The 228,664-nt window shown below is 55.1% G+C and carries 209 protein-coding genes, 6 tRNA genes, 1 other RNA gene and 3 pseudogenes (1 of these 219 cut by a window edge); 122 read left to right on the forward strand and 97 right to left on the reverse strand.

Annotation, left to right across the window (positions count from 1 at the left end):
* The first annotated feature begins 34 nt into the window (after positions 1–34).
* The gene (gene greA, locus AFK65_RS02135) at positions 35–511 is read left to right on the forward strand and encodes a transcription elongation factor GreA (protein WP_007704967.1); all 477 of its coding nucleotides are present in this window, start codon (positions 35–37) and stop codon (positions 509–511) included.
* Between the two features lie 220 nt (positions 512–731).
* Here the strand turns inward: greA and yhbY are convergent, their stop codons facing one another.
* Positions 732–1,025: a ribosome assembly RNA-binding protein YhbY gene (gene yhbY / locus AFK65_RS02140; protein WP_007704969.1), complete on the reverse strand. Its 294-nt coding sequence runs from the start codon at positions 1,023–1,025 to the stop codon at positions 732–734.
* A 124-nt stretch (positions 1,026–1,149) separates the two neighbouring features.
* Here yhbY and rlmE point away from each other — a divergent pair, with 124 nt between their 5' ends.
* The 18 genes from rlmE to mtr all read left to right on the forward strand — a co-directional run bounded on the left by rlmE (position 1,150) and on the right by mtr (position 20,670).
* Positions 1,150–1,779 (forward strand): 23S rRNA (uridine(2552)-2'-O)-methyltransferase RlmE, encoded by a 630-nt coding sequence (gene rlmE / locus AFK65_RS02145; RefSeq protein ID WP_004385066.1) that lies wholly within the window; start codon positions 1,150–1,152, stop codon positions 1,777–1,779.
* Between the two features lie 56 nt (positions 1,780–1,835).
* Positions 1,836–3,770, forward strand: coding sequence for an ATP-dependent zinc metalloprotease FtsH (gene ftsH, locus AFK65_RS02150; protein WP_004385065.1), 1,935 nt, complete (start codon positions 1,836–1,838; stop codon positions 3,768–3,770).
* Positions 3,771–3,860: 90 nt separating this feature from the next.
* The gene (gene folP, locus AFK65_RS02155) at positions 3,861–4,709 is read left to right on the forward strand and encodes a dihydropteroate synthase (RefSeq protein WP_007704977.1); all 849 of its coding nucleotides are present in this window, start codon (positions 3,861–3,863) and stop codon (positions 4,707–4,709) included.
* Positions 4,702–6,039 (forward strand): phosphoglucosamine mutase, encoded by a 1,338-nt coding sequence (gene glmM / locus AFK65_RS02160; RefSeq protein ID WP_007704980.1) that lies wholly within the window; start codon positions 4,702–4,704, stop codon positions 6,037–6,039. Before folP ends, glmM begins: the two co-directional genes overlap by 8 nt.
* Positions 6,040–6,262: 223 nt before the next feature.
* Entirely contained in the window at positions 6,263–6,595 is a 333-nt protein-coding gene (gene secG / locus AFK65_RS02165) for a preprotein translocase subunit SecG (protein ID WP_007704983.1), read from the forward strand.
* A gap of 42 nt (positions 6,596–6,637) precedes the next feature.
* Positions 6,638–6,724 (forward strand) — tRNA-Leu (locus AFK65_RS02170).
* Between the two features lie 59 nt (positions 6,725–6,783).
* Positions 6,784–6,860 (forward strand) — tRNA-Met (locus tag AFK65_RS02175).
* 213 nt (positions 6,861–7,073) lie between these two features.
* On the forward strand, positions 7,074–7,526 hold the full coding sequence (gene rimP / locus AFK65_RS02180; RefSeq protein WP_032805830.1) for a ribosome maturation factor RimP: 453 nt from the start codon (positions 7,074–7,076) through the stop codon (positions 7,524–7,526).
* Positions 7,527–7,553: 27 nt separating this feature from the next.
* Positions 7,554–9,041: a transcription termination factor NusA gene (gene nusA, locus AFK65_RS02185; RefSeq protein WP_007704990.1), complete on the forward strand. Its 1,488-nt coding sequence runs from the start codon at positions 7,554–7,556 to the stop codon at positions 9,039–9,041.
* Between the two features lie 24 nt (positions 9,042–9,065).
* Positions 9,066–11,777 carry a translation initiation factor IF-2 gene (infB, locus tag AFK65_RS02190; protein WP_038858207.1) on the forward strand — a complete coding sequence of 904 codons (2,712 nt, stop codon included), beginning with the start codon at positions 9,066–9,068 and terminating at the stop codon, positions 11,775–11,777.
* A 133-nt stretch (positions 11,778–11,910) separates the two neighbouring features.
* Positions 11,911–12,312: a 30S ribosome-binding factor RbfA gene (gene rbfA / locus AFK65_RS02195; RefSeq protein WP_007766816.1), complete on the forward strand. Its 402-nt coding sequence runs from the start codon at positions 11,911–11,913 to the stop codon at positions 12,310–12,312.
* Positions 12,312–13,256 (forward strand): tRNA pseudouridine(55) synthase TruB, encoded by a 945-nt coding sequence (gene truB / locus AFK65_RS02200; RefSeq protein ID WP_038858203.1) that lies wholly within the window; start codon positions 12,312–12,314, stop codon positions 13,254–13,256. The genes rbfA and truB overlap by 1 nt, the downstream gene beginning before the upstream one ends.
* A gap of 144 nt (positions 13,257–13,400) precedes the next feature.
* Positions 13,401–13,670: a 30S ribosomal protein S15 gene (gene rpsO / locus AFK65_RS02205; protein ID WP_004385056.1), complete on the forward strand. Its 270-nt coding sequence runs from the start codon at positions 13,401–13,403 to the stop codon at positions 13,668–13,670.
* A 244-nt stretch (positions 13,671–13,914) separates the two neighbouring features.
* Positions 13,915–16,050, forward strand: a complete 2,136-nt coding sequence (gene pnp, locus AFK65_RS02210) for a polyribonucleotide nucleotidyltransferase (protein WP_015387065.1) — start codon at positions 13,915–13,917, stop codon at positions 16,048–16,050.
* A gap of 116 nt (positions 16,051–16,166) precedes the next feature.
* Entirely contained in the window at positions 16,167–17,051 is an 885-nt protein-coding gene (gene nlpI, locus AFK65_RS02215; protein ID WP_004385054.1) for a lipoprotein NlpI, read from the forward strand.
* A 107-nt stretch (positions 17,052–17,158) separates the two neighbouring features.
* On the forward strand, positions 17,159–17,239 hold the full coding sequence (gene yrbN / locus AFK65_RS21690; protein WP_097563900.1) for a protein YrbN: 81 nt from the start codon (positions 17,159–17,161) through the stop codon (positions 17,237–17,239).
* The gene (locus AFK65_RS02220; RefSeq protein ID WP_038858201.1) at positions 17,232–19,139 is read left to right on the forward strand and encodes a DEAD/DEAH family ATP-dependent RNA helicase; all 1,908 of its coding nucleotides are present in this window, start codon (positions 17,232–17,234) and stop codon (positions 19,137–19,139) included. Before yrbN ends, AFK65_RS02220 begins: the two co-directional genes overlap by 8 nt.
* 286 nt (positions 19,140–19,425) lie before the next feature.
* Positions 19,426–20,670: a tryptophan permease gene (mtr, locus tag AFK65_RS02225; RefSeq protein WP_032805155.1), complete on the forward strand. Its 1,245-nt coding sequence runs from the start codon at positions 19,426–19,428 to the stop codon at positions 20,668–20,670.
* Positions 20,671–20,716: 46 nt separating this feature from the next.
* On the opposite strand, the gene AFK65_RS02230 is transcribed toward mtr, so the two are convergent.
* From AFK65_RS02230 to ubiU, 3 genes are all read right to left on the reverse strand, one after another.
* Complete coding sequence (locus AFK65_RS02230) at positions 20,717–21,727, reverse strand: luciferase-like monooxygenase (RefSeq protein WP_007705016.1); 1,011 nt, start codon at positions 21,725–21,727, stop codon at positions 20,717–20,719.
* Positions 21,728–21,879: 152 nt separating this feature from the next.
* Complete coding sequence (locus tag AFK65_RS02235; RefSeq protein WP_007705019.1) at positions 21,880–22,758, reverse strand: U32 family peptidase; 879 nt, start codon at positions 22,756–22,758, stop codon at positions 21,880–21,882.
* A gap of 10 nt (positions 22,759–22,768) precedes the next feature.
* Positions 22,769–23,764 (reverse strand): ubiquinone anaerobic biosynthesis protein UbiU, encoded by a 996-nt coding sequence (gene ubiU / locus AFK65_RS02240; RefSeq protein WP_007854140.1) that lies wholly within the window; start codon positions 23,762–23,764, stop codon positions 22,769–22,771.
* A gap of 248 nt (positions 23,765–24,012) precedes the next feature.
* Here ubiU and ubiT point away from each other — a divergent pair, with 248 nt between their 5' ends.
* Both ubiT and AFK65_RS02250 read left to right on the forward strand, forming a co-directional pair.
* Entirely contained in the window at positions 24,013–24,537 is a 525-nt protein-coding gene (gene ubiT, locus AFK65_RS02245; protein WP_007705025.1) for a ubiquinone anaerobic biosynthesis accessory factor UbiT, read from the forward strand.
* Positions 24,531–25,034, forward strand: coding sequence for a GNAT family N-acetyltransferase (locus AFK65_RS02250; RefSeq protein ID WP_007705028.1), 504 nt, complete (start codon positions 24,531–24,533; stop codon positions 25,032–25,034). The genes ubiT and AFK65_RS02250 overlap by 7 nt, the downstream gene beginning before the upstream one ends.
* Before the next feature lie 2 nt (positions 25,035–25,036).
* Here the strand turns inward: AFK65_RS02250 and AFK65_RS02255 are convergent, their stop codons facing one another.
* The gene (locus AFK65_RS02255; protein ID WP_004385046.1) at positions 25,037–25,324 is read right to left on the reverse strand and encodes a GIY-YIG nuclease family protein; all 288 of its coding nucleotides are present in this window, start codon (positions 25,322–25,324) and stop codon (positions 25,037–25,039) included.
* Positions 25,325–25,389: 65 nt separating this feature from the next.
* Here AFK65_RS02255 and AFK65_RS02260 point away from each other — a divergent pair, with 65 nt between their 5' ends.
* Positions 25,390–25,824, forward strand: coding sequence for a YhbP family protein (locus AFK65_RS02260; RefSeq protein WP_007705032.1), 435 nt, complete (start codon positions 25,390–25,392; stop codon positions 25,822–25,824).
* Here AFK65_RS02260 and AFK65_RS02265 read toward each other — a convergent pair.
* Positions 25,804–26,322 (reverse strand): type 1 glutamine amidotransferase domain-containing protein, encoded by a 519-nt coding sequence (locus AFK65_RS02265; protein ID WP_004385044.1) that lies wholly within the window; start codon positions 26,320–26,322, stop codon positions 25,804–25,806. The genes AFK65_RS02260 and AFK65_RS02265 overlap by 21 nt on opposite strands.
* 144 nt (positions 26,323–26,466) lie before the next feature.
* Here AFK65_RS02265 and AFK65_RS02270 point away from each other — a divergent pair, with 144 nt between their 5' ends.
* Entirely contained in the window at positions 26,467–27,117 is a 651-nt protein-coding gene (locus tag AFK65_RS02270; protein ID WP_007705036.1) for an NAD-dependent epimerase/dehydratase family protein, read from the forward strand.
* A gap of 76 nt (positions 27,118–27,193) precedes the next feature.
* Positions 27,194–28,237, forward strand: a complete 1,044-nt coding sequence (locus AFK65_RS02275; RefSeq protein WP_007705039.1) for a permease — start codon at positions 27,194–27,196, stop codon at positions 28,235–28,237.
* A 157-nt stretch (positions 28,238–28,394) separates the two neighbouring features.
* Here the strand turns inward: AFK65_RS02275 and dolP are convergent, their stop codons facing one another.
* Genes dolP through AFK65_RS02295 form a run of 4 tightly spaced genes read right to left on the reverse strand, consistent with a single transcriptional unit; the run spans position 28,395 to position 32,004 of the window.
* Positions 28,395–28,970, reverse strand: coding sequence for a division/outer membrane stress-associated lipid-binding lipoprotein (gene dolP / locus AFK65_RS02280; protein WP_007673092.1), 576 nt, complete (start codon positions 28,968–28,970; stop codon positions 28,395–28,397).
* A gap of 9 nt (positions 28,971–28,979) precedes the next feature.
* The gene (gene diaA, locus AFK65_RS02285; RefSeq protein ID WP_004385040.1) at positions 28,980–29,570 is read right to left on the reverse strand and encodes a DnaA initiator-associating protein DiaA; all 591 of its coding nucleotides are present in this window, start codon (positions 29,568–29,570) and stop codon (positions 28,980–28,982) included.
* Between the two features lie 26 nt (positions 29,571–29,596).
* Positions 29,597–29,992 (reverse strand): YraN family protein, encoded by a 396-nt coding sequence (locus AFK65_RS02290; protein WP_038858197.1) that lies wholly within the window; start codon positions 29,990–29,992, stop codon positions 29,597–29,599.
* The gene (locus AFK65_RS02295; RefSeq protein ID WP_038858196.1) at positions 29,950–32,004 is read right to left on the reverse strand and encodes a penicillin-binding protein activator; all 2,055 of its coding nucleotides are present in this window, start codon (positions 32,002–32,004) and stop codon (positions 29,950–29,952) included. The genes AFK65_RS02290 and AFK65_RS02295 overlap by 43 nt, the downstream gene beginning before the upstream one ends.
* Positions 32,005–32,066: 62 nt before the next feature.
* Here AFK65_RS02295 and rsmI point away from each other — a divergent pair, with 62 nt between their 5' ends.
* Positions 32,067–32,927: a 16S rRNA (cytidine(1402)-2'-O)-methyltransferase gene (gene rsmI / locus AFK65_RS02300; RefSeq protein WP_038858194.1), complete on the forward strand. Its 861-nt coding sequence runs from the start codon at positions 32,067–32,069 to the stop codon at positions 32,925–32,927.
* Between the two features lie 60 nt (positions 32,928–32,987).
* Here rsmI and AFK65_RS02305 read toward each other — a convergent pair whose 3' ends face one another.
* The 7 genes from AFK65_RS02305 to AFK65_RS02335 all read right to left on the reverse strand — a co-directional run bounded on the left by AFK65_RS02305 (position 32,988) and on the right by AFK65_RS02335 (position 39,406).
* Positions 32,988–33,761 (reverse strand): DeoR/GlpR family DNA-binding transcription regulator, encoded by a 774-nt coding sequence (locus AFK65_RS02305; RefSeq protein WP_038858193.1) that lies wholly within the window; start codon positions 33,759–33,761, stop codon positions 32,988–32,990.
* 110 nt (positions 33,762–33,871) lie between these two features.
* A complete protein-coding gene (gatD, locus tag AFK65_RS02310; RefSeq protein WP_038858192.1) occupies positions 33,872–34,915 on the reverse strand; it encodes a galactitol-1-phosphate 5-dehydrogenase in 1,044 nt (347 codons plus the stop codon).
* A gap of 42 nt (positions 34,916–34,957) precedes the next feature.
* Positions 34,958–36,331 (reverse strand): galactitol-specific PTS transporter subunit IIC, encoded by a 1,374-nt coding sequence (locus tag AFK65_RS02315; RefSeq protein ID WP_007705058.1) that lies wholly within the window; start codon positions 36,329–36,331, stop codon positions 34,958–34,960.
* Positions 36,332–36,335: 4 nt separating this feature from the next.
* Positions 36,336–36,620 (reverse strand): PTS galactitol transporter subunit IIB, encoded by a 285-nt coding sequence (gene gatB / locus AFK65_RS02320; RefSeq protein WP_007705062.1) that lies wholly within the window; start codon positions 36,618–36,620, stop codon positions 36,336–36,338.
* Between the two features lie 26 nt (positions 36,621–36,646).
* Positions 36,647–37,114, reverse strand: a complete 468-nt coding sequence (gene gatA / locus AFK65_RS02325) for a PTS galactitol transporter subunit IIA (RefSeq protein ID WP_038858190.1) — start codon at positions 37,112–37,114, stop codon at positions 36,647–36,649.
* Positions 37,115–37,127: 13 nt separating this feature from the next.
* On the reverse strand, positions 37,128–38,399 hold the full coding sequence (gene gatZ, locus AFK65_RS02330; protein ID WP_038858188.1) for a tagatose-bisphosphate aldolase subunit GatZ: 1,272 nt from the start codon (positions 38,397–38,399) through the stop codon (positions 37,128–37,130).
* 152 nt (positions 38,400–38,551) lie between these two features.
* Positions 38,552–39,406: a tagatose bisphosphate family class II aldolase gene (locus tag AFK65_RS02335; protein ID WP_038858185.1), complete on the reverse strand. Its 855-nt coding sequence runs from the start codon at positions 39,404–39,406 to the stop codon at positions 38,552–38,554.
* Between the two features lie 193 nt (positions 39,407–39,599).
* Between AFK65_RS02335 and rnpB the strand changes: the two genes are divergently transcribed.
* Positions 39,600–39,976: RNase P RNA component class A (gene rnpB / locus AFK65_RS19930), an RNA gene on the forward strand.
* 528 nt (positions 39,977–40,504) lie between these two features.
* A complete protein-coding gene (locus AFK65_RS20575; RefSeq protein ID WP_007705082.1) occupies positions 40,505–41,605 on the forward strand; it encodes a beta family protein in 1,101 nt (366 codons plus the stop codon).
* Here the strand turns inward: AFK65_RS20575 and AFK65_RS20580 are convergent.
* The 3 genes from AFK65_RS20580 to AFK65_RS02340 all read right to left on the reverse strand — a co-directional run bounded on the left by AFK65_RS20580 (position 41,562) and on the right by AFK65_RS02340 (position 43,358).
* Positions 41,562–42,143, reverse strand: a complete 582-nt coding sequence (locus AFK65_RS20580; protein WP_071602563.1) for a sce7726 family protein — start codon at positions 42,141–42,143, stop codon at positions 41,562–41,564. The two genes, AFK65_RS20575 and AFK65_RS20580, sit on opposite strands and share 44 nt — an antisense overlap.
* A 301-nt stretch (positions 42,144–42,444) precedes the next feature.
* Positions 42,445–42,621: a hypothetical protein gene (locus AFK65_RS22065; protein ID WP_007705091.1), complete on the reverse strand. Its 177-nt coding sequence runs from the start codon at positions 42,619–42,621 to the stop codon at positions 42,445–42,447.
* A gap of 35 nt (positions 42,622–42,656) precedes the next feature.
* Complete coding sequence (locus AFK65_RS02340; RefSeq protein WP_007705093.1) at positions 42,657–43,358, reverse strand: pirin family protein; 702 nt, start codon at positions 43,356–43,358, stop codon at positions 42,657–42,659.
* A gap of 102 nt (positions 43,359–43,460) precedes the next feature.
* Here AFK65_RS02340 and yhaJ point away from each other — a divergent pair, with 102 nt between their 5' ends.
* Positions 43,461–44,360, forward strand: coding sequence for a DNA-binding transcriptional regulator YhaJ (gene yhaJ, locus AFK65_RS02345; protein WP_004385839.1), 900 nt, complete (start codon positions 43,461–43,463; stop codon positions 44,358–44,360).
* Here yhaJ and AFK65_RS02350 read toward each other — a convergent pair.
* The 16 genes from AFK65_RS02350 to AFK65_RS02425 all read right to left on the reverse strand — a co-directional run bounded on the left by AFK65_RS02350 (position 44,357) and on the right by AFK65_RS02425 (position 58,315).
* Positions 44,357–45,370: a substrate-binding domain-containing protein gene (locus tag AFK65_RS02350; protein ID WP_007705101.1), complete on the reverse strand. Its 1,014-nt coding sequence runs from the start codon at positions 45,368–45,370 to the stop codon at positions 44,357–44,359. The two genes, yhaJ and AFK65_RS02350, sit on opposite strands and share 4 nt — an antisense overlap.
* Before the next feature lie 28 nt (positions 45,371–45,398).
* Complete coding sequence (locus AFK65_RS02355) at positions 45,399–46,808, reverse strand: sucrose-6-phosphate hydrolase (protein WP_038858183.1); 1,410 nt, start codon at positions 46,806–46,808, stop codon at positions 45,399–45,401.
* The gene (locus AFK65_RS02360) at positions 46,808–48,178 is read right to left on the reverse strand and encodes a sucrose-specific PTS transporter subunit IIBC (RefSeq protein WP_007705111.1); all 1,371 of its coding nucleotides are present in this window, start codon (positions 48,176–48,178) and stop codon (positions 46,808–46,810) included. Before AFK65_RS02360 ends, AFK65_RS02355 begins: the two co-directional genes overlap by 1 nt.
* 72 nt (positions 48,179–48,250) lie before the next feature.
* Positions 48,251–49,792 (reverse strand): carbohydrate porin, encoded by a 1,542-nt coding sequence (locus AFK65_RS02365; protein ID WP_007705118.1) that lies wholly within the window; start codon positions 49,790–49,792, stop codon positions 48,251–48,253.
* A 166-nt stretch (positions 49,793–49,958) separates the two neighbouring features.
* Positions 49,959–50,882: an aminoimidazole riboside kinase gene (locus AFK65_RS02370; RefSeq protein ID WP_007705120.1), complete on the reverse strand. Its 924-nt coding sequence runs from the start codon at positions 50,880–50,882 to the stop codon at positions 49,959–49,961.
* 134 nt (positions 50,883–51,016) lie between these two features.
* A complete protein-coding gene (locus AFK65_RS02375) occupies positions 51,017–51,382 on the reverse strand; it encodes a DUF805 domain-containing protein (RefSeq protein ID WP_038858181.1) in 366 nt (121 codons plus the stop codon).
* A gap of 155 nt (positions 51,383–51,537) precedes the next feature.
* A complete protein-coding gene (locus AFK65_RS02380) occupies positions 51,538–52,524 on the reverse strand; it encodes a glutathione S-transferase family protein (protein ID WP_007705124.1) in 987 nt (328 codons plus the stop codon).
* 75 nt (positions 52,525–52,599) lie between these two features.
* Positions 52,600–52,992, reverse strand: coding sequence for a DoxX family protein (locus tag AFK65_RS02385; protein ID WP_007705126.1), 393 nt, complete (start codon positions 52,990–52,992; stop codon positions 52,600–52,602).
* A gap of 212 nt (positions 52,993–53,204) precedes the next feature.
* A complete protein-coding gene (locus tag AFK65_RS02390) occupies positions 53,205–53,501 on the reverse strand; it encodes a YqjK-like family protein (RefSeq protein WP_007705135.1) in 297 nt (98 codons plus the stop codon).
* Positions 53,498–53,896 (reverse strand): phage holin family protein, encoded by a 399-nt coding sequence (locus tag AFK65_RS02395; RefSeq protein ID WP_007705137.1) that lies wholly within the window; start codon positions 53,894–53,896, stop codon positions 53,498–53,500. The genes AFK65_RS02390 and AFK65_RS02395 overlap by 4 nt, the downstream gene beginning before the upstream one ends.
* A 2-nt stretch (positions 53,897–53,898) precedes the next feature.
* Positions 53,899–54,201: a DUF883 family protein gene (locus AFK65_RS02400; protein ID WP_004385819.1), complete on the reverse strand. Its 303-nt coding sequence runs from the start codon at positions 54,199–54,201 to the stop codon at positions 53,899–53,901.
* A gap of 35 nt (positions 54,202–54,236) precedes the next feature.
* Positions 54,237–54,605 (reverse strand): DUF1090 domain-containing protein, encoded by a 369-nt coding sequence (locus AFK65_RS02405; RefSeq protein WP_007705140.1) that lies wholly within the window; start codon positions 54,603–54,605, stop codon positions 54,237–54,239.
* A gap of 150 nt (positions 54,606–54,755) precedes the next feature.
* A complete protein-coding gene (gene mzrA / locus AFK65_RS02410) occupies positions 54,756–55,139 on the reverse strand; it encodes an EnvZ/OmpR regulon moderator MzrA (RefSeq protein WP_007705142.1) in 384 nt (127 codons plus the stop codon).
* A 3-nt stretch (positions 55,140–55,142) separates the two neighbouring features.
* Positions 55,143–55,805, reverse strand: a complete 663-nt coding sequence (yqjA, locus tag AFK65_RS02415) for a DedA family general envelope maintenance protein YqjA (protein WP_004385816.1) — start codon at positions 55,803–55,805, stop codon at positions 55,143–55,145.
* Between the two features lie 315 nt (positions 55,806–56,120).
* On the reverse strand, positions 56,121–56,900 hold the full coding sequence (gene exuR / locus AFK65_RS02420; protein ID WP_007705145.1) for a transcriptional regulator ExuR: 780 nt from the start codon (positions 56,898–56,900) through the stop codon (positions 56,121–56,123).
* Between the two features lie 113 nt (positions 56,901–57,013).
* Positions 57,014–58,315 (reverse strand): MFS transporter, encoded by a 1,302-nt coding sequence (locus AFK65_RS02425; RefSeq protein WP_007780560.1) that lies wholly within the window; start codon positions 58,313–58,315, stop codon positions 57,014–57,016.
* Between the two features lie 471 nt (positions 58,316–58,786).
* On the opposite strand from AFK65_RS02425, the gene uxaC reads away from it, so the two are divergent.
* The 3 genes from uxaC to AFK65_RS02440 all read left to right on the forward strand — a co-directional run bounded on the left by uxaC (position 58,787) and on the right by AFK65_RS02440 (position 62,319).
* Positions 58,787–60,199, forward strand: coding sequence for a glucuronate isomerase (gene uxaC, locus AFK65_RS02430; RefSeq protein WP_007705156.1), 1,413 nt, complete (start codon positions 58,787–58,789; stop codon positions 60,197–60,199).
* 17 nt (positions 60,200–60,216) lie between these two features.
* Positions 60,217–61,704: a UxaA family hydrolase gene (locus AFK65_RS02435; protein ID WP_038858178.1), complete on the forward strand. Its 1,488-nt coding sequence runs from the start codon at positions 60,217–60,219 to the stop codon at positions 61,702–61,704.
* A 72-nt stretch (positions 61,705–61,776) separates the two neighbouring features.
* Positions 61,777–62,319, forward strand: coding sequence for a YgjV family protein (locus tag AFK65_RS02440; protein WP_007705163.1), 543 nt, complete (start codon positions 61,777–61,779; stop codon positions 62,317–62,319).
* A 32-nt stretch (positions 62,320–62,351) separates the two neighbouring features.
* On the opposite strand, the gene sstT is transcribed toward AFK65_RS02440, so the two are convergent.
* The 4 genes from sstT to AFK65_RS02460 form a co-directional block, all read right to left on the reverse strand.
* The gene (gene sstT / locus AFK65_RS02445; protein WP_038858175.1) at positions 62,352–63,599 is read right to left on the reverse strand and encodes a serine/threonine transporter SstT; all 1,248 of its coding nucleotides are present in this window, start codon (positions 63,597–63,599) and stop codon (positions 62,352–62,354) included.
* 293 nt (positions 63,600–63,892) lie between these two features.
* Entirely contained in the window at positions 63,893–64,861 is a 969-nt protein-coding gene (locus AFK65_RS02450; protein ID WP_038858174.1) for a TerC family protein, read from the reverse strand.
* Positions 64,862–65,125: 264 nt separating this feature from the next.
* Positions 65,126–66,124: a Gfo/Idh/MocA family protein gene (locus tag AFK65_RS02455; protein WP_007705184.1), complete on the reverse strand. Its 999-nt coding sequence runs from the start codon at positions 66,122–66,124 to the stop codon at positions 65,126–65,128.
* A gap of 83 nt (positions 66,125–66,207) precedes the next feature.
* Positions 66,208–66,720: a M48 metallopeptidase family protein gene (locus AFK65_RS02460; RefSeq protein ID WP_007705185.1), complete on the reverse strand. Its 513-nt coding sequence runs from the start codon at positions 66,718–66,720 to the stop codon at positions 66,208–66,210.
* Positions 66,721–66,805: 85 nt separating this feature from the next.
* On the opposite strand from AFK65_RS02460, the gene rlmG reads away from it, so the two are divergent.
* The gene (rlmG, locus tag AFK65_RS02465; RefSeq protein ID WP_007705186.1) at positions 66,806–67,936 is read left to right on the forward strand and encodes a 23S rRNA (guanine(1835)-N(2))-methyltransferase RlmG; all 1,131 of its coding nucleotides are present in this window, start codon (positions 66,806–66,808) and stop codon (positions 67,934–67,936) included.
* 106 nt (positions 67,937–68,042) lie between these two features.
* On the opposite strand, the gene AFK65_RS02470 is transcribed toward rlmG, so the two are convergent.
* Positions 68,043–70,061, reverse strand: coding sequence for an NADPH-dependent 2,4-dienoyl-CoA reductase (locus AFK65_RS02470; RefSeq protein WP_038858173.1), 2,019 nt, complete (start codon positions 70,059–70,061; stop codon positions 68,043–68,045).
* Between the two features lie 178 nt (positions 70,062–70,239).
* Positions 70,240–71,637, reverse strand: a complete 1,398-nt coding sequence (ygjG, locus tag AFK65_RS02475; RefSeq protein WP_038858171.1) for a putrescine aminotransferase — start codon at positions 71,635–71,637, stop codon at positions 70,240–70,242.
* A 411-nt stretch (positions 71,638–72,048) separates the two neighbouring features.
* Here ygjG and AFK65_RS02480 point away from each other — a divergent pair, with 411 nt between their 5' ends.
* From AFK65_RS02480 to AFK65_RS02490, 3 genes are all read left to right on the forward strand, one after another.
* Positions 72,049–72,936 carry a diguanylate cyclase gene (locus AFK65_RS02480; protein ID WP_007705218.1) on the forward strand — a complete coding sequence of 296 codons (888 nt, stop codon included), beginning with the start codon at positions 72,049–72,051 and terminating at the stop codon, positions 72,934–72,936.
* A 192-nt stretch (positions 72,937–73,128) separates the two neighbouring features.
* Entirely contained in the window at positions 73,129–74,652 is a 1,524-nt protein-coding gene (locus tag AFK65_RS02485) for a methyl-accepting chemotaxis protein (protein ID WP_038858170.1), read from the forward strand.
* Positions 74,653–75,097: 445 nt separating this feature from the next.
* Positions 75,098–76,645, forward strand: a complete 1,548-nt coding sequence (locus AFK65_RS02490) for a methyl-accepting chemotaxis protein (protein ID WP_038858165.1) — start codon at positions 75,098–75,100, stop codon at positions 76,643–76,645.
* Between the two features lie 36 nt (positions 76,646–76,681).
* Here AFK65_RS02490 and AFK65_RS02495 read toward each other — a convergent pair whose 3' ends face one another.
* Positions 76,682–77,215 (reverse strand): PadR family transcriptional regulator, encoded by a 534-nt coding sequence (locus AFK65_RS02495; RefSeq protein ID WP_038858164.1) that lies wholly within the window; start codon positions 77,213–77,215, stop codon positions 76,682–76,684.
* 240 nt (positions 77,216–77,455) lie between these two features.
* On the opposite strand from AFK65_RS02495, the gene AFK65_RS02500 reads away from it, so the two are divergent.
* Both AFK65_RS02500 and AFK65_RS02505 read left to right on the forward strand, forming a co-directional pair.
* On the forward strand, positions 77,456–78,220 hold the full coding sequence (locus tag AFK65_RS02500) for a siderophore-interacting protein (RefSeq protein ID WP_038858162.1): 765 nt from the start codon (positions 77,456–77,458) through the stop codon (positions 78,218–78,220).
* A gap of 123 nt (positions 78,221–78,343) precedes the next feature.
* A complete protein-coding gene (locus tag AFK65_RS02505; RefSeq protein ID WP_007705236.1) occupies positions 78,344–80,497 on the forward strand; it encodes a YgiQ family radical SAM protein in 2,154 nt (717 codons plus the stop codon).
* Positions 80,498–80,546: 49 nt separating this feature from the next.
* On the opposite strand, the gene ridA is transcribed toward AFK65_RS02505, so the two are convergent.
* From ridA to arcA, 8 genes are all read right to left on the reverse strand, one after another.
* On the reverse strand, positions 80,547–80,933 hold the full coding sequence (gene ridA, locus AFK65_RS02510; RefSeq protein WP_004388683.1) for a 2-iminobutanoate/2-iminopropanoate deaminase: 387 nt from the start codon (positions 80,931–80,933) through the stop codon (positions 80,547–80,549).
* 73 nt (positions 80,934–81,006) lie between these two features.
* On the reverse strand, positions 81,007–81,468 hold the full coding sequence (gene pyrI / locus AFK65_RS02515; protein WP_007705241.1) for an aspartate carbamoyltransferase regulatory subunit: 462 nt from the start codon (positions 81,466–81,468) through the stop codon (positions 81,007–81,009).
* 10 nt (positions 81,469–81,478) lie between these two features.
* Positions 81,479–82,414, reverse strand: a complete 936-nt coding sequence (pyrB, locus tag AFK65_RS02520; RefSeq protein WP_038858161.1) for an aspartate carbamoyltransferase — start codon at positions 82,412–82,414, stop codon at positions 81,479–81,481.
* Positions 82,415–82,668: 254 nt separating this feature from the next.
* On the reverse strand, positions 82,669–83,148 hold the full coding sequence (locus AFK65_RS02525; RefSeq protein ID WP_007705244.1) for an arginine repressor: 480 nt from the start codon (positions 83,146–83,148) through the stop codon (positions 82,669–82,671).
* Positions 83,149–83,317: 169 nt separating this feature from the next.
* A complete protein-coding gene (locus AFK65_RS02530) occupies positions 83,318–84,721 on the reverse strand; it encodes a YfcC family protein (protein ID WP_007705245.1) in 1,404 nt (467 codons plus the stop codon).
* A gap of 48 nt (positions 84,722–84,769) precedes the next feature.
* Positions 84,770–85,774, reverse strand: a complete 1,005-nt coding sequence (argF, locus tag AFK65_RS02535) for an ornithine carbamoyltransferase (RefSeq protein ID WP_007705247.1) — start codon at positions 85,772–85,774, stop codon at positions 84,770–84,772.
* A 36-nt stretch (positions 85,775–85,810) separates the two neighbouring features.
* Positions 85,811–86,722: a carbamate kinase gene (gene arcC / locus AFK65_RS02540; RefSeq protein WP_038858159.1), complete on the reverse strand. Its 912-nt coding sequence runs from the start codon at positions 86,720–86,722 to the stop codon at positions 85,811–85,813.
* A gap of 10 nt (positions 86,723–86,732) precedes the next feature.
* Positions 86,733–87,953, reverse strand: a complete 1,221-nt coding sequence (gene arcA / locus AFK65_RS02545; RefSeq protein ID WP_038858157.1) for an arginine deiminase — start codon at positions 87,951–87,953, stop codon at positions 86,733–86,735.
* Positions 87,954–88,624: 671 nt separating this feature from the next.
* On the opposite strand from arcA, the gene AFK65_RS02550 reads away from it, so the two are divergent.
* Positions 88,625–89,077 carry a YhcH/YjgK/YiaL family protein gene (locus AFK65_RS02550; RefSeq protein WP_038858155.1) on the forward strand — a complete coding sequence of 151 codons (453 nt, stop codon included), beginning with the start codon at positions 88,625–88,627 and terminating at the stop codon, positions 89,075–89,077.
* A 241-nt stretch (positions 89,078–89,318) separates the two neighbouring features.
* On the opposite strand, the gene argF (AFK65_RS02555) is transcribed toward AFK65_RS02550, so the two are convergent.
* Complete coding sequence (argF, locus tag AFK65_RS02555; protein WP_007705267.1) at positions 89,319–90,323, reverse strand: ornithine carbamoyltransferase; 1,005 nt, start codon at positions 90,321–90,323, stop codon at positions 89,319–89,321.
* A gap of 163 nt (positions 90,324–90,486) precedes the next feature.
* Here argF (AFK65_RS02555) and rraB point away from each other — a divergent pair, with 163 nt between their 5' ends.
* The 3 genes from rraB to AFK65_RS02570 are packed head-to-tail and all read left to right on the forward strand — an operon-like array spanning position 90,487 to position 92,569.
* Positions 90,487–90,906 carry a ribonuclease E inhibitor RraB gene (rraB, locus tag AFK65_RS02560; RefSeq protein ID WP_007705270.1) on the forward strand — a complete coding sequence of 140 codons (420 nt, stop codon included), beginning with the start codon at positions 90,487–90,489 and terminating at the stop codon, positions 90,904–90,906.
* Positions 90,907–90,953: 47 nt separating this feature from the next.
* Positions 90,954–91,718 (forward strand): tRNA isopentenyl-2-thiomethyl-A-37 hydroxylase MiaE, encoded by a 765-nt coding sequence (miaE, locus tag AFK65_RS02565; protein ID WP_038858153.1) that lies wholly within the window; start codon positions 90,954–90,956, stop codon positions 91,716–91,718.
* A 44-nt stretch (positions 91,719–91,762) separates the two neighbouring features.
* Entirely contained in the window at positions 91,763–92,569 is an 807-nt protein-coding gene (locus tag AFK65_RS02570) for a hypothetical protein (RefSeq protein WP_007705274.1), read from the forward strand.
* 48 nt (positions 92,570–92,617) lie between these two features.
* On the opposite strand, the gene AFK65_RS02575 is transcribed toward AFK65_RS02570, so the two are convergent.
* Complete coding sequence (locus AFK65_RS02575) at positions 92,618–93,124, reverse strand: GNAT family N-acetyltransferase (protein WP_085959942.1); 507 nt, start codon at positions 93,122–93,124, stop codon at positions 92,618–92,620.
* Positions 93,125–93,315: 191 nt separating this feature from the next.
* Here AFK65_RS02575 and AFK65_RS02580 point away from each other — a divergent pair, with 191 nt between their 5' ends.
* The gene (locus AFK65_RS02580; RefSeq protein ID WP_038858151.1) at positions 93,316–94,518 is read left to right on the forward strand and encodes a YjgN family protein; all 1,203 of its coding nucleotides are present in this window, start codon (positions 93,316–93,318) and stop codon (positions 94,516–94,518) included.
* A gap of 117 nt (positions 94,519–94,635) precedes the next feature.
* Here the strand turns inward: AFK65_RS02580 and AFK65_RS02585 are convergent, their stop codons facing one another.
* The 3 genes from AFK65_RS02585 to pepA all read right to left on the reverse strand — a co-directional run bounded on the left by AFK65_RS02585 (position 94,636) and on the right by pepA (position 99,672).
* Entirely contained in the window at positions 94,636–97,491 is a 2,856-nt protein-coding gene (locus tag AFK65_RS02585; protein ID WP_038858150.1) for a valine--tRNA ligase, read from the reverse strand.
* Between the two features lie 2 nt (positions 97,492–97,493).
* Positions 97,494–97,955: a DNA polymerase III subunit chi gene (locus tag AFK65_RS02590; protein ID WP_038858148.1), complete on the reverse strand. Its 462-nt coding sequence runs from the start codon at positions 97,953–97,955 to the stop codon at positions 97,494–97,496.
* 205 nt (positions 97,956–98,160) lie between these two features.
* Entirely contained in the window at positions 98,161–99,672 is a 1,512-nt protein-coding gene (gene pepA / locus AFK65_RS02595) for a leucyl aminopeptidase (RefSeq protein WP_007705294.1), read from the reverse strand.
* 269 nt (positions 99,673–99,941) lie between these two features.
* Between pepA and lptF the strand changes: the two genes are divergently transcribed.
* The 5 genes from lptF (at position 99,942) to AFK65_RS02620 (ending at position 106,350) form a co-directional block, all read left to right on the forward strand.
* Positions 99,942–101,054, forward strand: coding sequence for an LPS export ABC transporter permease LptF (gene lptF / locus AFK65_RS02600; RefSeq protein WP_038858147.1), 1,113 nt, complete (start codon positions 99,942–99,944; stop codon positions 101,052–101,054).
* A complete protein-coding gene (lptG, locus tag AFK65_RS02605) occupies positions 101,041–102,123 on the forward strand; it encodes an LPS export ABC transporter permease LptG (protein WP_038858145.1) in 1,083 nt (360 codons plus the stop codon). The genes lptF and lptG overlap by 14 nt, the downstream gene beginning before the upstream one ends.
* A 64-nt stretch (positions 102,124–102,187) precedes the next feature.
* Complete coding sequence (locus AFK65_RS02610; RefSeq protein ID WP_007705305.1) at positions 102,188–102,655, forward strand: hypothetical protein; 468 nt, start codon at positions 102,188–102,190, stop codon at positions 102,653–102,655.
* A gap of 60 nt (positions 102,656–102,715) precedes the next feature.
* Positions 102,716–104,359: a dihydroxyacetone kinase subunit DhaK gene (locus AFK65_RS02615; RefSeq protein ID WP_007705308.1), complete on the forward strand. Its 1,644-nt coding sequence runs from the start codon at positions 102,716–102,718 to the stop codon at positions 104,357–104,359.
* A 326-nt stretch (positions 104,360–104,685) separates the two neighbouring features.
* Positions 104,686–106,350: a DnaJ-like cysteine-rich domain-containing protein gene (locus AFK65_RS02620; RefSeq protein ID WP_007705309.1), complete on the forward strand. Its 1,665-nt coding sequence runs from the start codon at positions 104,686–104,688 to the stop codon at positions 106,348–106,350.
* Between the two features lie 207 nt (positions 106,351–106,557).
* On the opposite strand, the gene ahr is transcribed toward AFK65_RS02620, so the two are convergent.
* Positions 106,558–107,577, reverse strand: a complete 1,020-nt coding sequence (gene ahr / locus AFK65_RS02625; RefSeq protein WP_007705310.1) for an NADPH-dependent aldehyde reductase Ahr — start codon at positions 107,575–107,577, stop codon at positions 106,558–106,560.
* Positions 107,578–107,829: 252 nt separating this feature from the next.
* Between ahr and AFK65_RS02630 the strand changes: the two genes are divergently transcribed.
* From AFK65_RS02630 to AFK65_RS02660, 7 genes are all read left to right on the forward strand, one after another.
* Entirely contained in the window at positions 107,830–108,495 is a 666-nt protein-coding gene (locus AFK65_RS02630) for a DUF2589 domain-containing protein (RefSeq protein ID WP_007705312.1), read from the forward strand.
* Between the two features lie 49 nt (positions 108,496–108,544).
* Positions 108,545–109,255: a DUF2589 domain-containing protein gene (locus AFK65_RS02635; RefSeq protein ID WP_038858142.1), complete on the forward strand. Its 711-nt coding sequence runs from the start codon at positions 108,545–108,547 to the stop codon at positions 109,253–109,255.
* Complete coding sequence (locus tag AFK65_RS02640) at positions 109,248–109,700, forward strand: lysozyme (RefSeq protein ID WP_007705318.1); 453 nt, start codon at positions 109,248–109,250, stop codon at positions 109,698–109,700. The genes AFK65_RS02635 and AFK65_RS02640 overlap by 8 nt, the downstream gene beginning before the upstream one ends.
* Before the next feature lie 23 nt (positions 109,701–109,723).
* Positions 109,724–110,206: a ribonuclease gene (locus AFK65_RS02645; protein WP_038858140.1), complete on the forward strand. Its 483-nt coding sequence runs from the start codon at positions 109,724–109,726 to the stop codon at positions 110,204–110,206.
* Positions 110,207–110,259: 53 nt separating this feature from the next.
* Positions 110,260–110,679, forward strand: coding sequence for a hypothetical protein (locus AFK65_RS02650; protein WP_012815114.1), 420 nt, complete (start codon positions 110,260–110,262; stop codon positions 110,677–110,679).
* Positions 110,679–111,062, forward strand: a complete 384-nt coding sequence (locus AFK65_RS02655; RefSeq protein ID WP_007705322.1) for a hypothetical protein — start codon at positions 110,679–110,681, stop codon at positions 111,060–111,062. The genes AFK65_RS02650 and AFK65_RS02655 overlap by 1 nt, the downstream gene beginning before the upstream one ends.
* A 155-nt stretch (positions 111,063–111,217) precedes the next feature.
* Complete coding sequence (locus AFK65_RS02660) at positions 111,218–111,736, forward strand: RNase A-like domain-containing protein (RefSeq protein ID WP_032805163.1); 519 nt, start codon at positions 111,218–111,220, stop codon at positions 111,734–111,736.
* A gap of 88 nt (positions 111,737–111,824) precedes the next feature.
* On the opposite strand, the gene AFK65_RS02665 is transcribed toward AFK65_RS02660, so the two are convergent.
* The 3 genes from AFK65_RS02665 to AFK65_RS02675 all read right to left on the reverse strand — a co-directional run bounded on the left by AFK65_RS02665 (position 111,825) and on the right by AFK65_RS02675 (position 114,372).
* Positions 111,825–112,427 (reverse strand): helix-turn-helix transcriptional regulator, encoded by a 603-nt coding sequence (locus tag AFK65_RS02665; RefSeq protein WP_007705328.1) that lies wholly within the window; start codon positions 112,425–112,427, stop codon positions 111,825–111,827.
* Positions 112,428–112,777: 350 nt separating this feature from the next.
* Entirely contained in the window at positions 112,778–113,356 is a 579-nt protein-coding gene (locus AFK65_RS02670) for a class I SAM-dependent methyltransferase (protein WP_007705331.1), read from the reverse strand.
* Positions 113,356–114,372: an HNH endonuclease domain-containing protein gene (locus tag AFK65_RS02675; RefSeq protein WP_007705334.1), complete on the reverse strand. Its 1,017-nt coding sequence runs from the start codon at positions 114,370–114,372 to the stop codon at positions 113,356–113,358. Before AFK65_RS02675 ends, AFK65_RS02670 begins: the two co-directional genes overlap by 1 nt.
* Positions 114,373–114,631: 259 nt before the next feature.
* Here AFK65_RS02675 and AFK65_RS02680 point away from each other — a divergent pair.
* The 5 genes from AFK65_RS02680 to AFK65_RS02695 all read left to right on the forward strand — a co-directional run bounded on the left by AFK65_RS02680 (position 114,632) and on the right by AFK65_RS02695 (position 119,153).
* Positions 114,632–114,716 (forward strand) — tRNA-Leu (locus tag AFK65_RS02680).
* Positions 114,717–114,905: 189 nt separating this feature from the next.
* Positions 114,906–116,153: a tyrosine-type recombinase/integrase gene (locus tag AFK65_RS02685; RefSeq protein ID WP_007705337.1), complete on the forward strand. Its 1,248-nt coding sequence runs from the start codon at positions 114,906–114,908 to the stop codon at positions 116,151–116,153.
* A 111-nt stretch (positions 116,154–116,264) separates the two neighbouring features.
* The gene (locus AFK65_RS02690; protein ID WP_007705339.1) at positions 116,265–117,134 is read left to right on the forward strand and encodes a DUF6387 family protein; all 870 of its coding nucleotides are present in this window, start codon (positions 116,265–116,267) and stop codon (positions 117,132–117,134) included.
* 146 nt (positions 117,135–117,280) lie between these two features.
* Positions 117,281–118,150: a sce7726 family protein gene (locus tag AFK65_RS20605; RefSeq protein ID WP_201765214.1), complete on the forward strand. Its 870-nt coding sequence runs from the start codon at positions 117,281–117,283 to the stop codon at positions 118,148–118,150.
* A 46-nt stretch (positions 118,151–118,196) separates the two neighbouring features.
* Entirely contained in the window at positions 118,197–119,153 is a 957-nt protein-coding gene (locus AFK65_RS02695) for a sce7725 family protein (RefSeq protein WP_007705344.1), read from the forward strand.
* A gap of 16 nt (positions 119,154–119,169) precedes the next feature.
* On the opposite strand, the gene AFK65_RS02700 is transcribed toward AFK65_RS02695, so the two are convergent.
* Positions 119,170–119,595 (reverse strand): hypothetical protein, encoded by a 426-nt coding sequence (locus AFK65_RS02700; protein ID WP_029497377.1) that lies wholly within the window; start codon positions 119,593–119,595, stop codon positions 119,170–119,172.
* Between the two features lie 422 nt (positions 119,596–120,017).
* On the opposite strand from AFK65_RS02700, the gene AFK65_RS02705 reads away from it, so the two are divergent.
* From AFK65_RS02705 to AFK65_RS02720, 6 genes are all read left to right on the forward strand, one after another.
* Positions 120,018–120,221 carry a helix-turn-helix transcriptional regulator gene (locus AFK65_RS02705; RefSeq protein WP_016190490.1) on the forward strand — a complete coding sequence of 68 codons (204 nt, stop codon included), beginning with the start codon at positions 120,018–120,020 and terminating at the stop codon, positions 120,219–120,221.
* A gap of 382 nt (positions 120,222–120,603) precedes the next feature.
* Positions 120,604–121,809 carry a site-specific integrase gene (locus tag AFK65_RS02710; protein WP_007705370.1) on the forward strand — a complete coding sequence of 402 codons (1,206 nt, stop codon included), beginning with the start codon at positions 120,604–120,606 and terminating at the stop codon, positions 121,807–121,809.
* A 1-nt stretch (position 121,810) separates the two neighbouring features.
* Positions 121,811–123,121 carry a tyrosine-type recombinase/integrase gene (locus AFK65_RS02715; protein ID WP_007705373.1) on the forward strand — a complete coding sequence of 437 codons (1,311 nt, stop codon included), beginning with the start codon at positions 121,811–121,813 and terminating at the stop codon, positions 123,119–123,121.
* Positions 123,121–124,761, forward strand: coding sequence for a hypothetical protein (locus AFK65_RS20610; RefSeq protein WP_007705375.1), 1,641 nt, complete (start codon positions 123,121–123,123; stop codon positions 124,759–124,761). The genes AFK65_RS02715 and AFK65_RS20610 overlap by 1 nt, the downstream gene beginning before the upstream one ends.
* Positions 124,754–125,152 (forward strand): hypothetical protein, encoded by a 399-nt coding sequence (locus AFK65_RS20615; protein ID WP_007705378.1) that lies wholly within the window; start codon positions 124,754–124,756, stop codon positions 125,150–125,152. Before AFK65_RS20610 ends, AFK65_RS20615 begins: the two co-directional genes overlap by 8 nt.
* Before the next feature lie 97 nt (positions 125,153–125,249).
* Entirely contained in the window at positions 125,250–125,663 is a 414-nt protein-coding gene (locus AFK65_RS02720) for a hypothetical protein (RefSeq protein WP_000361848.1), read from the forward strand.
* A 58-nt stretch (positions 125,664–125,721) separates the two neighbouring features.
* Here AFK65_RS02720 and AFK65_RS02725 read toward each other — a convergent pair whose 3' ends face one another.
* The 3 genes from AFK65_RS02725 to AFK65_RS02735 form a co-directional block, all read right to left on the reverse strand.
* Positions 125,722–126,387, reverse strand: coding sequence for a hypothetical protein (locus AFK65_RS02725; RefSeq protein ID WP_032805165.1), 666 nt, complete (start codon positions 126,385–126,387; stop codon positions 125,722–125,724).
* A gap of 305 nt (positions 126,388–126,692) precedes the next feature.
* Entirely contained in the window at positions 126,693–128,009 is a 1,317-nt protein-coding gene (locus AFK65_RS02730) for a relaxase/mobilization nuclease domain-containing protein (RefSeq protein ID WP_007705381.1), read from the reverse strand.
* Positions 127,978–128,415, reverse strand: a complete 438-nt coding sequence (locus tag AFK65_RS02735) for a hypothetical protein (protein WP_007705384.1) — start codon at positions 128,413–128,415, stop codon at positions 127,978–127,980. Before AFK65_RS02735 ends, AFK65_RS02730 begins: the two co-directional genes overlap by 32 nt.
* Positions 128,416–128,899: 484 nt before the next feature.
* Between AFK65_RS02735 and AFK65_RS02740 the strand changes: the two genes are divergently transcribed.
* Together AFK65_RS02740 and AFK65_RS02745 are read left to right on the forward strand one after the other, a co-directional pair.
* Positions 128,900–129,553 carry a hypothetical protein gene (locus AFK65_RS02740; RefSeq protein ID WP_032805166.1) on the forward strand — a complete coding sequence of 218 codons (654 nt, stop codon included), beginning with the start codon at positions 128,900–128,902 and terminating at the stop codon, positions 129,551–129,553.
* Positions 129,550–130,947 (forward strand): nucleotide-binding domain-containing protein, encoded by a 1,398-nt coding sequence (locus AFK65_RS02745; RefSeq protein WP_007705387.1) that lies wholly within the window; start codon positions 129,550–129,552, stop codon positions 130,945–130,947. Before AFK65_RS02740 ends, AFK65_RS02745 begins: the two co-directional genes overlap by 4 nt.
* 567 nt (positions 130,948–131,514) lie before the next feature.
* Here AFK65_RS02745 and AFK65_RS21695 read toward each other — a convergent pair.
* Both AFK65_RS21695 and AFK65_RS02755 read right to left on the reverse strand, forming a co-directional pair.
* Positions 131,515–132,039 carry a hypothetical protein gene (locus tag AFK65_RS21695; protein WP_144421391.1) on the reverse strand — a complete coding sequence of 175 codons (525 nt, stop codon included), beginning with the start codon at positions 132,037–132,039 and terminating at the stop codon, positions 131,515–131,517.
* Between the two features lie 158 nt (positions 132,040–132,197).
* Positions 132,198–132,467: a hypothetical protein gene (locus tag AFK65_RS02755; RefSeq protein ID WP_032805168.1), complete on the reverse strand. Its 270-nt coding sequence runs from the start codon at positions 132,465–132,467 to the stop codon at positions 132,198–132,200.
* Between the two features lie 268 nt (positions 132,468–132,735).
* On the opposite strand from AFK65_RS02755, the gene hxsD reads away from it, so the two are divergent.
* The 7 genes from hxsD to AFK65_RS21700 are packed head-to-tail and all read left to right on the forward strand — an operon-like array spanning position 132,736 to position 138,257.
* Positions 132,736–133,008, forward strand: coding sequence for a His-Xaa-Ser system protein HxsD (hxsD, locus tag AFK65_RS02760; RefSeq protein ID WP_000333417.1), 273 nt, complete (start codon positions 132,736–132,738; stop codon positions 133,006–133,008).
* On the forward strand, positions 133,008–134,396 hold the full coding sequence (gene hxsB / locus AFK65_RS02765) for a His-Xaa-Ser system radical SAM maturase HxsB (RefSeq protein ID WP_007705390.1): 1,389 nt from the start codon (positions 133,008–133,010) through the stop codon (positions 134,394–134,396). The genes hxsD and hxsB overlap by 1 nt, the downstream gene beginning before the upstream one ends.
* The gene (gene hxsC, locus AFK65_RS20620; protein ID WP_007705393.1) at positions 134,389–135,501 is read left to right on the forward strand and encodes a His-Xaa-Ser system radical SAM maturase HxsC; all 1,113 of its coding nucleotides are present in this window, start codon (positions 134,389–134,391) and stop codon (positions 135,499–135,501) included. The genes hxsB and hxsC overlap by 8 nt, the downstream gene beginning before the upstream one ends.
* Entirely contained in the window at positions 135,498–136,133 is a 636-nt protein-coding gene (gene hxsA, locus AFK65_RS20625) for a His-Xaa-Ser repeat protein HxsA (RefSeq protein WP_024136428.1), read from the forward strand. The genes hxsC and hxsA overlap by 4 nt, the downstream gene beginning before the upstream one ends.
* An 18-nt stretch (positions 136,134–136,151) precedes the next feature.
* On the forward strand, positions 136,152–136,601 hold the full coding sequence (locus tag AFK65_RS02775) for a hypothetical protein (protein ID WP_000841452.1): 450 nt from the start codon (positions 136,152–136,154) through the stop codon (positions 136,599–136,601).
* 47 nt (positions 136,602–136,648) lie between these two features.
* A complete protein-coding gene (locus tag AFK65_RS20630; RefSeq protein ID WP_226993487.1) occupies positions 136,649–137,563 on the forward strand; it encodes a hypothetical protein in 915 nt (304 codons plus the stop codon).
* Entirely contained in the window at positions 137,553–138,257 is a 705-nt protein-coding gene (locus AFK65_RS21700) for a hypothetical protein (protein ID WP_144421392.1), read from the forward strand. Before AFK65_RS20630 ends, AFK65_RS21700 begins: the two co-directional genes overlap by 11 nt.
* Before the next feature lie 74 nt (positions 138,258–138,331).
* Here AFK65_RS21700 and AFK65_RS20635 read toward each other — a convergent pair whose 3' ends face one another.
* The 3 genes and pseudogenes from AFK65_RS20635 to AFK65_RS02790 form a co-directional block, all read right to left on the reverse strand.
* Entirely contained in the window at positions 138,332–140,668 is a 2,337-nt protein-coding gene (locus AFK65_RS20635) for a UvrD-helicase domain-containing protein (protein ID WP_007705409.1), read from the reverse strand.
* A gap of 854 nt (positions 140,669–141,522) precedes the next feature.
* Positions 141,523–142,643 (reverse strand): IS3 family transposase gene (locus AFK65_RS02780; protein ID WP_115185090.1). Its coding sequence is split into 2 segments (ribosomal slippage): positions 141,523–142,385 and positions 142,385–142,643, totalling 1,122 coding nucleotides; the frame shifts between segments, so codons are not numbered across the junction.
* A 33-nt stretch (positions 142,644–142,676) separates the two neighbouring features.
* A pseudogene (locus AFK65_RS02790) lies at positions 142,677–143,264 on the reverse strand (conjugal transfer protein TraG N-terminal domain-containing protein).
* 52 nt (positions 143,265–143,316) lie between these two features.
* On the opposite strand from AFK65_RS02790, the pseudogene AFK65_RS02800 reads away from it, so the two are divergent.
* Positions 143,317–144,461 (forward strand): annotated as a pseudogene (locus AFK65_RS02800) (IS3 family transposase); the annotation flags it as partial.
* 18 nt (positions 144,462–144,479) lie between these two features.
* Here the strand turns inward: AFK65_RS02800 and AFK65_RS22170 are convergent.
* A pseudogene (locus AFK65_RS22170) lies at positions 144,480–144,593 on the reverse strand (MarR family transcriptional regulator); the annotation flags it as partial.
* Positions 144,594–144,768: 175 nt separating this feature from the next.
* On the opposite strand from AFK65_RS22170, the gene AFK65_RS02805 reads away from it, so the two are divergent.
* Positions 144,769–145,263, forward strand: coding sequence for a DUF2569 domain-containing protein (locus AFK65_RS02805; RefSeq protein ID WP_007705421.1), 495 nt, complete (start codon positions 144,769–144,771; stop codon positions 145,261–145,263).
* A 7-nt stretch (positions 145,264–145,270) separates the two neighbouring features.
* Here the strand turns inward: AFK65_RS02805 and AFK65_RS02810 are convergent, their stop codons facing one another.
* Complete coding sequence (locus tag AFK65_RS02810; RefSeq protein WP_007705426.1) at positions 145,271–146,536, reverse strand: DUF445 domain-containing protein; 1,266 nt, start codon at positions 146,534–146,536, stop codon at positions 145,271–145,273.
* Between the two features lie 53 nt (positions 146,537–146,589).
* Complete coding sequence (locus AFK65_RS02815) at positions 146,590–148,008, reverse strand: aminotransferase-like domain-containing protein (RefSeq protein ID WP_032805169.1); 1,419 nt, start codon at positions 148,006–148,008, stop codon at positions 146,590–146,592.
* A gap of 176 nt (positions 148,009–148,184) precedes the next feature.
* Here AFK65_RS02815 and AFK65_RS20645 point away from each other — a divergent pair, with 176 nt between their 5' ends.
* A complete protein-coding gene (locus AFK65_RS20645) occupies positions 148,185–148,349 on the forward strand; it encodes a DUF1127 domain-containing protein (RefSeq protein WP_004387107.1) in 165 nt (54 codons plus the stop codon).
* 34 nt (positions 148,350–148,383) lie between these two features.
* On the opposite strand, the gene symE is transcribed toward AFK65_RS20645, so the two are convergent.
* Positions 148,384–148,740 (reverse strand): endoribonuclease SymE, encoded by a 357-nt coding sequence (symE, locus tag AFK65_RS02820; protein WP_038858134.1) that lies wholly within the window; start codon positions 148,738–148,740, stop codon positions 148,384–148,386.
* Between the two features lie 137 nt (positions 148,741–148,877).
* On the reverse strand, positions 148,878–149,987 hold the full coding sequence (locus tag AFK65_RS02825) for an ABC transporter ATP-binding protein (protein WP_007705431.1): 1,110 nt from the start codon (positions 149,985–149,987) through the stop codon (positions 148,878–148,880).
* 359 nt (positions 149,988–150,346) lie between these two features.
* On the opposite strand from AFK65_RS02825, the gene AFK65_RS02830 reads away from it, so the two are divergent.
* From AFK65_RS02830 to AFK65_RS02855, 6 genes are all read left to right on the forward strand, one after another.
* Positions 150,347–151,570 (forward strand): extracellular solute-binding protein, encoded by a 1,224-nt coding sequence (locus AFK65_RS02830; protein WP_038858133.1) that lies wholly within the window; start codon positions 150,347–150,349, stop codon positions 151,568–151,570.
* Positions 151,571–151,678: 108 nt separating this feature from the next.
* Positions 151,679–152,962 carry a carbohydrate ABC transporter permease gene (locus AFK65_RS02835; protein ID WP_085959958.1) on the forward strand — a complete coding sequence of 428 codons (1,284 nt, stop codon included), beginning with the start codon at positions 151,679–151,681 and terminating at the stop codon, positions 152,960–152,962.
* Between the two features lie 9 nt (positions 152,963–152,971).
* Complete coding sequence (locus tag AFK65_RS02840; protein WP_007705437.1) at positions 152,972–153,823, forward strand: sugar ABC transporter permease; 852 nt, start codon at positions 152,972–152,974, stop codon at positions 153,821–153,823.
* A gap of 4 nt (positions 153,824–153,827) precedes the next feature.
* Positions 153,828–155,027, forward strand: a complete 1,200-nt coding sequence (locus tag AFK65_RS02845) for a glycoside hydrolase family 53 protein (protein ID WP_007705440.1) — start codon at positions 153,828–153,830, stop codon at positions 155,025–155,027.
* Between the two features lie 98 nt (positions 155,028–155,125).
* Entirely contained in the window at positions 155,126–157,186 is a 2,061-nt protein-coding gene (locus AFK65_RS02850; protein WP_038858131.1) for a beta-galactosidase, read from the forward strand.
* A 69-nt stretch (positions 157,187–157,255) separates the two neighbouring features.
* A complete protein-coding gene (locus AFK65_RS02855) occupies positions 157,256–157,573 on the forward strand; it encodes a glucose PTS transporter subunit EIIB (protein ID WP_007705446.1) in 318 nt (105 codons plus the stop codon).
* 207 nt (positions 157,574–157,780) lie between these two features.
* Here AFK65_RS02855 and AFK65_RS02860 read toward each other — a convergent pair whose 3' ends face one another.
* A complete protein-coding gene (locus tag AFK65_RS02860; RefSeq protein WP_007705448.1) occupies positions 157,781–159,049 on the reverse strand; it encodes a maltoporin in 1,269 nt (422 codons plus the stop codon).
* 272 nt (positions 159,050–159,321) lie between these two features.
* On the opposite strand from AFK65_RS02860, the gene AFK65_RS02865 reads away from it, so the two are divergent.
* The 5 genes from AFK65_RS02865 (at position 159,322) to AFK65_RS02885 (ending at position 163,657) form a co-directional block, all read left to right on the forward strand.
* A complete protein-coding gene (locus AFK65_RS02865; protein ID WP_007705452.1) occupies positions 159,322–160,395 on the forward strand; it encodes a LacI family DNA-binding transcriptional regulator in 1,074 nt (357 codons plus the stop codon).
* Positions 160,396–160,534: 139 nt separating this feature from the next.
* Positions 160,535–161,005: a MarR family winged helix-turn-helix transcriptional regulator gene (locus AFK65_RS02870; protein ID WP_007705455.1), complete on the forward strand. Its 471-nt coding sequence runs from the start codon at positions 160,535–160,537 to the stop codon at positions 161,003–161,005.
* A gap of 2 nt (positions 161,006–161,007) precedes the next feature.
* The gene (locus AFK65_RS02875) at positions 161,008–162,075 is read left to right on the forward strand and encodes an HlyD family secretion protein (protein WP_038858129.1); all 1,068 of its coding nucleotides are present in this window, start codon (positions 161,008–161,010) and stop codon (positions 162,073–162,075) included.
* 2 nt (positions 162,076–162,077) lie between these two features.
* On the forward strand, positions 162,078–163,148 hold the full coding sequence (locus tag AFK65_RS02880) for a DUF2955 domain-containing protein (protein WP_007705459.1): 1,071 nt from the start codon (positions 162,078–162,080) through the stop codon (positions 163,146–163,148).
* A 107-nt stretch (positions 163,149–163,255) separates the two neighbouring features.
* Positions 163,256–163,657 (forward strand): putative T6SS immunity periplasmic lipoprotein, encoded by a 402-nt coding sequence (locus AFK65_RS02885; protein ID WP_007705461.1) that lies wholly within the window; start codon positions 163,256–163,258, stop codon positions 163,655–163,657.
* Here the strand turns inward: AFK65_RS02885 and AFK65_RS02890 are convergent.
* Positions 163,639–164,661, reverse strand: coding sequence for a LacI family DNA-binding transcriptional regulator (locus tag AFK65_RS02890; protein WP_007705462.1), 1,023 nt, complete (start codon positions 164,659–164,661; stop codon positions 163,639–163,641). The two genes, AFK65_RS02885 and AFK65_RS02890, sit on opposite strands and share 19 nt — an antisense overlap.
* Positions 164,662–164,972: 311 nt before the next feature.
* Here AFK65_RS02890 and ascF point away from each other — a divergent pair, with 311 nt between their 5' ends.
* The 8 genes from ascF (at position 164,973) to AFK65_RS02930 (ending at position 179,671) form a co-directional block, all read left to right on the forward strand.
* Entirely contained in the window at positions 164,973–166,436 is a 1,464-nt protein-coding gene (ascF, locus tag AFK65_RS02895; protein WP_007705464.1) for a PTS cellobiose/arbutin/salicin transporter subunit IIBC, read from the forward strand.
* Between the two features lie 13 nt (positions 166,437–166,449).
* Positions 166,450–167,880, forward strand: coding sequence for a 6-phospho-beta-glucosidase (locus AFK65_RS02900; RefSeq protein WP_038858128.1), 1,431 nt, complete (start codon positions 166,450–166,452; stop codon positions 167,878–167,880).
* Between the two features lie 226 nt (positions 167,881–168,106).
* Positions 168,107–169,384, forward strand: a complete 1,278-nt coding sequence (codB, locus tag AFK65_RS02905; RefSeq protein ID WP_007705470.1) for a cytosine permease — start codon at positions 168,107–168,109, stop codon at positions 169,382–169,384.
* Positions 169,381–170,616, forward strand: coding sequence for a cytosine deaminase (gene codA, locus AFK65_RS02910; RefSeq protein ID WP_007705473.1), 1,236 nt, complete (start codon positions 169,381–169,383; stop codon positions 170,614–170,616). Before codB ends, codA begins: the two co-directional genes overlap by 4 nt.
* Before the next feature lie 652 nt (positions 170,617–171,268).
* Entirely contained in the window at positions 171,269–174,316 is a 3,048-nt protein-coding gene (locus AFK65_RS02915) for an autotransporter serine protease (protein ID WP_038858126.1), read from the forward strand.
* Positions 174,317–174,796: 480 nt separating this feature from the next.
* Complete coding sequence (tsr, locus tag AFK65_RS02920; protein WP_038858124.1) at positions 174,797–176,464, forward strand: methyl-accepting chemotaxis protein; 1,668 nt, start codon at positions 174,797–174,799, stop codon at positions 176,462–176,464.
* Between the two features lie 242 nt (positions 176,465–176,706).
* Positions 176,707–178,494: a diguanylate cyclase gene (locus AFK65_RS02925; protein WP_038858122.1), complete on the forward strand. Its 1,788-nt coding sequence runs from the start codon at positions 176,707–176,709 to the stop codon at positions 178,492–178,494.
* A 217-nt stretch (positions 178,495–178,711) separates the two neighbouring features.
* Entirely contained in the window at positions 178,712–179,671 is a 960-nt protein-coding gene (locus AFK65_RS02930; RefSeq protein WP_038858120.1) for a GGDEF domain-containing protein, read from the forward strand.
* Between the two features lie 9 nt (positions 179,672–179,680).
* Here the strand turns inward: AFK65_RS02930 and opgB are convergent, their stop codons facing one another.
* The 7 genes from opgB to AFK65_RS02965 all read right to left on the reverse strand — a co-directional run bounded on the left by opgB (position 179,681) and on the right by AFK65_RS02965 (position 186,116).
* A complete protein-coding gene (gene opgB, locus AFK65_RS02935; RefSeq protein WP_032805171.1) occupies positions 179,681–181,972 on the reverse strand; it encodes a phosphatidylglycerol--membrane-oligosaccharide glycerophosphotransferase in 2,292 nt (763 codons plus the stop codon).
* Positions 181,973–182,337: 365 nt separating this feature from the next.
* The gene (gene dnaC, locus AFK65_RS02940; RefSeq protein ID WP_038858119.1) at positions 182,338–183,075 is read right to left on the reverse strand and encodes a DNA replication protein DnaC; all 738 of its coding nucleotides are present in this window, start codon (positions 183,073–183,075) and stop codon (positions 182,338–182,340) included.
* Between the two features lie 2 nt (positions 183,076–183,077).
* Complete coding sequence (gene dnaT / locus AFK65_RS02945) at positions 183,078–183,623, reverse strand: primosomal protein DnaT (protein WP_038858117.1); 546 nt, start codon at positions 183,621–183,623, stop codon at positions 183,078–183,080.
* A gap of 222 nt (positions 183,624–183,845) precedes the next feature.
* Positions 183,846–184,274: an organic hydroperoxide resistance protein gene (locus AFK65_RS02950; RefSeq protein ID WP_004386492.1), complete on the reverse strand. Its 429-nt coding sequence runs from the start codon at positions 184,272–184,274 to the stop codon at positions 183,846–183,848.
* 80 nt (positions 184,275–184,354) lie between these two features.
* Positions 184,355–184,810, reverse strand: a complete 456-nt coding sequence (locus tag AFK65_RS02955; RefSeq protein ID WP_032805172.1) for a MarR family winged helix-turn-helix transcriptional regulator — start codon at positions 184,808–184,810, stop codon at positions 184,355–184,357.
* Between the two features lie 65 nt (positions 184,811–184,875).
* Positions 184,876–185,349 carry a threonine/serine exporter gene (locus AFK65_RS02960; RefSeq protein WP_007705544.1) on the reverse strand — a complete coding sequence of 158 codons (474 nt, stop codon included), beginning with the start codon at positions 185,347–185,349 and terminating at the stop codon, positions 184,876–184,878.
* Complete coding sequence (locus AFK65_RS02965; protein ID WP_007705547.1) at positions 185,340–186,116, reverse strand: threonine/serine exporter family protein; 777 nt, start codon at positions 186,114–186,116, stop codon at positions 185,340–185,342. Before AFK65_RS02965 ends, AFK65_RS02960 begins: the two co-directional genes overlap by 10 nt.
* A gap of 526 nt (positions 186,117–186,642) precedes the next feature.
* On the opposite strand from AFK65_RS02965, the gene AFK65_RS02970 reads away from it, so the two are divergent.
* On the forward strand, positions 186,643–187,374 hold the full coding sequence (locus AFK65_RS02970) for a helix-turn-helix transcriptional regulator (protein WP_007705550.1): 732 nt from the start codon (positions 186,643–186,645) through the stop codon (positions 187,372–187,374).
* On the forward strand, positions 187,323–188,009 hold the full coding sequence (gene bglJ / locus AFK65_RS02975) for a DNA-binding transcriptional activator BglJ (RefSeq protein WP_050569318.1): 687 nt from the start codon (positions 187,323–187,325) through the stop codon (positions 188,007–188,009). Before AFK65_RS02970 ends, bglJ begins: the two co-directional genes overlap by 52 nt.
* 32 nt (positions 188,010–188,041) lie before the next feature.
* On the opposite strand, the gene AFK65_RS02980 is transcribed toward bglJ, so the two are convergent.
* Complete coding sequence (locus AFK65_RS02980) at positions 188,042–188,500, reverse strand: YbaK/EbsC family protein (RefSeq protein WP_007705555.1); 459 nt, start codon at positions 188,498–188,500, stop codon at positions 188,042–188,044.
* A gap of 395 nt (positions 188,501–188,895) precedes the next feature.
* Here AFK65_RS02980 and AFK65_RS02985 point away from each other — a divergent pair, with 395 nt between their 5' ends.
* Complete coding sequence (locus tag AFK65_RS02985; protein ID WP_007705558.1) at positions 188,896–190,242, forward strand: PTS sugar transporter subunit IIC; 1,347 nt, start codon at positions 188,896–188,898, stop codon at positions 190,240–190,242.
* A gap of 29 nt (positions 190,243–190,271) precedes the next feature.
* On the opposite strand, the gene fhuF is transcribed toward AFK65_RS02985, so the two are convergent.
* Positions 190,272–191,060, reverse strand: a complete 789-nt coding sequence (fhuF, locus tag AFK65_RS02990) for a siderophore-iron reductase FhuF (protein ID WP_007705561.1) — start codon at positions 191,058–191,060, stop codon at positions 190,272–190,274.
* 103 nt (positions 191,061–191,163) lie between these two features.
* On the reverse strand, positions 191,164–192,231 hold the full coding sequence (locus AFK65_RS02995; protein WP_038858113.1) for a GGDEF domain-containing protein: 1,068 nt from the start codon (positions 192,229–192,231) through the stop codon (positions 191,164–191,166).
* Positions 192,232–192,428: 197 nt separating this feature from the next.
* Here AFK65_RS02995 and AFK65_RS03000 point away from each other — a divergent pair, with 197 nt between their 5' ends.
* Entirely contained in the window at positions 192,429–192,713 is a 285-nt protein-coding gene (locus tag AFK65_RS03000; protein WP_007705564.1) for a DUF1435 domain-containing protein, read from the forward strand.
* A gap of 80 nt (positions 192,714–192,793) precedes the next feature.
* Here AFK65_RS03000 and AFK65_RS03005 read toward each other — a convergent pair.
* From AFK65_RS03005 to rsmC, 4 genes are all read right to left on the reverse strand, one after another.
* Positions 192,794–192,879, reverse strand: a tRNA-Leu gene (locus AFK65_RS03005).
* Positions 192,880–192,909: 30 nt separating this feature from the next.
* Positions 192,910–192,995: transfer RNA gene (locus tag AFK65_RS03010), tRNA-Leu, on the reverse strand.
* A 32-nt stretch (positions 192,996–193,027) separates the two neighbouring features.
* Positions 193,028–193,113, reverse strand: a tRNA-Leu gene (locus tag AFK65_RS03015).
* Positions 193,114–193,243: 130 nt separating this feature from the next.
* The gene (rsmC, locus tag AFK65_RS03020; RefSeq protein WP_007705566.1) at positions 193,244–194,272 is read right to left on the reverse strand and encodes a 16S rRNA (guanine(1207)-N(2))-methyltransferase RsmC; all 1,029 of its coding nucleotides are present in this window, start codon (positions 194,270–194,272) and stop codon (positions 193,244–193,246) included.
* 105 nt (positions 194,273–194,377) lie between these two features.
* Here rsmC and AFK65_RS03025 point away from each other — a divergent pair, with 105 nt between their 5' ends.
* The 13 genes from AFK65_RS03025 to deoD all read left to right on the forward strand — a co-directional run bounded on the left by AFK65_RS03025 (position 194,378) and on the right by deoD (position 206,932).
* A complete protein-coding gene (locus AFK65_RS03025) occupies positions 194,378–194,788 on the forward strand; it encodes a DNA polymerase III subunit psi (RefSeq protein WP_038858112.1) in 411 nt (136 codons plus the stop codon).
* Positions 194,757–195,200: a ribosomal protein S18-alanine N-acetyltransferase gene (rimI, locus tag AFK65_RS03030; protein WP_038858109.1), complete on the forward strand. Its 444-nt coding sequence runs from the start codon at positions 194,757–194,759 to the stop codon at positions 195,198–195,200. The genes AFK65_RS03025 and rimI overlap by 32 nt, the downstream gene beginning before the upstream one ends.
* Positions 195,201–195,220: 20 nt before the next feature.
* On the forward strand, positions 195,221–195,898 hold the full coding sequence (gene yjjG, locus AFK65_RS03035; protein ID WP_007705570.1) for a pyrimidine 5'-nucleotidase: 678 nt from the start codon (positions 195,221–195,223) through the stop codon (positions 195,896–195,898).
* A gap of 91 nt (positions 195,899–195,989) precedes the next feature.
* Complete coding sequence (prfC, locus tag AFK65_RS03040) at positions 195,990–197,579, forward strand: peptide chain release factor 3 (protein WP_038858108.1); 1,590 nt, start codon at positions 195,990–195,992, stop codon at positions 197,577–197,579.
* Positions 197,580–197,985: 406 nt separating this feature from the next.
* The gene (gene osmY, locus AFK65_RS03045) at positions 197,986–198,600 is read left to right on the forward strand and encodes a molecular chaperone OsmY (RefSeq protein WP_007705574.1); all 615 of its coding nucleotides are present in this window, start codon (positions 197,986–197,988) and stop codon (positions 198,598–198,600) included.
* A 127-nt stretch (positions 198,601–198,727) separates the two neighbouring features.
* Positions 198,728–198,889 (forward strand): DUF1328 domain-containing protein, encoded by a 162-nt coding sequence (locus tag AFK65_RS20650; protein ID WP_002437547.1) that lies wholly within the window; start codon positions 198,728–198,730, stop codon positions 198,887–198,889.
* A gap of 115 nt (positions 198,890–199,004) precedes the next feature.
* Positions 199,005–200,138, forward strand: a complete 1,134-nt coding sequence (locus AFK65_RS03050; protein WP_038858106.1) for a patatin-like phospholipase family protein — start codon at positions 199,005–199,007, stop codon at positions 200,136–200,138.
* The gene (locus AFK65_RS03055) at positions 200,135–200,920 is read left to right on the forward strand and encodes a metal-dependent hydrolase (RefSeq protein ID WP_007705587.1); all 786 of its coding nucleotides are present in this window, start codon (positions 200,135–200,137) and stop codon (positions 200,918–200,920) included. Before AFK65_RS03050 ends, AFK65_RS03055 begins: the two co-directional genes overlap by 4 nt.
* Positions 200,921–201,043: 123 nt before the next feature.
* Positions 201,044–202,321, forward strand: a complete 1,278-nt coding sequence (locus tag AFK65_RS03060) for a NupC/NupG family nucleoside CNT transporter (RefSeq protein ID WP_007705599.1) — start codon at positions 201,044–201,046, stop codon at positions 202,319–202,321.
* A gap of 337 nt (positions 202,322–202,658) precedes the next feature.
* A complete protein-coding gene (gene deoC, locus AFK65_RS03065) occupies positions 202,659–203,438 on the forward strand; it encodes a deoxyribose-phosphate aldolase (protein WP_007705602.1) in 780 nt (259 codons plus the stop codon).
* Between the two features lie 101 nt (positions 203,439–203,539).
* Positions 203,540–204,862 carry a thymidine phosphorylase gene (gene deoA, locus AFK65_RS03070; RefSeq protein ID WP_038858104.1) on the forward strand — a complete coding sequence of 441 codons (1,323 nt, stop codon included), beginning with the start codon at positions 203,540–203,542 and terminating at the stop codon, positions 204,860–204,862.
* A 52-nt stretch (positions 204,863–204,914) separates the two neighbouring features.
* Positions 204,915–206,138: a phosphopentomutase gene (deoB, locus tag AFK65_RS03075; protein ID WP_007705613.1), complete on the forward strand. Its 1,224-nt coding sequence runs from the start codon at positions 204,915–204,917 to the stop codon at positions 206,136–206,138.
* A 74-nt stretch (positions 206,139–206,212) separates the two neighbouring features.
* Positions 206,213–206,932 carry a purine-nucleoside phosphorylase gene (gene deoD, locus AFK65_RS03080; RefSeq protein ID WP_004386471.1) on the forward strand — a complete coding sequence of 240 codons (720 nt, stop codon included), beginning with the start codon at positions 206,213–206,215 and terminating at the stop codon, positions 206,930–206,932.
* 163 nt (positions 206,933–207,095) lie between these two features.
* Here the strand turns inward: deoD and lplA are convergent, their stop codons facing one another.
* Both lplA and AFK65_RS03090 read right to left on the reverse strand, forming a co-directional pair.
* Positions 207,096–208,112 (reverse strand): lipoate--protein ligase LplA, encoded by a 1,017-nt coding sequence (gene lplA, locus AFK65_RS03085; RefSeq protein WP_007705615.1) that lies wholly within the window; start codon positions 208,110–208,112, stop codon positions 207,096–207,098.
* A 48-nt stretch (positions 208,113–208,160) separates the two neighbouring features.
* Positions 208,161–208,823, reverse strand: coding sequence for a YtjB family periplasmic protein (locus AFK65_RS03090; RefSeq protein ID WP_032980351.1), 663 nt, complete (start codon positions 208,821–208,823; stop codon positions 208,161–208,163).
* Positions 208,824–208,929: 106 nt separating this feature from the next.
* Between AFK65_RS03090 and serB the strand changes: the two genes are divergently transcribed.
* The 3 genes from serB (at position 208,930) to nadR (ending at position 212,620) form a co-directional block, all read left to right on the forward strand.
* On the forward strand, positions 208,930–209,901 hold the full coding sequence (gene serB, locus AFK65_RS03095) for a phosphoserine phosphatase (protein ID WP_007705619.1): 972 nt from the start codon (positions 208,930–208,932) through the stop codon (positions 209,899–209,901).
* An 11-nt stretch (positions 209,902–209,912) separates the two neighbouring features.
* Complete coding sequence (gene radA / locus AFK65_RS03100) at positions 209,913–211,295, forward strand: DNA repair protein RadA (RefSeq protein WP_038858103.1); 1,383 nt, start codon at positions 209,913–209,915, stop codon at positions 211,293–211,295.
* Between the two features lie 92 nt (positions 211,296–211,387).
* Positions 211,388–212,620 carry a multifunctional transcriptional regulator/nicotinamide-nucleotide adenylyltransferase/ribosylnicotinamide kinase NadR gene (gene nadR, locus AFK65_RS03105; protein WP_004385876.1) on the forward strand — a complete coding sequence of 411 codons (1,233 nt, stop codon included), beginning with the start codon at positions 211,388–211,390 and terminating at the stop codon, positions 212,618–212,620.
* A 519-nt stretch (positions 212,621–213,139) separates the two neighbouring features.
* Here the strand turns inward: nadR and AFK65_RS03110 are convergent.
* Positions 213,140–214,141 carry a zinc-binding alcohol dehydrogenase family protein gene (locus AFK65_RS03110; protein WP_007705631.1) on the reverse strand — a complete coding sequence of 334 codons (1,002 nt, stop codon included), beginning with the start codon at positions 214,139–214,141 and terminating at the stop codon, positions 213,140–213,142.
* Positions 214,142–214,257: 116 nt separating this feature from the next.
* On the opposite strand from AFK65_RS03110, the gene AFK65_RS03115 reads away from it, so the two are divergent.
* The 6 genes from AFK65_RS03115 to AFK65_RS03140 all read left to right on the forward strand — a co-directional run bounded on the left by AFK65_RS03115 (position 214,258) and on the right by AFK65_RS03140 (position 223,128).
* On the forward strand, positions 214,258–215,163 hold the full coding sequence (locus AFK65_RS03115; RefSeq protein ID WP_007705633.1) for a LysR family transcriptional regulator: 906 nt from the start codon (positions 214,258–214,260) through the stop codon (positions 215,161–215,163).
* Between the two features lie 341 nt (positions 215,164–215,504).
* Positions 215,505–216,281, forward strand: a complete 777-nt coding sequence (locus AFK65_RS03120) for an ABC transporter permease (protein ID WP_007705637.1) — start codon at positions 215,505–215,507, stop codon at positions 216,279–216,281.
* On the forward strand, positions 216,278–216,943 hold the full coding sequence (locus tag AFK65_RS03125; RefSeq protein ID WP_007705639.1) for an ABC transporter ATP-binding protein: 666 nt from the start codon (positions 216,278–216,280) through the stop codon (positions 216,941–216,943). The genes AFK65_RS03120 and AFK65_RS03125 overlap by 4 nt, the downstream gene beginning before the upstream one ends.
* 2 nt (positions 216,944–216,945) lie before the next feature.
* Entirely contained in the window at positions 216,946–218,058 is a 1,113-nt protein-coding gene (locus AFK65_RS03130; protein ID WP_007705641.1) for a stealth family protein, read from the forward strand.
* Entirely contained in the window at positions 218,051–221,833 is a 3,783-nt protein-coding gene (locus tag AFK65_RS03135; RefSeq protein ID WP_038858084.1) for a CDP-glycerol glycerophosphotransferase family protein, read from the forward strand. The genes AFK65_RS03130 and AFK65_RS03135 overlap by 8 nt, the downstream gene beginning before the upstream one ends.
* Before the next feature lie 65 nt (positions 221,834–221,898).
* Positions 221,899–223,128, forward strand: a complete 1,230-nt coding sequence (locus AFK65_RS03140) for an alpha/beta fold hydrolase (RefSeq protein ID WP_007705664.1) — start codon at positions 221,899–221,901, stop codon at positions 223,126–223,128.
* Here AFK65_RS03140 and AFK65_RS03145 read toward each other — a convergent pair.
* The 4 genes in view from AFK65_RS03145 to AFK65_RS03160 are tightly spaced (at most 28 nt apart) and all read right to left on the reverse strand, a layout consistent with a single transcriptional unit that may run on beyond the window.
* Positions 223,123–224,319 carry a capsule biosynthesis protein gene (locus AFK65_RS03145; protein ID WP_007705666.1) on the reverse strand — a complete coding sequence of 399 codons (1,197 nt, stop codon included), beginning with the start codon at positions 224,317–224,319 and terminating at the stop codon, positions 223,123–223,125. The genes AFK65_RS03140 and AFK65_RS03145 overlap by 6 nt on opposite strands.
* Before the next feature lie 14 nt (positions 224,320–224,333).
* On the reverse strand, positions 224,334–226,361 hold the full coding sequence (locus AFK65_RS03150) for a capsular polysaccharide biosynthesis protein (RefSeq protein WP_038858082.1): 2,028 nt from the start codon (positions 226,359–226,361) through the stop codon (positions 224,334–224,336).
* Positions 226,362–226,365: 4 nt separating this feature from the next.
* Positions 226,366–228,030 (reverse strand): polysaccharide biosynthesis/export family protein, encoded by a 1,665-nt coding sequence (locus tag AFK65_RS03155; protein WP_007705674.1) that lies wholly within the window; start codon positions 228,028–228,030, stop codon positions 226,366–226,368.
* Between the two features lie 28 nt (positions 228,031–228,058).
* Positions 228,059–228,664: the 3' portion of a capsule biosynthesis protein gene (locus tag AFK65_RS03160; RefSeq protein WP_172461542.1), read on the reverse strand. It continues 543 nt past the right edge of the window; 606 of the gene's 1,149 nt are visible here — the last part of the coding sequence; its start codon lies off the right edge, out of view — the gene reads right to left on this strand; its stop codon occupies positions 228,059–228,061.

Here is a 228,664-nt window from a genome sequence, read left to right on the forward strand (position 1 = left end):
ACCGTTCTTAACAGGACAGTGAGAGGTATAACAAATGCAACCTATTCCGATGACCTTACGTGGCGCTGAGAAATTACGCGAAGAGCTGGAGTATCTGAAATCCGTGCGTCGCCCGGAAATCATCGCCGCTATCGCCGAAGCGCGCGAGCATGGCGATCTGAAAGAGAATGCCGAATACCATGCCGCTCGCGAGCAGCAGGGGTTCTGCGAAGGGCGTATCAAAGATATCGAAGCGAAGCTCTCGAACGCCCAGGTGATTGATATCACCAAGATGCCAAACAATGGCCGCGTAATCTTTGGTTCTACCGTTACGGTGCTGAACCTGGATACCGACGAAGAGTTGACCTACCGCATCGTTGGCGACGACGAAGCGGACTTCAAACAGAATCTTATTTCTGTAAACTCGCCTATCGCACGCGGTCTGGTGGGCAAAGAGCGGGACGACGTGGTGACCATTAACACCCCGGGCGGCCAGGTCGAATTTGAAATCATCAAAGTCGATTATCTTTAACGCCTGCCTCTGAACGGCCGTTTTTTCGGTAAGAGACGCGCCAGAGAGTCATATTTGCTGATTTGTGCGATTCACCTCAACCGGCATGACAGCGATGCCGTTCAGATTGTAAAGAAAGGAAAAAGGCCGCTGAGCGGCCTTTTATCAACAAACGGAGCGTGGCATTTTGCACCCTTGCCTGTAGTTTGCGGCTTCTGCGATCGCTCGCAAAACCCACAGCTTAGCGGGGCAGCGAAATTTTACGTTCCTTTGACGGGCGGTAGAGCACCAGCGTTTTTCCGATGACCTGTACATTACAGGCGCCGGTTTCACGCACGATGGCATCCACAACCAGGGTTTTAGTTTCGCGGTCTTCAGTGGCGATCTTCACCTTGATTAACTCATGGTGCTCAAGCGCTTGTTCAATCTCGGCCAGTACCCCTTCGGTCAAACCATTGTTGCCAAGCATAACCACCGGCTTGAGCGGATGGGCAAGACCTTTCAGGTGCTGTTTTTGTTTAGTACTCAGATTCATCGTATTTTTTGCTTACGTTGGGATTGAAAACGGGTCATTCTACCGCCATCTCCCAATTATCGCCAAATGGCAATACGTGGGTTTTTGAGCCTGCGGCTCACGATGAACCCGGATGGAATGTGAAATGACAGGTAAAAAGCGTTCTGCCAGCTCCAGTCGCTGGCTACAGGAACACTTTAGCGATAAATATGTTCAACAGGCGCAGAAAAAAGGGTTACGTTCCCGTGCCTGGTTTAAACTTGATGAAATACAGCAAAGTGACAAGATTTTTAAACCAGGCATGACGGTTGTCGATCTTGGCGCCGCGCCTGGCGGATGGTCACAGTATGTGGTCACGCAAATCGGAGGAGCAGGCCGTATTATCGCTTGCGATCTTTTACCAATGGATCCTATCGTTGGTGTGGACTTCCTTCAGGGCGACTTTCGTGATGAATTAGTCATGAAAGCGTTACTGGAACGCGTGGGTGACAGTAAAGTACAGGTTGTCATGTCAGATATGGCACCGAACATGAGCGGGACTCCGGCTGTGGATATCCCCCGCGCCATGTATCTGGTGGAGCTGGCGCTCGAAATGTGCCGGGATGTGCTGGCGCCGGGCGGCAGTTTTGTAGTGAAGGTGTTTCAGGGCGAAGGTTTCGATGAGTACCTGCGGGAAATTCGCTCCCTGTTTACGAAGGTGAAAGTTCGTAAACCGGACTCTTCTCGTGCCCGTTCACGTGAAGTGTACATTGTAGCGACCGGGCGCAAACTATAGTACCCTGACGCTGTTTGTTAACACAGTTGTAATATGAGGTTAATCCCTTGAGTGACATGGCGAAAAACCTAATACTCTGGCTGGTCATCGCAGTTGTGCTGATGTCAGTATTCCAGAGCTTTGGGCCCAGCGAGTCGAGTGGCCGTAGGGTGGATTACTCTACCTTCCTGCAAGAAGTTAACCAGGACCAGGTTCGCGAAGCGCGTATCAACGGACGTGAAATCAACGTTACCAAGAAAGATAGTAACCGATACACGACTTATATTCCCGTAAACGATCCCAAACTCCTTGATAACCTGCTGACCAAAAACGTAAAAGTTGTCGGCGAACCGCCTGAAGAGCAGAGCCTGCTGGCGACTATCTTCATCTCCTGGTTCCCGATGCTACTGCTGATTGGGGTCTGGATATTCTTCATGCGCCAAATGCAGGGTGGCGGTGGCAAAGGCGCCATGTCGTTCGGCAAAAGCAAAGCGCGCATGCTGACGGAAGATCAGATTAAAACCACTTTCGCTGACGTGGCAGGCTGTGACGAAGCGAAAGAGGAAGTCGGCGAGCTGGTGGAATACCTGCGCGAGCCGAGCCGTTTCCAGAAGCTGGGCGGTAAAATTCCGAAGGGCGTCCTGATGGTTGGCCCGCCGGGTACCGGTAAAACCCTGCTGGCGAAAGCCATCGCGGGCGAGGCGAAAGTGCCGTTCTTTACCATTTCCGGTTCTGACTTCGTAGAAATGTTCGTGGGTGTGGGCGCGTCCCGTGTTCGCGACATGTTCGAACAAGCTAAAAAAGCGGCGCCGTGCATCATCTTTATCGATGAAATCGATGCCGTGGGCCGCCAGCGTGGCGCCGGTCTTGGCGGCGGTCACGATGAGCGTGAGCAGACCCTGAACCAGATGCTGGTTGAGATGGATGGTTTTGAAGGCAACGAAGGCATTATCGTCATCGCGGCGACTAACCGTCCTGACGTGCTTGACCCTGCGCTGCTGCGTCCTGGCCGTTTCGACCGTCAGGTGGTGGTTGGCCTGCCGGATGTGCGTGGTCGTGAGCAGATCCTGAAAGTGCATATGCGTCGCGTACCGCTGGCGCCGGATATCGACGCGGCAATCATTGCGCGCGGTACGCCTGGCTTCTCCGGTGCCGATCTCGCAAACCTGGTCAACGAAGCGGCGCTGTTTGCCGCGCGCGGCAACAAACGTGTCGTATCGATGGTTGAGTTCGAAAAAGCGAAAGACAAAATCATGATGGGCGCGGAACGCCGCTCCATGGTGATGACGGAAGCGCAGAAAGAGTCCACCGCGTATCATGAAGCGGGCCATGCGATTATCGGCCGCCTGGTGCCAGAGCACGATCCGGTGCATAAAGTGACGATTATCCCGCGCGGTCGCGCGCTTGGCGTCACGTTCTTCCTGCCTGAGGGCGACGCTATCAGCGCCAGCCGTCAGAAACTGGAAAGCCAGATCTCCACGCTGTACGGCGGTCGTCTGGCGGAAGAGATTATCTACGGGCCGGAGCATGTCTCCACCGGTGCGTCTAACGACATTAAAGTCGCGACTAACCTGGCCCGTAACATGGTGACCCAGTGGGGCTTCTCCGACAAACTTGGTCCGCTGCTTTACGCGGAAGAAGAAGGCGAAGTATTCCTGGGCCGTAGCGTGGCGAAAGCCAAGCATATGTCAGATGAAACGGCGCGTATCATCGATCAGGAAGTTAAAGCCCTGATTGAACGTAACTACAACCGCGCTCGTCAGATCCTGAACGATAACATGGACATCCTGCATGCCATGAAAGACGCGCTGATGAAGTATGAAACCATCGACGCGCCGCAAATCGACGATCTGATGGCTCGCCGTGATGTTCGCCCGCCAGCAGGCTGGGAAGATCCGGGCGCCAACAATAACTCTGACAGCAACGGTACGCCGCGTGCTCCGCGTCCGGTCGATGAACCGCGTACGCCGAACCCGGGCAACACCATGTCTGAGCAGTTTGGCGATAAATAATTGCCTGCTGTAGCACCGCTGCATTAATCAAAACCCCGGCCTGTCCGGGGTTTTCTGTTTTCGTTCATTCAAGTTCATAAGGGAATGGCAATGAAACTCTTCGCTCAGGGCTCAACGCTCGAACTTTCTCATCCGCACGTTATGGGAATCCTGAATGTCACGCCGGATTCTTTCTCCGATGGCGGCCAGCACAATACGCTGACAGAGGCGGTCAAACACGCGAACGCGATGATCAACGCCGGCGCGACCATTATCGATGTGGGCGGAGAGTCGACGCGTCCTGGCGCGGCGGAAGTAAGTGTGGAAGAAGAGCTTTCCCGCGTGGTGCCGGTGGTGGAAGCGCTGGCGCAGCGTTTTGAGGTGTGGGTATCAGTCGATACCTCGAAACCGGAAGTGATCCGCGAGTCGGCGCGGGTCGGTGCGCATATTATTAACGATATCCGCTCGCTGACAGAGCCAGGCGCGCTTGAGGCGGCGGCAGAGACCGGTTTGCCGGTTTGCCTGATGCATATGCAGGGCCAGCCGAAAACGATGCAGCAGGCACCGCACTATGAAGATGTTTTTGCCGACGTTACGCGCTTTTTTGAGCAGCATATCGCCCGCTGTGAGGCGGCAGGCATTACAAAAGAAAAAATCATACTCGACCCGGGATTCGGTTTCGGTAAAAATCTGACCCACAATTACCAGCTTCTCGCCCGGCTTTCAGAATTCCGGCGTTTCGGAATGCCTTTGCTGGTGGGAATGTCGCGTAAGTCGATGATTGGACAACTACTGAACGTCGGGCCCGATCAGCGCCTGCCCGGAAGCCTTGCCTGCGCGGTGATGGCGGCTATGCAGGGGGCGCAAATTATTCGTGTCCATGACGTCAAAGAAACCGTCGAAGCGATGCGCGTGGTGGAAGCAACTCTTTCAGCGAAGGATAAAAAATACTATGAGTAACCGTAAATATTTTGGGACAGACGGCATTCGCGGTCGTGTGGGCGATGCGCCGATTACCCCGGATTTTGTCCTGAAGCTTGGCTGGGCGGCGGGCAAAGTGCTGGCGCGTCACGGCTCCCGCAAAGTCATTATCGGTAAGGACACCCGTATTTCCGGTTATATGCTGGAATCCGCACTGGAAGCGGGTCTCGCCGCGGCCGGGCTGTCCGCGCTGTTCACCGGGCCGATGCCCACGCCAGCCGTGGCCTATCTGACGCGTACCTTCCGTGCCGAGGCCGGTATTGTCATTTCTGCGTCCCATAACCCGTTTTACGACAACGGCATTAAATTTTTCTCCATCGACGGCACAAAATTGCCGGATGAAGTGGAAGAGGCGATTGAAGCGGAGCTTGAGAAAGAGATCAGCTGCGTGGATTCCGCCGAGCTGGGTAAAGCGAGCCGTATTGTCGATGCCGCCGGTCGTTACATCGAATTTTGCAAAGGCACATTCCCGAACGAACTCAGCCTGAACGGACTGAAGATCGTGGTGGATTGCGCGAACGGCGCGACATACCACATTGCGGCAAACGTGCTGCGTGAGCTGGGCGCCCGTGTGATTACTATCGGATCTGAACCGGACGGGCTGAACATTAACGAGAAATGCGGCGCGACCGATGTTCGTCTGCTGCAGGAGCGCGTGGTGGCCGAGAAAGCCGATCTGGGTATCGCGTTCGACGGCGACGGCGACCGCGTCATCATGGTCGATCATGAAGGCAACAAAGTGGATGGCGACCAGATCCTCTATATCATCGCCCGCGAAGGGCTGCGTCAGGGCCAGCTGCGCGGCGGCGCGGTTGGTACGCTGATGAGTAATATGGGGCTGGAAGTCGCTCTTAAACAGCTCGGCATTCCGTTTGCGCGTGCGAAAGTGGGCGACCGCTACGTACTGGAAAAAATGCAGGAAAAAGGCTGGCGCATCGGGGCGGAAAACTCAGGCCACGTCATCCTGCTGGACAAAACCACAACGGGCGATGGCATTGTGGCCGCGCTGCAGGTGTTAACGGCAATTGCGCGCAACCATATGAGCCTGCACGATCTCTGCAGCGGTATGAAGCTCTTCCCGCAGATCCTGGTCAATGTGCGCTTTACCCCAGGCAGCGGCGATCCGCTGGAACATGCCACCGTGAAAGCGGTAACCGAAGACGTCGAACAGGCGCTGGGTAAACGTGGGCGCGTGCTGCTGCGTAAATCGGGTACCGAACCGCTTATCCGCGTGATGGTGGAAGGCGAAGACGAAGCGCAGGTGACGGAATTCGCGCACCGTATCGCGGATGCCGTGAAAGCGGTTTAAGCGCATACATGCTTAAAAAGGCGGCGTAAGTCGCCTTTAAAATCGCCGCTTTAGCGTAATTTGCCGTTTTTTTCCGCAGTCAGCATTTGCAGGTAAAATTGCGCTTGCGCGCCCAGAACTCTTTCGTTAGTATTCACACCCGCTTCAGTAGGGAATGACAAATACCCTGCTTTATTGGTTTGAAGCAATTGGCTGCGGTAACCCCGCAAGGAACAGGTTGATTATGTACGAAGCTCTTTTGGTAGTTTTCCTTATTGTAGCGCTGGGCCTTGTCGGTCTTATCATGCTGCAGCAAGGTAAAGGCGCTGATATGGGAGCCTCTTTTGGCGCAGGCGCTTCTGCTACGCTGTTCGGTTCAAGTGGTTCTGGTAACTTCATGACCCGTATGACAGCTGTGCTGGCAACCCTGTTCTTCATCATCAGCCTGGTGCTGGGTAACATTAACAGCAACAAAACCAGTAAAGGAAGCGAGTGGGAAAATCTGACTGCGCCAGCAAAAACTGAGCAGACTCAGCCCGCAGCGCCGGCTAAGCCGACCAGCGATATCCCACGTTAATTTGTCAGCTTCGCGCAGTAAACAGAAACTGCGCACTATAGTGCCGAGGTGGTGGAATTGGTAGACACGCTACCTTGAGGTGGTAGTGCCCGATTGGGCTTACGGGTTCAAGTCCCGTCCTCGGTACCAAATCCCAGCAGAACTTGCAATTTAGACGTTTAAGGCGTAGTATTTGCCACGTTTTCGGACGCGGGGTGGAGCAGCCTGGTAGCTCGTCGGGCTCATAACCCGAAGGTCGTCGGTTCAAATCCGGCCCCCGCAACCACTTTCCCTGAGAGTTGTTTTTCAAATATACTGTGAAGTGCAGCGAATGCCTTCCTGACCGTTTTTGAAAGAAAATTCCCTGGAAGGTGTTCCGGACCGCGCATCGCGGTTTACAGGGTTCAGTTATTAAAAGCCCCGATTTATCGGGGTTTTTTGTTATCTGGCTAAAGAATAACTGGGCTATATGCCCTTTTTTTATGTCCTGGGGGTGGGCTTGTCCACATTAGAGCAAAAATTAACAGAGATGATTACGGCACCGGTGGAAGCGCTGGGCTACGAACTCGTCGGCATCGAATTCATTCGCGGTCGCACATCGACGCTGCGCATCTATATTGATAGTGAAGATGGCATCACTGTTGACGATTGTGCTGATGTCAGCCACCAGGTTAGCGCCGTTCTTGATGTCGAAGACCCGGTTACGGTGGCTTACAACCTGGAAGTCTCCTCGCCTGGCCTCGACCGTCCTCTCTTCACTGCCGAACATTACGCCCGTTACACTGGCGAAGAGGTGACGCTGGTACTGCGTATGGCGGTACAGAATCGTCGTAAGTGGCAGGGAGTCATTAAAGCCGTTGATGGCGAAATGATTACCGTTACAGTTGACGGCAAAGACGAAGTGTTCGCGCTAAGTAATATCCAGAGAGCGAACCTGGTACCCCAATTTTAACAGTCTGGATTGAGGCGAAGGCCCCTGATGAATAAAGAAATTTTGGCTGTTGTCGAAGCAGTTTCCAACGAAAAAGCGGTTCCGCGCGAGAAAATTTTTGAAGCGCTGGAAAGCGCCCTGGCTACGGCAACCAAGAAAAAATATGAACAAGAGATCGATGTTCGCGTGAGCATCGACCGTAAAAGCGGTGATTTCGACACGTTCCGCCGCTGGGTGATTGTAGAAGAAGTGACCCAGCCGACCCGCGAAATCACGCTGGAAGCGGCGCGTTACGAAGATCCGAGCCTGAACGTCGGCGAGTATGTTGAAGATCAGATCGAATCCGTGACGTTTGACCGTATCACCACGCAGACCGCGAAGCAGGTCATCGTACAGAAAGTTCGCGAAGCCGAACGCGCCATGGTCGTTGACCAGTTCCGCGAACATGAAGGTGAGATCATCACCGGCGTGGTGAAAAAAGTTAACCGCGAAAACATTACGCTGGACCTCGGCAGCAACGCCGAAGCGGTCATTCTGCGTGAAGATATGCTGCCGCGTGAAAACTTCCGTCCGGGCGACCGTATCCGCGGCGTACTGTACGCGGTACGCCCTGAAGCGCGCGGCGCTCAGCTGTTCGTTACTCGCGCCAAACCGGAGATGCTGATCGAGCTGTTCCGCATCGAAGTACCGGAAATCGGCGAAGAAGTGATTGAAATTAAAGCTGCCGCTCGCGATCCGGGTTCACGCGCTAAAATCGCGGTGAAAACCAACGACAAGCGCATCGACCCGGTCGGCGCCTGCGTGGGTATGCGCGGCGCGCGCGTTCAGGCGGTGTCGACCGAGCTTGGCGGCGAGCGTATTGATATCGTGCTGTGGGATGACAATCCGGCGCAGTTCGTCATCAACGCCATGGCGCCGGCAGACGTCGCGTCTATCGTGGTGGATGAAGATAAACACACCATGGATATCGCCGTCGAAGCGGGCAACCTGGCGCAGGCTATCGGCCGTAACGGCCAGAACGTGCGTCTTGCTTCACAGCTGAGCGGCTGGGAACTCAACGTTATGACGGTTGACGATCTCCAGGCGAAACATCAGGCTGAAGCGCACGCCGCTATCGATACTTTCACCAAGTATCTCGACATTGATGAAGAGTTCGCCACGGTTCTGGTGGAAGAAGGCTTCTCCACGCTCGAAGAACTGGCCTATGTGCCGATGAAAGAGCTGCTGGAAGTTGACGGCCTGGATGAGCCGACCGTGGAAGCATTACGCGAACGCGCTAAAAATGCGCTCACCACCCTTGCGCTGGCTCAGGAAGAGAGCCTCGGCGATAACAAACCGGCTGACGACCTGCTGAATTTAGAAGGTATGGATCGCACGCTGGCTTACCAACTCGCTGCTCGTGGTGTGTGTACGCTTGACGACCTCGCCGATCAGGGCGTGGACGACCTCGCGGATATCGACGGGTTGACCGATGAGAAAGCCGGTGAGCTTATCATGGCCGCTCGTAACATCCGCTGGTTTAGCGATGAAGCGTAATAAACTGTAGCAGGAAGGAACAGCATGACTGATGTAACCGTAAAAGCGCTGGCCGCAGAGATTCAGACCTCCGTGGACCGCCTGGTACAGCAATTCGCTGATGCAGGGATCCCGAAGTCCGCTGAAGACTCTGTGACGGCACAAGAGAAACAAGCCTTACTGGCGCACCTGAACCGTGAACATGGTTCAGGGCCGGATAAGTTGACTTTACAGCGCAAAACGCGCAGTACTTTAAATATTCAGGGTACCGGCGGGAAAAGTAAGTCGGTACAGATCGAAGTCCGCAAAAAACGCACCTTTGTAAAACGTGATCCGCAAGAGGCAGAGCGTCTCGCCGCGGAAGAACAGGCGAAGCGTGAGGCGGAAGAGCAGGCCCGTCGTGAAGCAGAGGAAGCTGCCAAGCGAGAGGCAGAGGAAAAAGCCAAGCGTGAAGCCGGCGATAAGGCTAAACGTGAAGCTGAAGAACAGGCTAAACGCGATGCCGCTGATAAAGCGAAACGTGAAGCTGCGGAAACGAGCAAAGTGAGCAATCAACAAACTGACGAAGTGAGCAAAGCTGCTCAGGCGGAAAAAGCCCGCCGCGAAGCTGAAGCCCTTGACCTTAAGCGCAAGGCCGAAGAAGAAGCGCGTCGCAAGCTGGAAGAAAATGCCCGTCGCGTAGCCGAAGAAGCCCGTCGTATGGCTGAAGAGAACGCTACCAAGTGGGAAAGCGGCAGCGAAGAAGAATCTGAAGATAGCAGCGACTACCACGTCACTACTTCCCAGCACGCGCGTCAGGCAGAAGATGACAGCGATCGCGAAGTAGAAGGCGGTCGTAGCCGCGCGCGTCCGGCGAAAGCCGCACGCCAGAAGAAGAGCAACAAGCATTCCGAGTCCAAAGCGGATCGTGAAGAAGCCCGTGCAGCCGTTCGCGGCGGCAAAGGCGGCAAGCGTAAAGGCAGCTCCCTGCAGCAGGGCTTCAACAAGCCGGCTCAGGCCGTTAACCGTGACGTTGTTATTGGTGAAACCATCACTGTCGCTGAACTCGCTAACAAGATGGCGGTAAAAGGCTCTCAGGTTATCAAAGCGATGATGAAGCTGGGCGCGATGGCGACCATTAACCAGGTCATCGATCAGGAAACCGCGCAGCTGGTTGCTGAAGAGATGGGCCACAAGGTTATCCTGCGTCGTGAAAACGAGCTGGAAGAAGCGGTAATGAGCGACCGTGATATGGGCGCACAGGCTGAGCCGCGCGCGCCGGTCGTGACCATCATGGGTCACGTTGACCACGGTAAAACCTCTCTGCTTGACTACATCCGTTCCACGAAAGTGGCTTCGGGCGAAGCGGGCGGCATTACCCAGCATATCGGTGCGTACCACGTACAGACCGATAACGGCATGATCACCTTCCTGGATACCCCGGGCCACGCCGCGTTTACCGCGATGCGTGCACGTGGTGCGCAGGCAACGGACATCGTGGTTCTGGTGGTTGCGGCGGACGACGGCGTGATGCCGCAGACCATCGAAGCTATCCAGCACGCGAAAGCGGCGAAAGTGCCGGTTGTCGTTGCGGTGAACAAAATCGATAAGCCTGACGCCGATCCGGATCGTGTTAAAAACGAACTGTCTCAGCACGGCATCATCCCGGAAGAGTGGGGCGGCGAGAGCCAGTTCGTCCACGTTTCTGCGAAAGCGGGCACCGGTATCGATGAACTGCTGGACGCTATCCTGCTGCAGTCCGAAGTTCTGGAACTGCACGCGGTACGTAAAGGCATGGCGACCGGCGTGGTTATCGAATCCTTCCTGGATAAGGGTCGTGGTCCGGTTGCTACCGTTCTGGTTCGCGAAGGTACGCTGAACAAAGGCGATATCGTGCTGTGTGGCTTCGAATATGGCCGCGTGCGTGCGATGCGTAACGAACTGAACCAGGAAGTCCAGGAAGCGGGTCCGTCCATTCCTGTTGAGATTCTGGGTCTCTCCGGCGTTCCTGCCGCGGGTGATGAAGTGACCGTGGTTCGTGATGAGAAGAAAGCGCGTGAAGTGGCTCTCTATCGTCAGGGCAAATTCCGCGAAGTCAAACTGGCGCGTCAGCAGAAATCCAAACTCGAGAACATGTTCGCGAACATGACCGAGGGCGAAGTTCACGAAGTCAACATCGTGCTGAAAGCCGACGTACAGGGCTCCGTAGAAGCGATTTCCGACTCCCTGCTGAAACTCTCCACCGACGAAGTGAAGGTGAAGATTGTTGGCTCGGGCGTGGGTGGTATCACCGAAACCGACGCCACGCTGGCTGCGGCTTCCAACGCTATTCTGGTGGGCTTCAACGTTCGTGCCGACGCCTCCGCGCGCCGTGTTATCGAAGCGGAAAGCCTGGATCTGCGCTACTACTCCGTCATCTATAACCTGATCGACGAAGTGAAAGCGGCCATGAGCGGCATGCTGTCGCCTGAGCTGAAACAGCAGATCATCGGTCTGGCCGAAGTGCGCGATGTGTTCAAATCGCCGAAATTCGGCGCGATCGCGGGCTGTATGGTCACAGAAGGCACGATTAAGCGTCATAACCCAATCCGCGTACTGCGCGACAACGTGGTTATCTATGAAGGCGAGCTGGAATCCCTGCGCCGCTTCAAAGATGACGTTAACGAAGTCCGTAACGGCATGGAATGTGGTATCGGCGTTAAGAACTACAACGACGTCCGTGTTGGCGACATGATCGAAGTGTTCGAGATCATCGAAATCCAGCGCAGCATCGACTAATCCCCGTTTGCCCGGCGGCAGAGCGTCGCCGGGTGTGGATTAGGACATATTTGTAGGCCGGGTTAGCGAAGCGCCACCCGGTATGACTATTCAAAAGGGGCTAATAGCCCCTTTTTTGTCTGGAGATTTTATTATGGCGAAAGAATTCGGTCGCCCTCAGCGCGTCGCGCAGGAGATGCAAAAAGAAATTGCCATCATTCTGCAGCGCGAAATCAAAGATCCGCGCGTTGGGCTGATGACCACCGTATCGGGCGTTGAAGTGTCCCGCGACCTGGCCTATGCCAAAGTGTTCGTAACGTTCCTGAATGATAAAGACGACGCGGCGGTAAAAGCCGGTATCAAAGCGCTGCAGGATGCCTCAGGCTTCATCCGCTCGCTGCTGGGCAAAGCCATGCGCCTGCGCATCGTGCCGGAACTGACCTTCTTCTACGACAACTCGCTGGTAGAAGGGATGCGCATGTCCAACCTGGTCACCAGCGTTGTGAAACACGACGAAGAGCGTCGCGTTAATCCGGACGACGACAAGGAGGAATAATGAGTCGTCCTCGTCGTCGCGGTCGCGACGTGCATGGCGTGTTGCTGCTGGATAAGCCGCAGGGGCTCTCCTCCAACGACGCGCTGCAAAAAGTAAAGCGTATCTATAATGCCAATCGCGCCGGGCATACCGGCGCGCTGGATCCGCTGGCGACCGGTATGCTGCCCATCTGCCTCGGTGAAGCGACCAAGTTTTCCCAGTATCTGCTCGATTCCGATAAGCGTTACCGCGTGATTGCGCGTCTCGGGCAGCGCACCGACACCTCCGACGCCGACGGCACGGTGGTGGAAGAGCGCCCGGTTACGTTCAGCGAGCAGGCATTGCAGGATGCGCTGGAGAGCTTTCGCGGCGACACCCTGCAGGTGCCGACCATGTTCTCGGCGCTGAAATATCAGGGCAAGCCGCTGTATGAATATGCGCGTCAGGGCATTGAAGTGCCGCGTGAAGCGCGTCCGATTACCGTTTATGAGCTGCTGTTTATTCGCCATGAAGGCGACGAGCTTGAGCTGGAAGTGCACTGTTCGAAAGGCACTTACATCCGCACTATCATTGACGATTTAGGCGAGAAACTCGGCTGCGGCGCGCATGTGATTTATCTGCGCCGCCTGGCGGTCAGTAAATATCCTGTCGAGCGTATGGTGACCCTCGAGCAGCTTAATGCGCTGCTTGAAGAGGCGCAGACGCGTGAAACCGCGCCGTCTGAACTGCTCGATCCGCTGTTGATGCCGATGGACAGCCCGGCGGCGGATTACCCCGTGGTTAATCTTCCGCTGACGTCATCCGTGTACTTTAAGAATGGCAACCCGGTGCGGACCAGCGACGCGCCGTCAGAAGGCCTGGTGCGCGTGACGGAAGGCGAAGCGCAAAAGTTTCTCGGCATGGGGGAAATCGACAGCGAAGGGCGCGTGGCGCCCCGCCGCCTGGTCGTAGAGTATCCGGTTTAACCCTCGTCGTTACCTTGCGATAACAAGCCGTGACAGGTAGAATATTGCGGCTAAACACTACGTCCGTCATTTTTAATGCAGACGTAGCCCCGGGTGGCTGAATTAGAGATCGGCACCCTTATTTTTTATAAACTGGAGTTGAAAATGTCTCTAAGCGTTGAAGCTAAAGCTAAAATCGTTTCTGAGTTTGGTCGTGGTGAGAACGACAGCGGTTCTACCGAAGTTCAGGTTGCACTGCTGACTGCGCAGATCAACCACCTGCAGGGCCACTTCGCAGAGCACAAAAAAGATCACCACAGCCGTCGTGGTCTGCTGCGTATGGTTTCTCAGCGTCGTAAACTGCTCGACTACCTGAAACGTAAAGATGTAGCACGCTACACTGCGCTGATCGAGCGCCTGGGTCTGCGTCGCTAATCACTGCGAGTTTCAGAAAAGGGGGCCTTTACGGCCCCTTTTTTCGACCAGACGGCAGCAATTGCGAGTAAACTCATGTATTGTTGCTAAGTATGATCTTCGTTGCAGAGGTTCGCGCGGCTAATGAGAGGCTTGATTCGCGCAGGCGGGTTAGGGTTGTCATTAGTCGCGAGGATGCAAAGAGGATCGGGTACTGTCAGCACGGCTTTGGGCGTGCTGTTCTTCATTTAGAAAGGGTATAATTTTGCTTAATCCGATCGTCCGCAAATTTCAGTATGGTCAACATACTGTCACTCTTGAAACCGGAATGATGGCTCGTCAGGCCACTGCTGCCGTAATGGTAAGCATGGATGACACTGCGGTATTCGTGACCGTGGTTGGCGCTAAAAAAGCGAAGCCGGGCCAGGACTTTTTCCCGCTGACCATTAACTATCAGGAGCGTACCTACGCTGCTGGCCGCATCCCTGGCGGTTTCTTCCGTCGCGAAGGCCGTCCTAGCGAAGGCGAAACGCTGATCGCGCGTCTGATTGACCGTCCGCTTCGTCCGCTGTTCCCGGAAGGCTTCGTTAACGAAGTTCAGGTTATCGCGACCGTCGTTTCCGTTAACCCGCAGGTTAACCCGGATATCGTCGCGATGATCGGCGCGTCCGCCGCGCTGTCTCTGTCCGGTATTCCGTTTAATGGCCCGATTGGTGCTGCCCGCGTGGGTTACATCAACGACCAGTACGTACTGAACCCGACCCAGGATGAGCTGAAATCCAGCAAACTGGATCTGGTGGTTGCCGGTACCGAAAGCGCCGTGCTGATGGTGGAATCCGAAGCTGAACTGCTGAGCGAAGATCAGATGCTGGGCGCTGTGGTGTTCGGTCACGAGCAGCAGCAGGTTGTGATTCAGAACATCAACGATCTCGTGAAAGAAGCGGGCAAACCGCGCTGGGACTGGCAGCCTGAAGCCGCTAACGAAGCGCTCAACGCGCGCGTGAAAGCGCTGGCTGAATCTCGTCTGAGCGACGCGTACCGCATCACTGACAAACAAGAACGTTACAGCCAGATCGACGCTATCAAAGCGGACGTCATCGCGGCACTGCAGGCTGAGCAGGCCGAAGGCGACGCGCTTGACGAAAACGAGCTGGGCGACATCCTGCACGCTATCGAGAAGAACGTTGTTCGCTCCCGCGTGCTGGCTGGCGAGCCGCGTATCGATGGCCGCGAAAAAGACATGATCCGTGGTCTGGACGTGCGCACCGGCGTACTGCCGCGCACTCACGGTTCCGCGCTGTTCACCCGTGGTGAAACGCAGGCGCTGGTTACCGCGACGCTGGGTACCGAGCGCGACGCGCAGAACATCGACGAACTGATGGGCGAGCGTACTGACCGCTTCCTGTTCCACTACAACTTCCCTCCGTACTCTGTCGGCGAAACCGGCATGGTTGGTTCTCCGAAGCGTCGTGAAATCGGTCACGGTCGTCTGGCGAAACGCGGCGTACTGGCAGTGATGCCGGCAGCCGACCGCTTCCCGTACACCGTTCGCGTCGTATCTGAAATCACCGAATCCAATGGTTCTTCTTCCATGGCTTCCGTGTGTGGCGCTTCTCTGGCGCTGATGGACGCAGGCGTGCCGATCAAAGCCGCTGTCGCGGGTATCGCGATGGGTCTGGTGAAAGAAGGCGAAAACTTTGTCGTACTGTCCGACATTCTGGGTGACGAAGACCACCTGGGCGACATGGACTTCAAAGTGGCTGGTTCCCGTGAAGGTATCACTGCACTGCAGATGGATATCAAAATTGAGGGCATCACCAAAGAGATCATGCAGGTGGCGCTGAATCAGGCTAAAGGTGCGCGTCTGCACATTCTTGGCGTGATGGAACAGGCTATCAACGCGCCGCGTGGCGATATCTCTCAGTTCGCACCGCGTATTCATACCATCAAGATCAGCCCGGACAAGATCAAAGACGTGATCGGTAAAGGCGGCTCTGTGATTCGTGCGCTGACCGAAGAAACCGGCACCACCATCGAAATCGAAGATGACGGTACGGTGAAAATCGCAGCGACCGATGGCGAGAAAGCGAAACACGCGATTCGTCGTATCGAAGAGATCACCGCTGAAATCGAAGTGGGCCGTATCTACAATGGTAAAGTGACCCGTATCGTTGACTTTGGTGCTTTCGTCGCTATCGGCGGCGGTAAAGAAGGTCTGGTACACATCTCTCAGATCGCCGACAAGCGTGTTGAGAAAGTGACCGACTATCTGCAGATGGGTCAGGAAGTACCGGTTAAGGTACTGGAAGTTGACCGTCAGGGCCGCGTACGTCTGAGCATTAAAGAAGCAACCGAGCAGACTCAGGAAGCAGCAGCCCCTGCTGCGCCGGAAGCCGAGTAAGGTTTGCCGTTTAGCTCTCCGTGGCGACACGGAGAGCCATTTGTTACGAGGCAGGATGCCCCGTTTGCAGCCGGGGGACAGGACGTTCATCCAATAGTTGTCTTCGGGAGTAGGAAATGAAGCCTTTATTGCGCTGGTGTTTCGTTGCGACAGCACTCACGCTGGCAGGATGCAGCAACTCTGCCTGGCGTAAGAGCGAGGTCCTGGCGGTGCCATTGCAACCGGCCTTGCAGCAAGAAGTGATCCTCGCACGCATGGAGCAGATCCTCGCAAGTCGGGCTTTAACCGATGATGAACGCGCACAGCTTTTATATGAGCGCGGAGTGTTGTATGATAGTCTTGGTTTGCGGGCACTGGCGCGGAATGATTTTTCACAAGCGCTGGCTATCCGCCCCGATATGCCTGAAGTATTCAACTACTTAGGCATTTATTTAACGCAGGCAGGCAATTTTGATGCTGCCTATGAAGCGTTTGATTCTGTACTTGAGCTCGATCCAACTTACAACTACGCGCATTTAAATCGCGGTATCGCCCTCTATTACGGCGGACGTTACCGATTAGCGCAAGATGATCTGCTGGCGTTTTATCACGACGATCCCAATGATCCTTTCCGTAGTCTGTGGCTCTTCCTTGCTGAAAGCAAAATGGATGAGAAACAGGCCAAAGCGGCCTTGCAAGAACGCTTTGAGAAATCGGACAAAGAACAGTGGGGATGGAACATTGTCGAATTCTGGCTCGGCGACATTAGCGAAAAAACGCTAATGGAACGCCTGAAGGCAGACGCAACGGATAACACCTCGCTCGCTGAGCATCTCAGTGAAACCAACTTCTATTTAGGTAAGTACTACCTAAGTCTGGGGGATAAGGACAGCGCCACGGCACTGTTCAAATTAGCGGTTGCTAACAACGTCCACAACTTCGTTGAGCACCGTTATGCATTGTTGGAATTAGCGCTCTTGGGCCAGGAGCAAGATGACCTGGCAGAATCGGACCAGCAATAGCTGACGAACATTTCAGCCCACGGATTTTTTTACTAAAGTCATCACCTTAACCGGTGAGGGCTTGTTTGTTCGTTAATACACCTACTTTGAGCCGGTTCACACTTTTAATGAAAATTGCAGAAAATTTTCACGATGAGTTATGTAGACTGGCCGCCATTAATTCTGAGGCACTCGTACTACATGGCTGAATTCGAAACCACTTTTACTGATCTGGGCCTGAAGGCTCCAATCCTTGAAGCCCTTAACGATCTGGGTTACGAAAAACCATCTCCAATCCAGGCAGAATGTATTCCGCATCTGCTGGGTGGTCGCGACGTTCTGGGTATGGCCCAGACCGGTAGCGGCAAAACCGCAGCGTTCTCACTGCCGCTGCTCCACAACATTGATGAAACTCTGCGCGCGCCGCAGATCCTGGTGCTGGCACCGACCCGCGAACTGGCGGTTCAGGTTGCTGAAGCCATGACGGATTTCTCTAAACATATGCATGGCGTAAACGTCGTGGCCCTGTACGGCGGCCAGCGTTATGACGTGCAGCTGCGCGCACTGCGCCAGGGTCCGCAGATTGTGGTCGGTACGCCGGGCCGTCTGCTGGATCACCTCAAGCGCGGCACGCTGGATCTTTCTAACCTGAAAGGCCTGGTACTGGACGAAGCAGACGAAATGCTGCGTATGGGCTTCATCGAAGACGTTGAAACCATCATGGCGCAGATCCCGGCTGAACATCAGACCGCGCTCTTCTCCGCGACCATGCCGGAAGCGATTCGTCGCATCACCCGTCGCTTTATGAAAGAGCCGCAGGAAGTGCGCATCCAGTCCAGCGTTACTACTCGCCCGGACATCAGCCAGAGCTACTGGTCTGTTTACGGCATGCGTAAAAACGAAGCGCTGGTGCGTTTCCTGGAAGCGGAAGATTTTGACGCGGCGATTATCTTCGTGCGTACCAAAAACGCGACCCTGGAAGTGGCTGAAGCGCTGGAGCGCAGCGGTTACAACAGCGCCGCGCTGAACGGCGATATGAACCAGGCCCTGCGCGAGCAGACCCTGGAGCGTCTGAAAGACGGTCGTCTGGATATCCTGATCGCAACCGACGTTGCGGCGCGTGGTCTGGACGTTGAGCGTATCAGCCTCGTGGTGAACTACGACATCCCGATGGACTCCGAGTCTTACGTTCACCGTATCGGCCGTACCGGTCGTGCGGGCCGTGCAGGCCGTGCGCTGCTGTTCGTTGAGAACCGCGAGCGTCGTCTGCTGCGTAACATTGAACGCACCATGAAGCTGACCATTCCGGAAGTGGAACTGCCGAACGCAGAACTGCTGGGCAAACGCCGTCTGGAAAAATTCGCCGCGAAAGTACAGCAGCAGCTGGAAAGCAGCGATCTGGACCAGTACCGCGCGCTGCTGACCAAGCTTCAGCCGGAAGGCGAGCTGGATGTGGAAACGCTGGCTGCCGCGCTGCTGAAAATGGCGCAGGGCGAACGTCCGCTGATCCTGCCGCCGGATGCGCCGATGCGTCCGAAGCGTGAGTTCCGCGATCGCGACGACCGTTTCGAGCGCCGTGGCGACCGTAACGATCGTGGCCCGCGCACCGAGCGTAGCGGCGAAGACCGTCCACGTCGCGAGCGTCGTGACGCCGGCGATATGGAGCTGTACCGCATCGAAGTGGGTCGTGATGATGGCGTTGAAGTACGTCACATCGTGGGCGCTATCGCCAACGAAGGCGATATCAGCAGCCGTTACATTGGTAACATCAAGCTGTTCGCGTCTCACTCCACCATCGAGCTGCCGAAAGGCATGCCGACCGAAGTGCTGCAGCACTTCACCCGTACGCGTATTCTGAACAAGCCGATGAATATGCAGCTGATGGGTGATGCACAGCCGCGCGGCGATCGTCGTCCTGGCGGCGGTGGTCGTGGTTTCGGCGGCGAACGCCGTGAAGGCGGTCGCGGTGAAGGCCGTGGCGAAGGTCGTCGTTTCAGCGGCGAGCGTCGCGAAGGCGGTCGTAGCTTCGGTGGCGAACGTCGTGAAGGCGGCCGCGGCCCGCGTCGTGATGACGCAGCGACCCCGCGTCGTCGTTTCGGCGACGCATAAGCGCAGAAAGTCTGACAACAAGCCCCGGCCATGCCGGGGCTTTTTTTATGGCGTGAGCCCGCCCGCCGTGCCGTGAATGTTTTGCCCCTCCTTGTGGCTCATGCCTCCCTTATAGCGATGAAAAACTAACGTGCTGCGCCAGACCGCGTTGACTCATCAACACGCTGCCATACTGCGGCACTCCAGCGAAATGCATCACGCTTTATCAAAGCCGTAATTTTTTCTCCTTTTTGTACTCGCGTACTGGTACAATGAATCATCAGGATAATTTTTACGGGAAAGCACTATGACCACACTTGTCGCCCGCAGCGCCTCGCCTTCGCTTTTAAGCGGCGTTGTGATTATCGCCGGCACGATCATCGGCGCAGGCATGTTCTCTCTGCCGGTCGTGATGTCCGGCGCGTGGTTTTTCTGGTCGCTGCTCGCCCTGGTGTTCACCTGGTTTTGTATGCTGCATTCAGGACTGATGTTGCTGGAAGCCAACCTCAACTACCATATCGGCGCCAGCTTCGACACCATCACCCGCGACCTGCTCGGCAAAGGGTGGAACGTGGTGAACGGCGCCTCCGTCGCGTTTGTGCTCTATATCCTGACGTACGCCTATATCTCGGCCAGCGGCTCAGTGCTTCACCACACGCTCGCAGGCATGAATATTGACGTGCCTGCGCGGCTGGCAGGGTTTGGCTTCGCGCTGGTGGTGGCGTTTATTGTCTGGCTCTCTACCCAGGCCGTAAGCCGGATGACGGCGATTGTGCTGGGCGCCAAGGTCATCACGTTCTTTCTGACTTTTGGCGGACTGCTGGGCCATGTGGAGCCCGCCACGCTCTTCAACACCGTCGAGGCAAGCCCGAGCTATACGCCGTATCTCTTAATGACGCTGCCGTTTTGCCTGGCGTCGTTCGGCTATCACGGCAATGTGCCAAGCCTGATGAAATACTACGGCAAAGAACCGGCTGTGATTATTCGCTGCCTGGTACTGGGAACGCTGATTGCGCTGGCGCTTTACATCGTCTGGCTGCTGGCGACGATGGGCAACATTCCGCGCCCGGAATTTATCGGCATCGCGAAGGCGGGCGGTAATATCGATGTGCTGGTGGGCGCGCTGAGCGACGTGCTGAACAGCCGCACGCTGGATGTGCTGCTGATTGTGTTTTCCAACTTCGCCGTGGCGAGCTCTTTCCTGGGCGTGACGCTGGGGCTGTTCGACTATCTGGCGGATCTCTTCGGGTTTGACGATTCGCCGCGCGGGCGTCTCAAAACCGCGCTGCTCACGTTTTTACCGCCGATGGCGGGCGGGCTGCTGTGGCCGAACGGTTTTCTGTATGCGATTGGCTATGCGGGGCTGGCGGCGACCATCTGGGCGGCGATTGTGCCGGCGCTGCTGGCGCGCGCATCAAGAAAGCGCTTCGGCAGCCCGCGCTTTCGCGTCTGGGGCGGGAAGGGGATGATTGCGTTGATCCTGCTGTTTGGGCTCGGTAACGCGGTGGTGCACTTGCTGTCCAGCTTCAACCTGCTGCCGGTCTATCAGTAATCACAGCTTCGCCCTCTCCCGGCGGCGGGAGAGGGCGAAAACCGCATTAGCTTAACAGCTCTTCCCGCACCTGCATGGCGAGATCAAACGAGTGCAGCCGCGCATCGTGATCGAAAATCTGGCCGTTAACCATAATCTCATCGGCGTCGGTTTCACGCAGAATGGACAACAGCCCGTGGCGGACCTTCGCTTTATCACCCACCAGCGACATGCTGAGCGCCTGCTGAACGCCGTACTGCTCCGCCGGGCTCCAGAAACTCTCCATAGACGCAATCGGCGGCGGCAGCTGGCCGGTTTCGCCGCGGCGCAGCTTCACAAACGCCTGCTGCATCGACGTAAACAAAAACTCCGCATCGCGATTGCTGTCAGCGGCGACGATATTGATGCATACCATCGCATGCGGTTTTTCCAGGCGCTCAGAGGGCTGGAAGTGCGTGCGGTAGAGGTGCAGCGCCTGCAACAGCATATCCGGCGCGAAATGCGAGGCGAACGCGAAGGGCAGCCCCATCTGCGCGGCCAGCTGCGCGCTGTAGAGGCTTGAGCCCAGCAGCCAGACCGGGAGTTTTGCGCCATAACCCGGCACCGGACGTACCGCCGGGTTCGGATCGCGGGCGTCGAACCAGTCCGTCAGCTCTTTCACATCGCGCGGAAAGTTATCGATGTCATGATTCATATGGCGGCGCAGCGCCATCATCGTGCGCTGATCGCTGCCCGGCGCGCGGCCCAGGCCCAGCTCAATACGGCCAGGATAGAGCGCGTCGAGCGTGCCGAACTGCTCGGCAATCACCAGCGGCGCGTGGTTAGGCAGCATCACGCCGCCGGAGCCCAGGCGCAGCGTGGTGGTATTGGCGGCGAGATAACCAATCAGCACCGACGTGGCGGCGCTGGCGATGCCGGTCATATTGTGGTGCTCCGCCAGCCAGTAGCGGTCGTAGCCGCGCTTCTCGGCGAGACGGGCTAAATCGAGCGAGTGGTGGAACGCCTCACGGGCGGAGGAGCCTTGCGGGATCGGCGCGAGATCGAGCACCGAAAAAGGCACAACAGATTTATCAGACATAACGGCTCACTTAATTACAGCAGTGTCATCAGATTGAAGGTCTTCTTCCAGCCTGGCGCATTTCGGGGATTTTGCCCGCGGCCCGGCCGGAAAGCTGTCCTTTCATACTGCATGAACTGATGCAAAACGCTGTTAACAAAGTGAGCCTTTTCTTATGCCTGAAGCGCCATTCCGGCGAGCCTGCGCCAGTAACCGTTACAGTCGCTGTGGGCGGCAAGCGGCAGCGGGGCGGCGCCCTTTTCATTGGCCCGGAAGGCGTCGAGCATATCCAGCGTTTCGGGGCCCATTGGCGAGAGACGGACTATATCCACCAGCCCGGCCATCGCCGGCAGCTCGTTGCAGAGGTTATAGACATAACCGCTCATGGTCTGAATGCCGTTCAGGACAAAGACCTGGCTGTTCTCCTGCGAGAGCATGCTACGCCCGTTGGGATATTTGATGCAGCAGGTTTCGCACTCATCTTTCGGCCGGTCTTCCGAACGGGCGGTAAAGCAGCGGGCGGAGTAAGCGAGCGGCAGGTGGCCGTAGCTCAGCACTTCCACTTCAAACTGATTGCGGATACCCAGCGCGTCGCACTGATCGAGCAGATTCACCAGCCAGTCGCGGGACAGCTCCACCGGCATACACCAGCGCGTCATGCCGTCTTTCAGCAGCAGACGCAGCGTGACGGCGTTATAGCAGTTCAGCGCATGGCCCGCGACGAACGGCAGCCTGCGCTCGGCCGCCAGTCCCACCGCGCCGAAGTCGTTGGCCTCAATCAGAAACTCGCCGTTATCGATATAGCGCTTCAGCTCGGTCAGCTCCGACGGCGCCTGCACCAGCGCAAGCGTTGAGAGCACCACCTGTTTGCCGCTGGCGGCGAGCGTTCTGGCAAGCGCCAGCCAGTCGGCGGCTTTGGTATCGCGACGTTTGCTGCACACCGCCTCGCCGAGATAAATCACGTCGGCGGTGCTCTGCGCTGCGGCTTCGTAAAAGCTCTCCAGCGTCGCTTTCGGCCAGTAGTACAGCACCGGCCCTAATGCGTATTTCATCCTGCTCTCCTTACTGCCATTTGCGATGGTACGCGCCAAGCGTCGTCTGGGTGCCTTCGGCCATCGCGCCGAGCGCGTCCATCCAGGCCGGTTGCGGCGCGAAGCGCTGCGGGTCGGCTTTGCAGCGGTCGATAGCCTGACGCCAGACTTTCGCCACCTGGCTGACGTAAGCCGGGCTGCGCTGGCGCCCTTCGATTTTCACCGAGGCGATATTGGCCGCCAGCAGTTCCGGCAGCAGCTCCAGCGTGTTCAGGCTGGTGGGCTCTTCGAGCGCGTGATAACGCTGGCCGTCCACCAGATAGCGGCCTTTGCAGAGCGTCGGATAACCGGCGTTTTCGCCTTCCTGGTAGCGGTCAATCAATACGTCGTTCAGGCGCGACTCCAGCCCCTGTTCCGTCTGCTGCCAGCGCACGAAGCGCGCGGGCGAACAGGCGCCCACGGTATTGGGCGATTCGCCGGTCAGGTACGAAGAGAGGTAGCAGCGGCCTTCCGCCATGATGCACAGGCTGCCGAAGGCGAACACCTCCAGCGGCACCGGCGTCACCCGCGCCAGTTGTTTCACCTGATGAATGGACAGCACGCGCGGCAGCACCACGCGGGCCACGTCGAAATGGCGCTGGTAAAAACGAATGGCGGCTTCATTGGTGGCGGACGCCTGTACCGACACATGGCGTTCTACGTGCGGATAGCGGGTGGCGGCGTACTCCAGCATCGCGAGGTCGGCTAAAATCAGCGCGTCGGCGCCGAGCTGAGCGGCCATATCCACCGCGCGCTCCCAGCGTTCATAGCCGTCAGGGTGCGCGAAAGTATTAATGGCGATGTGCAGTTTGCGGCCATGCTGGTGCACATAGCTCACCGCTTCCTGTAATTTTTTCTCGGTAAAGTTGAGGCCAGCGAAGTGGCGGGCGTTGGTATCGTCTTTCAGACCGATATAGACCGCATCCGCGCCATTATCGATGGCCGCCTTCAGAGCCGGCAGGTTACCGGCGGGGCAAAGCAACTCCATAGCGTGTCCTGAAAATAAAAGCAGGCCGCGTGAGGCCTGGCGCGCTGCATAAAGGCAGCGAAATTGTTAACGAACGGCGATTTTAGTTAACCCGTCCGCGACAATTTTTGATTTAAGGCAGCTAATGTCGTATTGATGGCATCTATAAAGGGGTACCTGCGAAGGCGCAAAGCTTGATTTGAGCCGCTATCTCACCTGGCCGATATGGCACAATAACGGCCATTGTGATCTGGCAAGGAGAAAAGCCCGTGTTGAATAATCTGCGTTCCTGTCTGGTACATCTTGGTCCTTCGCTTCTTAAGGCGCCGGTGGCGCTCGCGCCGTTTGCGCTCAAGCGTCAGGCGCTGGAGCAACTGCTTGGCTGGCAATTTCGTCAGGCGCTGGCGGATGACGAACTGGCGTTTCTTGAAGGGCGCTGGCTTGGCATCGAGGTGCGCGATATCGGCCTGCGCTGGTTCACGTCGGTTGAGAACGACAAGCTCATTGTGCGGGAACAGGCCGAGGCCGACGTCATGTTCCGCGCGGACGCCGCCGACCTGCTGATGATCGCCGCGCGCAAGCAGGATCCCGATACGCTTTTCTTTCAACGTCGTCTGGTGATTGAAGGCGATACTGAATTAGGGTTATATGTGAAGAATCTGATGGACGCCATTGAGCTCGACGCGATGCCGAAACCGCTGCGCATCATGTTGCTGCAACTGGCGGACTTCGTAGAAGCGGGGCTTAGCGTCTCGCCGCTAACCAAAGCAATTTCCATAGGTGAACCATGCTGATTCGTGTAGAAATCCCCATTGATGCGCCGGGCATCGACGCGTTACTTCGCCGGGCGTTCGGCCGCGACGACGAGGCGGAGCTGGTGCACGCGCTCCGTGAAGACGGACTGCTGACGCTGGGGCTGGTCGCAACGGATGACGAAGGGCAGGTTGTCGGCTATGTCGCGTTCAGCCCCGTTACCGTGGCAGGCGAAGAGCGTCAGTGGCTGGGGCTTGCGCCGCTGGCGGTCGACGAAGAGTGGCGCGGGCAGGGGATTGGCCGTCAGTTAGTGTATGAAGGGCTCGATTCGCTCAATGAGTTCGGCTACTCGGCAGTCGTCACGCTAGGCTCGCCGGAATTTTACAACCGTCTGGGCTTTGAGCCCGCCGCCCGTTACGATCTGCACTGCCGCTGGCCTGGCGCCGAAGCGGCGTTCCAGGTACACCGTCTCGCCGACGACGCCCTGAACGGCGTGCACGGCCCCGTGGACTACCACGAACATTTTAACCGCTTCTGATCTCAGGGCGTTTGCGGTGCGCTTTTCATCGCCTCAAACGCCAGCTCGCCTGCGACCAGTTGCTCTTTCTGCCGTTTTGTCAGTTGCTTGATGCGGTATTCGGCGCGCAGCGCCTCGGAGCGGTTGCCCGCGGGCGCGCTGAAAACCAGCGTCAGCTCGCCTTTGCCGCGCAGCGCTTTGGCGCCCTTGCCGCGCTGATGCTGGGCGAAGCGGCGCGCCACATCAGTGGTGATGCCGGTATAAAGCCGGTTATCGGGGCAACGGATCAGATAAAGAAACCATTCTTCCATAATGAATATCAGCGGCAGTCACAACTGGCCGCACCTTACCATGATTATCCCCGACAGGAGAAACAATGGACGCTCTCGACGCCATCAGCAAATGGCTCGCTAAACAGCATGTCGTCACGTATTGCGTCGGCAATGGAGAAGCGCTCTGGTGCGCGAACGCGTTTTACCTTTACGATCGTGAACGGGTGGCGTTTTATCTGTTAAGCGATACGGAAAGCCGACATGGCAAAATGGCAGGCAAGCTGGCGCCTGTCGCGGGTACGGTTAACGGGCAGACCAAAACCGTAGCGCTTATCCGCGGCGTGCAGTTTTCAGGCGAATTGCGGCTGGTGGAAGAGCCGGAAAGCGAGGTCCTGCGCGAGCGCTATAACCGTCGCTTTCCGGTGGCCAGGGTGATGTCCTCCCCGCTGTGGGAGATCCGTCTGGATGAGATCAAATTTACTGACAACACCGTGGGGTTTGGTAAAAAACTCGTCTGGTTACGCCCCGAGCAGGCGTAGCGCCTCACGGTTAAATGCCGGTAAATCTTCCGGCGTGCGGCTGGTCACCAGCTGGTCTTTATCCACGACCACTTCCTGATCGTGGAACTCCGCCCCGGCGTTTTTCACGTCAATCACGATAGGCTTAACGGCGGTAAGCTTACGCCCGCGGATCACATCTGCGCTGATTAACAACTGCGGCCCGTGGCAGATAGCGAACACCGGTTTGCCGGTATTGACGAAATCGCGGGTAAAGGTGACAAAGCGATCGTCGCCTCGCAGGCTGTCCGGCGAATGGCCGCCAGGCAGCAGCAGGGCGTCGAAATCGGCCGGGCTCACCTCGTCGATGGCCTTATCAATGGTGACTTTCGCCTCGCCCTGTTTGCCGGTGACGGTTTTCCCGGCCTCTTTCTCGATGGTAATCACTTCATGGCCGGCCTTGCGATACTCGGCCGCCGGGGATGTGAATTCTGAATCTTCAAATTCGTCAGTGATTAAGACTGCGATCTTCTTGCTCATTACGCCTCCCTTGGTGTCTTTGCAGAACAGTGATGTGCAGTAATGGCTTTTGCCAGAAATGGTAAATACTTAAACCACACAGACTATTAAGCCTGGTTCAGGGCGCTGACATTGCAAGGCAGAAGATTCTGCAAAGGAGCGATCATGAGTCGAGTACTGATAACCGGCGCCAGCGGCCTCGTGGGCAGTCATCTGCTGCGAATGCTGGTTGATGAGCCGCGCGTGACGTCGATTATCGCGCCAACGCGCCGCCCGCTGCGCGTGCCGATGCATAAAGTGGAAAACCCGTGCGATCCGCAGATCTCCGATGTGCTGACGCAGCTCAGCGCGCCGCTGGATATCGTCTTTTGCTGTCTCGGCACCACGCGGCGCGAGGCGGGCAGCAAAGAGGCGTTTATTCTGGCTGACTACACGCTGGTGGTGGATACCTCGCTCGCCGGGCTGCGGCTTGGCGCGAAGCATATGCTGGTGGTCAGCGCGCTCGGCGCGAACCCGAATTCGCCGTTTTTCTATAACCGCGTGAAGGGGGAGATGGAAACAGCGCTGAAGGCGCAGGGCTGGCCACGGCTGACGCTGGCGCGCCCGTCACTGCTCATCGGCGATCGTGAAAAGCGCCGCGCCGGGGAATCCTTCATGGCGCCGCTGTTTCGTCTGTTGCCAGGAAAATGGAAAGCCATTGAAGCGCAGATCGTGGCGCAGGCGCTGATAAATGCGGCGCTGTCGCCTGCAAAAGAAGATGTCTCGGTGCTCGACTCGGCGCAATTGCGTAAAATAGCGGCGCAAACGGCGCGCTGAACCGCGTTTCAAAACGCGCCCGGCGGGCGTACTATTGACCGGCAAAAATTTACCCCCTGTTTTCCAGAGGAATGTTATGGCTGGTCAGTCTTCATCTCTGGCGCCGAAATCCCCCGCATGGTGGAAACCCGCGCTGTTTTTTCTCGTCCTGTTTATTGGTCTGTGGTACGTCAAATGGCAGCCCTATTACGGCAAAGCCTTTACCGCAGCGCAAACGCACAGCATCGGCAATTCTATTCTCGCGCACGCGCAGGATAACCCGCTGCGCGCGGCGCTCGATTACGCCGCAATCTATTTTCTCGCGGTCTGGAAGGCCGCCGTGCTCGGCGTGCTGCTGGGCTCGCTGATTCAGGTGCTGATCCCGCGCGACTGGCTGGCGCGCACGCTGGGCCAGCCGCGTTTTCGCGGTACGCTGCTCGGCACGCTGTTTTCACTGCCGGGCATGATGTGCACCTGCTGCGCCGCGCCGGTTGCCGCCGGGATGCGCCGCCAGTCGGTGTCGATGGGCGGCGCGCTGGCCTTCTGGCTCGGCAACCCGCTGCTGAACCCGGCGACGCTGGTGTTTATGGGCTTCGTGCTGGGCTGGGAATTTACGCTTATTCGCGTGGCGGTGGGGCTGGTGATGGTGATTGGCATCGCGTCGCTGGTGCAGCGGTTTGTGGCCGATACGCCAGCGCCGGCGTTGCCTGAGTCAGCGCTGCCTGCAGAAGCGTCGCAGGGTAGCTTTATGGCGCGCTGGCTTCGTGCGCTCTGGACGCTGTTCTGGAATACGATTCCGGTCTATCTGCTGGCGGTGCTGGCGCTGGGCGCCGCGCGCGTCTGGCTGTTCCCACACGCCGATGGCGCGGTAGGCAATACGCTGTTCTGGGTGCTGGCGATGGCGATTGCCGGTTGCCTGTTCGTGATCCCGACAGCGGCGGAAATCCCGATTGTACAGACGATGATGGTAGCGGGCATGGGCGTCGCGCCAGGGCTGGCGCTGCTGGTGACGCTGCCTGCGGTGAGTCTGCCTTCGCTTATCATGCTGCGTAAGGCCTTTCCGGCGAAAGCGTTATGGCTCACCGGCGGGATGGTGATGCTGGCGGGCGCGGTGACAGGCGCGCTGGCGCTGGTTTTTTGATACTGGAAAGGTGGGTGCGCTTCGCTTACCCACCCTACAAAAGCAAAAGCATCCCCTTTACCGTAGGGCGGGTAAGCGAAGCGCACCCGCCATCGTCATAAGTGTAAGGATGTCGCAGAAGCCCTCTCCCGGCGGGGTGAGGGCTGGAGTGAGGGAATTACTTAATGTAGGTGAACGCGGTCGTTACGTGTTTCACGCCGCTCACCCGGCTCGCGGTATCCGCTGCCGCGCGGCCTTCGCGTTCGGTGACCAGACCCAGCAGGAACACTTCGCCGTTCTCGGTCGTTACCTTCACGTTAGAGGATTTCACCTGATCGCTGCCAAGCAGCTGGGAGCGCACTTTGGTGGTGATCCAGGTGTCCGACGACGCGGTGCCGAGCCCAATCGGCTGGCCGTTGCGGATCTCGTTAAACACTTCCGTAGCACCTTCCACGCCCATCGCTATCTGTTTCGCGCGGGACGCCAGCTCCGGGTTCGGCGACTGGCCGGTCAGCAACACTTTGCCCTGATAGGCCGTCACGTTAATACGCGCTTCTTTCTTCAGCTGTTCATCTTTGCCAAGCGCGGTATTCACGCGCAGCTCCAGCGTCCCGTCATCAACCTGAGTACCCACACTGCGCGGATCGGTGGCGGCTTTGGTGCCGACGGCCGCGGTTCCGACGACGGCTGCCGCAACGCAGCCCTGTAGCACTAGCGCGGTCATCACCACCGCAAGGGGTTTAATGGCCTTCATGAGCACTCCTTAATCATCCTGGTGTGGAAACAATGTGTTATCGATAAGATCACACAGGCAGTTGACCGTCAGCATATGCATTTCGTGAATGCGCGCGCTGCGATGGGAGGGAATACGGATCTCCACATCCTGCGGGCCGAGCAGGCCCGCCAGCTCGCCGCCGTCGTAGCCCGTCAGCGCCACGATAGTCATATCGCGGGTGACGGCCGCTTCTACCGCTTTCACGATATCGCGGCTGTTGCCACGGGTGGAGATCGCCAGCAGCACATCTCCGGCGTGGCCCAGCGCGCGCACCTGTTTGGCATACACTTCGTCATGCAGCCTGTCGTTGGTTATCGCCGTTAAGACCACATTATCGGTATTTAGTGCAATGGCAGGTAAACCGGGCCGTTCGGTTTCATAACGATTGATCATGCTGGCCGCAAAATGCTGCGCGTTGGCGCCGGACGTGCCGTTACCGCAGCAGAGGATTTTGTTGCCGTTAAGGAGAGACTGAACCAGGGTCATGGCCGCACGTGAAATCGCATCCGGGAGTGCTTCCGCCGCCGCAATCTGGGTTTGAATGCTTTCCGTAAAGCAGACTTTGATTCTTTCTAGCACGATTATCCTTTGAGCGTTACGTCAGTTCAGGCGTGGAGCGAAAAAGCGTTCGCTATCCACTCGGTTTCATTGCCGGTGAAGGCTAACACATCGAACCGGCAATCCACAGTATCAAAGCTCCCATTGTGGCGCGCGAGCCACAACCGGGCGGCATGTAACAATTTTTGCTGTTTGCTGCGGGTGACGCTGGCGGCCGCGCCGCCATACAGACTGGCGCGGCGGTAGCGCACTTCGACGAACACCGTCACGCCACGATCGTCCATGATGAGATCGATTTCGCCGCCGCGCTCATGCACGTTGGCGGCGATAAAACGCAATCCCTTACGCTCAAGAAAAGCGCGCGCCCGGGCTTCCCAGGCGGCGCCGGTCTCTTTGCGGCTTAGTTGGCCGGAACCAACTGTCCCTGCTGGTATTTGAGCCACGTTAACTTCCTGTTAATGACGCAGTCCTGTGTCGCGCTAAGCGCGCCGGTGTTGCCGCTGAGCTGAAAGCCCGGCACCTGGCGCATCTGGGAGAAATGGTTCGCCAGCGACCAGGCGTCCACGCCCATCGCATACAGGCGCGCCAGCGAGTAGTCGTTATTTACCGCCGCGAGCGCCTGCTGTTGCAGCGCCGGGTTGCTGCCGGTGAGCATCGGGATATCGCTGAACTCCAGGCCTTCCATTTCGAGACGGAAATCCGGGCCGGAGCCGCCCTGGGCGCTACGCGAGCTGGCATACAGCGCAGCCCCGCTGTGGCTGCCCGCGCGCATCGCGATCATCGGTTTTATCAGCGCAATTTCAGACGGCGTGGCGAGGATATAAACGGCGTCCACGTTGCCGCTGCTGCCTGCGGTGATTTGCGCGTCGGTCGGCGGCGCCGGAATGGAGAGGCCGCCTATCGTCACTGGCTGCTGCTGCGGCAGACTGGCGGCCACAGGCGAGCCGGTCAGCGCGATGCCGGTGCCGCCGTTAATGTTCATTTTCAGCTCATTGACGGAGCCGAATTTCTGCTGCAATACCGTACCGCCGCCAAGCTGCGTCCAGCGGTCAGCGAAGGCTTTGGTGACGCGATCGCCCAGCGCGCTGTAAGGCACCAGCAGCAGCGGCGCGCGCTTGCCTTCCTGCCAGATATGGGCGGCGGCGTCAGCGGCTTCATCTTCCGGCGACAGCGCGAAATAGCAGACATTCGGGCGATTCTGCACCGTCTCCGGCTGATTGAGCGCCAGCACGTTCAGCGGCGTGCCGCTTTTCAGTACGCCGTCCACGCTCTCTTTCAGGAGCGGGCCGACGACCAGGCTTGCGCCATCCTGCTGCGCCTGCGCCAGAATCTGCGTGATGGACTGCGAGCTGGTGTCATACACCTTGATTTCCGCGGCAGGGTTCGCGGGCGCGGCAGCGACAGGCTGGGCATCAACCGGTTGCTGCGCCGGCTGCGCGCTTTCCTGTGCGTCAGGCTGCGCGGCCAGATCGTCGACCGGCGCGGCGGCAGGGCTTGCCACGCCATCGGTCGGGGCGGTCTGGGCGCTATCCGCAGGCTGCGCGGCGCTATCCGCCTGCGCAGGCGTTGGCGACTGAACGGCGACCGGGCTGGTGCCGGCGTTTTTCGCCGCTTCAAAACCCTGCTGAATGGCGCGGCCAAACACGGCCGCCTGGCCATTTAACGGCAGCAGCAGCGCGATTTTGTCGGCGGAAGCGGGCTTGTAGTTTTGCAGGTTGGCAAGCTGCGATGGCAGCATTTTCGCGCCCGGATTTTGCGGGTAGCGCGTCTGCCAGTCCTTCACGCCCGCCTGGAGCATTTTCGGGTCGTTGCGGTTATCGAACCACACGCGCTGGAGATCCAGCCAGCCCTGAAGCGTGTTTTCATCGGCGTTGATGACCAGCGCCTTCGCCTGATCCTGGGACATCTGCGACAGCGCCTGCCAGGTGGCGTCGATGTTTTTCTGCTTCGATGGGCCTTGTAACAGCGGCTCCTGCGCGATCAGCGCGCGCAGCAGCTCCAGCGACGGACGGCCCTGGCTGGCGTCAATTTTCGCCTGCCAGTAGCGGGCTTTCTGCTCGTCGTTCAGATCCGCCGGGCTGATTTTATCCAGCAGCGCGGCGGCGCCCTGATAATCCTGCTGCGCCACTTTGATCTGCGCTTCCAGCAGCGACGCTTCGCGACGCTGGATGTCCGTCAGGTTCTGCGGCAGCTCGCCGTAGAGCGTGATGGCGCGCTCGCGTTTGCCTTCGTCGAGCAGTGCACGTATGGCGAGTAATTGCCAGTTGGTCTTGCTATCATCACGGCTTTGTTCCATCTGGTGCAGATAAAAGCCGGAATCCGCTTTGGCTTCGCCCTGCAGATGTGCAGTGCTTTGATCAGGCGTCTTCGTGCCGCAGCCTGCGAAAAACAGGGCTGCCAGCAGGACAGGCAGACAACGCGCGGCTTTAGAGCCGGAAAATTTAGAAGGTACCATACTGTATCCAGTGGGTTTTTCTGGTGAATGTTCAATTTTAAATCGGCAATACGGACGAAACAATGAAACAAAACGATTCGGCGCAGAATTCTCAGGGCCAGCTCTATATCGTCCCGACGCCTATCGGCAATCTTGGCGACATTACGCAACGCGCCCTGACAGTATTGCAGTCCGTCGATCTTATCGCCGCTGAGGATACCCGTCATACCGGTCTGCTGCTGCAACATTTTGCTATCAGCGCCCGGCTTTTTGCGTTGCACGACCATAACGAACAGCAAAAAGCGGAAACCCTGATCGCTAAACTGCGCGAAGGCCAGAATATCGCGCTGGTCTCCGACGCCGGTACGCCGTTGATTAATGACCCCGGCTATCATCTGGTTCGCGCCTGCCGCGAAGCCGGGCTGCGCGTGGTGCCGCTGCCGGGGCCGTGCGCGGCTATCGCTGCGCTTTCCGCCGCGGGTTTGCCCTCTGACCGCTTCTGCTATGAAGGCTTTTTACCGGCGAAATCCAAAGGCCGCCGCGACACGCTGAAGTCGCTGGAGCAGGAGCCGCGCACGCTGATTTTTTACGAGTCTACCCATCGCCTGCTGGAAAGTCTGGAAGATATGGTCGCCGTCTGGGGCGAATCCCGTTACGTGGTGCTGGCGCGCGAACTCACCAAAACCTGGGAAACCATTAACGGCGCGCCGGTGGGCGAGCTGCTCGCCTGGGTGAAAGAGGATGAAAACCGCCGTAAGGGCGAAATGGTGCTGATCGTCGAAGGGCATAAAGCGCAGGAAGACGCGCTGCCGCCTGACGCGCTGCGCACGCTCGCGCTGCTGCAGGCCGAGCTGCCGCTCAAAAAAGCCGCGGCGCTGGCGGCGGAAATCCACGGCGTGAAGAAGAACGCGCTTTATAAATATGCGCTGGAGCAGCAGGCGTAAACCTGTTCTGCGCCCGTTGGCCGTCGCGGCTGTCAGCGCGACGGCTACAGACGCCCTGACTCACACGATTTTCAGCTCAACGCCGGTTTTCTTAAGCGCCGCTCTCTCTTTTTCGCTAATGCCGTCGTCGGTGATGACGCAGTCTATCTCGGCCATTGGCAGAACCTGGTTAAACCCGCGACGGTTAAACTTGGTCGCGTCCAGGACGGCGATAACCTTATGGGCCGCCGCCGCCATCGCGCCGCTGACGGAATAGCCTTCGTTAAAGGTGGTAATGCCGTTGGTGGCGTCAATGCCGTCAGCGCCAACAAACATCAGGTCGGCACTGATGCCCTGCAATGAGTGTTCCGCGATCGTGCCATGCATGGAGAGCGTTTTATGGCGCACCGTGCCGCCGCAGACCACCAGCGTAATATCTTTATTATTCGCGAGCGCGCAGGCGGCGGGCAGGCTGTTGGTGATGACCGTAATGTTCGCCATCCTGGCCAGCTCGTGGGCGATGAGCAGGGTCGTGCTGCCGCTATCGAGAATGAGCGTCATCCCTTCGTTGATCATCGCGGCGGCGGCCTGGGCGATGCGTTTTTTAGGATCGCTCGCCAGCTGGTAGCGCTCTTCCAGCTTCACCTCCTGATTGTCGCTTTCTGCAAGGCTGCTGCCGGGCTTCCCGGCGCCGCCGTGAAAGCGCGTCACCAGCCCTTTTTCTTCCAGAAAGCGCAGGTCGGCGCGGATGGTGACCTCAGAAATGTCAAAAGCGTTCGAAAGATCCAGCACCATCACGCTACCCTGCGTATTCACCAGATCGAGGATCTTGTTCCTTCGCTCAAAAGAGTTCATATCGGTTTGCCTGATAATTGACTCCATTCAGTGTAAACGAAGGCATGTGAAAGATGAACGTCAGATTTCGAAAGCAAATGTGAGCCAGCTCAGGTTGCTGGCTCATTGTGTCAGGCGAAGCGCAGCAGAATCTTGCCCTGCATCGGCGCGCCGTTGAGCGCCTGGACGGCGCTCACGAAGCTTTCCGCATCCCCCTGATGCGCAATCAGCGGCCTGAGCGACAGCCGTTTTTCGGCAAGCAGTCGCGCGGCGGTTCGCCACTCATCGCCCGGCCAGGACGACGAATAGTTCATCCAGCTGCCGAGCAGCGTCAGTTCATTACGCAAAATTTTGCCAAAAACCGCGGCGGAGAGGGTAAGGTCATGGTGCAGCGTCCCCACCAGCGCGACCTGCGCGCGCGGCCCGGCGATGTCTATCGCCAGTGATACCGTCTGCGGAGCGCCCGCGGTTTCCAGCACCAGCTGGTCGAAGCGCTGCGGCTCCAGCATTTCGCGAATGGCCTGCGCGGATAGCTCCCGGCTGTTCAGCACGCGATCGGCGCCGAGCGTGTGCGCCAGTCGGAGCTTTTCCGGGTTAATATCAATGGCCGTCACACTGTTCGCGCCCAGCGCCTGCGCGCACTGCATCGCCAGCAGACCAATAGTGCCAGCGCCGACAATCACCACGTTTTTGCCTTCGCATCCCTGAGCCAGGTGAAAGGCGTGCAGCCCGACGGTGACAGGCTCAAGAAACGCGCCATCTTCAACCGGCATCTCCGGCGGCAAAAGAAAGAGGCTGGCGCGCCTGACCACAATGTACTCGGCGTGGCCGCCCTCGCTGCGGGAGCCGACAAACTGGTAGTGCCGACACAGGGAAAAGTAACCGCGCGCGCACGCTTCACATGCAAAACAGGGCCGTAGCGGAACGCAGGCCACCGCATCGCCGGGCGAAAGATCGCTCACCGCGCTGCCGCAGCGCTCCACATAACCGCTAAACTCATGGCCCAGCGTGATGGGATAGTAGTGCGCGCCGCGGGCGAAAATGCGGGGGATATCTGAGCCGCATAAACCCGAGCAAACGACTTTTACCAGCACCTCGTCGTCCGCCTCGACAGTGGGCACAGGGCGTTCTTCAACGCGCACGCTGCCCTCAGCATGAATTACCACTGATTTCATTGTTCCTCCAGAAATTACAGGGGGAGCCGCGCTCCCCCGTGGTCATGAAACGGTCGTACCTGCCTCGCGGGCGGCGGCTTTTTCCACCGCGACGAACGCCCGCGCCCGACGCCAGGTGAGCAGCACGCCGGCCAGGTAAATGACGCCGATAACGACAAATCCCGCCACGTTCTGCCAGGTGCAGAGCTGGATCAGCAGCCAGGTCACCGGCGAGCCGCCCTGGTCCATCGAGGCGACCTGACCGCCGGCTTTCAGCGCGCCCGCGTTAGCGGCAAGCTGCGTATGCAGGCCGATAGTCTGTGTCGCTATCCAGAGCGTCATGCTCATGATGATGACGCCGGAGATCAGCGTGCGGAACAGGTTCCCCTGATGCACCGCGACTGCCATCGCCACAAAGAACCCGATGGTGGCCAGATCGCCAAACGGCAACACCTGATTCCCCGGCACGACAACCGCAATCAGAATGGTTAAAGGAATAAAGATCAGGCTGGCGGACACCACCGAGGTGTGGCCCAGCAGCAGAGCCGGATCGAGGCCAATGAGAAATTCCTGGCTGCCGAATTTCGCCTGTAGCCGCTTACGCGCTTGCTTCGCGATAGGCGTCAGGCCATCCATAATCGGTTTAATGACGCGCGGCATCAGGAGCATCACCGCCGCGGTTTTTACCGCCAGTTGCAGTACGCCTTTGACGTCATAACCGGCCAGCAGGCCGATAACGAGTCCCATGACAAAGCCTACGGTGACCGGCTCGCCAAAAGGGCCGAACCGCTTCTGCACGTCGTCTGCGCTAAAATGGATGCGATTAAGCCCCGGAATTTTATCAATAAGGGTATCCACCAGGACCGCGATGGGGCCGAGATACGCGGACGTGCCGTGAGGGATAGCCATACCTTCCAGACCAAAATAGTCGCGGGTATCTTTAGCAAACCAGTCGCCCAGCTTGTAGACAAAGGCGGCATGGGCCGCCACGCCCAGAATGCCAATCCAGTACGATCCCGTGGCGAGATGCAACATGGCGCCGGTAAACGTCATATGCCAGATATTCCAGATATCGACATTCACCACGCGCGTCATGCGGGTCAACAGCATGGCGATGTTAACGACGATAGCGATGGGGATCGCCACCAGCGCGATTTGCGACGCCCAGGTCATAGGCGAAGAGCCCGGCCAGCCCACGTCCACCACATGAAGGTTAATTTCGAAATGTTCCGCCATCGCCTTCGCCGCCGGGCCAATCGAATCCAGCATCAGACCGATGACGAGCCCGATACCTACAAACCCGATGCCTATATGCAGGCCAGAACGGAAGCATTCGCCGGCCTTCATGCCGAGCAGCTTTGAAAAGATGATAATGACTACCGGCAGCATGACCGTGGGGCCGAGGTCGAGGATATAACGCATGATTTCGCTAAACATGGCGTCACCCCATCAGGACTGTCAGGATTTTCTGCTGGAGCGCCTCAATGCCGACGCCGGAAACGAAGGGCATGCCGTGTACCACCGGAATCTCGCCAAACGTGCGTTCGACTTTTGCCGTGGTGCAGATGAGATCGGCGCCATCCATATAGGTCTCAATCTCGTTCACCCTGCACTGCACCAGATCCAGCTCAATGTGGTGCGCTTCGCACAGCTCTTTGATCTCTTCTGCTGCCATGGTCGACGTGGCGACCGCGCCACCGCAGGCCACGATGATTTTTCGTTTCATAGGGTACTCCTTTTATTATCAGTAGATTATGAAGCCTGTACGCAAGGTTCAGGCTCAAGGATGGTCTGCTGAAACCGCGTGGCCAGCTCCGCGTCGGACGCCCGGAGCAGCGCATCCAGCTCGTCAGGGTCTTGCAACTTGCCGAATAAACGGCGCAGCAGGGTTAGCTGCGCCGCCGGATTGTCCACAATCAGCGCGATGATGAGAGAAACGGCTATCTCTCCCTCGTCGTCGGCGCGCCGGAACCACACCGGGGAATCCGGGCGGATCAGGTAAATGGCTGGCGACACGGCATGGTTCGCCTCGCAGTGGGGGATCGCTACCGCATGCCGCTCAAGCGCAATGCCCGTCGGGAAGGCCGCCTCCCGCTCCAGTAACGCGGTGGGGTAAGTGTCTCGCACCACGCCTTTTGCCAGCATGGTTTCGCCAATATGCGCCAGCGCATGCTGGCAGCCGGAAAAGGCGATGCCGGTACGTACGAATAATTGGCTCATAGATTCCTCAGTGTCAGTCGGCGTCAGGGGAGCAGCCGTAACGGTAGGCGCGCAGCACATCCTGAATTTTGTCGATAATCAGGCTGTGCGGCGTGGCGGCCAGCGTCCCGGCGTTGACCCTCTCAAACTGTCCCGGCAGATACTGGCTGATAAGGCCGGGCGGGAGCGGTGTCTCTTCCAGGTTGGCGATAAGTTTGCCCACGCTCTCGCTGATGCGCGGGTGCGGCCAGTAGTAGCGGATGCGATCGGAGAGGCTGAAGTGAATATCGACCATCGCCTGGCTCCAGATGGGCAGGTAATACTTTTTCCAGTACTCCGGCTCGTTCAGCATCACCTCGTCAATGACGTCCCGCACATGGCTGCGGCGTTCCGGCGGGATCAGCGCCTCTTCCATCCAGGCCAGGCCAAAGAGGGCTTCGCGCAGCGCGAAAGTGAGCGCAGGCCCCACTTTCAGAATGGCGAAATGGTCACGGACCAGCGCCCGGTACGCCTCGCGGGACTGGTAATCCGTTGAGTGGGCTTCGTACACCAGCGGCGTCTGGTTAATCCACGCGGAAAGCGCCTGCGCGTGTTGCGGCTGATAGTGAACGATTTGGGTATGGTCGAACTCCACGCCAGGCTGCACCACCATAGCGATGACGCGTTCAAATGCCGCTTCCAGCCCCAGCCGGTAAAACGCCTCGCGGTGGGTTTCAAGCGTCAGCGAGGCGTCCTCTACACGCGTGACATGAACACTGCCAATCGTCGTGGCCTCGCCGCCCGGCACCGGCACTTCCGTACCGATGACATACGTCAGCCGTTGCCGCTGCTCCGCGGTGGCGGCGCGCTCCGCTGCCTCACAAAGGCGGGCTGCTCGCTCGGCCACCGTATGCGGTGCAAGCGGCACCGGGTCGCCTTTGCAGGACATGGAAGCATCAAGGTGAATTTTGCTGAACCCCGCTTTTACATACGCGGCGACCAGCACAACGGCTTTTTCCATCGCCGCCTCCGCGCTTTCGCTTTGCCAGCAGTTAGGCCCAAGGTGATCGCCGCCCAGAATGATGCGCTGGTGGGGAAAGCCGAGCCGGTCCGCTATCTGCCAGACAAAATCGCGAAACTGATAAGGCTGCATACCGGTGTAGCCGCCATACTGATTGACCTGGTTTGAGGTGGCTTCAATCAACACCTTTCTGTCAGTGTGAAGATCGAAACGCAGCGCCGCCTCTATCACCAGCGGATGGGCGGAGCAGACGGAACATATCCCAATATGTTTTCCGGCTTTGTGTCGGGCTATCAGATCCTGCATAATCCCTCCATTTCATTTAATTTCATAAACTTTTGTTTGACTGACAAAGGACTTGCTTCGCTTTCGCGATCCGCCTCGTGAATTTTTCGAAAGTTGCCAGAAAGCGCTTAAGGCAGGGGGAATGGGCAGCCCTGAACCGCCTGCGCGCTGTCTTAAAGCTTGCCTTCACAGCCGCAGCGATGAATCACCTGTCGCACGACCTCTTTCATCGCGGCTTTCGCGGGCTGCATGTAATGACGGGGATCGCTGGCATCGGGATGGTCGTGAAAATAGCGTTTAAGCCCGGCGGAGAAGGCCGCTTTAAGCTCGGTGGCAACATTGACTTTGCAAACGCCGAGCGAGATGGCTTTTTGAATATCGCCTGCGGGCAACCCGGAGGCGCCATGCAGCACCAGCGGGACGTCAACTACCGCGCGGATGTCGGCGAGCCTTGCAAAATCAAGCCTGGGTTCAGCGTGATAGAAGCCGTGCGCGGTACCTATGGCGACGGCAAGGGAGTCGATACCGGTCTGCCCGACGAAATCGCGGGCCTGCGCCGGGTCGGTGTACAGCGCGTCGTTATCTCCGACCACAAGATCGTCTTCCTGGCCGCCAAGCCGCCCCAGCTCTGCCTCGACGCTGGCGTCATAGCGGTGACAAAACGCCGTAACGCTTTTTACCAGCGCCACGTTTTCTTTAAAGGAGAGGTGTGAGCCGTCAATCATGACGGAGCGCGCGCCCGCCATCACCTTATTCTCAATATCCGACAGGCTTTCATGGTGGTCGAGGTGCACTGCCAGCGGATGGTTATAATGCCGCGCCATCGCGGCGGCGAGCGCGAGCAGATTGTTCGTTCCTGCGCTGGAGAATGTGCCAGGCGTACCGGCGACAATCAGCGGCGCGCGCATGTCGCTGGCGGTTTCTACCACGACTTGCAGGGTTTCGAGGTTATGAATATTAAACGCCGGCACCGCGTAGCCTTCCCGCTGTGCCTTAAGCAGCGGGTTCTTACTGGAAATAATAAACATCTCTTACCCCTTTCTTTCGGAATGTTTTGTTTGAAAGGAATGTATATATTATCGAAAGTTTCGGTTGTGATTACGATCGCAAAAGGGATATTTCGAAGGTTATCGAAAGAAATCGAAGGAAATATTGCGAGGCAGCTTCTAAGAATGCGGGCTGTGCGTGACAGACGAGCATAAACCCTCTATACTCCGCGCCGAAGCTGACCAGACAGTCGCCGCTTCGTCGTCGTCCTTTCGGGGAGACGGACGGAGGGGAGGAAAGTCCGGGCTCCATAGGGCAGGGTGCCAGGTAACGCCTGGGGGGCGCAAGCCTACGACCAGTGCAACAGAGAGCAAACCGCCGATGGCCCACGCAAGTGGGATCAGGTAAGGGTGAAAGGGTGCGGTAAGAGCGCACCGCGCGTCTGGCAACAGTTCGCGGCACGGTAAACTCCACCCGGAGCAAGGCCAAATAGGGGTTCACAAGGTACGGCCCGTACTGAACCCGGGTAGGCTGCTTGAGCCAGTGAGCGATTGCTGGCCTAGATGAATGACTGTCCACGACAGAACCCGGCTTACCGGTCAGCTTCACACTTTAGAAAACCCCGCTCCGGCGGGGTTTTTGCTTTTATTGGTAGTGCAAAGATGAATGACTGCCCACGACGCTTTCTATGAAAAGCACGCGGCTTACCGGTCAGCTTCACTTCATATGAAAATTACTTACATGAATTTAATGAAGAGTACATATATCAAATGCTAATGTTTTTAGCATTCATTATATATCTTGCGATATTTGTTTTCTTTTTGTTTTGAACATGGTTTATTCCATTACAGGAAGCAGCATGATTGTTACTTCAGCGATAATGATTTTTAGAATGGCAAAGGGTTAGGAAAGGATTTTTCAAGCGAGTATATGCTATTTGTCTTCTGCCACCTGTTGTCTAAGTAAAGTCTTCGCAATATTTAAATATTCCTATAACACTTTAAAAGGAACTATTCCAGATAAAATTAAATGATGTCCTATAACTTCATTATTAATGAATTGTGAGCGCATTCAAAGAATTTTCTTTGTAGGAGCGAGATATTTGTTTTCCCACTAGTGCCATTAAGTTAGGAGGAAAAATGGCAAATATCTCTTATATTCCAATACTTAAAACGAAAAGGGCGGAATTCACTGCACTCGCACAGCTTACTCCAAGCGTTAAAGAAAAAATCTCACCTTTACTTGAAATTGAACCAGTTCCTATCGATCCAGATACTGAGATACCTGACAAAACATATGATGAAATGCTTGACGGTTTTGGACAAAAAGTTGCTGCGGCATGTTCCGCTATGCCCTCGGTTTTTTTAGATGGTCTTCTTATAGAAGAGGAGTTTATATCGCCCCAAGATACCTATCCATTTATAAATGCAGTAAGTCAATTACGCTCGACAGGAATGCATGTAATACCTGTTACATCTCCGACAAGAACACAAAACTATCGTAATGCTGTAGATTTTATTCTGGATAATGAAGTTTGCTTAAGGCTCACCACTGTAGATCTTGTAAATCCACAACTGATTTCTTCGTACATACATCATCTAAAATTACTTCCTCATCAAATTGATGTTGTAATCGATTTAAGAGATATGTTAACAGAGGAAAGTATTAACGCTGGAACTATCAAGATTATGGCTCTCGGACTTATCAATAATCTCCAGCATATTTCAAGTTTTAGAACAGTTGCTCTTGCATGTGGTTCATTTCCAGTTGATTTAAGTAATATCTCGGTAGGTATTTATTCGCAGCAAAGGCTCGAATGGACTCTTTGGCAAGATTTGCATGCTAATGGCCAATTAGTCAGACAAATGGTATACAGCGATTATGGAATTCAGCACCCCGAATACACTCGCTTAGCGACTCGCTTTCCAAGTGCTACTGCAAGTGTACGTTATACAGGTGATAATGATTTCTGGGTGTTTAGAGGGAAAGTAGCAACTCGATATGGCTATGAGCAATACGGGGCACATAGCCAAGCAATCATTGCTCATCCAGAATATCCTGGTGCTGGTTTCTGTACTGGAGATCAAGATATAGCTACCTATGCTCAAGTTTACGCTGCTTATCAGCTAAATCCGTCACCTGCACATAAGTTTGGTAGCGCAGAAGTATGGCGCAGGATTGGTCAAAATCACCACATTACAAAGGTCGTATATCAACTCGCCAATCTTTACGGGCTTTAAGGGTTGCACGCACGAAAGCACGCAATTCGTCTGTTGGTAGAGTATCTGCTAGAAGCGCCCATAAATATTTACGCGGTTTACTTTTTAAACCGCGATCTTGCCCTAATCCTTTCAGGATTGACAATAATTCATCTTTCCACAAAAGCATAGACAAAGACAATTTATCTATATTTGGGTTGCGTTTATCAGCACGAACGGTTTGTAAATGTATGCCGTTTCGCAATCCTTGATTTGCAATTTTTACGCCCCACCATATGGGTATTATGTTAAGTGCCGATTCAGCATGACATTCTGAAACAACTAAGGTTACTTTATCCATAACGGATGAATAGTGTTCTATTTGCGCAGGTAGTCTAAGTAAATTATCACTCTTACTTTTCAGCTCGTAACCATGCATTAAACCATTGATTACAGCAATATCTGCGCGTCCTGCACCCAGATTAATTGTAAATTCATCAATAATGAGTGTATCAGGGTCTTTATGGTGTTCCTTAAGAATTTTGCTGTGTACAGCTCTTCTTACATCGATATCTCTCATTTTTTAACCATGCAATAACGCTCAAAGCGCCCCATCTAGCGGTGTGTCCGGGTTGAATCTTGTAGATTGTATAGCACAGTTTTTTGAAGCGCTACTGGGCTAGTCTCACACTTCGGTGCATCATAACGACAATGAATACATGTTTTTAAAGAATTTTTTATGGAAAAATTTCGTTTTTAATCGAAGCAATTTGTAAAGGCAGCATGAATCCCTTCTTTAGAAGGGAACAAATATTGGGGGAATGCTAAAAATTTGTAGACTCAGAGGAGGCGAGCCATCCGGCCCGCCCGGTAAGCGTACGTCAGGCGGCTTCTTCCTCGGCCAGGCGTACTTCGGCTTCAGCGATAATGGCTTCCAGCTCGCTGAGCATGCAATCGTAGGTAAACTCTGGTTGCGCTCCGGCGCGTGTATGCGCTTCCTGCGGGGCGGGTGATACAGTCAACTTCGTGACTTTCTTTTGCTGTGTGATAGTACTCATTTTATGACTCCTGATGCAGCGATCCGCATCTTCTGTTACACCGGCAAATCTACCAGCAAAGCGCGCAGCGGCGAATCCGCAATAAGGGTTATGTTAGCCTCGTCACGAATAAACGCGCCGTCTCCGCAGGTTAATGCTTCTTTGTCTTCCGTTTCGGTCTTTGCATGGACCGTACCGTGGATCGACTGTAAATAGGCGCGCGGCCCGTTCAGGGGCATACTCACCGATTCCCCTTCGTTCAGCGCGATATGCCACAGCCAGACCTGCTGGCGCAGTTGCAGACTGCCTTCCGCGCCGTCCGGCGAGGCGAGAAGCTGGCGCGCCTGCGGGCCGACCGCGATTTTCTGCACCGTCGGGTTTTCCCGCTCCGGGCAGGCGTCGAGCCAGAGCTGCATCCGCGTCAGCGAATGCTCTTTGCTCAGGTTATGTTCGCTGTAGCTCACGCCCGGTTGGGTGGAGAGCAGCAGCGCGTCGCCTGCTTTCGCGCGCAGGTGATTGCCTTCGCTGTCGCGGTATTCCGCTTCGCCGTCGAGGATCAGGTTAAGAATATCGACTTTCGGGTAGGTACGCGGCTGGAACGCGGCGGCGGGCGCCAGCACTTCCTGGTTCAGTACGCGCAGCGAGGCGTAGCCCAGCAGTTTCGGATCGAAGTAGTGGCCAAAGGAAAAGGTATAGCGAGCCTGCAGCCATCCGTAGTCAGCTTGCCCACACTGTTTGGCTGTTCTCGTGATAATCATAAATTTACCTCTCTTGACAGGCTTTTATGTTAAGGGTGTGGACGCTGCATTGTTAGCCAGTTAATCTGCTGGGTATATTCAAATTTCCTGAACGAGAACCTGATGGCTAAAGAAAGGGCATTGACGCTTGAGGCGCTGCGCGTGATGGACGCTATCGACCGGCGCGGCAGTTTCGCCGCCGCGGCTGACGAACTGGGCCGCGTGCCGTCTGCATTGAGCTACACCATGCAGAAGCTGGAAGAGGAGCTGGACGTGGTGCTGTTCGACCGCTCCGGACACCGTACGAAGTTCACGAATGTCGGACGCATGTTGCTGGAGCGCGGGCGCGTGCTGCTGGAAGCGGCGGATAAACTCACCACGGATGCCGAAGCGCTGGCGCGCGGCTGGGAAACTCACCTGACTATCGTCGCCGAGGCGCTGGTGCCCACGCCCTGTTTATTTCCGCTGGTGGATAAACTCGCCGCGAAAGCCAACACCCAGCTCTCGTTCATTACCGAAGTGCTGGCAGGCGCCTGGGAGCGTCTGGAGCAGGGGCGCGCCGATATCGTCATCGCGCCGGACATGCACTTCCGCTCGTCGTCGGAGATCAACTCCCGCAAGCTGTATACGCTGATGAATGTCTATGTGGCCGCGCCGGATCACCCGATCCACGACGAGCCGGAGCCGCTGTCCGAGGTGACGCGCGTGAAGTATCGCGGCGTGGCGGTGGCGGACACCGCGCGCGAACGCCCCGTATTAACGGTGCAACTGCTGGATAAACAGCCAAGACTGACGGTGACGTCTATTGAAGATAAGCGCCAGGCGCTGCTCGCCGGGCTTGGCGTGGCGACGATGCCGTATCCGCTGGTGGAAAAGGACATCGCCGAAGGGCGGCTGCGCGTCGTCAGCCCGGAATCCACCAGCGAAGTGGACATTATCATGGCCTGGCGTCGCGACAGCATGGGCGAGGCGAAAGCCTGGTGCCTGCGCGAAATCCCCAAACTCTTTAACGTGAAGCGTTAATCCGCCGGATGACGCCATTGCAGCGTGGCCGGAAGGTGACGTTGCAGGGGCGTCGGTTCTTTGTCATCCACCAGTTGGGTGATCATCTCAAAGCAGTCCAGCGCCAGCTGACGGCAATCCTGCTGCACGGTGTCGATGCGCACCGACAGCGAATCATAGAGATAGTGATCGTCAAAGCTCGCCAGATGGATATCGCTTTCCAGCAGGCGATGCTGGCTCATGTAGCGCAGCACCCCTTCCAGCAGGCCGCAGGCGGCGGTAAACAGCGCTTTCGGCGGGCGTCCCAGCCGGGCGCAGAGCGCGGCGAACATCTCATAGCCGCTGCTCGGATGATAATTGCCGTGAATAATCCACTCCGGGCGTAGCTCAACGCCCGCCCTCGCCAGCCCTTGTTTAAAGCCTTCCAGACGATCGCGGGTGGGGGAAAGACGCGGCTGGCCGCCGAGAAAATAGAACTCGTCCGGGTGCTGGCGCGCGATGCGCGCTACCAGCTCGGCGGTCGGCGTAATGGAATCGGTGATTACCAGCGGCAGCTGAGTGTCGTTCATATGGCGGTCAAAGAGCACCACCGGAAGCTGCTCGCTGAGCTTCACATAATCGCTGTCGCTCAGCATGCTGGAGGCGACGATAAGCCCGTCCACCTGGCGCGACACCAGGTTATTGACCACCACCGTCTCCTGGCCCGGATTTTCATCGGTACAGGAGATAAGCAGCTGAAGCCCGGCCTCGCGGCACAGGGTTTCCAGCTCGTACGAAAACACCGCGAAACCGTAGTTGGTTATCTCCGGCACCACCAGGCCCAGCGTATGGCTGCGGTTGTCGCGCAGCAGGCGGGCGTGGATGCTCGGCTGATAGTGATGCTGCTGGGCGATAGCCAGAACGCGCTCGCGCGTCTCCTGCGCCACGCGCAGCTCTTTGCCTCGTCCATTGAGCACGAGGCTGGCGGTGGCTTTGGAAACCCCCGCCAGGGCGGCGATATCACTGATGGTAACGCGTTTGGTTTTTCGCACGGCTTCGGTTCGGTGAGTGGTCAAACCCTCATTCTACCATGCAGGCGCGTAACGACCAGTAGCGCAGCCGGAGTTGCGCGTCGCCCTCAAAGCCAAGCGTCGCGTCGGTCGCCGGGAAATAACGACTGCTCATCACGCCTTCGCCGTCGTTAATGAAAATCTCAACGCTCGAGCGGTCGCACAAAATGTGCAGGCGGCGGGCGTCGCCCTGCCAGTAACGATACATCCACTCGCCGGTGGCGAGGCTCCGGCGCGAAAGCCGCAGACCGTCGCGCGTCCATTCGAGACGCAGGGTGGCGGCGAAATCGAGCGTGACGTCGCCCTGCGCCTCCAGCATCAGCTCCAGGCTTTCCGCCGCGAGTGGTGAGAGCGTGGCGGCCACGCCCTCCAGGCGCCGCTCCTCGCCGCGCAGCGCGGCGAGCTCGCGTACCGGCTGCTGGCAGAGTTTACCGTCGCGCAGCGTCAGTTCGCGCGGGCAGGTCATCTGATGGATCCAGCCCTGCGCCACCGTCGGCTGCAACATCTCTTCGCCGTCCGGCACGCCCATCCAGCCGATGAGTAACCGGCGGCCATCGTTGGCCAGCGTGGTTTGCGGCGCGTAAAACTCAAAACCGGCGTCCAGCTCCTCCAGCGGGCCGTGACGAAATTCCGGCGTGTCGTAATCAAGCTCGCCGCACAGGTACGCGCTCGGGTAGGTGTTGAGATAGCGTTTTTCTTCGCGCGTCACCCCCTGCGGGCAGGCGATCAGAATCGCTTTGCCGTCCAGCATGAAGAGATCCGGGCACTCCCACATATAACCCGCCTCGCCGAGCCCGCCGAGCGTGCTGCCGGCGATCTCGCCCAGGTTTTCCCAGTTCCACAGATTGTCGGAGCGCAGCAGCAGCACTTTGCCCTGCAATTCCAGATCCTGCGCGCCCAGCACCATGTACCAGTGCTCGCCGTGACGCCAGACTTTCGGATCACGCACATGGCCGGTATAGCCGCCGGGCAGCGTCATCACCGGGCCGAGCTTGTCGAAGCCGCCGTCCGCGTTCTGCACCGCCAGACACTGCCAGGCGGTGCGGGTGCCGTCGTCAAATTTCACGTTGCCGGTATAGCAGAGCGTCAGACGCCCGTTGTCATCCACCGCGCTGCCGGAATAACAGCCGCTGCGGTCATACTCTTCATCCGGCATCAGCGCCAGCGGCTCGTGTCGCCAGTGCGTCAGATCCGTCGAGCTCCAGTGTCCCCAGCATTTATGCTGATGCGCACAGCCCAGCGGGTTCCACTGATAAAACAGGTGGTAGCGCCCCTGAAATTGGATAAAACCGTTTGGATCGTTCATCAGGCCCGTGACCGGCGCCAGATGCCAGCGCGGGTAGTGGCGATCGCCAAGCGCGACCGGCTGGCCTTTCATCACGGCCTGTAAAATGGCAGGCAGCAGCGTGCGGGTGGTCATTATTCAGCGTCCGTTTTGTATTTCCACAGGTAAGAGACCGCAAAAGCGATACAGAAGGCGATCGCCATGCCGATGACATAGTTAAGCAGCGAGCTGGCCTGAACAATCGCCATGCCCGGAATCCCGGTCAGGCCGACCGCCGTCATGCCGACATGGGTAGAGACGACCCACGCGCCGCCCGCCGCGCCGCCGATAAGCCCGGAGATAAACGGCTTCACGAAGCGCAGGTTGACCCCGAAAATGGCCGCCTCGGTAATGCCGAGCAGCGCCGAAAAGCCTGACGGCAGAGTAATCGCCTTCACTTTGGCGTCTTTGGTTTTGAACCACACCGCCAGACACGCGCCGCCCTGCGCGACGTTCGCCATCGCCCAGATGGGCAGCAGGAAGTTAACGCCGATAGACGGGTTGCCAAGCAGCCCCGCTTCAATCGCATGGAAGCTGTGATGCACGCCGGTTATCACAATCACCGAATAGAGCCCGCCGAACAGCAGCCCCGCGAGCCAGCCCGCGTGAGTAATCAGCGTGCTTAATACCAGCGAGATGCCGTCGCCCAGCGCGCGGCCCGCCGGGCCAATCACCAGCAGCGCCACGAAACCGGAAATAATCACGGTAAAGAAGGGCGTCAGGATGAGGTCCAGCGCGTCCGGGATAATCCGGCGCAGCTGTTTTTCCAGGATACTCATGAACCACACCGCCAGCAGAACCGGGAAAACGGTGCCCTGGTAGCCAATCATCGCGACTTCAATCCCGAAAAAGTTCATGGTGTGGAAGCCCGCCGCGACGCCCCAGGCGTTGGTGAGCGCCGGGTGGGTGAGAATGCCGCCAAGCGTCGCGCCCAGATACGGGTTGCCGCCAAATTCCCGCGCGGCGGTAAAGCCAATCAGGATAGGGAGAATGATAAACGCCGCCGAGCTGCACATATCCAGCATGATATAGAGCGCGTTATCCGGGCTGACCCAGCCGTAGGTTTTCACCATGCCGAGCAGGCCCATCAGCAGGCCGGACGCCACAATCGCCGGAATGATCGGCACAAAAATATTAGAAAGCAGGCGGGCGATGCGCTGGAACGGGTTCAGCTTGCGGGCCGCCACGCTTGCGGCTTCCGATTTGCTCGATTCGCTGATCCCGGCGGCGGCGATAAACGCGGCATAGACTTTATTCACCACGCCGGTGCCGAAGATAATTTGCAGCTGACCTGCGTTGCGAAAACAGCCTTTCACGCCCTCGACATTGCCGATGGCGGCGGTGTCGGCTTTGGCGTCATCCGCCAGCACCAGCCGCAGGCGCGTGGCGCAGTGGGCGGCGCTGGCGATATTCTCTTTGCCGCCGAGCAGCGGCAGTAGCGAGCGGGCAATCTGTTCAAAATCCATAACAACCTCAGTCTTGTGGTTTTTTATGTTGTCAGCAATACGCAGGCCCCCGCGCGGCAGGGGCCGTTATTATCAGAACCAGGTTTCCATCTGTACGCCGAAATTCCATTCGCCCCCGGCGGTAAAGCCGCTGCTGCCGAAGGCGTCACTGCTGGCGTAGTTATCCAGGCGATGATCCCAGTCCATCCAGGTGGCGAACAGACGCAGCTCCGGACGCTTGAGGAATTCGCCTACGTCGCCCGCTTTCAGCGTCGGCGCGAAGGTCAGCTTATAGAAGTTGCCGCTGACCGCGTTGCGGGCGTTGTAGCCTTCCGGGCGCAGATCCATGTACTGGTAGCTGCCTTCATACTGCAGCTCAAAGTTCTGGTTAATCTCCTGGATCACGCGCAGGTTGGCGGTCGCCCACTGGTAGCTGTCGCCTTTGACATAGCGATCTTTACTGCTCTGCGCCAGCACCGCCGGCGCGATATGCCAGCCGCCGCCGAGCGGGGTCATGCCGTAGGTCGCCAGACGCCAGGTATCCGCCTGCGGCAGTAACGCGCCATCGGAGCCGATGGATTTCACTTCCGCGCCAAGGCCGTGACCATACAGCAGCGCGGTTTTCGAGGAGCCTTCGCGCAGTCCGTAGAAGCTGTCGTTGTGCAGGCCGAGCAGCGCATGCACGCCATCTTCCGCCGCGTCTTTCTTCACGCGGTTGCCCTCGATATCCACGCGGTCTTCGTTATCTTTGGCGCGCATCCCGCTCACCATCAGCTGTACCGGCCCGACGTAGTTATTGAGCGTCAGGATATAGTTCTGCGCGGTGTTTTCGCTGTTCTCGATATCGCCGAAGGTGCGGCCATACAGCGAGAAGTTGCTGCGGGCGTTATCGCTCCAGCGCATGTCATAAATACCGGCACCCGTACCGGCGAGGAAGACCACGTCGGAGTCGATCCAGTGGATATCGAAGTTATCACGATCGAAGCGTTTACCGGCCCAGACGGTGGCATCTTTAAACGCGCCGGTGAAAGTGGGCAGATGGCCGAGTTCGGTAAACGCCTGGCGAACGTTGAGATCGCTGGTGGAGGCCGTCCAGTCGTTATAGCTGCGCTGACCGTCGGCCACCATCACTTTAAAGCGCGTGGTGGCGCCGTTCGCCAGCGTCTGTTTGTGCTCCAGGTTCATTTCAAGGTAGGTGTCCGGCTCATTGCCCAGACGCCCGACGTGGCCGCCGGTTTCACCTGCTGGCGTGAAGGATGGGCCGCCCTGCGTTTTGGCGGCGGAATCGCTCATCAGCAGGCCCGAGCGGGCGTAGCCGTGGAATTCAAACCCGCTATTATCCGCCGTTTGCGTGGCGGGCTGCGGTGCGGATGGTGGCGCGGATTGTGGCGCAGGTTGCGCGGCGACGGGCTGAACCGGCTGCTGCGCTTTTTGCTGCGCGGCAAGCGCCTGCGCCTGACGCTCTGCGGCTTCAGCACGGGTTTCCGCCGCGCTGGCGCGCTGTTCCGCGGCCTGAAGACGCTGTTCCAGCGCCGCGAGACGCGCCTCAATGCTGGACATATCGCTGTCGGCAAAGGCGGCGGGAGCACCGGCCATTAAGCCAAGGGTAAGGGCAAGCGTACTTTTTTTAATCATGGTATGGCATCCCTGAGAAGGCGTTATCATCATTATGCAGACTTGCTAAACCGGTTTAGGCGGCAATCATAATCACGCCTTATTTTTACTGGCAATTAAATTAGCTAAACCGGTTTAGTGATTGTGATGCGGTTCGCAAAACGAGCCGCGGCAGCGGCTCAGAGGATCAGACGAGGTGTGGTTGTAGATCGTTAAGGCGGGGCAGCGCGGTCATCGCGCCTTTGGCGGTGGTCGCGAGCGCGCCGCAAACCTGGGCTGCGGCAATAACGGCCGCAAGCTGCGTGGCGTTCTCCGACAGGCCATGCGCCGCAAGTCCCCAGAGCAGCCCGGCCACAAACGCGTCGCCCGCGCCGGTGGTATCGACGCACTCGACCTTCACCGCCGGGTAGTGGTGCAACGCGCCGTTAAAACAGGCGTCAACGCCTTCTGCGCCGCGGGTAATCAGCAGCAGCGGGATCGCGTGGCGGCGCGCCAGCGCCAGGGCGCTTTCTTCGTCATCCGCTCCGGCGATAAACGCCAGCTCTTCCAGCGAGAGCTTCACCACATCCGCCTGCGCCAGCGCGCGTTCCACGCACTCACGCAGCTGCGCGGTATCGGGCCAGAGATCTTCACGGATATTCGGGTCGAAGCTGACAAACCCGCCCGCGCGCTTAATGCGCGCCATCGCCTCAAAGGCGGTATCGCGCGACGGCTGGGCGCACAGCGCAATCGAACAGACGTGCAGCCACTCGCCAGCGCCGAACGGCGGTAAGTCGTCGGCGGTAAGAAACAGATCGGCGGACGGGCGCACCATGAAGGTGAACGAGCGTTCGCCACGGTCATCCAGCGCCACCACCACCGTCGAGGTGCGGTGCGCCGGGTCCTGATGCATGGCGCGGGTATCGACGTTTTCATCTTTCAGCGTCTGCGTCATAAACGCCCCGAACGGATCGCGCCCGACCCGGCCGATAAATCCGCTCGCGCCGCCAAGCCGCGCCACGCCGACCGCCACGTTGGCGGGGGCACCGCCAGGGCATTGCAGTAACCGGCCGTGGCCGTCGGGCAGCAGATCCACCACGGCATCTCCAAGCGCCCATACTTTTGCTGACATGCGTATCTCCTTCGATTCATCCTGCGCTAAACAATAGTTAAACCGGTTTAGCTAATCAATACTCTTTATGCGCTTATGGCGCTGCAACAAGAAAGGAGAGCAGAAACGTGCCGCGCCGGAACGCGGCCAGAGGATCAGTGATGATGTTTCGGGTCAGGGCCGAAGCGGTTTTCGCCGTGGGTGCCTTCCTGCGTGTTGAACGCGAGGATCATCAGCCAGCCGATAACCGGGATCAACAGGACAAACAGCCACCGCGCGGTGCGGTCAGTGTCATGCAAGCGGCGGAACTGTACCGCCAGCGCGGGCAGCAGCACCGCCAGCCCGTAAATCAGCGTGAGCAGCCCTTGTTCGCCGATAACGCGCAGCCCAAGCATTCTATCAAGCGCCAGCATCACGCCCGCGAGGATGAGATTTACCAGGGTGAACATCCAGTACTCTTTACGACGCGACCTGCCGGTAAAACCGAGGTAATTTTTAAACGCTTTTATGTACCAGTACATCTGTTCTCGCCTCCCTTGCCATCAATCACTTGTTTTTAAAGCGATCGCTTAACTAAATGCTAGCTGTCGGCAGAGGAAACGGCCTGGGGGAAAACGCAAAGTGTGAGCGCCGTCGGAACGGCGCATTTTTCAGAAGAGGCTTAGGGCGAAGCGGATTAGCGGAAGCGCTCGTCGCGCCCGTGCGGCTCATTGAGATCCTGCCAGGGGCCGATGGAGATAATACCGGTCGGATTAATGGTTTTGTGGCTGCAAAAATAGTGGTGGCGGATATGCCCGAAATCCACGGTTTCCGCGATGCCCGGCATCTGGTAAATCTCGCGCAGAAAGCCATGCAGGTTCAGGTAATCGCTGATGCGATGCTTATCGCATTTAAAGTGCGTGACGTAGACCGGATCAAACCGCACGAGCGTCGTCCACAGACGAATATCGGCTTCGGTGAGCTGGTCGCCTGCCAGATAACGTTGCTGGCCGAGGATCTGCTCAAGGCGCGACAGCGAGGCGAACACCTGTTCCACTGCTTCGTCATACGCCTGCTGGCTGGTGGCGAAGCCCGCTTTATAGACGCCATTGTTCACCGTGTCGTAAATCCAGCCGTTCAGCTCATCTATCTCCGCGCGCAGCGCCTGCGGATAGTAATCGCCCGCGCGAGCGCCCACCGCGTCGAAAGCGCTGTTGAACATGCGAATGATATCAGCGGATTCGTTACTGACGATGGTCTGACGCTCTTTATCCCACAGCACCGGCACGGTGACGCGCCCGGAGTAGTGCGGGTCGGCCTGGAGGTACAGCTGATAGAGAAAATCGTGCTGATAAAGCGTGTCGCCGGTCGCCGCCGGGAAATCGTCGCCGAAGGTCCAGCCGTTTTCCAGCATCAGCGGATGCACCACTGAAACGGAGATAAACGACTCCAGCCCTTTCAGCGCGCGCAGAATTAACGTGCGGTGCGCCCACGGGCAGGCGAGCGAGACGTAAAGATGGTAGCGATCTTTCTGCGCCGCGAAACCGCCTTCGCCTGTCGGCCCCGGTTCGCCGTCGGCGGTCACCCAGTTGCGGTACGCCGCCGAAGAGCGCTTAAAGCGGCCGCCGGTGGATTTGGTGTCATACCAGGTGTCGTGCCAGACGCCGTCGATCAGTTGTCCCATGATGCTCTCCTGTCAGAAGTGTCCCCTCAGTATGGCAAAAAGGCAGGCGGTGAGGGCCGCCTGCCGTGAAGTCAGTTACCAGTTCTTTTTCAGCAGACGATCCAGGCTGTAGGCGCCAGGACCCATCAGCGCCAGCAGCAGATAACCGCCCGCGATAGAAAAGTTCTTCATAAACATAATCGAGTTAACGCCTTCCGCGAAGTTGCTGTGAAACAGGAAGGCGGTCAGCAGCGTAAACACAGCGGTAATCAGCGCCGTGGTGCGGGTCAGGAACCCGAAAACAATGGCCAGGCCGCCGCCAAACTCAAGCAGGACCACCAGCGGCAGGATAAAGCCCGGCACGCCCATCGCTTCCATATACTGCTGCGTACCCGCATAGCCGGTAATTTTGCCAAAGCCGGAGACGATAAACAGAATCGGCATCAGAATACGTGCCACCAGTACGCCAGCATCTTCGAATTTTTTCATTTTACTCTCCAGGAAACCCGCTTCATCACGAAAGGTTGATTGTCATTAAAGGGCTGCTTTGCGCGGGGTTATCCGCGTTCCGCCGTTGATGGAAAGCATCATAGGGCGGGCGTGATGGGAATGTAAGCAAGGAAAACTGGCAAAGTTATTCAAAAATAATGAAGGATGTGGAAGGGGATAAAAAAACGCCTCTCCGGGGAGAGGCGTCAGTGTCAGGGGAGCGGATGTTTCATGGTGGTTTTAATCAACCGCCAGGTGCTCCACGCGGCGAATCCGCGTTTAGCCCAGCGCAGCAGGAAGTTAGGATTCCTGATGCTCCAGATAGCCATCGCGCTGCTGCCAACCAGCGCCCAGGAGCGCAGGCTCAGCAGCGTGTTCCAGCTACGGTCGTAAGAGCCGGTGGCGGCAAGCCAGTCGCGACGACCGGCCGCCATATCCAGCCGCTGCTGCTGGATTTGACTGAGCAGCAGCGCTTTGCGCCTTTCGCGCTCGGCTTTGCTCATGCTCATGACTTATCGTCCTCCAGCAGCTGGCGGTCGTTAGAAAGCTCATGACGCGTGTGGCGCAGAAGCGTCGACTGACGCGATTTCCTGAGCGTCCAGACGCCGCCAATCAGCGCCAGTACAAACAGCGCGACGGTCGTGCCAATCATGACGTTAAGGCGATACTGCGGATCGACTGCCCAGATAAGCAGCACCATCAGACTCATCAGTCCAAAGGCGGCAAACAGCATCGTCAGGCCAGTCATCAGCAGCAGCTGAAAGAGATTCGCTTTCTCCTCTTCCAGCTCCACGACAGCGAGCCGTAAACGGGTTTCCACCATCTCCACAAGCACGGTGACGATACGTTGTCCGATGCCGAGAACGCTTTTACCCGGCCCTTGCGCGTGACGAGGCTCCGTCATAATCAGCGCCGCGTCAGGAGCACGCCCAGCACGACGCCGATGGCCGCACCGATACCCACGCCGGTCCACGGATTTTCACGCACATAATCTTCCGCACGCGCCGCCGCTTCGCGGGTCTGTTTGGCAATCACATCACCGGTTTCAGTTAAGTGATAACGGGTGTCTTTCAGCGCGCGCTCTGCTTTATTGCGCAGTTTGCTCATCTCTTCCTTCGATTTGTCCCCGGAGGCGGTCAGCACCTCTTCCAGCGTATCGGCAAGCGATTTCAACTCAGCGCGCAGGTGGTCGGTATTTTCTTTTGACATAATGCTCTCCTGATAAGTGAGGGTTATCCATAAGCTCAGTAGTCTTGAGCTTTCAGCGCCTTAAGCTCTTGCTCAGCTTCTGCGAGCTTGTGGCGACGTTTGGCAATTTTATCCGCATCGCCTTTCTGCGACGCTTCATGCAATTCGGCGCGGCGCTCGGCCACTTCCGCCTGTTTCTTTGCCACTTTCTGCCGGTGTTCGGCAAGAACATCGCCGTCGCGGCAGCTGGCCCGTACCTGACTTAGCGCTTTTTTCAGGCCGTCGATGCGGCCCTGATTCTGGTGCTGCTCGGCGTAGCGGATCTCCTTTTCAATCTCCTGCGCTTTTTCATCGCAGGGGGAGGCGGCAAACGCTGCGGCATTCCAGGAAAAAAGGGCTAAGGCCAGTACTGTGCTGTAATTCATGATAAACCTTCCATTGTGTTGCGTAAGGCCAGCGGCCTGACGCGATTCCGGTGTGTTGCGCGGACAGAACAATGGGTTGCGCTTACTCAAGCATAGTAAGTAATGGCGCAAACCCCAAAGTCCGTGAAAAGATTCAGATTCCTGGAAGGGTTAACCCAGGCGCTGAATATCGTGACGCAGGCGCGTGAGCCAGGCGGGGGTGAGGCTTTTTTCTTCCTGCTGGGCGATGACAAAACCGCGCGGCAGCGAGCGATAGAGCACTTTGCGCGCCGCTTCGCTCTGATTGCTGTCGTCGAACTTGATGAGCAGGATGTCATCCTGGGGCGTAATACTTTTAAAACGAATGCCGTTGGCGTCGAGATGGTGCCAGACGGAAAAGCCGTCGGGGATCGTCGCACCCTGCGACACCGGGCGGATTTCCAGCGTGGTTTCATGTTTTTGCAGCGCGGCCCAGCTCAGCAGAAACGCCGCCAGCAGCGCGCCTGCCGAAAGCGTTAGCGTAAGACGACGAGAAAGCGCGCGTGTGAAAGCCATCCTTCAGCTCCGGTTTCCATGTTTTTTCTTCCATAACACCACCAGCGATCCTATCAGGCCGATAACCAGCAGCACGACTGGCAGCAGCATCAGACAGGACATCAGGGCGTCTTCATATTTAAGGAACACCGGCGTTTTGCCGAGCAGATAGCCGAGCGTGGTGAGAATCACCACCCACAGCAGACCGCTCATCCAGTTAAAGAACTGGAAACGGGCGTTATTGAGGCCAGAAAGCCCGGCGATAGTGGGCAGCAGCGTGCGCACAAAGGCGATAAAGCGGCCCAGCAGCAGCGCGGACAGCCCATGTTTATGGAACAGGTGGTGCGCCCGCTGGTGATAATGTGCGGGCAGATGCGAAAGCCAGTTCTGTACGATGCGCGTATTGCCGAGCCAGCGTCCCTGAATATAGCTCACCCAGCAGCCGAGGCTGGCGGCGGCGGTCAGCAGCAGCACCGTTTGCGGATACCCCAACGCGCCTTTGGCGATCAGTACCCCCACCAGCACCAGCAGGCTGTCGCCCGGCAGAAACGCGGCGGGCAGCAGGCCGTTCTCCAGAAACAGGATCATAAACAGCACAAAATAGAGCATGCCGATCATGCCGGGGTTGGCCAGCGTTTCGAAGTCCTGGCTCCAGAGCGCGGTGAGTAATTGTGTCAAAAGTTCCATTCAGTGATCCTGGCACATCGGTTAAAGCCAATGGGGTAGAACAGATAGCATTGCGACATTTCTGAGGTATGAAGGACGTCAACAGCGCTCTGTGCGTTCCTGGCGCCGGCACGGCTCCGTGTGCGATGAGTGAAGTAAGCAAGCGCTAACTATTCACCAGGAAATGCGTCTAATTGTAACAAAGCTCTGCCTGATGCGTCACAGAAATCGTGCTTTGTTGAAGAATGATTTTGCTTTCCGGGAGTAAGGCTGGCGAGGGTATTTACACACACTGACACTATATATGGTTTGCTTACCCTCGCGGTAAGAAGAGGACTACTTTTCGCTGTTTGCCGCCGCGTCGAGGTGGACCACCGGATTTTCGGCAAAAAGATAACGGTCGGCGTTGAATTCAAAGTCGTCGCTGGTTTCATTAAACAGCATCTGCTTGGTGTTCTCCAGATGCTGCCACATGGCGAGCTTCGCGCCGTGCGGGTCTTTGCGAATCAGGGCTTTAAGGATGTTATCGTGATCGTCGCACCAGTTGTCGACCGTGCGTAAATCGATATGTTCATGCAGTTTTTTCCAGTACGGGTTGTGAACGCGCTGGGTCCACATTTTTTCAACGATAGCGGCAAGCGCCGTGTTCTGCGTGGCGAGCGCGACCTGTACGTGAAACTGGAGATCCCACTCAGAGTCGCGGAAGAACTTCTCGTTGCGCGCTTTCTCCTGGATCTCCATCAGCTTAATAATGTCCTGTTTGGTCACCTGGGTGGCGGCGAACTCGGCGATATTACTCTCGATAAGCTGGCGGGCCTGTAACAGTTCGAACGGGCCGTAGCTGGCGAATTCATACTCCTGTTCAGGCGCCGGGGCGTGGTATTTCGCCTGGCTGGCGATCACATGGATGCCCGAGCCTTTGCGTACTTCAACATAGCCTTCGACTTCGAGCATGATGATGGCTTCGCGCACGACCGTGCGGCTGACGTTTTTCTCGTCGGCGATAAATCGCTCGGCAGGAAGTTTTTCACCTACCTGATAAACGCCCTCTTCAATGCGTTGCTTAAGCTCGGCGGCCAGTTGTTGATACAGACGACGCGGTTCTGCGATTTCCATGTGCGACTCCAGTGAACACAATACTGCTTAGATTTGTTATACCACTTTTCGGATGAGCCCTCCACTCGACGCCCATGAAAAAGCCGCCCGCAGGCGGCTTTCCGGAGCATTAATCAATGTTGTGTGACGGGAGCGCCACTTCGCGTCTCTCGCTCCAGCTCGCTGGCCGGTTTGTTTTTCAGCACCGTCCAGATAACCAGCGCGCCCATCAGGTCGAACACGGCCAGTACGGCGAACAGCGGGCTGAAGCCAATGGTGTCGGCCAGCGCGCCGACCACCAGCGCAAACAGGGTGCTCGCGGTCCATGCGGCCATGCCGGTCAGGCCGTTGGCGGTCGCCACTTCATTACGGCCAAACACGTCAGAGGAGAGCGTAATCAGCGCGCCGGAGAGCGACTGGTGCGCGAACCCGCCGATGCACAGCAGGGCAATCGCCACGTACGGGCTGGTGAACAAGCCGATCATGCCTGGGCCAATCATCAGCACCGCGCCCAGCGTCACCACCATTTTACGGGAGACGATCAGGTTCACACCGAACCAGCGCTGGAACAGCGGAGGCAGGTAACCGCCGACGATACAGCCGAGATCCGCGAACAGCATCGGCATCCAGGCGAACATCGCGATCTCTTTCAGGTTAAAGCCGTACACTTTGAACATAAACAGCGGGATCCAGGCGTTGAACGTGCCCCAGGCCGGTTCCGCCAGGAAGCGCGGCAGCGCGATGCCCCAGAACTGACGGGTACGCAGGATCTGCCACGGCGACATTTTTTTACCGTTGTTGGTCTGATGCTGCGCTTCTTGGCCGCCAATGATGTAGTCACGTTCTTCTTCGGTCAGTTTTTTCTGGTCGCGCGGATGTTTGTAGAAAATCAGCCAGGCCATCGCCCAGGCGAAGCTCAGCACGCCGGAAATAATGAACGCCAGTTCCCAGCTATGCATCACGATAGCCCACACCACCAGCGGCGGCGCAATCATGGCGCCGATAGACGAGCCCACGTTGAAATAGCCCACCGCGATGGAGCGCTCTTTCGCCGGGAACCACTCGGAGCTGGCTTTCAGGCCGGCCGGGATCATGGCCGCTTCCGCCGCACCCACGGCGCCGCGCGCCAGCGCCAGACCGCCCCAGCTGCCTGCCAGCGCTGTCGCGCCGCAAAATACTGCCCAGGTGACGGCGAAGAAGGCGTAGCCGATTTTGGTGCCGAGAATATCCAGCACGTAGCCAGCCACTGGCTGCATGACGGTGTAGGCCGCGGAGTAGGCCGCGATAATATAGGAGTATTGCTGTGTGGAGATGTGCAGCTCTTCCATCAGAGTGGGCGCTGCGGCGGCCACAGTGTTACGGGTCAGGTAGCCCAGCACGGTGCCCAGCGTCACCAGCGCAATCATGTACCATCGTAACCCTTTAATTTTACGCATTGGAAACCTCATCGTTTAATCATTCGCCGCGCAGGCTGGCAGGTAGCCAGCCTTGCGCGGGTCTCATTCAGTAACAGGAGGCGCGCCGGAAGTGTTATCGGTGCCGCCCACGCCGTGCCGTACCGTGTTTATGGGCCAGGCCGGTATCCGTTCCGGCTAATGGGGTGAATCTCACCCCTTAAAAACATTCCGTGGGTTTATAAGTTGCGACGGGAGAACGATAACTTGTCATACAGCTTTAAAAGTTGAGAGCCATCACAAAAGCATCTTTCTTTGTAAGGTTACGTCAGGCGCGGCGCGAAGCCAGACGTGGCGCGGGCTGGAGCGGCGTCTGCTCCGGAAAGGGAGGATTATTTGTGTGCTTTTATTGATCTGACTCACGAAAATAGCTTCAGTCACTAGAAATTGGTGTGATAACTTTGTCAGCATCATGCTAACGCATCTGAAATACTGGCTCAGAGGAAGCATAAAATGACCCCGTTCATGACCGAAGATTTCCTGCTCGACACCGAATTCGCCCGCCGTCTGTACCATGACTACGCTAAAGACCAGCCGATTTTCGACTATCACTGCCACCTTCCGCCGCAGCAGATTGCCGAAAATTACCGTTTTAAAAACCTGTATGACATCTGGCTGAAAGGCGACCACTACAAATGGCGCGCGATGCGCACCAACGGCGTGCCTGAGCGTCTGTGCACCGGCGATGCGAGCGACCGCGAGAAGTTCGACGCGTGGGCCGCGACCGTGCCGCACACCATCGGCAACCCGCTCTACCACTGGACGCATCTGGAGTTGCGCCGTCCGTTTGGCATTACCGGCAAACTGCTGTCGCCGAAAACCGCCGACGAGATCTGGAACCAGTGTAACGATCTGCTGGCCCAGGACGCGTTCAGCGCCCGCGGCATCATGCAGCAGATGAATGTGAAAATGGTCGGCACCACCGACGATCCGATCGATTCTCTGGAACACCACGCGACCATCGCCAAAGACAGCAGCTTTAGCGTCAAAGTGCTGCCGAGCTGGCGTCCGGACAAAGCGTTCAATATTGAGCAGGCGACTTTCACCGACTACATGGCGAAGCTCGCGGCAGTCTCCGATACCGATATCCGCCGCTTCAGCGACCTGCAAACGGCGCTGACGAAACGCCTGGATCACTTCGCGGCCCACGGCTGTAAAGTGTCGGATCACGCGCTGGACGTGGTGCTGTTTGCCGACGCCAGCGAAAGTGAGCTCGACAGCATCCTGGCACGCCGTCTGGCGGGCGAGACGCTCAGCGAGCAGGAAGTGGCGCAGTTTAAAACCGCGGTGCTGGTCTGGCTTGGCGCGGAGTACGCGCGTCGCGGCTGGGTGCAGCAGTATCACATCGGCGCGCTGCGTAATAACAACCAGCGCCAGTTCAAACTGCTCGGGCCGGATGTCGGCTTTGACTCCATCAACGATCGTCCGCTCGCGGAAGAGCTGTCAAAACTGCTGAGCAAACAGAACGAAGAGAACCTGCTGCCGAAAACCATTCTCTACTGCCTGAACCCGCGTGATAACGAAGTGCTGGGCACCATGATCGGCAACTTCCAGGGCGAAGGGATGCCAGGCAAGATGCAGTTCGGTTCCGGCTGGTGGTTTAACGATCAGAAAGACGGCATGGAGCGTCAGATGACCCAGCTCGCGCAGCTCGGCCTGCTGAGCCGCTTCGTGGGCATGCTGACCGACAGCCGCAGCTTCCTCTCCTATACCCGTCATGAATACTTCCGCCGCATTCTGTGCCAGATGATTGGCCGCTGGGTGGAAGCGGGCGAGGCGCCGGCGGATAGCGAACTGTTGGGCGAGATGGTGAAAAACATCTGCTTCAACAACGCTCGCGACTACTTCGCCATTGAACTCAACTAAGGCCCTTTGAGGTTGATATGCAATACATCAGGATCCATTCGCAGGATAACGTTGCGGTAGCGCTGGCGGATCTGCCCGAAGGCACGGTGATCGCCATCGACGGGCTGTCCGTCATGCTGTTGCAGCCGGTGACGCGCGGGCATAAGTTCGCGCTGCTGCCCATCGCACAGGGAGAGAACGTCGTAAAATATGGCCTGCCGATTGGTCATGCGCTGGCGGATATCGCGCCGGGCGAACATATTCACTCCCATAATACCCGCACCAATCTCAGCGATCTGGATGAATACAGCTATCAACCCGAAGCGCCTTATACGGGCGAGCAGATGGGCGATCGCGAGGTGCAGATCTACCGTCGCGCCAGCGGCGAAGTGGGGATCCGCAATGAACTGTGGATCCTGCCGACCGTCGGCTGCGTCAACGGAATCGCGCGCCAGATCCAGAACCGTTTCCTGAAAGAGACGCGCGACGCCGAAGGCACCGACGGCGTCTTTCTCTTCAGCCACACCTACGGCTGCTCGCAGCTGGGCGACGATCACATCAACACCCGCACCATGCTGCAAAACATGGTGCGCCACCCGAACGCCGGGGCGGTGCTGGTGATTGGTCTGGGCTGTGAGAACAATCAGGTGGACGCGTTTCGCGAGACGCTCGGCGATTTCGACCCTGCGCGCGTGCATTTCATGGTCTGCCAGCATCAGGATGATGAAGTGGAAGCGGGGCTTGAGCATCTGCATGCGCTGTATGACGTGATGCGTCACGACAAGCGCGAGCCGGGCAAGCTCAGCGAGCTGAAATTCGGGCTGGAGTGCGGCGGCTCAGACGGGCTTTCCGGCATTACCGCCAACCCGATGCTTGGCCGTTTCTCGGATTACGTCATCGCCAACGGCGGCACCACGGTACTGACCGAAGTGCCGGAGATGTTCGGCGCGGAGCGCATTCTGATGAGCCACTGCCGCGACGAAGCGACGTTTGAGAAAACCGTCACCATGGTGAACGACTTCAAACAGTACTTCATCGCGCACAACCAGCCGATTTACGAAAACCCGTCGCCGGGCAACAAAGCGGGCGGCATCACTACGCTTGAAGAGAAATCGCTCGGCTGCACGCAGAAAGCGGGCGCAAGCCAGGTCGTCGACGTGCTGCGCTATGGCGAGCGGCTGCATACGCCGGGCCTTAACCTGCTGAGCGCGCCGGGCAACGACGCTGTCGCCACCAGCGCGCTGGCGGGCGCGGGCTGCCATATGGTGCTGTTCAGCACCGGGCGCGGCACGCCCTACGGCGGTTTCGTGCCGACGGTGAAAATCGCCACCAACAGCGAGCTGGCGGCGAAAAAACCGCACTGGATAGACTTCGACGCCGGTCAGCTGCTGCACGGCACCGCGATGCCGCAACTGCTGGAAAAGTTTGTCGATAAAATTGTGGAAATCGCCTCCGGCAAAGAGACCTGCAACGAGAAAAACGATTTCCGCGAGCTGGCTATCTTTAAGAGCGGCGTGACGCTGTAGGCCCCGGACGACGTAATCATCAGACGGCGTTTCATTTATGAAGCGCCGTTTCTTTTTTGAGAGGGACGCTTTATGACCGCGTATTGGCTTGCTCAGGGCGTTGGGGTCATCGCCTTTCTGATTGGCATCACCACCTTTTTCAACCGCGACGAGCGGCGCTTCAAGCTGCAACTGGCGGTCTACAGCGCCGTCATTGGCGGGCACTTTTTCCTGATGGGCGCGACGCCTGCGGGGATGAGCGCGGAGCTGAACGCCCTGCGCACGGTGATTTCGCTGCGCACCCGCAGCCTGTGGATCATGACGCTGTTTATCGTGCTTACGCTGACGCTCGGGCTGGTGAAACTCCATCACCCCATCGAGCTGTTACCGATTATCGGCACCGTCGCCAGCACCTGGGCGCTGTTTCGCTGCACCGGGCTTACCACCCGCTGCGTGATGTGGTGTTCCACCGCCTGCTGGGTCACGCATAATTTCTGGATTGGCTCGATAGGCGGGACGCTGATTGAGGGCAGCTTTCTCATCATCAACGGGCTTAACATTATTAGGTTCTGGCAGATGCAAAAGCGCGGAATCGATCCGTTTAAGGTCGAAAAAGAGATAGTGCAGAAGCGGTAAAAGACGGCGGCCCGCAGACCGCCGGAGAGGGATTAGTTACGCAGCGCGTGGCTCGCAAGACGCGCGTCTTCCGCCTGGCACGCCGCCGCGGTGAAGAGCACGTCGGTGGAGGAATTCAGCGCGGTTTCGCAGGAGTCCTGCAACACGCCGATAATAAAGCCCACCGCGACCACCTGCATGGCGATATCGTTCGGAATGCCGAACATATTGCACGCGAGCGGGATCAGCAGCAACGAACCGCCCGCCACGCCCGACGCGCCGCAGGCGCACAGCGACGCCACCACGCTCAGCAGCAGCGCGGTCGGCACATCCACCGCAATCCCCAGCGTATGCACCGCCGCCAGCGTCAGCACCGTAATGGTGATCGCCGCCCCCGCCATGTTGATGGTCGCGCCGAGCGGGATAGACACCGAATAGGTATCGCGATCCAGATTCAGCTTCTCGCACAGCGCCATGTTGACCGGAATATTCGCCGCCGAGCTGCGGGTAAAGAACGCGGTCACGCCGCTTTCGCGCAGGCAGGCGAACACCAGCGGGTATGGGTTACGGCGGATTTTGGCAAACACAATCAGCGGGTTAATCACCAGCGCCACCAGGAACATGCAGCCAATCAGCACCATCAGCAGCTGCGCGTAACCCCACAGGGTATCGAAGCCGGTGGTGGCGAGCGTGGACGCGACCAGGCCGAAAATCCCGATGGGCGCGAAACGGATCACCAGCTTCACCATAAAGGTGACGGCATCCGACATATCATTCACCAGATTTTTGGTGGTGTCGTTGCCGTGACGCAGCGCGAAGCCGAGGCCCACGGCCCAGACCAGAATGCCGATGTAATTGCCTTTCAGCAGGGCATCAACCGGGTTCGCGACCATGCTGAGCAGCAGGTCGCGCAGCACGCCGACAATCCCGGTCGGCGGCGTGATATCCGTCGCGCCCGTGACCAGATGCAGCGTGGAAGGAAAGAGAAAGCTGAACAGCACGGCGGTCAGCGCCGCGGAAAACGTGCCCAGCAGATAGAGCCAGAGAATGGGGCGGATATTGGTTTTCTGCCCGTGTTTATGGTTGGCGATAGAGGCCATTACCAGCATCAGCACCAGTACCGGCGCCACGGCTTTCAGCGCGCCGACGAACAGCGTGCCGAGCAGTCCGACCGCGATAGCCGCGGGTTTGGAAAGCCAGGCCAGCAGAATACCGAGCACCAGCCCCACCAGAATCTGTTTTACCAGACTGCCCTGCGCCAGGCGGTGTAACAGGCCGCCGCCCTGAGATTGCGTAGTCATACCATTTCCTTCAGAAGTGATGTGGTTGCATCCCGCGCCGTGTTCTGTGCCACGTTGCGTCAGGATGTAACAAAAGTTTGCACAGATGAGTATAAGGATTTGGCTATGGCGGGAAAGGGGATAGTGCTGGATTTTCTGAATCGCTCCCGTTTTTTAACTGTCTCTTAACGTTATTGTGACAAAATCGGCAATTCCGTCATCGTACGCGTTGCAAAAGCGCGGGCAGCGAATAGCGGATAAAAAAACGCCGCCCGCAGGAGCACGGGCGGCGTCAAAGCCATGACGGCAAAACGTTATTCCGCCAGCTTTTTCTTGTCGTTGCGATGGTTAACCCAGGCGTTAATCACAAGCGTCGTGACCAGAATGCCGCCGACCACGCCAAGCGAAATGGCGATCGGGATGTGGTAGAAATCGACAATCAGCATCTTGATACCGATAAACACCAGGATCACCGACAGACCATATTTCAGCATCGAGAAACGCTCCGCCACGCCCGCCAGCAGGAAGTACATGGCGCGCAGGCCGAGGATCGCGAACAGGTTAGAGGTCAGCACGATAAACGGGTCGGTGGTGACCGCGAAAATCGCCGGGATGCTGTCCACCGCGAAAATCACGTCGCTCAGCTCCACCATGATCAGCACCAGCAGCAGCGGTGTGGCGTAGAGCAGGCCGTTTTTACGCACGAAGAAGTGCTCGCTCTCGATGCTGTCCGTCATGCGCAAATGCCCGCGCAGCCAGCGTACCAGCGGCTTGTCGCCGATGCCGCCTTCATCTTCTTTCGCGAGCGCCATCTTCACGCCGGTAAAGAGCAGGAACGCGCCGAACACATAGAGCAGCCATTCAAACTGCGTAATAAGCCAGCTGCCGGCGAAAATCATAATGGTGCGCAGCACGATAGCGCCCAGCACGCCGTAAATCAGCACCCGGCGCTGCAGCGCAGGCGGTACGGCGAAGTAGCTAAAGAGCATCAGCCAGACGAAGACGTTATCGACCGCCAGCGCTTTTTCGATGAGATAACCGGTCAGGAAGGCGAGCGCCTGGGTATCCGCCACTTCACGTCCGGCGGTGCCGGTGAGATACCACCAGAAGGCAGCGTTAAACAGCAGGGACAGCGAAACCCAGACGATGGACCAGGCGGCCGCCTGCTTCATGGTCATCGCGTGCGCGCCGCGGCGCCCCTGAAGCAGAAGGTCGATAGCCAGCATAATCACCACGACGACGGCGAAGCCGCCCCACAGCAAGGGAGTGCCGACAGTATTCATAAGCGAAATCCTCTAAACAAAAACGGCTAACGTCAGAAGACGTCAGCCGCTTTGCCTAAGAGCACCGCACAGACCTCGCCTTCCGGCAAGGTCTCACTTACAGCCGCCGCGTTACCGTGTGGATAACAGGCAGGCTGCCCGACGACCGGATGCGTGGCATCGTAATGACGACCGTCGGCAATGAAGTTACTCCCCTTTGCAAGTAACAAAATATTACAACACATTTGTGCGGTCAATGCGTTGCCGGGGCGCTTTTACAAAGCTTTACGCCGGCAGCGGCGCGCTCACATCATCTGCCGGGAACTTCACGCCCGTCTGGGCGCGAATTTCAGTGAGCAATTTCGCCGTCGCGCGGCTGACCGCGAGGCCCGGATGATTCACTTCGTTTGTCTCAACCAGGCGCGCGAAGGTTTCGGCTTCATAGAGCATCGTATTGATGTGCTGCGGCAGCGTCAGCTCCTGCGGTTTGCCGCCGCGCGGAATAAAGGTGATGCGCTGGCACTCGGAGAGTTTTTCAATCACCAGCGATCCCGCTTCGCCCTGAATTTCGCTCGGCAGCGCCGAGTCGCTCACTTTGGAGTGCAGCAGCGTGACGTCGAAATCGCCATAGTTCATCTGAACCACGCCGTGCGCGTCCACGCCGCTTGCCAGCAGGCTGGCGGTGGCTTTCACCTCATGCGGCTCGCCCCACAGCGCGACGGCGCTGGCGAGCGTATAGAAACCGATATCCATGATGGAGCCGTTAGAAAACGCCGGGTTAAACGTATTCGGGTTTTCGCCGTTGAGATAACGCGGGTAGCGCGACGAATACTGGCAGTAGTTAAACAGCACTTTGCGAAGCGCGCCCACTTTCGGCAGCGCCTGTTGCAGCGCGATGAAATTCGGCAGGCTGGCGGTTTTAAACGCCTCGAACAGCACGACCTGGTTTTCGCGCGCGCAGGCGATGGCCGCTTCCACTTCCCGCAGGTTAGAGGCCAGCGGCTTTTCGCAAATCACATGTTTTTTATGGTTCAGAAACAGGCAGGACTGGGAAAAGTGCAGGGCGTTGGGGCTGGCGAGGTAGACCGCGTCGATGGCGTCGCTTTCGGCCAGCGCCTCCAGCGAGGTGAAGAGATGCTCCACCGGGTAATCGCTCGCGAACGTCTGCGCCTGTTCAAGGCTGCGGGAGTAGATCGCGGTCAGGGTAAATTTGCCCGTCTCGTGGGCGGCATCGACAAACTGGCGCGTTATCCAGTTCGTTCCAACAACGGCGAAACGTATCATAAAGGCGTGTCTTCTCCGGCAGTGAATATCTTTTCAGAGTAACACGCGAAAATGACAAAACCAGTGCGCGCGGGCGCAGATTGTTAAGCCGTCTGCCCGCCGCCTTGCGTCAGCGCAAGCTGGGTCAGCCACAGGCGGGTATCGAATTCGAGCTGATGATATTGCGGCTCCATATGGCAGCACAGCTGATAAAAGGCTTTGTTATGTTCCTTTTCTTTAATATGCGCGAGCTCATGCACCACAATCATCCGCAGAAAATCCTCCGGCGCCTGGCGAAACACCGTGGCGACGCGGATCTCTGCCTTTGCCTTTAGCTTGCCGCCCTGCACGCGGGAAATCGCGGTATGCAGCCCGAGCGCGTGTTTCATGACGTGGATTTTATTGTCATACGCCACTTTATTGAGCGGCGGGGCGCTGCGCAGATAGCGGTTTTTCAGCCCCTGCGCATAGTCATAAAGCGCTTTGTCCGTGGTTATCAGGTGCTTGTGTGGATAACGCTTTTCAAGCACTTCGCCGAGGCGGTTCTGGTCAATCAGCGTGCGTACCTGGACAAGCAGAGATTCCGGGTAGCCCTGGAGATACGTCAGTGTGGTCATCACGGCCTCAGCGGGTGAAAAAAAGGTTTACTCAGGGGTGTAATTAAGGGATAAAACGCGCGGATTTTACCATTCGGGAGGGCCGATGAGCCAGGTGGAGTTACTCAATCAAACACTGACGCTGCAGCGTTTTCCGCCAATGCCGGAAGAGACGCCGCTGCAGGCCTGGGAGGCGGCGGATGAATACCTGCTGCAACAGGTCGAACAGCCCTCCGGTCCGGTACTGATTTTCAACGATAGTTTCGGCGCGCTCGCCTGCGCGCTGGCGGATGTGCGTCCGGTCAGCGTCAACGATTCGTTCATCGCCCATCAGGCCACGCGCCATAACCTGCGCCTGAACGATATCGACGAATCTCTCGTGACGATGCAGGACAGCCTGAGCCCGCTGCCCGCCGCACCGGAACTGGTGCTGATGAAGATCCCGAAACAGCTCGCGTTGCTGGAGCAACAGCTGCGCGCGCTGCGAAACGTGGTGACGCCGCAGACGCGCATTATCGCCGGTGCCAAAGCGCGCGATATTCATACCTCGACGCTGGCGCTGTTTGAAAAAATCCTGGGGCCGACGACCACGACGCTCGCCTGGAAAAAGGCGCGCCTGATCCATTGCGCCTTCAGCGCCCCGGCGCTTGCCGACGCGCCTGAAACCTTAAGCTGGAAGCTCGACGGCACGCCGTGGACGATTCATAACCACGCCAGCGTGTTTTCCCGCGCCAGTCTCGACATCGGCGCGCGCTTCTTTATGCAGCATCTGCCGGAAGCGGTGGAAGGCGAGATGGTGGATCTCGGCTGCGGCAACGGCGTGATCGGCCTGACGCTGCTGGCGCAGAATCCGCAGGCGCGGGTGCGGTTTGTCGACGAGTCTTATATGGCGGTGGCTTCGAGCCGTCTGAACGTTGAAACCAACCTGCCGGACGCGCTGGATCGCTGCGAGTTTCAGGTGAATAACGCGCTGACGGGCGTGGAACCGGAAAGCTTCCACGCGGTGCTCTGCAACCCGCCGTTTCACCAGCAGCACGCGATTACCGATCATATCGCCTGGCAGATGTTCCAGGACGCCCGCCGCTGCCTGAAATGGGGCGGCGAGCTGCGCATCGTCGGCAACCGCCATCTCGATTATTTCCGCAAGCTGAAAAAGATTTTCGGCAACTGCACCACCGTCGCGACCAACAATAAGTTTGTGGTGTTGAAGGCGGTGAAGCTGCGTAAAAGCCGCTGAGAAGGGCTTATGGCGGGGCGGTGGGTGCGCTACGCTTACCCACTCTACATCCTATAAGGGAGCCTCGATCGTAGGACGGGTAAGCGCAGCGCACCCGCCATATGCCTTAAATCTCCAGCGCCAGCTGCGTACCCTGGGCGATGGCGCGGCGGGCGTCGAGCTCCAGCGCCACGTCGCAGCCGCCAATCAAATGCACCGGCTTGCCCATCGCGCGCAGCGGGGCCGCGAGCGCCTGCTGCGGCTCCTGGCCCGCGCAAATAATCACGTTATCTACCTCCAGCACCTGTGCCTCGCCGTTGATCAACACATGCAGCCCGCGATCGTCGATGCGCTGATAACTCACCGCCGGAATCATCTTCACGCCGCGCGCCAGCAGCGTCGCGCGATGGATCCACCCGGTCGTTTTGCCAAGCCCGTCGCCCGGTTTCCCGGCGCGGCGTTGCAGCATCACTATCTGGCGCGGGCTTTTCGGCAACACCGGCCCTTCGGGGCGCAGGCCGCCCGGCGCGTTCAGGCTGGTGTCGATGCCCCATTCCACGCAAAACTCGGCGATATTCTGGCTGGTGGCTTCTCCCGGCTGGCTTAAATACATCGCGGTATCAAAGCCGATGCCGCCGCAGCCGATAATCGCCACCCGCTGCCCGACCGGCGCTTTATCGCGCAGCACGTCGAGATAGGTCAGCACGCTGGGGTGATCAATGCCTGCAATATCCGGCACGCGCGGCACAATGCCCGTCGCGAGCGCCACCTCGTCAAACTCCGCCAGCATCGCGGCATCGACGCGCGTGTTAAGCGCGAGCGTCACGCCGGTTACCGCCAGCATCCGGCGGAAATAGCGCAGCGTCTCGTAAAACTCCTCTTTGCCGGGGATCTGTTTAGCGATATTAAACTGCCCGCCAATCTCCGCACTCGCGTCAAACAGCGTCACGGCATGGCCCCGCTGCGCGGCGTTTACCGCGAACGAAAGCCCCGCCGGGCCGGCGCCCACCACCGCCAGCTTTTTCGGCGCGCGCGCAGGCACGCAGACCATCTCCGTTTCATGGCAGGCGCGCGGGTTCACCAGGCACGACGTGATTTTGCCCGCGAAAATCTGATCGAGACACGCCTGGTTGCAGCCGATGCAGGTGTTGATTTCCGCCTCGCGCCCGCTCGCGGCTTTAGAGAGCAGTTCGGCATCGGCCAGAAACGGTCGCGCCATCGAAACCATATCGGCGTCGCCCGCCGCGAGGATCGCCTCCGCCACATGCGGATCGTTAATCCGGTTAGTCGTCACCAGCGGCAGCCTGGTCTGCCCGCGCAGCTTGCGCGTCACCCAGGTAAACGCGCCGCGCGGCACCGGTGTGGCAATCGTCGGAATGCGCGCCTCGTGCCAGCCGATGCCGGTATTCAGCAGCGTCGCGCCCGCGGCCTCGACGGCGCGGGCAAGCTGCACGGTTTCATCGAAGGTCGACCCGCCCTCGACGAGATCCAGCATCGAGAGACGATAAATAATGATGAAGTCCTGGCCCACGCGCTCGCGCACCGCGCGCACCACTTCAACGGCGAAGCGCATCCGGCGTGCGTAGTCGCCGCCCCATTCATCCTCGCGCTGGTTAGTGCGCGCCGCCAGGAACTGGTTTATCAGATAGCCTTCGGAACCCATGATCTCCACGCCGTCGTAACCGGCCTCGCGCGCCAGCGACGCGCACCGCGCGAAATCCTCAATCAGCGCGAGTATCTCGTCATGGGTCAGCTCATGGGGCGCAAAGCGGTTGATCGGCGCCTGTAAGGGCGACGGCGCGACCGGGTGCGGCTGATAGCTGTAGCGCCCGGTATGCAAAATTTGCAGCGCGATTTTGCCGCCTTCGCGATGCACCGCGTCGGTAATGACGCGGTGATGGGGAAGATGGTGGGCGTCGTTAAGCACCGCGCCGCCCTGAATCGCCACGCCAGCGGGCGACGGCGCCACGCCGCCGGTCACAATCAGCGCCACGCCGTGGCGGGCGCGCTCGGCGTAAAAGGCCGCCAGCCGCCGCGCGCCGTCCGGGTGCTCCTCAAGCCCGGTATGCATTGAGCCCATCAGGACGCGGTTTTTAAGCGTGGTGAAGCCCAGATCGAGCGGGGCGAACAGCGACGGGTAGCTCATGATTGCACTCATCCAGTGTAAAATAATTGTTATGTGGTCGGATGAGTTAATGATTAAGCGATCGACGGCCAAAAGGGAAAGAGACAATCCGCTGATTGTGATGGCAATCAAATTTCAGGCGAGGGTGAAAAGGCGCCGCGCCTTCGCCGGACGAGAACGAAGGCGCGCTGCCTGAGGGTTAGCTTTCGGCGGCGACCGCCGCTGTGTTGTGAGCGGTGCTGAGCGTCTCAAGCGCCGTGCGCGCGGCGGCAAGCACCTGCTCGCACTGTTCAATGGTCAGCGTGAGCGGCGGCTCAATGCGGATCGTTTTGGCGTTGTTGAGCGTGCCCGCCACCAGCACGCGCTGGCGGAACATCTCGCTCGCGAAGCGGTAGCCGGTTTCGTTATCGACAAACTCAATGGCCATTAACATCCCGCGGCCGCGCGCCTCCTGCACCAGGTGAGGGTATTCACGTCCCAGCTGGCGGAAGCCGTCCAGCAACATGTCGCCTTTCTGCTCCGCCTGGGCGGGCAGGTTTTCTTCCAGCAGGACATGAATGGTGGCGAGCGCCGCCGCGCAGGCGAGCGGGTTGCCGCCAAACGTGGTGGTGTGCAGGAACGGGTTGTCGAGCAGCACCGAGAACACCTCTTCCGTCGCGACCGTCGCGCCAATCGGCATCACGCCGCCGCCGAGCGCTTTGGCAAGGCAGAGGATGTCCGGCTGCACGTTTTCATGCTCGCAGGCGAACATCTTGCCGGTGCGGCCCATGCCGGTCTGGACTTCATCGAGGATAAGCAGCGCGCCGTACTCATCGCACAGCTTGCGCACCGCCGGCAGATACCCCGGCGGCGGCAGGATCACGCCGCCTTCGCCCTGGATTGGCTCCAGGATCACCGCCGCCACGTCATCGCCGGTTTTCTTACATTCACTCAGCAGCTCGCGTAGCGCGTCGATATGGCCGAACGGCACATGGCGAAAGCCCGGCAGCAGCGGCATAAAGGGTTTGCGAAACGCCGCTTTGGCGGTGGCGGAGAGCGCGCCGAGCGATTTGCCGTGGAAAGCGCCGCTCGCGGCCACAAAAGTGAATTTGCCCCGCGGCGACTGATACGCTTTGGCGAGCTTAAGCGCCGCCTCGACCGATTCCGTTCCGCTGTTGCAAAAGAAGCTGTACTTGAGTTTGCCGGGCGTCAGCGCGGCGAGGGTTTTGGCGAGCATCGCTCTTAGCGGGTCGAGCAGCTCCTGGCTGTGCAGAGGCTGTTTCGCGAGCTGATTTTCTACGGCGGATACAACAACTGGATTACGGTGCCCCACGTTAAAAATGCCAAACCCACCCAGGCAATCGAGGAACTCCTGTCCCTGGGTGTCGACAAGCGTATTAAGACCTCCCGCCTGCCACTCTACGGCTCCGTAATCCCCGCCAGCGGTGACTGATTTTCGATACTCTAAAAAACCTGGGTTTACATGCTGCTGGAAGTAGTCGTGGACCTCCCGGTTAAGTGCTTTCATCTCCTCATGCGTCAGCGTGCGCTTTTCGATGAGATTCAGTGCGTGCGCGGTACAGGCAAGAGCCGAGGCGCTGTTAGGTAACCTGTTCAAAATGTGCCCCTTTGGATCGCGTATCACATGATACCGATATTAAGTATTGCAGCCTTTACGCCACATCGGCGTGGGGCGTGAAAATCGGGATAAACCGCTGTGAAGCCGCGGAGGCGGCGGCATGAAATCATTCCAAAAAAACCATTGCGGCGCTTAATGCTGCCACCGCGTAAAGCGTCTGTGCGGGCCAGGCGGCGTGTTGCACCATAACAGGGCGTCGGTGCGCGGCGATGGCGCAGCTGCGGGGAGATATTTCACCGGATGTTTTTCTGTATATAATTAACAGTAAATATATTTTAGTGGAGTAATCACACTATTTACTGATGTGCCGCCAGGTTCTTTTTCAAGCGCCTCTTTATTATTGCGCGTATTCCTGATAGCCAGGGTGGTTATTGTTTTTATGAGGTCAGCATGGATTTGCACCAGATAGATTTATCGTTAAACGAATTAAACCACGCCGTTAAATTACATTATGAGTGGACGGGGAAATTTTTAGAACTCGTCTTATTAGGTCGCGAACCAGATAACAGCTTTATTCATCCTCAGTCTCATCTTTCTTGTCGTTTCTGTCAGTGGATGACCAGGTGCGATAATAGTCCTTCCCGCTACGCTCGCTTTATTGAAAATATCAGCAAAGCGCATCAAACCATGCATGACACCGCGCACACGTTAATTCGATTGATTGCCGATAAACAGGTGGGCTCTGATGAACTCTACGCTTACCACGACGCGCAGCAGCAGTTTGTCGCCAGCATCGATGACTACCGCCAGCAGTTAATCTCACTACGCAACCGGCACGACATGCTTACCGGACTGCCGCTGCGTCAGCTGCTGTATGAAGATTTCGACTTCTTGCACAATAGCGCGCGTGAGCAGGCGCTGTGGCTGCTGATTATCGATATCGACCGCTTTAAAAAGGTCAATGATACCTACGGACATAACGCGGGCGATGACGTGCTGCGTGAGGTCGCGCAGCGGTTAAAAAGCGAAGCGCGCGACGGCGAGCGGGTGTATCGCTTCGGCGGCGAAGAGTTTATTGCGCTCCTTGCAGGGCATACGCAGGAAGAAGCGCGGGAAGCGGGGTTGCGGCTCTGCGGGTGTCCCGCCCGGCTTCCGATAACGCTCAACGACGAGAGTCTGCAAGTGACGGTTACGGGCGGTTTAACAGGCATAAGGCGGGACGAGACGCTGCATGAGGCAATTGGTCGTGCGGACGATGCTATGTATTTCGGGAAAAATAATGGACGTAACCGCTGTATTCTGACGCTCGACGGGCTGATGCGAGAAACGCTGAAATAACACAAGTGTATTATTCACCGTGGTAAATAATTGCGGATATAAATTATCGGCGGCGTGCATAAAAAAATGACCGCGAAATGTTTAATTTGCGAGCTGAATCGTATTTAACAGCTAAAGATAATTTATATATCGCCGACATAACAAGGCAGAAAAAAGATTAACAATTGGATAACCTGCCTAAGGACGCCGTTTATGTCTTCTCAGCCGTTCGTTACGCAACGCGACGTTGCGCTCGCTAACGACACCACGCTTATGTCTACCACCGATCTGCAAAGCTATATCACCCACGCCAACGACGCCTTCATCGAGGTAAGCGGGTACACCTCTGAGGAGCTGACCGGCAGCCCGCACAACATGGTGCGTCATCCGGATATGCCGAAAGCGGCTTTCGCCGATATGTGGTACACGCTGAAGCAGGGCGAGCCCTGGACCGGCATCGTGAAAAACCGCTGTAAGAACGGCGATCACTACTGGGTGCGCGCTAATGTGGCGCCGATGGTGCGCGGCGGAAAAATGACCGGCTTTATGTCGATTCGCACCAAAGCCAGCGCGGAAGAGATAGCCGCCGTCGAGCCGCTCTATAAAGCGCTGCGCGAAGGGCGCAAACCGCGCCGTCTGTTCAAAGGCCTGGTGCTGCGCAATGGCTGGTGGGGAAAACTTCCTGCGCTGCCGTTGCGCTGGCGCCTGCGCGGCGTGATGGCGGCGCTGTTTATCGCCTGGACGGCGGTCATGGCCTGTACCGGCGCGCCTTTGCTGGCCCCGACGCTTGCCGCAGCGGTAATGCTGGCGCTCGGCGGCGCGGCGCTGGAGTGGCAGATTGTTCGCCCGATTGAAAACGTGGCGCGTCAGGCGCTGCGCATCGCGACAGGCGAGTCGCAAAGCATCGCGCATCTTAATCGCGTCGATGAAGTCGGCGTGACGCTCCGCGCCATCGGGCAGCTGGGGCTGATGTGCCGCTGGCTGATGAATGATGTGTCAGGCCAGGTGAGCAACGTACGCAGCGGCAGCGAAACGCTGGCGCGCGGCAACGACGACCTCAACGAGCGCACCCGCCAGACGGTGGTTAACGTGCAGCAAACCGTCACCACTATGAACCAGATGGCGGCGTCGGTGCAGAACAACTCCGCCACCGCGGCGGCGGCGGATAAGCTCTCCAGCGAGGCGAGCGACGCCGCGCGTCTCGGCGGACAGACGATGGAGACCGTGGTCAACACCATGGATGAGATTGCCGACAGCACGCAGCGCATCGGCTCCATCACGGCGCTCATTAATGACATCGCGTTCCAGACCAACATCCTGGCGCTCAACGCCGCCGTGGAAGCGGCGCGCGCGGGCGAGCAGGGCAAAGGCTTCGCCGTCGTGGCGGGCGAAGTGCGCCATCTGGCGAACCGCAGCGCGAACGCCGCCAACGATATCCGCAAGCTGATTGACGCCAGCGCCAGCAAAGTGGAGTCCGGTACGGTGCAGGTGCATGAAGCGGGGCGCACGATGCAGGATATCGTCAACCAGGTGGAAAACGTGACGCGCCTGATAGGCCAGATAAGCCAGGCGACGACCGAACAGGCCGACGGGCTTTCCGATCTTACCCGCGCCGTGGCGGAGCTGGACGCCATTACCCGCAAGAACGCGGCGCTGGTGGAGGAGAGCGCGCAGGTTTCTTCGATGGTGAAACACCGCGCCGGCCGTCTCCAGGATGCCGTGACCGTACTGCATTAATTTTGGCTAAAGGCGGCGCGATGCCGCCTTTTAGCTCCTCTGCGAGCCTCAAAGATTTATCAATTTGTGCCCTTTTTAATACCCGCTTTATTTGTTGCTCTAATGTTAAGGATAAATTAAATAAATGTATTTAATTTAAACCCTTTCTTTTAAATTGTTTTTCCCATCTTCCTGAACCCACAGAAAAAAACCTTTCCGCTTCGCTGTAATTAATTGCGCAATTAAGTGATCGGGCGCACATTTGGCCGATCAATAGCCGCTTATTAATAGCCGCTGGCTATTGTTAAGTGGATTTATCAAAGAAAAAAACGATCAAAGTCATAAAGTTACAAAAGGGCCTGACGATAACGACCTTTGTCGATCCCCGCAGGTTCGGCGGATCACGTTATCCATCGCTGCGATTTCCGTTTCGCCAGCGCAAAATAACCCGTTCAACGGAGTGAATATGTCCATCCGCGATATTAAAATCCGCACAAAGCTTATTTTCGCTTTTGCCTTTTTTATTGTTTTGTTACTTATCAGCGCCGGTTTATCACTCGGCAGTCTGAGCCAGGCCAATAATAATATTCAGCAGGTTATCGCTGAGGATTATCCCACTACCGTAAAAGCCAATCAGCTTATTGAGAATTTCCAGAGCTTCGTCAGTACGCAGCAATTAATGCTGATGGACGAGAACCAGCGCTGGACAACGCAGTCGGAGGCGCAGCTCAGCGCCATCAGCGGGCGTATCAGCGCGCTGCTGACGGACCTGAATAAAACGCTGACCGATGACGCCTCGCGTCAGGCGCTGGCGCAAATCGCCGACGTACGTAAGCAGTATCTGGCTTCGCGGTTTCGCATTCTCGATGCGGTAAAACGCAACGACCGCAACGCGGCGCTGGAGGAGATGATGTCCACCACGCTGGCGCTTCAGAACGAGTACAAATTGCGCGTCCAGGCGCTGATTAAAATTCAGGACAGCCATATGCGCGAGGCGGGCGTGACGGTCGCGAAAGATTTCAGCAACAACCGTGCGCTGACGATCGGCCTGACGCTGCTGTGCGTGGTGCTGGGCTCGCTGATGGGCGGACTGCTTGTACGCGCCATTACGCGCCCTCTCGATCAGGCGGTGCGTTTTGCCGGGGCGATTGCCGAAGGCGATCTTACCCGCTCGGTGGAGATACAGTCGCGCGATGAAACCGGCGTGTTACTGAATGCGCTGATGGATATGAAGCAGCGTCTGCAGGCGATTGTGCAGGAGGTACAGTACAGCGCGGAAAGCATCTCCAGCGCGGCGTCGCAGATTGTCGCGGGCAATCAGGATCTGGCGGCGCGCACCGAAGAGCAGGCGAGCTCCGTGGAGCAGACCGCCGCCTCGATGGAGCAGATCACGTCAACCGTGAAAAACACCGCCGATAACACCAGCGAGGCGACGCGGCTCTCCTCCGACGCGGCAAGCGTGGTGAAACGCAACGGCGAGATGATGCAGCAGGTGACCGACAAAATGCGCGTTATTCGCGGCACGTCGGATCGGATGTCGGATATCATCAACCTGATCGATTCCATCGCGTTTCAGACCAATATCCTGGCGCTGAACGCCGCCGTGGAAGCGGCGCGCGCGGGTGAACATGGCCGTGGCTTCGCGGTGGTGGCGGGCGAAGTGCGACAGCTGGCGCAGAAGAGCGCGTCATCGGCAAGCGAGATCCGCGCGCTGATTGAAGACTCGACCGGCCAGACCCGCGAAGGTATGGAGCTGGTGGAAAAAGCGAGCGGTCTGCTGAACGGTATGGTGGCAAACGTCGGGGAAATGGACACGATCCTGCGAGAAATCGCGCAGGCGAGCCGTGAACAGACCGACGGTATTTCGCAGATTAACAGCGCCATCGGCATGATTGACACCACCACCCAGCAAAACTCCGCGCTGGTGGAGGAATCGGTCGCGGCGGCATCTTCGCTTAATGACCAGGCGCATAACTTAAAAGAGATGGTTAAAGTATTCCGTCTCAGCGCCTGATAAAACAACGGCGGTGGCCTGCCACCGCCGTTGGCGTTAATCGAGCTGGGAGATCGCCAGCGCCGCCCGGTCAATAATCCCGATAATCTGTTTTAACGTCTCCGGGCTGATTTCCGCCTGATTCACTTTTAAATCCAGCACCGCTTTCATGTTGTCGAGCGCCCGTTTCATTTGCGGATCTTTACGCAGTTTGTGCCCGATGGCGCGCGCCCGCATCCGCGCCTGAATATGCTCCAGCGCCTCGCGGTTCTCCCCAAGCCACGCGCGGCCCGCGTCGGTAATCGCGATTTTCTTTCGGCCGTTTTCTTCGTCGTGCAGCACCACAAACCCTTGCGCCTCCAGCGCGTCGAGCGTCGGGTAGACCACGCCGGGGCTCGGCGCGTAATGGCCTGCGGTCAGCGTGTCGATGGCTTTGATGAGTTCATAGCCGTGGCTCTCGCCGGCGCACAGGATATCCAGCATCACCAGCCGCAGTTCGCCGTTGCCGAAAAAGCGCGGGCGACGATGGCCGTCCGGCCCGTGACGGCCCTCGCGGCGGGGGGATGAAGCGTGGCGGTCGTCTGAGCGCATAAGGGATCTCCGGTTTAAACAGATATATCTTAACTATATCTTTTTTTGCTGACGGATGTCTTTCTAAAATCCAGTTTATAAATAATACGCTGTTTATAAAGGGTTTAATTATTGAGCTTTGCGTGATGTGCGGTTTCTGCCCTAGCTATCGAAAAATCACTTGCCATTTCCGTTGTTGGCAATCATTATCATTTACGACAATTTAGATATATCTAATTTACCGTTTACGTTGGCAGGTTGATGATGAATCAGACAACTCCATTCCCGCAGCGCGTGCGCAACGAACTGCGTTTTCGTGAAATTACCGTACTTAAAAGCGAACACGTCAGCGGCTTTCAGCGCATCGTGTTTGGCGGCGACGCGCTGGCAGGCTTTACCTCGCGCGGCTTCGACGACCATATCAAAGTGTTTTTCCCGCAGGACGGCGCGCCGTTTGTGCCGCCTGACGTCACCGATGAGGGCATCGTCTGGGCAGGCGACGTGCGACCGCCGTCGCGCGACTACACGCCGCTGTTTGACGAGGCGAGCCAGCAATTAACTATCGATTTTTACGTGCATGAATCTGGCGTGGCGAGCGACTGGGCGGTGGCGGCCAAACCCGGCGACACGCTCTGCATCGGCGGGCCGCGCGGCTCGTTAGTGGTGCCGGAAGATTACGCCTGGCAGCTCTACGTGTGCGATGAATCCGGGATGCCCGCGCTGCGCCGCCGCCTTGAGGCGCTCCGCGCGCAGGCGAAACCGGTGCAGGTGGAGGCTATCGTGACGGTGGCGAATGAGACGCTGAAAGGCTACCTGGCGCACCTCGGCGAATTTAACATCCAGTGGGTGATCGGCCACGACGCCCAGGCGGTGGAAGCGAAACTGGCGGCGCTGACGGTGCCAGAGGACAATTACTACCTCTGGGTAACCGGCGAAGGCAAAGTCGTTAAGCGCTTAAGCGAGCCGTTTGAAGGGCGCGTCAACCCCCAGCTGATGCGCGCCGCGGCGTACTGGCACAGCAAGTAATCCTGTCCTCTGCGGGAAAGGGCGCTGGCGCTTTTTTCCGCAGAATAACCCTTCTTTTTTTGTTGCTTTCGGACGTATAATCGCCGCCCTTTGTCGATTCTTTTGCCTTTTTCCGGAAGCACTATGAGTTCCCTGAGCCTGATCCAGCCGGATCGCGATCTGTTCTCCTGGCCGCAGTACTGGGCCGCCTGCTTTGGGCCTGCGCCCTTTTTACCGATGTCGCGCGAGGAGATGGACCAGCTCGGCTGGGACAGCTGCGACATTATTCTCGTCACCGGCGACGCCTACGTCGATCACCCGAGCTTCGGCATGGCCATTTGCGGCCGTATGCTGGAGGCGCAGGGCTTTCGCGTCGGGATCATCGCGCAGCCGGACTGGAGCAGCAAAGACGACTTCATGCGCCTTGGCAAACCGAACCTGTTTTTCGGCGTCACCGCCGGGAACATGGATTCGATGATCAACCGCTACACGGCGGATCGCAAACTGCGCCATGACGACGCCTACACGCCGGATAACGAAGCCGGGAAACGCCCGGATCGCGCAACCCTGGTCTATACCCAGCGCTGTAAAGAGGCCTGGCGCGACGTGCCGGTGGTTCTGGGCGGCATCGAGGCGAGCCTGCGCCGCACCGCGCATTACGATTACTGGTCTGATACCGTGCGCCGCTCGGCGCTGGTGGATGCCAAAGCCGACATGCTGATTTTCGGCAACGGCGAGCGTCCGCTGGTGGAAGTGGCGCACCGTCTGGCGATGGGGGAGCCCATTACGTCTATCCGCGATGTGCGTAATACGGCGATCGTGGTGAAAGAGGCGCTGCCGGGCTGGGCGGGTGTGGATTCCACGCGTCTCGACACGCCGGGGCGCATCGATCCGATCCCGCATCCGTATGGCGACGATCTGCCGTGCGCCGATGGCAATAAACCGGAAAAACCGGCGGCGAAAGCCGTTACCGTTCAGCCGCCGCGCCCGAAGCCGTGGGAGAAAACCTACGTACTGCTGCCGTCGTATGAAAAAGTGAAGGGCGATAAAGTGCTCTACGCGCACGCCTCGCGCATTCTGCATCATGAAACCAACCCCGGCTGCGCCCGCGCGCTGATGCAAAAGCATGGCGATCGTTATATCTGGATCAACCCGCCTGCGATCCCGCTCTCCACCGAAGAGATGGACAGCGTGTTTGCGCTGCCGTACCAGCGCGTACCGCACCCGGCTTACGGCACAAAACGCATTCCCGCTTATGAGATGATCCGCTTCTCGGTGAACATTATGCGCGGCTGCTTTGGCGGCTGTTCGTTCTGCTCTATTACCGAGCACGAAGGGCGCATTATCCAGAGCCGCTCGGAAGACTCGATCATTAATGAGATAGAGGCGATCCGCGATTCAGTGCCCGGTTTTACCGGGATTATCTCCGATCTCGGCGGGCCGACGGCCAATATGTATATGCTGCGCTGCACGTCGCCGCGCGCCGAGCAGACCTGCCGCCGTCTGTCGTGCGTCTACCCGGCGATCTGCCCGCATATGGATACCGATCATACGCCGACGATCAACCTCTACCGCCGCGCGCGGGATCTCAGGGGCATCAGGAAGATCCTGATCGCCTCCGGGGTGCGCTACGATCTGGCGGTGGAAGATCCGCGTTATATCAAAGAGCTCGCGACGCACCACGTCGGCGGTTATCTGAAGATTGCCCCGGAGCATACCGAAGAGGGACCGCTGTCAAAAATGATGAAGCCGGGCATGGGCAGCTATGACCGCTTTAAAGCACTGTTCGACACCTATTCCAGACAGGCGGGCAAAGAGCAGTATTTGATCCCGTACTTTATCTCCGCGCACCCCGGCACGCGTGACGAAGATATGGTGAACCTGGCGCTGTGGCTGAAAGCGCGCCGTTTCCGGCTCGATCAGGTGCAGAACTTCTATCCGTCGCCGCTCGCCAGTTCCACCACGATGTATTACACCGGCAAAAACCCGCTCGGGAAAATCGGCTACAAAAGTGAAGACGTGGTGGTGCCGAGAGGCGATCGCCAGCGCCGACTGCACAAGGCGCTGCTGCGCTATCACGATCCGGCCAACTGGCCGGTTATTCGCGAGGCGCTGGAGGCAATGGGCAAAAAGCATCTGATAGGTTCGCGCCGCGACTGCTTAGTGCCTGCGCCGACCATCGAAGAGATGCGCGCGGCGAAGCGTCAGTATCGCAACACGCAGCCCGCGCTGACCAAACATACGCCGGTAAACGTTTCGCGCCAGAGCCCACCCAAAGCGAAGAAAACGGCGCGCTGAGCCCATAAAAAAAGCACCGCTCGCGGTGCTTTTTTTACGTCAGACGCGATTAGCGACGTACGGCGATCGCTTCGATTTCGATTTTCACATCTTTCGGCAGACGCGCCACTTCCACGCAGGAGCGCGCCGGGAAGGTGGCGTTATGCTCGGTGAAAAACGCTTCGTAAGTGGCGTTAACGGTCGCGAAGTCGTTCAGATCTTTGACGAATACCGTGGTTTTCACGATATCGCCGACTTTCAGGCCGGCGGCTTCGATAATCGCTTTCACGTTATCCAGCGACTGACGCGCCTGGGCGGCGATATCGTCCGGCACGCTGCCGGATTTCGGGTCGACCGGGATCTGACCGGAGGTGATAACCATGTTGCCCAGATCGACGGCCTGAACGTAAGGACCGATAGCGGCAGGGGCGTTTTCCGTGGCGATAGTGCGGGACATAATTTCTCCTGAAGTTAACAGCGGTAAGGCTCCCGCTCATTATAGGGAGCCGCAAGGCCATTGCCAGCCACAATTAATCCGCCAGCACGACGTGACGGGCGAACTCTTTCTCGCAATATTTGCACTTCAGTTGCACCGCGTCGTCGCGCGTTTTCACGGCAAAGCTGGAGGAGACCGGCTCGGTACGGCTGATGCAGTTGCCGTTCGGGCAGACCAGCACGTTCTCGATACGATCCGGCAGGCTCGGCTTGCTTTTGCCTACCACTTCATAATCGTCGATGCGGTTCACCGTCGCCTGCGGCGCATACAGCGCGAGCTGGTTCACCTGCTCGTCGGTCAGGAAGGTGTTTTCAATCTTGATTAAATCTTTGCGGCCCATTTCGCCGGAGGGCAGGTTAAGGCCGATAGTGATGCGCTGATCGGTTTCGGTAAGCTTAAACAGAGAAAGCAGCTTGAAGCCGACCTGCGCCGGAATATGGTCAATCACCGTGCCGCGGCGAATGGCTTCTACCTGAAGTTTATTGTCATGAGTCATGGGCTTCTCCTTACAGAGCTAAATCGCGATTCAGTACCAGCGCCAGCAACGCCTGACGGGCGAAAATACCGTTGCCCGCCTGCTGGAAATACCAGGCGTGGGGCGTTTTATCCACGTCGGTTGTGATCTCATCGATGCGCGGCAGCGGGTGCAGCACTTTCATATTGTCGCGCGCGCCCTGGAGATCGGCGGCGCGCAGCACAAACTGGGCCTTCACGTTGGCGTATTCCGACGGGTCGAGACGCTCTTTCTGCACGCGGGTCATGTAGAGAATATCCACTTCCTGCACCACATCCTCGATGGCGCTGTGCAGGCTCCACGGGATGCCTTTCTCATCAAGCATATCGAGAATGTATTGCGGCATCGCCAGCGCGTCCGGGGCGATAAAGCAGAAGCGGTTGCCGTTGAACTTCGCCAGCGCCTGCGCCAGCGAATGCACGGTGCGGCCATATTTCAGGTCGCCCACCATCGCGATGGTGAGGTTCTCAAGACGCCCCTGCGTCTCCTGGATGGTAAAGAGATCCAGCAGCGTTTGCGTCGGGTGCTGGTTGGCGCCGTCGCCCGCATTCAGCACCGGCACGCCGCCGGAAAATTCGGTCGCCAGACGCGCCGCGCCCTCCTGCGGGTGGCGCATTACGATGGCGTCCACATAGGTGCTGATGACTGAAATGGTGTCCGCCAGCGTTTCGCCTTTTTTGCCAAGCGAGGTGTTGCTGCTGTCGGAGAAGCCGACCACCGCCGCGCCCAGCCGGTGCATGGAGGTTTCAAACGACAGGCGGGTGCGGGTCGAAGCTTCAAAGAAGCAGCTGGCGATCACTTTGTGCTTCAGCAGCTCCGGCTGCGGGTTCGCTTTCAGCTTCGCCGCCGTCTCCAGCACCAGCTCAAGCTCGGCGCGGCTGAGATCGTTGATGGAAATAATATGTTTTTGATAAAGCGGATTAGCCATTTCTGTCTCCTCTTTAGGCCGGCGGACAAACGCTGGACAAAAAAAAGCCCCTCATTGAGGGGCTTTTAACAGCAATTCAGGAACGGAAAGAGCAACGGCCTGGCCGTCAGCTTTCTGACGACGCGGTAAGACAAATTGTCGAACACACTGGACCATGCTTCCCTCCGGCAAATTGCCCGGCATTATACGCATGTGCGTTTAGCTGACAAGCAGGAAATGCACACTTTGCCATCAGGAATCGATTGCAGTGAATATTAATGCGTTTTAAGTAAATAATTAATGCGTTTGTGCACCAGCGCGGTGCGCTTCACATCGCGTGGCGCTATCCAGACGATACTGCTACCGGCCACCACGCCTAAGATCTCCGGCAGGGCGTGATAATCCAGCACTTTCGCCACCGCCCGGCCATAGCCCGCCACCGTATGGACAAGGATAAATTCGCTGTTATGTTCAACGCTCACCACCATTTCCGAGATAGAGCGCGCCGCGTCCGGCGCGGGTTGCAACAGTGGGTTCAGGGAATAAATTTTTTGGCCTTTGGCGTTGCGGATTTTAATCACGCCGAGCAGTTTCAGCAGGCGTGAAACGGAGGACTGGCTGATATTGTCAAACCCCTGGCGCTGCATATCGCGCCGGATCTCCTCCTGGGAGCAATAGGTTTTATTGCTGATGAGCCGCTGGCACATCGCCATCTGCTCCTGCTCTTTTCCGGAATAATCACCGTAATCCTTCATGGACAGCCACTCCTTACGTTGATGAAAGTTGAAGAAAAACGATATTGTTTTCCCGGCCCGTGTTCAGGGGAACCACAATCACCTGACGATGCACGGGCTTTTTCAGAAGTGGGAGGCGTTTCATGCGGCGCGACGCCCCTGGTTGACAGCGCCGCAACGCCATGTATGGCTAAAACAGCGCGCCGAGGCTGAGCGCGGCCATGTTCAGCACCGTCAGAATCAATATGAGCGGCGCGACCCATTTCAGATAACGCACATAAGGCACGCGGGCGATAGCGAGACCGCCCATCACCACCGCCGAAGTGGGCGTAATCAGATTCACGATGCCGGAGGCGGACTGATAGGCGGTGACCACCAGGTCGCGGCCTACGTGGGCGAAATCAGCGAGCGGCGCCATAATCGGCATGGTCAGTACCGCAAGGCCGGAGGAGGACGGCACCAGAAACGAGAGCACCACTTCAATCCAGTACGTCACGTTAATAAATACCGTGGTGGAGAGCCCGGAAACCAGGTTTTCCGCGCTGTGCAAAATGGTGTGGGTGATCATGCCGTTATCCATCACCACCACAATGCCGCGCGCGATGCCGATGATCAGCGCCACGCCGAGCAGATCCCGCGCGCCGTCGATAAAGGTGCTGGTGAAGGCTTCTTCGCTCATGCGCGCCACCACCCCGGTGATAATGGCCGCGGCGAGAAACACGCCGGAAATCTCGCCCATCCACCAGCCGCGCACCGCCACGCCGTAAATCATCACCGCAAACGAGGCGGCGAAAATCACCAGAATGATTTTGCGCGTGGCGGTGAAGGGGAGCATCTCGCCGGAGCGGCTGCCGAGAAAGTGCGCGCGGTTAGCTTCCCACTGATCCGCCACCACAGAACGCGACGGATCCTGACGCACGCGGCGGGCGTAACGCATCACCCACAACACGCAGATAATCCAGCCAATCACCAGCAGCGCCACGCGCAGCCAGATGCCGCTGGTGAACGGAATACCGGCGGCGTTGGCGGCAATCACCGTCGCGAAGGGGTTAATGGTGGAGCCGAGCGTGCCGATGCCCGCGCCGAGCAGCACCGTGGCGGCGGCGACCAGCGGGTCGAAGCGCGCGGCCATCATCACCGGCACCAGCAGCGTATAAAACGGCAGCGACTCTTCCGCCATGCCGTAGATGGTGCCGCCTGCGGCGAACAGCGCCATCAGTATCGGGATCATCCACTCTTCTTTGCCGTGCAGCCGCTCGGTGACGCGCTCGATACCGGCGTCAATGGCGCCGGTTTTATTCACCACGCCCAGAAAGCCGCCGATGATCAGCACAAACAGCGCCACGTCGATGGCGCCAGCGGTGTAGGTCACATGGTTATAAAGGCCATCCACCGGGGCCAGCAGAATGGCGGTGATGCCCTGCGGATGGGCCTCGACGGGCGCGTACGTACCGGCGACCGGCACCTCTTTGCCGAGCGTGTCGTTCATCGCCATCTGGTATTTCCCGGCAGGCACGACCCAGGTGAGCGCCGCGACCAGCGCGATAAGCACAAACAAAATGGTGTAAGCGGAAGGAAATTTGAACCTGTGCATGAGGGTATCTCCGAAGCGGCGGGCGCACCGGCGGCGCGCCCGCAAAGGTTATTCGCCGAGCGTCGCCACCATCACGGCTTTGATGGTGTGCATACGGTTCTCCGCCTCATCAAACACAATGGAGCAGGGGGATTCGAACACGTCATCCGTCACTTCCAGCCCCTTCAGGCCGTAAGCGGCTTCGATGTCGCGCCCGACGGTGGTGTGCTCGTTATGAAACGCGGGCAGGCAGTGCATGAATTTGACGTTCGGATTGCCGGTCGCTTTCACCACCGCCTGGTTGACCTGATAGGGTTTCATCAGCGCGACGCGCTCGGCCCAGGCCTCTTTCGGCTCGCCCATCGACACCCAGACGTCGGTGTAGAGGAAATCGACGCCGTCCACGCCTTCATCGACATGCTCGGTGAGGATGATGCGCGCGCCGGTTTCCGCGGCGATGGCGCGGCACCGTTCGACTAACACCTCTTCCGGCCAGAAGGCTTTCGGCGCCACCAGGCGGATCTCCATGCCCATTTTTGCCGCACCCACCATCAGCGAATTGCCCATGTTGTTGCGCGCGTCGCCAAGATACGCAAAGCGGATCTGCGGGAGCGTTTTGCCTGGCGAATGCTCCAGCATAGTCATCAGGTCAGCCAGAATTTGCGTCGGGTGAAATTCGTTGGTGAGCCCATTCCACACCGGCACGCCCGCGAATTCGCCCAGCTCCTCGACGATCGCCTGGCCGTAGCCGCGATATTCGATGCCGTCATACATGCGCCCCAGTACGCGGGCGGTATCTTTCATCGACTCCTTATGGCCAATCTGCGAGCCGCTCGGCCCGATATACGTCACCTGCGCGCCCTGATCGAACGCGCCAACTTCAAACGCGCAGCGGGTGCGGGTGGAGGTTTTTTCGAAAATCAGCGCGATGTTTTTACCCACCAGCGTTTTCTTCTCGCGCCCGGCTTTTTTATCGGCCTTCAGCTGCATGGCGAGATCGATGAGGTACTGGATCTCGGCTGGGGTGTAGTCGAGCAGTTTCAGGAAGTTGCGGTTTTTCAGGTTGATAGTCATGGTGAAATCCTTGTTGCGTGAAAGCGGTGAGAAAACTTACTGGCGAATCAGCGTGCCTTTGTCGCCTGCGAGAATGGCGAGACCGTCGCCCAGCGCGCCGATGCCCGCGATGCCGCCGCACTGTTCGACGAAGGCGCAGCACGCGGCCACTTTCGGCCCCATCGAGCCTGCGTCGAAGTGCAGCTCCGCCAGCTGGGAAGGTGTTACCTGCGTGAGCGGACGCTGGGTCGGCTTGCCCCAGTCGGCGTACACCGCGTCGGCGTCGGTTAAAATCAGCAGCGCGTCGGCGTGTAACTGGCGCGCCAGCAGCGCGGCCGAGAGATCTTTATCGATAACCGCCTCGATGCCGTGGTAGCCGTCGGCTTTGTCCACCACCGGCACGCCGCCGCCGCCGTTGCAAATCACCAGGTGGTCGCGCTCGATAAGCGCCTGGATGGCGTCGCTCTCGACAATCCGCTGCGGCCGGGGCGAGGGCACCACGCGGCGGAAGTAAGGCCCGTCGGCTTTCATCGTCCAGCCTTTCTCCGCGGCGAGCTGGTCCGCCTGGGTTTTGTCATACACCGGGCCGATATATTTGGTCGGGTTCTTAAACGCCGGATCGTTGTCATCCACCGCCACCTGCGTCAGCAGCACGCTGACTTCGCGATCCGGCAGCTGATTTTTCAGCGACTGTTGCAGCAGGTAGCCGATCATTCCCTGGCTTTCGGCGCCCAGGATGTCGAGCGGGTAAGGCGTCACGTTCTGGTAAGCGCTGTTTTGCAGCGCCAGCAGCCCGACCTGCGGGCCGTTGCCGTGCACCAGCACCACGCGCCACTGGCGGGTGAGCTGAGCGATGGTGTGGGCCGCCAGTTCGACGTTGTGACGCTGAATGTCGGCCTCCAGCGGTTCGCCGCGTTTCAGCAGCGCGTTGCCGCCAAGCGCCACCACCAGCGTGGGTTTCTTCTCCATGGTGTTCTCCTTAAATGCCGTCGCGTTCCAGCGGGCAGCTCATGCAGCGCGCGCCGCCGCGTCCGCGGCCCAGCTCGTCGCCAGGAATCGGCAGCACGGTGATGCCGGCCTTGTCATATTTTTCGTTGGTCCAGGTGTTGCGCTCATAACCGATCACCACGCCGGGGCGCACGGTCAGCACGTTGTTGGCGTCGTTCCACTGCTCGCGCTCGGCCTCAAAGGCATCGCCGCCGGTGGTGATGAGCCGTATCTGATCGATGCCGAGCGCCTGCTCCAGGGCGTATACCAGCGTTTTCTCTTCGGTACGCGCGATGCCGCCGCGCCCGTCCGGCGTTAAGGTCCAGCACTTCACATCCGGGCGCACCACTTCGGGGTAGACGGAGAAGGTGTCGATATCGATATGCGTCATCACGGTATCGAGGTGCATACAGGAGCGGTGTTTCGGCAATTCCACGGCGATAACGCGCGTCGCCTGCTGGTGTTTAAACAGGGCGCTCGCGAGGAATTCCACCCCCTGCGGCGTGGTGCGCTCAGACATGCCGATTAATACCGCGCCGCGGCCAATGACTAATACATCGCCGCCTTCCAGCGTGGCGTGGTCGTAATTAATATTCTGGTCGCCGAAATATTTAATAAATTCGCCATCGGCGAAGGCCGGGTGCCAGCGATAAATCGCACGCAGATTATTGGTTTCGCGCTGGCGGGCCGGTTTCGCCATTGGGTTAATCGACACGCCGTTATATATCCAGCAGGAGGTGTCACGCGTAAATAAATGGTTGGGCAGCGGCTCCATAATAAAATCGTTGGCGCCGTGCGTATCGACCACCATATTATGAATCGAGGCCGGGATTTCGCTGAAGGTCAGCCCCCCGCTTAAGCGCCGCGCCAGCTCCCGGTGCGGCAGGTCGGCAAGCCAGCCGCGAACATCCGCGGCAAAAGAGGGCCCAAGACGGTATTCGGAGACCTGCGTCTCCAGCAGCCAGTCTTTCGCCTGCGGGATATCCAGCGTGCGGGTCAGGAGATCCGTCAGCAATAATACATCCACACCCTGGTCACGCAGAGTTCGGGCGAAAATATCGTGCTCTTCGCCCGCGCGTTCGACCGATAATACATCGTCAAACAGTAATTCCTGACAGTTCGACGGCGTCAGTCTTTTCAGGCTTAAATTAGGGCGGTGCAACATAACGCTGCGTAACTGACCTATTTCCGATCCCACGTAATGCTTTTCCATATTTATTCCTTCGCTAATTTTCAGAATAAAAACGGCGGCATTATGCGAAAGATATTCGCATAACGAGTTACCGTGCAGATTGAATTCGAAATAAATAGTAATGGAGCGCGAATTTGATTATGTGATGAATATCACGGGCGACGCGGTAATTTCATTATTCCGCCATAATAATGATGTATTTCATGGAAAGTTTAATTAATTTATCGGGTGATATGAATCACTACGCAGAATATACGGCGCTTATGCAGTGTTGTTAAAAATCTGTTTTAGGACAACAAATGGTCAGTGATATAACTTATTGAAAATAAGAAGATTTATTTTATTTATAATATGGTTATGCAGATATGGTGCGCAATTATTTTTGTTTGCTGGAAATAAAGCAAATAACTATGACGCCGACCTGCCTGTTTTCGAAGTCAGTAAAACGTGATAACCCCGTCTTTTTTCCGATAAAGGTTGATAAAACAGCGTGATACAGCGGCGCTGGAAATGGTATTCGCCAGGGTTATGCATAAAAGCTGCATAAACGCCTGGCGACTATTAACAAGCCGGTAACGGCTGGCGCGATAACCATGCGCTAAAACAGGTTTTGCCCATAAATCAGTGGCGCGCCGACGCGATTACTCGTATAACACAATAAAATGAAACGCTGTTTTATATAAGGAGAGGGCATGATTATCGGTAATATTCACGCGTTGGGCGAATGGCTGCCCGCGCCGTTCCGCGAAGCGATCGAGCAGGTAAAGCAGCAGGTGACGGCACAGACCGCGCCGGGCAAGTATGATCTGGACGGTAATCGCCTGTTTTTCCTGCTCTCGGAGGATATGACCGAGCCGCTGGCGGATCGCCGCGCCGAGTATCACGCGCGTTATCTGGATATTCAGATTGTGCTGGCGGGCCGCGAAGGGATGACCTTCAGCACGTTACCGCCGGGCGCGCCCGATACCGACTGGCTGGCGGATAAAGATATCGCGTTCCTGCCTGAAGGCGCGCAGGAGAAAATCGTGGTGCTGGAAGAGGGCGATTTCGTGATTTTCTGGCCAGGCGAAGTGCATAAGCCGCTGTGCGCGGTGGGCGACCCGGCCCCGGTGCGCAAAGCAGTTGTGAAGATGTTGATGGCGTGAGTGGGTTGTGGGGTAGGTAAGTGCCGCGCACCCATTATGCAATTATCAGCAAGGCGGGTGCGCGATGCTTACCCGCCCTACGGTGAGCATTGTTCTGTAGGGTGGGTAAGCGCAGCGCACCCACCATTCAGTTATCGGCAAGGCGGGTGCGCGATGCTTACCCGCCCTACGATAAGCGTTGTTCTGTAGAGTGGGTAAGCGAAGCGCACCCACCTTCCGGCAAGCCGCCTGCCCCGCGAGCTTACTCAGACAGCGTCGCCACCATCACCGCTTTGATTGTATGCATCCGGTTTTCGGCCTGATCGAACACGATACTGTGGGACGACTCAAACACCTCGTCGGTCACTTCCATGCCGCCTTTCAGGCCATACTCCTGCGCCATCTGCTTGCCGAGCGTGGTCTGATCGTCATGAAACGCCGGCAGACAGTGCAGGAATTTCACGTTCGGGTTGCCGGTCAGCGCCAGCATCTGGCTGTTAACCTGATATGACCGCAGCAGCGCGATACGCTCCGCCCATTTCTCTTTGGCTTCGCCCATCGACACCCAGACATCGGTATAGATGAAATCCGCGCCCTTCACGCCCGCGGCGATATCCTCGGTGAGGGTGATCCGCCCGCCGGTCTCTTTCGCCAGCGCCTGGCACTCGGTCACCAGCTCTGCGGCGGGCCAGCAGCTCTCTGGCGCGACCAGACGCAAATCCAGCCCCATCAGCGCGGCGGCTTCCAGCATCGAATTGCCCATGTTATTGCGCGCATCGCCCGCGTACACCAGCGTCATCTCATTAAACGCTTTGCCCGGCAAATGCTCCTGCATGGTCAGCAGATCCGCCAGAAGTTGCGTCGGGTGAAACTCATCGGTCAGACCGTTCCACACCGGCACGCCCGCGTACTGCGCCAGCGTTTCGACGATCTCCTGGCCAAACCCGCGATACTGAATGCCGTCATACATGCGGCCCAGCACGCGGGCGGTGTCTTTAATTGACTCTTTATGCCCAATCTGACTGCCGCTCGGGCCGAGATACGTGACGCGCGCGCCCTGATCATATGCGGCAACTTCGAAAGAGCATCGCGTGCGGGTTGAGTCTTTTTCGAAGATGAGCGCAATATTTTTTCCGGCAAGCTTTTGAACTTCAACGCCGTTTTTCTTATCGCTTTTAAGCGTTGCGGAAAGCTCCAGCAGCAGGCGGATTTGGGCAGGCGTAAAATCGAGCAGTTTTAAAAACGATTTCTGGTACAACGCAGACATAATATCCCTCACTGGCTGACGCCACTTATTGAATTAATATTCAACATATATGTATGAATATTCATTTGCAACCCCCGATGTTAAAACTTTGCGGTGAAAGGTGGAGGCATTCCCGCGGGTGTGTGAAAATAGAAGGTATCTGCCACACACTGAGGAACGAGCCATGGCAAACCCGGAATTACTGGAAGAGCAGCGCGAAGAGACGCGTCTGATTATTGAAGAGCTGCTTGAAGATGGCAGCGATCCTGACGCGCTGTACACCATCGAACACCATTTCTCGGCAGACGATTTCGACACGCTGGAGAAACTGGCGGTGGAAGTGTTCAAGCTTGGCTATGAAGTGACGGACCCGGAAGAGCTGGAGCTGGAAGAGGGCGGCGAAACCGTCATCTGCTGCGACGCGCTGAGCGAGTGCGCGCTGAACGCCGAGCTTATCGACGCCCAGGTCGAACAGCTGATGAACATGGCGGAGAAGTTTAACGTCGAATATGACGGCTGGGGCACTTACTTTGAAGACCCGGACGGCGAAGAAGACGAAGACGACGACGGCATGGATGAAGACGACGACGGCGTTCGTCACTAAGTCGCAGTTTGCGGCAGCGCGACGCTGCCGCATTTCAGGAACCCCGCATGAATTACGACGCACTCCTTCTCCCCGTTAAAAATTTCCTTCACTGCGCCACCCCGCAAGCCTGGATAGATGAAGCCAGAGCGCCGGAAAACTTACCGCTGCTGCTGACTGACCATATGATCTGCGAATTAAAAGCCGCGCAAACCGCGATGCTGCTCATTCGCCGCTATGTCGCCGATAAAAGCGGCTCTGACGAGCTGCTCGGCTGGCTACAGCCCTATGAAGATTTCACCTATCGCGAAGGGCCGGAGCCCGATTTCCTGGCGCTGCATAAGCGCATCGGTAAGAGCGTGATGCCGCACACCGACGATCCGTGGGGCCAGGCGCTCATCGACAGTATGGTGCTGCTCATCAAAGAAGAATTACACCACTTCTGGCAGGTGCGCGAAGTGATGCAGGCGCGTAACATCCCGTATGTCAAAATTACCGCCAGCCGCTATGCGCGCGGGATGCGACGCGAAATGCGCACGTATGAGCCTGCGACGCTGGTCGATAAGCTGATTTGCGGGGCGTATATCGAAGCCCGCTCGTGCGAGCGTTTCGCGGCGCTGGCGCCGTATCTGGATGATGACTTGCAGAAGTTTTACCTGTCGCTGCTGCGCTCGGAAGCGCGTCACTATCAGGATTATCTCGCGCTGGCGCAGCAGATTTCGCCGGATGACATCGCGCCGCGGGTGCAGGCGCTGGGCGAGGCGGAAGCGCGGCTGATTAATCAGCCTGACGCAGAATTCCGCTTTCACAGCGGCGTACCGGCGCGCGCCTGAGTCGTCGGGCGCAATAAAAACTATCAATACCAAAGGGATAAAGGATGAACTGGAATCACGTCATACTCTCCGCGCTGGTGGGCATCGTGCTTGCCGTAGTGGCGTCTGCGCTTTATAAGAAAGGCAAGGTCAACAAACTCGCGGCCGTCGCGATTTTTGTCGTCGGCATTGTGCTGTGGAATATCGCCGATATCGCGTGGCTGAGAAGCGCGAACACGTCGCCGGAGCAGGGCTTTGACGAGGCGTTTAACAGTATGCCGCTCTATAAGCTTCTCAAAGAGAAAGATCCGGCGTTCTACGCGCGCATGCGTGGACAGGCGCTGGAAATGGCGAAGCAGGGCAAAACGCAGCAGGATATTATCGACACGATGCAGGCGAATATGGCTGAGCTTGAGATGCAGCGCATTCAGTTCGCGCCGGATGAAGACGTTATCGCGTATATGCGCGTTAATATGGAACAGACCCGCGAAATGCAGCAGCACAGCGACGACGCCTGTTTCCGCTTCCTGATGCCGCAGGTCAAAGGCGGCGTGAACCCGGTTCAGATGCTGTCGAAAGACGTTATCGCGAAGCGTATGGATGTCGAAATGAAGCTGCTGTCAACAAGCTACGGCCAGAACGCGCATAAGGTGACGCCGCAGGAGCAGAAAATGGCGGAAGAGACGCTGGCGCCGATTGGTCAGTCGCTGGCGGCGAAATATGGCGACACGATTGAGGTCTTTACCGATCCGCAAAAAGGCGTCGGTCAGGAAAAACAGGTCTGCAATATGGTGCAGGATCTCTGGCATAACGTGCTGGCGCTGCCGCCGGAAAAAGCCGGGCCGGTTATCCGTATCTCCATGCAGCAATAATAAAAAAGCCGGGTCAGCCCGGCTTTTTTATTTCGCGGTTTCACGCGCTCAGAGCGTTTTTAACATTCGCACTTCGCAATCCACATGCCCGGTGCAGCCGAGCGGTTCCGAAATATGCGTGAAGCCTAAGCGTTCATACAGCGCGATCGCCTCTTTTAAAAAGGCGGTGGTTTCGAGATAGCAGCGGCGATAGCCTTGCGAGCGGGCGAAATCCATCGCCTGTAACGCCAGCTTTTTCGCAAGCCCTCTGCCGCGCGCGACGGGCAGAAAATACATTTTTTGCAGTTCGCAGATGTCCGTTTCGCTACAGACCAGCGGCGCAATTCCGCCGCCGCCCACCACTTCGCCGTCTAATTCAATCACCCAGTACGCGTGGCCTGGCTTGCTGTATTGCGTATAAAGCACGTCGAGATTGGGATCTGCGACGGTGTAGCCTTTATCCGCGGTCAGCCCGCATTCTGCGGAAACCTGGCGGATCACCCGGGCGACCGCCGCGTTATCCGCCGCCGTCATCCGGCGCATAATAATGTCTACCGGCGCCTCAACATTCATCATTTGCTCTGATGTCATCTGTTCAACATAGTGTTGTGCTTAATACCACTACAGGAAGAGTGACGCAAGCCCAGGAATATTGGCTGCTATTATTCTTTCCGGGCCTTTATTACACTAAAGTACGCACTGGATTAACCCTAAGATATTAACGGTTATAACGGCGCTTTTTTCTTTTTTACAGAATAAGGATTGTTATGTCGGACGATAATAAATTCCTGGCAGGGAATAAGACACACGCATTCTCGTTTCAGGGCAGCGGCGGCGGTTATTTCCCCGTCTGGCTGGTCAACATACTGTTAACGGTGTTCACCGCCGGGCTGTTTTTACCCTGGGCGATGGTGCGCGCGCGCCGTTATTTTTATGAAAATACCGAACTGGCAGGCGCCCGTTTTTCTTACGACGCTAAAGGCGGCGCGATTTTTGTCGGCTGGATCTGCCTCGCGCTTCTCTACGTGGTATTTGTCGTTAACGTCGTTAATGATAATACCTTTTTGACCCTCTGCATGGTGCTGCTGTTTATCGCTTTTGCGCCGTTCCTTATTATGCAGGGCCTGCGCTATCAGCTGCTGATGACGAAGCTTAACGGCCTGCGTTTTAGCTTTAAAGCCAGCCCGCTGCGCGCCTGGTGGGTGATGCTCGGCTGCCCGCTGCTGATTGCGATTCTGGTGGCGGTCGTGATGGGGCTGGTCTTTACGATTGCAGGCTCCAGCCAGAGTATGACCGGTATTGTTGTCGGTATCGTGCTGTCGGTTCTGGTAGGCCTCGGTGGAACTGCGCTGATGCAGGGCATTTACGCCGCGCAGTGGTACGGCCTGCTGGTCAATAACCTGCAGTACGGTAAACACCGTTTCGCCATCAACCTGAACGTAAAAACCTGCACCTTTATTTATCTCAAGGCGATGCTGCTGTTTGTGCCATTTATCACGGTAGCATTGATTATGCTGGCGCCATTGATGACTCAGATAATGCATTACAGTGTATATGGTATGAATAGCCAGGAAGAAATGCTTAGTTTTTTGATATCGCTGATCATGAGCGTTTTACTGCCGTATTTCATTTATATGATCGGCATCCTGGTCTGCTTTAGCTTCGCGTTCGTTAAAGTGCGTAACTACGCTTATCAGCAGATGTCGCTGGAAGGCGGGATTACGTTCCGCTCCACGGCGAGCGTCGGTTCTTTTGTCTGGATCATTCTGAGCAATTTCATGGTCTGCGGTATCACCTTTGGTCTGGCGTGGCCGTGGGCGAAAGTGCGCCTGACGCGCTACCTGCTGGAAAACACCCATGTTGACGGCGAACTGGATAACCTGGCGCTGGTCGATCACGACGAACAGCCGCGTAACGATCCGGCAAGCGTGCTGGGCCGTGGTTTCTCCATTCTGCCTTTCGCACTCTGAAAATAAGCTCAGGGCTACGGCCCGCTAAAAGCATAACGGCGCTCAGATGAGCGCCGTTTTTTTACGAAATACAGACATAAAAAAAGCCGGGTCGCCCCGGCTTGTTACTCAACTGACTTACAGCGCGCTAATGACGCCCTGTTGTTCTATCAGTTTGGCTTTCGCCTCGTGATAGCCCGCCAGTTTTTCGCGCTCTTTCGCGATAACGGCTTCCGGCGCGCGCGCCACAAAACCTTCGTTGCCGAGTTTGCTTTCGATGCGGCCGATTTCGCCTTCGATTTTGGCGACTTCTTTCGCCAGACGCGCCAGCTCGGCGTCTTTATCAATCAGCCCCGCCATCGGGATCAGCAGCTCGGCGCCGTCGATGATTTTGGTCACGGAAACCGGGCCTTTGTCATCGGCAGGCAGCACGGTAATGCTTTCAAGGCGCGCCAGCGTCTGCAGGAAGCCGCGGTTGTCGTTAACACGACGCTGCGCGTCCTGGCTGCAACCGCGCAGCAGCAGCGCCAGCGGTTTGCCCGGCGCGATGTTCATCTCGGCGCGAATATTACGCACGGCGATGATCGCCTGCTTCAGCCACTCGGTATCCGCCAGCGCCGCGTCGTCCACGCGGGAGGCGTCAAACGCCGGGAAAGGCTGGAGCATAATGGTGTCGGCGTCGATACCGGCAATCACTTTCACGCGCTGCCAGATGGTTTCCGTGATAAACGGAATGATCGGATGCGCGAGACGCAGCAGACCTTCCAGCACGGTCACCAGCGTGTTGCGGGTGCCGCGCAGTTCAGCTTCCGAGCCGCCGTTCATGACCGGCTTGGTCAGCTCCAGATACCAGTCGCAGAACTGGTTCCAGGTGAATTCATACAGAATGCCCGCCGCGATATCGAAGCGGAAGTTATCCAGCGCTTCACGGTACGCTTTCACGGTCTGGTTGAATTCCGCCAGGATCCAGCGATCGGCCAGCGACAGCACTTTCTCGCCGCCGTTGAAGCCGCAATCCTGCTCTTCGGTGTTCATCAGCACGAAACGGCTGGCGTTCCACAGCTTGTTGCAGAAGTTGCGGTAGCCTTCGAGACGCTTCATGTCCCAGTTGATATCGCGACCGGTGGAGGCCAGCGCCGCCAGCGTAAAGCGCAGGGCGTCGGTGCCGTGCGGCTCGATGCCTTCCGGGAACTGCTTCTCGGTGCGCTTGCGGATTTTCTCCGCCAGCTGCGGCTGCATCATGTTGCCGGTACGTTTCTCCAGCAATTCTTCCAGCGTGATGCCGTCGACCATATCCAGCGGGTCAATCACGTTGCCCTTGGATTTGGACATCTTCTGGCCTTCATCGTCGCGGATAAGACCGGTCATATAGACGGTTTTAAACGGCACCTGCGGCTTGCCGTTTTCATCTTTGATGAAGTGCATGGTCATCATGATCATGCGGGCAATCCAGAAGAAGATAATATCGAAGCCGGAGACCATCACGCTGGTCGGGTGGAACTGACGCAGCGCGTCGGTGTTTTCCGGCCAGCCGAGGGTGGAGAACGTCCAGAGCGCGGAGGAGAACCAGGTATCCAGCACGTCGTCGTCCTGGCGCAGCGCGATGTCCGCGGACAGGTTATTTTCCTGACGCACTTCCTCTTCGCTGCGGCCTACATAGACGTTGCCTTCGGCATCGTACCAGGCCGGGATACGGTGGCCCCACCAGAGCTGACGGGAGATACACCAGTCCTGAATATCGCGCATCCAGGAGAAGTACATGTTTTCGTACTGCTTCGGCACAAACTGAATATCGCCGTTTTCTACCGCTTCCACCGCCGGTTTCGCCAGCACGTCGGCACGCACGTACCACTGGTCGGTCAGCATCGGTTCGATAACCACGCCGCCGCGGTCGCCGTAAGGCACGGTCAGATCGTGCGGTTTGATCTCTTCGAGCAGGCCGAGTTCATCCACGGCCGCCACGATCGCTTTACGCGCGGCGAAGCGCTCCATTTTCTGGAACTGCGCCGGGATCTCGTTTGAGTAAACGTCAGATTCGTTGCCTTTGGTATCGTACACTTCCGCGCTTTCACGGATATCGCCGTCAAAGGTCAGAATATTGATCATCGGCAGGGCGTGACGACGACCGACTTCATAGTCGTTGAAGTCGTGCGCCGGGGTGATTTTCACGCAGCCAGTGCCTTTTTCCATATCGGCGTGTTCGTCGCCGACGATCGGGATGCGGCGGTTAACCAGCGGCAGCACGACATACTTGCCGATCAGATCTTTATAACGAGGATCTTCCGGGTTTACGGCAACGCCGGTATCGCCCAGCAGGGTTTCCGGGCGGGTGGTGGCGACCACCAGGTAATCTTTGCCGTCGGCGGTTTTCGCGCCGTCCGCCAGCGGATAGCGGATATGCCACATCGAGCCTTTCGACTCGCGGTTTTCCACTTCCAGGTCAGAGATAGCGGTACGCAGTTTCGGGTCCCAGTTTACGAGACGCTTGCCGCGATAGATCAGATCTTCTTTATAAAGACGGACGAACACCTCTTTCACCGCGTTGGAGAGGCCTTCATCCATGGTGAAGCGCTCGCGCTCCCAGTCCACCGAGTTACCCAGACGACGCATCTGGCGCGTAATGGTGCCGCCGGATTCCGCTTTCCACTCCCAGATTTTCTCGATGAAGGCGTCGCGGCCGTAGTCGTGACGGGTTTTACCTTCTTCAGCGGCGATTTTACGCTCGACGACCATCTGGGTCGCGATACCGGCGTGGTCGGTGCCGACCTGCCACAGGGTGTTTTTACCCTGCATACGCTGGTAGCGGATCATGGTGTCCATGATGGTTTGCTGGAAGGCGTGACCCATATGCAAACTGCCGGTGACGTTCGGCGGCGGGATCATGATGCAGAAGCTTTCCTGGCTCTCGTCGCCGTTGGGTTTGAAATAGCCCTGCTGCTCCCAGTGCTCGTAAAGCGGCTGTTCGATATCTTGGGGGTTATATGTCTTTTCCATTTCTACTGTGTCGTTCCGGGCGCCGTGAAGGTGGCCGTGGTCAAGTGGAAACCGGCGGCGCGATAGGCTTTGTAGCGTTCGCGCGCCAGTTGTTTCTGGGATTCGTCGTAAGGTACGAAGTCTACCACTTCATAGAAAGCAGTGGCAAAAGCTGCGAATTCCGGCAGCAGGCTTATCAGGAGCTCCCGCGGGCTGCTGCCGCGTTTTTGCGGCCAGGCTATTTCCACCGGCGCGCCGCCGCGCGGCCCTTCGCCCGCGAGATTGTGCGGCACGAAGCTGTCCGGGTCGCGCTTCCAGAGCGCTTCGTCGATGCGGGTGGCCTGGGCTTCGTCGACGCAGGCAATCAGGATGCGTTTCCCTGCGCGCCAGCGCGCTGCGGCAACGTCGCACACCAGTTGTTCGACGGCGTTCAGGCCGTCCACCGCGTCGTCGTTGTCCAGCAGGTAAAACGTTGCGTTCTTCATAAGCGATACCCGTGGTGTTTCACGTTGCCTCGTTGTTGGCTGCCTGTCTTCACCCTGATTCGGGGGCGAGCGAGTATTTTTAGCGGAATGGTGGTTTGTTGTAGGGTGGGTAAGCAAAGCGCACCCACCGTTTACCTTATCGCCAGCGTATATGACGGTTTTTGTAGGGTGGGTAAGCGAAGCGCACCCACCGTCTGTCAGCGCCTTACTCTTCGCCGTTGAACCCGGCGCGGTTCAGCAGGAACTGCGACAGCAGCGCGACCGGGCGGCCGGTGGCGCCCTTCGCCTTGCCGGAGCGCCAGGCGGTCCCGGCGATATCCAGGTGCGCCCAGTTATATTTCCGCGTAAAGCGCGACAGGAAACATCCGGCGGTAATCGCGCCGCCAGGACGACCGCCGATATTCGCCATATCCGCGAAATTCGACTCCAGCTGTTCCTGGAACTCGTCCGCCAACGGCAGACGCCAGGCGCGGTCGCCCGCCTGCTCGGACGCGCCGATAAGCTCATGCGCCAGCGGATTGTGGTTCGACATCAGGCCGGTAATGTGATGGCCAAGCGCAATCACGCACGCGCCGGTCAGCGTCGCCACGTCGATGACCACTTCCGGATCGAAGCGCTCGACATACGTCAGCACATCGCACAGCACCAGACGGCCTTCGGCGTCGGTGTTCAGCACTTCCACGGTCTGGCCGGACATGGTCGTCAGCACGTCGCCCGGACGATACGCGCGGCCGCCAGGCATGTTTTCGCAGCCCGCCAGGATGCCGGTCACGTTGATAGGCAGGTTCAGCTCAGCCACCATGCGCATCACGCCATACACCGCCGCCGCGCCGCACATGTCATATTTCATCTCGTCCATCCCTTCGGACGGTTTAATCGAGATGCCGCCGGAGTCAAAGGTCAGCCCTTTGCCCACCAGCACAATCGGACGGGCGTCCGGCTCGCTGCTGCCTTTGTATTCAATCACCGACATCAGGGATTCGTTCTGCGAGCCTTCGCCGACCGCGAGGTACGAATGCATCCCCAGCTCTTTCATCTGCTGCTCGCCAATCACGCGGGTGACGACGTTTTTGCTGAAGGAATCCGCCAGCTGGCGCGCCTGGGAGGCGAGGTAGGCGGCGTTACAGATGTTCGGCGGCATATTGCCCAGATCTTTAGCGGCTTTAATGCCGGAAGCGATCGCCAGACCGTGCTGAATCGCGCGCTCGCCGCTGGTGAGTTCACGGCGGGTCGGCACGTTGAACACCATTTTGCGCAGCGGACGGCGCGGCTCGCTCTTGTTCGTCTTCAGTTGATCGAAGCTGTAGAGCGTCTCTTTCGCCGTCTCCACCGCCTGGCGCACTTTCCAGTACGTGTTGCGGCCTTTGACGTGCAGCTCGGTCAGGAAGCAGACCGCTTCCATCGACCCGGTATCATTCAGAGTATTGATGGTTTTCTGAATGACCTGCTTATACTGACGCTCATCCAGCTCGCGCTCTTTGCCGCAGCCGATCAGAAGGATACGTTCTGACAACACATTCGGAACGTGATGAAGCAACAAGGTCTGGCCCGGTTTGCCCTCCAGCTCACCGCGACGCAGCAGGGCGCTGATATAGCCGTCGCTGATTTTATCGAGTTGTTCGGCGATGGGAGAGAGACGGCGCGGTTCAAAAACGCCTACGACAATGCAGGCACTGCGCTGTTTTTCCGGGCTCCCGCTTTTTACACTGAACTCCATGCACTACGCTCCTGAATCTTAAAGACAACGGCGGCGGCTACAGATAGAATTAACCACTTCGTAACTCGTGCTCCGCTGTTGCGATGACTTCGTGTTAATCTTAACGAATGTTGTTTTGGTTTCGGCTCGTCGGCAACGCTTGAAGCGCGAAGCCGTTAAGATAAGTAATCTTAGCGATCTTTTCGACGACTCAAGAGAATAAATGACGTTTAAGCCATGAAACAAGCGATTTTCCTGCAAAAAGACTCGTATTCACAGGCGTATTTAATGTGATAATCATAAGATATCTGGTTCGGGAGACGCTCAAAAGCCAACTGGCGATTTTGTTCATCCTGCTGCTGATCTTCTTCTGCCAGAAGCTGGTGAGAATTCTTGGCGCGGCGGTGGACGGCGATATTCCGACAAACCTCGTGCTCTCGCTCCTTGGCCTGGGCGTGCCTGAAATGGCGCAGCTCATCCTGCCGTTAAGCCTGTTCCTCGCGCTATTGATGACGCTTGGCAGGCTCTATACCGAAAGTGAAATCACCGTCATGCACGCCTGCGGGCTGAGTAAAGCGGTGCTGGTGAAAGCCGCGATGGTGCTCGCGCTGCTGACTGGCATTATCGCTGCGGTGAATGTGATGTGGGTCGGCCCGTGGTCGTCGCGTCATCAGGACGAAGTGCTCGCGGAGGCGAAAGCCAACCCCGGCATGGCGGCGCTCGCGCAGGGCCAGTTCCAGCAGGCGACCAACGGTAACGCGGTGCTGTTTATCGAAAGCGTGAACGGCAGCAAATTCAATGATGTCTTCCTGGCGCAGCTGCGCCCGAAAGGCAACGCGCGTCCTTCCGTGGTGGTCGCCGATTCCGGGGAACTCTCGCAGCGTAAGGATGGCTCGCAGGTGGTGACGCTCAATCAGGGCACCCGCTTTGAGGGCACCGCGATGCTGCGCGATTTCCGCATCACCGACTTTAAAGATTACCAGGCGATTATCGGCCATCAGGCCGTGGCGCTGGACCCGGACGACGCCGAGCAGATGGATATGCAAACGCTCTGGCAGGCGGATTCCAAATCGGCGCGCGCCGAGCTCCACTGGCGCCTGACGCTGGTGTTCGCGGTGATTGTGATGGCGCTGATGGTCGTGCCGCTCTCGGTGGTGAACCCGCGCCAGGGCCGCGTGCTCTCAATGCTGCCCGCGATGCTGCTGTACCTTATCTTCTTCCTGCTCCAGACCTCGCTGCGTTCCAACGGCGCGAAAGGCAAGCTTGATCCGCTGATCTGGATGTGGAGCGTTAACCTGCTTTATCTGGCGCTCGCCGTGGCGCTGAACCTGTGGGACACGGTGCCGGTGCGCCGCATTCGCGCCCGCTTTGCTCGTCGGGGAGTGATCGATGCTGGGATTTAGCGTTCTCGACCGGTACATCGGCAGAACAATTTTCAACACCATAATGATGACGCTGTTCATGCTGGTATCGCTGTCGGGCATTATCAAATTCGTCGATCAGTTGAAAAAGACCGGCGAAGGCAGCTACACCGCGCTTGGCGCGGGGACGTATACGCTGCTGAGCGTGCCGAAAGATATCCAGATCTTCTTCCCGATGGCCGCGCTGCTTGGCGCGCTCCTGGGCTTAGGGATGCTGGCGCAGCGCAGCGAGCTGGTCGTCATGCAGGCGTCCGGCTTTACCCGTATGCAGGTGGCCGCCTCCGTGATGAAAACCGCCATTCCGCTGGTTATCTTCACGATGGCTATCGGCGAATGGGTGGCCCCGCAGGGCGAACAGATGGCCCGTAACCTGCGCGCGCAGCAGATGTTTGGCGGTTCGCTGCTCTCGACCCAGCAGGGGATGTGGGCGAAAGACGGCAGCAACTTCGTTTATATCGAGCGCGTGAAGGGTGAAAACGAGCTCGGCGGCATCAGCATCTACGCCTTTAACGATAAGCGTCGTCTGGAGTCGGTTCGCTACGCCGCCAGCGCGAAGTTTGACGCCGAACATAAGCTGTGGCGCCTGTCGCAGGTGGATGAGTCGAACCTCAAAAACCCGCAGCAGATCACCGGCTCCCAGACGCTGACCGGCACCTGGAAAACCAACCTGACGCCCGATAAGCTCGGCGTCGTGGCGCTGGATCCGGACGCGCTGTCGATAAGCGGCCTGCGTAATTACGTCACGTACCTGAAAGCGAGCGGCCAGGACGCCAGCCGATATCAGCTCAATATGTGGAGCAAAATCTTCCAGCCGCTTTCCGTCGCGGTAATGATGCTGATGGCGCTGTCGTTTATTTTCGGGCCGCTACGCAGCGTGCCGATGGGCGTGCGCGTCGTGACGGGTATCAGCTTCGGCTTTATCTTCTACGTGCTGGACCAAATCTTCGGGCCGCTGAGCCTGGTGTACGGCATTCCGCCGATTATCGGCGCGCTGCTGCCGAGCGCCAGCTTCTTCCTGATAAGCCTCTGGCTGCTGATGAAACGCGCCTGATGCCTTGCGCACTCCCTCACTCGGGGGAGTGCGGTTCCTCTCTTTTCACGTTTGCCGGGAAGCCATGAAAAGACTCGCCTCGCTGTTACTCCTTTTCTTCGCCCATCTCGCCTTTGCGCCTGAAGCTCTCATCCTGATTTTGATAGTGGGCGCTTACTTTTATTTTCGCGATCCGCTGCCGTGGCTGGCCTTCGAGGGCGGCGTGTTTGCCGTGCTGGCGCTGCTTTTCGCGCTGCTCGCGCGCTACACAGACCGCTGCAGTCTGGCGGTGGGCGTGGTGACGGCAGGCTCCCCACAGGAGAAAGACGCCGACGAGGTGCTGCGCCTGTTCTCGCTCGGCGAACACCTTCTCTTTGCGATAGCCTGCGCCACGCTGCCGTATTTTATCCTGAGCTTTTTTATCTTCGACGGGCGCGTCGCCTTCTGGCTGCACACCGCCTTTCTGGCGGCCGTGTTAGTGGGTGTTCACTTTGCTGGCCGCTGGCTGGATCGCCTGCAAAAGCGGCGCGGCTACGGCGAATACGGGCTCTGACCGCCGCATGCCTGCGAAACGGCTATGCTTTGCATACCGTTCACTGATTCGCAGGAAACCATGTCCAGATTCTTTTTTGACGACCGTAAAAGCCTTATCAACGACGCCGTTGACGGGCTTCTTCTCACTGCCCGCCACCAGAATCTCACCCGCCTTGATATCGACCCGGCTATCCGCATCGTGGCCCGCCGCGACTGGGATAAAAGCAAAGTCGCGGTGATCTCCGGCGGCGGCTCAGGCCATGAGCCCGCACACGCGGGCTTTGTGGGTAAGGGAATGCTCACTGCCGCCGTCTGCGGCGATCTCTTTGCCTCGCCGAGCGTGGATGCCGTGCTGAACGCCATTGTGGCGGTGACGGGTGACCGCGGCTGCCTGCTCATCGTAAAAAACTACACCGGCGACCGACTGAATTTCGGCCTGGCGGCGGAGAAAGCCAAACGCCACGGGCTGAAAGTGGAGATGGTGATTGTTTCCGACGACGTGGCGCTGCCGGATAACAAACACCCGCGCGGCATCGCCGGCACGGCGCTGGTGCATAAAATCGCCGGTTTCGCCGCCGAACAGGGCAAATCGTTAAGCGACGTGCGCGCGCTGGCGCAGCAGGCGAGCGACGCGGTGAAAAGCCTCGGCGTGGCGCTACAGACCTGTAGCCTGCCGGGCAGCGCCGAAGACGGACGCATTAAGCAGGGCGAGGCGGAGCTGGGGCTCGGCATTCACGGCGAGCCCGGCGCCAGCACCATCAGCACCCAGAACAGCCGGGAAATTGTGGCGACGCTGGTGGAGCGCCTGACGCCGCAGGTGCCCGCCGACGCGCGTCTCGCGGTGCTTATCAATAACCTCGGCGGCACGTCCGCGCTGGAAATGGCGCTGCTGACCCGCGAGCTGTCGCGCTCGGCGCTGAAAGACCGCATCGACTGGCTTATCGGCCCCGCGCCGCTCGTGAGCGCGCTCGACATGAAAGGTTTTTCGCTCTCTCTGCTGCCGCTGAATGACGCCTTTATACAGGCGCTGAACGCGCCGGTGGAGACCGTGGGCTGGCTGTCGCCGGTGGCGTTTGGCGAACCGCACGCGCAGTCGCTCCCGCTGGTGCGCGACAGCGTTGAGGCCGCGCCTTCCGATAACCCGCGCGTGCGCACGCTCCTGGATCGCGCCACGGCCTCGCTTATCGCGCAGGAAGCGCACCTCAACGCGCTTGATGCGAAAGTGGGCGACGGCGATACCGGCTCTACCTTTGCCGAAGGCGCGCGGGATATCGCGCAGAAGCTTGCCAGTAACCAGTTGCCGCTGAACGACGCCGCCGCGCTGTTGCAGCTTATCGGCGAGCGGCTGGCGACGGTAATGGGCGGTTCAAGCGGCGTGCTGATGTCGATTTTCTTTACCGCCGCCGGGCAGAAGGTGGCCGATGGCGCCGCGTTGCCCGACGCGCTGCTGGCGGGCCTTGCGCAGATGAAGCATTACGGCGGCGCGGCCCCTGGCGACCGGACGCTGATCGACGCCCTGCAACCGGCGCTGGAAGCGCTAAGAGACAAAGGGATTGCCGCCGCCGCTCAGGCCGCGGAGCAGGGCGCAAAGGCCACCGCGCAGATGGGCCAGGCCAGGGCCGGACGTTCGTCCTACGTCGGGAGCGATAACCTCGAAGGGGTGGAAGATCCGGGCGCAGTGGCGGTCGCAGGCGTGTTTAAGGCGATAACCCAGGGCGGGTGAGTTTTTGGTAAGGCGGGTGTGGGGCGTGGCGTTAAGGCGGGTGCGCTTCGCTTACCCGCCCTACGGTGAGCCCAGGGTCTTGTAGGATGGGTAAGCGTAGCGCACCCACCATAAAACCCATCGCCACTTCCCGTAGGGTGGGTAAGCGTAGCGCACCCACCACATTAATACCCACCACCTCAATACCCACTTCCCCACCAGAATCAGGAGCATAGCCTTGCGCCTCGCTATGCTACCATTCCGCCTCTTCCCCCTTAAAAAGCGATGAGCGGCCCACTCTGACGGCGGCCTGCATTTTGACGGGTCATTTCGCCTGAGGAGACATCATGAAAGACGCCTGGCTTGCCGCCTGCGATACCACCATCCAGAACTTCGTCCGCGACTCCACGCGCCTTGAGCCGGGCGAGCTTAGCGTCGTGCCTGTCGACTATATCGATTTCCACTACCAGATAAGCCTGCGGCTGATTTTTAACGTCCGCACCGACACGGCAACCCAGGCGGGGCGGGTCTCCGCGGGCCTTAATACCGATGTCTGCCACTCGCGCACGGAGTATGAACGCGCTTTACAGGCGCAGACCAGCGCCATCCTCGCCCGCGACAAAACGCTGGATGACGCGCGGGCGTCGCTGCTCTCGCGGCCTTACGGCGACTGGAAGAGCGAAGAGGCAGTCTACTTGCACCCGATGCGCGTCTGCCTCACGGAAAACTGCAATAACTGTCACGGCAGCGGCTCGGTTAACTGCGGCCAGTGCCACGGCTCCGGGAAAACCTCCTGCTATGGCTGCGGCGGCAGCGGTCAGGTGATGCGCCAGCGCAGCTATTACGATCATTACACTAAACAAAACCGCACCGAAAACTACTACGAGAGCTGCCCCACCTGTTACGCCGGCAGGGTGACCTGTAACGGCTGCGGCGGCTCCGGTAAAAAACAGTGCTCACCGTGTAGCGGCACAGGCATGATTTCACACATTACGTCGCTGAAAGCGACCGCCACGCCGGACTACCAGCTCGTCTACCCGCAGGCCGACGTGCCGGAGTATATCCGCGAGGGGTTATACAAGGCGGGCGTGCCGTCGCTCGGCAGTTACGGCCCCGTTGCGCTGACGTACAACGATGTGGATTACGCGCGTCGCGACGTGCATGTCATGTATGACGCGAACGTGCCCTTTGGCCGAATGGAGAGCCCGCTGCCGGAAGCAGGCGAGGAGCCCATCCGCTGGATCCTCTACGGCGTGACGCCGCATATTCTCGACGCCGGGCACGTATTGCAGGCGCTGCTGAAAAACGATCTCGATATGCTGGTGCGCCAGGCGACGCCGGGCAAACGGCGCAACCCGCGTGTAGGGGCCGCCAGCCGTAAAACGGTGCAGACGTTTATGGAATCGGAAGCGCACCAGGCCATGCTTATCGAACATAGCCGCGGCAAGCGGGGCGACGCGCTACGGGAAGCGCTCAACCGCGCCTTCGCCACGCCATATCTTAACGAGGCGATCGAAAGCCTCGGCAGCCTTGTCAGCGCGGTGCAGCGCTGGTCGCTGGCGAAGTGGAGTGTATTTACGGCGCTGATGATCTATCTGCTGCTGCCGGTGGTAACGACCTGGCAGCGGCAGGGAATGATGAACTTTGATACCGGGCGCATTTACCTGACCGCTCCCGGCCATATTAATGGCGTGTGGAACGTGGAAGCCGGGCTAAGGGGTATCGCGATGGTGCATGGCATCCCGATGCTATGCATCGCGCTGGTAGGAACGCTGATGGGGTATCTGTGGCGAAGCCGCTGGCTGAACAAGCAGTTCGGCAAGCCGCTCACCGCGTGGGGTAAGCAGCAAGGAAGATTGCGCAGTCGCTGGCTGCTCGGCGCGTTGCTGTCGATGGTTATCGCCACCGCGCTGCTGCTGGTGGCTCCGGTCTGGATCTCGCAGGACGAGATGCTCTATGGCGTGGTGCCGGTGCACGAGGTGATCCAGCAAGTGGTGGAGCTGAGGCAGTAAGCGCGTTGCTGGCGGCGGCAGTAATGGCGGGTGCGCGCTGCTTACCCGCCCTACGGAGAACGTGCAGTGGTGGGATGGCGGATGCGCGTTGCTTACTCGCCCTACGGTGAGGCCCGGGTTTTGTAGGGTGGGTAAGCGAAGCGCACCCACCATCTCAATCGATCAAAAAAGGCGCCCCGCGGCGCCTTTGCTTTTTACGCTTACCAATCAGAAATCCGCTTTCAGCACCACGCGATAGCGCGCTTTGCCGTCGCGCACATGTTGCAGCGCCTCGTTGATGCGCGACATCGGGAACTCTTCGGTTTGCGGCGCCACTTTGGCGCGTGCCGCCAGCTTCATCAACGAGCGCAGCTCGTGCGGCGAGCCTGTCGCGGAACCGGATACGCTACGGTCGCCCGCAATCAGCGAGAACGCCGGCACTTCGAACGGCTTCATCACCGCGCCGACGGTATGGAAATTCCCGCCCCAGGCCAGCGCCTGGAAATACGGCATCCAGTCGAGCGACACATTCACCGTGTTGATAATCAGATCGAACTGACCGGCCAGCGCCTGAAGCGCTTGCGGATCGCGGCTGTTCACCACTTTATCCGCGCCCATCGCCAGGATCTCTTGCTCTTTCGACGGGTTCGAGCTGAACGCTGTCACTTCGCAGCCCATCGCGCGCAACAGCTTGATGGCGATATGGCCGAGACCGCCGATGCCGATCACGCCGACGCGGCTGGTGGCGGTAATGTGATGCTTCAGCAGCGGTTTGAATACCGTAATACCGCCGCACAGCAGCGGACCGGCGGACGCGGCGTCGATGCCTTCCGGCATCGGGATCACCCACTGCCAGTTCGCGCGAATTTTATCGGCGAAGCCGCCGCGGTTCAGGATGGTCGGCACGCTGCCGTGCTGGCAGTTCACCTGATTGCCGCTGATACAGGCGTCGCAATGTTCGCAGCTTGACGCCGTCCAGCCGATACCGACGCGCTGGCCCACTTTCAGGCCCTTATTCTGCGCGCTGCCGCCCAGCGCACTCACACGGCCAATCACTTCGTGGCCTGCAATCAGCGGATACGCCGACATACCCCATTCGTTATCGATCATCGAGAGATCGGAGTGGCAGATGCCGCAGTACTCAACCTCAACCTCCACATCCTCAGGCTTCAGTTCGCCTGCGTCGTACTCATAGAGCTCAAGCTCTGCGCCAGCTTCGTGCGCGGCGTAACTTTTGATGATAGTCATCGCGGTTTCCTTTGTTGTGGACACTGACAAGGAGTGTAGAGCATTACGCTACCCCGGCGCAGCCCCGCCCGGCCCTGACCGCTCATATCGTTAACAGTCGAACGATTAAGCGGGACTATTTCCAATGCCATGGGCCATTTTCCCGCGCCAGCGCCCGCCATCCGGCGAATATGTCGCCGGTTTCCCGCCCGGTAATGTGACTCCTGCGAATTCGCATCGCGACGTTCTTACACACTCACAGGAGTAAGCATTATGGATTCTCAATTCATTGGATCGGTCATTAATGCGCTGCCGCTGGAGCACATGATTGGCGGGCCGCTGCAGGCCATGATCAAAGCGCAGGTGCAGGCCAGCAAAGCGTATGCCGACTTCCTGCTTTCCGTCTGTATTAAAGACGGTAAGGCGGAGGCGGTGCAGTTCGACTACGACGAAACCGTGGTCGATGAAAAAGGCGTGATTCAGGGCGTGGTGAAAAAAACCATGCGTATCCCGCTGCTGGCGGCGATTTCTCACCCGAACATCAGCATTGAAGAAGGGACCATCGACTTCGAGCTGGAAGTCTCCCAGAGCGAATCCAGCAACAGCGAAACCGCGGCGGATGCGTCGCTGGAAGCGTCTGTGGGCTGGGGCCCGTTCAGCGTGAAAATCAGCGGGCGCGTCTCGCATAAAGCGCAGCAAACCCGCTCCACCGATACCCGCGCGAAATACAGCATCCACACCCAGGTGAAACGCCAGCCGCCGCCGGAAGCGCTGATGCGCGTGATCGACTTCCTGACCGATGCGGCCACGCGCCCGGCTATTTTGCCGTCCGAAGCCAAAAAGCTGGATGACAAAACGCTCGACGCCTACCCCGTTACGCCGGTCGCCCCGGCGACACCTGCGGGAAATAACAACACTGCCCCCAACCGGGTGCCCTGATAGCTAACCCTGAGGCTGCGTTGCAGCCTCATTTCTCACGGAGCGCACTATGTCACTGAAAGACTGGATACGCGGCAACCGGGAAACGGGGGCGGGAGGGGGGCAGACGTCATCAGGCACAGCGCCCATTCAGGGCACCGCCGCGGTAGATTCGCCGGACGATGCGGTTGTGAACCGCGCCGCCGCGCCGGATATCACGCCGCCGGACCCGGTTCCGCCAGGCCCTCCGCCAGGCGGAGGCACGCCGCCGCCGTCAGGGCCGTCGCCGCGCGGTATGCCCATCACGCTTGCGGATATCACCCGCGGGATGCAGCACGCGGCGACCTCCGCGAACCAGCTCATCGCGCATCAGTATATGCAGGCGCTGGATCCGTTCTTCGAGCACAGCGACGACGGGCGGCTGGTGCCGAAAGTCATTGAGATGGAGCTTGATGATAACCACCACTTCAAACTGCCGCTGGTGGCGCTCTCCACGCCGCGCGGACTGATGCTCGAAAAAATGAAAGTGTTCCTGACGGTGCGCACGGATGCGGTGGAACAGCAAAGCGCGCCGGCAGGCGTTTCTGATGAGGCGGTAGGGCGTTTTCACGTCAGCATGTCGCCGCAAAGCCGGGATAACCACGGGCGCGACAGCGACCATGTGGATATCGAAATGCAGTTCACCGTACTGGAGCCGCCTGAAAGCGTGATGCGCCTGATTGAGGAATACACCAATCAGGTTCTCCCTAAACCGACAGACAGGAGTAACGACAATGGCTAATATCCCCACCAACACCGGCATGCCCGGCGTGGAATTAATTAAATCCTTTGAAGGGCTGCGTCTGGATAAATACCAGGACGCCGTCGGCAAATGGACCATCGGCTACGGCCATCTTATTTTGCCGAATGAGAATTTTACCCGCGCCTTAACGCTACAGGAGGCGGAAGATCTCCTGCGCGCCGATTTAGGCATGACCGAGCGCGGTATTCGCCAGATGGTGAAAGTGGATCTCAACCAGAACCAGTTTGATGCGCTGGTGAGCTTCGCCTTTAACGTCGGCCTTGGCAATCTGCAAAGCAGCACGCTGTTGCGATTACTGAATCAGGGCAGTTATCGCGAGGCGGCGGATCAGCTTTTACGCTGGAATAAAGCAGGCGGTAATGTGCTCGCCGGATTAACCCGTCGCCGCGAAGCCGAGCGTCTTTTATTTCTGACCGCCCTCTGACGCGCTTATTTAAGGAATAACTTATGAAACGTTTTAAATACATGCCGTTCGGCATGGGGCTTGCTGCATGCCTTTTTGCGTTACCGGGTTATGCCAGCCTGCCGGAATGCGATGTGGTGGTGAATAACGCGAATCAGGAACTGGTGGCGCAAAATAAAAAGCCCGTTAAGGATGTCGCTAAACTCACCGGGTTATTACGCACGCTGAATAAAGACGACGTGCTGCCCCGTGAATATGTGACGCGCGATGAGGCGCGAAAGCTTGGCTGGAGCGGCAACCCGCAGGATTCATTGTGGAACGTCTGGGCGCTCAATAAAAAGCAGCTGGGCGGGGATCGCTACACCGGCGCGCCGCTGCCGGAGCCGGGCGTGTGGTACACCGCCGATATCGACAGCGTGCGGGGCATCAGCAGCGGTCGGCATCTTATCTTCAGCGCGCAGAGTATGACGCGCTATCTCTCGACGGATAACGATGCCAGCGCGGTTGTACTTCCTCCCTGCCAGTAACCGCCGCGGCCTCAGCGCCTTGTGCGCCGGGGCCGCTTTTCCGAGGTGCCGTTATGGCGGATCAAAACATTCATGAGCTGTTAAGCCAGTGTCTCGCCGCGCTCGCCGGATTGTTTGGCGGGCTGAGCGTGTCGTTCTTCTGGCAGCCTAAAAAACTGCATCAGCATGGCCGACTGGCGGCGGGGGTGATTATCGGCGCCATTAGCGTCAGCACCACGTTTACGCTGGGTGGGTTTATTTCGCACTGGCTGGGGATGAACTTCCGGGACAGTGATATCGCTATGGGGATCGGGTATTTCGTCGGCGCGCTGAGCGTCGGGATGATCGCCTGGGTCGCCAACTTTTTTAACCGTCGCGAAGGGCACGACATTTTGCAGGTGGCGGGCGAGCTTAAGCGTGTCGCCCGCGGCGTGGCGAAACGCGCGCCCGCGCGTAAACGCTCGCCCCGACGCCCGAAATCAGGAGAAACATAATGCCATCGATAAAATTACTGTTCTGGGCCGTGACGCTGATTGATATCACCGTGGCGATTGTGATTTTTATCAGCTCGCTGAACACAAGAATGCTGTTAATTCCGCTGTGGTATCGGCTCGGGTTATTAGTCGCCGCATTTGGTTTCGCGGCCCAGAGTGGGCTTAATTTGCCGTATTTACTGCTGGATAAAAATATCATGGCGCAGACCTTGCCCTTCTGGATATTAAAAGATATGGGCGTTGGACTGGTGGCGATTTATTATTTCTGGAACGTCATGAAAAGCCGTAAAACAACCGCATCTCCGCCAGGGCGTAAAAAAGCTATCACACCTGCCCGCAAAAAATCTCCGACACGTTCGCCCCGTAAAAAGACCACGCCATAACCATTCCCGGAATAGCTCACAAGGTTATTCCGGGAAATGGCCCAGGCTAAACGCCGCTGATTTCCTGCCACCCGGCGAATATGCCTGTTGCCTGCCTGAATTTATTTTATACCTGCGAGTTCGCATTCCCTTTTATTTACGTGCAGGAGAGAGATATGTTTACTATTAATCTGGTATCAGGTATCACCAAAACCCGCGTCATGTCCGGCGCTTTTGCCGCTACATTAATGGCGTTTTCTTTTAGTAGCTGGGCCCTGAATGGCCCCGCGTGTAATGTTCCGCAGCCGGGTGGTGAAGCGGCCTGGGCGGCGGCGCAGGATAACGCGGGCGGACATCTGGATAAATGCCATATTGATATAACAGATGACAAGCTTCGACAGCGTGTTCAGTCAGGTTATACAGGTTGCCGTAAGACGGGAACAGCGTCGACCTGGCTTAATGCAGAGGTGATGTGGAAAACGGTAGGTGGAGCGATTCAGGAATTTTGCCGCGAACCAGAGCCAACTGACAATTTCGTCATTTTAGAACCCCAGATGGAAGGAAGTGCCTCGGATATCGTTGGCAGAGGTTATCGTAAAAGTGGCTTCTTTAATATCAAGGGTGACGGAAAGGCTCTTGTTATTATGTTAAGAAAAAATGATAAGTGGCATGTATTAACCGGCTATCCGCAGTAAATAAACAGGGGCATTGTGCAGCGCATAATGCCCCTTAATCATTGGTAAAAATTCATCGTGTGTAGACAGTCAACAAATCAACAGAGCATTATTCATCCCCGGAATACAACATGGCCGCCTGGGTGCGATTCGTGACGTTAAGACGCCGGAATATCGACTCCAGATGGGCCTTCACCGTGCCGGCGCTGATGTTCAGATGGCGGCTGATCTGCTTGTTCGATTCCCCCGCCGCCAGCAGCTTAAGGATTTCACGCTGGCGCTCGCTCAGCCGCGCCAGCGCGCCGGGCCCGCTGTCCAGCAGCGAAATACTCTCCTGCGGGAAGCACAACATCCCCATTGCGGCGGCGCGCAGCGTCTGGACGATCGCTTCCGGCGGCGAATCGCGCCGTACAAACGCCGCCACATGATGACGCAGAAACAGCCGCAGCAACGCAGGCTGGCACTGATTTACCAGCAGCACGACCGGAAGGGCCGGGTGACGCTGCGCTAAATCATCCAGCAAATCAATGTTTACGCTTTTGCCTGCATCACCATCCAGCAAAATCAACGAGGCCGGAAAATAACCGAGTGTAGTATCAATCTCATCCGGATTATTTAATCCGCAGATGGTTATTTCTGGAATAAACTGCTTCAACACCGATGCCATTCCTTCAATAAATATTGATTGCTTATCAACCATTAACACATTCATTGTGAATCTCCATGCAGTAGCGCTCGTTGGGGAGTCTATTAGCAGAAAGAGTATTCAATGAGACGAAAAAAATAAAAGAGGCTATTTGCCCTAGGTCTTTTTACCGATGGCATCAATGGCATAATTAAAAAGGGTAAAAATAATTAAAGAAATATCATATATAGAGCGACACGGTTTTTTGTCTGTTTATTTGTGGCTGATTTTTATAGAAAGATAAAAAGGGTATTTAACGATTTATCTGTTATTAACCAAACCGGATGCGCTTGCTTAAAGGCTGCGGCATTATTCAGCTCGCCGGGACATTGATCCCGGCATGTGAATAGCGTCACAACCTGAATATGAAATGCGTTTTAGCGCTTTACAAGCAACCCATTCAGCCAATGCTCGCGGCGCTCCGGGCGTTTATCCTGCGTCACCCACAACGCCTGTGGCGACAGCTCAGGAAAGGCGGCCAGCAGCGCCATCAGGCGGGCTTCGTTCATATCGGTAAAACGCCGCCCCTGCTGTTCGCGCTCGCCCTCGCCATATTTAAACGAGAGATACCAGACGCCGCCGGGCTTCAGCGCGGCCGACAGCTTTTGCATGGCAACGGGCAGTTCGTCATGCGAGAGATGCAGCAGCGACGCGCAGCACCAGATGCCGTCGTAGCGTTCCACCGCAGCAAGATCGCTAAACGTCATCTCCTTTACCGGCAGGCCGCTGTGCGCCCGCGCCAGCACGACCAGTTCGCCGCAGGCGTCGAACGCCTCAACCTCGTAGCCCATCTGACGGAACGCGAGCGCATCGCGCCCGGAGCCGCAGCCTGCGTCCAGAACGCGCGCGCCCGCAGGCAGGTGCGGGGTGAATGCGTCATATAACGAGGACATATCGACCGCGACGGTGCCCTCGAAAAACTCATGCGCGTTGGCCTGGTAATAGCTCTGCGTCATCAGAAAATCAGCTCCTGTTGCTGCTCGGGCGCCCACTGCCGTAGGCGGTTCGCAAAGGCGGCGTTCCAGGCATCCTGCAAAAAGGTTTTACGCTGGCGTTCATTATTACCCGTCTGGTTAATGATTGCCTCATGCAGCGGCAGGCGGCTGTTAATAAAGTATTCGTTTCGGGCATGCAGCCGTGCCAGTAGCGCAAGCGTGGGGACGCGGGCGGTTTTGCCGTTTTCGCCGCGGTTACAGCTGCGACACGCAAGCACCAGATTCCAGACGCCGTTGAGGTTAACGCCCGGCAGTTGGGCGGCGAGCGGCAGAAAGTGGTCGACATCGGCAAGCGTCGGGTGGTGTTTCTCAAGGCTGATGGGCGCGTTGCAGTAAAAACAGTGGCCCTTCTGGTAGCCGTTCAGGCTGTTGCGACAGCTCGTCAGCGCGATGCGCGATGAGCTTAAGCGGGTGAAGAGGGTTTCCTGCTCAGGGTCGTAATGGACATCCAGCAACTGCGGCGGCAGGTTCATCTGCCAGGCTTTTTCGACCAGCCGCCAGCGGGCGTCGGTTTCATGCGTAAGATTCGCGAACTGCGTGGTTTCCGTGAGGCGATAAAAGTCATCGGTCAGGCGGATGGCTTTGTGGGCGCGCTGTTCGTTGATGAAAAACGGTTTCGCGATCGGCCCGCCGCTGACATTGTGAAACGCCTTCAGCACGACGTTAAACCCGTGCCTGACCGTCGCCTCGATAAGCTGCCCCTGCGTTATCTCCTGCTGGTTAAACTGCTGACAGGCAAGGATGAACTGACCAGGACGCTTTATGTTGAGGATTTGCTTAGGCGCTTCTCTGAGGTGCGCGCAGATATGCGTGCTAAATGGCAGCGCCAGGTCTTCGAGCTTCACGAGGCTGTTTTCGCGCTTCACCTCGTACAGCGCCTGCGCCAGCGCGAACTTGTACGTGGCGAAGTTGTTTCCAAAAAGGATCACGCCGCGCCAGTAGTTTTCCGGCGTGGGATCTTTCTCGAAAAAATCCATATGTTGTCCTGTCAGGGGAGGAGAGGGCGAGCCGCATGGGTAGTGAAGCCCGTTACGGGATCACATAACAAATGAAAGGTGATGTAAACCTGCAAATGATTGTTTTGATGAATTTGTGAGCGGGGAGAAGAAGGAAAGGATGGAGAAAGGAGGAGGCGTTATGCTGAAATTTTCAGCACTCGACAGGACGGCGCAAGAGCGCTGCTTGCATGGCGGCCCCTGACAGGTATAATCCCAACGTTTTCCGCATCCCTTCCGTGCCGGAGTGGCGAAATCGGTAGACGCAGTTGATTCAAAATCAACCGTAGAAATACGTGCCGGTTCGAGTCCGGCCTTCGGCACCATACAAAGCTTTTTTCAAGTCTACTAACGTCTACTTTAGTCCATAAAAACAGTAAGTTAAGCAGGTTTCTGGCTTTTCTTAGTCTGTACACGTCTACTCAATTCCTTGAACATATACCAACTGATGATGGTATAACTGATGGTATTCCCGGTTCGATTGATTTTGGTACCAACACTGGAGGTATCAACTGATGGCACTCACCGATATCAAAGTTAGGACTACCAAGCCCTCCGACAAACCCTTCAAACTCACAGATGGGCAGGGTATGCACCTGCTGATCAATCCCAATGGTTCAAAATACTGGCGACTCCAATACCGTTTCGGGGGCAAACAGAAAGTTTTAGCATTGGGTGTTTATCCAATGGTCTCTCTTGGTGAAGCCCGCAGGAAGCGAGATGAAGCCAAAAAGTTGGTATCTGATGGCATCGACCCTTCTGAGAAGAAAAAAGCAGATAAGATTGAGCAAAGCGAAGCCTTGACATTCGAGGCTGTCGCAAGGGACTGGCATACTGCTTGTAAAAGGAAATGGTCTGATTCCCACAGCGAGAGAGTTCTAAAAAGCATGGAAGATGGTCTCTTTACTACTATTGGTAAAAGAAAAATATCCGAGCTTAATACCAGAGATCTTCTTGCCCCTATCAAGGCTGTTGAAGCTTCCGGGCGACTGGAAGTTGCTTCCCGACTACAGCAAAGAACGACGGCAGTAATGCGATATGCTGTCCAGAACGGGCTGATAGATTACAACCCTGCTCAGGAGATGGCAGGAGCTATTGCTGTAGCCAAAAGAATCCACAGGCCTGCTTTGCCATTCGAACGATTTTCAGAACTCTTAGAACGAATTGATAACTTCAAAGGTAGGAAACTCACGAAGTTAGCCGTAAAGCTGACATTGCTCATTTTTATCCGTTCCAGTGAACTCCGATTCGCAAGATGGTCGGAGATCGACTTTGAAAATGCGATGTGGACTATCCCTGGAGAACGCGAGCCATTGCCAGGAGTCAAATATTCCCATCGAGGCTCAAAAATGAAGACCCCACACCTCGTGCCGTTAAGTCGTCAGGCCTTAGAACTTCTAAAAGCAATCAGAGAAATCAGCGGTGAATGCGACCTTGTATTCATTGGCGATCATGATTTCAGAAAACCTATGAGCGAAAACACAGTCAACAAGGCACTAAGGTCGATGGGTTATGACACAACTGTTGAGGTATGTGGGCATGGTTTTAGAGCGATGGCTTGTAGTGCTTTGATCGAGTCAGGAAAGTGGTCGAGAGATGCTGTTGAGAGGCAGATGAGCCATCAGGAGCGGAACTCCGTTCGTGCCGCATACATTCATAAAGCTGAGCATTTGGACGAGCGTAGGTTGATGTTGCAGTGGTGGGCTGATTATCTTGATGAAACAACTGAGAGAAGAATTGCACCTTTTGATTTTGATAACTAACTGATTTTAATTAATAAAATGGCGTGCTCAATAAAAAATTGAGGCGCTATTTTTTTATTTTCGATTTATGTGCTATTACGAAGTAAAACTTTTTACAACGGAGTGGCATTAATGAAATCTTGGGTAAAAATGAATAGTTGGACATCAGAAGACACCAAAGCAGTGAAAACATGGTTTGATTTGGATAGATATCGAGAGTTTGAAAACATTTCAATTAATATGCTTTACCATGAAATATGGGCGAGGACATATTTCTTCAAACCAGTAATAGAAGAAGGAATGCATAAAACAGTATTGAAAAATTATATGCAGATATTAGAAGGTAATCCTTTTCTCATCAAAGAGAAAGACTTGAATTATATGGATGCTGAAAATAAACTTTATCAACCGCCATACTTTTTTATAACCACGGTAGATCGAATAGCTAATATCAGTTTTGCTTGTATGAAAAAGGCTTTATTCATAAGAGCTAATTCAGAACAATATAAGATTGATTCCACTATTGAGAACGAATACATATCCGAAAAAATCCCTGAACAGTTTCCTACTACAATTATGTTAGAAATCGATCTTGCGGCTGGAAGTGATGATGAGATAGCAGAGGCACTGCGAATATCATTACCACAATGGCGAAAAGTTAAGGGTGTAAAACCTGCACCGCTTGATGCAGTAAGATTTGGTTATGGGACAATAAAAAAGTTAATGAGCTATAGAATAATACCAATGCTTGATTTACTTGCTTGGTCAGAAAGAAAAAAAGTGCATCTGTCAGATGATAGAATATCACGATTGATTTATAGAGATGAAGATGACGATAAGGTAATTAGGCAAGGGTATCATATTAGAGATGCAGACCGACCTTTAGCTATGAAAGTAGTAGAAAATGATTTTTTACGCCAATTCTACTTTTTTATAAATAAAAACAGACATATTAAAGAGATGAGCGTTTATGATGTAATGAAAATTACAGACACCGATTGATTATGTTGTAATGGTTGATAAATATATTTTAAGAAAGATTTTACTGGAAATAGACTATTTTAATGATTTGAAATGCAGTAACGATTATGCGAGATATGACAATTTTTTTCACGGTATGATTGTGCTATTATATAACAGTGAATATTATGATGGATTATCCAATGGCGCTAAGTGTCGATAATATAAGAGTTTTTTCAAGGGTGTTCAGCCGCCCAGTTTTCGAGGCTTTAGCCAAGGGAAGAGAACCGTCTAATGTCTTGGATTTTGTGTCTTTCTCTGATGAAATGAAGCAGGATGGGCAACCATTACATACATTTTTTAGTGAATGTTATAAAGAGTTATCCAGGAATTATAGAAATGAGTATGTTTACAAAACAGAAGTAGCAAATCGAATAGTTTTTGGGAGGCATAGTCCCCGGACCTCATCATTATTAAGTGAGCTTCATGTCGGAAAGTCTATTGTTGATATTGCAATTTTTAACGGAACATCTACAGCGTATGAAATTAAAACGGAATATGACACCCCGCGTAGATTGCAAACTCAAACCCCAGATTATTTAAAAGCTTTCGATAAAGTTTATGTGGTTACTCATCCAAATTTATCTGAAAAATATGCTGAGATTGTTCCAGATAAAGTTGGTGTTATTGCATTAAATAATAGAGGTAGCCTTAAGATAGTTAAAAATGCTGAGTCAAACTTAGCTAATGTTGATATATTATATATTTTTCGTATGCTGAAAAGAAGTGAATACCTTCCAGCAATAGAAAAATTCATTGGCGAGAAGATCAATTTACCCAACGGGCTTATTTATGCATTCTGCGAGGATATATTTAAAAAAATTCCTCAGGATTTAGCTCACAATATTTACATTAATGCAATGAGAGGCAGAACGACAAGTGATGATATTGTAAGCTTTGTTAATTGCCTTCCTAGTTGCCTTCGTGTGTTGGGAATGTCATCTGCTTTATCAAGTGTTCAACGTAAAAAGATCCTCACGGTTTTGGGGATAGTGTAGAGATGCTTAACTTTATGTGATCATTGTTCTCTCTGGAGGGAGTCATATGTATAGTCCATATCTATATGGTCGTGGTTCTGAGCTGTTAGCGCTAAGAGAATTGGCAGCAAGTTGTACTAATGCTGAGTTGTTTATACCGATAATTGAACCTGTGCTAACCAAAACCGATAAACTTATACGTTGTTTAGAGATACTTTCAGAGAAAAACAAGAGGGTCATGTTAGTCATCAATCCAAAACAACATGAGTTTAGTAAAGATATAGAGGCTCGAAGAAAATTTGTAGCAACGATTAAAAATAATTTAGATAAATGTAAAACGCTTATCCCCACCCTTATAGTTGACTCAAGTGTAGCAATTGAAACCCTTAATGGTTTCTTAAAAGCATTTGAAGGTTCAAATGTTGCTTTAATATACAACAAGCCAAGTATTAGCGATGTGGAATTTTCCAAGTTAACAAAATTAAAATTTATTGAATTTCATATCACTATTGATGGTAATGTTACCGATTTTCAATTTAATGAAATCCCTAAAAATAAACTTATTGAAGTGAAAGATAACTTCGTCAAATTAGATAAGAATGCAGATTACTCTGGTCAAGAAGTTTTCACGGATAAACATAAAAAAATTGGTAAAACAGTATTAGGTATCGGTGATTTCACTATAGTCGGGAAAAAACTTGAGATTGGTGGTGGCAAGGCTGGTGCCGTTGCATCTCATTTAATTTATAAACATCCTGCAAGCGGTGATATATGGATAGAACATTTTGTTTCGAATGACACTGATAGAGACATTGGCGACGTAGCGTCAAAATTCTTACAAATGACAGATAAAATTGAAAAGGAAGTTAGAACAAGGGCCACAGAGTACGGCTCTAATAAAGCATTAGAAAAATATAACGAGCATTATAAAAGCAGAACGTTTCCCGGTTTGGGGAAAAATAAAGAATACCAGATTAGACACCACATACAGCACATAATTGATGTAATATCAGGAAAAATCTGACAGTAAAGAGGCTATTCTATAGCCTCTTTTTAGTTTTGTTTAGAGCTTTTTTATTATGAATTTTGGATTCGATTATATTTTTTTCTCTTTTAGCAGTGTGTATGTTATTTAATGTAATGGATTTTTTTGTCAGATCTTGATAGTTCTCTGTGAATATATTTTCAGATATAGCAAATGAATTATCTTCCTGTTTTGTTAATATTTCTTTGCCGAGCATATAACTAATTAAAGAGGTTATTTCATCTGGTATTATCGTTGTTCGTTCAATTATATCATCAAATAGAAGTTGTAAGAAATCAAGATATTCTCTTGGCGTTAGATTACATAGGTATTTATCATAGAATTCATAACTACCAAGTTTGATTAATTCACTTCTGAAAAGATGTTCATTACTATAATAATACACTCTAACGTGGTCTATGTTCCCTTTTATATCAATCATTTTTGGGTCCTTAATAATTATTGTTATAATAAAATAACATGTCAAAACTATTATGCAATAGAATTTAGAAGGTTTTTATTATAAAAATAGATTTTTCAATCTAACTCCTTATTGAAGAAAAAACATAATTAGAGGCTGTCTTAATACGCAATTGAACAGATAGTTATCTTCTCTAAGCTCAAATCTAGTGAGTAAAGGTTTTCGATCTTGTGAAAATTTAGGTGAATGAAAGAACTGTTTTCTACCTGTAGCCTATTGATGTGAGGGTTTCGGATGTTATGAAACTCTCAGATTCTGAGTGATATGAATCTCCAGAGACTCATAGTTTCGAACCAAGGATGGCTCTGGTGTTCGTAATCTCGCTTCATCCATTCGAAATTCATTTGTACTGTATCCCTGTAGAAACAACAGAGGACATACATATGGAAAATCAAGCTCGTCTCATCCGTTTACCAGAAGTCATGAAGAAAACTGGATTTGGTAAAGCGTGGATCTATCGTCTTATCAGCCAAAATAGGTTTCCACAGCCAGTAAAGATCGGTGTTCGTGCTACCGCTTTTGTCGAAAGCGAAATCGATGAATGGATTCAATTAATTATCGAAAATTCAAGAAAGCATGTCGCTTAACAAAAATGCTGCTTCATCGATTTTTAACTTTTGATAATGCATTAAGAAAAAGAAATTTACAGATGTTGTGAGTTTACGTATTGGGTTTGAAACAACGAGGCTTTGTAAAGTTTGCATCTGAAAAAAAGAATATATTTGACGTAATTCTTTACCTTTTTTTCTAGCAGAGCTTTTGCTATAAGGCTTGAAGATGGTTTTCTTAATATCGGGTATGGATACATATTACTAGCCGTACCTGTTTATTTGACGTCAAATAAATTTTTCCATGCCATTAATATATATACCAAATAAACTAAAGTCATTGTAAAAAATTTGAATTATTTTAAATTGGAATATATTTAATAAGTGAGAGTGATATTAATTTGTAAAGAATGAGGTCAAAATGGGATATAAAGTAAAGAAATTCATCATGAGTAATGGGGAGCGAGGATGCCTGATCCTTGATAAAAATAGTAATCTACCAGCTTACTATCAAAATCTATTTCTTACTACAGACATAAGAAATAGAGGCGCAACCGCCTCAACTATGGAAATAGTTGCAACTAACTTACTAATTTTTAGTAATTTCTTAGATAGTAGGAAAATTAATATAGTTGATAGAATTGAGCTTAAAAAGTATCTCAGCGTTGCAGAAATAGATGATCTGGTAAGATATGCGAAACAAAGATTCGACAGACAGAAAATTATAAATATAAAATCAGCAAGTAATAGGTTTATTGCGAAGAGAACCTTTAGTTATAGAATACACGTTTTTTCACGCTACCTTAAGTGGTTATGTGGATTAGTTCATTCGTCAAAGGGGATTCATGCAAAGTATGAAGTAGACGTATTTATTGAAAGTATCAGAGCACATATTCCAAGAAACAGTTCATTGAATATGAATGAAATATCTGAAAAATCGTTAAATGAAGAAGAGATCAAAGTGCTTTTCCGTCTATTGGAAATTGGCGGGATTGAAAACCCTTTCCATAAGGAAGTACAGGTCAGGAACAGACTAATATTTACCTTGCTCTTAAATTTAGGTTTAAGGGCTGGAGAGTTGCTCAATCTTAAAATAGATGATTTTGATCTCAGAGACAACACTTTGAGTGTAGTCAGAAGACATGATTCAAAAGAAGATGGAAGATCTTATCAACCATTAGTAAAGACTGGAGAAAGGGTTATTCCGTTATCTGATGAGTTAGCCTGTGAAATTTTTGATTACATAAGCAATAGCAGAGAAAAAATGACAAAAAGGAAAAAGCATAATTTCTTATTGGTGGCTCATTGCACCGGAAAAAACGCAGGAGAACCCTTAAGCATTTCAGCTTATGAGAAGGTGATATCAACACTGAAACGAGCAAGTCCAGAGCTATATAATCTTTCAGGCCATAGGTTAAGGCACTCTTGGAATTATATGTATTCTAAAGGAATAGAAGGTGCTGAATTAGAATATAGTAGAAGGAAAGATTTAAGGAATTATCTAATGGGTTGGTCAAAGGAGTCAATAATGTGTGATAGATACAACTATAAATATATATCGCAACAAGAGAAGAATGTCGTCCTAAAGATCTATAAATCGGTAAGTAAAATAATTAGTGGAGTTTAGTATGGAAAACAAATGTATTGAAAGTGAGCAAATCTTTTTTGCTAAGATGAATAGGTATAGTTTCAAACTGTCAGATAAGAAATGGCAACTGGATAAAGAAAACTGCGTATACCCTCATAAAGTTGTAGATAGAATGCCTACAAAAATGAAACTTAGCTACTTAAAAACATTGGCTTACTATGCGTCTGAATATAGTTCTTTCTATATTCAAAGCATTAACAATCTATTTTATAAGTGGTTTGGTGCGATGACTATCGATACTATTGATGACAAAGCCATATATCAATTGAATGTTTATTTAGGTTCAGCGAGAAACTATAAGCTAAACATAGTTAAGGCCTTCATCACTAAATGGAAAAAACTCAATTACCCTGGAGTAGAAGCGACTGCCCTTAGAATGTTGGAGAAAATAAAAATCATTCCAAACCAAACAGGAGAGGCAGTTAAAAGACGAGATCCAAATAAAGGACCTTTAACTGAAACGGAACTAAATTATATCCTTAACTCTGTTAGCAAATTTTATCTTCAGAAGAAAATTCAACGCTTCTTATATTGTTATATTCTTCTGTTGGCAATAACAGGAAGAAGGCCATTACAATTAATCTCTCTAAAAGCTAAGGATCTCATTAAAAATGAGAAAGGGTATTTTTTAAATGTACCAAAAGTAAAACAAAGGAAATCATTCAGAAATGAATTTAACATGGTAATGATAGAAAAGTTCTTATATGACAGCTTATCAATGCTAATTAATGAAAATCAGGTGTTTGTAGAAGATAAATTTAGTGTTGGGATTAATAACTATAGAAGCGAATTGCCAATCTTCATGGATTTAGACAAGATTACGGAAATAAAAAGAATTGAGGATTTTCTATCTGATTTAACAACAGATTTTTTCCATATGAAAAATTCAGTCATGTCAAAGCTATTAAAACGCTTTCCTTCAAAATTCGATGTTAGATCAGAAAGGACTAACAGCTATATAGAGCTTAATGCCAGAAGATTCAGATATACATTAGGGAGTCGACTGGCTAATGAAGGAGCCTCAATTGAGGTGATTGCTAAAGCGTTAGATCATAAATCAGCAAACTCTTCTATGATTTATATAAAAAATAATCCTGACAGTGTTTATGATATTGATAAGAAACTAAGTGCATTTTTTAAACCCTTATCCCATATACTTATGGGCGTAGAGATTGAAGAAAACAAGAACTTTTTTATCAAGTATGTTTTAGATTCATTTTTATTATTAGAAGATACGAAAGAGGAATTTAAATGTTTATCTTGTAAAAAATTCAACCCCTGGAGAACATAATGAACAATATATTTATTTTTGAACCAAGTAATAAAAACAACCCACACTATAATGTTATTAAGTTCATCGAGTTTTGTAAGGATACCATTTCTAATAATAATTTAACAATTTCTTGGGAAAGCAATAAATGGAAAGGTTTATATAGATTTACTAAGTTTAACTTAAAAAACAACCTCAGCAGCAAGGAATGCTTAGATGATAGTTTTATTAATTTTGCTAAAGCATATATGTTGCATGTGCATTCATTCAATAGATCTAAGACGAAACACTCAACATTATCAATGTTGAAGATTGTAGAATTCGTTTTACTGAAAATCAATATGGAAGCTAATGTAAGTTATTGCAACAATTCAGTTTTTGATGAATGCATAAGAATTGTCTCTGAAAAGTATTCTAAAGCACACGCATTTGCTATTGGAAGAGAACTTGAGAAATTGAGTTCTTTTTTAAGTGATAATAGGATGACTAACTCATCTTATTTATTTTGGGTAAATCCAATTAGGTATAGGATTACTCAGTCTTGGACTGGTTATGATTCTTCACTTGAAGGCCATCCTAGATTGCCTGATATCAAATCAGTTATTGCGATTGCTGAGATTTTTTCAAAGCGGGATGAACAATTATCTTCAAGAGATATATTTACTACATCTGTGCTTGCTTTACTTATGTGCGCACCGAGTAGGATATCAGAAATTTTAGCTTTGCCAGCGGATTGTGAAATTACAGAATGTGATGGAAAGGGCATTCAAAGATACGGTTTGAGATTTTTTTCAGCAAAAGGGTATGAAGGTAATATAAAATGGATTCCAACTCTAATGATACCTGTAGCTAAACAGGCAATTAGCAGATTAAAAGAATTATCAAGTCAAGCAAGGTTATTGGCTGCTGAAATTCAAAAAAATCACTCTAATTCAACGATGGGAACCCTTAAAGAGAATATACCTCAAGATTTCCCTTGGTATGATAGAGAGAAGAAAATTGAATATTCTAATGCGCTTTGCTTGTTAACTGAAAGACAGTTAAATCAAAACAATAAGAAAATGTCAGATAAGTTATTCAGACCTACAATGAGTTTTTTTAAAACTGACATTGTTGATTCTGATTATATAAAAGGACATTTTAATATCTTTAAAAGACATGGTTATATAAATGAAGATGGTAGCCCATATTTGCTGAGAACACATCAACTGAGGCATCTTCTCAACACATTTGCTCAAATAAATGGTATGGATGAATTTAGTATTGCTCGCTGGTCTGGACGTAAGCTAATTTCTCAAAATGTTTCTTATGACCACAGATCGCATCTTCAAATGTCTAAAGCAATAAGAGAACAAAAGTTATCAGTGTGTGTTAATGAGCACACAAAAAAGGATATTCCAGTGGTGGATCTTAACGAGTTTGATTCACTTAGTAGTGGTGCGGTACTTGTATCAAAACATGGATACTGCAAGCACTCATATGCGTTTAAGCCGTGTGAACATTATCCGATTGAGAAATCTAATTTAGATAACGAAACGATTTCAAACATTCACGATAAAATCTTAAAAAGAACACTGTATGATAAAAATGATGGGAACATAAATGCTGATAGATGGTATGAATTCCATAAGAGAATAAAAAAAAGGAGAATAAATGGCTAAACATATAAATGGTTATCATGAGAAGAAGATTGTAGATGTTATTAACACATGGTCTATAGATGAAAAACTAACTTGGGATGCTTTGTGCGACAGGTTAGTAAGGATTATTGGGAAAAGACCATCAAGACAATCCTTAAGTAGTCATGTAAGGATTGCAGAAAGCTTCAGTGTGAAAAAAGCCACTATCAAATCTGGTGCAATACACACTGTAAAACCTGCTAATTTAAAAGTGGCTTCTCAACGAATTAGAAGACTTGAAGCAGAAAATGAAGCTTTGAAGGCATTAAATGAACGCTATTTAGAGCAGTTCAAAGTATGGCTTTATAATGCTCATCTTAAACAAATAACGATTGAAGAACTTAATCATCCGTTACCTGCAAAATACCTTTAATAGAATTGATAGGTTTTAGCTATTGACATGGTAAAATATTATGTTATTTATTTTCTTGTCAGGACGACAAAATTTCACTATTGCAAGGATGCATATTATGGATAAAACAAATATTAACTTAATGGAAAGGTATCTACTTCTGCTTGATCGATTCGTTGATAAACTCGCTGAGTCTGGTTTCTCAGAGCAACGAATTATAGAACAATCATATCTTTTTTGTGCAGGATTTTATATCAAATACCAAAGTGGTATCGAAAAAATGACCTTCTCCAACAGGGAGGTTGTTTTAACCTTTCTGCTACTTTCATATTATAGTCATATAAATAAACTGGATGATGATTTGATCAACAAAGAGCGTATGAAAAATGTATGTTCTTCATTGATTAACTTTATAGTCAGTAATGGTAGCCGAACAGAGAAAGTCTATGCTAATGAGAAAAGGAAATATGAAGCTTCGACCCTAAAAAGATCGTTATCCATCAAAGAGAAGAAAAGAAAATATGGATTGTGATTATTTTAAAAGCCCGTAGTAGGGATCTACGGGCTAACTCTTTGTTGCTTATTATTTTTTATTTTTTTACTAAATCGATAAGATTTGTGATTTCATGATCAAATCTAGCGCTTCTTCTTTTAATCCATTTGATACAAACAAAGCTTCCGATCCTTGATAGGAAATATGTGAGCCACATATACTTGTGCTCATCCCAAACATATCCATCTTTAAAGCCCCAAGGCAATGTGAGAAATGAAATAAGTGCAGCAGCACAAAGTAAAATGAAAACAATAGAGAATAGTTTCGAAACAGGCATTGCTCTGTAATACGATGCTGTAGAAGCATTATGGAACAGCATTGTCAGAAAAGCGGGGATGACAACTTTTTGCCTGTTTAAGTTTACTTCATGTTCTCCCGTGTTCTTATTAACGATAAGTGCATCTTTATACACGTTATACGAACCATCCTCACTATATTGGCGAAGCTCGTATTTATAAATAGTGTGTGAACTTCTGAAGGGGATACCATAGTCGGAAATCTGCTTCTCATCCCCAGCGTCGGTTTTTACCCAGATCTGATTATTGCTTGGGTTGGAATTAATGACAGTGCCAGAGAAAGTCTTAACAAACGTGTAAGTTTCACCAAACAGATCAATTTTTGGGGCTGTAATCTCGGCTTTCCGACGATCAGAAAGACCAACGTTGACTTCTTCATTGCGGCGTTTCGTGGTGGAGATGCTCATACAAGTTCCTTTGTGTTAGATGTTAAATTCATATTCGATGTATGAAGAAATCAGGGACTACAGATGAGATGGTATCTGCCATTTCAAAACCTGCATGTTAGTTGAATACGTAAATAGGCTAGTTAAATCAGTTTGTTATATTCTTTGGTGTGAAATCACATTTTGACTGGGTTTACAGGAAAGGCAAATCACTTGTACCGATCGATTAAAGATTAATGATAGATATTGGCTATCAACACTAGATTATCGATCGGTATAAACGATCAACTCATTGGTCTATACCTATCAAAAAAGGCTTGCCAGCCCTACATTGAAAGCGAAGCTCTGTACGATTTATGTGGTGCTTCAATGGCAGTTTTGGGGGGTGATGATGTTATCTCTATCATTCTCACGCTAGTGATGGTTTTGTGTTTTCGAGGACGTTTGAGGGTTGGGATTTTGAGGTTTTTCAACATACGATAAATTACATCTAGGTAGGGGATGTATTCCAACCACCTGAACGCTGACACGGCATCGCTTCGCTTGGGCGCTACTTTTAACGCTTCGGTTGCAAACGCTTCTTGAGCACCAGCACCTGCTTCTAAGTGAATCGGTTTGACTGAAGCGTTAGTGTATTCGTCCTGACCAGCACTGTTATCATGGATAAGCGCTGCTATGGGGCTGTTAGCTTCCGTTGTTGTGATTTCATGTGGATGTGTTGCTATGGCACTATCAGGCGCTTCGCTAACCGATGCCTTACTGACTGAGGGCATTTTCAATGCAAACAGGAAAGCATTGTCGCGTTCCGGCTGGTAATCTAGCCTGTTTTGTAAGGCAGACCAGGAATAACCTTTACCTAACTGCGAAGCTTTGAAAGCAATGCCCTGATATTCGAATGAAAACCCATTCATTTTCCCTGTTGAGGCAATATTCGGAAGCGCTTTGATATTGTTGGCGGCAAGCTGCACCACAAAATCAGTGGTGGATGGTTTATCGACAAGTAATGCTTCCAGGGCTTCCTGAACAACCGATTTGGGTGTTAGCTCTCCTTTATACTTCTCCATCATCGCTTCGTTACGCGATAGCTTTTTAGGCTTCGGTATTGCGATTATCGGTTTTTGGGGCGGGGATTTTCTGGATAGCGAAGCTGGGGATGGTGATGCTACCGATTCTGGCCCTTTGGTTTTGGTCAGATGGTGATCTATTTCTAACTGTTGGATGATACGGGTGCTGATGAGGTTTTCATTTTTGCCCAAGTAAAGACTTCTATTGGATAGATCTATACGACTGGCAATAATGTGGATGTGCTGGCCGGCCGCATCATCATGAAGGACATAGCATCTGAGGTGCGTTTCAGAGAAGCCCATTCGGGACATGTAATCATCAGCAATCCCTGACCACTGAGCATCTGTCAGCGCTTCGTTTTTGGGCAAGCGAAGCGAATTGTGCCAGACTGGTTTAGCAACATCCGTGCGAAGCGTTTTAGTCGCATTGAATTCTGCAATCAACTCTCCGACATCGCTTCCATCCATGTTCCCGCCAATTACTATCGGATCTTTTTTATGATGAGAAGCTGGTGTTAATGCGTAAAGCACGACCCCTGCGAAGCTCTTACCCCTGCGGATTTTTTGCATTCCCTTCATGGGAAGCTCTCCACAGGTCAGCGGTAATTAAATGCAAGCGAAGCTCTGAGACCTGACGCTTTACGGCGAAGAGTTCAGTTTGCGTCAGAGAGCTTTCATAGCTCTTGCTATCAAGATGAGCCACGAGCTTGTTTAGCTTCTGCGAAATCTCACCAAGGGTTTTCCAGGCTTCAAAATTGATGGCTGGAACGACAGCAGGAAGTTTATTAAGTAAAGACAAGCGAAGCCACTCGCCTTTACGATGACGGCCACGTCTCTCATTGAGAAGCGTCAGCTCTTCATCATTTAATCTGACACTGATGCAATGAGAACGAAGCTGGTTGTGTGAGAGCTTCGCTTCGCTAACGCTTCCATTACGGGAATGCTTACTTACAACGATCTTATTAAAAGTATTACTTTCGACCATATGAACTCCTTTTCATATAATTAAATAAAAGCATATTCCTTATGCTTAATTTATTTATATGATAGATGCGAATAATGTCAATGCAGTGTCTTGATTTTGCTTTTAATTTTTTCCAACCGAAGGGCGGAAAAACAAGGGGAACTCGAAGAAGCAGCGTAGCGCTTCGATGAGTTAGCCCTTGCTTTTAATTAGTATCCGAAAAGTTATTTAACTTCAAAAAATATAACTAACAATCAAAAACAATAGGTATATATTATTTCTTTATATATAAATATGATTATATTCAATTTAGTTATTAATTCTAAGTTGTGAGTCTTGTTTGCTTGTGTAACTATATGATTTTAATTGGTTATATTAATAAGGGTTAACGAGGAAATATATTGACATATTTTCCGCTAAGCTATAAGTTAATATAAATTATCTCATATATTTTCATGTCAATCGTCAATCGATTTCGGCAATTTTACAAAAGCGACTGAATATAATGGACAAAGACAAAATTGATTTGATTATTAAGTCATTAACAAGAACTGATAGCTATTTGAACTATGCAAATACTAAATCTACCATATTGCTAACATTGGCATCAGCCATATTGACGATCGTTGGAGTTAATCTGTCAAAGGTGCTTCCTGAAAAACTTTATGAATTAAGTTATTTATCGTTGTTTTTCTGTATGTTATTTTTAGTAGTAGGAGTTTTATTGAATGTTGCTTCTATTATCAAGTCATTAGGTTCAATAGCACCATTTATTAAGGCAAGCGAAAAGGAGAACAATTTCTCGTTTGTGGATATTGTTCATTACTACAAAGATGGGATTGACTATTTCAATAAGTTATCTGAGACAAAATATTTAGATTTAGGGCAACAACTAGCAATTCTGAATTACACTTTGTCCAATGGGTTAATAAAAAAATACAATGGGCAAAAAAGATCAATTTTATATTTGAAATTATCCCTCGTTTCCTTTTTTATATCGATATCAATCCCTTGGGTAGAATTATCTTTTGGGTTATTCAAGAATGAAGAGAATAGTGTGATAGTCTTAAGCCTTATCATTATTTTCCTTTTGTTGATTATTGTATTCATGGTATGTGTCATTTATTACTTGCTGCTTATAGGAAGAAAAACAAAATGAGTATTAAGAATTTATATAAAAATTTAAACTCTGACATGGAAAGTATAGCTAAAAGAAATAAGAGTGATAGTTATAATTTTTTCACAAAAAAATCCTTCGACTCTGCTGGGATGGAAAATTTAGAACCAGTGTGGGAAGATGCAAATGACATTTCTTTGGAAAGTTTTAATAAAACATTGTATGAAAGTGTGAATTCGGAAAGTGCCGTCGTAAGAAATGGTATTACGCCACTAAGAGATTATGACGCTGTCCGTGGGCTAAGAGAAGCTTTTGGTAAGCCTGATCGAGAGGAAGAGCCTGCGATTGGAACACATCCTGACTTTAAAAATTTGGAGACAAATAATATAACGCAATTTGGGTATGTGGTTACCATGTTTATGGATATTATAGGCTCGACTAAACTTGGTCTTTCATATAGTCCATCTGATGTTTTTCTTTTTAAAAACAATATCATTAGCGGTTTTATTGAGACTATCAATGCATTTGATGGACATGTGCATAGAATTATGGGAGATGCTGTTATGGCTTTCTTCCGAAGCAATGAAAATGAAAACCTTAATACATTAGAAAATAGTGCTATTGATGCTATTAACTGCGCAGCATACTTTATTGAGGTAATGAATGAAATCGTTGTTCCACAAATTAAAGAAGTCGCTGATGAGAATATTGGTATTAGAATTGGCATAGATATCGGTGAAAGTGATTATGTGTTGTGGGGGAACTATGGTATCCCTGGCATTAATGAAGTAACTGCTACATCATTCTATGTAGATATAGCATCTAAATTACAGCACAAGGCACCCAAAAATTCTATAATGCTTGGGGAAAGTTTAGTTAATAAATTAGGGCTTACTATTAAGGATTATCTGGATTACAAAATAAAAAATAACGAACCAGATAGATATGTTATTGATTACACCTCTAAAAATAAAGAAAGATTGCGATATCGTCAATATTTACTTAATCAGGAAAAATACTTTTCACTTCTTCCTCATGGTATTATATCCTCCCGTATAAAAATTGAAATCACATATAGTAGCGACGAGTTTGGTTTTTCAAATAAAAAAACTTATAAAAGTTGCGGCTCTGTAATTCCAAAAAATAAATGGGTTAAGTTTCATGCTATTTTTTCTGAGGGTTATGGAGAGAACTATGATTCGCTTAAATTCAAGTTTCGTGTTGTAAATAATGGAATTGAAGCCAGTAAAAAGCACGACTATGACAATCATGAAACTGAAATAATAAAAAAAGCTCACGAGAAAGAAGATGGGGTATTTCATGCTATTCACAAAGAAAGAACTTCATACAAGGGACTTCATCTTATGTATGTTTCTGTGATCTCTAACGGAAGAGTGATTGAGAAAGAGGTTCCTTGTAGTATATTTATACAGTAATTATGATGGTGTTTACAAATACAACAAAATAATATTTCCAAATAAAAAATGTAAGTTTTGTTTGAAATTGAATCCCATATATATCCAAGAAATGTTAATCTTGAAGTTTCTTGGATATATTCTATAAAGAACGATATAATCCCATTGTTTATTGTCATATATTCAATCAAGTAAGTATATATTTCATTTAATCTACTATCCAATATTGAAATTCTATAGCTGTTTGGATGTTAATGTGATGTCATGAAAATAAATTTGAAAACTTATTTATTAGATGCTATTAATCATGAGGTGAAATAATTATTGAAGAGGTGGTGTTATGAATGTAATAAAAGATGTTTGGACTATTGTGATTAATTTTAAATATATAATAATCACTGTTGTGTTATATTCCGTGGCGTGTCTATATGGCTTGATAATAAACTTTTCTGATACGGCTAACTTGCCAATGAAAGCTTTATTTGGAACTATTTCTTTTTCATTGATTATGTTCTTGCCGATACTTTATAAATGGATCTACATATCGGCAAGAAAATTAATTAATAATTTTGATGATTAATCATTGGTCTAATTGTGCTTAGGGTCTCTTTTCGAGTTTGGATATATAGTAACAATTGTTTTGGTAAGGGAACAAACACCTATATAGCTAAGGATTATAATTGAAGTAATATTATTATTTAGTACTATGGAGTCAAAATAACTACCTCCAAGAGGTTTAGATATTGCCACAATTGATACAATTGCTACTGATGCCGTCAAGCCAATGTCGCATACCTTATTTATAACGGCTCTCATTTCTGGAAGCCAGTAATAAATCATGGAAAGTACTATTGATATAACTATTGGTGGGAAAAATAAGAATGTCGGTGAGAGGGTTTGTGAGATTGTTATTTTAACAAGATATACTGTTGAACATAATATCACTAAAAATATTATAAAAAAAGTAATTACAGAGCTAATCAAGAACCTTTTAACCGACATTCCTAAAATAACGTTCGGTTTTATTTCTTCGGTTTTTACCTTTTGAGAGGGGGTGTTATTATTTTCTGGATTTTTAGGGTAGATATTTTTCACTTGCGTAATATCCTTCATAATATTTCCTTTCCTGACACTATTTCAATTAGTCGTAAATGAATTTATAGCATAATCGCCCAGTTTAACCTAGTCTGCCGCAGACCATGTAAGCATCCTAATAGTCGATAGGATATAGTTCATAGGTCTAACAAATTTTAACCTTATATATCAATTAGTTAATTAACAATGGAAAGTGCTGATGTATCATTCGCTTGTAGTTTCTGATTTCTGTTTGCGTTCATAAAAATTGCACCCATACTTATCTTCGCATAAGAAGTTAAATTTTCATCCTCACCCCCACCAGCTCTCATCTTTCTAGGTTGCTCAAGGTATTGAAAGTGGGTGTAGGCTTCCTTGACATCAATGATGTCAAGGTTACTGGCCAACGCTTCTTCGAATAAGTCAGTATAGAATCCTTTCGCATTGTGATTGCTGAAGGCATACATCTCATACTATGAGCCACTAACAACTCTTTGAAACCCGTGCGTTTTAACGTCATGTTAGCTTCTTAGCTGTTTGCCGGTGCAAGCTGCATATGAGAATCAGAAAGCATTATTGATTATCATAGGATAAGCAGCATCATTTTTCGGAATCGCCATTCAGATGCTAACATCTTGTAACATATTTATTAAATGGTGTATCCTCATTTCTATAGGAAAAATCCGCTTTAAAGCGGTTGCTGATTGTGATTATTAGTTTTGTGAGGCAATGGCAATGTGCGAAAGGACGTTAAAAAAAGATGTTTATTCTGAATGGGTTATACGCAATAGCCTGTACTGGATGACTTCGCTTACTCAGTGGAAACTTTGTGAAGATATATCCTCCTGGACAATCTCTTTTGAAAACGATGGTCCCGAATGCCTCTACGAATTCGAGAGGCTGCTGAATGATTATGCTTTGCGAGAAAAACTACAGCATAAAACGGGGGCGTTGAGAGATTCTATTGTCCATAAAGTGCTTCGCAGTGTCGATGAAAGGCTTTCGTGATGGAATTGATGCCATTCAATTTTGACAGATTGCCTAATGGACAGGTGTTTATAAGCAACCTCGCTGGTTTTCATCACTTCATTGATGAGCAAGAGCTGCTTGATCTTTCTGATGAGCAAATCAGTGCGGAACAATCAAACGCACTTGAAAGCAAGCTGTTCATAACCAACGAAAGCTCATCAGCTATTGCTCCCTATGCTTTAAGTTCTGCTTTTGCAAAACGATTGATGAATGAACTGGCGATCAGGCCAATTTTCATGATTGTGCCCACATTACGTTGCGACCATACCTGCAAGTATTGTCAGGTCAGTAGAGCTTCAGTGAACGCCTCTGGTTATGATTTAGATCCCGCTCTCATCCCTGATATCATTTCTACTATCAAAAAACTATCAACTCCACCTTACAAGATAGAGATACAGGGTGGAGAGCCACTCTTGCGGTTCGATTTAATTCAGTCTATCTATGAGCAATGTGCTGAAACGCTGGGAAGCACCGATTTTGAGATGGTGGTAGCATCAAGCCTGTCTGTCTTGAATGAGGATATGCTTGAATGGTCGAGAGATAGGAACATAACGTTCTCTGTTTCGCTTGATGGTGAGGAAGTTGTTCACAACAGTAATCGAATTCTTGGTCATGGGCTTGCGTACAGTAGAACAGTGTCAGGGGTAGAGGCTATCAAACGGTCTTTAGGCGCTGGTCGCGTTGCAACGGTTACTACAGTTACTAAAGATCTCATTAGGCATCCTGAATCGATTGTCAAGGCTCACTTGTCTCTTGGCATCAAGGACATGTTTATCCGACCTGTCAGTCCCTATGGGTTTGCACAAAAAGCATCGTTCACATTTTCTATGGAGGAATACTTCAGTTTCTATGCCTCGTTGATAGATGAAATTCTCAAGATGAATAATGAAGGGATAAGGGTTGTGGAACATTCGGCCTCCATTCATCTGAAAAGGATCTTCAATCCCGGCTTTAGTGGTTATGCGGATTTAAAGTCGCCAAGCGGGGTCGTGCTTAACAGTATTCTTTTCAATTATGACGGTCGAGTATATGGTAGCGATGAGAGCCGTATGTTGCAGAAGGTGAACCCTGAAACGGAGTTCAGTGCGGGTGAGGTTAAAACGCTATCATTTTCTAAGAGTCCTTATTATAACGCAGTGTTGAGTTCATCGTTCAATTGTGCTCTGCCGGGTTGTGATACATGTGCATATCAACCATTTTGCGGTGCAGATCCATGCCAGAACATAAGTGTACAGGGTGAGCCTGTCGGTGATAGGAGTCGTTCAACGTTTTGTCAGTATCACAAGGGGATGTTCAGGTATCTGATGAACTGCATCTCAGAAGGTGGTCCGAAGGCTGAGATGCTAAAAGGATGGGCATATGTCTGAGGTTATCAGGAACGATATCTTTCATTTTGCTTCAAAAAAGAATGTGCCCACAGGGTTCTATCGGTTATGCAAACAAAAACCAGTGAACCCTTTATTCTTTTTGCCCAATTTGCTGGTAGTTGCTGAAAGCAATAATGATGCCATTCTACCATGCTTTGATTACTCTGTTATTAGCACTGAATTATTTGAGTCAATTGAAGATGGAGATATTGGGGTAATTAACAATGGCAATATGATCCGCGTTATTCTGTCCCGCAGAGCCAATCATAATACTGTCTTATTAACGGAACGCTGCAATAACTTGTGTCTCTTTTGTTCGCAGCCACCAAAGAAATCAAATGATGACTGGCTACTTACCCAATCAGCTCTTGCTATCGCTTCATTTGGGTTGAATGGAGTAGTTGGGGTCAGCGGTGGTGAACCTTTGCTGTATGGAGATGATTTCCTTAACTTCATTGATTTTATCATCGAGAATTCACCAGATACTGCTTTGCATGTTTTAACAAATGGACGCAAATTTGCTGATACCAACTTTACTCATGAAATGGCAAAGCGAAGTAAAAAGATAAAAATCACCTTTGGTATACCGCTCTACTCATCAAGACCACTTGTGCATGATCATTTGGTAGGAAGTAATGGCGCATTTAATGAAACGGTTAAGGGGTTAATCAATGCAGGGAACTCAGGGATTAATATCGAACTTAGAGTTATTCCGACACTGGCTAACTATACGGAATTGGATGACATCGTAGAGTTCGTTGGCCGTGTTTTCTCCAACATCAATCAGATTTCCCTTATGGGGTTGGAATCTATCGGTTGGGCGCGAAAAAACTGGTCAACAATCTTCATTGAACACAGCAGCTATAGTGAGAAAATAACCTCCGCTATAGACGCTGCACACAGGTCAGGTATACCTCTAACAATTTTTAATTATCCTTTGTGTCATCTTCCTGAAAGAGCCTGGGAGCTTGCTGCTCAGTCGATCTCTGATTGGAAAAATTACTATCCTAAAGAATGTGATGAATGCACTCAGAAGTCTTCCTGTGCTGGTTATTTCAGTTCTTCAACGGGCCGTTTTCATCAACCACCGAGACCAATTTTATGAAAAAATTTAATTTTGCTGCTCTACTTCCGGGGTTTTTGGCACTCAATAATTCTGTATGGGCAAGTGATTCATCTACCGGAGCAAGTGATTTGCCTGGTATGACTCTTAATGAACATGATTTAGTGATAGCCCCACTTAACACCGAAGTTCCATTCTACATTGCAGGGCATCGCAGTCATAGCTCCCATCGGAGCCATAGTTCTCACCGTTCATCATCAGGTGGCGGGTACTATGGTGGCAGCACTCCCTATTATCCAAAAACATACAGCTCACCAAGTTCATCTGGGTCTTCAAGTTCAGGAACAAGTTCCTCATCGTCCTCTTCCTCTGTGCGTTCGCTTCGTTCTAACGACAATATTAACTCTACTACTACGAATTCAGTTGGAACTACAGAAGCTAACCGTGCAAGTAATGGGCTTACTTCTGCTACAGAGAAGCGTAAGCGCTTAATCATGCGTGTTCAGTTCGCATTGCTGGACAAGGGATTTTACAATGGGAATATTGACGGCATAATGGGACCATCTACGAGGCAGTCTGTGAAAAATTACCGTATTGCGAACGGATTACCTATTCCTGCAACTGAAACACTCGACACTCAACTTTTGAATTCTTTAAATATTTTGGCTCGTTAAATCTCAATGGAGCATAAAATGAAAAGTAATAATTTGGCTTTACCGTTTTTGGCTCGATTCGCTACCGAGAGAACAGAGGGGGAAAACATTCCCGGTTGGTACTCGTATGAGCAAGATCTTTGGGTAGTTGAAGAGGACAGTAAAGAAATCCCAATAATCTCTAAATATACTCTTACACAGACAGTAACTAAAACTAAAGTAAGGCAAGAAAGCGATGATGATTCATCAGTTTCTATGCTTGAATTAACCACTAAAACAGAGGCTCAACTAGAAAGGGATGATTCCGATTTAAGTATGAACCACCTATTAGAGTTAATGACCAAAACAGATACAATCCAAGAACGAGACGATGATAACTGGTGTGCAGGAAATATTCTGGAGTTATCTATTAAAACGTTTGTTTCAGTAGAAAGAGATGAGGATTTCTCTATGCATACTTATGATCACCAAAGGGAAGGTTTAATTTAATGATATTGTTGGTGACTAATAAGCGCGATATAACTATGGATTATATCGTGGTTGAGTTAAAAAAACGAGGCATCAAGTACTTCCGTCTTAATACAGAAGACTTGCCAAGATCATACTGTTCTATGTCAGATTCATCATTTATGGATTGGAGTATATCTATTAATGGAAATACAATAAAAGGTATCGATGTTAAAGCCGCCTACTTTCGTAGACCTGGGAATCCCGAAGTTCCTGCCTCAATAACTGATCTTGGTATTGCTGATTACATTCAGGGAGAATGGAATAGTTTCCTTAAGAGTCTTTATTCGCGACTTGATTCTTTTTGGTTTTGCTCGCCTACTAATATAATTTTAGCTGAAGATAAACCAAAGCAACTGGTCGTTGCCAAACGTTTGGGTTTTAATATTCCAGAGTCAACCATCACTAATTCATTTGAAGAAATAAAAAGTTGTAGCAATAGCTTTCAAATGATCGCTAAGCCTTTACGACAAGCTCTATTTATAAATAATGATGCTGAAAGTATCATTTTTACCAACAGATTAGGTCAACTAGATGAGACTGATTCGAGTTCACTTTCTTTGGTACCTATTATAGTTCAGCATGAGATAATAAAAAAGTTTGATGTTAGAGTAACAGTAGTTGGGAAAAGAGTTTTTTCTGTTGCAATTTACTCCCAAAGCCATAAAGAAACAGAGGTAGACTGGCGCAAGGGGTCTCGAATTGACTTAAAACATAAACCTTTAGAGCTACCTACATCATTGAGTTCTAAGTGTATAGATCTAGTCGAATCACTTAATCTTCGATTTGGGGCAATAGATTTTATTTGCGACGAAGATGATGTTTTTTGGTTTTTAGAAATTAATCCTAACGGTCAATGGGCATGGATAGAAAACCAGACAGGTCTTCCTATTGCTAGTTCTATAGTCGATGAACTTATGAGGATCGGTAGATATGAGTTTTGAAGATATCAGAGAATTCTTTTGGCCAGTTTTAGTTGAACTGAATAGTGAAGAAATAAGACAAGATCAAGAAAAGCTGGATAATGATATCTTAATTATTAAAAATACTGACTGGACAAATGAAAGTGAACTAGCCCTTGATGAGGCAAAAAAACTCAATGAATTAGAAAATCAAAGAAGAGTAGGAGCTGAGAGTAAAGCTGCAATATATTTAACAGCTATTACTGCTCTTGCTCCAGTATTAGTCTCGTTAGTTCCCGGTATTATTAGTAGTGGTGGAAATAATGCCTTTGTGGATTTTTTGTCATTTGCAATTTTTGTGTATGCACTTTCTAATTTGCTTAGAGCTGCATTATGGGCTTTTAATACCTTAAAAGTTTCAGCTTCCAATAGAATCGACACGATAGATTTAGTTAGAATTTGGGGGGGAGCCGGAGATGCATACAAAAAAAATTTAGTTGTTGAAAATCTTTGTGCTGTTCGAAAAAATAGAGATGGAGTAAATCGTAAGGTAACATGTATTAAAATGACGCATGAACTTCTCCTTAGAACATTTCTTGCGTTTGTTTTACTCTTATTGTTACAAACATCGATGTCATTTATTCCTAATATCAGCATTGCCAATCAGGTCTCTTCAACTACATGTAATGATAAACAGGATATTGTTCAACATCCTGTTAATATTTATAGAATATAGTAAAATTGAACGATACGAATCTAAATGCTGAATCTATCAATAGAAATAGAGAGGGCTAGAAACCCTCTCATTCCTTACCGAAAATGAGAGAATGCCCCATCACTTCCTTTTGGTGCAAACCAGAATACTCTTTTTATCCCTCGTGTTATAGCTACATATGCCAAACGATATGACTCATCGATCATAGCTTGATCATAACTATATTTGAAGTAGGGAATCTGTTTATAAACTTCATTTCTTAAAATGTGTCCTATATGAGCTTTACTATCATCAAAGATCACACATACTTCCCCCTGCAAACCTTTAGCTTTATGGATCGTTAAAAAATTTATTCCTTTAATACTGCCATATCTTTCTATATAAAGATCTCTTATTTCTTTAAGTGTATTATTAGTTCGACTCAAAACTATAATATGAGTTTTATCTTTATGTTTTTGATTTTTTACCATATTTAATTGTTCATAAATTAGCTGAATTGCTTTATTTTTCCATGAATTATCATCTTTTTTATCATCATACCCATAACAATAGACACCATGCTCATCACCATCAGGTTTTCGGCATGATATAGATTCTTTTATGATTTTCCCTTTAACTAAAGCCATCATTTTTTCAGCATCATTAAGAATCGCAGCATCCGAACGATAGTTTTCCATCATAAAAACTGTCTTATGTTTTCCCAATGATTTATGCACAGGGAAAAAATCTGAAAAATTCATGAAAATATCAGGAGAACTGCCTCTCCATGAATATATTGATTGCCAATCATCACCAATAGCCATTATCGTAGGCCTTCGACTTAAAATTGCATTTTCTTTATGTATTTCCCTTAACCAATTAGCTATTTGAGGTGAAATGTCCTGGAATTCATCTACTAATAGATTTTCAAATCTGACATATTTATTTTTGAATAAATCACGTCTTTGCTGCAACACTAACTCATCTGAAAACATTATGAACATTCGATTGAAAGTCATTATGTTATTTTTATGGATAGTCTCTTCAAATAATGGCCAGAATAAAGCCAAAGCCTTGGCGAAATAATACTCAATACCCTTTTCTCGAAAAAGCGTAATATTAGATATTGTCGTAACAACTTCTTTGCCAAGACTTTCAATAAAAGAGCCTTGGTCATATAAAAGTTCAAGTATATTTGTTGAGTTTAACTCACCATGCAACTTGATTGAAAAATTGCTAGGGGATTCGCCAGTTTTAAATGTTCTCAGAAAGTTATTTACTGAGTTTAGTTTGTCATTGCTATTTATAAATATAGAAATTCTATTATTGTATCCAGCAACTATTTTGTTTTTTATAGATATTGCAGTACTTAAAAGTACTTTTTTCTTGGGATCGGTTTCATGAGGATCAAAAGAGTCATTCCCATCAAATAATTTCTTACTCCCAATATTACCTGATAAAAAAACCGGCATTTTATTATGTTCAACATACCCATTAGCATAAAAAATATTTCCATTAACATGAAAGCACTTTACGGGACCAGGCACAATTCCCTCTATAGGCCATTTCCCATCTTTAGACCATAGATCATTAATTTTTTTTGTTAGAGCAAGGTCTCTCTCTGCTGCATAATTAATTAACCAACTTCTTTGCTCTTTTTCATCGGATGAAGAGGATGATGTTATTGAAAAATCAACAAGCTTATCAATACAAATTTTGAATTCCTTGTTATTATTATATAACTCGGTGTAAACGCTTTTCAAAATGTCTATTTGCTCATTATTTTTTTTGCCTAATGATATTTCCAAGGCAGACTCATTCTCATTTTTATGTTCGCCTAAAAAATCGAAAACACTTATTCCTGGCATTGAGTTCAATGAAAACCTATATATAAGAGAGTGGAATGTGCTGACGAGTGAATTAACAGATTCTTTATCATACCCTTCATCCCAAAAAGTAAATGCTTTATTTAACTTTTCACTTAACTCCTCACATGATTTTTTTGTAAATGATATTACTGTAATTTTATTTAATGGAATCCTTAAATAAAAATGCATAAACACTACGCGAAGAATTAGTGTTGTTGATTTACCTGAGCCAGCACCAGCAACAACGCAAGTCGCTGGATGATCTGAAAAAATCATTTCCCACTGAGAGGGGGAAGGTGAACTTATAATTCCAGCTTTAGTTGCAACTCTTACTTTTTCAATCATGAGTTGCTCTAATTCTCTCGTAACGCCAATATTTTCTGGTCCATAAATCGAGTTGTCAATAGCGGACATCGAGAACGTATCGATTTCGCGACGAATGTGATATTTTAACACACCATCATCATGACCTTTACGATAACCCTTATCTTTCCCCTGAGAATATCCTTTCTTGTACGAACGCTGAATTATTATTTTTATTTTTTTATAAAAGAACTTTACGAATATTCTGTCAGTTAATTTCATGTATATCCTTTATCTTAGTAAATATGTTTGAATATTTAGATAGAATAATATTTGTTGTGTGCAGTGTAAACGATTTTAAGTGTAAGAGGGCTTCAATGTTAGGTTATAATCATGGCAGGTAGAATTATATGTGAAAATGAAGCTCCTATCTTTATGGCAGGGGGCACTAACCCATTGCGATTTTACTAAGATCGTTTCAAAAAGTGCATACTTGATGAAAATTGACCTTGATACTTGGTTTGAACCTGGTGGATTATAGTAAACAGGTGCGCGTGATGGTATCAATGATGGTATCATACCCATTGTGGTAATTTTTAATGTCTTAAGATCATGAGGATAGTAGTGATGTGCGAGTCCGGCCTTCGGCACCAAGTCACTAAATTCCTTACAATACAGCTAGTTAGAAGATTAAATCTGTCTCTTTTGCCTGTAAGAAATGCTCTGTTATGTCCCTTGAAAAAGCCGCTGTGGTTGATAGTGGTAATTGGGATGTTAACTCATAGCGGCGTGTAGTTCCAAGCGTCAAACACGTACTGACTCAACTTGAAAGCTATGACGTAGCCACCGTCTCTAAACAATCCCAAAAACTTTTAGTGAAGCGCATTTTAGCCCGATGCCCCCGTTCTGTCGCCGTCGCGAGACGCCGCAGGGGATAAACAGGTTTATGGTGGTCACGGTACTTGCAGACCATATGCAAGCTCTGCCAGCGGTTCGGCCTCGCTCCCCTTGGGTACATGGTCATCCTGATAAGCCTCACTAACTGACATAACTGTGATGTAGTCGCCAGAGGCTCCGCTTGTTGTCTTACCACCAACGGGGCTTTATTGACCTGCCCCCAGGATTAGATACAACCTTCAGTTAGTAATGTCAGTTGGTTTTTCTTCAAATTTCCCGTTTCGCCAGCCCGCTGCAAATTCAGCCGGCGTGAGGTAATTCAGCGATGAATGTGGTCGACACTCGTTATAATCCTGCCGCCAGTCATTAATTATTTCCCGGGCATGTAGAATATCGCTGAACCAGTGCTCATTCAGGCATTCATCCCGAAAGCGGCCATTGAAACTCTCAATAAATCCGTTTTGCGTTGGCTTGCCCGGCTGGATTAAGCGCAACTCAACACCATGTTCAAAGGCCCATTGATCGAGCGCGCGGCAGGTGAACTCCGGGCCCTGATCGGTTCTTATCGTTGCAGGATAGCCACGAAACAGCGCAATGCTGTCCAGAATACGTGTCACCTGAACGCCTGTAATCCCGAATGCCGTGGTGATCGTCAGACACTCCTTCGTGAAATCATCCACGCAGGTCAGGCACTTCATCCTGCGGCCGCTGGCAAGTGCATCCATGACAAAATCCATCGACCATGTCAGGTTCGGCGCATCCGGGCGAAGAAGCGGAAGCCGCTCAGTCGCCAGTCCCTTGCGGCGTCGCCTGCGTTTTACACTCAGGCCGTTGAGATGATAGATGCGGTATACCCGCTTGTGGTTGACGTGAAGGCCCTCCCGACGCAGTAGCTGCCAGATGCGCCGGTAACCAAAGCGGCGGCGCTCAAGTGCCAGCTCTGTGATGCGTAGAGACAGCTGCGCGTCAGCAGCCGGACGCTGAGCCGGGTAACGGCAGGTCGACAGGGACAAACCTGCCAGCCTGCAGGCACGACGTTGCGACAGACTTGCGGCCTCACACATGACTTCCACGGCTTCCCGCTTCTGGTCTGTCGTCAGAACTTTCGGCCAAGAGCTACCTGAAGCGCCTCCTTATCCAGCATGGCTTCAGCGAGCAGCTTCTTGAGGCGGGCGTTCTCCTCTTCAAGCGACTTGAGCCGCTTCACTTCGGGAACTTCCATGCCACCAAACTTCTTGCGCCAGGTGTAAAAGGTAGCGTCTGAAATAGCATGCTTACGGCAGAGTTCCCGGGCTGAAACCCCGGCTTCGGCCTCGCGGAGAATACTGATGATCTGTTCGTCGGAAAAACGCTTCTTCATGGGGATGTCCTCATGTGGCTTATGAAGACATTACTAACATCGCGGTGTGTTAATCAACGGGGAGCAGGTCACCATCACCATATTGACGATCAAATCATCTGAAGTGTTCTGTAAGCCGTACAGGTTGAAATGCGAAGCTCCGTTCTCACTATAAATTATCTCCATCAGCCAGCTATCCAGCCAGCGAGCTAGCTCCCACCAGAAGGTAAGAAAGAACAGGGCGAACTGCACAAAGCTCAGTGTGATGACAGTTTTAATCTCCTATGCCGAAAATAGCAGGACTACTGGTATCAAAATGACCAGCGCCATTTCGAGGAAGGCTCGTACCATTGGCAGCGCTTGGCGCACGCTGTCGAAAGCAGGGAATAAAGCGAGGCTGGAAACCGACATTCCAGCGATACTTCCCAACCGACTTAACGCTTGCGATGCATTCAAGTTATCTCCCGCACTCCCACCAAACCCGTTGTACACCAGCCCGCCCTGTGACACCTGCATATTGCGTGGGCTCACCAGTGAGCGCAGTACCGCTTCTTCATACTCGTCTTTCGACTGCCCCAGTTTTTGTAGTTGCTGCCAGAGCGTGGTATCGACCTGCTTTAATAGGCGGTTTTGAATCGCCACGGGTTTAACAGATACCTCAGGGTCATTTAAGATGGCTTAAAGAGAGGTGTCCATGAGCGGTAAGTGTTATCCAGAAGAGTTTAAAACTGAAGCAGTCAAACAGGTTGTTGATCGTGGTCATTCTGTTTCCAGCGTTGCAATACGTCTCGATATCACCACCCATAGCCTTTACGCCTGGATAAAGAAGTGCGGTCCGGATTCTTCCACTAATAATGAACAGACAGATGCTCAGGCAGAGATCCGCCGTTTTCAGAAAGAGCTGAAGCGGGTTACCGACGAACGGGACATATTAAAAAAAGCCGCGGCGTACTTCGCAAAGCTGTCCGACTGAGGTACGCCTTTATCCGTGACAACACCTTTTGCTGGCCTGTTCGCTTACTCTGTCGGGTTCTGGATGTCCATCCTGGTGGATTTTATTTTGGGCTTCAGCCGCCGCATTCACAACGCCATCAGGCAGACCTGAGACTGACAGGACAGATTAAACAGTTCTGGCTAGAATCGGGACGCGTCTATGGTTATCGCAAGATCCATCTCGATCTGCGGGACAACGGGCAACAGTGCGGAGTCAACAGAGTCTGGCGACTGATGAAGCGTGCCGGAATAAAAGCTCAGGTTGGGTACCGTGGCCCACGGGCACGTAAAGGCGAAGCCAGCATCGTTGCACCCAATAGGCTCCAGCGGCAGTTCAATCCAGACTCGCCGGATGTGAGTTGGGTGACGGACATAACCTACATCCGAACTCACGAAGGCTGGCTGTATCTGGCCGTGGTGGTTGACCTGTTCTCCCGAAAAGTTATCGGCTGGTCAATGCAACCCCGCATGACGAAAGAGATTGTCCTGAACGCATTACTTATGGCGGTGTGGAGGCGTAATCCTCAAAAACAGGTACTGGTTCACTCTGATCAGGGCAGTCAGTACACGAGCCATGAGTGGCAGTCGTTCCTGAAATCACACGGTCTTGAAAGAAGCATGAGTCGTCGCGGTAACTGCCACGACAACGCGGTGGCGGAGAGCTTTTTCCAGCTACTGAAACGCGAACGGATTAAGAAAAAGATCTACGGAGCGAGAAACGAAGCCAGAAGCGATATTTTTGATTACATCGAAATGTTTTATAACAGTAAGCGTCGGTATGGTTCGAGCGAACAGATGCCACCGGCTGGATATGAAAACCTATATTATCAACGGTTCAGAAGTGTCTGGATTATCCGTGGCGATAAACCCTTCAATGCCGCGTATCGCAAGCGTGCGATCCAGCATTATCCACGTCCAGTCGGTCTCTTTTTCAGCCATGACTCTCAGGACATTAAGTTCCGTATGGGTTATTTTCATTTCAGTGCGTCCGGATGCAATAAAACACGCTCTTTAACACTGCGCGACGTCAGACCATTAATCCATTCACTGATCAATCCCCTTCGCCACGCCCTCCGCTTGCGTTATGCTGCCTGTGATATCTCATCATTACTTCGCCATTTTTTAATTTAAGTGAAATTAACAGGGAAAGAAAATGAAGTGCATCCAGTGCAATGAAAATGAGCCGAACAAAGAGTCGGGGTTATGTCACGCTTGCGAAAAAGCGGAAGCCAGTAAAATTAACGGGTTACTGTATTTGCCAGCTGCCGGGCTTATTTTCAGCCTGATCTTTCTGCCGGTGGAGTTTTTTGATCTGGTCAGTGCGATAAGCGCGTACTTCAGCCGCTCGGGCATTATTACGTGGTATGCCGCAGGCGCGGTGGTGCTGTTAGTGGCGCTTATTGGCATCACGGCGTATGCGAGCTGGCATTTCTTCCAGCGTAAGCGGCACACGCCCCGCGCGATGGTTATCTACTATCTGGCAGGGGTGGTAAGCGCGCTGTGGTTCGCCGTACTGCCGGTGAGCCTGTTTGGCGCGAGCTGGGATAACAGCAGCATTCGCAGCGTCCTGTCGGCGTTTATCGGCGTCACATGCTGGCTCCCGTACTTTTTAAAATCCCGGCGCATCGAGCAGGTGTTTGTACGGTAATAACGGCTCAGAGCAGGCGGGGTATCTGCGATAACAGATACAGCACCAGCCCGATGGTGCCGCCGACCAGCGTGCCGTTGATGCGGATAAACTGTAAGTCTTTGCCGATGTTGAGCTCTATCTGCTGCGACATCTCGCGCGCGTCCCAGCTTTTTACCGTGTCGCTGATGTGGCGCGTCAGGAATGTGGCGAACTCGGGCGCGACGGTGGTCGCGGCCTGTTCAAGATGTTCGTTGAACGAGGCGCGCAGGGCGCTGTCGGCCATCAGCGATTCGCCGAACCACTGCCCGGCATCGGCGATCCGCTGGCGGGTGCGGGAATCCTCCGCCTGCATGTCGTTCTTCAGCCAGCCGCGCACGTCGCCCCACAGCTCCGCCAGGTAGCGGTTAAACGCCTCGTCCTCTTTCAGGTATGCCTTAATGCCGTCGGCGCGCTCGGCCATCTCCGGGTCGCTTTTCAGCTTCTCGATGAAATCCACGGTGATGCGGTCAAAGGCCAGGCGCAGCTGGTGCGCCTGGTCGTGGCTGATGTCGTCGAGCATGGAATTGACGGCGCTGGAGACCAGCTCGGCGCTGTGTTCGCCGAGCCACTCGGTAGGCAGAATTTTCGCTTTCCGCGGGTGCTCGGTCTTCAGCCAGTGGACAATCTGGCGGGCGATAAAATCGCGCGTGCTCTGCTTCTGCACCAGGCGAATCAGCCTGCCGATAAGCGCATCCAGCAGCACCTGATGACGGTTGTTTTTGGTCATGCTCTCCAGCATCAGCGCGCTGGTCTGGGTGAGATCGACCTTATCAATCGCCTTATGCACCGCGCGCTTTAGTAAACCCTGAATGCGGCTATCGTCGGTGAGTTCCAGAAAACCGCTCATCACCTGCACCAGGTTCTGGCCCACGCGCTGCGCGTTGGCGGGCTGGCTGAGCCACTGGCCGAGCAACTGCGCTGGTTCGTGGCGACGGATCAGCGCGACCAGCGAGTCGGTATCGAGGAATTTCTCCTGCACAAACTGCCCGAGGTTTTCGCCGATGCGGTCTTTTTTCCGGGGAATAATCGCGGTGTGGCGCGAGATAAAAGGAATAGGCACCCGGCGAAACAGCGCCACCACGGCGAACCAGTCCGCCAGCGCGCCCACCATCGCGGCTTCCGCGATAGCCTTAACGCCGCTTACCCAGAAATCGGGCGGCAAAAACAGCGTAGTGACAAAAGTGGCCGCCGCCGTCAGCAGCAGGCCGAGCGCCAGACGCTTGGCGCGCTTTAATTCAGCTAATTTTTCCATGCGTTAAGCATATAACCCATGCGGCGGTTGCGACAGGGGATAACTCCGGAGTCTCAGCTCTCTTCCATGGCGTGATGCAGCGCTTCGCCAATCTGTTGCAGCGCCTCACGGTAATGCTCGCTGGCAGGCAGCGCGCAGTTGATGCGCAGGCAGTTGCGGTATTTGCCCGAGGCGGAAAAGAGCGAGCCGGGGGCGACACGAATTTCCAGGCGCGTTAACTGGCGCGCCACGCAGACAATATCGACGCTCTCCGGCAGCTCTATCCAGAGCATAAACCCGCCTTTAGGGCGCGTGACGCAGATACCGCACGGGAAATATTCACGCACCCAGCAGGTGTAGGTCTCCATCTGGCGCTGATAGTGCTGGCGCATCCGGCGCAGGTGGCGGTGATAGTGGCCGTCGCGGATAAATGCCGCTACCGCGAGCTGCGTGGCGGGCACGTTGGTGCCGCTGGCGGCGTATTTCATCTGCAGCACGCGCTCGTGGTAACGCCCCGGCGCTATCCAGCCCACCCGCAGGCCGGGGGCGAGGGTTTTCGTCACTGAGCTGCACAGTATGACGCGCCCGTCGATATCCCAGGATTTTATGGTTCGGGGGCGCGGGTACTCGGTCGCCAGCTCGCCGTAGATATCGTCTTCAAAAATGATAATGTCGTGGCGCTGAGCCAGCGCCAGCACCGCGCGCTTGCGGGCATCGGGCATAATAAAGCCGAGCGGGTTATTGCAGTTCGGCACCAGGATGACGCCTTTAATCGGCCACTGTTCCAGCGCCAGCTCAAGCGCTTCGACGCTGATGCCGGTCTGCGAATCGGTCGGGATCTCAATGGCTTTGATATCGAGACTTCGCAGCAGCTGCATGGTGCCGTAGTAGCAGGGCGATTCCACGGCGACGATATCGCCGGGCTTGCAGACAGCGAGCAGAGCGACAGAGAGCGCATTATGGCAGCCACTGGTGATAATCAGCTCGTCAGCGCTGATGTTCGCGCCGCCATCCAGCATCAGGCGGGCTATCTGCTGGCGCAGTTCCGGGCGGCCCGCCAGGTCGTCATAGCTAAAGACATCCAGCTGATTGTGTTGCACTACACGGCTCATCTCGCGCCAGAGCGGTTTAAGCGTAGGGTGGGTGATATCCGGCGCGCCGCCGCCAAATGTGGTCAGGCTTTTATTGCCGCGCCCGTCAAGGAGCGTCATTACTTCATCCCATTGCGTCACTTCGACCGGGCGCTGTACCGGGCGCGTCATCGCAGGCACCGGTGGCTGCATTTTACGCGGCGCGACAAAATACCCCGAGCGCGGGCGCGGCACGATGAGCTGCTGATTCTCCAGCACCAGATACGCCTGCTGCACGGTGCTGATGCTGACGCCATGCTCCTGGCTCAGGCTGCGTACCGACGGCAGTTTTTCACCGTGGCGATAAAGGCCCTGTTCAATACGCTCCGCCAGCAGGCAGGCGAGGTGCTGATAACGCGTCATGCTGTATGCTCCCTTGATACAGTACAGATCACAAAACCGGTACAGATAACGGCACAATACGCCTTTCAGCCGCGTATGTCGCGCTTCTGTATGGCTAACAAATAGATTTTGTGAATCTGTATTGTTGCGGGCGATCCCGGCCATCATAAGGCTCAGCCTGACACAGGAGAGCGACGATGGAATTTCACGAGAACCGACCCCGCAGACCGTTTATTGGCTTCATACTGATCTGGCGCGCCTGGAAAGCCTGGCGGCTGCGCGCGCAAACCCGAAAAGTGCTCAGCAGAATGAACGAGGCGCAGCTGCGCGATGTCGGGCTGCGACGCGACGATACGTATTAAACCCCGGCGCGGGCGGTATGTTGCCCGCGCGCATTCACACCCGCTTTTTACGCTTGCCGGCGATCACCTCGATAAACTCCTGCACCTGCTGTTGCTTGCGCACCGACAGCTTGCAGACGCGGCGCAGGGATTTCAGCAGCGGCGGATCTTCCGGCTCCGGCGCGCGCGCCGTGATGACAATACAGCCAGGCATCACCCGCACGTCCGCATCGGTGCCGGTAGGGAAACCGGCTTCCTCCAGCCATTTGCCGCGACGCGTCAGCGCGGCCAGGTTCACGCCGTCATGAAAACGGCTGGCGTAGCTCACGCGGATGCGGCGCGGCTCGGTCAGCGCGGCGGGCGCGGGGAGCGCCTCGGGTAAAACTTCAGGGAGCACGGATAACATCGACATAGTTCCTCCTTAAACGGCAGCAAAGCCAGCCTGCAAAATACTGGTATTATATACAGTAATAGAGGGAGGGGATCTTTGTGAAATCCGAAAAGCGGCGGGAAAATCGTCGGCCCGCCCTGGGCCGACGCAGGAGAAAATTAATGCGCGTGCGGGACGTCGGTTTCGGCGCTGATGCGCAGGCCGTCGGCGTCAAACACCATACAGTCGCGCGGGTTAAAGCCCACTTCCACCGCCTGCCACGGGCTGAAATGCACGTCGCCCGGCAGGAGAATTTTCATGTTGTCATGCCCGTAACACTGGCCAAACAGATAGGTGTTGTTGCCAAGGCGCTCCACCACTTCGCAGTTAAAGGTTAATGAGACTCCCGTCTGCGCGCCGGTGGAGAGATGCTCCGGGCGAATGCCCAGCGTCACCGCATCGCCTTGCTTCAGCGGCGCGGTGTGAATGGCCAGCCGCAGCGTTTTGCCCTGCGAGAGCGTGACGTCCAGCGCGCCTTCTTCCCAGCGCGCTACGGTGGCTGGCAGGAAATTCATCTTCGGCGAGCCGATAAACCCGGCCACGAATTTATTCACCGGGTTGTAGTAAAGCGCCATCGGCGAGCCCATCTGCTCTACTTTGCCGTAGTTCATCACCACGATTTTATCGGCGAGCGTCATCGCCTCAATCTGATCGTGAGTGACATAGACCATCGTGGTTTTCAGCTCCTGGTGGAGCCTCGCGATATGCAGGCGCATCTCAACGCGCAGTTCGGCGTCAAGGTTGGAGAGCGGTTCGTCGAACATAAACACCTGCGGGTTACGCACAATGGCGCGGCCAATTGCCACGCGCTGGCGCTGGCCGCCGGAGAGCTGTTTGGGTTTGCGGTCCAAAAGGTGCGAGAGTTGCAGCGTTTTCGCCACCATCTCCACCTGATGACGGATCTGATCTTTCGGCACTTTATTGACCTTCAGCCCATAGCCCATGTTCTCCGCCACCGTCATGTGCGGGTAGAGCGCGTAGGACTGAAAAACCATCGCCACGCCGCGGTGCGCGGGCGCGACGTCGTTCATCACCTCATCGCCGATCAGCACCTCGCCGTCGCTCACCTCTTCAAGGCCCGCGATCATGCGCAGCAGCGTGGACTTTCCGCAGCCGGACGGCCCGACGAACACCGCAAATTCGCCGTCGGCAATATCGAGATTGATATTGTGCAGGGTTTCGGTTTTCCCGAACCGTTTGGTGACATTCCTCAGTCTTATGCTGGACATCAGGGTTCCTCGAAAGTGTAAGCCGTGGTGGCCGCGGGCGTTTCTGACGGGCGCTGAACCTTATTTTGTATTACGTGTAACAATTCAGCGGAGTGATACGCAACGGCTTTAAATCAGTGCCATGACTATAACTTCCCCGGATTTCGCCCCCTATCGCCGGTTTTCATTTCTGTAACGACGATCACACAACGCACAGTTTTTTGTAGAGTTATCAGGGTTGGCAGCGTAGCGTATAACAAAATGAAAACTCGCTGAGTGGCCTTTTGCAGGCTGCGTGGTTACAGCGATTGAGTTTTAACGCAGAAGTGAAGCACTTAATAAAAACGACATAATTGTTATACCTTCACATGAGGTTGATAATGAAAAAGAACATCCTTACCGCCCTGGTTCTCTCCGCTCTGATGGTCAGCGCTGGCGCCAGCGCGGCGACCCGACAGCTTAACGTGTGGGAAGACATTAAAAAATCCGCCGGAATTAAGGATGCCGTGGCGGCATTTGAAAAGCAGTACGACGTGAAAGTGAACATGCAGGAGATGCCGTTCGCCCAGCAGCTGGAAAAACTGCGTCTCGACGGCCCGGCGGGGATCGGCCCGGATGTGCTGGTGATCCCAAACGATCAGCTGGGCGGCGCGGTGGTGCAGGGCCTATTAACGCCGCTGACGCTCGATAAAAAGCAGACCGACGCCTTTACGCCGTCTTCCATCGCGGCCTTCCGTATGGATAACGCGCAGTACGGCGTGCCGAAAGCCGTCGAAACGCTGGTGCTTATCTATAACAAAGATCTGGTGGAAAAGCCGTTCGACAGCCTCCAGGCCTGGTATGACTTCTCCAAACAACAGCGCGCGAAAAACCAGTACGGCCTGCTCGCCAAGTTTGACCAGATTTACTACAGCTGGGGCGCCATCGGCCCGATGGGCGGCTACATCTTCGGGAAAAACGACAAAGGCGGGTTTAACGCCACCGACGTGGGCCTGAACAAGCCCGGCGCGGTGGAAGCCGTCACCTTCCTGAAAAAATTCTATGCCGACGGCGTCTTTCCGGCGGGGATCATCGGCGATAACGGCCTGAACGCTATCGATTCGCTGTTTACCGAGAAGAAAGCGGCGGCGGTGATTAACGGCCCGTGGGCGTTCCAGCCTTACGAAGCCGCAGGCATTAACTACGGCGTGGCGCCGCTGCCGACGCTGCCGGACGGCAAACCGATGAGCTCGTTCCTCGGCGTGAAGGGCTACGTGGTCTCCACCTGGAGCAAAGACAAAGCCCTGGCGCAGCAGTTTATTGAGTTCATCAACCAGCCGCAGTATGTGAAAACGCGCTACATCGCGACCCGCGAGATCCCGCCGCTGGTGGCGCTGATGGACGATCCGGTGATTAAAGGCGACCAGAAAGCGAGTGCGGTGGCCGTACAGTCGGCGCGCGCCAGCGCGATGCCGGGCATTCCTGAAATGGGCGAAGTGTGGGCACCTGCTAACGCGGCGCTGGAGCTGAGCGTCACCGGCAAGCAGGAGCCGAAAACCGCGCTCGATAACGCGGTGAAACAGATAACCATGCAGATCGAAGCGATGCAGGCCAGTAATCAGTAAGACGTACCCGGCGGCGTCTGGGGCGTCGCCGGATGAACCGTTAAAAGCGGGAGGGGCGCCTCCCGTTTTCAGAAGGAGCCGTGTGTGATTATCAGTCCCAGCGAAAAGATGCCCGTAGCCCGAGGGGCGGGCCGACACGCCTGGTGCGCGCTGCTCTGCGCTCTGTTGCCGGGCGTGGGCCAGTTTTATAACCGTCAGTGGCTAAAAGGCGTCACCTTTCTGGTGCTGCTGGCAAGCTTTCTCGGGGTGTTTCACGATTTCCTGCGTGTGGGGCTGTGGGGGCTCTATACGCTCGGTGAAGAGGTGCCGCGCGACAACTCCATCTTCCTGCTGGCGGAAGGGATTCTGAGCCTGCTGGTGGTGGGCTTTGGGCTGACGGTCTATTACTTCTCGCTGCGCGACGCCTGGGTGAACGGCAGGCGCCGCGACGAAGGGCTGACGCTTAACAGCGTGCGTAAACAGTATCAGCTGCTGCTCTCGGACGGCTTTCCGTATCTGATGATTGCGCCCGGCTTTATTCTGCTGGTGTTCCTGGTGGTGTTCCCGATCCTTTTTGGCTTCGCCATCGCGTTCACCAACTACAACCTCTACCACACGCCGCCCGCGAAGCTGGTGGACTGGGTGGGGCTTAAGAACTTCGTCAATATTTTCACGCTCTCCATCTGGCGCTCGACATTCTTTGACGTGTTGCAGTGGACGGTGGTCTGGACGCTGCTCGCCACCACGTTCCAGTGTACCGTGGGCGTGCTGCTGGCGATTCTGGTGAACCAGAAAGATCTGCGTTTTAAGCCGCTTATCCGCACCATTTTCATTCTGCCGTGGGCGGTGCCGGGCTTTGTCACCATTCTGGTGTTCGCCGGGATGTTTAACGACAGCTTCGGGGTAATTAACAACGCGATCCTGGCGTTTTTCAACATCGCGCCGAAACCCTGGATGACCGATCCCTTCTGGACCAAAACCGCGCTCATCATGATGCAGACATGGCTTGGCTTTCCGTTTGTGTTCGCGATGACCACCGGCGTGCTCCAGGCGATTCCGGACGATTTGTATGAGGCCGCGAAAATGGACGGGGCCAGCACCTGGACGCGCCTGCGCACCATTACGCTGCCGCTGGTGCTCTACGCGATTGCGCCCATCATCATCACGCAATACACGTTCAACTTTAACAACTTCAACATCATCTACCTGTTTAACAACGGCGGGCCTGCGGTGGCCGGCTCCAACGCGGGCGGCACCGATATTCTGGTCTCGTGGATCTACAAGCTGACGATGTCTTCGTCCCAGTACGCCATCGCCGCGACGATAACCATCCTGCTCTCCATTTTTGTGGTGGGGCTGGCGCTGTGGCAGTTCCGCGCCACGAAGTCGTTCAAAAATGACGAGACGGCATAAGGAGACACCATGGCTAAAAGACAAAGCATGAAACAGGAAAAGTGGCTGCGGCTTTCGCTGTCGTGGCTGGTGATCCTGACGGTCAGCACAATCATTATCTATCCGCTGATCTGGACGGTGGGCGCGTCGCTGAACGCGGGCAACAGCCTGCTCAGCAGCTCGATAATCCCGGAAAACCTCTCGTTCCAGCACTATGCCGATCTCTTCAACGGCCAGGTGAATTACGTCACCTGGTACTGGAACTCGATGAAAATCAGCTTCATGACGATGGTGCTGACGTTAATCAGCGTCAGCTTCACCGCCTATGCGTTCTCGCGCTTTCGCTTTAAGGGCCGCCAGAACGGGCTGATGCTGTTTCTGCTGTTGCAGATGATCCCGCAGTTTTCCGCGCTGATCGCCATTTTCGTGCTCTCGCAGCTGCTCGGGCTGATTAACAGCCACCTGGCGTTGGTGCTGATTTACGTCGCCGGGATGATCCCGATGAACACGTACCTGATGAAAGGCTATCTGGACGCTATCCCGAAAGACCTCGATGAGTCCGCGCGCATGGACGGCGCCAGCAACTTCCGGATTTTCATCGAAATCATCATACCGCTCTCTAAACCGATTGTGGCGGTGGTGGCGCTGTTCTCTTTTACCGGGCCGCTCGGGGATTTCATCCTCTCCAGCACCATTCTGCGCACCCCGGATAAATACACGCTGCCGATCGGGCTCTATAACCTGGTCGCGCAAAAGATGGGCGCGAGCTACACCACCTACGCCGCGGGCGCGGTGCTGATTGCGGTGCCGGTCGCGATTCTCTATCTGGCCTTACAAAAATACTTCGTCTCCGGTCTGACCTCCGGCAGCACCAAAGGATAATCTGATGAAACTGTGTAAACCCGCACTGCTTGCTGTCTCGCTGGCCTGCTGTTTTTCCGCTTTCGCCGCCAACATGACGCAGATAACGCCAAAGCCGCTTAACCTCCCGGCGGATTTTATCAAGGGCGCGGATATCTCCACGCTGCCGGAGCTGGAGCGCCAGGGCGCGAAGTTCTACGACGCCGACCACAAACAACAGGACGCGCTGACCATTCTGCGCGAGAACGGCGTGAACTACGTGCGCCTGCGCCTGTGGGTTGACCCCAAAGACAGCGCGGGCGCGCCTTACGGCGGCGGCACCAACGATCTCGCCACCACGCTTGCGCTGGCAAAGCGCGTGAAAGCGCAGGGAATGCGCCTGCTGCTCGATTTCCACTACAGCGATTTCTGGACCGACCCTGGCAAGCAGTTCAAGCCGAAAGCCTGGGAAAACCAGAATTACGACCAGCTCAAAACCACGATCCACGACTACACCCGCGACACCATCGCCGAATTCAAAAAGGCGGGCGTGCTGCCGGATATGGTGCAGATCGGCAATGAAATTAACGGCGGCATTCTGTGGCCGGAAGGCAAAAGCTGGGGGCAGGGCGGCGGCGAGTTTGATCGTCTCGCGGGCCTGCTCAACGCCGCCATCAGCGGCCTGCGCGAAAACCTGACCCAGGGCGAGCAGGTGAAAATCATGCTGCATCTGGCCGAAGGCACCAAAAACGACACCTTCCGCTGGTGGTTCGATGAAATCACCAAACGCCAGGTGCCGTTCGATGTGATTGGGCTCTCGATGTACACCTACTGGAACGGCCCCATCAGCGCGCTGAAAGCCAACATGGACGACATCAGCAAGCGCTACAACAAAGATGTGATTGTGGTGGAAGCCGCCTATGCGTACACGCTGGAGAACTGCGACAACGCCGAAAACAGCTTCCAGCAGAAAGAGGAAAAAGAGGGCGGCTACCCGGCGACAGTGCAGGGCCAGTACGACTACGTGCATGACCTGATGCAGAGCGTGGCGAACGTCGAAAACCATCGCGGCAAAGGCATTTTCTACTGGGAGCCGGCCTGGATTGCCGTACCGGGGAACACCTGGGCGACGCCTGCGGGCATGAAATATATCCATGACGAATGGAAAACCGGCAACGCCCGCGAAAACCAGGCGTTTTTCGATTGCCACGGCAACGTGCTGCCATCGGTAAAAGTCTTTAATTAATCCTTTTTATTCCATTTATACCCTGATGCTTTCACCCGGCAGGCCGCGACGCCCGCCGGGTGACGCCGGACGGGTATGCCGTATCAGGAAGCCTGTCAATGAACAAATTTGCGCCTTTAAGTCCGAAGGTCAGCGCCCTTTTGCACGGCGCGGACTATAACCCGGAGCAGTGGGAGAACTACCCCGGCACGGTAGAGAGCGATATCGCCATGATGCAGCAGGCGAAATGCAACGTGATGTCGGTGGGCATTTTTAGCTGGGCGAAACTGGAGCCTGAAGAGGGCGTGTTCCGCTTCGAGTGGCTCGACGAGATCATCGACAAGCTGTATCAGGGCGGCATTCACGTGTTTCTCGCCACGCCGAGCGGCGCGCGTCCGGCCTGGATGTCGCAGAAATACCCGCAGGTGCTGCGCGTCGGGCGCGACCGCGTTCCGGCGCTGCATGGCGGCCGTCATAACCACTGCATGAGTTCGCCGGTCTATCGCGACAAAACCGCCACCATCAACCGCCTGCTGGCGGAGCGTTACGCGCACCATCCGGCGGTGCTCGGCTGGCATATCTCCAACGAATATGGCGGCGAGTGTCATTGCGATTTATGCCAGGAAAATTTCCGCGGCTGGCTGAAAGCGCGCTACGGCACGCTCGATAAACTGAACGAAGCCTGGTGGAGCACCTTCTGGAGCCACACCTTTACCGACTGGTCGCAGATTGAATCTCCGGCGCCGCAGGGCGAAAACTCTATTCACGGCCTGAACCTCGACTGGCGGCGCTTTAACACCGCGCAGGTGACCGATTTCTGCCGTCACGAACTGGCCCCGCTGAAGGCGGTGAACCCGGAATTACCGGCCACCACCAACTTTATGGAGTATTTCTACGATTACGACTACTGGCAGCTCGCCGAGCCGCTCGATTTTATCTCCTGGGACAGCTACCCGATGTGGCACCGCGATAAAGACGAAACCGAGCTTGCCTGCTATACCGCGATGTACCACGACCTGATGCGCACCTTAAAGCACGGCAAACCGTTCGTGCTGATGGAATCGACGCCGGGCACCACCAACTGGCAGCCCACCAGCAAGCTGAAAAAGCCGGGCATGCATATTCTTTCTTCGCTCCAGGCGGTGGCGCACGGCGCGGATTCGGTGCAGTACTTCCAGTGGCGCAAGAGCCGCGGATCGGTGGAGAAATTCCACGGCGCGGTGGTGGATCACGTCGGCCATCTCGACACCCGTATCGGGCGCGAAGTGGCGCAGCTTGGCGATATCTTAAGCCAGCTTGATCCGGTGGTCGGCGCGCGCGTGGATGCGCAGGTGGCGGTGATTTTCGACTGGGAAAGCCGCTGGGCGATGGATGACGCGCAGGGGCCGCGCAACCTGGGGCTGGAGTATGAAAAAACCGTCGCCGAGCACTACCGGCCCTTCTGGGAGCAGGGGATCGCGGTCGATATCATTAACGCCGACGCCGATCTCAGCGGCTATAAACTGGTTATCGCGCCGATGCTCTACATGGTGCGCGACGGGTTTGCGCAGCGCGCCGAAGCCTTTGTCGAACAGGGCGGCCATTTCGTGACGACCTACTGGAGCGGCATCGTCAACGAGACCGATCTCTGCCATCTCGGCGGCTTCCCCGGCCCGCTGCGTAAGCTGCTGGGCATCTGGGCGGAAGAGATCGACTGCCTCGCCGACGGCGAACGCAACCTGATTCAGGGGCTCGCGGGCAACGAGGCTGGCTTGCAGGGGCCGTATCAGGTGCGCCATCTGTGCGATCTTATCCACACCGAAGGCGCGACGGCGCTCGCCACCTACCGCGACGATTTCTATGCCGGACGCGCGGCGGTGACGGTGAACGCGTTTGGCGCGGGCAAAGCCTGGTATGTGGCCTCGCGTAACGATCTCGCCTTCCAGCGCGATTTCTTCGGCAACATCATTAACGAGTTGTCGCTTACGCGCGCGCTGGCGGCGGATTTCCCGCCGGGCGTCACCGCGCATGCCCGCCACGATGGCGAATCCGCGTTTATTTTTGTTGAAAACTACACCGGCGCGCCGCAGTCGGTGACGCTGCCGGAGGGCTGCGCCGATATGCTGACCGGCGACGCGCTGAGCGGCAGGCTGTCGCTCGCCCCGTGGGGCTGTCGCATTCTGCGCCGCCGCCTCGCCTGAGTTGTTCCCTGCGCGCCCGTTCACCCGAACGGGCGCTTTTTTATTATCTGGTCTGAAAAAGGAGCCGCTATGGTTAGCCTGAAATCGTTTCTGCACCACGTCACCCGCCCGCAGCCCGCCACTACCCAGACGTTAACCGAAGAGGAGCGCGCGCAGATCGCGCGTCTGGTGGCGGATTTCGGCGGGCAGGAGAATATCGAGAGCGTGGACGCCTGCATGACGCGTCTGCGCGTCAAAGTCAAAGAGCTCACCCGCGTCGATACCGAGGCGTTGCAGTCGGAAGGGGCGTTGGGCGTGATTATTCTCGGCCAGGAAGTCCATGCGATCTTCGGCAAGCAATCCGACGCGCTGCGCAAACTGCTGGATGAGCGTTTCAGAAACGCGTGATAAAAAAACGGGATAACCCTGCATAAAAGGTTATCCCGCAAAAGGCAACGAGGGTGCATCAGCGGCTGTGACGCCGTGATGGCAGTGCCATAACTCAGAGATACAACGCTTACTTCCGCGTGTCTGTATCAGACAACGCCTGCGGGCAACGGTTTCGGGCCGCCGCCCACGCCGCCTGACGCGTGGTTAACGTCAGGCACTACTTTCTTACCACCAGGCCTCGACCTGAACGCCGAAGTTCCAGGTGTCGTCCGCCGTGCCGTCCTGCAGGGATTTACCGTTCTGCGAATCATTCAGATAAGAGGCGAACACGCGCAGTTCCGGGCGAGACATAAAATCCGGGCCATCGGCGAGGCCGAGCGCAATGGTATATTTCTCGCCGCTCTGCTTGTAATGCGTGCCGTTGTTATAGGTGTCTTTCTGGTAAAACCCGCCCACTTCCCCGATGAGGCGCACATACTGCGTGAACTGATACTGGCCGCGGCCTACCAGCGAGAGAAGGCGCGATTTATCGGTCGTGGCGGTGGTGTCGTCCGCCGAGCCCCAGGTCAGCACATGGTTAAAGGAGAACCTGTCGGTGATCGGAATCAGACCGGTGTTGATCACGCGATAGCCGGTGGCGTCGTTAACGTAGTTCCACATGTCATACCAGCCGCCGCCCTGCGAGACCATGTTCTGCGCGAGGCCCTTGTTGGCATACTGCAACACCAGTTTGTTATAGCCGCCGAGCATGTCCTGGCTGATTTCGCCGGTCAGCATGACGCCGTTGTCGGCTTCATACAGGCCGCCGTACTCTTTCTGTTTGTCGGTCGGGTTCGGCATGGCGTAGTCGATGCCAAACTCCGTCCAGGCGCCTGTCCACGGCTTCCAGCCCGCGTAGCGCAGATCCAGATAGTTGATGTTAACGTCGTTATCGCCATCCACGCGGTAGTCCAGATCGTTGGCGTCGCCGCGGATCCACGCGAAGGAGACCGCGCCAGGGCCTACGGTGTAGTTTTCGATCCCGGCGCCGGAGCCGGAGATATTCCAGTATTTGGTATCGATGATGTGCAGATCGTGGCGCTGGTAGTAGCGCTTGCCGCCCCAGATCACCGCGTTCGGATCGCCCGGAACCAGCCCTTTAATTTGCAGATTTAACTGCCGCAGGCCGAACTGGGCGTCGTCGTTAAGGGTGCTTTCACTGTCGTTGGAGCCGTCGGACACCATGCTGACCATGCTGTCGACATAAAAACTGACTTCATCTTTTTTGTAGACTTCAGAGCCCAGTTCAACCTCGCCGTAGGTGTCGGTTTCGTTACCGAGACGCCCCAGTTTGTTTTTCTGCCACTCTTCCTGGCCACCGTCCTGCGAGACGCCCACGCCGCCACGCAAATAGCCATGAAAATCAATAGGTACAGAAGATGAAGCCGCCAGCAGGCAAGGAGAAGTCAGCGCGGCGGCTAACGCAACGGCCACTGTGCGTAGCGTAGTGTTCATAGTAACCTCTTTTATTGTTTTGTATTACGTTCACATAACCGAAGCCATAAGACGCCTTTGCGAAATATCAGGCAATTTTGATCTTAATTAATTGTGACTCAGTGCAAATAAATCAGGCGTTTTTGTAACAAATGGTGATGCTTCTCACGAGTTTTATGTATTGTGAACGTAGTACTTAAGTCAGAGGAAGGATAACGGCGATTTGTGCAGAAAAGGTTTTTCCGGCTGGCCCCTGTTACAATCAGCCCAGCCCACGAAAAAGGAACCGGAACATGAAGTCTAAAAGCGCCACACTGGAAGACGTCGCCCGCCACGCGGGGGTTTCCTACCAGACGGTGTCTCGTGTACTGAATAAGTCTGCGAATGTCTCTGAAGCCACGCGCCGCAAGGTGGAAGAGGCGATCGCGCATCTGCGTTATGTGCCTAACCGGCTGGCGCAGCAGCTGGTCGGCAAGCAGAGCATGACGCTTGGCCTGGTCACCACGTCGCTTGCGTTACATGCGCCGTCGCAGGTGGCGGCGGCGGTGAAACGTTACGCGAATCTGGATGGCTACCAGGTGTTGATCTCGATGATCGATGAGAACGTCAGCCAGGGAATTCAGGATTCCATCAACGAACTCAAGTCCCAGCTGGTGGATAAGGTTATCATTAACGTGCCGCTGGAGACGCAGGAGGCGGAGAAAATCGCCGCCGATAACGACGACATTCTGTGCCTGTTCCTGGATGTGGACCCGTACAGCTCGGTGTTTAACGTCTCTTTTAATCCGGCGGACGGCACGCGCGCGAGCGTGAAGTATTTATACGAGCTGGGGCATCGCGATATCGCGCTGCTGGCCGGCCCGGAGCGCTCGGTCTCCGCCCGGCTGCGCCTCAAAAGTTGGCTTGAGACGCTGGAGAGCTACGGCTTAACGCCGGTGAGCGTGTTGCATGGCAACTGGGACGCGCAGAGCGGCTACGCGGGCGCGCTGCAAATGTTGCGCGAGGCGCCGCATTTCACCGCCGTGCTGGTGGCGAACGATCAGATGGCGCTTGGCGTGCTGAGCGCGTTTCATCAGCAGCAGCTCTCCATTCCGGGCCAGAAATCGGTGATCGGCTATGACGACACTTACGAAAGCTCGTTTTTCTATCCGGCGCTCACCACCGTCTCGCTCGATCTCGACATGCAGGGTAAAGAGGCGGTGCGGCGGTTGCTGGAAGCGAGCGAAAGCGACGCCTCGCGGCTTTCTTCCATTCTCCCGGCGCGGCTGGTAATTCGCCACTCCACCGGCCCGCGTGAAGACGACGCGCCGGATATGCGCAAAATCGCCGATGAGCTGCGGCTTATCGCAAGCCGTCTCAGCCAGTAATCACGCCTGATTATCACGGGCCGCGCAGCCTGTGCCGCGGCCCGCGCCTTTCGCAATCCATGCTTTTCCTCCGCCTGTTTCTTGATACTTACCCTGATAAGTATTAAGTTGCCCTCCCGCTAACCGAAGGGAGCCCCCGATGACAGAAGATGAACGGTTCGCCCGCCGTCCGATGGGCATGCGCATGGCGATGATAGTGCGTCAGTGGCGCGCCATTATTGATAGTGCGATTACCGACACCGGCCTGACGCAGTCTGGCTGGACGGTGCTGATGCAGCTCGATCAGCAGGGGGATAATCTTTCGATCAGCGAACTGGCGCAGGTGCAGGGCATTGAACTGCCGCCGCTGATGCGCACCCTGGCGTGCCTTGAAAGTAAAGGTTTGCTGGTGCGTACTACGTCACCCTGGGACAAACGCATTCGCCTGGTTTCTCTTACCGACGATGGGCGGGCGATGCTTGCCACGCTCAATACGGTGGTTGCGCGCTACCAGGCGCGCGTGTCACACAATATTCCCGCGCAGGATATGGACATCTTCAGCGACACCTTAAACCAGATCGCGCGTAATCTGCGCACGATCCGCGACGAAGACGCTAACAACGCACAATAACTATGATGACTCCGGAACAAAAATTTGCCCGCTGGGTAAGGGTAAGTATTGCCACTTTCCTGGCGATGTTCGTTTACTTCATTCTCGCCGATATCTGGATCCCGCTGACGCCGGATTCCACCGTGATGCGCGTGGTGACGCCCGTCTCCTCGCGCGTCTCGGGCTACGTGGCGGCGGTGCATGTCGCCAACAACAGCCATGTGAAAAAGGGCGATCTGTTGTTTGAGCTGGATGCCGCGCCGTTTACCAACCGCGTCGAGGCGGCGGACATCGCGCTGCGCCAGGCGCGGCTGACTAACGATCAGCTGGACGCGCAGATCGCCGCCGCCAGGGCGAATCTCAACACCGCCCGCCTGACGGCCCGCAACGATAAAGTCACCTTTGACCGCTACCAGCGCCTGAGCACGATGCAAAACGTCTCGCAGCAGGATCTCGACAAGGTGCGTACCACCTGGCAGACCAGCGAACAGGCGGTGGCGCAGCTGGAGGCGAAAATCAACGAACTGGCCATCGAGCGCGGCGAACGCGACGACAGCCGCAACGTGACGCTGGAGAAATACCGTAACGCGCTACAGGACGCGCAGCTCAATCTTGGCTGGACGCAGATCCGCGCCGAAGCCGACGGCACCGTCAGCAACCTGCAATTAAGCCCCGGCTGGTTTGCCGCCGCCGGTACGCCCGCGCTGGCGCTGGTGAGCGAGCACACCGATATCGTGGCCGATTTCCGTGAGAAGAGCCTGCGGCACACGCATGTGGGCACCGACGCTGCGGTGGTGTTCGACGCGCTGCCAGGCCAGGTGTTCCACGCGCACGTCACCAGCCACGACGCCGGGATACTGGCGGGCCAGCAGGCGGTGAATGGCCAGCTGTCGCAGCCGGAGGAGTCGAACCGCTGGGTGCGCGACGCCCGCCGGATGCGCATTCATGTGGCGCTGGACGAGCCGTTGCCTGCCTCGCTGCCGACCGGCGCGCGCGCCACCGTGCAGCTCTATAACAGCGAAGGTCCGTTCGCCCGATTCTTCTCGGGCGTACAGATCCACCTGATAAGCCTGCTGCACTATGTGTATTAACCATGTCTATTAATACACTGGTGCGGGTCTTCACCCCGCACGGCAACATCGTCTATACGGCGAATGACTTCCGCCAGACGCTGCGCATCATGGTGGCGGGCGTTATCGCGCTCAGCATTTCGAGTTTCTACAACACCAGTTACGGCGTCTTTTTTGTTATCTACCCGATCATGCTGCTGTCGCTGGTGCCGGTATTTAATCGCCACGTCGCGAAGCAGTTTATCTTCAGCGCCGCGCTGAACTGCGTCGAAATGGTGATTATTGTCGGTTATCTGTCGCAATGGCCGGTGATTATGACCGGCGTGGTGTTTGCGCTCTACGTCATGCGTTTTCGCTTTATGAGCAAAGGCCCGCTGTTTCTCTTCGGCTCGATGGGCGTCGTCTGCCAGAGCGTCATGCTTAATTTTATGAGCTACCCGACCAGCGACTGGCACACGCTGCTCTTTTCCAATATGGAAGCGAGCGTGATGGCCGTAGGCTTAAGCGCGCTAATGCACTATCTGCTGCCGGATGTTGAACCGCGCAAGCCGCCGCCGCTGATTGAAAAAGACGCCGCGCGGGTGCGCCATGAATACCTGCTTTCCGGCACGGTGGCGACGCTCAATTTCGTGGTGTTTCAGATGGCGGATTTAAGCGATTCGCTCTCGGCGCTAATGGCGGGCATCCTGATCCTCTTTCCCATGCACTACCGCGGCGCGGTGTTAAGCTCGCTGTGGCGCGTGGTCGGCGTGGTGATTGGCTGTCTCTATGTGCTGCTGGTGCAGCTGGTGCTCTACGATCACAGCAGCCACATGGTGCTGATGATGCCGCTTATCGCGCTCGGTTTCGCCTTCAGCGCCCGCCTGCACGTGATGGAAAAGGTCGGCGCGGGCGTCGGGTTCGCCAGTATCACCACGCTCGGCATCATGTTCGGGCAGAATCTTCACCCTGACACCGATCTCGTTTTCAGCGATCTCTACCGCATCAGCTCCGTCACCGTGTCGCTGCTTATCACGCTGACAATGGTGTTTTTAGTGCACCTGATTTTAAACCGCTTCCCCGCCACCCGTTACGTGGTGAAAAGCGAGGCTTAAGGCGTCTTGTGCAAATCTGAAAACGGCCATTTTCCGGCGCGTCGACAGGAGCGCCCGCAAGCAACGCGATACTCTCGCACACCTGGGAATGCGAAAGGAAAGGGAAGATGAAACGCCTGCTTGTCGTGATGCTAACCGGTTTACTGACGGGGTGTCCGTCCGGTGCGGACAGCATATCTCTCGAAGAGCCTGCCGCGGTAATGGCGCGCGGCGATACGGTCTGTTTGCTGGTGGCGAATAAACCTGATGAGGTCATCCGCTCGGTTGAAATATACAGCGAGAAGGGAGAGTCCTTAATGGAATCGCAGTTGCCCGAGGCGAAACGCCGCGTGGCGCGCGGGCAGTGTCTACCCGATTTGGGTTTCAGTTACCGCCCCGGCAACCGCTATTCGGCGTATTACTATTTCCAGAGCCTGAAAGGCGGTCCGCGGCGCTTATTCACCGCGCATTTCGCGACGGCGGAGGCTTTTCCGTTAAAAATCAGCGCCACTTACGAGCGGGCGCAGTAAGGCCCATTCCCCACCGAATCGCGCAGGATAAGCTCTGAGACGAACAGGTTATCGCGCGAGAGGTAGCCGCCGTCGAGCATCGCTATCAGGCGGTTTATCGTCTCGTGAACCATGTCCGTGACGGGGTCTTTCACGCTGGCAAGCGCCGGGCTGAGAAAGGGCGCGGTGGGGCTGTTGTCAAAGCCTATCAGCGACACCTGCTGCGGCACCGGAATGCCCGCGTCCGTCAGCGCTTTCAGCGCGCCGACCGCCATATCGTCGTTGCTGGCGATAAGCCCGCTGAATGACGTGCCGCTTTCCAGCAGCGTCTTTACCGCCTGCGCGCCGCTCGCGGGCGTCCATTTGCCTTCCACAATCAGCGACGTTGCAGGCGTAATGCCGTGCTGGCGTAGCGCCTCTTTGTAGCCCGCCAGACGCTCCAGCGCGGTAGGGGAATCAGGCGATCCGGTGATGAATGCGATCTCGCGATGCCCGCGCTCCAGCAGCGCGGAGGTGGCGTTAAAGCTCGCGGTTTTATGGTCGCAGCAGACGCAGTGGCTTTGGTGTTTACGCAGCTTGCGGTTTACCACCATCACCGGCTGGCGGGTCTGGCTGATGATGTCGTCAATCTCGTCAACGCCGAGAAAGCGCGGATAGAGGATGATGGCGTCGCAACGCAAATCGAGCAGAAACTCAATCGCCTCGCGCTCTTCGCGGGCGCTGTGTTTACCGTCCACCAGAATCAACTGGCGGCCATTTTCTTCCAGCTTTTTCGCCGCGCGCGAAAGAATCTCGCTGAAGTAGCTGCCGCTGTAGAGCGTGTTGGTGACCACCATCCCGATGCACTGGGAGGTATTGGTCGCGAGATTGCGCGCCAGCAGATTGGGCCGGTAGCCGGTCGCGTCGATGGCCTCGAACACCTGTTTGCGCGTCTCTTCGCTGACATACCCTTTGCCGGAGAGCACGCGAGACACGGTGGCCTTGGAGACGCCCGCTTTTTTGGCCACTTCCTGCATTGTCGACATGTTATCCCTCCGGCTCGGCTGATGTGCCGCACATTCTACACATTTCCCGCTAAAGCGGCAGGCATGTCGCGCACGCTGACGCGCGCCTCATGGCGATCCGCATCACAGATTTTAAAGCCCGATTAAATTTCAGTTGATCTGTTTTATGACCGCAACCACTCTAATGTGGAACCGGTTACCTATTACATCATCCTGTCAGCGCGACGCGGCGTTTAGCGCCGTAATGCCTGGCAAGTACCTGAATTTAAAATAATAAACACGCAGAAGCGGCTCTGGCGCCACGGCGTGTGATAACGAGAGAGTTCACCATCATGTCAAAGAATTACGTAGCGCTGGCGGGCGCGGTCGTCGAGGCGATTGGCGGTGGCGGTAACGTGGCGGCCGTCACGCACTGCATGACGCGCCTGCGCTTTGTGCTGAACGACGACAGCGCCGTGGACGCGGCGCGCCTTAAGGCCATTCCCGGCGTGCTCGGCGTGGTACGCAATGAGAACCAGTGCCAGGTCATCATCGGCAACACGGTGTCGCAGGCGTATGCCGAAGTCCTGAAACTGCTGCCGGAAGGCGCGCGGGTCGAGCGCGCGCTGCCGCGCAACGACAAAATCACTCTGCGGCGCATCGGCGCGGGCATTCTCGACGCGCTAATTGGCACCATGTCGCCGCTGATCCCGGCGATTATCGGCGGCTCGATGGTCAAGCTGCTGGCGATGGTGCTGGAGATGTCGGGCGTGGTCGAGAAAGGCGCGCCGACGCTCACCCTTCTCAACGTGATTGGCGATGGCGCGTTTTTCTTCCTGCCGATCATGGTGGCCGCCTCGGCCGCGATTAAATTTAAAACCAATATGTCGCTGGCGATAGCCATTGCGGGCGTGCTGGTGCACCCGAACTTCGTTGACCTGATGGCCAAAGCCGCGCAGGGGCAACCGGTGGATTTCATTGGCATTCCGGTCACGGCGGTAAAATATACCTATACCGTGATCCCGGCGCTCTGCATGACCTGGATACTCTCCTATATTGAACGTTGGGTGGACAAAATCACGCCAGCGGTGACCAAGAACTTCCTGAAACCGATGCTGATTGTGCTGATCGCCTCGCCCATCGCCATCATGCTGATTGGCCCGATTGGTATCTGGATTGGCAGCGGCATTTCGTCGGTGGTGTACACCATCCACAGCTATCTGGGCTGGCTGTCGGTAGCGATTATGGGCGCGCTCTGGCCGCTGTTAGTCATTACCGGAATGCACCGCGTGTTTACGCCGACCATCATCCAGACCATCGCCGAAACCGGCAAAGAGGGCATGGTGATGCCGTCGGAGATCGGGGCCAACCTGTCGCTCGGCGGGTCGTCGCTCGCGGTCGCGTGGCGCACCCGCAACCCGGAACTGCGCCAGACGGCGCTGGCCGCGGCGGCATCCGCCATTGTGGCGGGTATTTCAGAGCCTGCGCTGTATGGCGTGGCGGTGCGGCTGAAACGCCCGCTGGTGGCGAGCCTGATTAGCGGCTTCGTCTGCGGCGCGGTGGCGGGGCTTGCCGGGCTTGCGAGCCACTCGATGGCCGCGCCGGGGCTGTTTACCAGCGTGCAGTTTTTCGATCCGGCCAACCCGATGACGATCGTCTGGGTCTTTGGGGTGATGGCGCTGGCGGTGGTGCTGTCGTTCATCCTGACGCTGGTGCTGGGCTTTGAGGATATTCCCGTCGAGACGGCCGAACCCGCCCGCGATAACCCGCAGCCTGCGGCTTTCACCGCGCAGGCGCCCGCAGTAAAACCGAATTAATCAGAGGACGCGTATGGATAACAACACTTTTCCCGAAGGATTTTTATGGGGCGGCGCGATCGCGGCAAACCAGGCGGAAGGCGCGTGGCGCGAGGGCGGCAAAGGGCCAGCCACGGTTGATATGCTGCCGCACGGCCCGAATCGCCTGGCGGTAAAGCTTGGGCTCGATAAGCGCACCGGCTGGCGCGACGATGAATTTTACCCGAGCCACGAGGCGATCGATTTTTATCACCGCTATAAAGAAGATATCGCGCTGATGGCCGAGATGGGCTTTACGGTGTTTCGCACGTCGATCGCCTGGAGCCGTCTCTACCCGAACGGCGATGAACAGACGCCGAACGAAGAGGGCATCGCGTTTTACCGCGCGCTGTTCAGCGAGTGCAAAAAGTACAATATCGAGCCGCTGGTGACGCTGTGCCACTTTGACGTGCCGATGCATCTGGTGACCGAGTATGGATCCTGGCGCAGCCGCAAAATGGTGGAGTTTTTCACCCGCTACGCGCGCACCTGTTTTGAAGCGTTCGACGGGCTGGTGAAATACTGGCTCACGTTCAACGAAATCAACATCCTGCTGCACAGCCCGTTCTCCGGCGCGGGCCTGGCGTTTGAGCCGGGCGAAAACCATGAACAGGTGAAATACCAGGCCGCGCACCACGAGCTTATCGCCAGCGCCATCGCCACCCATATCGCGCATGAAGTGAACCCGCAAAACCAGGTGGGCTGTATGCTGGCGGGTGGTAACTTCTACCCTTACTCCTGCAAGCCGGAAGATGTCTGGGCGGCGCTGGAGAAAGACCGCGAAAACCTGTTTTTTATCGACGTGCAGGCGCGCGGGGCGTACCCGGCCTATACGCAGCGCCTGTTCCGTGAAAAAGGCATCGTGATTGAAAAAGGGCCAGAGGACGACGAGATCCTTAAAGATACCGTCGATTTCGTCTCGTTTAGCTACTACGCCTCGCGCTGCGCCTCGGCGGATATGAACAGCCAGGTGACGAATGCGGCGAACATCGTGAAATCGCTGAAAAACCCGTATATCGCGGCGAGCGAATGGGGCTGGGGAATCGATCCTCTGGGGCTGCGCATCACGATGAACATGATGTACGACCGCTACCAGAAACCGCTGTTCCTGGTGGAGAACGGTCTCGGCGCGAAAGACGCGTTTAACGAAAACGGCGAAATCGAAGATGACTACCGCATCAGTTATCTGCGCGAGCATATCCGCGCGATGCGCGAAGCCATCGAAGACGGCATTCCGGTGATGGGCTACACCACCTGGGGCTGCATCGATCTGGTTTCCGCCTCCACCGGCGAGATGAGCAAACGCTACGGCTTCGTCTGGGTGGATCGCGACGACCAGGGCCGCGGTACGCTGGAGCGCAAGCGTAAGAAATCGTTCTGGTGGTATAAAAAAGTGATCGCCAGCAACGGCGCCGATCTCGACTGATCCCCGCAATCCGCTATAACGCGCGTCGCCGTTCAGGGCGGCGCGCGTCTGTTTTCGCTCCCGCACGACTTCCCGCCAACAGTGCAAACCGCGCCGCGTTGCACAATCGCAGGGCGTTATTTCTCTGCTGATACCGGATATATCCGCCATTCCGCCCGCCGATTCCTGGCACATAACTTGCTGAATCTCTGTCCACCCGCGTTTTATCTTTCGCAGAGGACTCGTTATGTCAGCCAACACCGAATTCCCGTTAAGCGAGGCGCCCGCCGCCGGGCGCAAAGGCCTGCTCTCCATTTCTATGGTGCTGTTCAGCTTTACCTTTTTCACCGGCACGATGTTTGCGGGCGGTAAGCTCGGCGTCGCGTTTCCGATTGTCGAGATGCTCTGGATAGCCACCATCGGCAACCTGCTGCTGGCGCTGTATGCGGCGGCGCTTGCCTGGATAGCCGCCCGCAGCGGGCTGAATACCGTGCTGATGGGGCGCTTCTGTTTTGGCGAGAAGGGCAGCAAGCTCTCCGATTTCCTGCTCGGCTTCGCGGAGCTGGGCTGGTACGCGTGGGGCACCGCGACGGTCGCCATCACGCTGGTGAAACTGCTGGCGCTGCCGGAATGGCTCACCACGCCGCTGATGGTCTTCTTCGGCCTCGCGTTCTGCGTGACAGCGCTGGTGGGCTACCGCGGGCTGGATCTGCTCTCGCGCGTTTCGGTGCCGCTGATGTTTATTCTGCTGGTGGTCTCGATGTGGATTGCGACCCGCCACGCGGGCGGCTGGCAGGCGATGCAGCGCATTGAACCCACCGAAACCCTGGGCTGGTCGGCGGCCATCACGATGGTGTTTGGTACGTTTGCGAGCGGCGCGACCCAGGCCACCAACTGGACGCGCATGGCGCGCAGCAGCGGCACCGCCATTACCGGCAGCATGATTAGCTTTCTCATTGGCAACGGGCTGATGGTGGTCGCGGGCGCATGGTGCGCGGTGGTCTATCAGCAGGCCGATATCGTGGCGGTGATGACGTTGCAGGGGCTGTCGGTGGCGGCGGTCATCATGCTGTGTCTGAATCTGTGGACCATTCAGGGGCCGACGATTTATAACGTTTCTGCCGCCGCGTGTCATTTACTGCGCAGCGAGCGCCGCCGCACGCTCACCGTCGCGAGCGCGGGCATCGGCATTTTGCTGGCTATCGGCGGGATGTATGAGCTGCTGATCCCGTTTCTGGTGCTGCTCGGCAGCATTATTCCGCCGGTCGGCGGCGTGATCATCGCCGACTATGTGTTTCACCGCCGCGGGCGTTACCCGGCGCTCAGCGAGGCCCGCCTGCCGCGCTTTAACTATGCCGGGCTTGCCGCTTATTCGCTTGGCGCGCTGACCGCGTATTTTTCACCGTGGGTGGCCCCGCTGGTGGGCATCGCGGTGTCGGCGGCGAGCTATCTTCTGTTTGTGCGCCTGGCGCGCGGGCGGCGCCGTGAGCCGCTTTCACCGTCTTACTCAAAGGAGCCGTTATGAATATCGTTAATGCCCGTTTACGCCGCCGCGAAGGCTGGTTCACGCTCGTGCTGGATGGCGGGATCATTAAAGCCATTACGCCGCAGACGGCGATGCAGGCCCCCAACGAAGGCGATCTGGATGCGCAGGGCGGGCTGGTTATCCCGCCGCTGGTGGAGCCGCATATTCATCTGGACGCCACCCTGACGGCGGGCGAGCCTGAGTGGAACATGAGCGGCACGCTGTTTGAAGGCATTGAGCGCTGGGGCCAGCGCAAAGCGACCATCACCCATGAGGACACCAAACGCCGCGCGCATGAGACCATCGGGATGCTGCGCGATCACGGCATCCAGCACGTTCGCACCCATGTGGATGTGACCGACCCGACGCTCGCCGCGCTGAAAGCGATGCTGGAAGTGAAAGAAGAGGCGCGCCATCTTATCGATCTGCAAATCGTCGCGTTCCCGCAGGAGGGCATTGAGTCCTTCCCGCAGGGGCGGGCGCTGATGGAGCGGGCCGTGGAGATGGGCGCGGATGTGGTCGGCGGCATTCCGCACTTTGAGAACACCCGCGAGCAGGGCGTCAGCTCGGTGAAATTCCTGATGGATCTGGCCGAGCGCACCGGCTGCCTCGTGGACGTGCACTGCGATGAAACCGATGACGCGCAGTCGCGCTTTCTGGAGGTGCTGGCGGAAGAGACGCGCGTGCGCGGCATGGGCGCGCGGGTGACGGCGAGCCACACGGTGGCGATGGGCTCTTACGATAACGCCTACTGCTCAAAACTGTTCCGCCTGCTCAAACGCGCTGGCTTAAGCTTTGTCTCCTGCCCGACGGAAAGCATTCATCTGCAGGGGCGTTTCGACACCTGGCCGAAGCGGCGCGGCGTGACGCGCGTGGCGGAGCTGGACCGCGCCGGGCTAAACGTCTGCTTCGGACAGGACTCGATTAAAGATCCGTGGTATCCGCTCGGCAACGGCAACATCCTGCGCGTGCTCGACGCCGGGCTGCATATCTGCCACATGATGGGCTATGAGGATCTCAAACGCAGCCTGGATCTCGTGACCGACAACAGCGCGCGGGCGATGAACCTCGGCGATAACTACGGGCTATATGAAGGGCGACCGGCGAATCTTGTGGTGCTGGATGCGCCGGATGATTACGAAGTGGTGCGCCGCCAGGCGAAGGCGCGTTATTCCGTGCGCCACGGCAAGGTTATCCTGCGCCGCGAGCCGGAAACGCTGCGCTACGCGTAACAAGGTCGGTATTAGTCTCTTTATTTCATCAGCGCCTGCGGGCGCTTTTTTTATCTCTCGCTCGCGCTATTTCCATGAATAATCGACATTCGGTTATTTTTTAATCTTTTAAGAAACATCCTAAAACGCTGAAAATGCGCCATAGGCTTTTTTAATTTTTATTTATGCATAATTGAGAAAAGCGTCGTAAATATTATGTCTGGTAGTTTTTGATGTTTATATTTTCAGGAAATAACTATTTTGCTGCTTATAGTTCACGGTTGGTAATCGGTTAATTTTACATAGGTTTCTGAAAATCGCTGAAATAAGCGAAGCGCTAAAAGCGCTTCACGTCGCGATAATGTTATGAGCGCCGTGTTTGTTTAGCGGACTAAAGCCATAAAACCGATAGAAAAATAGTATGACGCAGCTCACCTTTTTAAATTTACCCCCTCGATATCCGCACTGGCGCAAATAAATAAATTCTGCTTAACATTCATATTCGCAGCGGCCGACGAGGCCGCGCGCAATACCTATGACAATAAGGGCCGGCGCGTCTGGCCCCTTGCAAACTCACAATCAATGGACGGTCTCTGGGATGATCAACAGAAGCAGAGCAGCAGAACCTGTTCAGGCGGGATATTCGCCTGTGCGGGGCGGGCGACGTATTCGCATGAGCGCGGTGGCGATAGCATTAGGTCTGGCCGGTATCGGGCAGGCGGGGGCGAGTAATTATATTGAGCAGGGCAAAGCGGGCGATGCCGCCAGCTGGCGCAGCAGCGAATTTAATGCGGAGTGGGGCCTTGGCGCTATTCACGCCGATGAAGCCTACGCGGCGGGATATACCGGCAAAGGCATTAAGCTCGGTATTTTCGATCAGCCGGTTTATGCAAAGCACCCGGAATTCTCCGGCACCGATAAGGTCATTAACCTCGTCACCGAAGGTATTCGCGAATATACCGACCCGTATATTCCGGTGAAAAAAGGCGACCCCTTCCGCTATGACGGTACGCCGTCTGTGGATTCCGATGGCGAACTGGGCGCGCACGGCACCCACGTTGGCGGTATTGCGGCAGGCAGCCGCGACGGCGGGCCGATGCACGGCGTGGCGTTTAACGCACAGATCATCAGCGCTGAAAACGGCGACCCCGGCCCGGAAGACGGGATTATTCTCGGCAATGACGGCGCGGTGTATGAGGCGGGCTGGCATGCGCTGATGGACAGCGGCGCGCGCATTATCAACAACAGCTGGGGCATCGGCATCACCGAGAAATTCGATCAGGGCGGGAAAGATCCGGCGTATCCGCACTTCACCGTGTCCGACGCGCAGGCGCAGTTCGATCAGATCAAACAGATCCTCGGCACCAAACCGGGCGGCGCGTATCAGGGCGCTATCGACGCGGCCCGTAGCGGCATCGTCACTATTTTCGCCGCCGGTAATGACTACAACCTTAATAACCCGGACGCGATGGCGGGACTCGCGTACTTTGTGCCGGATATCGCGCCGAACTGGCTTTCTGTCGCGAGCGTGATGAAAGATCCGGCCTCCGCCAACAGCGTGCCGTACACCATCAGTACGTTCTCCTCCCGCTGCGGCTACACCGCGAGCTTCTGCGTCTCGGCGCCGGGCAGCCGGATTTACAGCTCGGTGATTGAAGGCACCAGCCTGGAGACGCTGACGACCGATTACGCCAACTACAGCGGCACCTCGATGGCCGCCCCGCACGTCGCGGGCAGCGTGGCGGTGCTGATGGAGCGCTTCCCGTATATGACCGGCGAGCAGATAGCCCAGGTGCTGAAAACCACTACCGTGGATATGGGCGATCCGGGCATCGACGCGCTGTACGGCTGGGGGATGATCGATCTCAGCAAGGCGATCCACGGGCCGGGCATGTTCTACACCGTGGACGATATTCCTGAAGAATTCCGCGTGCCGGACCCGGACGGCGTGGCCTACGGCTCCTCGCAGTTTATCGCCGATATTCCGGGCATCGGCGAAGAAGTGGAAGCGGGTACCAAACTGGCGCGCACCTGTAGCGATATTCAGTGCGCGATGGATGTCTGGTCGAACGATATCTCCGGCCACGGCGGCCTGACCAAACAGGGCGCGGGCGCGCTGTGGCTCACCGGCGCCAGCACCTACTCCGGCCCGACGCTGGTGAATGACGGCCTGCTGGTGGTTAACGGCTCCGTCACTTCCGACGTGACCGTGCAACAGCAGGGCGTGCTGGCGGGTAACGGGACGGTCGGCTCGCTGACGGCGGCGCGCGGCGGTACGGTCGCGCCGGGCAACTCCATCGGCACGCTGAATGTGAATGGCGACGTCACGTTCCAGCCAGGCTCGCGCTACGCGGTGGAAGTGTCGCCGGACGGGCGCAGCGACGTGATTAACGCCACGGGCGCTATCGCGCTGAACGGCGGCGAAGTCGCGGTATCGCTTGAGAACAGCAGCAATCTGCTGAGCCAGGCCGAAGTGCGCAGCCTGCTCGGCCAGCAGTACAACATTCTGTCGGCGGCGGACGGCATCACTGGTCAGTTCGACAGCGTGGCGCCGGATTATCTGTTCCTCGGCACCTCGCTGGGCTACGCGGGCGGTCAGGTGACGCTGGATGTGGCGCGTAACGACACCACGTTCGCGAGCGTCGCGGATACCGCCAACGGCCGCGCGGTCGCCGGCGCGCTGGAGACGCTCGGCGCGGGCAATCCGGTGTATGAGAGCCTGCTCTCGACCGGTTCGGCCGCACAGGCGCGTCAGGCGTTCCGTCAACTGGGCGGGCAGATCCACGCGGATATCGCCTCGGCGCAGATTAACGACAGCCGCTACCTGCGCGATACGCTGAACGAGCGTCTGCGTCAGGCGGAAGGGCTGACCAGCGTCTCGCCGGTGGCGGCCGATGACGGCGGCGCGTGGGCGAAGCTGTTAGGCGCGTGGGATCACGCCTCCGGCGATGCGAACGCCACGGGGTATCAGGCATCGACCTACGGCGTGTTGCTGGGGCTCGATTCCGCGTATGCCGACGACTGGCGCATGGGCGTGGCGACCGGCTACACCCGCACCTCGCTTGACGGCGGCTACGGCGCGGGCGCTGACAGCGACAACTACCATCTGGCGGTCTACGGCGGCAAACAGCTGGGCGAGCTGGCGCTGCGCGCCGGTGCGGGTTATACCTGGCACCGTTTCGACACCAGCCGTTCCGTAAGCGTTGGTACGCAGTCTGACCATAGCGACGCGAAATATAACGCCCGTACCGAGCAGTTCTTCGCCGAGGCCGGTTACCAGCTGGCCGCGGGGATGGTGAGCGTCGAGCCGTTTGCGAACGTCTCTTACGTGAACTTTGAAAACAATCGCATCAATGAGCAGGGCGGGGCCACGGCGCTGCATGGCGACAAGCAGCATACCGACGCCACGTTCTCCACGCTGGGCCTGCGTTCAGGGCTGGAGTGGGACGCCACCGCGGAAACGACCGTGGCGCTGCGCGGCGAAGTGGGCTGGCAGCATCAGTATGGCGAGCTTGATCGCGCCACCGGCCTGAAATTCCAGGGCAGCAGCACCCCGTTTGTGACCAACAGCGTGTCGGCCTCGCGCGACGGCACGGTGCTGAAAGCGAGCGCGGAAGTCGCGGTGAACCGCAACGCGCATCTGTCGCTCGGCTACAGCGGGCTGATTTCCGAAAACTATCAGGATAACAGCGTGAACGCAGGCTTTAGCTGGAATTTCTGATAAGTCGGCATCGCTTGCGGTAATCAATAAAGGCGCCACGGAGGGCACCTTTTAAATGTGCGGTGCCAGCAGCCATTTATTTATACGGTGACACCAGACATATACATCAATTTATTAATAATTAATAAATGTGATTATACTACTATTTTTATATTTAATGGCGTCGTCTGATCGCTGTTTAACCCGTGGTCTGCCCTGTCAGTCATTATTTCCTGGTTTCAGCTATTTATATTCACTTCCGAGCAAACGGCTAACGTTTTGCGCCTGGGCGCTATTTCGTCATACTAAAATCCGAAATTAAGCGTGGCTTAATTTGTATTCCCGCCCGTGGCAATATGACCTGCGTCACACACTGCGTATTTATGGCGATTTACCCACCAAAGTTAGTACAAAAATCGGTCTGCACGGGGGCTTATCCTTATAAAGTTTTTGGTTTTCATGCCGAAACTCTCTCCATCTGTCGTATCGGGAAGAGAAACCATGTTAAACCGCATAAAAGTTGTAACCAGTTTGCTGTTTGTTCTGGCCCTGTTCGGTCTTCTGCAAATGGCTTCCGGTGGCCTGTTCTTTAATGCCATCAAAAGTGACAAGGAAAATTTCACCGTTCTGCAAACTATCCGCCAGCAGCAGTCCACGCTGAACGGTAGCTGGGTCGCGCTGATCCAGACCCGTAACACCTTAAACCGCGCCGGTATCCGCCACATGATGGATGCGAGCAACATTGGCAGCGGCGCGACGGTGCAGGAGCTGATGCAGATCGCCAGCAGCTCCCTGAAACAGGCGGAAACGCACTGGGCGGAGTACCAGGCCCTGCCGCGCGATCCGCGCCAGAGCGAAGAGTACGCGCAGGAGATCAAGCGTAACTACGACATCTATCACGGCGCGCTGGCGGAGCTGATTCAGCTGCTCGCGGCCGGAAAAATCAACGAATTCTTCGACCAGCCGACCCAGAAATATCAGGACGGTTTCGAGAAAGCCTATACCGAATACATGGCGCAGAACGATCGCCTGTATGACATCGCCGTGGAAGGCAGCAACAGCTCCTACAGCATGGCTATCTGGATCCTGGTCGGCGTGCTGGCCGTAGTGCTGGGCGTGATTGTCTGCGTCTGGTTCGGTATCCAGAACACCCTTATCGCCCCGCTGAACCGTCTTATCGACAGCATTCGCCATATCGCGAGCGGCGACCTGGCGCGTCAGATTGACGTCGACGGCACTAACGAAATGGGTCAGCTGGCCGCCAGCATTAAACATATGCAGGGCGAACTGGTGCGTACCGTGGGCGAAGTGCGTAACGGCGCCGATGCGATTTACAGCGGCGCGAGCGAAATCTCCGCCGGTAACAACGATCTCTCTTCCCGCACCGAAGAGCAGGCCGCGTCTCTGGAAGAGACCGCCGCCAGCATGGAAGAGCTGACCGCCACCGTGAAACAGAACGCCGAAAACGCCCGTCAGGCGAGCCAGCTTGCGCTGAGCGCGTCGGAAACTGCGCAGAAAGGCGGCAAAGTGGTAGATAACGTGGTGCAGACGATGCGCGACATCGCCGGCAGCTCCCAGAAGATTGCCGATATCACCAGCGTGATTGACGGCATCGCCTTCCAGACCAACATCCTGGCGCTGAACGCCGCGGTAGAAGCCGCGCGCGCGGGCGAACAGGGCCGCGGCTTCGCCGTGGTGGCAGGCGAAGTGCGTAACCTGGCGCAGCGTAGCGCCCAGGCGGCGAAAGAGATTAAAGGCCTTATCGAAGACTCCGTCAGCAAAGTGGACGTGGGCTCGACGCTGGTGGAAAGCGCCGGTGAAACCATGGGCGAGATCGTCAGCGCGGTCACCCGCGTAACCGACATCATGGGCGAAATCGCCTCTGCCTCTGACGAGCAGAGCCGCGGCATCGACCAGGTCGGTCTGGCCGTCGCCGAGATGGACCGCGTGACCCAGCAGAACGCCTCGCTGGTGGAGCAGTCCGCCGCCGCCGCGAGCGCGCTGGAAGAGCAGGCGAGCCGCCTGACGCAGTCCGTCGCCGTGTTCCGCATCAGCCAGAGCGCGCAGGACAAGCCGCGTAGCGTCAGCCCGGTTCTGGCAAGCGCCGCGCCGGTCGTTACCCAGAAGCCGGTCGTGGCCCAGGGCAGCGATAACTGGGAAACGTTCTAAGCGTTCTGAACGTTTCTGCGTCATCAGCCCCTGTCGCTCACGCGGCGGGGGCTTTTTTTTATGGCGGGTATTCCACGCGCAGGCGCTTTAGAAAACCCGCGCCTGGCCTGACGCATTTATATTAAGAATCGGTTAACGACTTCTATAATTTAACTGTTTAGTCAGACAACGAAACCGGGGCGTCGCTCTTGTTAAGACCGGCCTGGTCATGTTCAGCCCTCTTTTAACGAACGGGATCTTCTGTGCGCATCGCAACGATGACCAACATTGCCTATGGCGCGACGGTCGCGCTGACCCTCGCCTCCGGCGTGGTGCTGATGATGGCCTCCGGCGCTGACAAGGCGGAGCGGGCGGCCGTGCGTCAGGGGGCCGCCTATGACAGCCTGACGGCGACGGTGGAGCAGGAAACCTACGCGCTCACCGAGCTGGCGCGCGTCTATGTGGTGGAGCGCAGGCCGCAGGATCTCGCGGCCTGGCAGGCGAAAAAAGTCCAGGACGATCAGGATGAAGCGCACCTGGCGCGGCTACGGGATGTGGGCGCCGGGCCTGAAGAGTTAGAGCATCTGCGCCAGGGCATGGCGGTGGCCCATGGGCTGGAAGATGAACAGCAACAGGCGGTGGATGCGGTGGCGCGCGGCGATAACGCCCGCGCCCTGCAACTGCTGTTTGGCGTCAACTATGAGCGCGAGCTCGATCGAATGGATTTTCAGTTTGCGCATTTTCGAAGCCTGCTGGACCAGCGCACCGGCGCGACGATTCAGGCGGCGACCGACGCTTCGCTGCGGCTGCGCACGCTCTCGGAAATCATGGTTGGGCTGACGGCGCTGCTGTTTCTCTTTGTGCTCGGGTTTATCCTCAAGCGCCGCATTCTGCAACCGGTGGTGAAGCTGAGCGATGTGGTCAACCGGCTGGCGACGCAGGATTACGCGGTGGAAGCGCCGCTGTTGCAGCAGGTGGATGAGATTGGCGATATGGCGCAGGCTATCCATGTGTTTCGTGAAAACGGCCTGGCGCGCCAGCGTCTGGAGCAGGAGCGCGACGCCGACTGGGCCATCCGGCGGCTGCTGTCGCGCATGACCCAGCGGTTGCAGGGCAGCGAATCGCGCAGCGATATTATTGAGCTGGCGCGGCTGTTCGCCCCGCAAATCGCGCCCGGACTGGCGGGCCGGCTCTATGTGCTTGATGCGCGCGACCACCTGATGATTTGCGCCGCCCGCTGGCTTGAGGCCTCCGGCGGCGATACGGCGTTTACGCCGGACGAATGCTGGGCGCTGCGTCGCGGGCAGACGCACAGCCCTGGCCGTGACCTGGTCGATATCCCCTGTAAGCATCTGCCGCCTGAGGCCGCCCTGCGGGCTATCTGCGTGCCGCTCATCGCCCAGAATGAAACCATCGGGCTGCTGTCGTTTGAAAAAATCAGTGAGGCGCAGGAACCGCCTTATGTCTATCTGGAGCTGATGGCCGAAACGCTGGCGCTGGCGCTCGCCAACCAGAAACTGCGCGATGAGTTAACCGAAAAAGCGATGTTCGATTCGCTGACCGGCCTGCGCAACCGCTATCACCTGGAAGACGCGCTGCACGCCTGTATCAGCCAGGCGGAGGCGACCGGCTCGCCGGTGAGCTGTCTGATGATCGACATTGATTACTTTAAAACGCTCAACGATCAGTACGGCCATGACGCGGGCGACGCGGTGTTGAAAGAGGTGGCGCGGACGATCCGCGCCGTACCGGGCGACACGGCGCAGGTGTTTCGTTATGGCGGCGAAGAGTTCCTGGTGCTGCTGCCCGGCCTGGCGCAGGCGCAGGCGCATGCGCTGGCGACACGTATGCTGACGCAGGTCGGCGAGCTGTCGCTGCGCTATAACGGCCAGGAGATTGGCCCGGTGTCGGTCTCCATCGGCCTCGCCACCTGGCCCGATCACGCGCGGCGCGACAATCTTGTGAAAAACGCCGATATCGCGCTCTATCTTGCCAAAGAGATGGGGCGCTCGCGCATAGTCGTGGCGAACCGGCTGAAGCCGACCGCCTGACGGCGCGGCTGCGGTTAGTCTGAATTTCGCGCCGCGCGCCGGCTGACGCTGCCGCGCGGCCGCTGAAAAACGCGGCGCCGGGCATCAGCGGCACCGGCTGCCGTTTCGCAAACCCGCCGTTTTTCTTCCTATACTCACCCGTTTACCACGATATATTTTCTGGCAGAATGGCCCTCTGTGACAGGCGGGCGCGCTGTTATTGACGCGGAGAGAGTGCATGAGATTTCCTGGTATTCCGGAAAATGAAGAAGAGCGGCTGAAATCGCTGTATATGATGGATCTGCTTGATACCAGGGATGACGAGCGCTTTGAGCGCCTGACGCGGGTGACGAAAAAACTGTTTCAGGTGCCGGTGGCGCTGATTAGCCTGCTCGATCGCGACCGCCAGTGGCTGCTGGCCTGCCAGGGCCTGAACACGCGCGAAACCACGCGCGACGTCTCGTTTTGCGGGCACGCGATTTTGCAGGAAGGGCCGTTTATCGTGAACGATGCCCGCCAGGATGAGCGCTTTCACGATAATCCGCTGGTCACCGGCGAGCCGTTTATCCGTTTTTACGCGGGCTACCCTGTGCGCCTGCCGGATGGCGCGGTGGTCGGCACGCTCTGTATTATCGACGGCACGCCGCGCGATTTCAGCGACGACGATATCGCCACGCTGAAAGACCTGGCGTTTATCGTCGAAGATGAGTTTCATGTGATTAGCATGGCGATGACCGACAGCCTGACCGGTATTCCGAATCGCCGCGGCTTTTATCGCCGCGGCGAAAAACGGTTTAGCGCGCTACAGGAGAACACCGAACCGTTCAGCATTCTCTATTTCGATCTCGACCGCTTTAAGCCTATTAACGATTTGTGGGGCCACGCGGAAGGCGACGAGGTGCTGAAAGTCTTCGCCAGCCAGTTGCGCCAGCATCTGGGCCCGAAAGATATCGCCGGGCGGCTGGGCGGCGATGAATTCGCCGTGCTGCTGGCCCGCGAGAGCGACACGCAGCCGTTTCTGAATAACCTGCGCACAAGCCTGGACGCGCATAACCTGCGCGCCGGTAAGCCTTATAACATTAATTATTCTTACGGGATGCTCCATCGCGATTCGGGGAATTACGATTCGCTGCTGGAGATGATCAAAGAGAGCGACAACGTGATGTACTCCGAGAAGCGCAGAAAGCGGATCGGCTAGCGAGCGGGATCACCCGCTCGCGTTAATCACCTTGATGGACACCATGCCGATGCCGAGACGGCGCGGCGAGTGCCCGAGAATATTCCCTTCGTTGGTCGACTGCGGATCCGGCGGCACGATCACCAGCGTGTTGCTGCGCATCGGATTCTCAAAATGCAGCGTGGTGGTGGACACCTCGCTGCCGAGCGTCAGCGTCTGTTCGCTCTCGCCCACTTTCACCGGCATCGGTTTCCCGGCGTTCGGGCCAAACGCTTTGGCGGTAATGACCAGGTCGAATTTCTCCGGCAGGGGCTGGTTATATTCGATTTTCACTTCCTCGCCGAGCTGCGCGTTAGACCAGCGGCCCCAGGATTCCTGGCGTGAAATGCCGGAGAACTGTTTCACCTCTTCCGGCGCGCCCGCCACGTTGAAGATAAAGCTGTCGGCCTGATAGCGGATGTCGTTATCCATCACTTTGAGCGTTTCGACGTTGCGCTGGTAGCGCGCGGTGTCGATGACCGTATCGCGAAACGCCGCTTTGCCCTGCCAGACAGCTTTATCCACCCGCTGTACCTTCTGCTCGCCGCCGAGCTGGCCCTGCGAGACGCAGTAGTCGGTGGAGAGCGCCAGCGCGGGCGCCCACAGGCGCGCCATCTTGTAGCAGTTATCCACCCACAGGAAGTTGTCGCGCGGGGCGAAATCCGCCAGCTGGAAGCGCAGCGGCGCGGAGTATTCGCTCTCCGGCAGCGGCTCGATACGTTTATCCGACACGCGCAGTAAAAGCGGCAGGCGGAAGTGGCTGCCGGAAAACGCGATGGTCTGTTTTTGCGTGTCGACCGTGAAGTTGTCTATCTTCGACGGGAATTTCCACAGGCTGATGATATCGGGCTTCCACGCCAGCACTTTCGATTTCATGTTCAGGAACACCGTCGAGAGCGACTGGCCGGAGAGGCTGCTGCGCCCGAGCCCCAGATAGTTATCCCCGCCGAGAACATCCAGCACCGTCGCGCCGTTATCCATTGTGTTGCGCTTCACCGCGACCACATCCTGCTGCGGCTGGTCGCCGCGCAGAATAAAGAACAGGTTATTGCGATCCTGCTTGCTGAGATATTTATAAGCGGTGTTGTTCATCGCCAGATGATCGGACGAGACCACGATGACGGTGTTTTTAAAATAGGGCGAGGCTTTGATTTTGTTGATAAGCGCCGCGACATGCTCCTGGCTGCAACTCACCGCGCTGAAAGACTGGTTCGGCTTGCCATCGAACGGGTAGCTCTTACGTTTGCAGGTGCGCGACACGAAACCGTCCGGGTGATGCGTATCAACCGTCAGCGTAAAGAGCGAAAAGCGCTTACCCGCTTTCGAGAGGGCTTCGTATTGCTTCCAGACCTCGTCCAGCACCGTGTCGTCGTAGAAGCCCCAGTCATTGCGATAAGCCGGGTCCGCCACCACGCTTTTCAGCTCCTCGGCGCCGTAGAGATGATCGAAGCCGTGAGATTTCAGGAAGACGTCTTTACCGGCAAAGCGCAGGTTCGCGCCCTGAATAAAGTAGTTCTCATAACCGGAGTTTTTCAGGATATCCCCAAGGCAAACGTTCTGCGGGAAGAAACTCGACATCGACGCGGACGCGTTCCCCTCAAAGGGCGCGAAGAGCGGGATGCCGCACTGGGAGGCGACCATCCCGGCGATGGTATAGTCAGTGCCGGGCAGTTGCGCGGTGTGGCTGAAATCGATGCCTTCATTTTTGAGCGCGCCCAGATCCGGCGTCAGGTTCGGGAACGCCTTGTCGTCAAAATAGGTGCGCTCCAGGCTCTCGCCGTAGATATAGACCAGGTTGAGCTGCGGGTTCTCAATACGTTTTTGCGGCTCTTTATAATATGCCGCGAAATCCGGGCTACCTTCGGCGGTCTGGGATTTCACCAGTTCCGTTATCTGGCGAAACGCCGGGCTGGCGTCCACCGAGGCGAGCGCCAGCAACAGCGCCGCGAAGCTGTAACCGAAGTGATAAGGCAGGTGGCGGCGACGGCGCAAAATCCACGTCAGGAGCCCGAAGACCGCCAGCAGCGCCGCGACAAGCCCGATACCGGGCAGAATGTATTTACTGACGCCCGCGCCGGCGAGACTGCTGGTCAGAGTGTAGAGCACCGCGTCGGTAATGCCGTCGCCGGTGAAATAGTTGCTGGCGAGCAGCGTCAGATTGAGGATAATGAACAGCCCTAACACCACCAGGGTGGCGATAAACCACCAGGTGTTACGACCCGCCTTAAAGGCGTAAAGCGCCACCGAGGCGATAAAGAAAAGTATGGAAAGCCACTCTGACAACACCACATCCTCGCAGCGAAGGCGCCAGGCCCGTTGGGGTTAAACCGCTTTTTTAACAGCGAAATATAACTTTGCTGTCATATTCCTACAATTTTAGCGTCATCTTTATGTGGATCAGTTCAGACAAGGTTTAGAAATGCAAATTTTTGAGCCGCGTCTCAGCGCCTGTGGCGCGGCATAACGAAGGGCGTCAGCGGGAAACCGATGTTTAGTTATGGACAGTAAGCGGACACAGTAAAAAGCAGCTTCTTTCATGAAAATGTTATAACAGCGACTATTTCGCTACAGGGCGGGGAAAGCGAAGCGAGACGGCAGGGAAGGGGGCGTGTCGGGGCGCAGAAAACGCGCCCCATGAAAAGGCGGGCTCAGTACTCTTTACCGGTGACGCGGCTGCGGTAGCTGTCCCAGTTGAAGTTCACCCACAGGCTGTTGCCAAGACGCATACGATCCATCACGCGCTCGCCGAGCAGTTTGGTCATCTCATCCATGTTCTGGTTGGTCAGCATGCCGGTCGGACGCTTGGAGGACGAGCGCCGATCCACCAGCTGGTTGATGATCACTTTTTCGTAGCGTGATTCGCTCTGCATACCGATCTCGTCGATCACTAGCAGATCGACGCTGCTCAGATCGTTCAGGAGGCGCTCTTCGCTGGTTTCGCGGCTGCCGAACGTGTCTTTCATGGCCGACATGATATCGGCGACGGTAATGATCATTACCGATTTGCCGCGCAGCAGCAGCTCGTTACAGATGGCGGCGGCAAGATGGTTTTTGCCGGTGCCCGGTTTACCGGCGAAGACAAAGCTCGCGATGTTGTCGTCAAAGGCGTCGACATACTGGCGCGCTTTGCTGAGGGCGTTCATCTGCCCGTCGTTTTCGACACGGTAGTTATCGAACGAACAGTTCTGGTGCAGCGGACGAATGCCGGAACGGTTAAACGTGCGCTGCATTTTCATCGCGCGGTTTTCACGCTCAATGGCCTCTGAACGGATCCGCCCCTGCTCCTGCTGCCAGGCGATCAGCTCTTCACCGGTTTTAAAGGCCGGTTTAACGTCGGGCGGCATCAGCCGCTTCAGGCGCATCATCAGGTCAGTGACGTTTTTCATGTTTACCCTCGAAAGCCGTCAGGAATATGGTCGTCCGGCTGCGCGATGGCGTTGACGTCGCGTCGCGCCGATGACGTAAAGGTGGCGCGGTTCATCTGAATGCTGCGCGCCAGCTTCTGCTGCCACTGGATATGGTGGAAGACTTTGCCCTCCGCCTGCCAGTAGGCGACAAACGAGGCCAGCTCTTCGCTGGTGACCGGCTGCGCCAGCGGAATGCCCCAGAGCGCGGCCATACGCTGAAACTCCGGATCGGGCTGCCAGCCCGGATACATGGCGAATTTGCCCATCGGCACCGGGACGGGCTGGGCGGCGTCGTTGCCTTCGTCGAAGAATTGCGCTTCCAGCGCGACATCGGAGCGGGGCGCGGCGAGCTGTTTTTCCAGCGCCAGCAGTTCCGCCATGCGCGCCGGCGTCACGGCATAAAATGCGGGCGCATTGTTATCAAACACCGCCACGGCCCCACGTTCGGCGTGCGCCAGCGCGCTGCCGGGATTGCGCCGGAAGGCGTCAATATCAACGACATCAGGGGTCAGGATTCTGGAAGACATAAAACGTTCTCAATCAAAGCGTTATCAGACACTGGCGCATAAATGGCCAGCAGAGGCGATAATTCCTTCATAGTAGCATAGTCAGAGGCGGGGTTTGAGCTTATTGGCGCGCGGAAACGCACGTAAAAAAAGAGCGCGCCATGACATCTGGCGCGCTCCGCGTCCCCTGGTGAGGGCAGTTTCGTTTTTTTATTTTAAGCTTCCCCGTTAGCGGGGATAGCGTCAGGCAATGATGTTCAGAGTGACGTCGATGTTGCCGCGGGTCGCGTTAGAGTACGGGCAGACAATATGCGCCGCATCGACCAGTTTCTGCGCCTCTGCCGCGTCCATCCCCGGCAGGTGGATATTCAGTTTCGCTTCGATGCCAAAACCGGTCGGCAGCGGACCGATCCCGACTTCGCCTTCGATAAACGCGTCTTTCGGCATCGCGATTTTGTCGCGGGCGGAGACAAATTTCATCGCGCCCAGGAAGCAGGCGGAGTAGCCTGCGGCAAACAGCTGTTCCGGGTTGGTGACGTCGCCGCCCATGCCGCCCATCTCTTTCGGTACGCCCAGCTTCACATCCAGCACGCCGTCAGACGAGGTGGCGCGACCGTCGCGGCCTCCGGTAGCTTTTGCTTTGGCGCGGTAGATGACGTTTTCTAAAGACATGCAATATTCCTTATTTAAGTTTTAGGCTATTTAATCGCGTGCTACTTATCTGTTGCTCTCACGCCATCCGCAGATGGCGCTTACTGCTGATTCAGATTGTGGCGTAATGCTTCAAGCTGATCTTTCAGATCCAGCAAGGTGTCTTTATCGCAGGCGGTGGCGCAGAGCACCGAGCCCGGTATGTTATGAGCGGCGGCCTTTAACTGCCGGCCTGCGTCGGTGAGCGTGACGATCACTTGTCGCTCATCCTGGCGCGAGCGCTGACGCATCAGAAGTCCTGCCGTTTCCATCCGCTTTAACAGCGGCGTCAGCGTGGCGGAGTCCAGATAGAGCCGCTCGCCAATCTCAGAAACCGTGACGTCGTCCTGCTCCCACAGCACCAGCATCACCAGATATTGCGGGTACGTCAGCCCGAGCGGCGTCAGCAACTGGCGATAAATTTTATGCAGCGCCAGGTTTGTCGAGTAGAGCGCGAAGCAGAGCTGGTTGTCTAAATCCAGCGAGAGCGCTTTGCTTGTTTGTTGTGTCGTCTTCATGCTTTCAATATAAGTAGTGCGCGATTTAATTGCAAGTGAGGTTTTGCCTGTTGCTGTAATAGCCTCTATACCCGCGGGCGTTTTCGATAGAGCCACAGGCCGGGCAGCGAAAGCCCAATAGAGAGCGCGCCGACAGTGGACGCCGCTTTAAGAAAGTTGGTCACCAGCGAGATCATTAATGCGTCGGTGTAACCAAAGTGGCTGATTTTCACGGCGGCGATCATCGCTGAATAGGCCGAAATGCCGGGAAACATCGGGATGACCGCCGCAACGGTAAACACTTTCGGGTGCGCCAGATACCAGCGCGACCACTGGATGCCGATGCAGCCGACCAGCATCGCCGAGAGAAACGTCCCCCATTCGATATTCAGCCCCATTATTATCATGACGGTGCGCGAGCCGTGACCGACGGCGCCCAGCAGCGCGCACCAGGGCAGGGCGCGGCGCGGCACGTTAAACACCATCGCAAAGCCCGCCGCCGGAATGGCGGAGAGCAGCATATCTTCCAGCATCAGCGTAATAATACGAATTACATCCATCCCCGAAGCCCCCATAACGCCATCGCCATAATCACCCCAATGCAGGTGGCGAGCGTCAGCAGGCTCGCCATCGCCCAGCGGGCGAGACCGGTATTCACATGACCTTTAAACATATCCGCCACCGCGTTGATGAGGGGAAACCCCGGCACCAGCAGCAGGACGCTGGCGGCCATCGCCACGGCGGAGGTGCCGGCAAACGGCGGCAGCGCGAGCAGCAGACCAGAGACGGTCGTCGCCACAAAAGCCGTCAGGCAGAAGTTGATTTGCGGATGGAGGTGGCGCTGCGTCAGCGTCTGACGCACATACATCGCCAGGGTGCTGGCGATAAATGTCACCAGCGCGCCGTCCCAGCCGCCTTTATTCATTTTGCAAAAGCACGCGCAGGAGAGGCCCACCATCAGCACCACCTGCCAGCGCGGGTAACGCAGCGGTTTTAGCTGCGAAAAGCGTTTCTCAACGTCGTGCCGGTCCAGCAGTTTATGTTCAGCCATGATGACGATGTGCTGTACTTCGGTCACCATGTGCATGTTGATGCCGCGATCGACGTTTTTTCGCGTCGTCGTCAGGCAGTGATGATCTTTTATTGTGGTCAGCACAATCGCGTTGGCGGAAATCGAGCTCTCCACGCTGTCCATGCCCAGCGCGAGGCCGAGACGCGTGGTCAGTTCATCAATCAGCGCGCTCTCCGCGCCGTGCTGTAATAAGTAAAGTCCGCACTGAATACACAAACGGGTGACGTCCCGCTGCGCTAAAGCATCCGCTTCCATATTCGGTCCTGGTGAGAAAAGGCGCCGGCGCGCCAGGAGTGTCCATTATTAACATGTGCCGCGAGGCGCAGCCGTGGAGGCAGATCAAGCTTGCTGCATTTTGCTGCGGGTTATGGGCGCGCATGGCGTGGACGGGGCGCTGTCACGATGCTTTAAAAGAGGGACGCGGTCAGTATTCATTATTAATAGTAATAATTAATCGCGTATAGACAACATGGCGGAATTAAATTAACAGGTAATGTTGTGGTGTCTATAAATAGACATTTTTTATCTTTTTACTATGAGAATATCCTTTAATTAATGGTGGCGTATTTTTCGCCTTTTTTATCGTTGACAGTAAAATAAAGGGTTCATAGAATGCCAGCGTTTACCCGGACGAGAAATTCTTTTTGTCCATTTATATACATTATCTGCTTACGCCTCTGCGCGGTTTTTATCTTTATTTAGATGTTGAGGTTTATTTTTACATTATCTCACTGATTAGCTTTAAAATAGGTTTGGCCGGAAGGATATAACCGGAGGAAATATGTTACCAGGACGTTGCAAACAAGGCATTATTATTAGCCAAATCCCCGTCGTGCATACCGGGTTGGGGGCGATTATGAACCGCCATTTTCCGGAAACTGAACTTTATCACTATAACAGCAGCGCGGAGATAACGCTGCCGTTACTCAACCCGGTCGATATGGTGCTGGCCGAATTGCCCTGTACGCCGGAGGACGCCCGCCGCGAATGCGAGGCCTACTATTCGCTGGTGGCGCAGGCGCCTGGCGTGCACTGGATTTTCCTCGTGCCTGCCGTCTCGTTCAGCCTGGCGGTACAACTGCTGATGCGCCCGGAGACCACGCTGCTTTCCACGGCAGAACCGGTGGAAGGCGTCGTCAACGCGGTGCGGCTCGGGCGCGAAAAAGCCGAACGGGTAAGCCAGATGTTAGTGACGCCGCGTCAGGCGCAGGAAAAAGAGCCCGCGACGACCGTTATGCTCACGTCGTCGGAAAAGCAAGTATTACGGCTGCTCGGTAAAGGCTGGGGAATTAATCAAATCGCCCAGATGCTGAAAAAAAGCAATAAAACCATCAGCGCGCAGAAAAACAGCGCCATGCGGCGCTTATCATTGCGTGGTAATGCAGAAATGTATGCATGGATTAGCAGCTTGCAGGGTTTAAAGGAATTAAATTTGCTTTCATTACATAAGGAACAGGCTGAATGGAACACGGAGTCGAAAAACGAAGCATTGCGCTCATTGAAAAATGCGTAATGAGCGGCGAAGGAATACGATCGCTGTTGCAGGTAAATAATTCGACGTCATGCCGCCTGGAAATATTTGCCGATCATCATGCCTTTATTCAGGCGCTGACGCACCGCCACTTTTCCGCCGTGATATTTTCGCTTGAAGGCACGCGTGAGCATCGACGTGACTGTCTGCAGTTCGTCAGTGAAATGGCGAAAGCCTGGCCGCGCATGAAACGTATTGTGATGGTGAATAACGTCAATGAGGCGAAACTGATAAGCCAGCTTTCTCCGACGCCGCTACAGGGGATTATTGATAAATCGGAGACGCTGTCGCGCTTCACCGATGAACTGATGTCGGCGATGAGCGATTCGGCCAGGGCGAGCGAGTCGCCCCATAAGATTTGGTACGCCAGCCAGGGATCGCGGCTGTTGAGCCCGACTGAGCGGATTATCCTGCGATACCTGACGGACGGTTATTCGGTGTCGCAGATTGCCTGCCGTCTGGAGCGCAATATCAAAACCATTCGCGCGCATAAGTTTAACGCGATGCTGAAGCTCGGGGTGCATACCGACGCCGGCTTGCTGAATGCGGCGGATATTCTTTTGCACCGCCGCAGGCTTATTTTAAGCCTGCGGCGGGCGCGTCATCGCACATACTGAGCTGACGGCGCGGCAGGCGTTATGCGCCTCACTTACAGACACACGTCCACCCACTGCGCCTGGGTCAGCTCCGCCAGGCGAGTCGGGGAAATACGCACGGCGCTGTGAATAGCGCCCGCTGCGGGCAGCACTTCGTCATACTGGCGCAGTGAAACGTCGCAGTAGACCGCCAGCGCATTTTCCAGCCCGAACGGACAGACGCCGCCCACCGGGTGACCGGTCCAGGTAACCACTTCGTCGCAGCTGAGCATTCGCGCTTTTGCGCCGAACGTGGTTTTCAGCTTTTTGTTATCCAGCCGCGCGTCGCCTTTAGCGACGACCAGAATCACTTCATCTTTCACTTTCAGCGAGAGCGTTTTCGCTATCTGGCCGGGTTCCACCTGATGGGCGGCGGCAGCCAGCGCGACGGTAGCGGTGCTCTGGTTAAGTTCGATGATTTCAATATCGGGGGCGTTTTCGACAAAAAATTGCCGCACGGATTCCAGACTCATTTATTTCTCCTGAAAAAAGCTGTCCTAATCTGGCATACCGCACCAGGTTTTGTAAATTATCGGAAAAGCGCTTTCCCGCGACTATCCGGTGTTTTCTGGATCTCCTTCACAATCAAAGAAACCGGTTACTGTAACCGGTTGCAGAGCGACCAGAGCGGATTAATACTGGTTAAGTAACCTCCCTCTGTAACCAATAATAAGAGCCGTCTATGAAAACTTTCTTTCTCAGTTACGCCGCTGGCAAGGCAGTACACCACCGTTGCAGCCCGGAAGATTTCACTGCGCAGGAAGCAGAGCGACATACCCGGTTACGGTTTTCAGTTCAATGGATTATGGGATGATGCGCGTCGGCTTTTCGCCGCGTATTCACGTTGATTGCCTGACAGGAGACCGCCATGTCTGCCAACCATGCTGCCTTTGATGTGATATTTCGCTTTGTTGAAAACTATGTCAGCCCGATAGCTTCCCGAATTTCCGCGCAGCGCCATGTGATGGCGATTCGCGACGGGTTCATCTCCGCCATGCCGTTTATGATTGTCGGCTCGTTTTTACTGGTGTTCGCCTATCCGCCGTTTTCACCGGATACCACAATGGGCTTTGCCCGCGCGTGGCTGGATCTGGCGAAGCAGTTTGAAGGGCAGATCCTCACGCCGTTTGATATGACGATGGGGATCATGTCGATTTATATCTGTGCCGCCATCGCCTATAACCTCGGCAAACACTACGTGAAGTCGCATCAGCTGGACCCCTTCATGTGCGCCATGCTGTCGCTGATGGCCTTTATGCTGGTGGCCGCGCCGAAAACCAAAGGAGCGCTGCCGGTGGACAGCCTCGGCGGAACGGGGATTTTCACCGCGATTCTGGTGGCGATTTACTGCGTGGAGATGATGCGTTTTCTGAAGGCGCATAACATTGGCATACGCCTGCCGGATCAGGTGCCGCCGATGATTAAAAACTCCTTCGATCTGCTGATCCCGGTCCTGGTGGTGGTGCTGACGCTCTACCCGCTGAGCCTGCTAATTCAGTCACAGTTCGATCTGTTGATCCCGCAGGCGATCATGGCCATCTTTAAGCCGCTGGTCTCGGCGGCGGATTCGCTGCCCGCTATTCTGCTGGCCGTGCTGATTGGGCATCTGCTGTGGTTTGCGGGTATTCACGGCGCGGCGATTGTCTCCGGCATGCTGCAGATGTTCTGGCTGACCAACCTCGGGCTTAATCAGACGGCGCTCGCGCAGAGCGCGCCGCTGCCGCACATCTTTATGGAGGCGTTCTGGACGTTCTTCATTGTGATCGGCGGCTCCGGGGCGACGATGGGGCTGGTGTTCTGCTATCTGCGCAGCCGCTCCGCGCATCTGCGATCGATAGGACGTCTGAGCGTCGTACCCAGCATTTTCAACATCAATGAGCCGGTGATTTTCGGCACCCCCATCGTCATGAACCCGGTGTTCTTTATTCCTTTCCTGCTGGCCCCGATGCTGAACGCGGTGCTGGCCTGGGCGGCGATGAAGTTTGATTTAATCGGAAGAGTGATTTCTGTGGTGCCGTGGACCGCGCCTGCGCCGATTGGCGCCGCCTGGGCGCTGGGCTGGGATTTCCGCGCCGCGCTGCTGGTGATTGTGCTCGCGGTGGTATCGGCCATCATCTACTTCCCGTTCTTTAAAGTCTACGAGAAGCAGTTACTGGCGCAGGAAGCGGAAGAAGCGCTGAAAGAGGCGCAGGGGGCAGGCGAACAGGCGGCCTGATGACACACGGCGGGGAGACCCGCCGTTAATTATTTGAGTGTGCAGTCGCCGCACTGCTGCACGTCAGGCAGCTTATAGCGCTGGCAGCAGGTGCGGCGCACCAGTAGCCCTTCACGCATCACTACAGTGCGAAACAGCGGATTTGGCTGACCATTCAGCAATGTTTTTTCGAAAAAGCAGCTCTGGCGCAGCGCGTCGACGGTCTCGTCGCCGAGCCACTCGCGCCATTCGCCAAAACACCAGTTAATAAGATAACCGGTGTTGCTCCAGATAAGCTTGCCATTAATATCGCCAGAGGCTTCCAGCGCCTCAACGACCGGCGTCATGACCTCCACCAGCAGCTTCTCCAGCCGCTCGCGCGCGGGAAGCGTCGTGGCGTGCGCATCTTCTTCAACCGTCAGGTAAAAGCAGGTCGCGCGGCCCGTTTCGTGAAACTCGACCGCGAGATTCTCTTCGCTCAGATCCAGCGCTTGCGGCTGCGTCAACAGCGCCAGCATCAGCGGCGGCACCAGCAAGCCGAGATACCACTGCGCCCAGAGCGATTTCAGCGGTTTATTTTCGCGTACCGCGCCCGGCTGATTGCGGTAAATATGATCAGAGTAAAGCGCCATTAAGGTGGCGAGCGTCGCGGGCTGCGTCCACTCGCTGAAGCTCAGCGCCGCAGAAGGAGGCGTTTCGTCCAGCTTCATGATGTCGTGAAAATGCGCGCGGTGCGTCGTAAACGCGTCGCGCAGGCGCAACGCCAGCGTCGATGGCGGACGATGCAGCGGGGCGCGCCAGAGTAATTCATCAACAGAATGAAGAGAGCGATAAGCCATAGCGTCTGTGAATAGCAAATCTAAATGATAATGATTGCCAATCCTAACTATAGGCTGAAACGAGTGCAAGTTATTTGACCGCAAACCCGACGCGGCAGCGCCGTCAGGCGGCGCGCCGGGCGTCGTGGTACAGAATATGGTTGCGGCCTTTGTCTTTAGCGGCGTAGAGCGCTTCATCGGCGCGTCGCAGCGCGTCGTCGATATCGCCGTTTTCCAGCGGCGCAATGCCGATGCTCAGGGTTACGTTCGTCGCCACGCTTTCATTAAAAATATGCGGAATGCGTAAATCGTAAACCCGCTGGCGAATGCGCTCGGCGGTAAGGCGGGCGCTTTCTTCATCCGCCTGGGTTAAGAGCACCATAAACTCTTCGCCGCCGTAGCGGGTGACGATATCCCGCGAGCGCACGGCGTCGCGGATCGCCGCCGACACGCGGGTGAGCGCCTGGTCGCCCATCATATGACCATAATGATCGTTATAGGCTTTGAAATGGTCGATATCCATCAGCAGTACAAACAGCTGGCCGGCGTCCGGCGCCAGATTATCGAAGCGATTCTGAAAGCCGCGGCGGTTACAGAGGCCGGTCAGCGGATCCATCATGCTGAGATCGTTGAGCGTCGCTTTTTCGTCTGTCAGCTTTTGCATTAATTTCCGGGCGGAAATATCGTTTCGCCTGGCGATAAAGTGCCGGATAACCAGACCCATTAACGGCAGTATTATCGTATAAGCATAAAGAACAGGATGCCGGGCGTTATCCAGCCACAGGATCGTGGCGGTGACGGGCAGGCAGAACGCAATAGATGGTCCGGGCATATTAATAAATGACAGCGCGGCGATAAACAACGCGCCGAGCAATGTAATAAGCAGGCAAGTGCCATCATGAAAAACACACCACGGACTTTTCAGCCAGATATTGATCGACCATAACGCGCCCGTCAGCAGTGCCGTCAGGTTAATCGCCTTCAGGCTGAAAACACGCGTGCGTACGTGCAGCAACAGGCTGCCGCACAGGGCGATCAGGCATAACGCTGGCCAGGGAATATGTGGATAGTCATAAAGCGGATCCACGAGATTAAACAGCGCGGAAAAAAGATTAAGAAACAGAAAGAGTTTCAGTGAGAGCTGATATTTTTCTTCCGTCAGTGCTCGCCAGTTATTTGCAGTCATATCCATTGGTGACTTATTTAGCGCTATCAGGTTTTTATAAAAGCCGGATAAAGAATGGGCTTATTGTGCTATGTAACAGGGAGTAAGATTTTTCTTAACCGAGGCGGCTAATTTATCACCTTCATTCCCGTATGTCATTACCTCTTAACTGAAGTAAAGCCACGCTAAACTCATAATCGCTGACAAATGAGAATTTATATCATATGATATTGTTTATCATTATCGATACGAGAGGCGAAACGATGTTGTACAGGCGACTGGAAAGTGGTTGGGCCGTCATTTTGCCGGGCACGCTGGTGGCGATGTTGGCCTGGAAGGAGCTGAGCTGGGAGGCGTGGCGAGTCATTATTGTTCTGGCGCTGCTGGCGACTGTCGGCATGCTCTATCATCCGCGCCTGCGACATTATGTGTTGCTGCCGTCCTGCATCGCTTTCACCAGCGGATTAATGCTGATCGTATCGCATCTGCATCTGGCGCTGAATCCGTAAAAACGCTGGGGTAAGGCTGAGAAATAGCAGGAGTGAAAACGGGATAAAGCAGAGGGAAGCAGAAGAAGTGATAAAAGAAGTGGTGCGAGGGGGGGGACTTGAACCCCCACGTCCGAAGGACACTAACACCTGAAGCTAGCGCGTCTACCAATTCCGCCACCTTCGCACTGTCTCTTTTATCGTATCGCCATCGCATTGGTGCGAGGGGGGGGACTTGAACCCCCACGTCCGAAGGACACTAACACCTGAAGCTAGCGCGTCTACCAATTCCGCCACCTTCGCGCAGTGCGAGCGATACTTTCTTGCGTGGTCTTTGGTGCGAGGGGGGGGACTTGAACCCCCACGTCCGAAGGACACTAACACCTGAAGCTAGCGCGTCTACCAATTCCGCCACCTTCGCATACCAGCAATACCGGGAAGTATTGCAACCACGGAGGCGCATTCTAGATGTTTTCTGGACTTCGTCAACACTTAATTGCATGCCGCTTTTCTGAATGGTGCAAAAAGCGGCATCCGACGCGTGAACAGGCTTAACGCTTCGCGTTGCGGCCCATTACGGCGCGATACACCTTAAAGCGGCCGGTCTGCGCCAGCACTTCATGGTTGCCGAAGGTTTCGTCGAGCACGTTGGGGTACGGCAGAAACGCGTTCGCCACGATACGCAGTTCGCCGCCGATGTTCAGATGGCGCACTGCGCTGCGAATGAGCGTCTGCGCGGCTTCAAAACTGGTCTCCATGCCATCGTGGAACGGCGGGTTGGAGATGATCATGTCGAAGCGGCCTTTAATTTCCGAGAAGACGTTGCTCGCGACCACTTCACCTTCAAAACCGTTCGCGGCAAGGGTCGCGCGGCTCGCTTCCACCGCCGGCGCGCTTACATCGCACAGAGTCAGACGCACTTTCGGCGAATGGCTCGCCAGCACCGCGGCCAGCACGCCCGCGCCGCAACCCACGTCCAGCACTTTGCCTTTGGTATGCGGCGACAGGGTGGAGAGCAGCAGATCGCTGCCGACATCCAGTCCGTCGCGGCTGAAGACGCCCGGCAAGGTCTTGATGGTCAGATCATCGACCTGATATTCGCCCCACCAGCCCTCGGCATTGAATGCCGGCTGTTTTTCGAGACGGCCGTGATAAAGCCCGCAGCGACGGGCGCTGTCGATTTTATTAAGCGTGCAGTATTCTTCCAGCATCGCCTCGGCGCTGCGCACGCCGCTGCGGTTTTCGCCGACCACGAAAACATCGGTGCCGACCGGCAGCAGCGACAGCAGGTTCATCAGCTGGAACTGGGCTTCCGGCTTGTTCTTCGGCCAGTAGTAAATCAGGGTATCGCTGTCCGCCACGATATCGGCGTCGGCCACCAGGCCGTAGCGCGCGTTATCGCCCATCGGCTTGCTCAGCACCTGCCAGTGGTGGAACTGCTGCGTATGCGCGCGGCTTTGCGCGGTATCAAAACGCGCAGGCAGGTCATCCTGCATATCGCCGGCAAACAGAACGCGGCTTTCGGTAAAATCATCACTGTGGCGCAGCAGAACTTCGCTTGCCGGGGAAAAACCAGACATGAAACACTCCTTCGGAAACTTGAGGGGCGATTATAGTGGTTTGTTGGCGCATGTTCGACGGATTTGCTATATTTGCGCCCCTTCGGCACTGATTCAGGCATCCCTATGATATCCCGACGAGACTGGCGATTACAGCAACTGGGCATTACCCAGTGGGTATTGCGTCGCCCCGCCGCGCTGCTGGGTGAAATCGCCATTGTGCTGCCTCCTCATATTCGCCTGGTCATGGTGGCCGCCGAGCCGCCGCCGCTCACTCAGCCTCTGATAAAAGATGTGCTGCGCGCGCTGGCGCTTAATGCCGACCAGGTGATGCAGTTAACTCCCGATCGCGTGGCGATGCTGCATGACGCTCACTGCAACAGCTGGTGTCTGGGCGTGGACGCGCCGCCTGAGCTGCCCGGCGCCCGCCTGGTGACGCCGGGGCTGGAAACGTTACAGCGCAGCGGCCCGGCGCGCGCCGATCTCTGGCAACAAATTTGCGAGCATGAAGATGATTTCCTTACTGCAGAGCGCTGATCTGACGGCGGCGTTCGCGATTGAGCAGCGGGCCCATGCGTTTCCCTGGAGCGAAAAAACGTTCGCCAGCAACCAGGGCGAGCGCTATCTGAACCTGCGCCTTGATGTCGACGGTAAAATGGCCGCGTTCGCGATTACCCAGGTCGTGCTGGATGAAGCCACGCTGTTTAATATCGCGGTCGACCCGGCCTTTCAGCGCCGCGGTCTGGGCCGCGCACTTCTGGAACATCTTATCGAGGCGCTCGAAGCGCGCGGCGTGCTGACGCTCTGGCTCGAAGTGCGCGCCTCGAATCACGCGGCGCGCGCGCTCTATGAAAGCCTGGGCTTTAACGAGGCGACGATTCGCCGCAACTATTACCCGACGTCCGACGGGCGCGAAGACGCCATCATCATGGCGCTACCGTTGGGCTGATAATCAAGAAAGGTGACGTAATGAAGTGGGACTGGATTCTTTTTGACGCTGACGAAACGCTGTTTACTTTCGACGCCTTTGGCGGCCTGCAGCGCATGTTCCTGGACTACAGCGTGACGTTTACCGAGCAGGATTTTCACGAATATCAGGCCGTGAATAAACCGCTGTGGGTCGACTACCAGAACGGCGCCATCAACGCGTTACAGTTGCAGCACCAGCGTTTTCAGGGCTGGGCCGACCGCCTGAGCGTGCCGGCAGGCGATCTGAACAGCGCGTTTTTAAACGCGATGGCGGAGATCTGCGCGCCGCTGCCGGGGGCGGCGTCGCTGCTGGAATCGCTCAAAGGCAAAGTCAAACTGGGCATCATTACCAACGGCTTTACGGCGCTGCAGCAGATCCGTCTTGAGCGCACCGGTTTTCGCGACTATTTTGATTTACTGGTTATCTCCGAACAGGTCGGCGTGGCGAAACCCGCCCCGGAAATCTTCGACTATGCGCTGGAGAAAATGGGCAATCCCGATCGCTCGCGCGTGCTGATGGTGGGCGATACGGCGGAATCCGATATTCTGGGCGGCATCAACGCCGGGCTGGCGACCTGCTGGCTCAACCACCACGGCCGCACGCTGCCGGAAGATATCGCCCCGACCTGGCAGGTCACCTCGTTAAGCGAACTGGAGCAACTGCTGTGTAAACAATGATTGTCTGACCCTGGCAGATGGGTAAAATAGCCGCATTTTTCGCTCACTCGCCGCGTGGCGCCTGGCCGCGCGCTTACACAGAAGATTGATTATGACGTTGTCTCCTTATTTGCAAGAGGTGGCCAAGCGCCGCACTTTTGCCATTATCTCGCACCCGGACGCCGGTAAAACGACGATCACCGAAAAGGTGCTGCTGTTCGGACAGGCGATTCAGGTCGCCGGTACGGTGAAAGGCCGTGGCTCCAGCCAGCACGCCAAATCGGACTGGATGGAAATGGAAAAGCAGCGCGGGATTTCTATTACCACCTCCGTGATGCAGTTCCCTTACCATGACTGTCTCGTTAACCTGCTGGACACCCCGGGCCACGAAGACTTCTCGGAAGATACCTACCGCACGCTGACGGCGGTGGACTGCTGTCTGATGGTTATCGACGCCGCGAAAGGCGTCGAGGATCGCACCCGTAAGCTGATGGAAGTCACCCGTCTGCGCGATACGCCGATCCTGACGTTTATGAACAAACTCGACCGTGACATCCGCGACCCGATGGAACTGCTGGATGAAGTGGAAAACGAGCTGAAGATCGCCTGTGCGCCGATCACCTGGCCGATTGGCTGCGGCAAACTCTTTAAAGGGGTTTATCACCTTTATAAGGACGAAACCTACCTGTACCAGACCGGTCAGGGTCACACCATTCAGGAAGTCCGCATCGTTAAAGGGCTGGACAACCCGGAGCTGGACCAGGCCGTGGGCGACGAACTGGCCGCGCAGCTGCGCGACGAGCTGGAACTGGTGAAAGGCGCCTCGCATGAGTTCGACCGTGACTTGTTCCTGAGCGGTGAAATCACCCCGGTATTCTTCGGGACCGCGCTCGGCAACTTCGGCGTCGATCATATGTTGGATGGCCTGGTGGAGTGGGCGCCTGCGCCGATGCCGCGCCAGACCGATGGCCGCGTGGTGGAAGCAAGCGAAGAGAAGTTCTCCGGTTTCGTGTTTAAAATTCAGGCCAACATGGACCCGAAACACCGCGACCGCGTGGCATTCATGCGCGTGGTGTCCGGCCGCTATGAGAAAGGCATGAAGCTGCGCCAGGTGCGTACCGGTAAAGATGTGGTTATCTCCGACGCGCTGACCTTTATGGCGGGCGACCGTTCGCACGTCGAAGAGGCGTATCCGGGCGATATCATCGGCCTGCACAACCACGGCACCATTCAGATCGGCGACACCTTCACGCAGGGTGAAAGCATGAAGTTCACCGGCATCCCGAACTTCGCCCCGGAACTGTTCCGCCGCATCCGCCTGAAAGATCCGCTCAAGCAGAAACAGCTGCTGAAAGGGCTGGTTCAGCTCTCAGAAGAGGGCGCGGTGCAGGTGTTCCGTCCGCTCTCCAACAACGATCTGATCGTTGGCGCGGTCGGCGTGCTGCAGTTTGACGTGGTCATGTCGCGCCTTAAGAGCGAATACAGCGTTGAGGCGATTTACGAATCGGTCAACGTGTCGACAGCCCGCTGGGTGGAGTGCAGCGACGCGAAAAAATTCGAAGAGTTTAAACGTAAGAACGAGATCCAGCTGGCGCTGGACGGCGGCGATAACCTGACTTACATCGCGCCGACCATGGTCAATCTCAACCTGACGCAGGAACGTTACCCGGATGTGACCTTCCGTAAAACGCGCGAGCACTAATGCCCTTCAGGACGCGGCCAGCCCGCGTCCTGCCTCGTTTTCCCGCCTTTTCTCCGCCATGCGGAATGTTCTTAAATTCCTGCTTTCTCAGCTGTTTTGGCGATTTTTCCCGCCGTTGCCCAGGCGTTTTTGCGAAGCTGATCTATATTTAACAATGTGATGACAACGTCGTCGGGATGAAATGCCGCTAAGCGCTTCTCATCCGGTGATTCATCATCATAAACGTTATTATTGCCATATTAATAACTGAGTTTTCGCAACGCGACGGCTGTCTGACTGACCCTCTGACGATGCCTTGCCGGCGCGGCGCGAATAACTCATCAGCGGTGCTTATGCCTGCTGTTAGGAAAGCCGCTGACGTGGCGGCTTGCGGCTCAAATTCTGAGCAAACTACAGGAACGAATCGATGAACAAGACTAAGATTTCAAAAACTCTGCTGGCTGTTGTATTGGGTTCTGTCATGGCGTCCTCTTCTGCATTCGCAGAGAACTCCGCCGTTGAAAGCACCAAATCTACCGCGGATAGCGCAGGGCAAAAAATCGATAGCTCTATGAATAAAGTCGGTAACTTCATGGACGATAGCGCCATCACCGCTAAAGTTAAAGCGGCGCTGGTAGATGACGAACAGATTAAGAGCACCGACATCTCTGTAAAAACCGAGAAAAGTGTTGTGACGCTGAGCGGCTTTGTAGAAAGCCAGGCCCAGGCCGAGGAAGCGGTGAAAATCGCCAAAGGCGTTGAGGGCGTCGCTTCTGTAAGCGACAAGCTGCACGTACGCGACGGTAAAGACAAGTCGGTGAAAGGTTATGCGGGCGACGCGGCCACCACCAGCGAAATCAAAGCGAAACTGCTGGCGGATGACATCGTTCCTTCGCGTAATGTGAAAGTCGAAACCACCGACGGTGTGGTGCAGCTTTCCGGTAACGTCGAGTCTGAAAAACAGTCTCAGCGCGCCGAAAGCATCGCAAAAGCAGTTGATGGCGTGAAGAGCGTCAAAAATGATCTAAAAGTGAAGTCGTAACAGGCAAGCCCCTCTCCCGGTTTGCGCCGGGAGGGAAGGTAAGCACTATCAGCTGGATGACACCGCCAGTGGACGCTGCGTTCATTAAGAAGCGGTATAAAGATTAACTATGGTAAAGGAGAGTCTTATGTTTCGTTGGGGCATTATCTTTCTGGTTATCGCGTTGATTGCGGCCGCTCTGGGCTTTGGTGGCCTGGCAGGCACCGCAGCAGGCGCAGCGAAAATCGTATTTGTTGTGGGTATTATTCTGTTCCTGGTTAGCCTTTTTATGGGTCGTCGACGCCCATAGTGTGATAAAAAGATAACTGACAGACGGCAAAGCCAGTCCTTGTGACTGGCTTTGCTGGTTTATGGCATCGTAAAACGTTCGCGCGTTGCGCGACGGATAACAACAGGAAAGCAGGGTGGGACAACGTATTCCCGTAACGCCGGGCAGCATAGCGCCGCTGGCGGTGAAACCGTTTCGTCCCGGCAAGCTGGCTATCGTCTGTGAAGGTGGCGGTCAGCGCGGGATCTTTACTGCCGGCGTGCTGGACGAATTCATGCGCGCGCAATTCAACCCGTTCGATTTCTTTCTCGGCACGTCTGCCGGGGCGCAAAACCTCTCGGCGTACGTCTGTAACCAGCCCGGTTACGCCCGGCGCGTCATTACCCGCTTTACCACCTCTCGCGATTTCTTCGACCCGGTGCGCTTTGTGCGCGGCGGCAATCTTATCGATCTCGACTGGCTGACCGAAGTTACGTCGGCCCGTATGCCGCTCAACATGGGCAATGCGATGCGGCTGTTTGACGACGGCAAAGCGTTTTACATGTGCGCGTGCCGTCGCGATGACTACTCGCCCGGCTATTTCGCGCCGCAGGAAAAAGACTGGCTCGATATTATTCGCGCCTCCAGCGCCATTCCAGGTTTTTACCGGCCTGGAGTGGATATTGACGGCGTGAACTACTTCGACGGCGGCGTCAGCGATGCGATTCCGGTACGCGAGGCGGCGCGCCTCGGCGCCACGACGCTGGTGGTTATCCGCACCGTGCCGTCGCAAATGTACTACACGCCGCAATGGTTCAAACGCATGGAGCGCTGGTTGACCGACAGCAGCCTGCAACCTCTGCTCAATCTGGTGCAGCACCATGAAAAAACCTATCGCGAGATTCAGGAATTTATCGAGAATCCGCCCGGCAGGCTGCGCGTTTTTGAAATCTCTCCGCCCCGCGCGCTTACCAGTATGGCGCTCGGCAGCCGTCTTCCGGCGCTGATGGAAGATTACAAACTGGGCCGGCTGTGCGGCCGCTATTTCCTCGCCACCGTGGGCAAACTGCTGGTGAGCAAACCGCCGCTGCGCCGTTATGGCACGCGACCTGTGCTGCCTGTGGCGGAACCGGCCGCGGTGGCCGCGGCGGCTGACGTTCTGATGCCTACCGTACCGGAGACGACTATTGTGGTGCCGCCCGCAACGGTTGCCAACGACGCGCTGGACGCGCCGCTGGTGAAAGCCGATCAGGCGAACGACGCGACATTCAGCGATGAGGATCTGGCATGACGCGACGCTTTATCGACACCCACTGCCATTTCGACTTCCCGCCCTTTACCGGCGCTGAGACCGAAAGCCTGGCGCAGGCGGCGTCGGCGGGCGTTGAGCATATTATCGTGCCCGCGGTTGAGGCCGCCCGGTTTGCGACGGTGCTGGAGCTTGCGGCGCGTTACCCGTCGCTGTGGGCGGCGATTGGTTTGCATCCCATCGTCATCGGCAATCATAACGACGCGAGTCTGGCGCTGCTGGAGCATTACCTGCAACAGCAGGCGGATAAACTGGTGGCGATAGGCGAGATCGGGCTCGATCTCTATATGGAAAATCCGCTGTTTGAGCGCCAGGAGGCGATTCTGGACGCGCAGTTGCGGCTTGCGAAACGCTATGACCTGCCCGTTATCCTGCATTCGCGCCGCACCCACGATAAGCTCGCGATGCGCCTTAAGCGCCACGCGCTGCCCTGTACCGGCGTGGTGCACGGCTTCGCGGGCAGTCTGCAACAGGCGCAGCGTTTTGTGGATCTCGGCTACCGGATCGGCGTCGGCGGCACCATTACCTACCCGCGCGCGCAAAAGACGCGCGACGTCATCGCAAAACTGCCGCTTTCTGCGCTGCTTCTGGAAACCGACGCGCCGGATATGCCGCTGAACGGCTGGCAGGGGCAGCCGAACCGCCCGGAGCGGGTTACCGGCGTGTTTGACGTCCTCTGCGAGCTGCGCCCCGAGTCGCCTGATGTTATCGCCCACACCGTTCTTGAAAACACCCGCGCGATCTTCCCACGCCTCAAAATGTGACCCACTGTCCACGCTTGCTTAAAAAAGCGTAAAGCGTCTGGATTTCATCAGCTTCCCTGTCGTTAAATCGCCGCGCCTGCGCGCGCGGGGCAACATAATTCACTCCTTACACAGGGATACTGTATGCAAATATTGATGGGGCTGGTGGGGATGCTGGCGCTGCTGCTGATAGCGGTTGCGCTCTCCAGTAACAGAAAGGCGATTAATCTGCGCACCGTGGTGGGCGCCTGGCTGATTCAGGTGGCTATCGGCGCGCTGGTGCTTTACGTGCCTGCGGGGCGCAAAGTGCTGCTGGCGATGTCTGAAGGTGTCGCGAACGTTATCGCTTACGGCAATGACGGCATCTCGTTCCTCTTTGGCGGGCTGGTGTCGGACAAAATGTTCGAGGTGTTCGGCGGCGGCGGGTTTATCTTCGCGCTGCGCGTCCTGCCGGTTATCGTCTTCTTCTCCTCGCTTATCGCGGTGCTCTATTATCTCGGCATTATGCAACTGGTGATCCGCCTGCTGGGCGGCGCGCTGCGCAAAGTGCTGAAAACCTCCCGCACGGAATCGCTCTCGGCGACCGCCAATATTTTTGTCGGCCAGACCGAAGCGCCGCTGGTGGTGCGCCCGTACATCGCCACGATGACCCGCTCTGAACTCTTCGCGGTCATGTGCGGCGGCCTGGCATCGGTGGCAGGCTCAGTACTGGCGGGCTATGCCCAGATGGGCGTGCCGCTGGAATACCTGATTGCGGCGTCCTTTATGGCGGCCCCTGGCGGCCTGCTGTTTGCTAAAATCATTATCCCGGAAACAGAAACCCCGCACGACGCGCCGCATCTGGACGCGGCGCAGCACGATCCCGACCGCCCGTCGAACGTGCTGGACGCCGCCGCTTCCGGCGCTTCCGCCGGGATGCAGCTGGCGCTTAATGTCGGCGCGATGCTGCTGGCGTTTGTGGCGCTTATCGCTTTGCTGAACGGGATGCTCTCGGGCATCGGCGGCTGGTTTAATCACCCGGAGCTGTCGCTCCAGTTGATTCTCGGCTGGGTATTCTCGCCGGTGGCCTGGCTGATTGGCGTGCCGTGGAATGAAGCGATGGTCGCGGGCTCGTTTATCGGCCAGAAGCTCATCATCAACGAATTCGTGGCGTATATGAACTTCGGCGAATACCTGAAAGAGGACGCCGCGGTGGCGGCGGCGGGCTTACAGGTGCTCTCCGATCACACCAAAGCGATTATCTCTTTCGCGCTGTGCGGATTTGCTAACCTTTCTTCTATCGCCATCCTGATTGGCGGGCTGGGCAGTATGGCTCCCAACCGCCGCCACGACGTCGCGCAGCTTGGGCTGAAGGCCGTAGCGGCCGGTACGCTCTCTAACCTGATGAGCGCGACGATTGCCGGACTGTTTCTTGCACTGTAGAAGGATGTGAGAATGTTATTATTTTCACATTTCCCGTAATATTCAGGCTGGCGTCGTGCCAGCCTTTTTTATTTCCGGCGCACGATTCCGACTGTCATAATGTTGTGTTAATCACATATAATGGCGCAAAGTATGCAAACCTTACTTTGCAATTTGTGAAACAAGACACAAAATCACCCTGCCTGTCGGTGTTAGAATTTTAACATTGATGGCAATGATGTGCGGTGAGAAGGATCTCAGCGTGACGGCGGACGACGCAGCTCTTCTTCATGGAACCACGACCGCTCCAACGTGTTGAGTTTCTCATCCGAGATACATTTTTTTGTTGGAGAAAGTTATGACCGATTTAACCCAAAGCAGCCTGCGCGCGCTGCAACTGATGGACCTCACCACCCTGAATGACGACGACACCAATGAAAAAGTGATCGCCTTATGTCATCAGGCCAAAACCCCGGTGGGCAACACCGCCGCGGTCTGCATCTACCCGCGCTTTATCCCGATCGCCCGTAAAACGCTGAACGCGCAGGGTACGCCGGATATCCGTATCGCCACTGTCACTAACTTCCCGCACGGCAACGACGATATCGACATCGCGCTGGCGGAAACCCGCGCGGCGATTGCCTATGGCGCAGACGAAGTGGACGTGGTTTTCCCGTACCGCGCGCTGATGGCGGGCAACGAGCAGGTCGGCTTTGACCTGGTGAAAGCCTGTAAAGACGCCTGCGCGGCGGCCAACGTATTGCTGAAAGTGATTATCGAAACCGGCGAGCTGAAAGAAGAAGCCCTGATCCGCAAGGCGTCTGAAATCTCTATCAAAGCGGGTGCCGATTTCATCAAAACCTCAACCGGGAAAGTGCCGGTGAACGCGACGCCGGAAAGCGCCCGCATCATGCTGGAAGTGATCCGCGATATGGGCGTGGCGGAAACCGTGGGCTTTAAACCGGCAGGCGGCGTGCGCACGGCGGAAGACGCGGCCAAATATCTGGCGGTGGCGGATGAACTACTGGGCGCTGACTGGGCCGATGCCCGTCACTACCGCTTTGGCGCCTCCAGCCTGCTGGCGAGCCTGCTCCAGGCGCTCGGCCACGGCGACGGCAAAAGCGCCAGCAGCTACTAAGCCACGTTGTGCCTGATGGCGCTTTGCCATCAGGCCAACCGATTCACCAGGCGGGGCTTCGCGCCATCCGCCATCGTTCTTCCTTATTCACGGGGGGTACCGTGTTCCTCGCTCAAGAAATTATTCGTAAAAAGCGTGACGGCCATGCGCTCAGCGACGAAGAGATCCGCTTTTTTATTAACGGCATTCGCGATAACACCGTGTCCGAAGGCCAGATCGCCGCGCTGGCGATGACGATTTTCTTTCACGACATGACCATGCCGGAGCGAGTCTCGCTGACGATGGCGATGCGCGATTCCGGCACCGTGCTGGACTGGAAAAGCCTGAACCTCAACGGCCCGGTCGTGGATAAACACTCCACCGGCGGCGTGGGCGACGTGACCTCGCTGATGCTTGGCCCGATGGTCGCGGCCTGCGGCGGCTATATCCCGATGATTTCCGGGCGCGGGCTGGGCCACACCGGCGGTACGCTCGATAAACTGGAAGCGATCCCGGGGTTTGATATTTTCCCGGACGACAATCGCTTTCGCGACATTATTAAAAACGTGGGCGTGGCGATTATCGGCCAGACCAACTCGCTGGCGCCGGCGGATAAACGGTTTTACGCCACGCGCGACATCACCGCGACCGTCGATTCTATTCCGCTGATCACCGCCTCGATCCTCGCGAAAAAACTCGCCGAAGGGCTGGACGCGCTGGTGATGGACGTGAAAGTGGGCAGCGGGGCGTTTATGCCGACTTATGCGCTCTCTGAGGAGCTGGCGCAGGCGATCGTCGGCGTGGCGAACGGCGCGGGCGTGCGCACGACCGCGCTGCTGACCGACATGAACGAAGTGCTGGCCTCCAGCGCCGGTAACGCGGTGGAAGTGCGCGAAGCGGTGCGCTTCCTGACCGGCGATTACCGCAACCCGCGTCTTCTGGAAGTCACGATGGCGCTGTGCGTCGAGATGCTGCTCTCCGGCGGGCTTGCGAAAGACGAGACTGAAGCGCGCGCGAAACTGCAACAGGTGCTGGACAACGGCCAGGCGGCGGAAATTTTCGGGCGCATGGTGGCCGCGCAAAACGGCCCGGCGGATTTTGTCGACAACTATGATCGCTACCTGCCTGCGGCCACGCTCAGCAAAGCGGTCTACGCTGACCGTTCCGGCTTTGTTACGCAAATGGATACCCGCGCGCTCGGCATGGCGGTCGTGGCCATGGGCGGCGGTCGTCGTCAGGCGTCAGACAGCATTGATTACAGCGTCGGCCTGACCGATATGGCGCGTCTCGGCGAGCAGGTTGACGGCGAGCGTCCGCTGGCCGTTATCCATGCGAAGAGCGAGGCGAGCTGGCAGGAAGCGGCGGCGGCCGTTAAAGCGGCCATTAAGGTTGACGATGCGGCGGCGAAAGCGTCACCGGTTGTCTATCGCAGAATCAGCGAATAAGTGGCATACTGATCTGATCACTTTTTTACAGCGCAATAGGTACGGAGAAAATATGAAACGTGCATTTATTATGGTGCTGGACTCCTTTGGTATTGGCGCGACAGAAGACGCGGAACGCTTCGGCGACGCGGGTTCTGACACCCTTGGCCACATCGCCGAGGCCTGCGCCAAAGGTGAAGCAGACATCGGCCGTAAAGGCCCGCTGCATCTGCCGAATCTGACGAAGCTGGGCCTTGCGAAGGCGCATGAAGGCGCCACTGGCTTTATTCCTGCCGGCATGGACGGTAATGCGGAAATCACTGGCGCGTACGCCTGGGCGCATGAGCTTTCCTCCGGTAAAGACACGCCGTCAGGCCACTGGGAAATCGCCGGTGTGCCTGTGCTGTTCGACTGGGGTTATTTCACCGACGAGAAAAACAGCTTCCCGCAGGCGCTGCTCGACAAACTGGTGGAACGCGCCAACCTGCCGGGCTATCTCGGTAACTGCCACTCCTCCGGGACGGTGATTCTGGACGAGCTGGGCGAAGAGCATATGAAAACCGGCAAGCCGATTTTCTACACCTCCGCCGACTCCGTCTTCCAGATTGCCTGCCATGAAGAGACGTTCGGCCTGGACCGCCTCTATGAGCTGTGCGAAATCGCGCGTGAAGAGCTGACCGAAGGCGGCTACAACATTGGCCGCGTTATCGCGCGTCCGTTTGTCGGCGACAAAGCGGGCAACTTCCAGCGTACCGGCAACCGTCACGACCTGGCCGTCGAGCCGCCGTCGCCGGTCGTGCTGAAAAAGCTGGTGGACGAGAAGGGCGGTCACGTAGTGTCTGTCGGTAAAATCGCGGATATCTACGCCAACATGGGTATCACTAAAAAAGTGAAAGCCACCGGCCTTGACGCGCTGTTTGACGCCACCATCAAAGAGATGAAAGAAGCCGGCGACAACACCATCGTCTTCACCAACTTTGTGGACTTTGACTCCTCCTGGGGCCATCGACGCGATGTTGCGGGCTACGCGGGCGGCCTTGAGCTGTTTGACCGCCGCCTGCCGGAGCTGCTGGAGCTGGTTGGCGAAGATGACATCATCATCTTTACCGCCGACCACGGATGTGACCCGACATGGAAAGGCACCGATCACACCCGCGAGCACATTCCTGTGCTGGTGTACGGCCCGAAAGTGAAACCGGGCTCGCTCGGCCACCGCGATACCTTCGCTGATATTGGTCAGACCGTCGCCAAATACTTTGGCCTGTCTGACATGGACTACGGCAAAGCTCTATTTTAACTGACCCTGGTCAGTTTGCAGGCCGGGTGTGCCGCCGCCGCCCGGCAACATAAAAAACTAAAAAGGAAACAGAGATGGCAACCCCACATATTAACGCTGAGATGGGCGATTTCGCGGACGTTGTGCTGATGCCGGGCGACCCGCTGCGTGCGAAACACATTGCAGAAACCTTCCTGGAAGACGTGCGCGAAGTGAACAACGTGCGCGGCATGCTGGGTTTCACCGGGACTTACAAAGGCCGTAAAATTTCCGTTATGGGCCACGGCATGGGTATCCCGTCCTGCTCTATTTATACCAAAGAGCTGATCACCGATTTCGGCGTGAAGAAAATCATCCGCGTCGGCTCCTGCGGCGCGGTGCGCGCGGACGTTAAGCTGCGCGATGTGGTTATCGGCATGGGCGCGTGCACCGATTCCAAAGTGAACCGCCTGCGTTTCAAAGATCACGATTTCGCGGCGATCGCGGATTTCGACATGGTGCGTAACGCGGTAGACGCGGCGAAAGCGCTGGGCGTGGAAGCGCGCGTAGGTAACATCTTCTCCGCAGACCTGTTCTATACGCCGGACCCGTCAATGTTCGACGTGATGGAGAAATACGGCATCCTGGGCGTGGAAATGGAAGCGGCAGGCATCTACGGCGTGGCGGCGGAATTCGGCGCGAAAGCGCTGACCATCTGCACCGTGTCCGACCATATCCGTACCCACGAGCAGACCACCGCGGCAGAGCGTCAGACCACGTTTAACGACATGATCAAGATTGCGCTGGAATCCGTGCTGCTGGGCGATAAAGAGTAAGTTTTCGCGTGTTTAAAGTGAAAGAAAAGGGCGCTGCGGCGCCCTTTTTTATTGGGCGGGAAAATGCAAAGGAAACGGCGGGTGCGCTGTGCTTACACGCCCTACGCACGGAAAGGCTATGTTTTGTAGGGTGGGTAAGCGCAGCGCACCCACCAGTGTTGACTTAACGCACCGCCTGCGCCATCCACGCGCCCACTTCGCGCAATTCCGCGGCCTGGGCGGGAAACTCACTCACTAACGCCTCGCAGGCCTCCTGCAACGCGCCGGCCTGATACACGCAGCCCTGTAGCCGGGCCGCCAGCGCCTCCAGCGGCGCCGGGTTCAGGCTGTCGGTAAAAAGCTGCGTGCGGGTGATATGCCCCTTTTCCACGTCGAAATGCAGCTCCACGCCGCCCCAGACAAACCGTTCATCCAGCTGATGCGTAAAGGCGGGCGCCTGACCGAAATTCCACTCCCAGCTGCTCTGGCGGGCGAACGTGTCGGCAAAGCCGGGCAGATCCGGGAACGCGTCGGGGGAAATCACCTCGGCGGCCACCCGCTCGCCGTAATACGTGAAAAACGCCTCCGTCACGGCCTCGCAGATCTGCGCATGTGTCACGCCGGGTTTGAGATCGTGAATATTGGCGACGCGCCCGCGCACGGAGGTGATCCCCTTCGCCTGGAGCTTTTTCTTATCGGGGTTCAGGTAATTCGCGAGCCGGCTTAAATCGGCGTTCAGCAAGAGCGTGCCGTGGTGAAAACCGCGATCCACCGTCTCGCGGTAGGCGGAGCCGGAAATTTTACGCGGCCCTTCGGCGGTGTCCACCACCAGATCGTTGCGCCCGGAGGCCGACGCCGGAATGCCAAGCTGCGCCAGCGCGTTAATCACAATCGCGGTCGAGACGCTTTTGTCATACTCCGGTTTGCCCGCCATAAAGGTAAAACAGGTATTGCCGAGATCGTGGAACACCGCGCCGCCGCCGCTGCTGCGCCGCGCCAGACGCACGTTATCTTCCTCCATCCGGCGCGTGTTGCACTCTTTCCACGGGTTCTGCGCCCGGCCAATCACGACGGTATCGGCGTTGCGCCAGAGGAACAGCACGCGCTGGGTGGCAGGCATCTGGCGGAAGATGCACTCTTCCACCGCCAGGTTAAACCAGGGATCGTAAGAATCGGAAATAAGCAGGCGTAAAGAGGACACAGGCGTTTTCCCTAAAGCATTGAAGAACGCCCATTATACCACGCGGCGTCAGGCGCGTTTGTCGTCCGCGGGCGTCTCAGGCTCGCTCTCTTCTTCCGGCACCGATCTGCTGGCGGTGAGCAGGAACGGCGACTGCTGCCAGCGCGTGCGTTTGCCCTGAAGCAGCGTGCGGGTCAGCACGATGCCGATGGCGAGCGCCAGTAACATCATCAGACGCAGAATATTAGTGGTGTTATCCACCTGGCGCGCTTCGGTCGGCAGGCTGTGGGTGTCGAGCGTGAGCCGCAGGTAGCCCACCGGGCCGCTCTTATCCTGCACCGGCTGAACAATCTGCTGGTTAAAGTAGCTGCCCGCTTTTTTGCCGTCGAGCGCCAGCCGGTCGCGCACGTTGACGCTCTCGCCCGCGCGGGCGATCAGTTCGCCCTGCTGGTCATAGACGCTGGCGTCCAGAATGCGGCTTTCGTCGGTCAGTTGATTCAGAATGGCCGCGACGCGTTTTTCATCCGGGTTTTCGCCCTTAATCAGCGGCGCGAGACTGTAGCTGACCTGGCGGGCCAGCGTGCGGGCGAGCTCTTCCATCTGGATATTGCGCGACTGCTGATGGCTCTGGCTAAACCAGGACGCGCCCTGCATCAGCGCCACCAGCAGCGCCAGACAGATAAGTACAATCACTGCGCGATGCAGCCGAAATTTGAGTTTTGCCCGGGCCATAAAGTACCTGCTTAAATTTTGAAGCTTAATGTTGCCAGAAGCGCCGCAGACAAGGTAGCCTCATGCGTTGTTTTGTCCCGCCCCGATACTATTTACAGGAGCCTGAATGCCGAACAGTCTTACCTGGTGCGACCTGCCAAACGAAGTCTCCCTCTGGCCTGGATTGCCCCTTTCTTTAAGCGGTGATGAAGTCATGCCGCTGGATTATCACGCTGGCCATAGCGGCTGGCTCCTGTACGGACGGGGTTTAAATAAGCAAAGTCTGACCCAATATCAGCACAAACTCGGCGCGGCGATGGTTATCGTTAACGCGTGGTGCGTGGAAGATTATCAGGTGATCCGCCTTGCGGGCTCGCTGACCCCGCGCGCGACGCGTCTGGCGCATGATTCGGGTTTAGACGTCGCGCCGCTCGGCAAAATTCCGCATCTGAAAACGCCGGGCCTGCTGGTGATGGATATGGATTCCACCGCTATCCAGATTGAATGCATCGATGAGATCGCGAAACTTGCCGGTACGGGCGATGAAGTGGCGGACGTCACCGAGCGCGCCATGCGCGGCGAGCTGGATTTCGCGGCCAGCCTGAAAGCGCGCGTCGGCACGCTGAAGGGCGCGAGCGCCGATATCCTGCACCAGGTGCGCGACGCGCTCCCGTTAATGCCAGGCCTCACCTCGCTGGTGCTTAAGCTGCATGCCCTGGGCTGGAAAGTGGCGATCGCCTCCGGCGGTTTCACCTTCTTCGCGCAATATTTGCAGGACAAACTGCACCTGGACGATGTGGTCGCCAATGAACTGGCGGTGGAAAACGGCGTCTTTACCGGTGAAGTGACCGGCCAGATCGTCGACGCGCAGTTTAAGGCGCAGACCTTGCAACGCCTTGCTGAAAAATATGAGATCCCGACGGGCCAGACCGTCGCGATTGGCGATGGCGCCAACGACCTGCCGATGATCCAGACGGCGGGGCTGGGTATCGCCTATCACGCTAAACCGAAAGTGAATGAAAAGACGGAAATCACTATCCGTCACGCTGACCTGATGGGGGTTTTCTGTATCCTTTCGGGCAGCCTTAACCAGAAATAAAGAGGTAAAAGGTGGCGAAAGCTCCAAAACGCGCATTTGTCTGTAACGAGTGTGGTGCGGATTATCCGCGCTGGCAGGGGCAGTGCAGCGCCTGTCATGCCTGGAATACCATCACGGAAGTGCGCCTCGCCGCCTCGCCGCAAGCGGCGCGCAATGAACGGCTCTCCGGCTACGCGGGCAACGCGGGCGTGGCCAAAGTCCAGAAACTGTCGGAAATCAGCCTTGAGGAGCTGCCGCGCTTCTCCACCGGCTTTAAAGAGTTCGACCGGGTGCTCGGCGGCGGCGTGGTGCCGGGCAGCGCCATTCTGATTGGCGGCAACCCCGGCGCCGGGAAATCGACGCTGCTGCTGCAAACGCTCTGCAAGCTCGGGGAGCAGATGAAAACGCTCTACGTCACAGGCGAGGAGTCGCTGCAACAGGTGGCGATGCGCGCGCATCGTCTCGGCCTGCCTACCGCTAATCTCAACATGCTTTCGGAAACCAGCATTGAGCAGATCTGCCTTATCGCGGAAGAAGAGCAGCCGAAACTGATGGTGATCGACTCCATTCAGGTGATGCACATGGCTGACGTGCAGTCGTCGCCGGGCAGCGTCGCGCAGGTGCGAGAAACCGCCGCCTATCTGACGCGCTTTGCGAAAACGCGCGGCGTGGCGATTGTAATGGTGGGGCATGTGACCAAAGACGGTTCGCTGGCGGGCCCGAAAGTACTCGAGCACTGTATCGACTGTTCCGTCCTGCTGGACGGCGACGCCGATTCCCGTTTCCGCACGCTGCGCAGCCATAAAAACCGTTTCGGCGCGGTCAATGAGCTCGGCGTCTTCGCCATGACGGAGCAGGGGCTGCGCGAAGTCAGCAACCCGTCGGCGATTTTCTTAAGCCGTGGCGATGAAGTGACCTCCGGCAGCTCGGTGATGGTGGTCTGGGAAGGGACGCGCCCGCTGCTGGTGGAGATCCAGGCGCTGGTGGACCATTCGATGATGGCGAACCCGCGGCGCGTGGCGGTGGGCCTTGAGCAGAACCGTCTCGCTATCCTGCTCGCCGTGCTGCACCGTCACGGCGGCCTGCAAATGGCGGATCAGGATGTGTTCGTCAACGTGGTCGGCGGGGTGAAAGTGACTGAAACGAGCGCCGACCTGGCGCTGCTGCTGGCGATGGTGTCGAGCCTGCGCGACCGGCCGCTGCCGCAGGATCTGGTGGTATTTGGCGAAGTGGGGCTTGCGGGTGAAATTCGCCCGGTGCCGAGCGGCCAGGAGCGTATTTCCGAGGCGGCGAAGCACGGTTTCCGCCGCGCCATCGTCCCTGCCGCCAATGTGCCGAAAAAGACGCCGGAAGGCATGCAAATTTTCGGCGTGAAAAAACTGGCGGACGCGCTGGCCGTTTTTGACGACCTATAATCAGTAAATCACTGTTTTCTGGCGGGTAGCGCACGGCTGGCCCGCCCTTTGTATTTTATCTGTCCGGCACGCTCATTCAGCAGGAGGCTCTTGTGTCATCATTCGACTATCTCAAAACCGCGATCCGTCAGAAAGGCTGCACCTTGCAGCAGGTGGCGGATGCCAGCGGCATGACCAAGGGCTACTTAAGCCAGCTTCTCAACGCCAAAATCAAAAGCCCGAGCGCGCAAAAGCTTGAAGCGCTGCACCGTTTTCTGGGGCTGGAGTTTCCACGCCGCCAGAAGCGCGTCGGCGTCGTCTTCGGCAAGTTTTACCCGCTGCATACCGGCCATATCTATCTGATCCAGCGCGCCTGTAGCCAGGTCGATGAACTGCACATCATCATGGGCTATGACGAAAAGCGCGACCGCACGCTGTTTGAAGAGAGCGCGATGTCGCAGCAGCCGACCATCAGCGACCGTCTGCGCTGGCTGTTGCAGACCTTTAAATACCAGAAAAACATCCGCATTCACGCCTTTAATGAAGAGGGCATGGAGCCGTATCCGCACGGCTGGGACGTCTGGAGCGAAGGCATCAAAGCGTTTATGGAGGAGAAGGGGATCGAGCCGGATTCTATCTATACCTCCGAAGAGGCCGACGCGCCGCAGTACCGCGAACATCTCGGCATCGAGACCGTGATTATCGACCCGAAACGCACCTTTATGAATATCAGCGGCGCGCAGATCCGCGCGAATCCGTTCCGCTACTGGGAGTACATCCCGACCGAAGTGAAGCCGTTCTTTGTGCGTACGGTGGCGATTCTGGGCGGCGAGTCGAGCGGGAAATCGATGCTGGTGAATAAGCTCGCCAATATTTTCAATACGACGAGCGCCTGGGAATATGGCCGCGATTATGTGTTTTCTCATCTCGGCGGCGACGAGATGGCGCTGCAATATTCCGATTACGACAAGATCGCGCTCGGTCACGCACAATATATTGATTTCGCGGTGAAATATGCCAATAAAGTGGCGTTTATCGACACCGATTTTGTGACCACGCAGGCGTTTTGCAAGAAGTATGAAGGGCGCGAGCACCCGTTTGTGCAGGCGCTGGTGGATGAATACCGCTTCGACCTGGTGATCCTGCTGGAAAACAATACGCCGTGGGTGGCGGACGGGTTGCGAAGCCTCGGCAGTTCGGTGGATCGCAAAGAGTTTCAGTCGCTGCTGGTATCGATGCTGGAAGAGAACAATATTGAGTATGTGCATGTCGAGGAGCCGGATTACGACTCGCGTTTTCTGCGCTGCGTGGAGCTGGTGAAACAGCTGATGGGCGAGCAGGCGTAGCGGGCGGTTGTTTTTAGGGGATGGTGGGTGCGCTGCGCTTACCCACCCTACAAAGACGCTCACGTTCCCCGTAGGGCGGGTAAACGGCGTGCACCCGCCGAGGTTGTGAATACGCAAAGGTGAAGGTGGGTGCGCTTCGCTTACCCACCCTACAAAGACGCTCATGTTTCCCGTAGGGCGGGTAAACGGCGTGCACCCGCCGAGGTTGTGAATACGCAAAGGTGAAGGTGGGTGCGCTTCGCTTACCCACCCTACAAAGACGCTCATGTTTCCCGTAGGGCGGGTAAACGGCATGCACCCGCCATGTAAGGTGGAGTTCATGTAAAAAAGGTGGGTGCGCTGGGCTTATCCACCCACAAAGACGCTCACGTTCCCCGTAGGGCGGGTAAACGGCGTGCACCCGCCGAGGTTGTGAATACGCAAAGGTGAAGGTGGGTGCGCTGCGCTTACCCACCCACAAAGACGCTCACGTTCCCCGTAGGGCGGGTAAACGGCGTGCACCCGCCGTGGCTGCCGGAATTAAAACTCCACCACTACCTTACCGCGCATATGCCCTTCCAGCACCTTCTCATGCGCCTTGCTGATGCTCTCAACGCTCAGGCCGTGAAGGGTCTCGCTCAGTGTACTCTCCACTTCGCCGGCATCCAGCAGCTTCGCCACTTCATTGAGGATCTCGCCCTGACGCGCCATATCGGCGGTCTGGTACATGCTGCGGGTGTACATAAACTCCCAGTGCAGCGCGGCGGATTTCAGCTTCAGCGCATCCTGATCCAGCGGGTGCGCATTCTCCACGATGCTGCAAATATGTCCCTGCGGCGCGATAAGCTCGCTCACTGCCGCCCAGTGACCGTCGGTGTCATTCAGGATAAAAATATAATCGACGAACTTAATCCCCTCTTTTGCGAGCTCACCCGGCAGATCGTGATAATTCACTACCAGATCGGCACCGCGATCGCGACACCACTGCGCGGAATCTTCACGCGAGGCGGTGGCGATAATTTTCACCTTGCTGTGCAGACGGGCGAACGGAATGGCCAGCGAGCCCACGCCGCCCGCGCCGCCGATAATCAGCAGCGTTTTCTCTTCCCCGGCGTCCTGAATCGCCAGACGCTCGAATAAACCTTCCCACGCGGTCAGCGCCGTTAGCGGAATAGCCGCCGCCGCGGCCCACGGGAGCGTACGAGGCTTATGCCCCACGATGCGCGAATCGATCAGCTGATGGCTGGCGTTGCTGCCAGAGCGGGTAATATCGCCAGCGTAATAAACTTCATCGCCGGGTTTAAAACCGCTGACCTTGCCGCCGACGGCTGTCACCACGCCGCTGGCGTCCCAGCCCAGCACGCGCGGCTCCTGCAAACCGTTTTTCTGCAGGTTTGCATGCACTTTAGTATCCACCGGGTTGATGGAAACCGCTTTGATTTCCACCAGCAGATCGTAATCGCCGGGCTGCGGCATCGGCTGGGTGATCTCAATAAAGTGTTGCGGGGCGTCCGGGTTAACGGCAATCGCTTTAACAGACATATCAGGTTCCTTTCAGTGTATTCAGAGAAGTATGTGTTGACTGTAGTCTATTCATGCCGGAGGAGGGTGATAAGATGGACAATCCAGAACGGCGTGTTCGTGAGAGATGAACAATCATGTTTAAGCAATTGCAGGATATGGCGCTTTTCGCGCTGGTCGCGGAGACGGGCAGCTTCACGGCGGCGGCGCAGAAGGCGGGGCTGCCGAAGTCCAGCGTCAGCCAGCGCATCAGCCAGCTTGAGGCGCATGTCGGGCTGCGGCTGCTTAATCGCACCACGCGCAAGCTCAGCCTGACGTTTGCGGGCGAGCACTATCTGGTGCACTGCCGTGAAATGCTGGATGCCAGCGAACGCGCCGATCTCGCCGTGCAGCGCCTGCGCGACAACCCCAGCGGCAGGCTGCGCATCACCAGCCCGGCAGGCATCGGCGCGACGCTGCTGGCGCGCATGAACGCTGAATTTCTCGCGAAATACCCGGATATCACACTGGAGGTGTTTATCTCCGATGACGTGCGGGATCTCGTTATGGAAGGGTTTGACGTGGCGCTGCGCACCGGTAAACCGCAGGATTCCTCGCTGATTGGCCGCAAGATCGGCCACTGCCCGCGTTATTTGCTCGCTTCGCCAGCCTATCTGGCGCAGCACCCGACGCTGACGCACCCGGCGCAGCTGGCGGATCACCGCGTGATTATTCATCGCGCCTGGGCGGAGTGGCTGCTCCAGCGCGACCGCGAGCTTTACCGCTGCCATCTGAATCAGATGCACCAGACCGATAATCTCCTTTACGCCCGCGAAAGCGCGCTGGCCGGTGCCGGGATCACGCTGCTGCCCGCTTTTCTGCTTGATGATTCGCTGACACAAGGCGCGCTGGTCAGTGTCCTGCCGGAGTGGACCGTTACGGGCAACGATCTTTATCTGGTATATCCTGGGCGCAAACTCAACGCCCCCGCGCTGGTCAGCTATATCAACTTTGCACTGGAGTACGAAGGAGTGACTCAGTATTACGATAAATTATCAGTTTGAGTCGCAAAATGCATATTTTAAGAAACTTTATGGATAAAAATGGATAAATGAAAAGTATGAAAACGTCATTGCTCTAAAAAAAGAAACCCATAATAAGTTATTTATGGAGATGATGATTTGTGATATTTTACGTGTCTGAGTTATTGTAAAAGCCTTCCGTTGTCGTAATGATAATTACGGGTAATAAAAAACAAACTTTGATTGTTTATGATGATAATCACGCGAGCAGTTATGCGCGTGTCGTTATTTATTTCTTCGGCAGGTATGTATTTTAAAACAATCTGTTATGGGAATGTCCCATTGCGGTAGGCTGTTCACAATAATCTAACCAGGAACTGTTTATGAAACGGCATGGACTGGATGTCCAGCGCGCCACTGTACTGGCGCTTTTTTTAAGGGAAATTAAAACACGCTTCGGCAAGTTCCGCCTGGGCTACTGCTGGGCGCTGCTTGAGCCGTTACTGCATCTCGTAATGTTGCTGTTTGTTCTGGATTTTGTGATGGAACGAACCCTGCCGGATATCTCATTTCCTGTCTTTTTATTAAGCGGCATTATTCCCTATTTTATCTTTAGCCATATTACGGGGCGCGCTATTAACGCCATTGAAGCGAATCAGGGGCTTTTTAATTATCGGCCGGTAAAACCCATTGATACGATAATTGCGAGAACGTTACTGGAAGCCGGCATTTATATTGCCGTTTATCTGCTGCTACTCGCGTTATTGGCCGTGACGGGCGAGGCGTTTACCTGTTCCCATCTGTTAACTCTGTTTGGCGTCTGGAGCTGTCTGGTTGTGTTTTCCTTCGGCGTCGGGCTGATTTTTATGGTGACAGGGAGTGCGTTTCCGGAGTCCGAAAAGTTTCTGCCCCTGCTGACGCGCCCGCTCTATTTCATCTCCTGCGTGATGTATTCGCTCAATACTATTCCTCAGGAATATCAACGCTGGGTCGCGTGGAACCCACTGGTGCATGTGGTAGAGCTGACGCGTGAATCGCTGGCGACAAATTATGAAAGCGACGGCGCCAGCCTGACATATCTCGCGTTCAGCACGCTGGTCGTGCTCTTCACGGGCCTCGCGCTTTATCGTCATCAGGAAGAGGCGATGCTGACCTCATGATTGTTATCGAAAACCTCACCAAATCGTACCGCACGCCCGCCGGGCGGCACTATGTCTTTAAAGATCTCAACCTGACGCTGCCGTCCGGCAAGAGCGTGGCGCTGATAGGGCGTAACGGGGCGGGGAAATCGACGCTGCTGCGCATGATTGGCGGCACGGATAACCCGGATAGCGGACGAATTGTCTCCAGCGCCACCATCTCCTGGCCGGTCGGGCTGGCGGGTGGCTTCCAGGGCAGCCTGACGGGGCGGGAAAATGTGAAGTTTGTGGCGCGGCTTTACGCGCCTAAAGAAGACGTCCGGCAAAAAGTCGCGTTCGTTGAGACATTCGCCGAGCTTGGAAAATATTTTGACATGCCGGTGAAAGCCTACTCCTCCGGCATGAAAGCGCGTCTCGGCTTCGGGCTGAGCATGGCGTTCAAATTCGACTATTACCTGGTGGACGAAGTCACCGCCGTTGGCGACGCGAGCTTCCGTAAAAAATGCGAAACGCTGTTTGAGGAGCGCCACCGCGAAGCCTGTTTTTTGATGGTGTCGCATAATCTTAATTCGCTAAAGCAGTATTGCGAGGCTGCGGTGTTTATAGGCAGGGAAAATGACGTGCGTTATTACAACGACGTAGATGATGCCATTAATGCCTATAAAGCTCAGGAGGGGCTGTAAACATGCGTTACAGGAAAATCAAAAAGCTGCTTACGTCACCTGGACTCTTTCTACGGGATTATCTCCTTAAAAAGCATCCGCTGATTCTTAATGAAATAAACTGCCCACAGGAGGAGGAGAGCGTATTAATCAGGCACGACCTTGCTCTGGAAAAGATGAACGATGTTGCTTTCCCTGTCGATGTGGTTTTTACATGGGTCGATAACCACGACAGCCAGTGGCGCAGTAAATTTGAGCAATACCGGGATAGTCACCTGCAAACGCAGCCAGGCGTTGAGCATGAGCCTGCCCGCTTTGATAACCATAACGAAATTTTTTATTCGGTACAGAGCGTGCTTACATTTATGCCCTGGGTGCGCAGAATCTATATTGTCGTCGACGGACATCAGCTGCAATGGGCGGCCGGGATCGCGAAAGTGAAAGTCATCCCGCATGAGGCGATTATTCCAGAACGTTATTTGCCGACGTTTAATTCACATGTCATTGAAGCGCATTTAGACGCTATTCCCGATCTTGCCGAGCATTTTATCTATTTTAATGATGATGTATTCGCAGCGCGCGCCCTTCCGGCTAGTCATTTTTTCCGGGGCAACGGTCTGGCATCGCTCTTTATTACCGATAAGCGTTTGGCGGAAATGGCGCAACGGGGCCGAACCACCGCTGCACTGTCAGCCTCATTAAATTCCAGAGCTTTGCTTGCGCAGGATTTGGGCTTTGCGCCGGATATGCCGCTGGCGCATACCTATGTCCCCCTGCGCAAAAGCCTGTTTACCGAAGCCCGGCAGCGCTACGGCAAACGTATCAGCGCCTTTTTGCCGTGCAAATTCAGAAGCAATAACGACCTCAACCTGCCGACGTTTCTGGTTCCCTGGTTTACCTACGCCCGTGGACATGCCGTGCCCGCGCGGGATATCTGTTATTACTTTAACGTGCGGTCGCCAGCCGCCAGAACGCATTATCACGCGCTGATTCACAGGCAGCGCCAGGGAGTGGCACCGCACTCTTTCTGCGCCAACGATTTTTCTTCACATAACCAAACCGTTAACAATTATCAGGAACAACTGATTGCAATGCTCGAAACATATTTTGAAAATGGAACTCACAAAAATGTTTAATAATAAACTTCGCAAGCTGGTAAGGGACCCAAAACTGTTCTTCAGCGATATGGCTGCCAATCAGGCACGTAAACTCGGTAAATTCCGGTTCAAAAAAGAAGACGGACAGTATAACTATACTGTGGTTTCGGCAGTGTATAACGTAAGCGCTTTCCTTGATGATTATTTCCAGAGTTTTGTGAATCAGCGTCTGAATTTCAAAAAACATATTCAGTTGATTCTGGTGGATGATGGCTCAACGGATAACTCTGCGGAGATCATTAAACGCTGGCAGAAGAAATATCCGAATAATATCACTTATATTAATCAGGAGAATGCCGGGCAGTCTGCTGCGCGTAACAATGGGTTACAGCATGTCACGACAGAATGGGTGACATTTATCGATCCGGATGATTTTGTCGATGCAAACTACTTTTACAACCTTGATAGCTTCCTTTATCAGCATCAGGATAAAGATATCAAAATGGTGGGTTGTAATATTATTATGTTTTACGAGGCTAAGAATCAGTATAAGAGTGCGCATCCTCTGGGGTTCAAATTTAAAAACGGCAATCAACTTGTGCCGCTTGGCAGTATGGAAAAGGAAATCCAGCTCTCTGCCAGCACCGCATTTTTCCGGGCCGACATAATTTCTACAAAACAAATTTTTTTTGACGCCAAAGTTAAGCCTAATTTTGAGGATGCGCATTTCGTTGCCCGATATCTGCAAGGCGATAAATCAGGTCATGCTGCTTTTTTAGAGCATTCAAAATATTATTATCGTAAGCGTGAGGATGGTTCGTCTACGCTGGACACGTCATGGACTAAAAAAGAGCGGTTTCTCAACGTACCAGAGTATGGTTATCTGAATGTATTGAAAAGCTATCATGAAAAAGAAGGGGTAGTTCCCGTAAATATACAAAGAACGATTATTTATGAAATCGTCTGGTATTTAAAATGGTTAACTAACCACGGCGAACGTAGTGCGTTCTTGACGTCAGATGAAAAACGAAAATTTATCAGCAAGCTTAAAGAGATATTTGTCTTCCTTGATAAGAATACGATTATGAATTTTGAGCTGGCGGGTGCGTGGTTTTTTCAGAAGGTCGCCATGCTTTCGTTCTTTAAAGGGCTACAGCCAGACGCCCAAATCGTTTATGTTGAAAAGTATGACCACTACAAGCATATGGTTCAATTGCGCTACTTTACCAGCACGTTGAACCTTGAGCAGATATTATTGGATGGTAAAGATATTGTTCCGGCGTATGTCAAAACGATCCGCCATGATTTCATGGATGAAACGCTGATTCTTGAGCGCCGTCTTTGGGTGGCGCTTGGCGATGCACAACAGATCAATATTTCTGTTTCGCACCTGCCTACTCGTCTTTCTCTCGGTGGTAAGCAATATAAAGAAGGCTTAAAAACTACAGATATTAATAAATACTTTCTCGCCCTGATGCCAAAATACGAAAAGAAAAAAGAATATCACCAGGCATGGATATTTATGGACAGGGATACGCAGGCCGATGATAACGCAGAGCATCTCTATCGCTATGTTCGTGATAATTATCCTCAAAAAAATATCTTTTTCGTTTTACAAAAGGATTCCCACGATTGGGCCAGACTGGAACAGGAAGGTTTCAGGCTGCTTGAGTTCGGCTCTCATGAACATAAACTTGCGCTAGGCTCTTGTAGTAAGGTGATCAGTTCACATGCCAATCGGTACGTGACTAATTATCTTGGGCCGAAAATGTTAGCGGGCAAGCACTATGTGTTTCTGCAACATGGCGTAACTAAGGATGATATTTCAGGCTGGATGAATAGTAAGGAAAATATAGACTGTTTTATTACTACTTCTCCTTATGAATATCAATCCATTTATGAAGATGGCAGTCGTTACTATTATACTAAAAAGGAAGTTGTATTAACCGGGTTTCCGCGGCATGACAAACTGGTTGTGAATAATACAAATGAACGTCTGGTCGTCATTATGCCCACCTGGCGACAAACAATTGTCGGGCCGGTAACTGGTGATGGGGAGGCAAGAGCCCTTAACCCTCTCTTTATGCAAACGGATTTTGCCAAAAGCTGGTATAGCATCCTTCATTCGCCATTATTAAAAAAATATGCTGAGCGATACGCTTTTAAAGTGGCTTTTTTCCCTCATGCTAATATTCAGCCTTATCTGTCTCATTTTGAGGTGCCCGATTATATTGAGGTGATTACACACTCTCAGGGTTCTATTCAGGATGTTTTTAACCGTGCATCAATGATGATTACCGATTACTCCTCCGTAGCATTTGAGCTGGCCGTACAAAATAAGCCAGTCATTTATTATCAGTTTGATGCGAAAGAGTGTTTTTCCGGTGCGCATATCTATTCCAAAGGCTACTTCGATTACCGTAAGCATGGTTTTGGCCCGGTAGTCGAAACCGAAAAAGAGCTTTTCAAAGAGTTAAATACGCTGCTGAAAAATGATGCGGTGCCGTCTGCGAAAATCCTTAAGCGTATCAGTGAGACCTTCCCTTTCCGCGACGGCAATAACTGTGAGCGTACGTATCAGGCTATCGCGGCGCTCGATGCGCCGCTACCGGAAGGCTTTGCGGATAAAGAGATTTACCAGCAGTACGCGAAGCACGCGGCTGTAGCTCGCCGCTGGGCGCTTGCTGAAAAACGCTGGCAGGCGTACCTGGCGCTGGCGCTCACGCAGGATGAAGACGCGCATGGCTGTGCAGGGCTTGCCGAAGCGCTACGCAAACAGGGGAAAACCGTGGAGGCGCGCAGCGTGATTAACGGCTGGCATGCGCGTCACCCAAAGCAGCGCCATACCGCGCTTTCCGCAAGCCTGGCCCTGGTGGAAATGGCAGAGCATCACTGGCAGCAGGCGGCGTTATGCTGGCAGGAGGCAGGCGAGGCCACGCTTGATAATAACCGCTATTGTTATTGCCTGTATCGCAGCGGCCAGGCTGCCATGCTGGACACGCTGTGCAAGAAAGCGCGCCCTGCGACTGGTTTTAGTTATGCCCGGTTCTGCTTACTCCTGGCGAAGCAAAAGTGGGCGGAAGGGATTGCGTATGTGGAGGCGCAGGGCGTTGATGTGACATCTGCGGAAAGTCTGGAAAATAAGCTTCTGATTACACTCTCTTATTGCTATCAGCAGCTGAATAAACTCAATGACGCTCACCAGTGTCTGGTGAAATATGAAAAATACATTGAAAACGATCCGCAGTGTCGTCTGAAAATCGCCCGTCTCGCCTTTTTGCGCCACAACTGGGAGAAAATCCTCACTCAGCTGAATAAAGCCAGTGCGGATATTGACCATTTGCCTGATGAGCACCTCTATTACTACTGCGTGGCGCTGCTGCGCACCGGTAAGTTTAAAGAGCTCTATACGCTGTTCGGGATGCTGAGCGAAGCGCTGAGAAGTGACGTGCGGTTCCTGAAAATCTATGCGCAGGCGTGTCTGGCTCTGAAAAAACCAGGCGAAGCGATTGCGATTTTTGAAACGCAGGATAAACCGGATGATGAGTTCTGTCTTATCGGTGCAGAAGCGCTGAAAGAGGCCGGACGCTTTAATCAGGCCCTCTTGGTCGTTCGCAATAAACTCAGCCGTTATAACCAGAACGCGTGGATGCTGAGATGCGAGCTCGCCCAGCTCTGTGAGGACTGGGACGATGCTTATGAATGCTGGCTGAGTCTGTTACGCCATTACCCACAGAATATGCCCGCCAGTGCAGCGGAGAAATTGCAGAACCTGCGGCTGTTGCGTGAGTTTTCTGTTAAATCTGATGCGTGACCCCAACATGAATAAGTTACAAACAGGCGCGATGAGAATTCGTGCCTGTTTTTTATGGAGCGAATATGTTAGAGCAAATGGAAATAATTAATGGCGTGCAGATAAAGTATCGCTATAAAAAAAGGAAATATGATACTCAGCATATGATTTTCATTTTTAGCGGGTTTGGCGGCGCGGGAATGTTCACCTGGGATTTCGCTAATGCCCTCCAGGATTGCCCTGCGCATGTGGTGTGGATAAAAGATGATTTTCATAATGCCTGTACCTATTACCTCTGCCACAACAATGATTTTTACATTGAACAGGCGGTAATCGCTTTTATCGGCACGATGCTCGCCCGCTATGGTCTTGATAAGACCCAGTGCACGCTGGCGGGGTTTTCTAAAGGCGGCAGCGCCGCGCTCTGGTACGGCCTTAAATATCAGTTTAAAAATATTGTCTCGACGGTGCCGCAGTTTCATATCGGCAGTTACGCCAGAAAAAACTGGCCAGAGGTTTTTACGCATATGACTGGCGATGATAGCGAAGCGTCTGCCCGACAGCTTGATGCTTTATTACCTCGCCAGTTAAGCAGCGATACGGCGCTTGATAAAAATATCTATCTGCTCACATCCGGGGCGGATATTCAGTATGAAAGCGAAGTGAAACCCTATATTTCTGGCTTCAGGAAATACCACAACTTTAATCTGTTTATGGCTCAGTCAATGCTTATCAGAGAGCATAACCAGGTGACGTCTTATCATGTGCCGCTGCTGCTGGGGATTTTTTATTCGCTTTCGCAGGGCGCGGTTCCACGCTATGGCGAATGTGACCTGGCTGCGGATAACAGCCTGCTACCGCGCCCGCTCAGGCCGCGGCCGGTCGCCATACTGAAGAAAGTCGCTGTGAAAAGGGCTCTGCTGTTCCCGGAGGGGATAGCGGTGCTTAAAGGCGTGAGCTGCGCGGAATACCAGGATATTCAGGTCGATATGATTTTTAAAACTGACGGCGTTGAAGAAGTTTTTCGTCTTGCGAAAGCGCATCGTTCGATTCTGAGCCGCCAGCTTTATGACGACGGGTTCGTGAATTACGATAAAGGCTGGTTCTGTACCGCACGCTATGAAGGGCTCTCGCTTGAGGCGTTACCGGCAGGCACGTATCAACTCTTCCTGGATATTACGTGCCAGCAAACCTGGGCGCGCAAAGCGCTCGAAACCGAGCCGTCGCAAGCAAACACCGTGCTCGCTGTCAGTGAAGCGCTGGAAGTATTCAGTCATGAGGGAAATGTCTTTGTCACCCGTAAAGCGAATTTATAATCCTTTAAACGGGTTTTCACGGCTGTAAAAAACGGTATTAAGCTGCGTTTTATGCATCAGATAGTAGCGAAACGTGGAAAACAGGTGGTGATCGGGGCGGAAGGGCGTTTTCCAGAACGTATCCAGACGCCCCTGAAACGTTAATCCTTCAATGTCATAGAGCGCTCTTCCCATCACTTTCAGCGGCTTGTTATGGATAAGCGCTGAAATCCCCGCGGTACTGTTGATGGTCACGACGCCTGCCGCACCGCTCAGCAACTCCGGTAGCGGCAAATCGTGGACGTAAACCACCCGCCCGATTACACCATAGCGCCTGCTCAGTGTGTTAATCAGCGAACGATAAAGCCGGTGCCCTCTGTCCATTGGATGGTGCTTGATGACCAGCAGTTGCGAGGCTGAAGCGCAGCGTGCAAATGAAGCGATTGTCTCCTCAATAAAGTCCCTCATATCGCCGTAATCGCTGTGGTGCCGTAACTGACTGTCGTTAAAAACCTGTAGCAGGGCGAGAAAGTATCGTCCGCGATACTGCGAGGCCAGTGAACGTCGTATGCGGCGCTCCGTGCAGCGATACCCGATTTTCCGCAGGGCGGCGCGTGTCCAGCAGGCGCCTTCATACCAGGGCGAAAAACATTTGTGGTGCTGGTAGCCCGGAAACGCGCGGCGATGATAACACCCCATCAGATAATACCAGGCCGCGTGGCCGATACGCCTGAGGAGCGAAGGGGCGACGCGTCGGACATCAGGGACTGGCAGAAAAGGCAGGGCGCGATAAAACTTCGCCTCCCGCGGCAGCCCGGAAAACCCGTTCACCCCGTTCTCTTCCAGCGTGATAAAACACGGGCGCAAATAGCCCTCTTCAAAGACCAGAAAACGTACCCCCTGCGCTTGCGCCCAGAGGCGCGCGGCCTGATGCAGCGGCCGGCAGTCGCCAAAGCACACCAGCGTATCGAACGGCCACGCGCTTCGCGTTGCGGCAAGCCACGCCCCGAACCCCTTCTGCGAGCCTTTATATGCAAGGCTTTTCTCCTTGCGGCAGTAAAACCAGTCGCCTCCGTTAAACACGACCTGTTTCGCCTCGCGGTCTTTGCTCTCCAGCCAGTTGCCGAGATCGCGGAAAAAAGGCCCCATCGGCCCTTGCAAAAGCAGGTATTTCTGGCCGGAAAGCAGGGTATCAAGAGCGCTGTGGTTCATTCGGCGTCACCGGGTTAAAAAAGCGCGTGGAAGAGATTGCGGGCTTTATTGGCCAGATGCATGAGCGTTTTCCGGTGGCGTTGTAGCGCGTGGCTTCGCTGGGGGGACGCGCCGAGTAGCGCGACGGCCTCCTCGGCGCTCATCGGGGTTTTGCGTGTCGGGTGGAGGTAGAGAGGGTAATCAATCAGCGCGGTGTGGATAAGCGCGTTAAGGGTGAGCCGTCGGGCGCGGCGCGGGCAGGCGTATTCATCGTGCGTCAGCCCCCATCCGGCGTAGAACGGCATGCCGTAGCAGAAAACCGTCTTGCCTCGCAGCAGCGCTTCGAAACCGGTCAGTGATGTGAGCGTATGCACTTCATCGACCTGTTCGAGCACATCGGCGATATCCGCCTGCGTGGCGAGACAATCCGCCCAGCGCAGCGCGTCTGGTTCGCCGGGTTCGCCTGGCCGATTGCCGCAAGCCACGTCCGGGTGCGCCTTGAAAACGATATACGCCTGCGGGTTTCTGGCGCGAACGAGACGCAGCAGCGCGGTAATCGTGTGGATATCCCGCGTGCCGCCATCAAGCGACGCGTCATTACTGACCTGGCCTGGCACCAGCAGAACACGCTGTCCCGATGCCGCCGAAGGCAGCCGCCACGCGGTGCCGGCGTTGTATTTACTGACGCCGCTTTCGATTATCTGCTGGCGCAGGCGTTCGGCGCGCATCTCCTGCGCAGGCGTCAGATGCGACTCGCTAAGGGCGGCTTCCAGATCGCTTGCGCGTGTAGCGTCGTAGTAGAGACCGCGTTTATCCAGTACGAGTGAAAGCGGAGCAAAAAGATCGGAGCCGAGGCCCGCCGAGCGCAGAAACGCATCTTCCATTCGCCACACGGGCATACCGTGCGCCTGCGCCGCTGATTGCCAGCGCGCTTCGCCAGCCGTTCCCCAGACCACGCAGGCGTCGGCCTGCGGCGCGCGGCGCGTAAAGCGCAGCCGGTTGTACGGTGTGGAGAGAAAGGGCTTCACCGTGCTGCGCTTCCAGAGCGTCAGCCCCGGCGCCCATAACGTGCCGCGCAGCGCCAGTTGATGTCGGCGCTGTAACGCCAGCCACGCCAGCACATCAAACAGCGTGCCGGGCTCGCCGGTTTGCGGATTAAGGTAACGTGCGTAGCGTAAATACGCGGCGCTGAAGAGCGCGAGCAGCGAAGCGCTGCCGCGACGCGCGGCAAGCGCCGCCGCCGCCGGGTGCCTGTCGTCCGTTAGCCCCCATCCGGCATACCAGGGCTGGCCGAAGCAGACGACCGGCTTGCCCGCTATCAGCGCTTCAAAGCCGAAGTGCGACGTCACGGTATAGACGCGCTCCACGCGCCGCAGCAGCGACTGCGGGCTGGCGTCTTCGGCTATCAGCCGGATGCGGGCATCCGCGCCCATGTCGCGCAAATAACCGCGCTTATGGCCGCCCACGACGTCAGGATGCGTTTTAACCCAGATGTCGGCGCCGGGGTTCTCGGCGCAGGCCGTCTCCAGCATCAGGCGGAACGACGCCGCGCTGGCATTGCCGAGCGTGACCGACATATCGCCCGCGGTCTGATCCACCACCAGTACCGCGCGGGTAGCTGGCGCGCCGTCAAACGGCGGCGCGTGGTTATACTTCGCCAGATCGCCTTCTACGATAAGCCGCATCGCCTCGAGCGCCGCTTCACGCAGCGGCTCGTTACCGGGCGCGTCCTGAATCAGCTTCTCCAGCGTGCTTTGTTGGCTTGCGTCGTAGTAAATGCCGTCGTAATCGATAACCAGCGAGAGCGGCGGATGGCCGTGCGCCGCCGGGCCGCAAGAGCGGATAAAACCGTCCTCAAGGCGAATCACCGCCAGCCCGGCCTGACGGGCGCGGGCCTCGGCCGCCGCCGCGCCGGGGCGATGCCCCCAGACGACGATAGCCGTGATATCGTCCGGAATAGCCCGGCGCGGCGTGAGTTTTCGACAGGGCATCGGCAGCAGATGAACCAGGCCGGGGATGCGCCAGATGCCTTTGGAGAAAATACCGGTTACCATCGTTTTCATGGCCTTACAGCGTCAGGATCACTTTCGCTGCAACCGCCAGCTGGTACAGGATGGTCGAAATACCGCGCGTCACTTCGATATTCTTCGACTCATACTTCGGCAGCACCATCAGCTCGTCGCCCGGTTGCATCTCATCGACCTCTTCGGCGTTAAGCGCCTCGCCGTTCTGGCGGATCACGATAACTTTCGCGCCGCTGGCTTTCTGCGTCATACCGCCGCATTTGGCGATGTAATCCTCAGGCTCCAGCCCTTTCTCCCAGGTGACGGCGTTGGGGAACAGCACCTCGCCATGCACTATGATCAGCGAGGTTTTCTCCGGGATGGTAATCACGTCGCCATCTTCCAGCAGCACCGAATCCAGGTTTTTCTCATTCAGCACCACTTCGCCCTGTGGCACTACGGTGCGGGCTTTCGCCACGAAGCGACTGACCAGTTGCGCCTCCTGCATACGCAGGCGCGACTCCTCCTGAGTGGAGGACTGCGCGGAGAGCGACGCCTGCTCCAGCTTTTGCAGCGCCAGATCCAGCATCTCTTTCTGACGCAGCGCGACCGAGCGGCGGTAAAGCTTGATGGCGCTTAGCTGCGACATCGTATTCGGGCGCAGTTTCGCCAGCACCTGACGCATCGTGGCGCCGTAAGGCAGCACCATCGCATGTTCGCCGGAATGCGCGCCTTCCACACGCACCTGGATGGTGCCGGTGTAACGGTCAGAGCTCACCACCATTCTGTCGCCATCCTGCAACATGCGGCCTGCGGCTTCGCTAATCGGGAAGTATTCGCTCTGCTTCATCGCGCCCTGCTGGCGCATCAGCGTGACATGCGTGGCGCCGGGTTTAGGCCGCGCCCAGCGCAGCGCCTCGGAAACCGGGATACGCTCATCGGTGAACTCAAAGTCGTAGCTGTTAAAAACGTCGCCTTCGACGCCAAAGGTGTGCTGGCGCGGGCCGACGATAATGGTGTCGCCGTCGGCAAACTGCGACAGGCTGAGGCTGCCGTTGAGCAGAAAGTCATACAGATTCACATGCGAGCGCGTTTTCTGGCCTCGCTTGACGGTGATGTCCACATAGCTGCCGCGATCGCTGTCCACGCCGCCCGCTTTGCTGAGATAAGAGAGCAGGGAATCGGACGCCACGCCGCCATACAGCCCCGGCGTGCGGACGTAGCCCGTCACGAATACTTTCACCGGTTGCGCCTGGAGCAGCGAGGCGTAGACATTCACGTTGGATTGATAAACCTCTTTCACGCGCGCGATCACCAGTGCGTTGAGCTGGCTGTTCGTCACACCGGCGACCTTCAGCGGGCCGACGTTCGGCAGAAAAATATTCCCTTTCGGGTCGACGGTTAACGTGCCGTCGTAGGTGAAAGCGCCCCACAGACGCACCTGGATGGTGTCGCCGAGACCAATCACGTAGTTGGGGTTAAAAGCGATGCCGGCGCCGCCTTCTGCGGCCTGCGACGTAAAGAGCTGCGCGCCGAACATGCGGCTCATCACCGTGGCAGGAGCGGGCGGCGGCGTGTTATCAAAGCCGTCCGCGGTCACAGGGGCCGGTGACGACGATGACAGAATGGGCGCCGCGCCGGTCAGCGCCGGGTCGGCGGTGAGATCAAGCGCGCTGGCGCTGGCCGACAAACAGAAAAAGATCAGTGAGGCGGATGAAACGTTTTTCATAACTCTCTCGGGTGTTAAAGCGGCAAGATTAAGCGCGGTGATCGTCAATAATGGCCAGCAGCAGTCTGAGCGTGCCGAACAGCAGGCAGCAGATGAGCAGACAGCTGGCTAACAGGTAGAGCGTTTCCGGGTAGCGGGCCTCTTCGGCGAGCTGGGGAGAGCTGATCACCGCCAGGCTTTTCAGCTTGCGGGCCGATTCCACGCGCGTTTTTTCAATCGCCGTGAGCGCAAGCTGGTACAGGTCGGTGTCGAAGGTCACGCGCGATTTCAGCTCTTCGAAATCGGCCGCCACGCGGTTAAGGCGGTCGCCTTCCGGGGCCGTAATGTTGCTTTTCTCTTTCTCAATCTGCGCGTTAATCGAGGCGAGCGTGTTTTTTGTAGTGATGACCGGCGGGGCATCTTCACGCAGATACGTCAGCAGCGTGCGCAGCTCCGTCTCCAGTCGAATTTTTTGCTCGGTCAGGTTGTTGACCGCCGAGCTCGCCGCCACGGCGGACGCCTGCGGATCGAGCATCTGGTTGCGGTTCTGAAAGGCGAGCAGCGCGCTTTTACTGGCATCGAGCCGCTGACGGGCCTTTTCCAGCTCGGCTTCGGCAAAGGTCTGCTGATCGCGGGCGATATGATGCGAAAGCTC

It is taken from the genome of Cronobacter universalis NCTC 9529, from assembly GCF_001277175.1.
Classification (GTDB): domain Bacteria; phylum Pseudomonadota; class Gammaproteobacteria; order Enterobacterales; family Enterobacteriaceae; genus Cronobacter; species Cronobacter universalis.

What these genes read in the sequence shown, in the direction of transcription:
- greA (WP_007704967.1), top strand. Translation starts at nt 35, where the DNA reads ATGCAACCTATTCCGATGACCTTACGTGGCGCTGAGAAATTACGCGAA.
- yhbY (WP_007704969.1), bottom strand. Translation starts at nt 1,025, where the DNA reads ATGAATCTGAGTACTAAACAAAAACAGCACCTGAAAGGTCTTGCCCAT.
- rlmE (WP_004385066.1), top strand. Translation starts at nt 1,150, where the DNA reads ATGACAGGTAAAAAGCGTTCTGCCAGCTCCAGTCGCTGGCTACAGGAA.
- ftsH (WP_004385065.1), top strand. Translation starts at nt 1,836, where the DNA reads ATGGCGAAAAACCTAATACTCTGGCTGGTCATCGCAGTTGTGCTGATG.
- folP (WP_007704977.1), top strand. Translation starts at nt 3,861, where the DNA reads ATGAAACTCTTCGCTCAGGGCTCAACGCTCGAACTTTCTCATCCGCAC.
- glmM (WP_007704980.1), top strand. Translation starts at nt 4,702, where the DNA reads ATGAGTAACCGTAAATATTTTGGGACAGACGGCATTCGCGGTCGTGTG.
- secG (WP_007704983.1), top strand. Translation starts at nt 6,263, where the DNA reads ATGTACGAAGCTCTTTTGGTAGTTTTCCTTATTGTAGCGCTGGGCCTT.
- nusA (WP_007704990.1), top strand. Translation starts at nt 7,554, where the DNA reads ATGAATAAAGAAATTTTGGCTGTTGTCGAAGCAGTTTCCAACGAAAAA.
- infB (WP_038858207.1), top strand. Translation starts at nt 9,066, where the DNA reads ATGACTGATGTAACCGTAAAAGCGCTGGCCGCAGAGATTCAGACCTCC.
- rbfA (WP_007766816.1), top strand. Translation starts at nt 11,911, where the DNA reads ATGGCGAAAGAATTCGGTCGCCCTCAGCGCGTCGCGCAGGAGATGCAA.
- truB (WP_038858203.1), top strand. Translation starts at nt 12,312, where the DNA reads ATGAGTCGTCCTCGTCGTCGCGGTCGCGACGTGCATGGCGTGTTGCTG.
- rpsO (WP_004385056.1), top strand. Translation starts at nt 13,401, where the DNA reads ATGTCTCTAAGCGTTGAAGCTAAAGCTAAAATCGTTTCTGAGTTTGGT.
- nlpI (WP_004385054.1), top strand. Translation starts at nt 16,167, where the DNA reads ATGAAGCCTTTATTGCGCTGGTGTTTCGTTGCGACAGCACTCACGCTG.
- yrbN (WP_097563900.1), top strand. Translation starts at nt 17,159, where the DNA reads ATGAAAATTGCAGAAAATTTTCACGATGAGTTATGTAGACTGGCCGCC.
- AFK65_RS02220 (WP_038858201.1), top strand. Translation starts at nt 17,232, where the DNA reads ATGGCTGAATTCGAAACCACTTTTACTGATCTGGGCCTGAAGGCTCCA.
- mtr (WP_032805155.1), top strand. Translation starts at nt 19,426, where the DNA reads ATGACCACACTTGTCGCCCGCAGCGCCTCGCCTTCGCTTTTAAGCGGC.
- AFK65_RS02230 (WP_007705016.1), bottom strand. Translation starts at nt 21,727, where the DNA reads ATGTCTGATAAATCTGTTGTGCCTTTTTCGGTGCTCGATCTCGCGCCG.
- AFK65_RS02235 (WP_007705019.1), bottom strand. Translation starts at nt 22,758, where the DNA reads ATGAAATACGCATTAGGGCCGGTGCTGTACTACTGGCCGAAAGCGACG.
- ubiU (WP_007854140.1), bottom strand. Translation starts at nt 23,764, where the DNA reads ATGGAGTTGCTTTGCCCCGCCGGTAACCTGCCGGCTCTGAAGGCGGCC.
- AFK65_RS02250 (WP_007705028.1), top strand. Translation starts at nt 24,531, where the DNA reads ATGCTGATTCGTGTAGAAATCCCCATTGATGCGCCGGGCATCGACGCG.
- AFK65_RS02255 (WP_004385046.1), bottom strand. Translation starts at nt 25,324, where the DNA reads ATGGAAGAATGGTTTCTTTATCTGATCCGTTGCCCCGATAACCGGCTT.
- AFK65_RS02260 (WP_007705032.1), top strand. Translation starts at nt 25,390, where the DNA reads ATGGACGCTCTCGACGCCATCAGCAAATGGCTCGCTAAACAGCATGTC.
- AFK65_RS02265 (WP_004385044.1), bottom strand. Translation starts at nt 26,322, where the DNA reads ATGAGCAAGAAGATCGCAGTCTTAATCACTGACGAATTTGAAGATTCA.
- AFK65_RS02270 (WP_007705036.1), top strand. Translation starts at nt 26,467, where the DNA reads ATGAGTCGAGTACTGATAACCGGCGCCAGCGGCCTCGTGGGCAGTCAT.
- AFK65_RS02275 (WP_007705039.1), top strand. Translation starts at nt 27,194, where the DNA reads ATGGCTGGTCAGTCTTCATCTCTGGCGCCGAAATCCCCCGCATGGTGG.
- dolP (WP_007673092.1), bottom strand. Translation starts at nt 28,970, where the DNA reads ATGAAGGCCATTAAACCCCTTGCGGTGGTGATGACCGCGCTAGTGCTA.
- AFK65_RS02295 (WP_038858196.1), bottom strand. Translation starts at nt 32,004, where the DNA reads ATGGTACCTTCTAAATTTTCCGGCTCTAAAGCCGCGCGTTGTCTGCCT.
- rsmI (WP_038858194.1), top strand. Translation starts at nt 32,067, where the DNA reads ATGAAACAAAACGATTCGGCGCAGAATTCTCAGGGCCAGCTCTATATC.
- AFK65_RS02305 (WP_038858193.1), bottom strand. Translation starts at nt 33,761, where the DNA reads ATGAACTCTTTTGAGCGAAGGAACAAGATCCTCGATCTGGTGAATACG.
- gatD (WP_038858192.1), bottom strand. Translation starts at nt 34,915, where the DNA reads ATGAAATCAGTGGTAATTCATGCTGAGGGCAGCGTGCGCGTTGAAGAA.
- AFK65_RS02315 (WP_007705058.1), bottom strand. Translation starts at nt 36,331, where the DNA reads ATGTTTAGCGAAATCATGCGTTATATCCTCGACCTCGGCCCCACGGTC.
- gatB (WP_007705062.1), bottom strand. Translation starts at nt 36,620, where the DNA reads ATGAAACGAAAAATCATCGTGGCCTGCGGTGGCGCGGTCGCCACGTCG.
- gatA (WP_038858190.1), bottom strand. Translation starts at nt 37,114, where the DNA reads ATGAGCCAATTATTCGTACGTACCGGCATCGCCTTTTCCGGCTGCCAG.
- gatZ (WP_038858188.1), bottom strand. Translation starts at nt 38,399, where the DNA reads ATGCAGGATCTGATAGCCCGACACAAAGCCGGAAAACATATTGGGATA.
- AFK65_RS02335 (WP_038858185.1), bottom strand. Translation starts at nt 39,406, where the DNA reads ATGTTTATTATTTCCAGTAAGAACCCGCTGCTTAAGGCACAGCGGGAA.
- AFK65_RS20575 (WP_007705082.1), top strand. Translation starts at nt 40,505, where the DNA reads ATGGCAAATATCTCTTATATTCCAATACTTAAAACGAAAAGGGCGGAA.
- AFK65_RS20580 (WP_071602563.1), bottom strand. Translation starts at nt 42,143, where the DNA reads ATGAGAGATATCGATGTAAGAAGAGCTGTACACAGCAAAATTCTTAAG.
- AFK65_RS22065 (WP_007705091.1), bottom strand. Translation starts at nt 42,621, where the DNA reads ATGAGTACTATCACACAGCAAAAGAAAGTCACGAAGTTGACTGTATCA.
- AFK65_RS02340 (WP_007705093.1), bottom strand. Translation starts at nt 43,358, where the DNA reads ATGATTATCACGAGAACAGCCAAACAGTGTGGGCAAGCTGACTACGGA.
- yhaJ (WP_004385839.1), top strand. Translation starts at nt 43,461, where the DNA reads ATGGCTAAAGAAAGGGCATTGACGCTTGAGGCGCTGCGCGTGATGGAC.
- AFK65_RS02355 (WP_038858183.1), bottom strand. Translation starts at nt 46,808, where the DNA reads ATGACCACCCGCACGCTGCTGCCTGCCATTTTACAGGCCGTGATGAAA.
- AFK65_RS02360 (WP_007705111.1), bottom strand. Translation starts at nt 48,178, where the DNA reads ATGGATTTTGAACAGATTGCCCGCTCGCTACTGCCGCTGCTCGGCGGC.
- AFK65_RS02365 (WP_007705118.1), bottom strand. Translation starts at nt 49,792, where the DNA reads ATGATTAAAAAAAGTACGCTTGCCCTTACCCTTGGCTTAATGGCCGGT.
- AFK65_RS02370 (WP_007705120.1), bottom strand. Translation starts at nt 50,882, where the DNA reads ATGTCAGCAAAAGTATGGGCGCTTGGAGATGCCGTGGTGGATCTGCTG.
- AFK65_RS02375 (WP_038858181.1), bottom strand. Translation starts at nt 51,382, where the DNA reads ATGTACTGGTACATAAAAGCGTTTAAAAATTACCTCGGTTTTACCGGC.
- AFK65_RS02380 (WP_007705124.1), bottom strand. Translation starts at nt 52,524, where the DNA reads ATGGGACAACTGATCGACGGCGTCTGGCACGACACCTGGTATGACACC.
- AFK65_RS02385 (WP_007705126.1), bottom strand. Translation starts at nt 52,992, where the DNA reads ATGAAAAAATTCGAAGATGCTGGCGTACTGGTGGCACGTATTCTGATG.
- AFK65_RS02390 (WP_007705135.1), bottom strand. Translation starts at nt 53,501, where the DNA reads ATGAGCATGAGCAAAGCCGAGCGCGAAAGGCGCAAAGCGCTGCTGCTC.
- AFK65_RS02395 (WP_007705137.1), bottom strand. Translation starts at nt 53,896, where the DNA reads ATGACGGAGCCTCGTCACGCGCAAGGGCCGGGTAAAAGCGTTCTCGGC.
- AFK65_RS02400 (WP_004385819.1), bottom strand. Translation starts at nt 54,201, where the DNA reads ATGTCAAAAGAAAATACCGACCACCTGCGCGCTGAGTTGAAATCGCTT.
- AFK65_RS02405 (WP_007705140.1), bottom strand. Translation starts at nt 54,605, where the DNA reads ATGAATTACAGCACAGTACTGGCCTTAGCCCTTTTTTCCTGGAATGCC.
- mzrA (WP_007705142.1), bottom strand. Translation starts at nt 55,139, where the DNA reads ATGGCTTTCACACGCGCGCTTTCTCGTCGTCTTACGCTAACGCTTTCG.
- yqjA (WP_004385816.1), bottom strand. Translation starts at nt 55,805, where the DNA reads ATGGAACTTTTGACACAATTACTCACCGCGCTCTGGAGCCAGGACTTC.
- exuR (WP_007705145.1), bottom strand. Translation starts at nt 56,900, where the DNA reads ATGGAAATCGCAGAACCGCGTCGTCTGTATCAACAACTGGCCGCCGAG.
- AFK65_RS02425 (WP_007780560.1), bottom strand. Translation starts at nt 58,315, where the DNA reads ATGCGTAAAATTAAAGGGTTACGATGGTACATGATTGCGCTGGTGACG.
- uxaC (WP_007705156.1), top strand. Translation starts at nt 58,787, where the DNA reads ATGACCCCGTTCATGACCGAAGATTTCCTGCTCGACACCGAATTCGCC.
- AFK65_RS02435 (WP_038858178.1), top strand. Translation starts at nt 60,217, where the DNA reads ATGCAATACATCAGGATCCATTCGCAGGATAACGTTGCGGTAGCGCTG.
- AFK65_RS02440 (WP_007705163.1), top strand. Translation starts at nt 61,777, where the DNA reads ATGACCGCGTATTGGCTTGCTCAGGGCGTTGGGGTCATCGCCTTTCTG.
- sstT (WP_038858175.1), bottom strand. Translation starts at nt 63,599, where the DNA reads ATGACTACGCAATCTCAGGGCGGCGGCCTGTTACACCGCCTGGCGCAG.
- AFK65_RS02450 (WP_038858174.1), bottom strand. Translation starts at nt 64,861, where the DNA reads ATGAATACTGTCGGCACTCCCTTGCTGTGGGGCGGCTTCGCCGTCGTC.
- AFK65_RS02455 (WP_007705184.1), bottom strand. Translation starts at nt 66,124, where the DNA reads ATGATACGTTTCGCCGTTGTTGGAACGAACTGGATAACGCGCCAGTTT.
- AFK65_RS02460 (WP_007705185.1), bottom strand. Translation starts at nt 66,720, where the DNA reads ATGACCACACTGACGTATCTCCAGGGCTACCCGGAATCTCTGCTTGTC.
- rlmG (WP_007705186.1), top strand. Translation starts at nt 66,806, where the DNA reads ATGAGCCAGGTGGAGTTACTCAATCAAACACTGACGCTGCAGCGTTTT.
- AFK65_RS02470 (WP_038858173.1), bottom strand. Translation starts at nt 70,061, where the DNA reads ATGAGCTACCCGTCGCTGTTCGCCCCGCTCGATCTGGGCTTCACCACG.
- AFK65_RS02480 (WP_007705218.1), top strand. Translation starts at nt 72,049, where the DNA reads ATGGATTTGCACCAGATAGATTTATCGTTAAACGAATTAAACCACGCC.
- AFK65_RS02485 (WP_038858170.1), top strand. Translation starts at nt 73,129, where the DNA reads ATGTCTTCTCAGCCGTTCGTTACGCAACGCGACGTTGCGCTCGCTAAC.
- AFK65_RS02490 (WP_038858165.1), top strand. Translation starts at nt 75,098, where the DNA reads ATGTCCATCCGCGATATTAAAATCCGCACAAAGCTTATTTTCGCTTTT.
- AFK65_RS02495 (WP_038858164.1), bottom strand. Translation starts at nt 77,215, where the DNA reads ATGCGCTCAGACGACCGCCACGCTTCATCCCCCCGCCGCGAGGGCCGT.
- AFK65_RS02500 (WP_038858162.1), top strand. Translation starts at nt 77,456, where the DNA reads ATGATGAATCAGACAACTCCATTCCCGCAGCGCGTGCGCAACGAACTG.
- AFK65_RS02505 (WP_007705236.1), top strand. Translation starts at nt 78,344, where the DNA reads ATGAGTTCCCTGAGCCTGATCCAGCCGGATCGCGATCTGTTCTCCTGG.
- ridA (WP_004388683.1), bottom strand. Translation starts at nt 80,933, where the DNA reads ATGTCCCGCACTATCGCCACGGAAAACGCCCCTGCCGCTATCGGTCCT.
- pyrI (WP_007705241.1), bottom strand. Translation starts at nt 81,468, where the DNA reads ATGACTCATGACAATAAACTTCAGGTAGAAGCCATTCGCCGCGGCACG.
- pyrB (WP_038858161.1), bottom strand. Translation starts at nt 82,414, where the DNA reads ATGGCTAATCCGCTTTATCAAAAACATATTATTTCCATCAACGATCTC.
- AFK65_RS02525 (WP_007705244.1), bottom strand. Translation starts at nt 83,148, where the DNA reads ATGAAGGATTACGGTGATTATTCCGGAAAAGAGCAGGAGCAGATGGCG.
- AFK65_RS02530 (WP_007705245.1), bottom strand. Translation starts at nt 84,721, where the DNA reads ATGCACAGGTTCAAATTTCCTTCCGCTTACACCATTTTGTTTGTGCTT.
- argF (WP_007705247.1), bottom strand. Translation starts at nt 85,774, where the DNA reads ATGACTATCAACCTGAAAAACCGCAACTTCCTGAAACTGCTCGACTAC.
- arcC (WP_038858159.1), bottom strand. Translation starts at nt 86,722, where the DNA reads ATGGAGAAGAAACCCACGCTGGTGGTGGCGCTTGGCGGCAACGCGCTG.
- arcA (WP_038858157.1), bottom strand. Translation starts at nt 87,953, where the DNA reads ATGGAAAAGCATTACGTGGGATCGGAAATAGGTCAGTTACGCAGCGTT.
- AFK65_RS02550 (WP_038858155.1), top strand. Translation starts at nt 88,625, where the DNA reads ATGATTATCGGTAATATTCACGCGTTGGGCGAATGGCTGCCCGCGCCG.
- argF (WP_007705267.1), bottom strand. Translation starts at nt 90,323, where the DNA reads ATGTCTGCGTTGTACCAGAAATCGTTTTTAAAACTGCTCGATTTTACG.
- rraB (WP_007705270.1), top strand. Translation starts at nt 90,487, where the DNA reads ATGGCAAACCCGGAATTACTGGAAGAGCAGCGCGAAGAGACGCGTCTG.
- miaE (WP_038858153.1), top strand. Translation starts at nt 90,954, where the DNA reads ATGAATTACGACGCACTCCTTCTCCCCGTTAAAAATTTCCTTCACTGC.
- AFK65_RS02570 (WP_007705274.1), top strand. Translation starts at nt 91,763, where the DNA reads ATGAACTGGAATCACGTCATACTCTCCGCGCTGGTGGGCATCGTGCTT.
- AFK65_RS02575 (WP_085959942.1), bottom strand. Translation starts at nt 93,124, where the DNA reads ATGATGAATGTTGAGGCGCCGGTAGACATTATTATGCGCCGGATGACG.
- AFK65_RS02580 (WP_038858151.1), top strand. Translation starts at nt 93,316, where the DNA reads ATGTCGGACGATAATAAATTCCTGGCAGGGAATAAGACACACGCATTC.
- AFK65_RS02585 (WP_038858150.1), bottom strand. Translation starts at nt 97,491, where the DNA reads ATGGAAAAGACATATAACCCCCAAGATATCGAACAGCCGCTTTACGAG.
- AFK65_RS02590 (WP_038858148.1), bottom strand. Translation starts at nt 97,955, where the DNA reads ATGAAGAACGCAACGTTTTACCTGCTGGACAACGACGACGCGGTGGAC.
- pepA (WP_007705294.1), bottom strand. Translation starts at nt 99,672, where the DNA reads ATGGAGTTCAGTGTAAAAAGCGGGAGCCCGGAAAAACAGCGCAGTGCC.
- lptG (WP_038858145.1), top strand. Translation starts at nt 101,041, where the DNA reads ATGCTGGGATTTAGCGTTCTCGACCGGTACATCGGCAGAACAATTTTC.
- AFK65_RS02610 (WP_007705305.1), top strand. Translation starts at nt 102,188, where the DNA reads ATGAAAAGACTCGCCTCGCTGTTACTCCTTTTCTTCGCCCATCTCGCC.
- AFK65_RS02615 (WP_007705308.1), top strand. Translation starts at nt 102,716, where the DNA reads ATGTCCAGATTCTTTTTTGACGACCGTAAAAGCCTTATCAACGACGCC.
- AFK65_RS02620 (WP_007705309.1), top strand. Translation starts at nt 104,686, where the DNA reads ATGAAAGACGCCTGGCTTGCCGCCTGCGATACCACCATCCAGAACTTC.
- ahr (WP_007705310.1), bottom strand. Translation starts at nt 107,577, where the DNA reads ATGACTATCATCAAAAGTTACGCCGCGCACGAAGCTGGCGCAGAGCTT.
- AFK65_RS02630 (WP_007705312.1), top strand. Translation starts at nt 107,830, where the DNA reads ATGGATTCTCAATTCATTGGATCGGTCATTAATGCGCTGCCGCTGGAG.
- AFK65_RS02635 (WP_038858142.1), top strand. Translation starts at nt 108,545, where the DNA reads ATGTCACTGAAAGACTGGATACGCGGCAACCGGGAAACGGGGGCGGGA.
- AFK65_RS02640 (WP_007705318.1), top strand. Translation starts at nt 109,248, where the DNA reads ATGGCTAATATCCCCACCAACACCGGCATGCCCGGCGTGGAATTAATT.
- AFK65_RS02645 (WP_038858140.1), top strand. Translation starts at nt 109,724, where the DNA reads ATGAAACGTTTTAAATACATGCCGTTCGGCATGGGGCTTGCTGCATGC.
- AFK65_RS02650 (WP_012815114.1), top strand. Translation starts at nt 110,260, where the DNA reads ATGGCGGATCAAAACATTCATGAGCTGTTAAGCCAGTGTCTCGCCGCG.
- AFK65_RS02655 (WP_007705322.1), top strand. Translation starts at nt 110,679, where the DNA reads ATGCCATCGATAAAATTACTGTTCTGGGCCGTGACGCTGATTGATATC.
- AFK65_RS02660 (WP_032805163.1), top strand. Translation starts at nt 111,218, where the DNA reads ATGTTTACTATTAATCTGGTATCAGGTATCACCAAAACCCGCGTCATG.
- AFK65_RS02665 (WP_007705328.1), bottom strand. Translation starts at nt 112,427, where the DNA reads ATGAATGTGTTAATGGTTGATAAGCAATCAATATTTATTGAAGGAATG.
- AFK65_RS02670 (WP_007705331.1), bottom strand. Translation starts at nt 113,356, where the DNA reads ATGACGCAGAGCTATTACCAGGCCAACGCGCATGAGTTTTTCGAGGGC.
- AFK65_RS02675 (WP_007705334.1), bottom strand. Translation starts at nt 114,372, where the DNA reads ATGGATTTTTTCGAGAAAGATCCCACGCCGGAAAACTACTGGCGCGGC.
- AFK65_RS02685 (WP_007705337.1), top strand. Translation starts at nt 114,906, where the DNA reads ATGGCACTCACCGATATCAAAGTTAGGACTACCAAGCCCTCCGACAAA.
- AFK65_RS02690 (WP_007705339.1), top strand. Translation starts at nt 116,265, where the DNA reads ATGAAATCTTGGGTAAAAATGAATAGTTGGACATCAGAAGACACCAAA.
- AFK65_RS20605 (WP_201765214.1), top strand. Translation starts at nt 117,281, where the DNA reads ATGATGGATTATCCAATGGCGCTAAGTGTCGATAATATAAGAGTTTTT.
- AFK65_RS02695 (WP_007705344.1), top strand. Translation starts at nt 118,197, where the DNA reads ATGTATAGTCCATATCTATATGGTCGTGGTTCTGAGCTGTTAGCGCTA.
- AFK65_RS02700 (WP_029497377.1), bottom strand. Translation starts at nt 119,595, where the DNA reads ATGATTGATATAAAAGGGAACATAGACCACGTTAGAGTGTATTATTAT.
- AFK65_RS02705 (WP_016190490.1), top strand. Translation starts at nt 120,018, where the DNA reads ATGGAAAATCAAGCTCGTCTCATCCGTTTACCAGAAGTCATGAAGAAA.
- AFK65_RS02710 (WP_007705370.1), top strand. Translation starts at nt 120,604, where the DNA reads ATGGGATATAAAGTAAAGAAATTCATCATGAGTAATGGGGAGCGAGGA.
- AFK65_RS02715 (WP_007705373.1), top strand. Translation starts at nt 121,811, where the DNA reads ATGGAAAACAAATGTATTGAAAGTGAGCAAATCTTTTTTGCTAAGATG.
- AFK65_RS20610 (WP_007705375.1), top strand. Translation starts at nt 123,121, where the DNA reads ATGAACAATATATTTATTTTTGAACCAAGTAATAAAAACAACCCACAC.
- AFK65_RS20615 (WP_007705378.1), top strand. Translation starts at nt 124,754, where the DNA reads ATGGCTAAACATATAAATGGTTATCATGAGAAGAAGATTGTAGATGTT.
- AFK65_RS02720 (WP_000361848.1), top strand. Translation starts at nt 125,250, where the DNA reads ATGGATAAAACAAATATTAACTTAATGGAAAGGTATCTACTTCTGCTT.
- AFK65_RS02725 (WP_032805165.1), bottom strand. Translation starts at nt 126,387, where the DNA reads ATGAGCATCTCCACCACGAAACGCCGCAATGAAGAAGTCAACGTTGGT.
- AFK65_RS02730 (WP_007705381.1), bottom strand. Translation starts at nt 128,009, where the DNA reads ATGAAGGGAATGCAAAAAATCCGCAGGGGTAAGAGCTTCGCAGGGGTC.
- AFK65_RS02735 (WP_007705384.1), bottom strand. Translation starts at nt 128,415, where the DNA reads ATGGTCGAAAGTAATACTTTTAATAAGATCGTTGTAAGTAAGCATTCC.
- AFK65_RS02740 (WP_032805166.1), top strand. Translation starts at nt 128,900, where the DNA reads ATGGACAAAGACAAAATTGATTTGATTATTAAGTCATTAACAAGAACT.
- AFK65_RS02745 (WP_007705387.1), top strand. Translation starts at nt 129,550, where the DNA reads ATGAGTATTAAGAATTTATATAAAAATTTAAACTCTGACATGGAAAGT.
- AFK65_RS21695 (WP_144421391.1), bottom strand. Translation starts at nt 132,039, where the DNA reads ATGAAGGATATTACGCAAGTGAAAAATATCTACCCTAAAAATCCAGAA.
- AFK65_RS02755 (WP_032805168.1), bottom strand. Translation starts at nt 132,467, where the DNA reads ATGTATGCCTTCAGCAATCACAATGCGAAAGGATTCTATACTGACTTA.
- hxsD (WP_000333417.1), top strand. Translation starts at nt 132,736, where the DNA reads ATGTGCGAAAGGACGTTAAAAAAAGATGTTTATTCTGAATGGGTTATA.
- hxsB (WP_007705390.1), top strand. Translation starts at nt 133,008, where the DNA reads ATGGAATTGATGCCATTCAATTTTGACAGATTGCCTAATGGACAGGTG.
- hxsC (WP_007705393.1), top strand. Translation starts at nt 134,389, where the DNA reads ATGTCTGAGGTTATCAGGAACGATATCTTTCATTTTGCTTCAAAAAAG.
- hxsA (WP_024136428.1), top strand. Translation starts at nt 135,498, where the DNA reads ATGAAAAAATTTAATTTTGCTGCTCTACTTCCGGGGTTTTTGGCACTC.
- AFK65_RS02775 (WP_000841452.1), top strand. Translation starts at nt 136,152, where the DNA reads ATGAAAAGTAATAATTTGGCTTTACCGTTTTTGGCTCGATTCGCTACC.
- AFK65_RS21700 (WP_144421392.1), top strand. Translation starts at nt 137,553, where the DNA reads ATGAGTTTTGAAGATATCAGAGAATTCTTTTGGCCAGTTTTAGTTGAA.
- AFK65_RS20635 (WP_007705409.1), bottom strand. Translation starts at nt 140,668, where the DNA reads ATGAAATTAACTGACAGAATATTCGTAAAGTTCTTTTATAAAAAAATA.
- AFK65_RS02805 (WP_007705421.1), top strand. Translation starts at nt 144,769, where the DNA reads ATGAAGTGCATCCAGTGCAATGAAAATGAGCCGAACAAAGAGTCGGGG.
- AFK65_RS02810 (WP_007705426.1), bottom strand. Translation starts at nt 146,536, where the DNA reads ATGGAAAAATTAGCTGAATTAAAGCGCGCCAAGCGTCTGGCGCTCGGC.
- AFK65_RS02815 (WP_032805169.1), bottom strand. Translation starts at nt 148,008, where the DNA reads ATGACGCGTTATCAGCACCTCGCCTGCCTGCTGGCGGAGCGTATTGAA.
- AFK65_RS20645 (WP_004387107.1), top strand. Translation starts at nt 148,185, where the DNA reads ATGGAATTTCACGAGAACCGACCCCGCAGACCGTTTATTGGCTTCATA.
- symE (WP_038858134.1), bottom strand. Translation starts at nt 148,740, where the DNA reads ATGTCGATGTTATCCGTGCTCCCTGAAGTTTTACCCGAGGCGCTCCCC.
- AFK65_RS02825 (WP_007705431.1), bottom strand. Translation starts at nt 149,987, where the DNA reads ATGTCCAGCATAAGACTGAGGAATGTCACCAAACGGTTCGGGAAAACC.
- AFK65_RS02830 (WP_038858133.1), top strand. Translation starts at nt 150,347, where the DNA reads ATGAAAAAGAACATCCTTACCGCCCTGGTTCTCTCCGCTCTGATGGTC.
- AFK65_RS02835 (WP_085959958.1), top strand. Translation starts at nt 151,679, where the DNA reads ATGCCCGTAGCCCGAGGGGCGGGCCGACACGCCTGGTGCGCGCTGCTC.
- AFK65_RS02840 (WP_007705437.1), top strand. Translation starts at nt 152,972, where the DNA reads ATGGCTAAAAGACAAAGCATGAAACAGGAAAAGTGGCTGCGGCTTTCG.
- AFK65_RS02845 (WP_007705440.1), top strand. Translation starts at nt 153,828, where the DNA reads ATGAAACTGTGTAAACCCGCACTGCTTGCTGTCTCGCTGGCCTGCTGT.
- AFK65_RS02850 (WP_038858131.1), top strand. Translation starts at nt 155,126, where the DNA reads ATGAACAAATTTGCGCCTTTAAGTCCGAAGGTCAGCGCCCTTTTGCAC.
- AFK65_RS02855 (WP_007705446.1), top strand. Translation starts at nt 157,256, where the DNA reads ATGGTTAGCCTGAAATCGTTTCTGCACCACGTCACCCGCCCGCAGCCC.
- AFK65_RS02860 (WP_007705448.1), bottom strand. Translation starts at nt 159,049, where the DNA reads ATGAACACTACGCTACGCACAGTGGCCGTTGCGTTAGCCGCCGCGCTG.
- AFK65_RS02865 (WP_007705452.1), top strand. Translation starts at nt 159,322, where the DNA reads ATGAAGTCTAAAAGCGCCACACTGGAAGACGTCGCCCGCCACGCGGGG.
- AFK65_RS02870 (WP_007705455.1), top strand. Translation starts at nt 160,535, where the DNA reads ATGACAGAAGATGAACGGTTCGCCCGCCGTCCGATGGGCATGCGCATG.
- AFK65_RS02875 (WP_038858129.1), top strand. Translation starts at nt 161,008, where the DNA reads ATGATGACTCCGGAACAAAAATTTGCCCGCTGGGTAAGGGTAAGTATT.
- AFK65_RS02880 (WP_007705459.1), top strand. Translation starts at nt 162,078, where the DNA reads ATGTCTATTAATACACTGGTGCGGGTCTTCACCCCGCACGGCAACATC.
- AFK65_RS02885 (WP_007705461.1), top strand. Translation starts at nt 163,256, where the DNA reads ATGAAACGCCTGCTTGTCGTGATGCTAACCGGTTTACTGACGGGGTGT.
- AFK65_RS02890 (WP_007705462.1), bottom strand. Translation starts at nt 164,661, where the DNA reads ATGTCGACAATGCAGGAAGTGGCCAAAAAAGCGGGCGTCTCCAAGGCC.
- ascF (WP_007705464.1), top strand. Translation starts at nt 164,973, where the DNA reads ATGTCAAAGAATTACGTAGCGCTGGCGGGCGCGGTCGTCGAGGCGATT.
- AFK65_RS02900 (WP_038858128.1), top strand. Translation starts at nt 166,450, where the DNA reads ATGGATAACAACACTTTTCCCGAAGGATTTTTATGGGGCGGCGCGATC.
- codB (WP_007705470.1), top strand. Translation starts at nt 168,107, where the DNA reads ATGTCAGCCAACACCGAATTCCCGTTAAGCGAGGCGCCCGCCGCCGGG.
- codA (WP_007705473.1), top strand. Translation starts at nt 169,381, where the DNA reads ATGAATATCGTTAATGCCCGTTTACGCCGCCGCGAAGGCTGGTTCACG.
- AFK65_RS02915 (WP_038858126.1), top strand. Translation starts at nt 171,269, where the DNA reads ATGAGCGCGGTGGCGATAGCATTAGGTCTGGCCGGTATCGGGCAGGCG.
- tsr (WP_038858124.1), top strand. Translation starts at nt 174,797, where the DNA reads ATGTTAAACCGCATAAAAGTTGTAACCAGTTTGCTGTTTGTTCTGGCC.
- AFK65_RS02930 (WP_038858120.1), top strand. Translation starts at nt 178,712, where the DNA reads ATGAGATTTCCTGGTATTCCGGAAAATGAAGAAGAGCGGCTGAAATCG.
- dnaC (WP_038858119.1), bottom strand. Translation starts at nt 183,075, where the DNA reads ATGAAAAACGTCACTGACCTGATGATGCGCCTGAAGCGGCTGATGCCG.
- dnaT (WP_038858117.1), bottom strand. Translation starts at nt 183,623, where the DNA reads ATGTCTTCCAGAATCCTGACCCCTGATGTCGTTGATATTGACGCCTTC.
- AFK65_RS02950 (WP_004386492.1), bottom strand. Translation starts at nt 184,274, where the DNA reads ATGTCTTTAGAAAACGTCATCTACCGCGCCAAAGCAAAAGCTACCGGA.
- AFK65_RS02955 (WP_032805172.1), bottom strand. Translation starts at nt 184,810, where the DNA reads ATGAAGACGACACAACAAACAAGCAAAGCGCTCTCGCTGGATTTAGAC.
- AFK65_RS02960 (WP_007705544.1), bottom strand. Translation starts at nt 185,349, where the DNA reads ATGGATGTAATTCGTATTATTACGCTGATGCTGGAAGATATGCTGCTC.
- AFK65_RS02965 (WP_007705547.1), bottom strand. Translation starts at nt 186,116, where the DNA reads ATGGAAGCGGATGCTTTAGCGCAGCGGGACGTCACCCGTTTGTGTATT.
- AFK65_RS02970 (WP_007705550.1), top strand. Translation starts at nt 186,643, where the DNA reads ATGTTACCAGGACGTTGCAAACAAGGCATTATTATTAGCCAAATCCCC.
- bglJ (WP_050569318.1), top strand. Translation starts at nt 187,323, where the DNA reads ATGGAACACGGAGTCGAAAAACGAAGCATTGCGCTCATTGAAAAATGC.
- AFK65_RS02980 (WP_007705555.1), bottom strand. Translation starts at nt 188,500, where the DNA reads ATGAGTCTGGAATCCGTGCGGCAATTTTTTGTCGAAAACGCCCCCGAT.
- AFK65_RS02985 (WP_007705558.1), top strand. Translation starts at nt 188,896, where the DNA reads ATGTCTGCCAACCATGCTGCCTTTGATGTGATATTTCGCTTTGTTGAA.
- fhuF (WP_007705561.1), bottom strand. Translation starts at nt 191,060, where the DNA reads ATGGCTTATCGCTCTCTTCATTCTGTTGATGAATTACTCTGGCGCGCC.
- AFK65_RS02995 (WP_038858113.1), bottom strand. Translation starts at nt 192,231, where the DNA reads ATGGATATGACTGCAAATAACTGGCGAGCACTGACGGAAGAAAAATAT.
- AFK65_RS03000 (WP_007705564.1), top strand. Translation starts at nt 192,429, where the DNA reads ATGATATTGTTTATCATTATCGATACGAGAGGCGAAACGATGTTGTAC.
- rsmC (WP_007705566.1), bottom strand. Translation starts at nt 194,272, where the DNA reads ATGTCTGGTTTTTCCCCGGCAAGCGAAGTTCTGCTGCGCCACAGTGAT.
- AFK65_RS03025 (WP_038858112.1), top strand. Translation starts at nt 194,378, where the DNA reads ATGATATCCCGACGAGACTGGCGATTACAGCAACTGGGCATTACCCAG.
- rimI (WP_038858109.1), top strand. Translation starts at nt 194,757, where the DNA reads ATGAAGATGATTTCCTTACTGCAGAGCGCTGATCTGACGGCGGCGTTC.
- yjjG (WP_007705570.1), top strand. Translation starts at nt 195,221, where the DNA reads ATGAAGTGGGACTGGATTCTTTTTGACGCTGACGAAACGCTGTTTACT.
- prfC (WP_038858108.1), top strand. Translation starts at nt 195,990, where the DNA reads ATGACGTTGTCTCCTTATTTGCAAGAGGTGGCCAAGCGCCGCACTTTT.
- osmY (WP_007705574.1), top strand. Translation starts at nt 197,986, where the DNA reads ATGAACAAGACTAAGATTTCAAAAACTCTGCTGGCTGTTGTATTGGGT.
- AFK65_RS20650 (WP_002437547.1), top strand. Translation starts at nt 198,728, where the DNA reads ATGTTTCGTTGGGGCATTATCTTTCTGGTTATCGCGTTGATTGCGGCC.
- AFK65_RS03055 (WP_007705587.1), top strand. Translation starts at nt 200,135, where the DNA reads ATGACGCGACGCTTTATCGACACCCACTGCCATTTCGACTTCCCGCCC.
- AFK65_RS03060 (WP_007705599.1), top strand. Translation starts at nt 201,044, where the DNA reads ATGCAAATATTGATGGGGCTGGTGGGGATGCTGGCGCTGCTGCTGATA.
- deoC (WP_007705602.1), top strand. Translation starts at nt 202,659, where the DNA reads ATGACCGATTTAACCCAAAGCAGCCTGCGCGCGCTGCAACTGATGGAC.
- deoB (WP_007705613.1), top strand. Translation starts at nt 204,915, where the DNA reads ATGAAACGTGCATTTATTATGGTGCTGGACTCCTTTGGTATTGGCGCG.
- deoD (WP_004386471.1), top strand. Translation starts at nt 206,213, where the DNA reads ATGGCAACCCCACATATTAACGCTGAGATGGGCGATTTCGCGGACGTT.
- AFK65_RS03090 (WP_032980351.1), bottom strand. Translation starts at nt 208,823, where the DNA reads ATGGCCCGGGCAAAACTCAAATTTCGGCTGCATCGCGCAGTGATTGTA.
- serB (WP_007705619.1), top strand. Translation starts at nt 208,930, where the DNA reads ATGCCGAACAGTCTTACCTGGTGCGACCTGCCAAACGAAGTCTCCCTC.
- AFK65_RS03110 (WP_007705631.1), bottom strand. Translation starts at nt 214,141, where the DNA reads ATGTCTGTTAAAGCGATTGCCGTTAACCCGGACGCCCCGCAACACTTT.
- AFK65_RS03115 (WP_007705633.1), top strand. Translation starts at nt 214,258, where the DNA reads ATGTTTAAGCAATTGCAGGATATGGCGCTTTTCGCGCTGGTCGCGGAG.
- AFK65_RS03120 (WP_007705637.1), top strand. Translation starts at nt 215,505, where the DNA reads ATGAAACGGCATGGACTGGATGTCCAGCGCGCCACTGTACTGGCGCTT.
- AFK65_RS03125 (WP_007705639.1), top strand. Translation starts at nt 216,278, where the DNA reads ATGATTGTTATCGAAAACCTCACCAAATCGTACCGCACGCCCGCCGGG.
- AFK65_RS03130 (WP_007705641.1), top strand. Translation starts at nt 216,946, where the DNA reads ATGCGTTACAGGAAAATCAAAAAGCTGCTTACGTCACCTGGACTCTTT.
- AFK65_RS03135 (WP_038858084.1), top strand. Translation starts at nt 218,051, where the DNA reads ATGTTTAATAATAAACTTCGCAAGCTGGTAAGGGACCCAAAACTGTTC.
- AFK65_RS03140 (WP_007705664.1), top strand. Translation starts at nt 221,899, where the DNA reads ATGTTAGAGCAAATGGAAATAATTAATGGCGTGCAGATAAAGTATCGC.
- AFK65_RS03145 (WP_007705666.1), bottom strand. Translation starts at nt 224,319, where the DNA reads ATGAACCACAGCGCTCTTGATACCCTGCTTTCCGGCCAGAAATACCTG.
- AFK65_RS03150 (WP_038858082.1), bottom strand. Translation starts at nt 226,361, where the DNA reads ATGAAAACGATGGTAACCGGTATTTTCTCCAAAGGCATCTGGCGCATC.
- AFK65_RS03155 (WP_007705674.1), bottom strand. Translation starts at nt 228,030, where the DNA reads ATGAAAAACGTTTCATCCGCCTCACTGATCTTTTTCTGTTTGTCGGCC.